At 68.3% G+C, this 227,989-nt stretch carries 196 protein-coding genes, 1 other RNA gene and 3 pseudogenes (2 of these 200 only partly in view); 115 read left to right on the top strand and 85 right to left on the bottom strand.

What is annotated here, in order from left to right:
- The 5 genes in view from DD542_RS07550 to DD542_RS07530 are tightly spaced (at most 13 nt apart) and all read right to left on the bottom strand, a layout consistent with a single transcriptional unit that may run on beyond the window.
- Window positions 1-1,262: the 5' portion of a benzoate-CoA ligase family protein gene (locus DD542_RS07550; protein WP_127804827.1), read on the bottom strand. Its footprint begins 397 nt before the window's first position; only the first 1,262 of its 1,659 coding nucleotides appear in the window; its start codon is at window positions 1,260-1,262; its stop codon lies beyond the left edge, outside the window.
- Window positions 1,263-1,275: 13 nt separating this feature from the next.
- Window positions 1,276-2,481 (bottom strand): acyl-CoA dehydrogenase family protein, encoded by a 1,206-nt coding sequence (locus tag DD542_RS07545; protein WP_127804825.1) that lies wholly within the window; start codon window positions 2,479-2,481, stop codon window positions 1,276-1,278.
- A gap of 1 nt (window position 2,482) precedes the next feature.
- Window positions 2,483-3,337, bottom strand: a complete 855-nt coding sequence (locus tag DD542_RS07540) for an enoyl-CoA hydratase family protein (protein WP_127804823.1) — start codon at window positions 3,335-3,337, stop codon at window positions 2,483-2,485.
- Window positions 3,334-3,816 (bottom strand): MarR family transcriptional regulator, encoded by a 483-nt coding sequence (locus DD542_RS07535; RefSeq protein ID WP_079364324.1) that lies wholly within the window; start codon window positions 3,814-3,816, stop codon window positions 3,334-3,336. Before DD542_RS07535 ends, DD542_RS07540 begins: the two co-directional genes overlap by 4 nt.
- Entirely contained in the window at window positions 3,813-6,194 is a 2,382-nt protein-coding gene (locus DD542_RS07530) for a bifunctional salicylyl-CoA 5-hydroxylase/oxidoreductase (RefSeq protein WP_127804821.1), read from the bottom strand. The genes DD542_RS07535 and DD542_RS07530 overlap by 4 nt, the downstream gene beginning before the upstream one ends.
- A 127-nt stretch (window positions 6,195-6,321) precedes the next feature.
- Between DD542_RS07530 and DD542_RS07525 the strand changes: the two genes are divergently transcribed.
- On the top strand, window positions 6,322-6,648 hold the full coding sequence (locus DD542_RS07525; RefSeq protein WP_079364326.1) for a DUF1840 domain-containing protein: 327 nt from the start codon (window positions 6,322-6,324) through the stop codon (window positions 6,646-6,648).
- 91 nt (window positions 6,649-6,739) lie between these two features.
- Here the strand turns inward: DD542_RS07525 and DD542_RS07520 are convergent, their stop codons facing one another.
- The 8 genes from DD542_RS07520 to DD542_RS07485 all read right to left on the bottom strand — a co-directional run bounded on the left by DD542_RS07520 (window position 6,740) and on the right by DD542_RS07485 (window position 16,156).
- A complete protein-coding gene (locus tag DD542_RS07520) occupies window positions 6,740-7,723 on the bottom strand; it encodes a tripartite tricarboxylate transporter substrate-binding protein (protein WP_066153924.1) in 984 nt (327 codons plus the stop codon).
- 116 nt (window positions 7,724-7,839) lie between these two features.
- The gene (locus DD542_RS07515; RefSeq protein WP_127804819.1) at window positions 7,840-9,087 is read right to left on the bottom strand and encodes an AMP-binding protein; all 1,248 of its coding nucleotides are present in this window, start codon (window positions 9,085-9,087) and stop codon (window positions 7,840-7,842) included.
- A gap of 34 nt (window positions 9,088-9,121) precedes the next feature.
- Window positions 9,122-9,934, bottom strand: a complete 813-nt coding sequence (locus DD542_RS07510) for an ABC transporter ATP-binding protein (protein ID WP_127804817.1) — start codon at window positions 9,932-9,934, stop codon at window positions 9,122-9,124.
- An 87-nt stretch (window positions 9,935-10,021) separates the two neighbouring features.
- The gene (locus tag DD542_RS07505) at window positions 10,022-11,353 is read right to left on the bottom strand and encodes an ABC transporter substrate-binding protein (protein ID WP_066153915.1); all 1,332 of its coding nucleotides are present in this window, start codon (window positions 11,351-11,353) and stop codon (window positions 10,022-10,024) included.
- A gap of 58 nt (window positions 11,354-11,411) precedes the next feature.
- The gene (locus tag DD542_RS07500; protein ID WP_066153911.1) at window positions 11,412-12,470 is read right to left on the bottom strand and encodes a branched-chain amino acid ABC transporter permease; all 1,059 of its coding nucleotides are present in this window, start codon (window positions 12,468-12,470) and stop codon (window positions 11,412-11,414) included.
- Window positions 12,471-12,482: 12 nt separating this feature from the next.
- On the bottom strand, window positions 12,483-13,412 hold the full coding sequence (locus DD542_RS07495) for a branched-chain amino acid ABC transporter permease (RefSeq protein WP_127804815.1): 930 nt from the start codon (window positions 13,410-13,412) through the stop codon (window positions 12,483-12,485).
- Window positions 13,413-13,427: 15 nt separating this feature from the next.
- Window positions 13,428-14,213: an ABC transporter ATP-binding protein gene (locus DD542_RS07490; protein ID WP_127804813.1), complete on the bottom strand. Its 786-nt coding sequence runs from the start codon at window positions 14,211-14,213 to the stop codon at window positions 13,428-13,430.
- Window positions 14,210-16,156 carry an AMP-binding protein gene (locus DD542_RS07485; protein ID WP_127804811.1) on the bottom strand — a complete coding sequence of 649 codons (1,947 nt, stop codon included), beginning with the start codon at window positions 16,154-16,156 and terminating at the stop codon, window positions 14,210-14,212. The genes DD542_RS07490 and DD542_RS07485 overlap by 4 nt, the downstream gene beginning before the upstream one ends.
- Window positions 16,157-16,458: 302 nt before the next feature.
- Here DD542_RS07485 and DD542_RS07480 point away from each other — a divergent pair, with 302 nt between their 5' ends.
- The 12 genes from DD542_RS07480 to DD542_RS07425 all read left to right on the top strand — a co-directional run bounded on the left by DD542_RS07480 (window position 16,459) and on the right by DD542_RS07425 (window position 32,993).
- Entirely contained in the window at window positions 16,459-19,938 is a 3,480-nt protein-coding gene (locus DD542_RS07480) for a hypothetical protein (RefSeq protein ID WP_127804809.1), read from the top strand.
- A 2-nt stretch (window positions 19,939-19,940) separates the two neighbouring features.
- Window positions 19,941-20,831, top strand: a complete 891-nt coding sequence (locus tag DD542_RS07475; RefSeq protein WP_127804807.1) for a UbiA family prenyltransferase — start codon at window positions 19,941-19,943, stop codon at window positions 20,829-20,831.
- A gap of 45 nt (window positions 20,832-20,876) precedes the next feature.
- A complete protein-coding gene (locus DD542_RS07470; RefSeq protein WP_066153891.1) occupies window positions 20,877-21,602 on the top strand; it encodes a Crp/Fnr family transcriptional regulator in 726 nt (241 codons plus the stop codon).
- Window positions 21,603-21,633: 31 nt separating this feature from the next.
- Complete coding sequence (locus DD542_RS07465) at window positions 21,634-22,677, top strand: pseudouridine synthase (protein ID WP_084397179.1); 1,044 nt, start codon at window positions 21,634-21,636, stop codon at window positions 22,675-22,677.
- A 19-nt stretch (window positions 22,678-22,696) separates the two neighbouring features.
- Window positions 22,697-23,959: an alpha/beta hydrolase gene (locus tag DD542_RS07460; RefSeq protein ID WP_127804805.1), complete on the top strand. Its 1,263-nt coding sequence runs from the start codon at window positions 22,697-22,699 to the stop codon at window positions 23,957-23,959.
- Between the two features lie 114 nt (window positions 23,960-24,073).
- Window positions 24,074-25,939: a molecular chaperone HtpG gene (gene htpG / locus DD542_RS07455; protein WP_127804803.1), complete on the top strand. Its 1,866-nt coding sequence runs from the start codon at window positions 24,074-24,076 to the stop codon at window positions 25,937-25,939.
- Between the two features lie 184 nt (window positions 25,940-26,123).
- Complete coding sequence (locus DD542_RS07450) at window positions 26,124-27,545, top strand: class I SAM-dependent methyltransferase (protein ID WP_241559717.1); 1,422 nt, start codon at window positions 26,124-26,126, stop codon at window positions 27,543-27,545.
- Window positions 27,542-28,870: an ATP-binding protein gene (locus tag DD542_RS07445; RefSeq protein WP_079364335.1), complete on the top strand. Its 1,329-nt coding sequence runs from the start codon at window positions 27,542-27,544 to the stop codon at window positions 28,868-28,870. The genes DD542_RS07450 and DD542_RS07445 overlap by 4 nt, the downstream gene beginning before the upstream one ends.
- Window positions 28,867-30,057, top strand: coding sequence for a hybrid sensor histidine kinase/response regulator (locus DD542_RS07440; RefSeq protein WP_127804801.1), 1,191 nt, complete (start codon window positions 28,867-28,869; stop codon window positions 30,055-30,057). The genes DD542_RS07445 and DD542_RS07440 overlap by 4 nt, the downstream gene beginning before the upstream one ends.
- Window positions 30,054-31,007: a response regulator gene (locus DD542_RS07435; RefSeq protein ID WP_127804799.1), complete on the top strand. Its 954-nt coding sequence runs from the start codon at window positions 30,054-30,056 to the stop codon at window positions 31,005-31,007. Before DD542_RS07440 ends, DD542_RS07435 begins: the two co-directional genes overlap by 4 nt.
- A 105-nt stretch (window positions 31,008-31,112) precedes the next feature.
- Entirely contained in the window at window positions 31,113-32,075 is a 963-nt protein-coding gene (locus DD542_RS07430) for a lysylphosphatidylglycerol synthase domain-containing protein (protein WP_066153872.1), read from the top strand.
- A gap of 69 nt (window positions 32,076-32,144) precedes the next feature.
- Window positions 32,145-32,993 carry a 2OG-Fe(II) oxygenase gene (locus tag DD542_RS07425; protein WP_079364339.1) on the top strand — a complete coding sequence of 283 codons (849 nt, stop codon included), beginning with the start codon at window positions 32,145-32,147 and terminating at the stop codon, window positions 32,991-32,993.
- On the opposite strand, the gene DD542_RS07420 is transcribed toward DD542_RS07425, so the two are convergent.
- The 3 genes from DD542_RS07420 to DD542_RS07410 all read right to left on the bottom strand — a co-directional run bounded on the left by DD542_RS07420 (window position 32,994) and on the right by DD542_RS07410 (window position 35,019).
- Window positions 32,994-33,410 carry an organic hydroperoxide resistance protein gene (locus tag DD542_RS07420; RefSeq protein WP_066154081.1) on the bottom strand — a complete coding sequence of 139 codons (417 nt, stop codon included), beginning with the start codon at window positions 33,408-33,410 and terminating at the stop codon, window positions 32,994-32,996.
- Window positions 33,411-33,460: 50 nt separating this feature from the next.
- Window positions 33,461-33,910 (bottom strand): MarR family transcriptional regulator, encoded by a 450-nt coding sequence (locus DD542_RS07415; RefSeq protein WP_066153866.1) that lies wholly within the window; start codon window positions 33,908-33,910, stop codon window positions 33,461-33,463.
- Between the two features lie 68 nt (window positions 33,911-33,978).
- Complete coding sequence (locus DD542_RS07410; protein WP_127804797.1) at window positions 33,979-35,019, bottom strand: serine/threonine protein kinase; 1,041 nt, start codon at window positions 35,017-35,019, stop codon at window positions 33,979-33,981.
- A gap of 33 nt (window positions 35,020-35,052) precedes the next feature.
- Between DD542_RS07410 and DD542_RS07405 the strand changes: the two genes are divergently transcribed.
- Complete coding sequence (locus tag DD542_RS07405; protein WP_127804795.1) at window positions 35,053-35,925, top strand: SAM-dependent methyltransferase; 873 nt, start codon at window positions 35,053-35,055, stop codon at window positions 35,923-35,925.
- 37 nt (window positions 35,926-35,962) lie between these two features.
- Here DD542_RS07405 and DD542_RS07400 read toward each other — a convergent pair whose 3' ends face one another.
- Window positions 35,963-36,607 (bottom strand): hypothetical protein, encoded by a 645-nt coding sequence (locus tag DD542_RS07400; RefSeq protein WP_127804793.1) that lies wholly within the window; start codon window positions 36,605-36,607, stop codon window positions 35,963-35,965.
- A gap of 79 nt (window positions 36,608-36,686) precedes the next feature.
- Between DD542_RS07400 and DD542_RS07395 the strand changes: the two genes are divergently transcribed.
- From DD542_RS07395 to DD542_RS07380, 4 genes are all read left to right on the top strand, one after another.
- Window positions 36,687-38,168: a hypothetical protein gene (locus DD542_RS07395; protein WP_127804791.1), complete on the top strand. Its 1,482-nt coding sequence runs from the start codon at window positions 36,687-36,689 to the stop codon at window positions 38,166-38,168.
- 120 nt (window positions 38,169-38,288) lie between these two features.
- The gene (locus DD542_RS07390) at window positions 38,289-39,443 is read left to right on the top strand and encodes a cation:proton antiporter (RefSeq protein ID WP_066153854.1); all 1,155 of its coding nucleotides are present in this window, start codon (window positions 38,289-38,291) and stop codon (window positions 39,441-39,443) included.
- A 7-nt stretch (window positions 39,444-39,450) separates the two neighbouring features.
- On the top strand, window positions 39,451-40,569 hold the full coding sequence (locus tag DD542_RS07385) for a YbdK family carboxylate-amine ligase (RefSeq protein WP_079364344.1): 1,119 nt from the start codon (window positions 39,451-39,453) through the stop codon (window positions 40,567-40,569).
- Window positions 40,570-40,767: 198 nt separating this feature from the next.
- Window positions 40,768-41,040: a hypothetical protein gene (locus DD542_RS07380; protein ID WP_079364345.1), complete on the top strand. Its 273-nt coding sequence runs from the start codon at window positions 40,768-40,770 to the stop codon at window positions 41,038-41,040.
- Here the strand turns inward: DD542_RS07380 and DD542_RS07375 are convergent, their stop codons facing one another.
- Window positions 41,041-41,853 carry an ABC transporter permease gene (locus tag DD542_RS07375; protein WP_127804789.1) on the bottom strand — a complete coding sequence of 271 codons (813 nt, stop codon included), beginning with the start codon at window positions 41,851-41,853 and terminating at the stop codon, window positions 41,041-41,043.
- A complete protein-coding gene (locus tag DD542_RS07370; RefSeq protein ID WP_127804786.1) occupies window positions 41,853-42,788 on the bottom strand; it encodes an ATP-binding cassette domain-containing protein in 936 nt (311 codons plus the stop codon). The genes DD542_RS07375 and DD542_RS07370 overlap by 1 nt, the downstream gene beginning before the upstream one ends.
- 124 nt (window positions 42,789-42,912) lie before the next feature.
- Here DD542_RS07370 and asd point away from each other — a divergent pair, with 124 nt between their 5' ends.
- Together asd and purT are read left to right on the top strand one after the other, a co-directional pair.
- Window positions 42,913-43,779, top strand: a complete 867-nt coding sequence (gene asd / locus DD542_RS07365) for an archaetidylserine decarboxylase (RefSeq protein WP_066153839.1) — start codon at window positions 42,913-42,915, stop codon at window positions 43,777-43,779.
- 18 nt (window positions 43,780-43,797) lie between these two features.
- On the top strand, window positions 43,798-45,000 hold the full coding sequence (gene purT, locus DD542_RS07360; RefSeq protein ID WP_127804784.1) for a formate-dependent phosphoribosylglycinamide formyltransferase: 1,203 nt from the start codon (window positions 43,798-43,800) through the stop codon (window positions 44,998-45,000).
- Window positions 45,001-45,002: 2 nt separating this feature from the next.
- On the opposite strand, the gene DD542_RS07355 is transcribed toward purT, so the two are convergent.
- The 6 genes from DD542_RS07355 to DD542_RS07330 form a co-directional block, all read right to left on the bottom strand.
- Window positions 45,003-46,211 (bottom strand): ABC transporter permease, encoded by a 1,209-nt coding sequence (locus DD542_RS07355; protein WP_127804780.1) that lies wholly within the window; start codon window positions 46,209-46,211, stop codon window positions 45,003-45,005.
- Window positions 46,201-46,947 carry an ABC transporter ATP-binding protein gene (locus tag DD542_RS07350; RefSeq protein ID WP_127804778.1) on the bottom strand — a complete coding sequence of 249 codons (747 nt, stop codon included), beginning with the start codon at window positions 46,945-46,947 and terminating at the stop codon, window positions 46,201-46,203. Before DD542_RS07350 ends, DD542_RS07355 begins: the two co-directional genes overlap by 11 nt.
- On the bottom strand, window positions 46,944-48,248 hold the full coding sequence (locus DD542_RS07345; protein ID WP_127804776.1) for an efflux RND transporter periplasmic adaptor subunit: 1,305 nt from the start codon (window positions 48,246-48,248) through the stop codon (window positions 46,944-46,946). The genes DD542_RS07350 and DD542_RS07345 overlap by 4 nt, the downstream gene beginning before the upstream one ends.
- Before the next feature lie 19 nt (window positions 48,249-48,267).
- Complete coding sequence (locus DD542_RS07340; RefSeq protein WP_127804774.1) at window positions 48,268-49,728, bottom strand: efflux transporter outer membrane subunit; 1,461 nt, start codon at window positions 49,726-49,728, stop codon at window positions 48,268-48,270.
- 83 nt (window positions 49,729-49,811) lie between these two features.
- Complete coding sequence (locus DD542_RS07335) at window positions 49,812-50,918, bottom strand: mechanosensitive ion channel family protein (RefSeq protein ID WP_079364351.1); 1,107 nt, start codon at window positions 50,916-50,918, stop codon at window positions 49,812-49,814.
- A gap of 27 nt (window positions 50,919-50,945) precedes the next feature.
- A complete protein-coding gene (locus DD542_RS07330; RefSeq protein WP_127804771.1) occupies window positions 50,946-52,442 on the bottom strand; it encodes an AMP nucleosidase in 1,497 nt (498 codons plus the stop codon).
- An 84-nt stretch (window positions 52,443-52,526) separates the two neighbouring features.
- On the opposite strand from DD542_RS07330, the gene DD542_RS07325 reads away from it, so the two are divergent.
- Complete coding sequence (locus DD542_RS07325) at window positions 52,527-53,822, top strand: MgtC/SapB family protein (protein WP_241559716.1); 1,296 nt, start codon at window positions 52,527-52,529, stop codon at window positions 53,820-53,822.
- Here DD542_RS07325 and gorA read toward each other — a convergent pair.
- The 3 genes from gorA to DD542_RS07310 all read right to left on the bottom strand — a co-directional run bounded on the left by gorA (window position 53,812) and on the right by DD542_RS07310 (window position 56,863).
- The gene (gorA, locus tag DD542_RS07320; protein ID WP_127804767.1) at window positions 53,812-55,218 is read right to left on the bottom strand and encodes a glutathione-disulfide reductase; all 1,407 of its coding nucleotides are present in this window, start codon (window positions 55,216-55,218) and stop codon (window positions 53,812-53,814) included. The genes DD542_RS07325 and gorA overlap by 11 nt on opposite strands.
- A gap of 71 nt (window positions 55,219-55,289) precedes the next feature.
- Complete coding sequence (locus DD542_RS07315; RefSeq protein ID WP_127804765.1) at window positions 55,290-55,829, bottom strand: hemerythrin domain-containing protein; 540 nt, start codon at window positions 55,827-55,829, stop codon at window positions 55,290-55,292.
- A 182-nt stretch (window positions 55,830-56,011) separates the two neighbouring features.
- Entirely contained in the window at window positions 56,012-56,863 is an 852-nt protein-coding gene (locus DD542_RS07310; protein ID WP_127804763.1) for a 3-hydroxybutyryl-CoA dehydrogenase, read from the bottom strand.
- A 149-nt stretch (window positions 56,864-57,012) separates the two neighbouring features.
- Between DD542_RS07310 and DD542_RS07305 the strand changes: the two genes are divergently transcribed.
- Complete coding sequence (locus DD542_RS07305; RefSeq protein WP_127804761.1) at window positions 57,013-58,650, top strand: choline dehydrogenase; 1,638 nt, start codon at window positions 57,013-57,015, stop codon at window positions 58,648-58,650.
- 16 nt (window positions 58,651-58,666) lie between these two features.
- Window positions 58,667-58,966 carry an antibiotic biosynthesis monooxygenase family protein gene (locus DD542_RS07300; protein ID WP_127804759.1) on the top strand — a complete coding sequence of 100 codons (300 nt, stop codon included), beginning with the start codon at window positions 58,667-58,669 and terminating at the stop codon, window positions 58,964-58,966.
- A gap of 112 nt (window positions 58,967-59,078) precedes the next feature.
- On the opposite strand, the gene rocF is transcribed toward DD542_RS07300, so the two are convergent.
- The 4 genes from rocF to DD542_RS07280 all read right to left on the bottom strand — a co-directional run bounded on the left by rocF (window position 59,079) and on the right by DD542_RS07280 (window position 68,383).
- Window positions 59,079-59,996, bottom strand: a complete 918-nt coding sequence (rocF, locus tag DD542_RS07295) for an arginase (RefSeq protein WP_066153809.1) — start codon at window positions 59,994-59,996, stop codon at window positions 59,079-59,081.
- A gap of 71 nt (window positions 59,997-60,067) precedes the next feature.
- Window positions 60,068-64,105, bottom strand: a complete 4,038-nt coding sequence (locus tag DD542_RS07290) for a PAS domain S-box protein (RefSeq protein ID WP_127804756.1) — start codon at window positions 64,103-64,105, stop codon at window positions 60,068-60,070.
- Window positions 64,106-64,177: 72 nt separating this feature from the next.
- Window positions 64,178-67,471 carry a fused isobutyryl-CoA mutase/GTPase IcmF gene (gene icmF / locus DD542_RS07285; RefSeq protein ID WP_127804754.1) on the bottom strand — a complete coding sequence of 1,098 codons (3,294 nt, stop codon included), beginning with the start codon at window positions 67,469-67,471 and terminating at the stop codon, window positions 64,178-64,180.
- Between the two features lie 39 nt (window positions 67,472-67,510).
- Window positions 67,511-68,383, bottom strand: coding sequence for a PPK2 family polyphosphate kinase (locus DD542_RS07280; protein ID WP_241559715.1), 873 nt, complete (start codon window positions 68,381-68,383; stop codon window positions 67,511-67,513).
- A 134-nt stretch (window positions 68,384-68,517) separates the two neighbouring features.
- Between DD542_RS07280 and DD542_RS07275 the strand changes: the two genes are divergently transcribed.
- The 4 genes and pseudogenes from DD542_RS07275 to cqsA all read left to right on the top strand — a co-directional run bounded on the left by DD542_RS07275 (window position 68,518) and on the right by cqsA (window position 71,307).
- A complete protein-coding gene (locus DD542_RS07275; RefSeq protein ID WP_066153800.1) occupies window positions 68,518-68,763 on the top strand; it encodes a metal-sensing transcriptional repressor in 246 nt (81 codons plus the stop codon).
- Window positions 68,764-68,786: 23 nt separating this feature from the next.
- Window positions 68,787-69,467 (top strand): annotated as a pseudogene (locus DD542_RS23900) (MBL fold metallo-hydrolase); the annotation flags it as partial.
- A gap of 24 nt (window positions 69,468-69,491) precedes the next feature.
- Complete coding sequence (locus tag DD542_RS23895) at window positions 69,492-69,902, top strand: rhodanese-like domain-containing protein (RefSeq protein ID WP_241559776.1); 411 nt, start codon at window positions 69,492-69,494, stop codon at window positions 69,900-69,902.
- Window positions 69,903-70,062: 160 nt separating this feature from the next.
- The gene (cqsA, locus tag DD542_RS07265) at window positions 70,063-71,307 is read left to right on the top strand and encodes an alpha-hydroxyketone-type quorum-sensing autoinducer synthase (RefSeq protein WP_127804750.1); all 1,245 of its coding nucleotides are present in this window, start codon (window positions 70,063-70,065) and stop codon (window positions 71,305-71,307) included.
- On the opposite strand, the gene DD542_RS07260 is transcribed toward cqsA, so the two are convergent.
- Window positions 71,295-72,281, bottom strand: coding sequence for a response regulator (locus DD542_RS07260; protein ID WP_066153791.1), 987 nt, complete (start codon window positions 72,279-72,281; stop codon window positions 71,295-71,297). The two genes, cqsA and DD542_RS07260, sit on opposite strands and share 13 nt — an antisense overlap.
- Window positions 72,282-72,284: 3 nt before the next feature.
- Entirely contained in the window at window positions 72,285-73,523 is a 1,239-nt protein-coding gene (locus DD542_RS07255) for a HAMP domain-containing sensor histidine kinase (RefSeq protein ID WP_241559714.1), read from the bottom strand.
- 183 nt (window positions 73,524-73,706) lie between these two features.
- Here DD542_RS07255 and DD542_RS07250 point away from each other — a divergent pair, with 183 nt between their 5' ends.
- The gene (locus DD542_RS07250) at window positions 73,707-74,378 is read left to right on the top strand and encodes a helix-turn-helix transcriptional regulator (RefSeq protein ID WP_127804748.1); all 672 of its coding nucleotides are present in this window, start codon (window positions 73,707-73,709) and stop codon (window positions 74,376-74,378) included.
- Between the two features lie 72 nt (window positions 74,379-74,450).
- Window positions 74,451-75,215, top strand: coding sequence for a type III pantothenate kinase (locus DD542_RS07245; RefSeq protein ID WP_079364742.1), 765 nt, complete (start codon window positions 74,451-74,453; stop codon window positions 75,213-75,215).
- Here the strand turns inward: DD542_RS07245 and DD542_RS07240 are convergent.
- Complete coding sequence (locus DD542_RS07240; RefSeq protein WP_127807314.1) at window positions 75,212-76,636, bottom strand: wax ester/triacylglycerol synthase family O-acyltransferase; 1,425 nt, start codon at window positions 76,634-76,636, stop codon at window positions 75,212-75,214. The two genes, DD542_RS07245 and DD542_RS07240, sit on opposite strands and share 4 nt — an antisense overlap.
- Before the next feature lie 238 nt (window positions 76,637-76,874).
- Here DD542_RS07240 and DD542_RS07235 point away from each other — a divergent pair, with 238 nt between their 5' ends.
- Complete coding sequence (locus tag DD542_RS07235) at window positions 76,875-77,129, top strand: acyl-CoA-binding protein (protein WP_066153785.1); 255 nt, start codon at window positions 76,875-76,877, stop codon at window positions 77,127-77,129.
- A gap of 34 nt (window positions 77,130-77,163) precedes the next feature.
- Here the strand turns inward: DD542_RS07235 and DD542_RS07230 are convergent, their stop codons facing one another.
- From DD542_RS07230 to DD542_RS07220, 3 genes are read right to left on the bottom strand one after another with little or no spacing between them, the layout of a single operon-like run.
- Window positions 77,164-77,499 (bottom strand): polyhydroxyalkanoic acid system family protein, encoded by a 336-nt coding sequence (locus DD542_RS07230; RefSeq protein WP_127804746.1) that lies wholly within the window; start codon window positions 77,497-77,499, stop codon window positions 77,164-77,166.
- A 14-nt stretch (window positions 77,500-77,513) separates the two neighbouring features.
- On the bottom strand, window positions 77,514-78,671 hold the full coding sequence (locus DD542_RS07225) for an aminopeptidase (protein WP_127804744.1): 1,158 nt from the start codon (window positions 78,669-78,671) through the stop codon (window positions 77,514-77,516).
- Window positions 78,668-80,713 carry a molybdopterin oxidoreductase family protein gene (locus DD542_RS07220; RefSeq protein ID WP_127804742.1) on the bottom strand — a complete coding sequence of 682 codons (2,046 nt, stop codon included), beginning with the start codon at window positions 80,711-80,713 and terminating at the stop codon, window positions 78,668-78,670. The genes DD542_RS07225 and DD542_RS07220 overlap by 4 nt, the downstream gene beginning before the upstream one ends.
- Window positions 80,714-80,838: 125 nt before the next feature.
- On the opposite strand from DD542_RS07220, the gene DD542_RS07215 reads away from it, so the two are divergent.
- From DD542_RS07215 to DD542_RS07205, 3 genes are all read left to right on the top strand, one after another.
- A complete protein-coding gene (locus DD542_RS07215) occupies window positions 80,839-81,984 on the top strand; it encodes an ABC transporter substrate-binding protein (RefSeq protein ID WP_066153775.1) in 1,146 nt (381 codons plus the stop codon).
- Between the two features lie 102 nt (window positions 81,985-82,086).
- Window positions 82,087-83,301, top strand: coding sequence for a M20 aminoacylase family protein (locus tag DD542_RS07210; protein WP_066153772.1), 1,215 nt, complete (start codon window positions 82,087-82,089; stop codon window positions 83,299-83,301).
- Entirely contained in the window at window positions 83,298-84,407 is a 1,110-nt protein-coding gene (locus tag DD542_RS07205) for a M14 family metallopeptidase (protein WP_127804740.1), read from the top strand. Before DD542_RS07210 ends, DD542_RS07205 begins: the two co-directional genes overlap by 4 nt.
- A 21-nt stretch (window positions 84,408-84,428) precedes the next feature.
- Here DD542_RS07205 and DD542_RS07200 read toward each other — a convergent pair whose 3' ends face one another.
- From DD542_RS07200 to DD542_RS07190, 3 genes are all read right to left on the bottom strand, one after another.
- A complete protein-coding gene (locus tag DD542_RS07200) occupies window positions 84,429-85,088 on the bottom strand; it encodes a TetR/AcrR family transcriptional regulator (protein WP_079364370.1) in 660 nt (219 codons plus the stop codon).
- A gap of 1 nt (window position 85,089) precedes the next feature.
- Complete coding sequence (locus DD542_RS07195) at window positions 85,090-86,298, bottom strand: patatin-like phospholipase family protein (RefSeq protein WP_127804738.1); 1,209 nt, start codon at window positions 86,296-86,298, stop codon at window positions 85,090-85,092.
- A 122-nt stretch (window positions 86,299-86,420) separates the two neighbouring features.
- Window positions 86,421-86,981, bottom strand: a complete 561-nt coding sequence (locus tag DD542_RS07190) for a phasin family protein (RefSeq protein ID WP_066153763.1) — start codon at window positions 86,979-86,981, stop codon at window positions 86,421-86,423.
- 206 nt (window positions 86,982-87,187) lie between these two features.
- On the opposite strand from DD542_RS07190, the gene DD542_RS07185 reads away from it, so the two are divergent.
- The 11 genes from DD542_RS07185 to DD542_RS07135 all read left to right on the top strand — a co-directional run bounded on the left by DD542_RS07185 (window position 87,188) and on the right by DD542_RS07135 (window position 100,909).
- A complete protein-coding gene (locus tag DD542_RS07185; RefSeq protein ID WP_127804736.1) occupies window positions 87,188-89,173 on the top strand; it encodes an SDR family oxidoreductase in 1,986 nt (661 codons plus the stop codon).
- 64 nt (window positions 89,174-89,237) lie between these two features.
- Window positions 89,238-90,149, top strand: a complete 912-nt coding sequence (argB, locus tag DD542_RS07180; protein WP_079364373.1) for an acetylglutamate kinase — start codon at window positions 89,238-89,240, stop codon at window positions 90,147-90,149.
- Between the two features lie 96 nt (window positions 90,150-90,245).
- Window positions 90,246-90,938 carry a response regulator transcription factor gene (locus DD542_RS07175; RefSeq protein WP_066153755.1) on the top strand — a complete coding sequence of 231 codons (693 nt, stop codon included), beginning with the start codon at window positions 90,246-90,248 and terminating at the stop codon, window positions 90,936-90,938.
- A complete protein-coding gene (locus tag DD542_RS07170) occupies window positions 90,922-92,415 on the top strand; it encodes an ATP-binding protein (RefSeq protein ID WP_066153753.1) in 1,494 nt (497 codons plus the stop codon). The genes DD542_RS07175 and DD542_RS07170 overlap by 17 nt, the downstream gene beginning before the upstream one ends.
- Window positions 92,416-92,476: 61 nt before the next feature.
- The gene (slmA, locus tag DD542_RS07165; RefSeq protein ID WP_127804734.1) at window positions 92,477-93,154 is read left to right on the top strand and encodes a nucleoid occlusion factor SlmA; all 678 of its coding nucleotides are present in this window, start codon (window positions 92,477-92,479) and stop codon (window positions 93,152-93,154) included.
- 180 nt (window positions 93,155-93,334) lie between these two features.
- Complete coding sequence (locus tag DD542_RS07160) at window positions 93,335-94,036, top strand: TetR/AcrR family transcriptional regulator (protein WP_127804732.1); 702 nt, start codon at window positions 93,335-93,337, stop codon at window positions 94,034-94,036.
- Between the two features lie 39 nt (window positions 94,037-94,075).
- Window positions 94,076-95,872 carry an acyl-CoA dehydrogenase C-terminal domain-containing protein gene (locus DD542_RS07155; protein ID WP_127804730.1) on the top strand — a complete coding sequence of 599 codons (1,797 nt, stop codon included), beginning with the start codon at window positions 94,076-94,078 and terminating at the stop codon, window positions 95,870-95,872.
- A gap of 31 nt (window positions 95,873-95,903) precedes the next feature.
- Window positions 95,904-96,341, top strand: a complete 438-nt coding sequence (locus tag DD542_RS07150) for a DUF2147 domain-containing protein (protein ID WP_127804728.1) — start codon at window positions 95,904-95,906, stop codon at window positions 96,339-96,341.
- A gap of 29 nt (window positions 96,342-96,370) precedes the next feature.
- Window positions 96,371-98,770, top strand: a complete 2,400-nt coding sequence (locus DD542_RS07145) for a 3-hydroxyacyl-CoA dehydrogenase/enoyl-CoA hydratase family protein (protein WP_127804726.1) — start codon at window positions 96,371-96,373, stop codon at window positions 98,768-98,770.
- A 9-nt stretch (window positions 98,771-98,779) separates the two neighbouring features.
- Entirely contained in the window at window positions 98,780-99,985 is a 1,206-nt protein-coding gene (locus DD542_RS07140; protein WP_127804724.1) for an acetyl-CoA C-acyltransferase, read from the top strand.
- 102 nt (window positions 99,986-100,087) lie between these two features.
- Window positions 100,088-100,909: a thioesterase family protein gene (locus tag DD542_RS07135; protein WP_127804722.1), complete on the top strand. Its 822-nt coding sequence runs from the start codon at window positions 100,088-100,090 to the stop codon at window positions 100,907-100,909.
- Between the two features lie 25 nt (window positions 100,910-100,934).
- Here DD542_RS07135 and DD542_RS07130 read toward each other — a convergent pair whose 3' ends face one another.
- A complete protein-coding gene (locus tag DD542_RS07130) occupies window positions 100,935-103,226 on the bottom strand; it encodes a patatin-like phospholipase family protein (RefSeq protein ID WP_241559713.1) in 2,292 nt (763 codons plus the stop codon).
- A gap of 145 nt (window positions 103,227-103,371) precedes the next feature.
- Between DD542_RS07130 and DD542_RS07125 the strand changes: the two genes are divergently transcribed.
- A complete protein-coding gene (locus DD542_RS07125; protein ID WP_079364381.1) occupies window positions 103,372-104,136 on the top strand; it encodes an enoyl-CoA hydratase in 765 nt (254 codons plus the stop codon).
- Window positions 104,137-104,219: 83 nt separating this feature from the next.
- On the opposite strand, the gene DD542_RS07120 is transcribed toward DD542_RS07125, so the two are convergent.
- Window positions 104,220-104,495, bottom strand: a complete 276-nt coding sequence (locus DD542_RS07120; RefSeq protein WP_066153735.1) for an AraC family ligand binding domain-containing protein — start codon at window positions 104,493-104,495, stop codon at window positions 104,220-104,222.
- A gap of 131 nt (window positions 104,496-104,626) precedes the next feature.
- Between DD542_RS07120 and DD542_RS07115 the strand changes: the two genes are divergently transcribed.
- From DD542_RS07115 to DD542_RS07090, 6 genes are all read left to right on the top strand, one after another.
- Entirely contained in the window at window positions 104,627-104,992 is a 366-nt protein-coding gene (locus DD542_RS07115) for a YciI family protein (RefSeq protein ID WP_127804720.1), read from the top strand.
- An 82-nt stretch (window positions 104,993-105,074) separates the two neighbouring features.
- A complete protein-coding gene (locus DD542_RS07110; RefSeq protein WP_127804718.1) occupies window positions 105,075-105,518 on the top strand; it encodes an SRPBCC domain-containing protein in 444 nt (147 codons plus the stop codon).
- Between the two features lie 10 nt (window positions 105,519-105,528).
- Window positions 105,529-105,969 carry a VOC family protein gene (locus tag DD542_RS07105; RefSeq protein ID WP_206610778.1) on the top strand — a complete coding sequence of 147 codons (441 nt, stop codon included), beginning with the start codon at window positions 105,529-105,531 and terminating at the stop codon, window positions 105,967-105,969.
- A gap of 106 nt (window positions 105,970-106,075) precedes the next feature.
- On the top strand, window positions 106,076-106,504 hold the full coding sequence (locus DD542_RS07100) for a YciI family protein (protein ID WP_127804715.1): 429 nt from the start codon (window positions 106,076-106,078) through the stop codon (window positions 106,502-106,504).
- Between the two features lie 10 nt (window positions 106,505-106,514).
- On the top strand, window positions 106,515-106,925 hold the full coding sequence (locus DD542_RS07095) for a VOC family protein (protein ID WP_127804713.1): 411 nt from the start codon (window positions 106,515-106,517) through the stop codon (window positions 106,923-106,925).
- Between the two features lie 23 nt (window positions 106,926-106,948).
- A complete protein-coding gene (locus DD542_RS07090; RefSeq protein ID WP_127804711.1) occupies window positions 106,949-108,250 on the top strand; it encodes an RNA polymerase sigma factor in 1,302 nt (433 codons plus the stop codon).
- Here DD542_RS07090 and DD542_RS07085 read toward each other — a convergent pair.
- On the bottom strand, window positions 108,219-108,701 hold the full coding sequence (locus DD542_RS07085) for a hypothetical protein (RefSeq protein ID WP_241559710.1): 483 nt from the start codon (window positions 108,699-108,701) through the stop codon (window positions 108,219-108,221). The genes DD542_RS07090 and DD542_RS07085 overlap by 32 nt on opposite strands.
- A complete protein-coding gene (locus DD542_RS07080; RefSeq protein WP_066153716.1) occupies window positions 108,701-109,093 on the bottom strand; it encodes a DUF6152 family protein in 393 nt (130 codons plus the stop codon). The genes DD542_RS07085 and DD542_RS07080 overlap by 1 nt, the downstream gene beginning before the upstream one ends.
- 177 nt (window positions 109,094-109,270) lie before the next feature.
- Between DD542_RS07080 and DD542_RS07075 the strand changes: the two genes are divergently transcribed.
- The 3 genes and pseudogenes from DD542_RS07075 to DD542_RS23710 all read left to right on the top strand — a co-directional run.
- Window positions 109,271-110,200: a CocE/NonD family hydrolase gene (locus DD542_RS07075; RefSeq protein ID WP_127804709.1), complete on the top strand. Its 930-nt coding sequence runs from the start codon at window positions 109,271-109,273 to the stop codon at window positions 110,198-110,200.
- 141 nt (window positions 110,201-110,341) lie between these two features.
- Window positions 110,342-111,619 carry a glycerophosphodiester phosphodiesterase family protein gene (locus tag DD542_RS07070; protein ID WP_164868361.1) on the top strand — a complete coding sequence of 426 codons (1,278 nt, stop codon included), beginning with the start codon at window positions 110,342-110,344 and terminating at the stop codon, window positions 111,617-111,619.
- Window positions 111,620-111,664: 45 nt separating this feature from the next.
- Window positions 111,665-111,802 (top strand): annotated as a pseudogene (locus DD542_RS23710) (HD family phosphohydrolase); the annotation flags it as partial.
- A 9-nt stretch (window positions 111,803-111,811) separates the two neighbouring features.
- Here DD542_RS23710 and DD542_RS07065 read toward each other — a convergent pair.
- Window positions 111,812-113,065, bottom strand: coding sequence for a D-amino acid dehydrogenase (locus DD542_RS07065; RefSeq protein ID WP_127804707.1), 1,254 nt, complete (start codon window positions 113,063-113,065; stop codon window positions 111,812-111,814).
- Between the two features lie 211 nt (window positions 113,066-113,276).
- On the opposite strand from DD542_RS07065, the gene DD542_RS07060 reads away from it, so the two are divergent.
- Window positions 113,277-114,818, top strand: a complete 1,542-nt coding sequence (locus DD542_RS07060) for a sigma 54-interacting transcriptional regulator (protein ID WP_127804705.1) — start codon at window positions 113,277-113,279, stop codon at window positions 114,816-114,818.
- Window positions 114,819-114,884: 66 nt separating this feature from the next.
- Here the strand turns inward: DD542_RS07060 and DD542_RS07055 are convergent, their stop codons facing one another.
- Both DD542_RS07055 and DD542_RS07050 read right to left on the bottom strand, forming a co-directional pair.
- Window positions 114,885-115,775, bottom strand: coding sequence for a Tim44-like domain-containing protein (locus DD542_RS07055; RefSeq protein ID WP_127804703.1), 891 nt, complete (start codon window positions 115,773-115,775; stop codon window positions 114,885-114,887).
- A gap of 115 nt (window positions 115,776-115,890) precedes the next feature.
- Window positions 115,891-117,477, bottom strand: coding sequence for a Na/Pi symporter (locus tag DD542_RS07050; protein ID WP_127804701.1), 1,587 nt, complete (start codon window positions 117,475-117,477; stop codon window positions 115,891-115,893).
- Between the two features lie 187 nt (window positions 117,478-117,664).
- Between DD542_RS07050 and DD542_RS07045 the strand changes: the two genes are divergently transcribed.
- From DD542_RS07045 to DD542_RS07005, 9 genes and pseudogenes are all read left to right on the top strand, one after another.
- Complete coding sequence (locus tag DD542_RS07045; protein ID WP_127804699.1) at window positions 117,665-118,336, top strand: TetR/AcrR family transcriptional regulator; 672 nt, start codon at window positions 117,665-117,667, stop codon at window positions 118,334-118,336.
- Window positions 118,333-119,222: pseudogene (locus tag DD542_RS07040) on the top strand (SDR family oxidoreductase). The gene DD542_RS07045 and the pseudogene DD542_RS07040 overlap by 4 nt, the downstream one beginning before the upstream one ends.
- Entirely contained in the window at window positions 119,219-120,838 is a 1,620-nt protein-coding gene (locus tag DD542_RS07035; protein ID WP_127804697.1) for a carboxyl transferase domain-containing protein, read from the top strand. Before DD542_RS07040 ends, DD542_RS07035 begins: the two are co-directional and overlap by 4 nt.
- 34 nt (window positions 120,839-120,872) lie before the next feature.
- Window positions 120,873-122,045, top strand: coding sequence for an acyl-CoA dehydrogenase family protein (locus tag DD542_RS07030; RefSeq protein WP_127804695.1), 1,173 nt, complete (start codon window positions 120,873-120,875; stop codon window positions 122,043-122,045).
- An 11-nt stretch (window positions 122,046-122,056) separates the two neighbouring features.
- Window positions 122,057-122,854: an enoyl-CoA hydratase-related protein gene (locus DD542_RS07025; protein ID WP_127804693.1), complete on the top strand. Its 798-nt coding sequence runs from the start codon at window positions 122,057-122,059 to the stop codon at window positions 122,852-122,854.
- Complete coding sequence (locus DD542_RS07020) at window positions 122,851-124,773, top strand: biotin carboxylase N-terminal domain-containing protein (RefSeq protein WP_127804691.1); 1,923 nt, start codon at window positions 122,851-122,853, stop codon at window positions 124,771-124,773. The genes DD542_RS07025 and DD542_RS07020 overlap by 4 nt, the downstream gene beginning before the upstream one ends.
- Window positions 124,770-125,936 carry an acyl-CoA dehydrogenase family protein gene (locus DD542_RS07015; protein WP_127804689.1) on the top strand — a complete coding sequence of 389 codons (1,167 nt, stop codon included), beginning with the start codon at window positions 124,770-124,772 and terminating at the stop codon, window positions 125,934-125,936. The genes DD542_RS07020 and DD542_RS07015 overlap by 4 nt, the downstream gene beginning before the upstream one ends.
- A complete protein-coding gene (locus tag DD542_RS07010; protein ID WP_127804687.1) occupies window positions 125,933-126,418 on the top strand; it encodes a thioesterase family protein in 486 nt (161 codons plus the stop codon). The genes DD542_RS07015 and DD542_RS07010 overlap by 4 nt, the downstream gene beginning before the upstream one ends.
- A 4-nt stretch (window positions 126,419-126,422) precedes the next feature.
- Window positions 126,423-126,833 carry a hypothetical protein gene (locus tag DD542_RS07005; RefSeq protein ID WP_127804685.1) on the top strand — a complete coding sequence of 137 codons (411 nt, stop codon included), beginning with the start codon at window positions 126,423-126,425 and terminating at the stop codon, window positions 126,831-126,833.
- Between the two features lie 89 nt (window positions 126,834-126,922).
- Here DD542_RS07005 and DD542_RS07000 read toward each other — a convergent pair whose 3' ends face one another.
- The 17 genes from DD542_RS07000 to DD542_RS06920 form a co-directional block, all read right to left on the bottom strand.
- On the bottom strand, window positions 126,923-127,570 hold the full coding sequence (locus tag DD542_RS07000) for a SagB/ThcOx family dehydrogenase (RefSeq protein WP_127804683.1): 648 nt from the start codon (window positions 127,568-127,570) through the stop codon (window positions 126,923-126,925).
- A 140-nt stretch (window positions 127,571-127,710) separates the two neighbouring features.
- Window positions 127,711-128,031, bottom strand: coding sequence for a hypothetical protein (locus tag DD542_RS06995; RefSeq protein WP_241559707.1), 321 nt, complete (start codon window positions 128,029-128,031; stop codon window positions 127,711-127,713).
- Window positions 128,032-128,285: 254 nt separating this feature from the next.
- A complete protein-coding gene (locus tag DD542_RS06990; protein ID WP_066153663.1) occupies window positions 128,286-128,681 on the bottom strand; it encodes a DUF2784 domain-containing protein in 396 nt (131 codons plus the stop codon).
- A gap of 40 nt (window positions 128,682-128,721) precedes the next feature.
- Window positions 128,722-129,342 (bottom strand): YdeI/OmpD-associated family protein, encoded by a 621-nt coding sequence (locus DD542_RS06985; RefSeq protein ID WP_127804681.1) that lies wholly within the window; start codon window positions 129,340-129,342, stop codon window positions 128,722-128,724.
- A gap of 44 nt (window positions 129,343-129,386) precedes the next feature.
- Complete coding sequence (gene mnhG, locus DD542_RS06980; RefSeq protein WP_066153657.1) at window positions 129,387-129,722, bottom strand: monovalent cation/H(+) antiporter subunit G; 336 nt, start codon at window positions 129,720-129,722, stop codon at window positions 129,387-129,389.
- A 2-nt stretch (window positions 129,723-129,724) separates the two neighbouring features.
- Complete coding sequence (locus DD542_RS06975) at window positions 129,725-130,000, bottom strand: K+/H+ antiporter subunit F (RefSeq protein ID WP_127804679.1); 276 nt, start codon at window positions 129,998-130,000, stop codon at window positions 129,725-129,727.
- Window positions 129,997-130,485 carry a Na+/H+ antiporter subunit E gene (locus DD542_RS06970; protein ID WP_127804677.1) on the bottom strand — a complete coding sequence of 163 codons (489 nt, stop codon included), beginning with the start codon at window positions 130,483-130,485 and terminating at the stop codon, window positions 129,997-129,999. The genes DD542_RS06975 and DD542_RS06970 overlap by 4 nt, the downstream gene beginning before the upstream one ends.
- On the bottom strand, window positions 130,482-132,059 hold the full coding sequence (locus tag DD542_RS06965; RefSeq protein ID WP_241559775.1) for a monovalent cation/H+ antiporter subunit D: 1,578 nt from the start codon (window positions 132,057-132,059) through the stop codon (window positions 130,482-130,484). The genes DD542_RS06970 and DD542_RS06965 overlap by 4 nt, the downstream gene beginning before the upstream one ends.
- 62 nt (window positions 132,060-132,121) lie before the next feature.
- Window positions 132,122-132,466: a Na+/H+ antiporter subunit C gene (locus DD542_RS06960; RefSeq protein ID WP_066153648.1), complete on the bottom strand. Its 345-nt coding sequence runs from the start codon at window positions 132,464-132,466 to the stop codon at window positions 132,122-132,124.
- Window positions 132,454-135,375, bottom strand: a complete 2,922-nt coding sequence (locus DD542_RS06955; protein WP_127804674.1) for a monovalent cation/H+ antiporter subunit A — start codon at window positions 135,373-135,375, stop codon at window positions 132,454-132,456. The genes DD542_RS06960 and DD542_RS06955 overlap by 13 nt, the downstream gene beginning before the upstream one ends.
- Window positions 135,376-135,491: 116 nt before the next feature.
- Window positions 135,492-135,710, bottom strand: a complete 219-nt coding sequence (locus DD542_RS06950) for a hypothetical protein (RefSeq protein ID WP_066153642.1) — start codon at window positions 135,708-135,710, stop codon at window positions 135,492-135,494.
- Between the two features lie 196 nt (window positions 135,711-135,906).
- Window positions 135,907-137,070 carry an ABC transporter substrate-binding protein gene (locus DD542_RS06945; protein WP_066153639.1) on the bottom strand — a complete coding sequence of 388 codons (1,164 nt, stop codon included), beginning with the start codon at window positions 137,068-137,070 and terminating at the stop codon, window positions 135,907-135,909.
- Between the two features lie 40 nt (window positions 137,071-137,110).
- Window positions 137,111-138,967: a long-chain fatty acid--CoA ligase gene (locus DD542_RS06940; RefSeq protein WP_127804672.1), complete on the bottom strand. Its 1,857-nt coding sequence runs from the start codon at window positions 138,965-138,967 to the stop codon at window positions 137,111-137,113.
- A gap of 4 nt (window positions 138,968-138,971) precedes the next feature.
- The gene (locus DD542_RS06935; protein WP_079364408.1) at window positions 138,972-139,760 is read right to left on the bottom strand and encodes an ABC transporter ATP-binding protein; all 789 of its coding nucleotides are present in this window, start codon (window positions 139,758-139,760) and stop codon (window positions 138,972-138,974) included.
- Window positions 139,757-140,587: an ABC transporter ATP-binding protein gene (locus tag DD542_RS06930; RefSeq protein WP_127804669.1), complete on the bottom strand. Its 831-nt coding sequence runs from the start codon at window positions 140,585-140,587 to the stop codon at window positions 139,757-139,759. The genes DD542_RS06935 and DD542_RS06930 overlap by 4 nt, the downstream gene beginning before the upstream one ends.
- 5 nt (window positions 140,588-140,592) lie before the next feature.
- On the bottom strand, window positions 140,593-141,669 hold the full coding sequence (locus DD542_RS06925) for a branched-chain amino acid ABC transporter permease (protein WP_127804666.1): 1,077 nt from the start codon (window positions 141,667-141,669) through the stop codon (window positions 140,593-140,595).
- Window positions 141,670-141,673: 4 nt separating this feature from the next.
- On the bottom strand, window positions 141,674-142,549 hold the full coding sequence (locus DD542_RS06920) for a branched-chain amino acid ABC transporter permease (protein WP_127804664.1): 876 nt from the start codon (window positions 142,547-142,549) through the stop codon (window positions 141,674-141,676).
- Window positions 142,550-142,756: 207 nt separating this feature from the next.
- Here DD542_RS06920 and DD542_RS06915 point away from each other — a divergent pair, with 207 nt between their 5' ends.
- Genes DD542_RS06915 through DD542_RS06900 form a run of 4 tightly spaced genes read left to right on the top strand, consistent with a single transcriptional unit; the run spans window position 142,757 to window position 146,118 of the window.
- Window positions 142,757-144,157, top strand: coding sequence for an acyclic terpene utilization AtuA family protein (locus DD542_RS06915; protein ID WP_127804662.1), 1,401 nt, complete (start codon window positions 142,757-142,759; stop codon window positions 144,155-144,157).
- Window positions 144,154-144,537: a hypothetical protein gene (locus DD542_RS06910; protein ID WP_127804660.1), complete on the top strand. Its 384-nt coding sequence runs from the start codon at window positions 144,154-144,156 to the stop codon at window positions 144,535-144,537. Before DD542_RS06915 ends, DD542_RS06910 begins: the two co-directional genes overlap by 4 nt.
- Window positions 144,534-145,328 (top strand): crotonase/enoyl-CoA hydratase family protein, encoded by a 795-nt coding sequence (locus tag DD542_RS06905; protein WP_127804657.1) that lies wholly within the window; start codon window positions 144,534-144,536, stop codon window positions 145,326-145,328. The genes DD542_RS06910 and DD542_RS06905 overlap by 4 nt, the downstream gene beginning before the upstream one ends.
- A gap of 52 nt (window positions 145,329-145,380) precedes the next feature.
- Window positions 145,381-146,118 (top strand): type 1 glutamine amidotransferase, encoded by a 738-nt coding sequence (locus DD542_RS06900; RefSeq protein ID WP_127804655.1) that lies wholly within the window; start codon window positions 145,381-145,383, stop codon window positions 146,116-146,118.
- 13 nt (window positions 146,119-146,131) lie between these two features.
- On the opposite strand, the gene DD542_RS06895 is transcribed toward DD542_RS06900, so the two are convergent.
- Entirely contained in the window at window positions 146,132-146,566 is a 435-nt protein-coding gene (locus tag DD542_RS06895) for an acyl-CoA thioesterase (protein ID WP_127804653.1), read from the bottom strand.
- 37 nt (window positions 146,567-146,603) lie between these two features.
- On the opposite strand from DD542_RS06895, the gene DD542_RS06890 reads away from it, so the two are divergent.
- Entirely contained in the window at window positions 146,604-148,457 is a 1,854-nt protein-coding gene (locus DD542_RS06890; RefSeq protein WP_127804651.1) for an ABC transporter ATP-binding protein/permease, read from the top strand.
- Here DD542_RS06890 and DD542_RS06885 read toward each other — a convergent pair.
- The gene (locus DD542_RS06885) at window positions 148,454-150,001 is read right to left on the bottom strand and encodes an acetyl-CoA hydrolase/transferase family protein (protein WP_206610777.1); all 1,548 of its coding nucleotides are present in this window, start codon (window positions 149,999-150,001) and stop codon (window positions 148,454-148,456) included. The two genes, DD542_RS06890 and DD542_RS06885, sit on opposite strands and share 4 nt — an antisense overlap.
- A 119-nt stretch (window positions 150,002-150,120) precedes the next feature.
- Between DD542_RS06885 and DD542_RS06880 the strand changes: the two genes are divergently transcribed.
- From DD542_RS06880 to DD542_RS06835, 10 genes are all read left to right on the top strand, one after another.
- Window positions 150,121-151,044: a LysR substrate-binding domain-containing protein gene (locus DD542_RS06880; RefSeq protein WP_127804649.1), complete on the top strand. Its 924-nt coding sequence runs from the start codon at window positions 150,121-150,123 to the stop codon at window positions 151,042-151,044.
- A gap of 26 nt (window positions 151,045-151,070) precedes the next feature.
- Window positions 151,071-152,111, top strand: coding sequence for a dihydroorotase (gene pyrC, locus DD542_RS06875; protein ID WP_127804647.1), 1,041 nt, complete (start codon window positions 151,071-151,073; stop codon window positions 152,109-152,111).
- 6 nt (window positions 152,112-152,117) lie between these two features.
- On the top strand, window positions 152,118-152,906 hold the full coding sequence (locus tag DD542_RS06870) for a DUF3025 domain-containing protein (protein WP_127804645.1): 789 nt from the start codon (window positions 152,118-152,120) through the stop codon (window positions 152,904-152,906).
- Complete coding sequence (locus DD542_RS06865; RefSeq protein ID WP_206610776.1) at window positions 152,903-154,288, top strand: glutamine synthetase family protein; 1,386 nt, start codon at window positions 152,903-152,905, stop codon at window positions 154,286-154,288. The genes DD542_RS06870 and DD542_RS06865 overlap by 4 nt, the downstream gene beginning before the upstream one ends.
- Window positions 154,289-154,353: 65 nt before the next feature.
- Entirely contained in the window at window positions 154,354-155,223 is an 870-nt protein-coding gene (gene htpX / locus DD542_RS06860; protein WP_066153595.1) for a protease HtpX, read from the top strand.
- A gap of 474 nt (window positions 155,224-155,697) precedes the next feature.
- On the top strand, window positions 155,698-165,120 hold the full coding sequence (locus DD542_RS06855) for a DUF4347 domain-containing protein (protein WP_164868360.1): 9,423 nt from the start codon (window positions 155,698-155,700) through the stop codon (window positions 165,118-165,120).
- A 26-nt stretch (window positions 165,121-165,146) separates the two neighbouring features.
- The gene (locus tag DD542_RS06850; protein WP_241559705.1) at window positions 165,147-166,694 is read left to right on the top strand and encodes a TolC family protein; all 1,548 of its coding nucleotides are present in this window, start codon (window positions 165,147-165,149) and stop codon (window positions 166,692-166,694) included.
- A 21-nt stretch (window positions 166,695-166,715) separates the two neighbouring features.
- The gene (locus DD542_RS06845; RefSeq protein WP_241559703.1) at window positions 166,716-167,537 is read left to right on the top strand and encodes an efflux RND transporter periplasmic adaptor subunit; all 822 of its coding nucleotides are present in this window, start codon (window positions 166,716-166,718) and stop codon (window positions 167,535-167,537) included.
- Window positions 167,538-167,631: 94 nt separating this feature from the next.
- Window positions 167,632-168,975 carry an HlyD family efflux transporter periplasmic adaptor subunit gene (locus DD542_RS06840; protein ID WP_127804641.1) on the top strand — a complete coding sequence of 448 codons (1,344 nt, stop codon included), beginning with the start codon at window positions 167,632-167,634 and terminating at the stop codon, window positions 168,973-168,975.
- Window positions 168,975-171,071, top strand: a complete 2,097-nt coding sequence (locus DD542_RS06835) for a site-2 protease family protein (RefSeq protein ID WP_127804639.1) — start codon at window positions 168,975-168,977, stop codon at window positions 171,069-171,071. The genes DD542_RS06840 and DD542_RS06835 overlap by 1 nt, the downstream gene beginning before the upstream one ends.
- Before the next feature lie 17 nt (window positions 171,072-171,088).
- Here DD542_RS06835 and DD542_RS06830 read toward each other — a convergent pair whose 3' ends face one another.
- Window positions 171,089-171,724, bottom strand: a complete 636-nt coding sequence (locus DD542_RS06830) for a glycine zipper 2TM domain-containing protein (RefSeq protein ID WP_127804637.1) — start codon at window positions 171,722-171,724, stop codon at window positions 171,089-171,091.
- A gap of 102 nt (window positions 171,725-171,826) precedes the next feature.
- On the bottom strand, window positions 171,827-173,650 hold the full coding sequence (locus tag DD542_RS06825) for an FAD-dependent protein (RefSeq protein ID WP_127804635.1): 1,824 nt from the start codon (window positions 173,648-173,650) through the stop codon (window positions 171,827-171,829).
- Between the two features lie 120 nt (window positions 173,651-173,770).
- Here DD542_RS06825 and DD542_RS06820 point away from each other — a divergent pair, with 120 nt between their 5' ends.
- Both DD542_RS06820 and rnpB read left to right on the top strand, forming a co-directional pair.
- A complete protein-coding gene (locus tag DD542_RS06820) occupies window positions 173,771-175,147 on the top strand; it encodes an MATE family efflux transporter (RefSeq protein ID WP_127804634.1) in 1,377 nt (458 codons plus the stop codon).
- A 32-nt stretch (window positions 175,148-175,179) separates the two neighbouring features.
- Window positions 175,180-175,535, top strand: an RNA gene (gene rnpB, locus DD542_RS06815) — RNase P RNA component class A.
- A gap of 5 nt (window positions 175,536-175,540) precedes the next feature.
- Here the strand turns inward: rnpB and DD542_RS06810 are convergent.
- The 7 genes from DD542_RS06810 to DD542_RS06780 are packed head-to-tail and all read right to left on the bottom strand — an operon-like array spanning window position 175,541 to window position 182,883.
- On the bottom strand, window positions 175,541-177,241 hold the full coding sequence (locus DD542_RS06810) for an MBL fold metallo-hydrolase (protein WP_127804633.1): 1,701 nt from the start codon (window positions 177,239-177,241) through the stop codon (window positions 175,541-175,543).
- A gap of 52 nt (window positions 177,242-177,293) precedes the next feature.
- Complete coding sequence (locus DD542_RS06805; RefSeq protein WP_127804632.1) at window positions 177,294-178,031, bottom strand: aspartate/glutamate racemase family protein; 738 nt, start codon at window positions 178,029-178,031, stop codon at window positions 177,294-177,296.
- Window positions 178,028-178,729: a GntR family transcriptional regulator gene (locus tag DD542_RS06800; RefSeq protein WP_127804631.1), complete on the bottom strand. Its 702-nt coding sequence runs from the start codon at window positions 178,727-178,729 to the stop codon at window positions 178,028-178,030. Before DD542_RS06800 ends, DD542_RS06805 begins: the two co-directional genes overlap by 4 nt.
- Entirely contained in the window at window positions 178,726-179,601 is an 876-nt protein-coding gene (locus DD542_RS06795) for an ABC transporter permease (protein ID WP_127804630.1), read from the bottom strand. Before DD542_RS06795 ends, DD542_RS06800 begins: the two co-directional genes overlap by 4 nt.
- 2 nt (window positions 179,602-179,603) lie before the next feature.
- Window positions 179,604-180,524, bottom strand: coding sequence for an ABC transporter permease (locus DD542_RS06790; RefSeq protein WP_127804629.1), 921 nt, complete (start codon window positions 180,522-180,524; stop codon window positions 179,604-179,606).
- Between the two features lie 21 nt (window positions 180,525-180,545).
- The gene (locus tag DD542_RS06785; RefSeq protein ID WP_079364430.1) at window positions 180,546-181,823 is read right to left on the bottom strand and encodes a PotD/PotF family extracellular solute-binding protein; all 1,278 of its coding nucleotides are present in this window, start codon (window positions 181,821-181,823) and stop codon (window positions 180,546-180,548) included.
- Between the two features lie 52 nt (window positions 181,824-181,875).
- Window positions 181,876-182,883 (bottom strand): ABC transporter ATP-binding protein, encoded by a 1,008-nt coding sequence (locus DD542_RS06780; protein WP_079364431.1) that lies wholly within the window; start codon window positions 182,881-182,883, stop codon window positions 181,876-181,878.
- Window positions 182,884-183,053: 170 nt separating this feature from the next.
- On the opposite strand from DD542_RS06780, the gene dapF reads away from it, so the two are divergent.
- The 10 genes from dapF (at window position 183,054) to hslU (ending at window position 193,791) form a co-directional block, all read left to right on the top strand.
- Window positions 183,054-183,929, top strand: coding sequence for a diaminopimelate epimerase (gene dapF / locus DD542_RS06775; RefSeq protein ID WP_127804627.1), 876 nt, complete (start codon window positions 183,054-183,056; stop codon window positions 183,927-183,929).
- Window positions 183,930-183,951: 22 nt separating this feature from the next.
- Window positions 183,952-184,632, top strand: a complete 681-nt coding sequence (locus tag DD542_RS06770) for a DUF484 family protein (RefSeq protein ID WP_066153560.1) — start codon at window positions 183,952-183,954, stop codon at window positions 184,630-184,632.
- Between the two features lie 34 nt (window positions 184,633-184,666).
- Window positions 184,667-185,608 carry a tyrosine recombinase XerC gene (locus tag DD542_RS06765; protein ID WP_241559702.1) on the top strand — a complete coding sequence of 314 codons (942 nt, stop codon included), beginning with the start codon at window positions 184,667-184,669 and terminating at the stop codon, window positions 185,606-185,608.
- A 132-nt stretch (window positions 185,609-185,740) separates the two neighbouring features.
- A complete protein-coding gene (locus DD542_RS06760) occupies window positions 185,741-186,178 on the top strand; it encodes a DsrE family protein (protein ID WP_127804622.1) in 438 nt (145 codons plus the stop codon).
- A 24-nt stretch (window positions 186,179-186,202) separates the two neighbouring features.
- On the top strand, window positions 186,203-187,387 hold the full coding sequence (locus tag DD542_RS06755; RefSeq protein WP_127804620.1) for a class I SAM-dependent methyltransferase: 1,185 nt from the start codon (window positions 186,203-186,205) through the stop codon (window positions 187,385-187,387).
- Between the two features lie 60 nt (window positions 187,388-187,447).
- Window positions 187,448-188,515, top strand: coding sequence for a GTP-binding protein (locus tag DD542_RS06750; RefSeq protein ID WP_127804618.1), 1,068 nt, complete (start codon window positions 187,448-187,450; stop codon window positions 188,513-188,515).
- Between the two features lie 324 nt (window positions 188,516-188,839).
- Complete coding sequence (gene dksA / locus DD542_RS06745; RefSeq protein ID WP_241559700.1) at window positions 188,840-189,844, top strand: RNA polymerase-binding protein DksA; 1,005 nt, start codon at window positions 188,840-188,842, stop codon at window positions 189,842-189,844.
- A 39-nt stretch (window positions 189,845-189,883) separates the two neighbouring features.
- Window positions 189,884-191,767 carry an STAS domain-containing protein gene (locus DD542_RS06740; RefSeq protein WP_127804616.1) on the top strand — a complete coding sequence of 628 codons (1,884 nt, stop codon included), beginning with the start codon at window positions 189,884-189,886 and terminating at the stop codon, window positions 191,765-191,767.
- Between the two features lie 147 nt (window positions 191,768-191,914).
- Window positions 191,915-192,460: an ATP-dependent protease subunit HslV gene (gene hslV, locus DD542_RS06735; protein ID WP_066153541.1), complete on the top strand. Its 546-nt coding sequence runs from the start codon at window positions 191,915-191,917 to the stop codon at window positions 192,458-192,460.
- Window positions 192,461-192,462: 2 nt separating this feature from the next.
- On the top strand, window positions 192,463-193,791 hold the full coding sequence (gene hslU, locus DD542_RS06730; protein ID WP_127804614.1) for an ATP-dependent protease ATPase subunit HslU: 1,329 nt from the start codon (window positions 192,463-192,465) through the stop codon (window positions 193,789-193,791).
- A 121-nt stretch (window positions 193,792-193,912) separates the two neighbouring features.
- On the opposite strand, the gene DD542_RS23550 is transcribed toward hslU, so the two are convergent.
- Window positions 193,913-194,167, bottom strand: coding sequence for a hypothetical protein (locus DD542_RS23550; RefSeq protein WP_164868307.1), 255 nt, complete (start codon window positions 194,165-194,167; stop codon window positions 193,913-193,915).
- On the opposite strand from DD542_RS23550, the gene mraZ reads away from it, so the two are divergent.
- The 17 genes from mraZ to DD542_RS23545 all read left to right on the top strand — a co-directional run bounded on the left by mraZ (window position 194,115) and on the right by DD542_RS23545 (window position 212,882).
- A complete protein-coding gene (gene mraZ, locus DD542_RS06725; protein ID WP_066153535.1) occupies window positions 194,115-194,540 on the top strand; it encodes a division/cell wall cluster transcriptional repressor MraZ in 426 nt (141 codons plus the stop codon). The genes DD542_RS23550 and mraZ overlap by 53 nt on opposite strands.
- Window positions 194,541-194,548: 8 nt before the next feature.
- A complete protein-coding gene (gene rsmH, locus DD542_RS06720) occupies window positions 194,549-195,472 on the top strand; it encodes a 16S rRNA (cytosine(1402)-N(4))-methyltransferase RsmH (protein ID WP_127804612.1) in 924 nt (307 codons plus the stop codon).
- Window positions 195,469-195,771: a cell division protein FtsL gene (ftsL, locus tag DD542_RS06715; protein ID WP_127804610.1), complete on the top strand. Its 303-nt coding sequence runs from the start codon at window positions 195,469-195,471 to the stop codon at window positions 195,769-195,771. Before rsmH ends, ftsL begins: the two co-directional genes overlap by 4 nt.
- Complete coding sequence (locus tag DD542_RS06710; RefSeq protein ID WP_079364439.1) at window positions 195,768-197,513, top strand: penicillin-binding protein 2; 1,746 nt, start codon at window positions 195,768-195,770, stop codon at window positions 197,511-197,513. Before ftsL ends, DD542_RS06710 begins: the two co-directional genes overlap by 4 nt.
- Window positions 197,513-199,042, top strand: coding sequence for a UDP-N-acetylmuramoyl-L-alanyl-D-glutamate--2,6-diaminopimelate ligase (locus DD542_RS06705; protein WP_127804608.1), 1,530 nt, complete (start codon window positions 197,513-197,515; stop codon window positions 199,040-199,042). Before DD542_RS06710 ends, DD542_RS06705 begins: the two co-directional genes overlap by 1 nt.
- Window positions 199,039-200,481, top strand: coding sequence for a UDP-N-acetylmuramoyl-tripeptide--D-alanyl-D-alanine ligase (murF, locus tag DD542_RS06700; RefSeq protein ID WP_127804606.1), 1,443 nt, complete (start codon window positions 199,039-199,041; stop codon window positions 200,479-200,481). Before DD542_RS06705 ends, murF begins: the two co-directional genes overlap by 4 nt.
- Window positions 200,471-201,649, top strand: a complete 1,179-nt coding sequence (mraY, locus tag DD542_RS06695) for a phospho-N-acetylmuramoyl-pentapeptide-transferase (protein WP_127804604.1) — start codon at window positions 200,471-200,473, stop codon at window positions 201,647-201,649. Before murF ends, mraY begins: the two co-directional genes overlap by 11 nt.
- 7 nt (window positions 201,650-201,656) lie before the next feature.
- Window positions 201,657-203,435: a UDP-N-acetylmuramoyl-L-alanine--D-glutamate ligase gene (gene murD, locus DD542_RS06690; RefSeq protein ID WP_127804602.1), complete on the top strand. Its 1,779-nt coding sequence runs from the start codon at window positions 201,657-201,659 to the stop codon at window positions 203,433-203,435.
- A gap of 53 nt (window positions 203,436-203,488) precedes the next feature.
- Window positions 203,489-204,724, top strand: a complete 1,236-nt coding sequence (gene ftsW / locus DD542_RS06685) for a putative lipid II flippase FtsW (protein ID WP_084397188.1) — start codon at window positions 203,489-203,491, stop codon at window positions 204,722-204,724.
- Window positions 204,721-205,812: an undecaprenyldiphospho-muramoylpentapeptide beta-N-acetylglucosaminyltransferase gene (murG, locus tag DD542_RS06680; RefSeq protein ID WP_127804600.1), complete on the top strand. Its 1,092-nt coding sequence runs from the start codon at window positions 204,721-204,723 to the stop codon at window positions 205,810-205,812. The genes ftsW and murG overlap by 4 nt, the downstream gene beginning before the upstream one ends.
- Window positions 205,809-207,212, top strand: coding sequence for a UDP-N-acetylmuramate--L-alanine ligase (gene murC, locus DD542_RS06675; RefSeq protein WP_079364444.1), 1,404 nt, complete (start codon window positions 205,809-205,811; stop codon window positions 207,210-207,212). Before murG ends, murC begins: the two co-directional genes overlap by 4 nt.
- A 14-nt stretch (window positions 207,213-207,226) precedes the next feature.
- Window positions 207,227-208,180 carry a D-alanine--D-alanine ligase gene (locus DD542_RS06670; protein WP_241559697.1) on the top strand — a complete coding sequence of 318 codons (954 nt, stop codon included), beginning with the start codon at window positions 207,227-207,229 and terminating at the stop codon, window positions 208,178-208,180.
- 10 nt (window positions 208,181-208,190) lie between these two features.
- Complete coding sequence (locus tag DD542_RS06665) at window positions 208,191-208,982, top strand: cell division protein FtsQ/DivIB (RefSeq protein ID WP_127804596.1); 792 nt, start codon at window positions 208,191-208,193, stop codon at window positions 208,980-208,982.
- 13 nt (window positions 208,983-208,995) lie between these two features.
- The gene (gene ftsA / locus DD542_RS06660) at window positions 208,996-210,225 is read left to right on the top strand and encodes a cell division protein FtsA (RefSeq protein ID WP_127804594.1); all 1,230 of its coding nucleotides are present in this window, start codon (window positions 208,996-208,998) and stop codon (window positions 210,223-210,225) included.
- A 158-nt stretch (window positions 210,226-210,383) separates the two neighbouring features.
- Window positions 210,384-211,592: a cell division protein FtsZ gene (gene ftsZ / locus DD542_RS06655; protein WP_066153500.1), complete on the top strand. Its 1,209-nt coding sequence runs from the start codon at window positions 210,384-210,386 to the stop codon at window positions 211,590-211,592.
- 164 nt (window positions 211,593-211,756) lie between these two features.
- Window positions 211,757-212,680: a UDP-3-O-acyl-N-acetylglucosamine deacetylase gene (gene lpxC, locus DD542_RS06650; protein WP_066153498.1), complete on the top strand. Its 924-nt coding sequence runs from the start codon at window positions 211,757-211,759 to the stop codon at window positions 212,678-212,680.
- A gap of 25 nt (window positions 212,681-212,705) precedes the next feature.
- On the top strand, window positions 212,706-212,882 hold the full coding sequence (locus DD542_RS23545; RefSeq protein ID WP_164868359.1) for a hypothetical protein: 177 nt from the start codon (window positions 212,706-212,708) through the stop codon (window positions 212,880-212,882).
- A gap of 119 nt (window positions 212,883-213,001) precedes the next feature.
- Here DD542_RS23545 and ruvC read toward each other — a convergent pair whose 3' ends face one another.
- The 7 genes from ruvC to DD542_RS06615 are packed head-to-tail and all read right to left on the bottom strand — an operon-like array spanning window position 213,002 to window position 219,571.
- Window positions 213,002-213,550, bottom strand: coding sequence for a crossover junction endodeoxyribonuclease RuvC (gene ruvC, locus DD542_RS06645; RefSeq protein ID WP_127804592.1), 549 nt, complete (start codon window positions 213,548-213,550; stop codon window positions 213,002-213,004).
- A 10-nt stretch (window positions 213,551-213,560) separates the two neighbouring features.
- Window positions 213,561-214,547 (bottom strand): phosphatidate cytidylyltransferase, encoded by a 987-nt coding sequence (locus DD542_RS06640; protein WP_127804590.1) that lies wholly within the window; start codon window positions 214,545-214,547, stop codon window positions 213,561-213,563.
- Between the two features lie 7 nt (window positions 214,548-214,554).
- Window positions 214,555-215,172 carry a lysophospholipid acyltransferase family protein gene (locus tag DD542_RS06635; protein ID WP_079364446.1) on the bottom strand — a complete coding sequence of 206 codons (618 nt, stop codon included), beginning with the start codon at window positions 215,170-215,172 and terminating at the stop codon, window positions 214,555-214,557.
- Entirely contained in the window at window positions 215,169-215,957 is a 789-nt protein-coding gene (locus tag DD542_RS06630; RefSeq protein ID WP_127804588.1) for a transglycosylase domain-containing protein, read from the bottom strand. The genes DD542_RS06635 and DD542_RS06630 overlap by 4 nt, the downstream gene beginning before the upstream one ends.
- A gap of 13 nt (window positions 215,958-215,970) precedes the next feature.
- Window positions 215,971-216,837: an energy transducer TonB gene (locus tag DD542_RS06625; RefSeq protein WP_241559696.1), complete on the bottom strand. Its 867-nt coding sequence runs from the start codon at window positions 216,835-216,837 to the stop codon at window positions 215,971-215,973.
- A gap of 22 nt (window positions 216,838-216,859) precedes the next feature.
- Window positions 216,860-218,905, bottom strand: a complete 2,046-nt coding sequence (locus DD542_RS06620; RefSeq protein ID WP_127804586.1) for a ribonuclease catalytic domain-containing protein — start codon at window positions 218,903-218,905, stop codon at window positions 216,860-216,862.
- A gap of 39 nt (window positions 218,906-218,944) precedes the next feature.
- Entirely contained in the window at window positions 218,945-219,571 is a 627-nt protein-coding gene (locus DD542_RS06615; protein WP_127804584.1) for a YqiA/YcfP family alpha/beta fold hydrolase, read from the bottom strand.
- Window positions 219,572-219,594: 23 nt separating this feature from the next.
- Here DD542_RS06615 and rodA point away from each other — a divergent pair, with 23 nt between their 5' ends.
- The 6 genes from rodA to DD542_RS06585 all read left to right on the top strand — a co-directional run bounded on the left by rodA (window position 219,595) and on the right by DD542_RS06585 (window position 226,060).
- Window positions 219,595-220,749, top strand: coding sequence for a rod shape-determining protein RodA (gene rodA / locus DD542_RS06610; RefSeq protein ID WP_066153477.1), 1,155 nt, complete (start codon window positions 219,595-219,597; stop codon window positions 220,747-220,749).
- Complete coding sequence (locus DD542_RS06605) at window positions 220,749-221,651, top strand: NAD(P)-dependent oxidoreductase (RefSeq protein WP_127804582.1); 903 nt, start codon at window positions 220,749-220,751, stop codon at window positions 221,649-221,651. Before rodA ends, DD542_RS06605 begins: the two co-directional genes overlap by 1 nt.
- 60 nt (window positions 221,652-221,711) lie before the next feature.
- The gene (tldD, locus tag DD542_RS06600; protein WP_127804580.1) at window positions 221,712-223,172 is read left to right on the top strand and encodes a metalloprotease TldD; all 1,461 of its coding nucleotides are present in this window, start codon (window positions 221,712-221,714) and stop codon (window positions 223,170-223,172) included.
- Window positions 223,173-223,395: 223 nt separating this feature from the next.
- A complete protein-coding gene (locus DD542_RS06595) occupies window positions 223,396-224,523 on the top strand; it encodes a 3-deoxy-7-phosphoheptulonate synthase (protein WP_127804578.1) in 1,128 nt (375 codons plus the stop codon).
- A gap of 101 nt (window positions 224,524-224,624) precedes the next feature.
- Entirely contained in the window at window positions 224,625-225,674 is a 1,050-nt protein-coding gene (locus DD542_RS06590) for a hypothetical protein (protein ID WP_127804576.1), read from the top strand.
- A 65-nt stretch (window positions 225,675-225,739) separates the two neighbouring features.
- Window positions 225,740-226,060 (top strand): hypothetical protein, encoded by a 321-nt coding sequence (locus tag DD542_RS06585; protein WP_066153464.1) that lies wholly within the window; start codon window positions 225,740-225,742, stop codon window positions 226,058-226,060.
- Here the strand turns inward: DD542_RS06585 and mpl are convergent.
- Window positions 226,054-227,448: a UDP-N-acetylmuramate:L-alanyl-gamma-D-glutamyl-meso-diaminopimelate ligase gene (gene mpl, locus DD542_RS06580; RefSeq protein ID WP_127804574.1), complete on the bottom strand. Its 1,395-nt coding sequence runs from the start codon at window positions 227,446-227,448 to the stop codon at window positions 226,054-226,056. The genes DD542_RS06585 and mpl overlap by 7 nt on opposite strands.
- A 39-nt stretch (window positions 227,449-227,487) precedes the next feature.
- Between mpl and DD542_RS06575 the strand changes: the two genes are divergently transcribed.
- A protein-coding gene (locus DD542_RS06575) for a hypothetical protein (RefSeq protein WP_127804572.1) crosses the window boundary here: on the top strand, window positions 227,488-227,989 show its 5' portion. The gene runs 128 nt beyond the window's last position; the window shows 502 of its 630 coding nt (coding positions 1-502); its start codon is at window positions 227,488-227,490; the stop codon falls past the right edge of the window.

The raw sequence follows: 227,989 nt of genomic DNA, 5'->3' as shown, positions 1-227,989 counted from the left end.
CCTTCCACGTAGTTCGCCTGGCGGGCGTCGTCCAGGTACTTGCAGCCCGTCGGCCCTTTGATGGCCAGCCGGCCGACCTGGCCGCGTGGCAGGTCGTTGCCCTGTTCGTCGACGATCTTGGCTTCGTAGCCCGGCACCACACGCCCGATGGCGCCCCGCTTCACATCCTCAGGCGCGGCCGAGATGAAGATGTGGAACATCTCGGTGGCGCCGATGCCGTCCAGCATCTCCAGCCCACTCGCCTCCTTCCACAGCTGGCGTGTCGCGTCGGGCAGGCCCTCGCCGGCGCTGACGCTGAGACGCAATCGGCCAATGCCGTGCTGCTTCGCGAACGCCGCCATCTGCCGATAGAAAGTAGGCGCGGTATAGCAGATGGTGGCGCCGACCTGGCCGATCAGCTTCACCATGGCCTCGGGGGTGTACGGGATGCTCGGGAAGTACACCGAGGCGCCGGCCCACATGGGGAACACCAGCAGGCCGCCCAGACCAAAGGTGAAAGCCAGTGGCGGCGAGCCGATGACGATGTCGTCGGGGGTGGCGCGCAGCACATGGCGCGGCCAGGTTTCGCAGGCGGCCAGCACGTCGCGGTGGGTGTGCACCGCCGCTTTCGGGCTGCCGGTGGTGCCAGAGGTGAAGGCCAGCAGCGCGATGTCGTCGGCGCTGGTGGGGCAGGGCGCGGCCTGGTCGCTGGCGTGGCGGGCCAGCGCTTCAAGAGAATGGTCCAGCACCACCGCGGCGTCGCCGGTATTGAACAGACACAGCGGCATGGTGGCCGTGTCCGGGCCTTGCGCCAGCGCAGCCTTGAGCTCGTCCTGCAGCTTCACGTCGCACAGCGCGGCCGATGGTTGGGCCTTGTCGATGATGCTCTTGAGCTCGGTGGCGCGCAGCAGCGGCATGGTGGCCACCGCGATCAGGCCGCTCTGCACCACGGCCAGCCAGGCCAGCGCCATGGCGATGGAGTTGCCGCCGCGCAGCAGCACGCGGTTGCCCGGCTGCAGGCCCAGGCCGGCGAGCACGTTGGCGAACCGGTTCACCTCGGCACGGGCCTGGGCGTAGCTCAGGGTGCGTTCGTCGCTGCGGAACAGCGGTCGGTCCGCGTGGCCGGCGGCGAAGGCGCGGTCGAACAGCGCCTGCACCACGTTGAGCTGTTGGGGCAGCGCCTGCAGTTCTGGCAGGTCGTAGCGCAACTCGGGCCAATGGTCCGGTGGTGGCAGGCGGTCGTGCACGAACCGGTCGGTCTGGGCGGAAGGGTGTTGGGCCATGCGGGTCTCCGGTTCAGGCCTTCAGGGCGTGTTTGCCGAGGATGAGCAGTTGCACTTCGCTCGCACCCTCGTAGATGCGCAGCGAGCGGATGTCGCGGTACAGGTGTTCCACCACGGTGCCCACCTGCACGCCGCGGCCGCCGAACATCTGCAATGCCATGTCGATGACCTTCTGCGCGTTCTCGGTGGCCGTGAGCTTGGCCGCCGCCGCCGCCGCGGTGTAAGCCGGTGTGCCGGCACCGCAGGAGGAGCTGCGGTCGCGCAGCCAGGCGGCGCGGTAGGTGAGCATCGCGGCAGCGTCGATGAGCGCGCCCATCTCGCCCAACCGTGCCTGCGTGAGCTGGAAGTCCCCCAGGGTCTGGCCGAACATCTTGCGTTGCTTGGCGTGCGCCACCGCTTCGGCGAAGGCGCGGCGCGCCATGCCCAGGGCAGCAGCGGCGACTGAGGCGCGGAAGATGTCGAGCGTCTGCATGGCGAGCTTGAAACCTCCGTTGGCGTTGCCCAGCAACGCTTCCCGCGCAACGGTGCAGCTACTGAAGGTGAGCGTGGCCAGCGGGTGCGGTGCCATCACCTGGATGTGGGCGCTGCTGTCCAGGCCCGCAGTGTCGGCGTTGACGACGAAGGCGCTGATGCCGCGCGCGCCGGCATCGGGTTCGGTCTTGGCGAAGGTGACATAGAAGTCGGCCATGCCACCGTTGCTGATCCAGGTCTTCTGGCCGTTCAATTCCCAGCCGGCGGCAGAAGGCGTGGCACGCAGCGCCATGGCGGCCACGTCGGAGCCGGCCTCGGGCTCGCTCAGGGCGAAGGCGGCGATCTTCTCGCCTGCGGCGACGGCGGGCAGGTAGGCGGCCTTCTGTGCGGGCGTGCCGGCCAGCGTGATGGCGCCGCTGCCCAGCCCTTGCATGGCGAATGCAAAGTCGGCCAGTGGAGAGTGGAACGCGAGCGTCTCGCGCAGGATGACCAGCGCGCGCGAATCGAGCGCGGGCAGGGCGCCGCCATGCGCTTCGGGCACGCAGTAGCGCAGCCAGCCTGCCGCGCCCAGGCGCCGCACCCAGTCCTTGCAGGCGGCGCGGTCGTCGGTTTCATCGACGCGCTGTTCGCGCGCCCAGGCCACCAGGCCGTTGGCCAGCGCCCGGTGCGCATCCTCGAAGAAGGGCAGCTCCAGGTGCGCGGTGGGGGCCAGCGCGCCGTGCGGATGGGGGTGTTCGAAGGCGACCATTTCAGTCCCCTTCAAAGACGGGTCTTTGTTTCGCTGCGAACGCTTCGTACGCCCGGCGGAAGTCCTGCGTCTGCATGCAGATGGCCTGGGCCTGCGCTTCGGCCTCGATGGCCTGGTCCAGCGTCATGGCCCATTCCTGGTGCAGCATGGTCTTGGTCATGCCGTGGGCGAAGGTCGGGCCTTGCGCCAGCTGCGACGCCAGCTTGTGCGCGGCGGGCAGCAGGACTTCGCTTTCGTGCAGCGCGTTGAAGAAGCCCCAGGCGTGGCCTTCTTGCGCGCTCATGGCACGGCCGGTGAACAGCAGTTCGCTCGCGCGGCCCTGGCCGATCATGCGCGGCAGCAGGGCGCAGGCGCCCATGTCGGCGCCGGCCAGGCCGACGCGGGTGAACAGGAAGGCGACCGTGGCCGCGGGCGTGCCCAGACGCAGGTCCGAGGCCAGCGCCATCATCGCGCCCGCGCCGGCGCAGACACCATCCAGCGCGGCCACGATGGGCTGCGGACAGGCGCGCATGGCGCTGACCAGCGCGCCGGTCATGCGGGTGAAGGCCAGCAGCTCGGGCATGGTCATCTTCGTGAGGGGGCCGATGATTTCGTGCACGTCGCCGCCGGAGCAGAAGTTGCCGCCCGCGCCGGTGACCACCACCGACTTGATGTCGGTCGCGCGCTGCAGGCCCAGGAACCAGTCGCGCAGCTCGGCGTAGGAGTCGAAGGTCAGCGGGTTCTTGCGCTCAGGCCGGTTGAGTGTGACGGTGGCCACACCGTCCTGCACGCTGAGCGCGAAGTGGGTGGGCGTGGTGGTGGCCATGGCGCTGTACTGGCCGCGCATGGGGTTGTGGGCGGGGATGGGGTGTTTCATTCGAGGTCCAGTTGGTGCTGCTTCACCTTGCCGAGCAGCTTGTGCAGGTGGTCCAGGTCCTTGGGGCCGAGGCCTTCGAAGGCCTGCACGATCCATTGCTCGTGCTGCACGGCCATGCGCTCGAAGGCGCTGCGTCCGGCGGGGGTGAGGCGCACGAGGAAGGCGCGGCGGTCGCCCTCGACTCCCACGCGCTCCACCAGACCCTCGGCCACCAGCTGGTCGGTGATGCCGGTGACGTTGCCGCCGGTGACCATGAGGCGCTGCGACAGCTCCTTCATCTTCAGGCCTTCTGGGTGCCGTTCGAGCTGGGCCATGAGGTCGAAACGCGGCAGCGTGGTGTCGAACTGCTCGCGCAGGCCGGTGCGAACGCGTTTTTCAATCAGCTGCGAGCAGGCCAGCAGGCGCAGCCACAGCCGCAGCTCCTGCGCGTGTTCGCTGTGGGCGCGGGCTTCGAGGTCGAGGGTGTCGATGGTGGTCATGAGGTTTCGGCCGGGTCCTGGGTGACGACCGTGCCTTGAAAGGCCTGCTGGCGCGCGATCTCGCGGTAGAGCTGGTCGCGGCCGCTGAGATAGGGCAGCGGCCAGTCGATGGCGCGGGTCTGCAGCTTCGCCGCTTCGTGCAGCGTCCAGGCCGGGTCGGCCAGGTGCGGGCGGGCCACGGCGCAGAGGTCGGCGCGTCCGGCGCCGATGATGCTGTTGGCGTGGTCGGCCTCGCTGATCGCTCCGACGGCCATGGTGAGGATGTTGACCTCGTTGCGGATGCGGTCGGCAAACGGTGTCTGGTACATGCGGCCGTAGACCGGCTTGGCCTGCCGCGTGGTCTGGCCCGAGGACACGTCGATCACGTCGCAGCCGGCGGCCTTGAACAGTCGCGCGATGGCGACCGCGTCGTCGGGTGTGTTGCCGCCGGGTGCCCAGTCGTGCGCCGAGATGCGCACGCTCATGGGTTTGTCGGCGGGCCAGGCGGCGCGCATCGTCGCAAAAACTTCGAGCGGGTAGCGGCAGCGGTTCTCCAGTGAACCGCCGTACCCGTCGCTGCGCTGGTTGGTCAGCGGGCAGATGAAGGCCGAGAGCAGGTAGCCGTGCGCGCAGTGCAGCTCCAGCCAGTCGAAGCCGGCGGCCGCGGCACGTTTCGTGGATTCGACGAAGGCATCGCGCAGCGCCTCCATGTCGGCGCGGGTCATGGCCTTCGGGATCTGGTTCTGTTCGCCATAGGGCAGGGCGCTGGCCGACAGCAGCGGCCAGTTGCCCGTGGCCAGCGGCTCGTCCATCGCTTCCCAGCCCAGCTGCGTCGAACCCTTGGGGCCGCTGTGCCCGAGCTGCAGGCCCATCCTGGCGCCGCCGTTCTGGCGTGCAAAGTCCACGATGCGGGCCAGCGCGGCCTGCTGCGCGTCGTTCCACAGGCCGGGGCAGCCGGGGGTGATGCGGCCCTCGGGCGTCGGGCTGGTCATCTCCACCATCACCAGCGCCGCGCCGCCCACGGCGCGCGCGCCCAGGTGCATCAGGTGCCAGTCGCCGACCACGCCGTCCTGCGCCTTGTACTGCGCCATCGGGGAGACGACGATGCGGTTCTTGAGTTCAACGCCGCGCACTTTGAGCGGCAGCAGCATGGGCGGAGTGGGCTTGCCACCGGCGCTGCGGCCGCCGGCGCGGGACTGCAACCAGTCTTCGTAGCCTTCGAGCCACTTCGCGTCGCGCAGGCGCAGGTTCTCGTGGCTGATGCGCTGGCTGCGCGTGAGCAGCGAGTAGGCGAACTGCTGGATCTCCATGCCGGTGTAGCGGTCCACATGTTCGAACCACTCGGTGGAGTTGCGGGCGGCGTTCTGGATCTTGAGCACCTCGACGCTGCGGCGGGCTTCGTAGCCCTGCAGCACGGTGGCCATTTCGGCGCCGGCGTGGTTCGTGAACTCGTCGGCCAGGTCGATGGCATCCTCCAGGGCCAGCTTGGTGCCGCTGCCGATGGAGAAGTGGGCGGTGTGGGCGGCGTCGCCCATCAGCACGATGGGGGTCTTCCTGCCGGCGATGTCCTGCCAGTGCACCCAGGTGTTGCAGATCACGCGCGGGAAGCGGATCCAGTTGGCCGAGCCGCGAAGGTGCTTGGCGTTGCTGATCAGGGCGTTGCCGTCGAGGTATTTGGCGAACAGCTTCTCGCAGAACGCGACGCCTTCCTCCTGGCTCATGTCTTCGATGCCGTGCGCCTTCCACACCGGTTCGGGCGTCTCGACGATGAAGGTCGAGGTTTCGTCGTCGAACTTGTAGGCGTGGGCCTGGAACCAGCCGTGCTCGGTCTGTTCGAAGGCGAAGGTGAAGGCGTCGAAGGTCTTCTTCGTACCCAGCCAGACGAAGCGGCACAGCCGGGTGTCGATGTCGGGCTGGAAGGTGCTTTCGTAGCGCGTGCGGATGCGGCTGTTCAGGCCGTCGCTGGCGATCACCAGGTCGGCGCCGTACTGCTGAGCGAGCGCCTGGTCGTCTGTGACATCGGTCTCGAAGACCAGCTTCACGCCCAGGGCCTCGCAGCGTTCCTGCAGGATGTTGAGCAGGCGCTTGCGGCCGATGCCGATGAAGCCGTGGCCACCGGAGCGCACGCTGGCGCCCTTGTAGAACACCTCGATGTCGTCCCAGTGGTTGAAGGCGTCCTGCATGGCCTGCGCGGTCTCGGGGTCGGCCCGGCGCAGGTTGACCAGGGTCTGGTCGGAGAACACGACGCCCCAGCCGAAGGTGTCGTAGGGCCGGTTGCGCTCGACCACGGTCACCTCCAGCGCCGGGAAGCGCCGCTTCATGAGCAGGCCGAAATAGAGGCCCGCCGGGCCGCCACCGATGCACAGGATGCGCCTCAGCGCTGGAGTGGGTGTGTTCATGCCTGATTAGTTTAGGCTTGAACTAAATGCGAACAACCGGGTTAACCCGCAGGGGGGAAGGGGCGGACGGGCTTCCCGCCGAACGGTGCAAGAATGCTGTGCAGTGTTCTCAGTGGAGGAGTCCCGAATGTCCCTGTACCGATTCAAGTCCCGCGAAACCGGCGATCTGGTGATGCTGGCGCCCAGCGGCAAGCACATCCTGGACATCCTGGGCAAGGATGCTTCGTCCTCCGGCATCATCCGGCCCGAGGAAATGCCTGGCGCCATCGCCGCCCTGCGCGCAGCGGTTCAGGCCGAAGAAGCGGCGCAGCAGCAGATGAAGGAAGAGGCGCTGGCCAAGGGCGAACCGGCGCCGCAGTTCGAGGCGGTCAGCCTGCGCATGCGCAGTGCGCCGTTCATCGAGATGCTCCAGCGCTGCGCCAAGGCCGAGGTGGAGATCGTCTGGGGCGTTTGACGCCTCCAAGGCCCCCGGGCCCCGGAAACGAAACAGCCCGCATCAGCGGGCTGTCGTTCGTTGGCCGGGCTGGCGGCCCGGTCCCGGATGGTCAGTCGGCGAATTCGCCGGCAGCGTCGATTGCGGTCTTGAGCTTGGTGATTTCGCTGGCAACGAAGGCCTTGTGACCAGCCTGGGTCACGCGGTTGTCGGTGACCACCAGAGCGCCCAGCTCGGCCTGCTTCTTGACGAAGTCCGGGTCCTTCAGCGCGACCTGCAGAGCGTCGTTGAGCTTCTTCTGCACATCCGCCGGCGTGCCCTTCGGTGCGTACATGGCGTGCCAGATGGTCAGGTTGAAGCCCTTGAGGCCCATTTCCTGCAGCGACGGGTAGTCCTTGAGCAGCTTGTGGCCGGACAGCGGCTTGGCTGTGGTGACAGCGAAAGCCTTGACACGACCGCCTTCGATCTGCGCGGTGGTGTTGGTGGTCTGGTCGCACATCACGTCCACCTGCCCGCCGATCAGGTCGTTCATGGCCGGGCCCGTGCCGCGGTAGGCGATGGTGGTCATGGCCTTGTCCAGCTTGACCGCGGACTGCCACATCAGGCCGCACAGGTGCGAGGCGGAACCCAGACCGGCGTGGGCCAGGTTCAGCTTGCCACCGTTGGCGCGGATGTAGTTCTCGAAGTCGCGGTAGGTGGCGGCGGGCAGCTTGGGCGAGCCCAGCAGCGTCATCGGCACGTCGTTGATCATGCCCAGGTACTCGAAGTCCTCCAGCGGCTTGTAGGGCAGCTTGCGGTAGAGGCTGGCGGTGGCGGCCATGCCGATGTGCCAGACCAGCAGGGTGTGGCCGTCCGGCGCGGCGCGGGCCACCTTGGCGGCACCGATGGTGCCGCCGGCGCCGGCGGCGTTCTCGACCACGACCGAAGCGCCGCCCAGCGGCTTGCGCATGGCTTCGGCGAGCTGGCGGGCCACCAGGTCGGTGGGGCCACCAGCGGCAAAGGGCACCACCAGGGTGATGGGCTTGCTGGGGAAGCCTTGGGCAAATGCGCCGGCCGAAACGGCGGCGGTCAGGGCAAAGGCCAGGATCTTCTTCATGTGGGTGCTCCTATGGGATGTTCAGAATCGCATGGTAGTGCGCCACACAGCGCCGGTCATGGCGGAAATTACTTAGCCAGGCCTCGGTGGAAACCCTTTGACTGAGGCGCCTGCGCTCACTTGTAGCTGCGTGCGTCTTCGATCACCTTGCCGTCGTTGGGCAGGCTGCCGGGGCGCACCACCTGCACGTCGCCGCGCAGCTTGGTCACCTCCCGGATTGCGGTCTCGATGCGCTCGCGAAGGCCGTCGCCGACTTCGGTGGCTTCCACCTGGAGGCACATGGCATCACTGGCCATCTCGCCGCTCACCACCAGCCGGGCCTTCTTCACCTCGGGGAAGCGACGGGTGATTTCGGCCACCTGCGAGGGGTGTACGAACATGCCCTTGATCTTGGTGGTCTGGTCGGCGCGGCCCATCCATCCTTTGATGCGTGGTGCGGTGCGGCCGGTGGGGCACTGGCCCGGCAGGATGGCCGAGAGGTCGCCAGTGCCGAAGCGGACCAGCGGGTAGGCGGTGTTGAGCGTGGTCACCACCAGTTCGCCCACCTCGCCTTCGTCCACCGGTGTGCCGGTGCCGGGGCGCACGATCTCGACGATCACGCTCTCGTCCAGCACCAGCCCTTCGCGCGAGGGCGTCTCGTAGGCCACCAGGCCCAGGTCGGCGGTGGCGTAGGTCTGGTAGACGTCGACGCCGCGCTCCTTGAACCAGGCCGTCAGGCTGGGTGGGCAGGCCTCGCCACCGACCGATGCCTTGGTCAGGCTGGGCAGGGCTATGCCGGATTCGGCCGCCTTCTCCAGCAGGATGCGCAGGAAGCTGGGCGTGCCGGTGTAGGCATTGGGCTTGAGGTCGACCATGGCTTCGAGCTGTTGCTCGGTCTGCCCGACGCCGCCGGGGAACACGGTGCAGCCGACCGCATGTGCGCCCGATTCCAGGATGAAGGCGCCCGGGGTCATGTGGTAGCTGAAGCTGTTGTGCACCAGGTCGCCGGCGCGGAAGCCTGCGGCGAACAGCGCGCGGCCGGCGCGCCAGTAGTCTTTGCCCGCGCCCTCGGGTTCGTAGATGGGACCCGGGCTGGCGAAGATGCGCGACATGGCCGGGCCGCGCACCAGGGCCGAGAAACCGCCGAAGGCGTCGTGCTGCCGCTTGGCCTTCTGGCGCTCCAGCAGCTCGCTCTTGCGCGTGACCGGGATGCGCGTCAGGGCGGTGCGGTTGTTGATGCCCGACACGTCGATGTCGCGCAAGATGTCGGCAAATGCCGCGCTGTTCTGTTTGGCGTGGGCCAGCTGCCCCGGCAGCGCGGCCATCTGCGCCGCCTCGCGCTCGGCAGGGGAGCGGGTTTCCAGGGCGTCGAAGTGTTCGCTCATGGTGTAGGAAGCCTCGGGTTGATGGGATGCGGGATCAGGCCAGCCAGCGCTTGCGGCGCTTGTAGCTCTTGACGTCCTTGAACGACTTGCGCTCACCGCCGCCCATGCCCAGGTAGAACTCCTTGACGTCCTCGTTGTTGCGCAGGTCGCTGGCGGCGCCGTCCATCACGATGCGACCGCTTTCCATGATGTAGCCGTAGTCGGCGTACTTCAGGGCCATGTTGGTGTTCTGTTCGGCGATCAGGAAGGTGACCTTCTCCTTGGTGTTGAGGTCCTTCACGATCTCGAACACCTCCTCCACGATCTGCGGTGCCAGGCCCATCGAGGGCTCGTCCAGCAGCACCACGCTGGGGTTGGCCATGAGCGCGCGGCCGATGGCGCACATCTGCTGCTCGCCACCAGACGTGTAGGCCGCCTGCGAGGTGCGGCGCGTTTTGAGGCGCGGGAAGTAGTTGTAGACCTTCTCCAGGTTGCGCGCGACCTCGGCCTTGTCGGTGCGCGTGTAGGACCCCGTCATCAGATTTTCCTCGATGGTCAGGTGCGCGAAGCAGTGGCGCCCCTCCATCACCTGCACCACGCCGCGGTTGACCAGGTCGGCGGGCGACAGGTTCTCGATGCGCTCGCCGCGCAGCTCGATGCTGCCCTTGGTGACCTCGCCACGCTCGCCCTTGAGCAGGTTGGAGATGGCGCGCAGCGTGGTCGTCTTGCCCGCGCCGTTGCCGCCCAGGATGGCCGCGATCTTGCCTTCGGGCACGTTCAGGGAAACGCCCTTGAGCACGAGGATCACGTGGTTGTAGATGACCTCGATGCCGTTGACGTTGAGAACGATGTTGGGATTGGTGCTCATGGTGTTTCCTTCTGGACCATTTGCAAGGCTCGGCGCACCGGCCTTGCAGATGGTCGCTGGCGAACCAGCGACCAGGGGTGATACCGATCAGCTTCCGCAGTCCGACGCGGCGCGACGGGTCAGCTTCTTCTCGGCGGCGTACTTGTCGGCGGCGGCTTTGACCATTGGCTTGATGATCTGTTCATCGGCCTGCAGCCAGTCGCTGGTGAATTGCCACTTGCTGCCGTCCCAGGTGTGCACGCGGGCCCAGTTCGCGCCCATGTGGTCCTGGCAGCTGGTGGACACCGGGCGCATCACGCCCTTGAAACCCAGGGCGTCGAGCTTGGCCTGTGTCAGGTTGAGGTTCTCGTAACCCCAGCGGGCCTGCTCGGCGGTCACGACCTTGCCCTTTCCGTACTTTTCCTGAGCCTGGCGCACGCCTTCGACTGCAAACATGGCGCTCATCAGACCGCGCATGTAGAGCACGTCGCCCACTTCTTCCTTCGGTCCGGTGCCCTGGCCCTTGTCGTGCAGTTTGGACAGGATTTCCTTGACCACATCGGCGCCCTTTTCCGTGCCGTGCTGCATCGTGACGGCGTTGTAGCCCTTGGCGCCCTGGCCGACGTCCTTGACGTCCGGCTCGGCACCTGCCCACCACACGCCGTACATCTTCTCGCGCGGGTAGCCGGTGGCCTGGGCTTCCTTCAGCGCGGTGGAGTTCATCACGCCCCAGCCCCACAGCACCACGTAGTCGGGGCGCTGCTGGCGCACCTGCAGCCAGGTGGCCTTCTGCTCGACGCCAGGGGCGGTCACGGGCAGCAGGCTCAGCTGGAAGCCCAGTTGCGAAGCGCGTTCCTGCAGCAGCGGAATGGGTTCCTTGCCGAAGGGGCTGTCGTGGTAGACCAGCGCGATCTTCTTGCCTTTGAGGCTGGCGAGGCCACCTTCCTTCTTGCCCAGCTGCTGGATGATGGCGTCTGCGGCCACCCAGTAGGTGCCGGCCAGCGGGAAGTTCCACTTGAACACACCGCCATCGGCCGATTCACTGCGGCCATAGCCAGCCGTGATCAGCGGGATCTTGTCGATCGGTGCCTTCTCGGTCAGGGCAAAGGTGGCGCCGGTGGACAGGGGCTGGAACACGGTGGCGCCTTTGCCTTTCAGGCGCTCATAGCACTCCACGCTCTTGTCGGTGGCATAGCCGGTCTCGCACTCTTCGAAGCTGAGCTTCACGCCGTTGATGCCACCGCGGGCATTGACCAGCTTGAGGTAGTCCACATAGCCGTTGGCCCATGGCACCCCGTTGGGGGCGTAGGCACCGGTGCGGTAGACCAGCACCGGGAAGAACTGCTCCTTGGCCTGGGCCATGGCAGCCGTCGGGACCACCGCGCCCGAGAGGGCGGCACAGGCCAGCGACACGGAGAGAACCAGGTTACGTACTTTCATCGCTTTGTCTCCTTAAGGACAGGTCGGGCTCACACAAAAACTGACGTTCAACAGGCAATCAATGGGGGAAAGGCCAGAGGCGAAGCTTCTGCTTGCCAATGCTCCACAGCTTGGCCAGGCCGTGGGGTTCCACGATCAGGAACCAGACGATGAGCGCGCCGAACACCATGAAGGTCATGTGGGCGGCGGCTGCGGTCGAGAGGCCGACCAGCAGGCTGATGCGTTCGATGAAGATCGGCAGCAGCACGATGAAGGCGGCGCCGAAAAAGCTGCCCATGATCGACCCCATGCCGCCGATGATCACCATGAACAGCAGCTGGAAAGAGCGGTCGATCGAGAAGGCCGCCGGTTCCCAGGACCCGAGGTGCACGAAGCCCCAGAGCGCGCCAGCCACGCCGACGATGAAGGAGCTCACCGCGAAGGCCGACAGCTTGGCGTACTTGGGGCGAATGCCGATCACAGCGGCGGCCACGTCCATGTCGCGGATGGCCATCCATTCGCGGCCGATCGAGCTGCGCACCAGGTTCTTGGCCAGCAGGGCAAACACCACCAGGAAGGCCAGGCAGAACAGGTACTTCTGCAACGGGGTCTCGATGGGCATGCCCAGCACCTGCAGGTTCGACACCGACACCGACCCGGACGCGTTGTTGTTGGTGAACCAGCCCACGCGCAGGAAGGCCCAGTCGCAGAAGAACTGCGCCGCCAGCGTGGCCACCGCCAGGTACAGCCCCTTGACGCGCAGGCTGGGGAAGCCGAAGAAGATGCCCACCAGCGTGGCGAAGAAGCCGCCGGACAGCAGCGCCAGGATCAGTGGCATGCCTTCGATGCGGATGTAGGTGTTGTAGGCCATGTAGGCGCCCACGGCCATGAAGGCCCCCGACCCCAGCGAGATCTGGCCGCAATACCCCACCAGGATGTTCACGCCCAGGGCGGCCAGCGACAGGATCAGGAACGGGATGAAGATGGCGCGGAACAGGTATTCGTCGGCCAGCATCGGCACGCCGACGAAGGCGAACGCGATGAGGGCGAGGATGGCCCAGCGGTCCTGCGCAATCGGGAAGATCTGCTGGTCGGCGCGGTAGGAGGTCTTGAACTGGCCGTTTTCGCGATAGAACATGTTCTTGTCTCCTTACACGCGGTCGATGATCTTTTCGCCGAACAGGCCCTGGGGCCTGAACAGCAGGAACACCAGCGCCAGCACATAGGCAAACCAGATCTCGATGCCGCCGCCGACCATGGGGCCGAGGTAGACCTCCGAGAGCTTCTCGCCCACGCCGATGATCAGGCCGCCGATGATGGCGCCGGGCACCGAGGTCAGGCCGCCCAGGATGATCACGGGCAGCGCGCGCAGGGCGACGGTGGTGAGCGAGAACTGAACGCCCAGCTTGGAGCCCCAGATCACGCCGGCCACCAGGGCGGTGATGCCGGCCACGCACCAGACGATGACCCAGATGCGATTGAGCGGGATGCCGATGGACTGCGCCGCCTGGTGGTCGTCGGCCACCGCACGCAGCGCGCGGCCGGTGCTGGTCTTCTGGAAGAACAGCGACAGCGCGGCGACCAGGCAGGCCGCGATGACGGCCGCGATGATGTCCTCCTGGTTCACCAGCACGCCGCCCTCGAACACGTTCTCGAACAGGAACACCGGATCCTTGGGCATGCCGACGTCGATCGGGTAGATGTCCGAGCCGAAGATGGTCTGGCCCAGGCCATCGAGGAAGTAGGTGATGCCCAGCGTGGCCATCAGCAGCGTCACGCCTTCCTGGTTGACCAGGTGGCGCAGCACCAGGCGTTCGATCAGCCAGGCCAGGATGAACATGCAGCCGGCCGCCACGATGAAGGCCAGCACATTGCCCAGCAGCTTGCTTTCGATGCCCAGCCACTGCGGAATCCACTGGGAGAAGCGGGCCATGGCCAGCGCGGCGAACAGCACCATCGCGCCCTGCGCGAAGTTGAAGACGCCCGAGGCCTTGAAGATGAGCACGAAGCCCAGCGCCACCAGCGAATACAGCATGCCGGCCATCAGGCCGCCGAGCAGTGTCTCAAGAAAGAATCCCATGGTGTCTCTCCGTGTTCAGTGCGAGGTACCGAGGTACGCGCTGATGACTTCTTCGTTGTTGCGCACCTCGTCCGGGGTGCCGTCGCCAATCTTCTTGCCGTAGTCCAGCACCACCACGCGGTCGCTGATGTCCATCACCACGCCCATGTCGTGCTCGATCAGCACGATGGTGGTGCCGAACTCGTCGTTCACGTCGAGGATGAAGCGGCTCATGTCCTGCTTCTCTTCCAGGTTCATGCCGGCCATGGGTTCGTCCAGCAGCAGCACCTGCGGCTCCATCGCCAGGGCGCGGCCCAGGTCCACGCGCTTCTGCAGGCCGTAGGGCAACTGGCCCACGGGGGTCTTGCGGAAGGCCTGGATTTCGAGGAAGTCGATGATGTGCTCGACGAACTCGCGGTGCTGCTCCTCTTCGCGCTGGGCCGGACCGATGCGCAGCGCCTGCAGGAACAGGTTGCTCTTCATGCGCAGGTTGCGGCCGGTCATGATGTTGTCGATCACGCTCATGCCCTTGAACAGCGCCAGGTTCTGGAAGGTGCGCGCGATGCCCATCTCCGCCACCTGGCGGCTGTTCATGTGCTTGAAGTGCTGGCCGCGGAAGGTGATCTGGCCTTCCTGCGGCTGGTAGACGCCGTTGATGCAGTTGAGCATGGAGCTCTTGCCCGCGCCGTTGGGGCCGATGATGGCGCGGATCTCGTGCTCCCTGACGTTGAACGAGATGTCGGTGAGCGCCTTGACGCCACCGAAGCGCAGGCTGATGTTCTGGACGTCGAGGATGACGTCGCCGATTGTTTTCTGGCTCATGCTGCGGCTTTCACGGGTGCAAACGTCTTGGCGTCGCTGATCTTCAGCGTGGCGCTCACGCTGCCGGTGCGACCGTCCTCGAACTTGACCTGGGTTTCGATGTACTGCTCGGCCTTGCCGCCGTAGAGCGCGTCCACGAGCACGCTGTACTTCTCGGCGATGAAGCCGCGGCGGACCTTGTTGGTGCGGGTGAGTTCGCCGTCGTCGGCGTCCAGTTCCTTGTGCAGCACCAGGAAGCGGCTGATCTGGCTGCCAGCCAGCAGGGTGTCGCGGCTGAGGTCGGCGTTGACCTTCTCCACGCACTCGCGGATTAGCTCATAGACCTCGGGCTTCTGCGCCAGGTCGGTGTAGCCGGCGTAGGGCAGGTTGCGGCGCTCGGCCCAGTTGCCCACGGCCTCGAAGTCGATGTTGACCATCACGCAGACCTTCTCGCGCTGGTCGCCGTAGGCCACCACCTCCTTGATCTGCGAGAAGAACTTGAGCTTGTTCTCGACGTACTTGGGCGCGAACATGGCGCCGTCGTTGGCGCCGCCCTTGATGCGGCCCACGTCTTTCACGCGGTCGATGATCTTGAGGTGGCCCGAGGCGTCGATGAAGCCGGCGTCGCTGGTGTGGTACCAGCCGTCGGCGGTCAGCACCTCTTCGGTGGCCTTGGGGTTCTTGTAGTACTCCTTGAGCAGGCCGGGCGACTTCACCAGGATCTCGCCGGTCTCGCTGAGCTTGATCTCCACGCCCTCACAGGGCACGCCCACGGTGTCGGCGCGCGCCTCGTGGTCGGGCTGCAGGCAGACGAACACGGCGGTTTCGGTGGAGCCGTAGAGCTGCTTGAGGTTGATGCCGATGCTGCGGTAGAAGCTGAACAGGTCGGGGCCGATGGCCTCGCCCGCGGTGTAGGCCACGCGCACCCGGCTCATGCCCAGGCTGTTGCGCAGCGGGCCGTAGACGAACAGGTTGCCCAGCGCGTACTTCAGGTTGTCCATGAAGCCCACGGACTTGCCGTCCATCTTGGGGGGGCCGACGCGGCGCGCCACGTCCATGAAGGCGTGGAACATCTTGCGCTTGAGCGCACCCGCGTCTTCCATGCGGATCATCACCGTGGTGAGCAGGCCTTCGAACACGCGCGGAGGGGCGAAGTAGTAGGTGGGGCCGACTTCCTTGAGGTCGATGGTCACCGTGGCGCCCGACTCGGGGCAGTTCACCACGTAGCCGGCCACCAGCCACTGGGCGTAGCTGAAGATGTTCTGCCCGATCCAGGCCGGTGGCAGGTAGGCCAGCACCTCGTCTTTTTCGGTCAGCTTGTCAAAGCGCGCGCCGACGGCCGCGCGGTCGATCAGGGTGCTGTGGGTGTGGACCACGCCCTTGGGGTTGCCGGTGGTGCCCGAGGTGAAGAACATGGCGGCGACGTCGCCAGGCTGCGCCTTCTCGACCTCCTCGCGGAAGAAGCCGGGGTGTGCCTTGGCAAAGGCCTGGCCCGCGCCGACCAGCTCTTCCAGCCCGCCCAGGCCGGGCTGGTCGTATTTGCGCAGGCCGCGCGGGTCGTCGTAGAAGATGTGCGCGAGCTGCGGGCACTGGGGCTGGATTTCCAGCATCTTGTCGACCTGCTCCTGGTCCTCCACCACCGCGAAGCGCACCTCGGCGTTGTTGATCGGAAACACGCACTCGTTGGCCACGGCGTCCTGGTACAGCGGCACCGGGATCGCTCCCAGCGACTGGGCGGCCAGCATGGTGGCGTAGAGGCGGGGGCGGTTGGCGCCGATCACCACCAGGTGCTCGCCGCGGGTCAGGCCGGCCTGGTGCAGGCCGCAGGCGATGGCCTCGACCAGCCGGGCCATGCCCGACCAACTGGTGGTCTGCCAGATGCCGTATTCCTTCTCTCGCATGGCCGGCGCGTCGGGGCGCCGGGTCGCGTGGTCCAGCAGCAGCCGGGGGAAGGTGGTTTGCATGTGCTTGACTCCTTGGGTCTTCCGCCGAGCGGGCAGGAAGACGGTGACCGCCTGATTCAATGGGGCGGATAGTAGGCCGATGTTTGACGTCATGTTGTCGGTGCGACGACAATTGAGGGGTCAACCCTGCTAGGACTTTCCCTAGGAAAATCCGGCACGGTGCGCCGATGTTTGTCAGGTGCCCGCCAGTCTGGGCGTTCTGGTGCGGCGTGGTCGCTGCAGTGGCCGTGGCAATGGAATCCAGGGAGTGAATCAACACGGCGCTGCGCCACGCGAACCGGCCGCCTGACCTTGCCTGCTTCATGTCTTTTGCTGTTTCCCTGCTCCTGCTGGCCTGGGTGTCCCTGCGCTGGGCCCGCCACCTCTCCGATGCGCCAGCCGACCGCTACTGGATCTTCGTCGGCACCGCCCTGCTGCAGGTCGGTGCGATCACCGGTCTGACCTCGCTGGCGCACCAGCTGACCCCCGCGGGCTGGCTCGTGCTCCAGGTGCTCATGGCGGCGGCCACTGCTCCGCTCACCGGCGGCTGGCGCCGGGGCGGCGTGGCTGGGTCGCTGTCGGGCGGGACGGGGCTGCGGGCCGCCCTGGTCACCAGTTTCAAAGGACTCACGGCCTGGGGCCTGCTGCTGCTGTGCGCCATCGTCGGTGTGCTCCTGCTGGTGCTGGTGCGGCAGGCGCTGGAACCGCTGTACCACTTCGATGACCGGATGTACCACGCCTCGCGGGTCCTCTACTGGATCCAGCACGCGACGGTATTCCCCTTCGAGACCCACAACATCCGGCAGAACCTGGTGCCCTTCGGCAGCGAGCTGTTCTTCCTGTGGCCGGTGCTGCTGACCAAGTCCGAGGTCGCCGGGCGGCTGGTGTTCGGTCTGGCGTTGCCGCTGGCGGCCATCGGGCAGTACCTGCTGCTGCGGGCATTCCGGTTGGGGCAGACGGCCGCGCTGGCCGGGGTGCTGATCCTGGTCTCGACGCCACTGATCGTTTCCAGCGCTTCGGGTTTGAAGCCGGAGGTCTGGTCGGTGCTCTCGCTGCTGGGCCTGGCCTACTGGGCGGTGACGCTTTGCGACGGGGCAGACAGGCCGGGACTGCGCTGTTTCTTCCTCGGGGTGTTTGTCGCGCTGAGCACCAACGTGCGGTCGTTTCCTGCGGCGCTGCTGCCTGGCCTGCTGCTGATCCTGTGGTGGGCCCCCGGGGCGGCCGGCGTCGGGGCGCGGCTCAAGGCCTTCGGTGCAGGCCTGCTGGGGGCGGGGGTGCTGAGCACCCTGCTCATTCCCCTGGCCTTCAACACGGTCCGCTACCACCACCCCATGGGGCCCCCGGAGGTGCGTCGGGTGGTGCAGGCCGAAACCACGCCGCAGGTGGCCTACACCCATGCCATCCGGTTCGTGTCCTTGCTGCTGGAGTTGCCGGCCGCGCCGCCGGGGTCGCCCGAGGTTCGGGCCGGCTTCAGCGCCACCGCCAACCGGCTCATTTCGGCGGTCGGAGCCGGGCAGCCTCTGGCGGGTGAGGCGGAGGGTCCATGGCCGGGGCGGTACGTGTACGCCCTGCCCGAGCAGGCCACACGGTTTTCGTTGTGGGGGCTGCTGTGGCTGCCGGTGCTGGGCGTCGCCGCCTGGCGGCTGGCCGGATACCCGAGGACGCGCCGACGGCTCGACGGGGTGGCCGCGCTGGCGCTGCTGGCCATTCCGTTGCTGGGGGCGGTGCTGTTCGGCGCGCGCTGGATGGCCCACTCCGAGGTGCCCGCGCGGTTTCTCTGCGGCCCTTTTGCCCTGGCGCTGCCGCTGGGGCTTGCGCTGGTCGCACCGCGCCTGACCGCCGGCCTGGCCCGCAGGCGCCTGGTCCAGGGGCTGCTGGCCCTGCTGCTGGTGTATGCGGTGTACCCGCCGGTCCGGAGTCTCGCAAAGGAGGTGCGCCAGGCAATGACCGATCCGCTGCCAGGCATCGACGTCAACGAGCCCTTCAACGAGGTGCTGCGTTCGGCCATGCCGCCGGGTTCGCGGGTGCTGCTGGTGGGCCACCAGGATGTGCGCGACTACCCGCTGTTCTCGCCTGGCACCGGGTATTCGAACGCCGTGGTCCCCTGGGGAACGGCGCCGTTTGACGAGGAGCGGATGCGCCGCCTGATCGTTTCGGAGCGGGTGACCCATGTGCTGATCCAGGACGATGCACGCGCGCTGTTCCGCTGGTTTCCCCCGGTCGACACGCGCGGGATGGTGCGCTGGCTCAATGCCCAGGAAGATCTGAAGCCGGTCTTGCTGCGATCGGCTGGCCAACGGCTGTACGAGGTGACCGGCGCCGCCGGAGGCAACGACGCACCCTTGCGCAGCTTCGAGGCCCCGGCCGAGGCGCCCCTGATCGGTGTTTCGGGCGCGTTGCAGGAGCAGGTGGGGGTGGACGAATCGGCCCTGCAGACCCCCTGGCCCGTCAACGACCTCGGCGGCGACGAGCGCGGCTTCCTGTGGCTGGGACAAGGGTATGCCCAGGGGATCGGTTTTGCCCTCTGGTCCCGGCGGGCGCTGGAGGTCGACCTCCGGTTCGACATGGAGCCCGGCCCCGGCATGACCGTCCCGGGGCGGCGGTTCATGCTGCTCCACAACGACCTGCCGGTGGGCGGCGAGCGCCGCTTCGAGGGCGTGACATCGGCCGTGGTCCGTGTCCGCCTGCACGCCGGGCGCAATCTCCTGAGCCTGCTGGCACTGGACCGTGCGACGGTCGTGCCCCTGCCCAACGGCGATCCGCGGGGGCTGGTGGTGGGGCTGCGGGCGATCCGCGTCGAACCGGCAGCGGCGCCCGCCGCTTCAATGGAGAGGCCCGTGGCGGGCGAGGACGGGCTCGCCCGCAGTGCGCGCCTGGCGGTGGGGCTGATCAACCGCCGGCAGCAGGGCGACGGCTACTGGTTCACGGCGCACACCTGGGGCACCACCTACGAGCGGCCGGTGGAGGAAATGAACACCTACCTCACCGCCCTGATGGTCGATCTGCTGGCGGCCGAGGGCACCCCCGAGGGCCTGTCGGCCGGTCTGGACCGGGCGCGTGCGCATCTGAACGACCAGATCGAGCCCGGTGGCCTGGTGCGCTATCACGGCAGACCCGGCGGGCGGGCCACGAGCGAGACCGGCATGTGCACCATCACGCCCGATGCCGACGACACCGCGCTGGTCTGGCGCATCGCGCCGGGCGGCCACTCGCTGCGTCCCCGGGCGCTGGCGGGCGTTCAGGCCTACCGCACCGCAGAGGGCCTCTACCGCACCTGGCTGTCGCCTGAAAGCGGCTACCAGTGCCTCAACCCCGGCGCCGACCCGAACCCCGCGGACATCGGCATCCAGATGCACGTGCTGATGTGGCTGGCGCAGGACGACCCGCCCGCGGCCCGCGAACTGTGCCAGGCGCTGCGCCGCACCGTCGATCAGGACCGGCTCTGGGTCTACTACAGCCGGGCGCCGCTGGTGCCGGTGATGCGCCAGCCCGACCTGCGGGCGCATGGCTGCGACCTGGCGCTGCCCGCCGACAGGGTGCGGGCCGAGTTCCCGGAGCAGCAGGTCTGGCTCGATGCCGCGCGCCTGATCGCCCGGATGGGGCCGGGGTCGACCAACCGGCCGACCGCCGATGAAGCGCGGCCGCTGCTGGAGGCCCTGGCCGCCGACCGGTTCGCCGCGGTGCGCAACAACCCGCCCATGCTCTATCACAACGACCTCAGCGCCTCGGTGTCCCGCAGGTACTGGTCGGAAGACGTCGGCTACGCGATGTGGCTGCGGATCTTCCTGGGCACCGGGGGTTGACCATGACCATCCGCTTGACCGGCACGCGCCGGTGCCGGGCCCTGCTCGCCAGCATCCGGTACGACGAGATCGTGGTGCTCCAGGGCGCGCCGGTGCTGGGTGCGGTGTTTGCCATCGGAGCGCTGGACGCCGTCCGTGTGTGGAACCTGGTGCTGCTGGTGCTGGCCAATGCCGCGCTGGTGGCCCATGTGTTCCTGCTCAACGACTGGGCCGGCATCGAGCACGACAGCCGGGACCCTGCCCGGGCGTCGCGGGTGTTCCTGCAGCGCGGGGTCAGCCGCCGGGAAATCGGTGTCCTGGTGCTGCTCACGCTCGTGCTCAGCATGGCCGGGCTGGCCTGGCTGGGCCGCACGCCGCTGCTGCTGGGGCTGCTGCTGATGATGGCGAGCGCCCTGTATTCGCTGCCGCAGGTGTCGGTCAAAGGCGTGCCGCTGGCCAATTCCCTGCTGCACTTCGTCACCGGGGTGCTGCACTTCCTGATGGGGTACGCCGTGTTCCGGGAAATCGACGCCGGCGGGGCCGTGATCGGGCTGTTCTTTGCGGTGGTGTTCAGTGCCGGGCACCTGACGCAGGAAGTCCGCGACGCCGAGGCCGATGCGCGCAACGGCATCCGGACCAACGCCGTCTGCTTTGGTCGGCGTGCCTGCTTCCTGGTGGCCTTCGGGCTGTTCACGCTGGCCAACGCCCTGTTGGTGGCGCTGGCCCTGCAGGGGAGGGTGCCCGACGCGCTGGTCGCGGTGGTCGCCCTGGCGTATCCCGTGCACGCCTTCTGGACCTGGCAGGCCTTGCGCGAGGGCCTGCCCCATGTCAGCGTACGGCGCCTGCAAGTGCGCTATCGTGTGCTGTATGCGGGCATCGGGCTGGCGATGGTCACATCACTGCTGCTGGTGTGAGTCCTTGCCGTCCGGCCCCGATGTCCCCTGTGAGAGGCCCTCGCCATGCCGTCCACCACCCCTCTGCGCTCCGGCGCGACACTGCGCGCCACCGCCCGCCCGCCGTCGCTGGACGAGCTGGGCGAAATCCCCTGGCTGAACAGCCTCACCCCGGCCGAGCGCCAGCGGGCGCTGGACGCCCTGGTGGTCAACGAGGTGCAGGTGGGTGAACTGATCTGCCGCATCGGGCGGCCGGCGACCTACTGGTTCGGCCTGCTCGACGGCCTGCTCAAGATGAGCAACGACGACTCGCAGGGCGCGGTGATCACCTTCACCGGCGTCGCGCCCGGCGGCTGGTTCGGCGAGGGCACGGTGCTCAAGCGCGAGGCCTACCGCTACAACATCCAGGCCCTGCGCAGGAGCCGGGTGGCCGGCCTGCCTGTGGACACCTTCCACTGGCTGCTGGACCACTCGATCGGCTTCAACCGCTTCGTGATGAACCAGCTCAACGAGCGGCTGGGCCAGTTCATCGCCGCGCGCGAGATCGACCGCATCTCCAGCCCCGACCTGCGGGTGGCGCGCAACCTGGCGGCGCTGTTCCACCCGCTGCTCTCACCCAACGTCGGCGGGGTGCTGCGCATCACCCAGCAGGAGCTGGCCTACCTCGTGGGCCTGTCGCGCCAGCGGGTGAACGAGGCGCTGACGGCGCTGGCCGACAAGGGCTGGATCCGGGTGGAGTACGGGGGCTTGCGGGTGCTGGACCTTTCGTCGCTGCGGTCCGGGGAGCTGTAGCGGGCCGGCATGGCCATGGGATCATCGGGGCATGACCGACAAACCCAAGACCTTGCAGCTTAAGGCCAAAGCCCCGGCCGAGAAGCCGGCGGCCCCGCGCGCACCCGTGCGCCCGCGCGGCCCGGCCCGGGCCCGACCCCTCTCTGAAGTGAAGGCCGAACGTGCGGCGCGTGAGGCCGCCTGGGCGGCGCAGAACCCGCAGGGCGACACCGCACCCCGCCGCCCATCGGAGGCACCCCGGCCGTCCCGCCCGCCGCGCGACACCCGGCCCGACCTGGCCCGCGTGGGCAACGTGCGTGGCGAGATCCGCCTGAACAAGCGCATGGCCGAACTGGGCCTGTGCTCGCGCCGCGAGGCCGACGAATGGATTGCGCGCGGCTGGGTGCTGGTCAACGGCCAGCCCGCCGTCATGGGCCAGCCGGTGCCGCCCGACGCGCAGGTCGAGGTGCTGCCGCAGGCGCGCCACCAGCAGGCCGGGCAGGTCACCATCCTGCTGCACAAGCCGGTGGGCTATGTGAGCGGCCTGCCCGAAGACGGCCACGAGAGCGCCGCCGTGCTCATCAAGCCCCAGAGCCACTGGCGCGATGACCGCAGCGGCCGCCGCTTCGAGGCGGTGCACACGCGCGGGCTGGCGCCGGCCGGCCGGCTGGACATCGACTCCACCGGCCTGCTGGTGCTCACGCAGGACGGGCGCGTCGCGCGCACGCTGATCGGCGAGGACTCGGGCGTCGAGAAGGAGTACCTGGTGCGCGTGCACTGGGCGCCGAACGGCCCCAAGGGCGCGGGCGTGGTGACGCAGGACGTGCAGGCCGTCTTCCCGGCCGAGCGCCTGGCCCTGCTGCGCCACGGCCTGAGCCTCGACGATCAGCCCCTCAAGCCAGCGCAGGTCGACTGGCAGAACCCCGAGCAGCTGCGCTTCGTGCTCAGGGAAGGCAAGAAGCGCCAGATCCGCCGCATGTGCGAGCAGGTCGGCCTTCATGTGGTCGGTCTCAAGCGCATCCGCATCGGCCGCGTGATGCTCGGCAATCTGCCGGTGGGGCAGTGGCGCTACCTGGGCGGAGACGAACGGTTCTGAGCCCGGCGCCCACGATCGCATGACCAAGCCCACTCCGACCGGACCGCTGCGCCAGGCCCTGCTGCGCCACGTGCGTCCGACCGACTTGCAGGCAGCGGCCCAGCTGGCGGTGCAGGGCACCCACGGCGTGATCAACATCGCCGAAGGCGTGCACCAGGCGGTGCACCGGCGGCTGGGGCTGTCCGGTGGCACGACGGGTGAGCAGACCGGTGGCCTGACGGGGCAGATCTACCAGGCCGTGCGCGGCGTGGCCCGGCTGGCGGGCTGGGGCACGAACGCGGCGCTGGGCGTGCTGCTGCCGCTGCTGGACGACCCGGCGACCCACCCCGAGGCCTCGCCGCAGCGCGAGGCGGTGCTGGCCGCACTCAACGGCGTGCTGGGCGACCGGCTGCAGGCCCTGGGCAATCCGCTGGCGCAGGCCATGGAGCTGCGCGCCGGCGGCGTGCCGCTGTCGTTGTCGCCTGGTTCGCTGAAAGAAGAGCTGCCCAGCGCCGGTCCGCACATCCTGCTGCTCGTTCATGGCCTGTGCATGAACGACGCGCAATGGCGCCGCAGCGGGCACGACCACGGTGAATTCCTGGCACAGGCGCTGGGCGCCACGCCCGTCTACCTGCGCTACAACAGCGGCCTGCACATTTCGGTCAACGGGCGCGCGCTGGCGCTGCTGCTGGAACAACTGGTGGCCGCGTGGCCCGCGCCACCGACGCGCATCACGGTCGTGGGGCACAGCATGGGCGGGCTGGTGGCCCGTTCGGCGGTGGCGGCGGGCCAGGCGGCGGGCCTGTCGTGGACGCAGCTGTTGCGCGAACTGGTCTTCCTGGGCACGCCGCACCACGGCGCGCCGCTGGAGCGCGCCGGCCACGGGGCCGACTGGCTGCTGGCTTCCAACGCCTTCACCGCACCGTTCGCGCGGCTCGGCAAGCTTCGCAGCGCAGGCATCACCGACCTGCGCCACGGCCATGTGCAGGATGCCGACTGGCAGGGCCGCGACCGCTTTGCCTCGGGCGCCGACCACCGCCAGCCCTTGCCGCTGCCCGAGGGCGTGGCCTGCTATGCGGTGGCGGCCACGCTGGCCGGGCAACGCAGCCGGCTGGCCGAGCGCCTCACCGGCGACGGCCTGGTGCCGCTGGACAGCGCGCTGGGCCGCCACGAGGACCCGTCGATGCGGCTGGCGCTGGCGCCCGATCACCAGTGCACGGTGTTCCGGACCGGGCACCTGGACCTGCTGTCCAGCCCGAAGGTGGCGGCCCAGCTGCAGACCTGGCTGGCCGCGCCGGCTTGACACCCCGGCTTGAAATCGCGCGGCCTGCCCATAATTGCGCCCTCGCGAGTGCCACCCGGCCGGTCCGGCGCGGGTGGCACGGCCCCTCATACCTTCTGACGATTTTCAAAGAACATGAGCAAACAGACCCTCTCCTTCCAGGCCGAGGTGGCCCAGCTGCTGCACCTGGTCACCCATTCGCTGTATTCCAACCCCGAGATCTTCCTGCGCGAGCTGGTCTCCAACGCCTCGGACGCCTGCGACAAGCTGCGCTTCGAGGCCCTGAACAACGCCGCGCTGTTCGAGGACGCGCCCAACCTGGACGTGCGGGTGGCCTTCGACAAGGACGCGAAAACCATCACCATCACCGACAACGGCATCGGCATGAGCCAGGCCGAGGCGGTCGAACACCTGGGCACCATCGCCAAGAGCGGCACGCGCGACTTCATGAGCCACCTCAGCGGCGACCAGAAGAAGGACGCCCAGCTGATCGGCCAGTTCGGCGTGGGCTTCTATTCGGGCTTCATCGTGGCCGACAGGATCGTGGTCGAGTCGCGCCGCGCCGGTCTGCCGGCCGCCGAAGGCGTGCGCTGGACCAGCGGCGGCACGGGCGACTTCGAGGTCGAGACCATCGAGCGCGCCGCGCGCGGCACCACCATCACCCTGCACATCCGCGAGGACAAGACCGAGTTCCTGAGCCACTGGAAGCTCAAGTCGCTCATCACCAAGTACTCCGACCACATCAGCCTGCCCATCCTGATGCAGAAGGAAGAGTGGGACGCCGAGAAGAGCGAGTACATCACCCGCGACGAGTGGGAGCCGGTGAACTCGGCCAACGCCCTGTGGGCACGCAGCAAGAAGGACATCAGCGACAAGCAGTACGCCGAGTTCTACAAGAACATCAGCTACGACCAGGCCGACCCGCTGGCCTGGAGCCACAACCGCGTCGAGGGCAGCACCGAGTACACGCAGCTGCTCTACATCCCGTCCAAGGCGCCGATGGACCTGTGGAACCGCGACCGCAAGGCCGGCATCAAGCTCTATGTGCGGCGTGTCTTCATCATGGACGAGGCCGAGAGCCTCATGCCCGCCTACCTGCGCTGGGTCAAGGGCGTGGTCGACTCCGCGGACCTGCCGCTGAACGTGAGCCGCGAACTGCTGCAGGAAAGCCGCGACGTCAAGGCGATCCGCGAGGGCAACACCCGCCGAGTGCTGGCCATGCTGGACGACCTGTCCAAGGACGCCGACAAGTACGCCGCCTTCTACGCCGAGTTCGGCGCCGTGCTCAAGGAAGGCCTGGGCGAGGACTTCTCCAACCGCGACAAGCTGGCCAAGCTGCTGCGCTTTGCCAGCACCACCAGCGACGCCGTGGTCGTGTCGCTGGCCGACTACAAGGCCCGCATGAAAGACGGCCAGAAGGCCATCTACTACATCACCGCCGACACGCTGGCGGCGGCCAGGAACAGCCCGCAGCTCGAACTCTTCCGCAAGAAGGGCATCGAGGTGCTGCTGATGACCGACCGGGTCGACGAGTGGGCGCTGTCCTTCCTGCCCGAGTTCGACGGCACGCCGCTGCAGAGCGTGGCCAAGGGCGCGGTGGACCTGGGCGAACTGCAGGACGAGGAAGAGAAGAAGGCGGCCGAGCAGGCGGCCGAGAGCTTCAAGCCGGTGCTCGACAAGCTCAAGGAAACCCTCAAGGACAAGGCCAGCGACGTGCGCGTGACCACCCGGCTGGTGGATTCGGCCGCCTGTCTGGTGGTGGGCGAGGGCGAGCTCTCCAGCCAGCTGGCCCGCATGCTCAAGGCCGCGGGCCAGAAGGCCCCGGAAGCCAAACCCACGCTGGAGGTCAACCCGTCGCACCCGCTGGTGCGCAAGCTCGACGGCTCGGCCCATTTCGACGACCTGGCGCACATCCTGTTCGACCAGGCGCTGCTGGCCGAGGGCGGCCTGCCCGACGACCCGGCCGCCTACGTCCGGCGGGTCAACGCGCTGCTGGCCTGAGCGCTACGGAAATCGAGTGCATAAGGTCTGAAACCCGGTCCGGTATCCGGCCCGGGTTTTTTTGCGCCCGAACGGCGTTTGGACGACAGTTGCGCCCGTGAAACAGGTCGCAGATGACTACACTGGCAGATTGGGAGCTTCCGATCGGGGCGATTCGCCCCACCACCGTTGACATCCAACCACCGTGCAACCCCAGCGCCCCTTTGATCCTGTTGTCACCTTCCGAAACAGCCAAGGCGAAGCCGCGCGCGGCACGCTGACCAGTCTCCAGCGCCGCTCGCTGGTGATGGAGATCTACAACCCCTATTCCATCGTCCAGGTCAGCGAGGTGCTCAGCGACCTGGTGATCCGCTCCGGCGAACGCGCCATCTACCAGGGCAAGGCGGTGGTGGTGAGCCTGCTCAACACCGGCCTGATGGCGGTGGTCTCGCTGGCCCTGATTGACGAGTGGTCGGACCTCAATCTGGCCCGTGGCAATGTGCGGGAGGTTGGCATGGAAGCTGCCCGTTTTGTCGAGGACTGGGAGCAGCGCTTCCGGGTCAAGGAGAGCTACCAGGTGGCGGTCAGTGAGTTCCGGGCCTTCCTGTCCGAGACCGCGCGCTGGATCGATCAGGCCGACATGCTGGACTCGCTGCCCAAGGGCGAGGACGGCCGGCTGACCGATGCGGTGTTCTGGGCCATGGCCGAGCCCCTGATGACCAAGGGCAAGAGCTTCCTGGTGCGGCTGGAAAGCGAGGCCGCCAGCGTGCCGGCGGACGACGCGCTGCTGCACCGCAGCTACGCCCAGGCGGCGCTGCATCCGCTGGTGCTGCGGGCGCCCTTTGTCTACCGCACCTTTGCCAAGCCGCTGGGCTATGCCGGCGACTACGAGATGGTCAACCAGCTGCTGGGCGACCCGCGGCAGGGCGGCAGCACCTACATCCAGCTGGTCAACGCGACCTTCCTGCGGGCGGCGGTGGCCGAGGCGCACCGCAACCGCATCAACATCCTGGTCGACTACCTCCGGCGCGCCGTGGCCCTGGGCGAGCAGGAAGGGCGCCAGGTGCGCATCCTCAACGTGGGCTGCGGCCCAGCGGTCGAGCTGCAGCGGCTGATCGCCTCCGGCGCGGACCTCAGCCGCCTGAGCTTCACCCTGCTCGATTTCAGCCGCGAGACCCTGGACTACACGCGCGAGCGCATCGACGCGGTGATGGCCGAGACCGGCCGGCGGGTCGAGGTGAACTATGTCCAGGAGTCGGTGCACGACCTGCTCAAGCGCCCGGCCCAGTCGCAGGAGCTGGAGGGTGGCCGGGGTTTTGATTTCATCTACTGCGCGGGCCTGTTCGACTACCTGTCCGACAAGGTCTGCACCCGGCTGATCCGCTATTTCATGTCCCGCTCCGCCCCGGGCGCGCGCATGCTGCTGACCAATGTGCACTCGAGCAACCCCGAGCGCCATGGCATGGAGCACCTGCTGGAGTGGCACCTGATCTACCGCGACGAGGCGCAGATGATGTCCGTGATGTCCGAGGTCGGGGCGGCGATCGACCTGTACACCGACCAGACCGGGGTCAACGTGTTCGCGGAAACCACGCTGCCGGGGCGCGGCCCCCTGGACACTGCATGATCGCCAGGGACACCGCGTCCTACGAGCGTCAGCTGTCGGCGTTCCGGCTCGCCTACAGCAAGGCCGGCAGCATCACCTCCATCGGCTTGGTGCTCGCGGGGGTGGGTCTGGACTATTTCTCCTATCCGGAGTGGTTGACCGAGTTCTTCCTGTTGCGTCTGCTGGTGGCCTGCCTGACCCTGGGCATCCTGATGCTGCTCTACACCCGGGTGGGGGCGCAGCAGGTGCGGGTGCTCACCATGACCTGGCTGGTGCTGCCGCAGGTGATGATCGCCTGGATGATCTGGCTGACCAGCGGGGTCGATTCGATCTACTTTGTTGGCCTGCACCTGGCGATGTACGCGGTGGGCATCATCCTGCCGATCACGCTGTTCGAGGGCATCGGCTTCGGTGTGCTCACGCTGGTGCTCTACCTGATGGCCTGCACGCTCCACCCCGACGGCGTGGCCGAACCCGGCAAGCTCTACACCAACAGCCTGTTCATCCTGTTCTCGGCCATTGCCAGCGCGGTCTGCACCTGGTTCAACGAGCGGGCGCGGCTGCGCCTGTTCCAGCTGCAGCACGAGGTGGCCATGAACAACGACAAGCTGCAGGAGACCAACCGCACCCTGGCCGAGGTCAAGGGCCAGCTGATCCAGCGCGAGAAGATGGCCGCCATCGGCACCCTCTCGGCCGGGCTGCTGCACGAGCTCAACAACCCGGTGAACTACGCCCTGATGGCGGTGAACATGGGCCTGAGCGTGCCGTCTGCCAAAACCGACCCGATGCTCAAGGAGAGCCTGGACGACGCGCGCGAGGGGCTGACCCGGGTGCAGAACATCGTCTCCGACCTCAAGACTTTTGCCTATCAGAAGCCCGGTGACGACAGCCAGCGGCCCTTCCTGCTGGAGCACGCGGTGCGTTCGGCCATCCGCCTGGCCGGCTACGAACTCAAGGGCATCGAGTTGGCGCTCGACCTGCCCCAGGACACCCATGTGATGGGTGACGAGCCGGCCATCATCGGGGTGCTGATCAACCTGCTGAGCAATGCCGCCCACGCCATGCAGTCCGTGCAGCGGGCGCAGCCGCGCATCGATGTGCGGGTGGCGCCGGAGGGTGAGCGGCTGCGGATTTCGGTGCGGGACAACGGGCACGGCATCGACCCGGCCAACATCGGCAGGGTGTTCGAGCCCTTCTTCACCACCCGCGACGTGGGGGCCGGCCTCGGGCTGGGGCTCAGCGTGAGCTACGGCATCGTGCAGCGGCACGGCGGCATCCTGTCCGTCGACAGCGTGTTCGGCGAATGGACCGAGTTTTCGTTCGATCTGCCGAGGCCGCCCCAATGAAATCCGACCTGCCGGGTTCCGGTTCCGTTCCCCCGCTGGCCCGTGCCGTGCTGCTGGTCGACGACGAACCGCAGGCGCTCAAGTGGTTTGCGCGCTCCTACGGCGACGAGTTCGACGTGCGGACCGCCGCCAGCGTGCGGCAGGCACTGGATCTGATGGACCGGCAGGGGCACGAGGTCGCCGTCCTGCTGACCGACTACCGCATGCCCGAACGCGACGGTGTGGCCCTGCTGGCCGAGGTCCGGCAGCGGCACCCCCTGGTGTCGCGGTTGCTGATGTCGGCCTATGCCGACAAGGACGTGGCGATGGCGGCGGTCAACCTGGGCCATGTGGGGCGGATCCTGGAGAAGCCGCTGGACGAACCGGTGACCCGGCGGGCCTTGCGCGAGGCTCTGGCGGCCTGCCAGCAGCGGCTGCGCGAGCAGACCCTGCTGCAGCGGCGGGACGAGGCCATGCGAGAGACGCTCGGATTCCTGGCGCACGAGGTGGGCACGCCGCTGGCCACCGTCAGCGGCTACCTGCACGCCATGCGCGAACGCCAGCAGGCCCCTCTGTGCGGCAACACCGACCTGGTCTGTCTCACCCAGCGCCGTCCCGGCGAAATCGGAGCGATGCTGGATGCGGCCCTGCGCCGCACCGACTACGCCCAGTCCCTGGTGGCGACCTTCGTGCGCACCGCGCGCGACGCCTATCACGCCGACGGCACCGCCAGCGAACTGGCCAGTGATCTGGTGCGATCGGTGCGCGAGGGCTATCCTTTCGATGGCGATGAGGCCGGCTGGCTGGTCTGCGATCTGCTGCAGGACTTTGTCCTGCCCGGCCAGCGCGACCTGCTGTACCTGGTGCTGTGTACCGTGGTCAAGAATGCCCTGCTGGCCCTGCATTCGGCACCGCCGGCCGAACCCCGCATCCGCATCTTGGTCGCAGGAATGCCGGACCGGGCGGTCATTGAAATCAGCGACAACGGTCCGGGCATTGCGCCGGAGGTGCTGGCCCGGCTGACCCGGGAGCCCGTCACCACCCGGTCGGCCAGTGGCGGCAGCGGCATGGGCCTGGTCTTCTGCCAGCGGGTGATGGCATCCGTGGGCGGGACGGTCGAGGTCCGGTCACCGCCCGCTGGTGGCACCGCGGTCCGCCTGCACTTTGGTGCCACGGACACAGAACAACACCATGAGGTATCCAGATGAAACCCGAGAAGATCCTGTACGTCGATGACGAGGCGATCGCCCTGAAGTACTTCGAGCGGCTGGTGGGGCCGCTGGCCCCGGTGCTGACCGCCAACTCGGTCGACGAGGGGCGCGCGGTGCTCAGCGTGCACGGCGCCGACATCGCCGTGCTGGTGTGCGACCAGCGCATGCCCGGTGAGCGCGGCAACGAGTTGTTGCGCCACGCCCGCACCCACTACCCGCACATCGTGCGCATGCTCACCACAGCCTATTCCGAGATCGGCGAGGCCATTGATGCGATCAACACCGGCGAGATCTACCGCTACATCGCCAAGCCTTGGGAGCTGGAGAGCCTGCGCTCCGACCTGAAGAACGCACTGGAGCTGTCGGCCCTGCGCAGCGAGCGCGACGAACTGGTGCGCGACAAGATGCTGGCCCAGCAGGCTCGCCTGGTGTCGGGCCGTCTGTCGTCCCTGCTCGTGATCGGCGCCGGTGCCGACCCGGCGGCGTACGAGCGCGCGCTGTTCCGCTTTGCGCAGGCGGCCCTGTGGGTGGGTGCGCAGGAGCCGGCGGTGGACTGGCACCGATGGGACCACGCCGACCTGCAGCAGGCCGAGGCGCGCCGGGGCGCCGGGGTGGCGCTGCAGGTCCGCTCCTGGCTGGAACGGTTCGGCGCCCGGCAGGACGATGCGCATGCGCTGGCGCAGCTGGCGGCTGTCCTGGGCGCAGAGGTCCGGGACGGTGTGCTGCATCTCGCCCGCACCGAGCCCTGCACGGCCCTGCTGACCGCACCCGCCGGTGGTCCGGCCTCGGCCCACGACTGCGCCTGGCTGGCCTGGCAACTCTGGACCCAGGGGCGTTTCGGCCTCCATTCGGCTGGCGAAGGCTGGGTGGTTGCGCCGGCCAAGGACGAGCCCCTGCCCAAGGACTGGCTGGCCGACGCGATGGAGCGCCTGGGCAGCCTGGCTTGATCTGCGTCAGGGTCCGGGTGGTGGCTGGCCACCACCCGGCGACTACACTTGTGGGGTTGTGCGGCGCCTTGTAGCGCCGCTTCGCTTTGTTTCCCACGGGTTTCCATGAAATACGCCAAGACCGTTTTCAAGTGGCTGATGTATGCGGCCGTCGTGGCGTCGATCGTGTTCTTCGTGCGCGCCTTCATGATCCACATGGAGAAGCTGCCGCCGATTCCCCTCAACCTGGCCACCGTGGCCGTCGGCCTGCTCAGCATGATGAGCGTGGTGCTGGCCCACTTCTTCGGCACCCACGTGTGGCGCCTGCTGATGTCCGACCAGGGCCACCGCGTGCCCACGCGGCTGGCGGTGCAGGTGTTCTTCATTTCCCAGCTGGGCAAGTACCTGCCGGGCAATGTGGGTCAGTTCATCGGCCGCGGCGTGCTGGCCAAGTCCACCGGCATTCCCGTGGGTGTCGCGGTGGGCACGGCGGTGTTCGAGGGCATCTGGAACCTGGTGATCAGCTGCATGCTCGCCCTGCTGGGCACCGTGGTGCTGTGGGACCTGCACACCGCCGACGGGGCGGCAGCACCCGCCTTCGCTTCCAAGCTGGTCTGGATCCTGCCGCTGGCCCTGGTGGCGCCCTGGCTGGGCATCAAGGTGCTCAACACCCTGCTGCCCAGGCTGAGCATGAAGATTGGCGGCGGCCGGCTGTTGCGCCTGCCGCAACTGCGCACCGCGCTGTTCGTGTCCCTGTTGATCTTGATCAACTTCATGCAGCAGGGCTATGTAGTGAAATTGCAGTCGGAATACTTATTCGCAAGTCCCGACATTGACTGGTTCAGCATCGCGCTGCTCTACAGCAGCGCCTGGGTGGTGGGCTATGTGGTGCCAGGCTCTCCCGGTGGTCTCGGGGTGCGCGAGGCGATGATGGTGGTGCTCTTCACTCCGTTGACCGGAGCTGCGGTGGCCGCCGGGCTGGCCGTGAGCATGCGCCTGACCACTCTGCTTGGAGATGCCCTGACCGTGTTGCTCGGCGTGCTCGGACGCCGCATGCAAGCGCACAAGACGCCTGCCGCCACGCCCTGAAAAGGGGGGGGCCGGTCGCTGAAGGGATGTTTCACGGGACCACCGTCCCGGCACCCTCAGGAGTCCTCCGTGTCCCGCCCCGAACTGTCCAACCGTTTCGTCTTCGACGACCCCCGCTACGAACAACTCGCCATCGAGGGCGAGGCCCAGTACAAGCTCGGCACGCCGTTCAACCACATGGCGTTCGACAACTTCCTGCCCGAGGACATCGCCGAGGCGATGTGGCAGGAGTTCCCCAGGGCGCAGGACATCGAGTGGCACAACTACAACCGCCCGGCCGAGCGCAAGCTGGTGTGTGTGGACGAGACCAAGTTCGGGCCGGTGACGCGCCAGATGCTCTACCAGTTCAATTCGGCGCCGTTTCTGCGCTTCCTTGAAAAGGTCACCGGCATCGACAACATGATTGCCGACCCGTCGATGCGGGGCGGCGGTCTGCACCAGACGCCGCGCGGTGGCCTGCTCAAGCTGCACGCCGACTTCAACAAGCACGACCAGAACTTCCTGGACCGCCGGATCAACGTCATCTTCTACATGAACAAGAACTGGAAGGAAGAGTACGGCGGCAGCCTGGAGCTGTGGGATCGCGAGGTGACGTACTGCGGCGCCAAGATCCTGCCGGTGTTCAACCGCCTGGCGATCTTCTCGCCAACCAGCAACACTTTCCACGGCCATCCGGACCCGCTGACCTGCCCGGAAGGCGACTCGCGCAAGTCGCTGGCGCTGTTCTATTACACGAACGGGCGGCCCGACGAAGAGAAGAACGGTGCGCACACGACCATCTTTGCCGAGCGCCCGAACGAGCGCATCGGCGGCCTGCGCTGGCGCGTGTCGCAGGACTACATGCCGCCGGTGCTGTTCCGGGCCATGCGCCGCTTCCGCGAGCGGCACCTGGCCGGAACGATCCAGAAGCGCGGCTGATCAGGCCAGCGTGAGGGTCACGTCGATGTTGCCGCGGGTAGCGTTCGAGTACGGGCAGACCTGGTGGGCGGCGTCGACCAGGGCCTGGGCCTGCGCGCGGTCCATGCCTGGCAGGTGCACCGTCAGGCGCGCCGCGATGCCATAGGCCTGGCCCACGGGGCCCAGGTCCACCTCGGCGTCCACCGCCACATCGGCCGGCACCGTCAGCTTCATCTTGCCGGCCACGGCCTTGATGGCGCCGATGAAACAGGCCGAGTAACCGGCCGCAAACAGCTGCTCGGGGTTGGTGCCGTTGCCAGGCGCGCCGGGCGGCGTGTGCTTGACGTCCAGACGGCCGTCGTCGGAACGCGAGGCGCCGTCGCGGCCGCCGGTGGTGTGGGTGCGGGCGGTGTAGAGAACTTTGTCGAGAGAGGCCATGGTCGGGTCTTTCATGAAAAGCTTGCGCAGCAAGCGGGTGGGTGAAGGGGTCAGGCGCTGAGCCGGTCGCGCAGCGTCTGGATCTGTCGGGTCAGGGCAGTGACCTCGTCGAGGTTGCACTGCGCGGCCTGCATCACGCAGGCGGGCAGGCGCGCCGCCCGGGCCTTGAGCCGTCGACCGGCCGCGGTCAGGCGGATCAGCACGCGTCGTTCGTCGGTGGTGTCCCGCAGGCGCGAGACCAGGTCGGCCGCCTCCAGTCGCTTGAGCAGCGGGGTCAGGGTGCCCGAGTCGAGGTGCAGTCGTTCGCCCAGCGCCGAGACGGTTTCGCCGTCGCGCTCCCACAGCGCCAGCATGACCAGGTACTGGGGATAGGTCAGGCCCATCGACTCCAGCAGCGGCTTGTACAGCTTGGTCATGGCCAGCGAGGCCGAATAGAGCGCGAAACACAGCTGGTTGTCCAGCAGCAGGGCGCGTTCGTCGAGGGGTGTTGTGGATGGCATGGCGTGAACTGTAGCTGGCAATTTAATTGCACACAATTTAATTGCCAGAAACCTTTATGAAGAAAGGGTCAAACCACCAGCGGCGGCTTCTGCATTTCCTCGATCTGCTCGACCAGCATGTCCACCTGGCCCTGCCAGTAGTCGCGGCTGCCGAACCAGGGGAAGTTGATAGGGAAGGCCGGGTCTTGCCAGCGCCGTGCGATCCAGGCGCTGTAGTGCACCAGCCGCAGCGTGCGCAGTGGCTCGATCAGGGCCAGCTCCCGCCGGTCGAAGTCGCGCATCTGTTCGTAGCCATCGAGCAGGGCGCCCAGCTGCTGCGTCTGCTGGCGCCGCTCGCCCGAGAGCAGCATCCACAGGTCTTGCACGGCAGGTCCCGTGCGTGCGTCGTCCAGGTCGACGAAGTGCGGGCCGGCGCCGGGCTCGCCCTCGGGCGTCCACAGGATGTTGCCCGGGTGGCAGTCGCCGTGCAGGCGGATGAGGGCCACGCGGTCCTCGGTGGCCGAAGCCCGGACCGGGCGCAGGGCGGGGTGCGATTCGATGATCTGCAGCGCTTCGTCCAGCGCCTGGCGCCAGGCGGTGCGCACCTCGGGCGCCACGGCCTCGTGCGTCAGCAGCCAGTCGCGCGGCTCGTGGCCGAAGCTGGCAGCGTCCAGCGCCGGGCGGTGCACGAAGGGCCGGGCGGCGCCCACGGTGTGCAGCCGCGCGAGGAAGCGGCCGGTCCACTCCAGCACGTCGAAGTCCTCCAGCTCGGGGCGCCGTCCGCCCCGCCGCGGGCTCACGCTGAACAGGAAGCCGCCATGGCGGTGCAGCGTGTGGCCGTCGATGGACAGCGGTGCCACCACCGGCACATCGGCGGCGGCCAGCTCGGCCGCGAAGGCGTGCTCTTCGAGGATCTGTGCCTCGCTCCAGCGGCCCGGCCGGTAGAACTTGAGGACCACCTGCGCGTGCCCGTCCAGAGGCGTCTCCAGCGCCGCCTGGTAGACCCGGTTCTCGTAGCTGCTCAGCGCGGACAGGCGCCCGTCGCCCCACAGGCCGAGGCTGGCCAGCGCGTCCTGCACCACGTCGGGTGTGAGCGTTTCGTAGGGGTGTCGCGGGTCGGTGGCGTGCATGCGCCGATTGTGACCGCCTGCGACAATCCAGCCATGCCCAAAGCCGCCCGCCGCACCCCCGAAGCCCCCAGCCTGCAGGCCCAGTTGCCCGAATTGCGCGAGGGCCAGTCCGTCGAACTGCTCAAGGAGCTGCACATCCTCACCCGCGAGGGCAAGCTCAACCAGGACACCCGCCGCAAGCTCAAGCAGGTCTACCACCTGGTCCAGTTCATCGAGCCGCTGCTGGCCGAGGTGCTCAAGGGCCGCGGCGACGTGACCCTGGCCGACCACGGTGCCGGCAAGTCCTACCTCGGCTTCATCCTGTACGACCTGTTCTTCAAGTCGAAGCCGGTTGGCTGGGTGTACGGCGTCGAGACCCGCGCCGAGCTGGTCGAAAAGTCGCGCGCGCTGGCGCAGCGGCTGGGCTTTGCGCGCATGGGCTTCCTGGCGACCACGGTGCAGCAGGCGCTGGATCATCCCGAGCTGCCGGCGCAGATCGACGTGGTGACCGCGCTGCACGCCTGCGACACCGCCACCGACGACGCCATCGCCTTCGGTCTGGCCAAGCAGGCCCGCTTCATGGTGCTGGTGCCCTGCTGCCAGGCCGAGGTGGCCTCGATGATGCGCCAGCACAAGGCGCTGTCACTCGCCCGAACACCGCTGGCTGAGCTTTGGCGGCACCCGCTGCACACACGCGAGTTCGGCAGCCAGATCACCAACGTGCTGCGCTGCCTGCAGCTCGAAGCCCACGGCTACCAGGTCACGGTCACCGAACTGGTGGGCTGGGAGCACTCGATGAAGAACGAGCTGATCCTGGCGCGCCGCCACGACGGGGCGCAGGGCCAGCGGCAGCGCGCCCGCGAGCGCCTGCTGCAGATCGTCGACGAACTGGGTCTGCAGCCGCTGCGCGAGCGCTTCGCGGTCTGAGGCGCCGCGGCCCGGGTGCGGCGGCGCGGTCCGGGGGTTACTTGGTGGCCGGCTTGGCCGCGGGCTTGGCGGGTGTGGCGGCCGCCGCGGAGGTGGCTGCCGTCAGACGCTCGCCCAGGGTCTTCTCCAGCGCCTGCACGCGGGGCTCGACGGTGGCCCGGGTGTCGGACACCAGCTTGGCCTGCAGCGACTGCTGCATCTCACCGCTGAGCTGCTGGTACTTGCCGTAGGCCGGGGATTCCAGCATCGCCACGATCTCGCGCAGCTCGTCCTCGTTGAACTTGCTCTCCAGCACCGCGCCGATGGTGGCTGGCGCCAGTTGCTGGGCGCTGCGGCGCACAAGGGGCACGGTGTCCTTGAGGTACTTCTGCAGCTCGGACTGGACTTCCTTGGCGACCGTCTCCTGCCGATCCTTGGGCACCTTGGCGGCAATGATCTCGGAGGCCCGGTCGGCGAGCAGCAGTGCGGGTTCTTCGGTCATGGCCGTGGCGAGCCGCTCGATGCCGCCTTGCTGCAGCTTGAGCACGCGCTGGATCAGCTCCTTCTTGGCCGGGCTGGGCGCCGCGGCGGCCGCCGGTGCGGTGGCGGGGGTGGACTGGGCGTGGGACGCGAGGGCGGTCAGCGACAGCAGCAGCGGCAGGCCAACGGTACGGGCGAGGGGAAGGCGTCGGGTTGGGGTCATGCGGCATGGTAACCCTGCGCCATTGCGGGCGTGTAACCAGACCTTCGGCGCTGGCGAGGCCGGCCGCTACCATCGTGCGATGGTTGGCAAGCCCGTGATTTCGCGCCTGCTCGCCACCGCCGTGGTGGTGCTGGCGGGGTGCGCGTCGCCTGTGCCCCGCGGCACCGACGAGGGCGGACCGGTGGCCGCCTGCCAGCAGTGGCTGCAGCAGCTCGACGAACAGACCGATGCGCACGCGGTGCGCGACGGCGGCGCGGCCCGCATCGACGGGATGCCCTTCGTCCGCGTCGACCGCCTGCTGGCGTCCTTCCGCGACGAGGCCTTGCAGGACGCTGCGCGCTGGCAGGCCTGGGGCGACCGCCTGATGGCGCTGGACCAGGCGGCGCGCTGGGCCGAGATCCGCAACCTGCCGCGCGCCGCCGTTGACGCGCTGGGCGTCGTGGACCGCGAGGACCTCCAGGCGCGCGCAAAGGCCTGCGGCCCGCTGCTCTGGCAAGCGCTGTCGGCCGACGAGACCGCCCGGCGCCGGCTGCGCGACGCCGCGTTGGTGCCCGACGACTACAGCGTTGCGCTGCGCACGCTGGGTCTCTACCCGCTGAGCCAGTGGCCGTTTTTCTCGGGCGTGGAGCGCGAGCTGCGGCAATGGCAAAGCCGCTGGATGGCCTCGCCGCCCGCGGACGCACCGGGCTGGGCCCGCTACCGGCCCGCGACCGGGGCCGCAGCGACGGTGCCGTGGACGCCGCTGCCGGTGGACGCTCTCGGTATTCCGGCGCCCGACGCCGACACCGCCCGCCGCCTGCTGCAGGCCTACTCGCCGGTGGTGCACATCGAGACCCCTTCCGACGCCGACCAGCCGGGCCGGCTGCGCTGGGGCGAGGACCCTGCGCCGGAGGTCCAGACCGCGCAGCCGCTGCTCTACCAGCGCATCGCCCACACGCGCTACGGCGACCGGGTGCTGCTGCAGCTGGTCTACAGCCTGTGGTTTCCCGAGCGGCCGGCGCGCCACGGGCTGGACCTGCTGGCCGGTCGGGTGGATGCGGTGGTGCTGCGCCTGACCCTGGACGAAGGCGGTCGGCCGCTGATGCTCGACAGCATCCACGGCTGCGGCTGCTACCACGTGTTCGTGCCGGCGCGCAGCATGGACCTGCGCCCGCCGCCGGCGGCGCGCATCGAATGGGCGTTCGTGCCGGCCACGCTGCCCGAGCTCGCGCCTGGCCAGCGCCTGCGGGTGCATCTGAGCGCATCGGACCACCAGCTGGTCGGTGTGGCCGCCGATGAGGGAGGCGCGGCGGGGACGACCTATTCGTTGGAGCACGAGGACCAGCTGCGCAGTCTGCCCACGGCGGACGGCGGCCATCGCAGTGCGTTCGGGTCCCATGGCATCATGCCGGGTACCGAGCGCGGCGAACGGGTCCTGTTCTGGCCCATGGGCATCGAGAGCCCCGGCGCGATGCGGCAGTGGGGGCGGCACCCGACGGCCTTTGTTGGCCGCCGCCATTTCGACGAACCGCGCCTGCTGGAACAGCGTTTTCACTGGCGTCAAGAGGCCGCCGCCCCCTGAGGGGTTTCGTCCTGTTACATGACAGCACCTTCCCGGGGTGGTACACCCGGGGGCCGGGGCGCCGCCCTCCAACCATTCTTTTTCTGCATGGTGACCGACTTTCCCTTTCTTCTTCAGTCCATGGCCTGGCCCCTGGTGCTGCTGGTGGCCTGGTATCTGGGCGAGCGGCTGCACGAATGGGCCAACCTGCCGCGGGTGACCAGCTATGTGGCGGTGGGCCTGGTGGCCAGCCTGATCAACCTGCCGGGGCTGACCGACGCCGTGCCGGGCCTGCCCTTCCTGGCCAACGTGGCGCTGTCGCTGATCCTGTTCGAGCTGGGCTACCGCATCCACCTGCGCTGGTTCCGCCACAACCCCTGGGTGCTGGCGCTGGGGCTGGTGGAGTCGGTGCTGACCTTCGCCACGGTGTACTGGGTGTCGGGGCTGTTCACGCTGCCCACAGACACCCGGCTGATCATCGCGGCGCTGTCGGTGTCCGCCTCGCCCGCCGGCATCGTGCGGGTGGCCAACGAGATGCGCAGCGCCGGCCAGGTGACCGAGCGCGTGCTGCACCTGTGCGCAATCAACTGCCTGGTGGCCGTACTGGCGCTCAAACTGGTCATCGGCTACTGGCACCTCTCGACCTCGGGCGACCTGGTGCTGGCGGCTTTCGGCAGCGTGCACGTGCTGGTCACCTCGGTCGCCGTGGGGGCGCTGCTGGGCGTGGGCATGCCCGCACTGCTGCGCTCGCAGCGCATCCAGGAGCGCGACGTGACCCTGGTGTTCGCGCTCGCGGTGGTGCTGCTGACCACCATGGCCTACGGCCTCAAGCTCTCGCCGCTGCTGGCCGCGCTGACCTTCGGCATCGTGGCGCGCGAACGCCGCGTGCACCTCACCAACGCCCAGCGCGGCTTCGGCACCGCGGGCGACATGCTGACGCTGTTCCTGTTCGTCTACATCGCGGCCCTGCTGGACTGGAGCGAGATCGGTGGCGGCGTGCTGCTGGGGCTGGTGCTGATCGTCGTGCGCATCGCCACCAAGGTGGTATGCAACGTGGCCGCGGCGCGCCTGTCGGGCAGCACCGAGCGCAAGGGTCTGCTGACCGGCCTGGCGCTCACGCCGATGTCGGCCTTCGCCATCCTGCTGCTGGAACAGAGCCGCCTCTACGGCTTCGAACCCGCCCGCCAGGTGCTGATGGTCCTGGCGTTCATGATGGTGCTGCAGGAGCTGTTCGGTCCTCTGGTGACGCAGCGCGCCCTGCAGGCGGCGAGCGAAACGCATGTGACCCGGGAGTGACGCAGACATGCCGCTGGAAACTTTCAAGGCCTCCGAATCCCTCACGCTGGGCGTCGAGCTCGAACTGCAGCTCGTCAACACCTACGACATGGATCTCTCCAGCAGCGCCAACGACCTGCTGGAGTTGCTGCGGCGCAAGCCCTTCCCGGGCGTGGTCACGCCTGAGATGACGCAGAGCATGATCGAGATCGCCACCGACGTGCAGCACATGCACGGCCCGCTGCTGGCGCAGCTGCGCGAGATCCGCGACACCCTGGTGAATGCGGGCGACCGCCTCAACATCGCGCTCGCCGGGGGCGGCACCCACCCGTTCCAGCGCTGGTTCGAGCAGCGCATCTTTTCCAAGCCGCGCTTTCAGGAGCTCTCGGGGCTGTACGGCTATCTCGCCAAGCAGTTCACCGTGTTCGGGCAGCACGTGCACGTGGGCTGCAGCTCGCCCGACGAGGCGCTGTTCCTGCTGCACTCGCTCAACCGCTATGTGCCGCACTTCATCGCGCTGTCGGCGTCCTCGCCGTTCTTCCAGGGTGTGGACACGCTGTTCGACTCGGCGCGCCTGAACTCGGTGTTCGCCTTCCCGCTCTCGGGGCGCGCTCCCTTCACGCTCAGCTGGGACGAGTTCGCCAACGTGTACTTCACCAAGATGGAGAGCACGGGCGTGGTCAAGTCCATGAAGGACTTCTACTGGGACATCCGGCCCAAGCCCGAGTACGGCACCATCGAGCTGCGGGTCTGCGACACGCCGCTGACGGTGGAACGCGCCGCGGCGCTGGCCTGTTACCTGCAGTGCCTGTGCCGCCACCTGTTGCAGCGCGACGAACCGCCGCCGGTCGAGGACGACTACCTCGTCTACACCTACAACCGCTTCCAGGCCTGCCGTTTTGGTCTCGACGGCATGATGGTCAACCCCAAGACGCGCGAGCAGATCAGCATTCGAGAGGACATCCTGGCCACGCTGCGCAAGCTCGGCCACCACGCCGATGTGCTGGAGGCGCAGGCCGCGCTGGACGAGGTCGAACGCACCGCGGCGCGCGACGGCAACCACGCCACCTGGCTCCGCAAGTGTTACGCCGAGAGCGGCAGCGTGCAGGGGGTGGTGGCGGCGGCGGTGGACGCTCTGCGCGCCTGATGGGGCCGCGAGGTGGGGCGGGCCGGGCCCCGCTCGCCGGAAAACTGACAGGTGATTACCGCTTATCTCGCAGCTTGTCAGGCAATTTCCTACAACGCGAATGGCAAGGCGCCGACTTAACGTCTTGAAACAGGATGAATACAGTTTGTGACATCGACAAACGCCTTGTTTTCACCCCGTTTTCTCCAGGACACCGCCATGAACTCCACCGCCAGCCTCAACCCCTTCGTCCTCATGCTCGATCCGGAAGCCGTGATCACGGCCATGGAAAGCAGCCGCGACCTGCGCGGCCTGCGCCACCGCGTGTGCCGCCCGCTGGACAAGCCCCTGATCCCGATCACCCACCGCACCCTCACGCAGCGCAAGGCCGTCCGTGCCTACGACGCAGCGATCGACAACGAGGCCTTCATGGACTCGGGCGTCGAGTTCTACGCCGCAGCCCAGCCGGCCCTGCAGCTCGCCGTGCACTGATCACTTCGCAAAGCGTTTGCGGGTCAGCGCCAGCGCGACCCAGAACGCGCCGACCGCGTAGACCGCCAGCACCGCCAGGTGCACCAGGGGCTGATCGGGCCACTGGTCCATGAACAGGGGGCGTACCAGCGCGACGGCATTGGTCAGCGGCAGCCATTGGGAGACGGCGCGCACCAGTCCCGGCAGCTGTTCCCGGGGAAAGAAGACACCCGAGAGAAACATCATGGGTGTCAGGAACAGCGTGAAGTAGTAGGTGAAGAAGTCGTAGCCCTGGGCCAGCGCGTTGAACACCAGGGCGATGCACGAGAAGGTGATGCCCGCCACCAGCAGGACCGGCAGCACCAGCAGCAGCTTCGGAGAATGGCTGATGCCCAGCGCGAGCATCACGCCCAGGATGGCCAGCACCGTGAACAGGGCCTTGAAGGCCGCCCACAGCATCTCGGCCAGCACCACGTCGTCCAGCCGCACGGGCGCATTCATGATGCCGTCCCAGGTCTTCTGCACATGCATGCGCGAGAAGGCGGAGTACAGCGCCTCGAAGCTGGCCGCGTTCATCGCGCTCATGCAGATGCTGCCGCTGGCCAGGAACAGGATGTAGGGCACGGCCTGCTGCCCCTGCGGCGTGGACAGGCTCACCTGGCCCACCAGCGCGCCCATGCCGTAGCCGAAGGCCACCAGCCACATCAGCGGCTCGGCGATGTTGCCGACCAGGCTGGGCAGCGCCAGCTTTTTCCACACCAGCAGGTTGCGCTGGAACACGGGCCACCAGCGCATCGAGAGGCGTGGGGCGGACCAATGGGATGGGTTGCTCATCAGCCGTCTTCCCGTATTTGTCTGCCGGTCAGTTTCAGAAACAGGTCCTCCAGATTCGCCGGCCGGTGCAGGGTGCGCAGGTCGTGCATCGGCGCCAGCGCCTGCAGCAGCGAGCGGGCGTCCTGGGTGTAGAAGAAGACCGTCTCGCCGCTCACCTCGACCCGCCCGGCCAGTTGGCGCAGGGCGGCGTGTGCCGGCGCGTCGTGCAGCGCCAGCGCGCCGGCACCGTAGACCTCCACCACCTCGGGCTCCAGGTGCTGCGCGATCAGCTCGCGCGGCCGGCCCTCGGCGATCTTGCGGCCGTGGTCCAGCACCAGCAGGCGCGAGCACAGGCGCTCGGCCTCGTCCATGAAGTGGGTGGTCAGCAGGATGCTCTTGCCCTGTTGCAACAGCAGCTGCAGGCGCTCCCACATCAGGTGCCGCGCCTGCGGGTCCAGCCCGGTGGTGGGCTCGTCGAGCAGCAGCAGTTGCGGGTCGTTGACCAGGGCGCGCGCCAGCGACAGCCGCCGCTTCATGCCGCCCGAGAGCTCGCCGGGTTTGGCGTCGGCCTTGTGCGACAGGGCGGCGAACTCCAGCAGCTGCGGAATGCGCGCGCGGATGGCCGCGTCCTTCAGGCCGAAGTAGCGGCCGTACACCAGCAGGTTCTCGGCGCAGGAGAAGTCCGGGTCCAGCGTGTCCATCTGGCTGACCACGCCCAGGCGCTGCTTGACCGCCAGCGCCTCCTGCGGCATGGACAGGCCGAAGGCGGTCACCGCACCGGCGTCCGGTGCCGTCAGGCCCAGGCACATGCGGATGGTGGTGGTCTTGCCGGCGCCGTTGGGGCCGATCACGCCCAGGCACTCGCCCGGAGCGATGCCGAACGAGAGGCGGTCGACCACCGTCTGGCCGCCGTAGCGCTTGACCAAGTCCCGGCACTCGAACAGCAGTTCACTCATGGCGGCCGATTGTGCCGTGCCCGCCGTGCCCCTGCGGGCGGAAATGGCGGGTGAAAACGGCCGTCCTACAATGCCGGCTTCCCGGCCGAACGGTCGTCTGACGCCGCGTCCGGCTCGCTCCAAAGTGTCCCTTCCCCCCGCCGTCGCTCTGCAATACCTGCTGCCCAAGACCGCGATCACGCGGTTTGCCGGCTGGTGCGCCCACTCGCGCGCCACCTGGTGGACGCACAACGTGATTCCCTGGTTCATCAAGCGCTACGGCGTCAACATGGACGAGGCGGTCAACCCCGATCCGCGCAGCTACGCCACCTTCAACGAGTTCTTCACCCGGCCGCTGCGCGCCGGCGTGCGCCCGCTCGCGCGCGACGGATTTGTCTGCCCGGTCGATGGTGCGATCAGCCAGCTCGGTGCCATCAAGGACGACCAGATCTACCAGGCCAAGGGCCACCGCTACAGCACCCGCGCGCTCGTGGGGGGCAGCGCCGGCCTGGCCGCGCAGTTCCGCGGCGGCTCCTTCGCCACGATCTACCTCAGCCCCAAGGACTACCACCGCATCCACATGCCCAGCAACGCGCGGCTGCGGCGCATGATCTACGTGCCCGGCGAGCTGTTCTCGGTGAACCCGGTGACGGCGGCGCACGTGCCCGGCCTGTTCGCACGCAACGAGCGCGTGGTCTGCGTGTTCGACGTGCCGCACGGTGTCAACGGCGAGACCCGTCCGTTTGCGCTGGTGCTGGTGGGCGCCACCATCGTCGGCAGCATGGCCACGGTCTGGCACGGTGTGGTCAATCCGCCGCGCACCCGCAACGTGCGCGAATGGACCTACGACAACGAGCCCTGCCTGCTGCAGCGTGGCGAGGAGATGGGCTGCTTCCTGCTGGGTTCCACGGTCGTGATGCTCTGGCCGAAGGACACCATCGATTTCAACCCGCGCTGGGCGGCCGGCCGGCCGGTGCGCATGGGTGAGGCCATGGGCCTTGCCGCCCCCTGACGTTTTTCGAGGACCCTCATGACGACGCTTGGTACACCCCTCTCGCCCTCCGCCACCCGCGTCATGCTGCTGGGCAGCGGCGAACTCGGCAAGGAAGTGCTGATCGCGCTGCAGCGCCTGGGCGTGGAGACCATCGCGGTCGACCGCTATGAGAACGCGCCGGGCCAGCAGGTGGCGCACCACGCGCGCACCATCACCATGAGCGACCCGGCCCAGCTGAAGGCGCTGATCGAGGCCGAGCGCCCGCACCTGGTGGTGCCCGAGATCGAGGCCATTGCCACGCCCATGCTGGAGCAGCTCGAAGCCGCCGGCACGGTAACGGTGATCCCGACCGCGCGCGCCGCGCGCCTGACCATGGACCGCGAGGGCATCCGTCGCCTGGCGGCCGAGACCCTGGGCCTGCCGACCAGCCCCTACCAGTTCTGCGACTCGCTGGCCGAGCTGCAGGCGGCCATTGACGCCGGCATCGGTTACCCCTGCATCGTCAAACCGGTGATGAGTTCCAGCGGCAAGGGCCAGAGCAAGATCGACGGCCCGGCCGATGTGCAGAAAGCCTGGGACTACGCGATGGCCGGCGGCCGCGTGAGCCATGGCCGCGTGATCGTCGAAGGCTTCATCGACTTCGACTACGAGATCACCCAGCTGACCGTGCGCGCCAGGGGCGCCAGTGGCGAGGTCGAGACGCATTTCTGCGAACCCATTGGCCATGTGCAGGTGAGCGGCGACTACGTTGAGAGCTGGCAGCCCATGGCGATGACGCCGGCCGCCATTGAAAAGTCGCGCCAGATCGCCAAGGCCGTCACCGACAACCTCGGCGGCCTGGGCCTGTTCGGCGTGGAGCTGTTCGTCAAGGGCGAGCAGGTCTGGTTCAGCGAAGTCAGCCCGCGCCCGCACGACACCGGCCTGGTGACCCTGTGCACGCAGCACCAGAGCGAGTTCGAACTGCACGCCCGCGCCATCCTCGGCCTGCCGGTGGACACGTCCCTGCGCAACCCGGGCGCCAGTGCCGTGATCTACGGCGGTGTCGAGGCCCAGGGCATCGTGTTCGACGGCGTCGATGAGGCGCTGCGTGTGCCCGGCACCGACCTGCGCCTGTTCGGCAAACCCGAGAGCTTCACCAAGCGCCGCATGGGCGTCGCGCTGGCCCGGGCGACGGGCACCGACACGGCGCGCGCCAACGCCAAGCTGGCCGCGAGCAAGGTCAGGCCCCGCGAGGTCTGACTTCACTCATGACGTAATGCGTCAATCGGATTGAGCCGCGCCGCGCGCCGCGCCGGGAAGTAGCCGAACAGCACGCCGATGGCGGCCGAGAACAGGAAGCTCAGCAGGTTCACGCCCAGGTTGAACTGGTAGGGCACGTCCATCACCGCCGACAGCGCCACCGAGGCGCCGGTGGCCAGAACGATGCCCACCAGGCCGCCGAGCGCGGCCAGCACCACGGCCTCGATCAGGAACTGCAGCAGCACCTCGCGCTCCAGCGCGCCGATGGCCAGGCGCAGGCCGATCTCGCGGGTGCGTTCGGTCACGCTCACCAGCATGATGTTCATGATGCCGATGCCGCCCACCAGCAGGCTGACGGCGGCCACCGCGCCCAGCAGCATGGTCATGATCCTGGTCGTGCCCGAGAGGGTTTCGGCCAGCTGCTTGGTGTCGAGCACGTTGAAGTTGTCCTCGTCGGTCTCGGCCAGCTTGCGGCGCTCGCGCAGCAGCTGCGTGATCGAGGCGGTCACGCGCGCGGCGTCGGCGCCATCGCTCATCGACACCAGCAGGGTGTTGACGCGGGTGTGGCCGACGATGCGGCGCTGCAGCGTCTTGATCGGCATCAGCACCATGTCGTCCTGGTCGTTGCCGAAGGCGCCCTGGCCCTTGGACTGGAGTGTGCCGACGACCTCGCAGCTCATGGCCTTGACCCGCAGCTGGCCGCCCACGGCGCTGGTGTTGCCGAACAGCTCGCGCTGCACCGTCTGGCCGATCAGGCAGACCGCCCCACCGGCGCGCAGCTCGTCGTCGCTGAAGTTGCGGCCGTCGGCGATCTTCCAGTTGCCGGTGACCAGCCAGTCGTTGGTGCTGCCGATCACGCTGGAATTCCAGTTGCGGCCATTGGCCACCAGGGTGGTGCCGGTGCGGGCTTCGGGTGCCACCGCCAGGATGCCGCTGACCTGTCCCATGATGGCCTCGCCGTCGCTCTCCTTGAACGCGGGCGCACCGCCGCCGCCGCCCCCCGGCCCCATGCGCTGGCCGGGCCGCACCTGCAGCAGGTTGGTGCCCAGGCCGGCGATCTGGTTCTGCACCGCCGCGGTGGCACCGTTGCCGACGGTGACCATGGTGATCACGGCGCTGACGCCGATCACGATGCCCAGGATGGTGAGGAAGGAGCGCAGCAGGTTGCGCCGGATCGAGCGCAGCGCCAGGATCAGGGTGTTAAGCCACATGGCTGTCCCCTTCCGGCTGGCGTTCGCGCAGCAGGTGCGGCACCGGGTTGCGCACGTCGCTGGCAACCACGCCGTCGACGAAGCGCACCATGCGGCGCGCGTACTCGGCCATGTCGGGCTCGTGCGTGACCATCAGCACGGTGATGCCCTGCTCAGTGTTCAGGCGCCAGAGCAGTTCCATGATTTCGTGGCTGCGTTGCGTGTCGAGGTTGCCGGTCGGCTCGTCGGCCAGCAGCACCTGCGGCTCGGTGACGATGGCGCGCGCGATCGCCACGCGCTGCTGCTGGCCACCGGAGAGTTCGCCCGGCGTGTGGTGCTCCCAGCCCTTGAGACCGACCTTCTCCAGCGCCGCGAGCGCCGCCGAGTGCCGCAGGGCCGCGGGTTCGCCGCGGTAGACCAGGGGCAGCTCGACGTTCTCCTGCGCCGAGGTGCGCGCCAGCAGGTGGAAGCCCTGGAACACAAATCCGAAGTAGCGCCGGCGCAGCCGGGCGCGCTGGTCGCGCGAGAGCGTCTCCACGTGCACGCCGCGGAACAGGTACTCGCCGGTGGTGGGCACGTCCAGGCAGCCCAGGGTGTTCATGGCGGTCGACTTGCCCGAACCGCTGGGGCCCATGATGGCCACGAAGTCGCCCTGCTGGATGTCGAGGTCGACCCCCTTGAGCGCCTGGAAGGCCGTGTGGCCTTCGCCGTAGGTCTTGGTGATGCCGCACAGGCGGATCAGCGGGGTGTCGCTCACTGGGCCGCTCCGGAGGCGCGTTGCTCTGTGATGACCGCCATGCCTTCTGAAAGGCCCTCGCCGCTGACCTCGGTGTTGCGGCCGTCGCTGATGCCGGTGCGGACTTCCTTGGCCACGGGCTGGCCGTTCTCCAGCACCCAGATCTGGCGCGGGCCGCCACCGCGGCGGTCCATGCCGGCGGTCTTGGGGCGCGTGTTCGGGGGGCGCGGCATCATCTTCGACAGGATGCTGCCGCCGCTGGCGGCGGCAGCCCCGTTGGACGACGCGGGCGAGAAGCGCAGCGCGGTGTTGGGCACCAGCAGCACGCCCTTGGCCTCCTTGGCCACGATGGTCGCGGCCGCGGTCATGCCGGGGCGCAGGCTCAGGTCGGCGTTGTCGACGTTGAGCGTGGTGGTGTAGGTGACGACGTTGTCGGTCTTGGTGGAGCCGAAGGCCACGCGCTGGATGGTGGCCGGGTAGCGCCGCGCCGGAAAGGCGCTGACGGTGAACGTCGCCTTCTGCTCGACCTTCACGTTGCCGACGTCGGCCTCGTCCACCGCCACGTCCAGCTTGAGCTGGGCCAGGTCCTCGGCAAGGGTGAACAGGGTGACCGCCTGCAGCGAGGCGGCGACCGCGTTGCCCGGGTCGACCGAGCGGGAGAGCACGACGCCGCTGATGGGCGAGCGGATCGAGGCCTTGGACAGGTTGGTCTCGTTGGTGGACAGCGCGGCACGGGCCTCGTTGACCGAGGCCTGGGCAGCCGCCTCGGCGGCCACGGCGCGGTCCACGGCGGCCTTGGCGCTGTCCAGCTCGGTGGCCGAGGGCACCTTGCCGCCCGACAGGCGCGCGACCTCCTCGAAGCGGGCGAGCGTGGCACGGGCCTCGCGGGCCGTGGCCACCGCCTGTGCGAGCTGCGCCTGGGCCGAGGCCAGCCCGGCGCGCGCCTGCGTCACCTGGTCCTGCAGCTTGGCGGTGTCCAGCTCGACCAGCACCTGGCCGGCCTTGACGCGGTCGTTCACGTCGACCAGCACGCGCTTGACCGTGCCCGAGAGCTCGCTGCCCACGTTGACCGAGCGGGTCGGCTGCAGCGTGCCGTTGGCCGCGACCGTGAGCGTGATGTCGCCGGTCTTGAGTGGTTCGGTCACGTAGACCGGCGCGGCCTTGGCGTTCTTCTGCGACTGCCACACATAGAGGCCGCCGCCGGCCAGCGCCAGCGCCGCGACCGCGATCCAGGTCGAGGCGCGCTGCCACCAGCGGGGCGGACGGTCATCGCCCAGCAGGTCCTGGGCGTCGGCGGGGGTGGAGGTCTTCTTGGCGTTCATGGTCATCGGGATAAATCGGTCAGCGGGCGGCGCTCGGCGCGCCGGTGTCCGGGGTCCAGCCGCCGCCCAGGGCCTTGTAGAGGCGGACGTGGCCGGTGGACAGCGAGGCCTGGGCGCTGGCCACGCTGTCCTGGGCGGACAGCAGGGTGCGCTGGGTGTCGAGCACGGTGCGGAAATCGATCAGGCCGCTCTGGTAGCGCTGGCGCGCCAGCAACTCGGCGGTGACGGCGGCCTCGGCGGCGGTCTGCAGGTGGGCCAGGCGCTCGCGGTCGCCCTGGATGGCGACCAGCGCGTCCTCCACGTCCTGCAGCGCGGTCAGGACCGTGCTGGCGTAGCCGGCACGCGCCTGTTCCAGCGCCGCCTCCTGTGCGCGCACCTGGGCCTTCGCCGCGCCGCCATCCAGCAGCGGCACCGACACGCTGGCCAGCAGCGACCGCACCACGGAGGCGCCGTCGGTCAGCGTGCCCAGCGTGAGCGCGGACAGGCCGAGCGATCCGCCGAGCCGGAAGCTCGGGTAGCGCGCCGCGTCGGCGGCCGCCACCCGCGCCAGCGCGGCGCTGATGCGGTGTTCGGCGGTGCGCACGTCGGGGCGCTGGCGCAGGGTCTCGGCCGGCAGCGAGAGTGCGATGTCCGCGGGCGGCTGCGGCACCGGCGCGACCGCGCCCAGTGTGGCGTCCAGCGCGCCGGGTGCCTGACCGGTCAGCACCGACAGCGCGTTGCGGGCCTGGGCCAGGCTGGCCTGCAGTGCGGGGATCTGGGCCTGGGTCTGGGCCTGCGCGGCGATGGCCTGTTCCAGGTCGAGCGAGGAAGCCAGGCCGGCCTGCACCCGCCAGCGCGTGATCTGCAGCGTTTCGGACTGCGCGGCCAGGTTGCGTTGCGCAATGTCCAGCCGCGACTGCAGGCCGCGCAGCTCGATCAGCGACGCGGCCACCTCGGCCGCCAGCGACACCTGCACATCGGCCAGGCTGGTTTCGGAGGCGCGGGCGTCGGCCTCGCTGGCGTCGAGGCTGGCGCGGTTGCCGCCGAAGACGTCGGGCTCCCAGCTGGCGTCGAAGCCGGCCTGGAAGCGGCTGCTGGCGTCGGCCGTGCCGGAGCGGCTGCGCTGGGCAGAGCCCGAGGCGCTGAGCGAGGGACCGTTGTTCGCCTGCTGCACGTCGCGCTGGGCGCGCGCCTGCTGCAGCGCGGCCTGTGCGCTGCGCACGCCGGAGTTGGCCTGCAGCGCCTGGGTGACCAGCGCGCCCAGGGCGGGGTCGTTGAAGCGCTGCCACCACTGGGTCAGCGCGGTGGCTGCCACCCCTTCGGTGGCGGGCGCAGCGGTCCACTGGGTCGGTGCCACCGGCAGCATGCCGTTGCTGCCGGCTTGATCTGGCGGGGACGGCAGGTGGGCGCAGGCCGACAGGCTCAACGCCAGCGCCGCCGCCAGACTCGCGCGGTGCAGCGCTGGCCGGTGGGCCGCATCAGGGAGATGGATTCTGTTCATGTCGGTCGCATTGTGTGGGGCCAGTGGTTCTGCCACACCGCAGAAATGTCAAGCCAAGGTAAAGCCGCCGTCGGCGTTGCGCGTCACGCGCCACGTTCATGGGGTGGGGCCGCCTCGCCAGCGTCCGTGGCCAGGTGCAGCGTCTGCGTCGGAAAGGCGATCTGCGCGCCATGGCGCTCGATGATGCCGCCCATCGCCAGCAGCAGCTCCTGCTTGAGCTTCTGGTACTCGGCCCACGCGCGGGTGAGCGTGAAGGCGTAGACCATGATGTCCAGCGAGCTCGCGCCGAAGCGGTTGAAGTTGACGATCAGCGTCTGCGTGGTGTCGATGGCCGGGTGTTGCTGGAGATAGCCGCGGATGTCGTCGCACACCGACTGCACCTGGGCGAAGTCGTCGTAGCGCAGGCCGATGACTTCGTTCAGGCGCCGGTGGCTCATGCGCGAGGGGTTCTCGACCACGATGCTGGTGAACACCGCGTTGGGCACGTAGATCGGGTTCTTGTTGAAGGCGCGGATGCGGGTGTGGCGCCAGCTGATGTATTCCACCGTGCCCTCGATGCTCTTGTCGGGCGAGCGGATCCAGTCGCCGACGCTGAAGGGGCGGTCCAGATAGATGGTCAGGCCACCGAAGAAGTTGGCCAGCAGGTCCCTGGCGGCCAGGCCGACCGCGATACCGCCCACGCCACCGAGCGCCAGCAGCCCGCCGATCTGGAAACCCAGGCCGTGTGCGGCCGTCATGACGGAGACCACCACCACCACCAGGCGCAGCAGCTTGCTCAGCGCCAGCGCGGTGGTCAGGTCGAAGTCTTCACCGGCTTCGGTGCGGCGGCGGATGCTGGTCTGCGTCACCTCGCCGATGAGCTTCCAGAGGAACCAGGCCACGCAGACCATGAAGCCGATGTCGCGCCAGAGCAGCACGGTGCCCAGCCAGTCGTGCTCGGGCCAGCGCGCATGCACGGCCCGTGCGACCAGGCTGAGGCCCACCAGCCAGACCATCGCCTGCAGTGGCCGGCGTGCCGATCGCAGCAGCGATTCGTCCCAGAGGTTGCTGGATGCGTGGGTCCAGCGCTCGATGCGGCGCAGCACCAGGCGCAGGGCCTGGTCTACCAGCAGGGTGATGAAAAGAATGACCAGCGCCGAGGCCAGCCACAGTTCGACGCCGATGAGGGTTTGCAGTTGTTCCGTGAGCATGAGGGGGATGGGGTGGCGCGCTGCGCCTTATTGAAAAGCCACTTCCGCAAAACTGCGCAGCTTGCGGCTGTGCAGCTGGTCGACCCCGCCGGCGCGCAACAGTTCCACCGCGCGGATGCCGATGCGCAGGTGCTGGTCCACGCGCTCGCGGTAGAAGTGGTTGGCCATGCCGGGCAGCTTGATCTCGCCGTGCAGGGGCTTGTCGCTCACGCACAGCAGGGTGCCGTAGGGCACGCGGAAACGGAAGCCGTTGGCGGCGATGGTGGCGCTTTCCATGTCCAGTGCGACGGCACGCGATTGCGAGAAGCGGCGCTGGGGCGTGTTGTCGGGCAGCAGTTCCCAGTTGCGGTTGTCGGTGCTGGCCACGGTGCCGGTGCGCATGATGCGCTTGAGCTCCTGCGGCGGCACGCCGGTCACGTCGGCCACGGCTTGTTCCAGCGCGACCTGGATCTCGGCCAGCGCCGGGATCGGCACCCACAGCGGCAGTTCTTCGTCGAGCACATGGTCTTCGCGCACGTAGGCGTGGGCCAGCACATAGTCGCCCAGCTGCTGACCGTTGCGCAGGCCGGCGCAGTGGCCCAGCATCAGCCAGGCGTGCGGGCGCAGCACGGCGATGTGGTCGGTGATGGTCTTGGCATTCGACGGGCCGACACCGATGTTCACCATGGTGATGCCCGAGCGGTCTTCGCGCAGCAGATGGTAGGCCGGCATCTGCGGCAGGCGGGGCAGGGCCTTGCCCAGCGCGTCGATGGCCTGCGCCGACAGGTCGGCGCGGCGCGTGACCACGTTGCCCGGTTCGACGAAGGCGATGTAGTCGCTGCGCGGGTCGGCCATCTCGGCGTGGCCGAGCTTGATGAATTCGTCGATGTAGAACTGGTAGTTGGTGAACAGCACGAAGTTCTGGAACCAGTCGGGCGAGGTGCCGCTGTAGTGGCGAAGGCGCTGCAGCGAATAGTCCACCCGCGGGCCGGTGAACAGCGACAGCGGGTGCGGCTCGCCGGGTTTGGGTTCGTGCGTGCCGTTGGCGATGCCGTCGTCCATGACGGTCAGGTCGGGCAGGTCGAACACGTCCCGCATCAGGGCGCGGCGCTCGGGGCCCATCTCGCCCTCCACATGTTCATGCTCGGCGAAGGAGAAGTGGATCGGGATCGGCTGCGTGCTGGTGCCCACCTCCAGCTTGCCGTCGTGGTTGGCCAGCAGCAGGCGGAACTGCTCCAGGTAGTAGTCGGCGTACAGGTCGGGACGGGTGAGCGTGGTCTCGAAGCGGCCCGGCCCGGCGACGAAGCCGTAGCTCAGGCGGCTCTGCAGACCGGCCTCCTGGCGCGAGACGCTGCGCGAATGCAGCCGCACGAAGGGGTAGCAGGCGCGGATGCGGGCACCCCCTGGTTCGGCACCGGCCACGAAGTCGTGCATGGCCTCGCGCAGGAAGGCGACGCTGCTGTCGTAGATGTGCTGCACCTGCGCCAGCGCGGCGGCCGGGTCGTCGAACAGCTGGGGGGCGATGAAGGTGGGGGATTTGTGCATGGGGCTATTGTGGCCATGTGTGACGGGCTTCGCATGACAGTGGTGGCGCTACAGTGGCGGCAGCCTGGGTCCTTCTGCTGCGCCATGTCCATGACCGATTCCTGGGGCCTTGTGCCCGATACACCTGCCGCCGCTGTGCTGGCGGTCGCCCTCGGCTGCGGCCTGCTGGTGGGCATCGAGCGCGAGCGGCGCAAGGGCAGTGGCCCGAACCGGTCGTTCGCCGGCCTGCGCACCTTTGCGGTGACCAGTGTGGCCGGCGCGGCGGCGGCGCTGACCCAGATCGGCGGGCTGGTGGTCGCCGGTGCTCTGCTGGTGGCCGGGCTCGCCCTGCTGGCCTACCAGCGCGACCGCTCCGACGACCCCGGAACGACGACCGAGATCGCGCTGCTGCTGATGTACCTGACCGGCGTGCTCTGCGTGTGGAGTCCGGCGCTGGCGGCGGGCCTGGCCGTGGGCCTGACCGCGCTGCTGGCCGGGCGCGAGCGCCTGCACCGGTTCGCACTGCACTGGCTGCGCCCGGGCGAGGTGCGCGATGGCATTGTGTTGGCCGCGCTGGCGCTGATGGCCCTGCCACTGGTGCCCGACCAGCCGCTGTGGGGCACGCCGCTGAACCCGCACAAGGTGGTGCAGCTGCTGGTGCTGCTGCTGGGCGTGCAGTCGGTGGCACACCTGGCGGCGCGGCTGCTCGCGGCGCACCACGCGGTGGCGGTGTCGGCGCTGGCCTCGGGCTTCGTGTCCAGCACGGCCACCATCGCCACCCTGGGGCTGGCTGTGCGCGAGCAGGGCGCCCAGCCCCGCCTGATGGCCGGCGGCGGCCTGCTGTCCTGTGTGTCCACCCAGGTGCAGCTGCTGCTGGTGGCCGCGGCCATGCAGCCGGCCTGGCTGGCGCGGCTGTGGCTGCCGGCGTTGGTGGGGGCCGGGGTGGTGGCGCTGTGGGGCTGGGTGCTGTTGCGCGGTGCGCCGACCGATGGCGACGGGCTGGTGGTGTCGTCGCCGCGCATCGAGGGACTGTCCGTGCGCGGCGACGACCGCATGTTCAGCCTGCGCGGTGCCGCGGCCGTGGCCGTGCTGCTCAGCAGCGTGCAGCTGGTGGTGCACGCCCTGCAGCGCTGGCTGGGCGATGCCGGCCTGGTGGCGGGGGCGCTGGTGGCCGCGCTGGCCGACCTGCATTCTGCGCTGGCGGCGGTGTTCTCCGCCACCACCCCCGTGTCGGGGCCGGCCGGCGTGTGGGCGGTGGCGCTGGCCTTGCTGGTGCACGCGGCGAGCAAGAGCGTCACCGCCGGGCTCACCGGGGGCATGGCCTACCTGCGCTGGCTGGCGCCGGGCCTTTGGCTGCACACCGTGCTGGTGGCGGCCGGGTTGCTGTGGTTCAGCTCTTGACGGGGTCGCGCATGGTCACGAACTCTTCGGCCGCCGTCGGGTGGATGCCGATGGTGCTGTCGAACACCGCCTTGGTGGCGCCGGCCTTCATGGCCACGGCGAAGCCCTGCACGACCTCGCCGGCCTCGGCGCCCACCATGTGCAGGCCCACCACGCGGTCGCTGGCGGTGTCCACGATCAGCTTCATCAGCGTGCGTTCGCTGCTGCCCGAGAGCGTGTGCCGCAGCGCCTTGAACTCGCTGCGGAACACGGTGACCGCGCCGAACTTCTCGCGCGCCTGCGCCTCACTGTAGCCCACGGTCCCGATGCTGGGGTGGGTGAACACCGCGGTGGGGATGAACTCGTAGCCCATGCTGCGCGGCGCCTTGCCGGGGGCCGGGCCGAACAGCTGGTCCACCACCACCATGGCCTCGCCCAGCGCCACCGGCGTGAGCTGCACCCGGTTGGTCACGTCACCCACGGCCCAGATGCTGGGCACGTTGGTGCGGTAGTGTTCGTTCACGATGACCTCACCTTGCGCGCCCTGGGCCACGCCCAAGGCCTCCAGGCCCAGTCCCTGCACATTGGGCTTTCGGCCGGTGGCGTAGAGCACGGCGTCGGCCATGACGACATTGCCGTCTTCCAGCTCGGCGCGCAGACCGTCCGCGGTTTTGCGGATGTCCACCACGCCGGCGTTCAGGCGCAGGTCCACACCCGACTTCTGCATCTCGCCGGCCACGAAGTGGCGGATCTCGTCATCGAAGCCGCGCAGCACCTGTTCGCCCCGGTAGAGCTGGGTGACCTTGGCGCCGAGGCCGTTGAAGATGGACGCGAACTCGCAGGCGATGTAGCCACCGCCGACCACCAGCAGGCGCTGCGGGAAGGGGTCGAGGTCAAACACCTCGTTGGAGGTGATGACGTGCTCGCGCCCGGTGAAGTGCGGCACGAAGGGCGTGCCACCGGTGGCAATGAGGATGTTCGCGGCGGTGCAGGACTGGTGGCCCGGCGAGCCATCGGCGTTGAGCGTCGCCACGGTGATGGCGTGCGGTCCGTCGATGCGCGCAAAGCCGTTGATGACGGTGACGCCCGAGCCGCGCAGCAGGTTGGCGTAGACGCCGTTCAGGCGCGAGATTTCCTTGGTCCGGTTGGCCTTGAGGGTGGACCAGTTGAAGGTGGGGGCGGCGTCCAGTTCCCAGCCAAAACCGCGCGACTCCTCGAAGGCGTCGTGGTAGTGCGCCGCGTAGCTGTAGAGCTTCTTGGGGATGCAGCCCACGTTGACGCAGGTGCCGCCCAGGCCGTCGGTGCCCAGGGTTTCGGCCAGCGCCACGCGGGCGCCGCGGCCGGCGGCCATGCGGGCGGCACGCACACCGCCGCTGCCGCCGCCGATGACAAAGAGGTCGAAGTCGAAAGAACTCATGGCTTCAGGTGCAGGACAGGAAGCCGGTCAGTGTACGAGGGCACCTCTTGGCACCTTCCGAGCAGGGGCTCTCAGGCGAGGGCGCGCACCTCGTCCTGGGCCATCACGCGCCGCCGTGCCATCTCGCGGCCCATGCCGATGGTGTCGATGCCGACCAGCCGCTTCCTGGCCTCCGGGTAGGCCAGCGATTCCTCCAGCAGGATGTGGTCCAGGTACAGCGCCTCGAACACGTCCAGCGCGTGCCGAAGCTCGGCCGGGTCGAACCAGAGGTTGCCGTTGGCGGCCGCTTCCAGGGAAGGGGCGATCTGGATCCAGTTCTCTTCCAGCCAGCCGTGGTCCTGAATCAGGTGCTCGGCCGCCTGAACGACCTCGGCGTCCTGGCTGGCCAGCAGCGCCGGGAAGATGTGCTTTTCTTCGTCCAGGTGGTGCTGGCGCGCCTCGGTGTTGAAGTAGTTCAACACGCGGCGGGCCAGCGCCCGGGTGGCCGCGTTCAGCCCGTCGGACTCGATGGCGTCCACCAGCCCGTGCAGCTGCCGCACATGGTCCTGGATGTCCTGGTGGGTGCTGTCGAGAAACTCGAAGATGGCAATGGAGACGGGGGCTGCGCTCATGGGAGACTCCTTGATGGCGTTCAGGCCATTCTGGAGACGCGGCGCCGCCGCCCATTGATCTGCCTCAAGAAATGGCTCCCCCCGCGCCGCCTTCGGCGTCACCCCCGGGGGGCGGCACTGGCGGCCCGGCGAAGCCGGTTCCGCGGTGCCACTGGATCAACTACCCTTCTGTCGTGGGTGCCTCAGTACGTATACACCCCGCGCCCCGTCTTGCGGCCCAGCCAGCCGGCCGCCACCATCTCCTTGAGCAGCGGGGCCGGGCGGTACTTGCTGTCGTTGAACTCGGCCATGTAGACGTTCATCACCGCCAGGCAGACGTCCAGGCCGATCATGTCGGCCAGGGCCAGCGGACCGATGGGCTGGTTGGTGCCCAGCTTCATGCCGGCGTCGATGTCCTCGGGCGTGGCGATGCCCTCGGCCAGCACGAAGAAGGCCTCGTTGATCATGGGCACCAGGATGCGGTTGACCACGAAGCCGGGGGCGTTCTTCACGGTGATCGGTGTCTTGCCCAGGGCTTCGGCCAGGGCCTTGACCGCGTCGTGCGTGGCGTCGCTGGTCTGCAGGCCGCGGATGATTTCCACCAGCGCCATCATGGGCACGGGGTTGAAGAAGTGCATGCCGATGAACTTGTCGGCGCGCTGGGTCGCGGCGGCGAGCTTGGTGATGCTGATCGAACTGGTGTTGGTGGCGACGATCACCTCGGGCGCCAGGATGCCGTCGAGCTGCTGCAGGATCTTGACCTTCAGACCCTCGTTCTCGGTCGCGGCCTCGATGACCAGCTGCGCGCCCTTGAGGTCGTCGTAGCTGGTCGAACCTTTGATCAGCGCCAGCGTGGTGGCCTTGCCCTCGGCGGTCAGCTTCTCTTTCTTGATCAGGCGGTCCAGGCTGCCGGCCACCGTGGCCAGGCCCTTGTCCACCGCGGCCTGGGCCACGTCGACCATGACGACGCGGATGCCGCTGACGGCGCAGGCCTGCGCGATGCCGTTGCCCATGGTGCCGGCGCCGATGATGCCGACGGTCTGGATGCTGCTCATGTGGGAATCACTCCTGGAAGATGAGGGTAAAGACGGAGGCGCTCTAGGCGGGCCAGCCTACTGCGGCGAAAGGCCCTGTGCTACCTTGCCCCGCATTGTCGCGCAGCGTCCTGCAACGGCATGACAGGCGCGCGACGCCAGGAGTCAACATGTTCGATTACATCGTCGTGGGCGGTGGGTCCGCCGGCAGCGTGCTGGCCGGCCGCCTGAGCGAAGACCCGGCCGTGCGCGTGGCGCTGCTCGAAGCCGGGCCGCCGGACCGCAGCGTGCTGATCCACTGCCCGGCGGGGCTGGCGGTGATGGCCAAGTACCAGCTCAACGGCTGGGACTATTCCACCGTGCCGCAGCCAGGCCTGCACGGCCGCCGGGGTTACCAGCCGCGCGGCAAGGTGCTGGGCGGCTCCAGCTCCATCAACGCCATGATCTATGCGCGCGGCCACGCGCAGGACTACGACGCCTGGGCCGCCGAAGGCAATCCGGGCTGGTCGTTCGGCGAGGTGCTGCCGTACTTCAAGCGCGCCGAGCACAACGAGCGCGGGGCCGACGACTGGCACGGTGCCGGCGGCCCGCTGAACGTGATGGACCTGCGCTCGCCCAACCCGGTGCTGCCCGACTTCGTCGAGGCGGGGCGCCAGGCGGGCTACCCGGTCAACACCGACTTCAACGGCGCCGAGCAGGAGGGCGTGGGCGTCTACCAGGTCACGCACAAGAATGGCGAACGCTTCAGCGCCGCCAAGGCCTACCTCACGCCGCACCTGGGGCGCAGCAACCTGCGGGTGATCACCAGCGCGCTCACCACGCGCGTGGTGACGGAACAGCGGGGTGGGCGCCCCGTGGCGGTGGGCGTCGAATACCGGCCCGATGGCGGCCGCGGCGCGCCGCAGACCCTGGCCCTGAACCCGGGTGGCGAGGTGCTGCTGAGCGCCGGCGCCTTCGGTTCGCCGCAGCTGCTGATGCTCTCGGGCATCGGGCCGACCGCGCACCTGTCGGAACATGGCGTGGCCGCGGTGCACGAACTGCCCGGCGTGGGCGGCAACCTGCACGACCACCCGGACGTGGTGATGGTGGTGAACGCCCCTCGTTTGACTTCACTGTTCGGCATCTCCCCGAGCGGCATCGCCGACATGGTCAAGGGCGTCTTCGAGTGGCGCAGCCGCCGCAGCGGCATGCTGACCACCAACTTCGCCGAGGCCGGCGGCTTCATCAAGAGCTCACCCGAGGAGGCGATTCCCGACCTGCAACTGCACTTCGTGGTCGGCAAGCTGGTGGACCATGGTCGCAAGACCGTGCTCGGCCATGGCTACTCCTGCCACGTCTGCCTGTTGCGCCCCCGGAGCCGCGGCACGCTGCGCCTCGCCAGCACCGACCCGCAGGTGGCGCCGCTGATCGACCCGGCCTTCCTGCAGGATCCGGACGACGTCGCGCGGCTGGTGCTGGGCTTCAAGCGCATGCGCGCATTGCTGCAGCAGCCGGCACTGGCGCGCCATGGCGGCATCGAATCGGCCGCCTCGCGCGACGCGCAGAGCGATGCCCAGATCGAGCAGTTCGTTCGCCACCACGCCGACACCATCTACCACCCGGTCGGCACCTGCCGCATGGGGCCGGACCCGGCGGCGGGTGCCGTGGTCGACGCTCGGCTGAAGGTGCACGGCGTGGACGGGCTGCGCGTGGTCGATGCGTCGGCGATGCCCAGCGTGGTCGGCGGCAACACCAATGCGCCGGTGATCATGATGGCTGAGAAGGCCGTGGATATGATTCGCGACGACCGCCGGGCCGCCGTGGCCTGAACCCGCAGGAGCGAACATGATTCTTGAACACGCCGACATCTGCATCGACCCCGCCAAGGCGGCCGACTTTGAAGCCGCGATCCTGCGCGGGGCCAGCACCGTGATTGCCCAGGCCAAAGGCTTTCAGGGCTTCAAGGTCAACCGCAGCATCGAAAGCCCGGGCCGCTACATCCTGAACATCTACTGGGACACGCTGGAAGACCACACGGTGGGTTTCCGCCAGTCGCCGGCCTTTGCCGAGTGGCGCAGCATCGTCGGCCCGTTCTTCCTGCAGCCGCCGGTGGTCGAGCACCTCGAACTCGTAGGCAAGAGCTGAAAGACAACGCATACGGAGCGCGTGCCTGCTCCAGTGATGCGGTGGAACCGGCTTCGCCGGGCCGCTCGCATCGCCCCCCGGGGGGTGACGCCGAAGGCGGCGCGGGGGGTGCCTATTTCTTCCTCATCAGCGTCGACTTGCCGAACAGGCTCTCGATCAGGTCCACCGCCAGCTCGGCGGTGCGGTTGCGCACATCGAGCGCCGGGTTGAGTTCCATCACGTCCAGCGAGGCCAGGCGCCCCGTGTCGGCGATCATCTCCATGCACAGCTGGGCCTCGCGGTAGGTCGGGCCGCCGGGCACCGTGGTGCCCACGCCGGGTGCGATCTCGGGGTCCAGGAAATCCACGTCGAAGCTCACATGCAGGTGGGTGTTCTCGTCCATCCCCATCAGCGCCTGCTCCATGGTGTGGCGCATGCCCATCTCGTCGATGTAGCGCATGTCGAACACTTCCAGACCCACTTCGTGCACGAAGCGCTTTTCGCCCGGGTCCACACTGCGGATGCCGATCTGGCGCACCACGTCGGGCGTGATGGCCGGCGTGTGGCCGCCGATGCCGGTGAGCTCGGCCGGCCCGTGGCCGCACAGGCAGGCCACCGGCATGCCGTGGACGTTGCCGCTGGGGGTGAGTTCGGCGGTGTTGAAGTCGGCGTGCGCGTCCAGCCACAGCACGCGGAGCTGCTTGCCGGTTTCGCGGCAGTGGCGGGCCACCGCGCTGATGGACCCCATGCCCAGGCAGTGGTCGCCCCCCAGCACGATGGGCAGTCGGCCCTGGGCGAGTTCGGTGTGCACCGCGTCGTGCAGTGTGGTGTTCCAGGCCACCACCTCGGGCAGGTGGCGGTAACCGTCGACCGGCGGTTGCCAGGGGTTGGACGGGCCGCCCAGGTTGCCTCGGTCGATCACCTGCAGGCCGTGGCTCTCCAGCACCGCTTGCAGGCCGGCCACGCGCAGGGCCTCGGGCCCCATGGAGGCGCCGCGCGCGCCGGCGCCGATGTCGGTGGGAACGCCAATGAGGCTGACGGGTAGGTTCATGGTCGGTTCGTTGGTGGAAGACGGGTCAGTGTAGGAACGGCGGCGGGACGTTCAAGCAGGCTTTCCCGCATTCAGGCCAGGGGCAGTTCGATTTCGAAGCGCGCACCCTGGCCGGGGGCGCTCTCGGCGCGGATCGTCCCGCCCATGCGCTCCACGGCCTTGAGCACCAGGGCCAGGCCGATGCCGGTGCCCGGGATCTGGTCCTGCCGGTGCAGGCGCTGGAACATGCCGAAGATGCGGTCGTGGTGCTTCATGTCGAAGCCGATACCCTGGTCGGTCACGCTCAGCAACACCCGGTCGCCGCGGATTTGCGCCTCGATGCGGATGTGCGGCGCCTGGCCCGCGGGCGTGAATTTGAGTGCGTTGTCGATCAGGTTGCGCAGCACGATGGCCAAGCCCTTGGGGTCGGCCTGCACCTGGAGGTCGTCGGGCACCGACGTCTCCAGCACGCCCTGGCGGGTTTCGAGCTCGTCGCGGAACGGCGTCACCACGTCCCGCACGCACGCGGCCAGACCCACCGGCCCGATCTGCTCCGTCATCTGCTGCAGCCGGGAGTAGGCCAGCAGGTCGCTGACCAGGCGCGACATGTGCAGCGTCGCGCGCTGGATGCGGCGCAGGTAGTCGCGGCCCTGCTCGTCCAGCTGCTGCGCGTGCTCTTCCAGCAGCAGGGCGCTGAACCCTTCGATGCCGCGCAGCGGCGTGCGCAGGTCGTGCGAGGCCGAGTAGGTGAAGGATTCCAGCTCGCGGTTGACGACCTGCAGCCGCTGCACGCTGTCGTGCAACTGTTGGGTGCGCTCCTGCACCTTCTGTTCGAGCTGCTCGGCCAGCTCGCGCAGCCGGGCCTGGGCGCGGCTGCGTTCCTGCAGGTTGACCAGCATCTGTGCGAACAGCTTGAGCAGCGTGATCTTTTCCTCGTCGTACTCGTGCGTGCTGCGGACCGAGTCCAGGCCCACGTAGCCGAGGCAGCCGTCCTGCCCTGTCAGGGGCAAGGTCATGAGACTTCGGATGCCCTGGGCCATGATGAGGTCCTTGAGCGGGCTTTCGGGCAGGGCCTGCACATCGGGCACATAGACCATCTCGCCCCGCTGGTGGGCCGCCTCCCAGTCCTGGGCCCGGCCCATCGGCAGGTTCTGCAGAAAGGCCTGCCCGGAGGCAATGCCCTCGGCGCACCACTCGTGCGTGTTGGAACTGGTGCGGGTCTGGAAGTCGTAGGCGAACAGGTAGGCGCGGTCGGCGGCCACGAAGCTTCCAAGATCGCCCAGCGCTTCCAGGATGGCCTGGTCCATCTGCTGCAGGGGCAGGTTGATGAAGCGGTTGGCCAGGCGGAACAGCAGCAGCACAAAGTCGTTCAGGTGCTCCCGCTCGCGCTGGACCTGCTGCTGCTCGGTCGTGTCGCGCACCAGGAACATGCACTGGTCGCCGCCCGGCAGCCAGGCCAGGCGGGTGTTGAAGTAGTGGGCGCCATCGGACAGTTCCATGCTGTAGTCCAGCTCCTGCAGTCCGTCGGTGCGCGCCCTGGCCATGGCCGAATGCATGGTGGCTGCGAGCGGCGCGGGCATGACCTCGCGGATGGTGCGCCCCAGGAACTCCTCGGGCCGGCGATAGAGCTGGTCGGCGCCTGCCTGGTAGAACACGAAGCGCTCCTGGGCGTCCACCACAAACAGCAAGTCCCGGAGCACGTCGAAGACCTGCTTGAGGGTGGCGTCGCGCTCGCGTGCGGTGGCCTCGGCCTCCCGCAGATCGGTCACGTCCAGGCAGGAGCCGACGTAGCCGATGAAGCGCTGGTCGGCGTCGTAGCGGGGCCTGGCCTGTTCGTGCACCCAGCGGTACACGCCGTCGTGGCGGCGCAGGCGGTATTCCATGCTGTACGGGCGGTGCGCATCAAAGCTCTCGTCGAAGATCTTCTCGCAGCGGTCCCGGTCCTGCGGATGCAGATCCTCCAGCCAGAAGGTCTCGCATTCGGTGGCCAGGTCGCGGCCGGTGAAGTCGAGCCAGGCCTGGTTGAGCCAGTCCGGGTGCTTCTGGTCGTCCACGGTCCAGGCCAGACCGGCCGAGGCATTGGCCACCGTGTCCAGGTGTTTGAGGGTCTGTCGCTGTGCTTCTTCCAGTGCCTTGCGGTCGGTGATCTCGAAGATCGTTCCCGCCATGTAGGTCACCCGGCCCATGGCGTTGCGCAGGCCGCTGCCCCGGGTGTCGAGCCAGCGCACCCGGCCCTGGGCGTCGATGGCGCGGAATTCGATGCGGAACTCGGCCTCGCCCCGGAGGAAACGGTGCAGGGCCTCGCGCACGCGTCGGCGGTCTTCGGGATGGATCAGCCCCACGATGACCTTCTCCATCTGCTCTTGCGCAGGAGGCGGATACCCCAGGTTCAGGAAGAACTCGTCGCTGGGCAGGATGAGGTCGCGCAGGAAGTCGCGTTCCCAGACCTGTCCGTGTGAGGCGGCCAGCCGGAATCGCTGTTCATTGCGCTTGAGTGCCCGCTGATCCCGCTCCAGCTGGGTGACGTCGCGGAACATCAGCAACAGGCAGTCACCACCGTCCCGCTGCACCCGTTCGGCGCTGTAGCGCACATGGATCAACTGACCGTCGGCCCGGTGGCTGCTGCCCTCGACATCACGCACCTTCTCGCCATGCTCCAGGGCGTCGATCAGGCTCTGGTGCCGGATGGCGGAGTTCCAGAGCCCCAGACCGGCCGAGGGCTGGCCAATCAGCTGTTCGCGTGATCGCCCGAACAGTTCGCAGAAGGTGTCGTTGACCAGCAGCAGCCGGCCGCTGTGCCACTCGCTGAGCGACATGGCTTCGGGGGCGGCCTGGAAGGCGGTCTCGAAGAGCTGTTGCGCGGAGTGCCGCAAGGCTTCCGCTTCACGTCGCTCGGTGATGTCGCGCGTGATGACCAGGACGGTGGGGGCTTCGCCGGCCGGCGCAGGCTCCCGGCGGGCCTGGGACTCCCAGTGCCTCATGCCGCCGGGTCCCGGGTGGCTGAAGTAGACGGTTTCGGCCTCCCCGCTGGCCAACACCCTTTGCAGGCAGGCGGTCCACAGCGCCTCGTTGTCGGGGGAGCCGCCCAGGGCGCTGATGGGGCGGCCGATCAGTGCACCGGGGTTCAGCCCGGTCGCCACTTCTATGGTGGGGTTGGCAAACAGCACGCGGCAGGCGCTGTCGTAGCGCACGACCACATCGGGCATGTGGTCGGTCAGGGTCTGCAGATGGTGCTCGCTGCGGGCCAGTGCGCGCATCGAGCGGTGCAGGCGCCACGCGCCGTGGGCCATGGCTGCGGCCACCAGCAGGGTGAGGCCCCAGGCCAGCGGGAGGATGGTCCGCCAGCCGGTCAGCACGCTGTCGACCGACAGGGCGTACACCACGACCACGCGGTCGGCCTCACCGCCGAGGCGCTGGTAGCCGACGATGCGCTCCACGCCGTCGAGCTTGGCCGCAGCCCGGAACACCCCGCCGGGCTGGTGGTCGAGCGCGGCGGCCACGTGGCCACGGAAGCTGCGACCCTGCTCCTCGGCCACCATGGGATGCCGCACCAGCAGCGTGGTGGCCCCGTCGGGCTCGAGCCGGAACAGGCTCATGCTGCCGCCCTTGGGCAGGCCTTCGGATTCGAAGCGGCCCAGAAGAGCGTCTCGTGGCAACCACAGCTCGTAGGCTTCGGGGGCACCGGCCCCCGGCTGGCGCCAGAGGAAGGGCAGCACCCAGCGTCCGCCTTCCTGGCGGGCCAATTCCGGCACCCACACCTGATCGGGAATGTCGGGGGAGGCCCGGTCGCCAGGGGGCCGGCGGTGCAGTTCGAACGGCAGGCTCAGAGAGTCCGCCAGCGGGCGGTGGTCGTCCAGCAGATAGGGCGGCTGCAGCCCGGACGAGGGGCGGCTGGCCTCTATGGCGGCACGACCCATCCGGAGGGACTGGTCGAGTTCTGCGGCCAGGCGCCGGACCTCCCGCTGCGCCCGCGCCTGGGCGAGATCCAGGGCCGCGTCCCGCTGGGCCAGCAGCAGGACGGTGACCAGCGCGACCAGCAGGCCAATGGACACGAGCACCAGCGCCACCAGCCCCCAGGGTCGGGAATCGCTGCGGAACGGGGGGGTGGTCGGCTCGCTGGGTGAGGCCATGAAAGGGTGGGTTGCTGTGCGTGGACCCAGATGGGTCACAGGGAGTCTAGCAACCCGGACCCGGGCGGGCGATCACATGTTCCGGCGGTACTGTCCACCCACCTCGAACAGCGCGCTGGTGATCTGGCCCAGGCTGCAGCAGCGCACCGCGTCCATCAGCACCTCGAACACGTTGCGGTTCTCGATCACCGCCTGCTTCAGCCGCGCCAGCTGGACCGGGGCCTCGTGGGCGTGGCGCGCGTGAAAGTCGGCCAGGCGCTGCAGCTGGCTCTGCTTTTCTTCCTCGGTCGAACGCGCCAGCTCGATGGACTCGGGCACCGGATCGCCCTTGGGGTTGCGGAAGGTGTTGACGCCGATGATGGGGTACTCGCCGGTGTGCTTGAGCATCTCGTAGTGCATGCTCTCTTCCTGGATCTTGCTGCGCTGGTAGCCGGTCTCCATCGCGCCCAGCACGCCGCCGCGTTCGGCGATCTTCTCGAACTCGGCCAGCACGGCTTCTTCCACCAGCTCGGTCAGCTCGTCGATGATGAAGCTGCCCTGGTTCGGGTTCTCGTTCTTGGCCAGTCCCCACTCGCGGTTGATGATGAGCTGGATCGCCATCGCGCGGCGCACCGAGTCTTCGGTCGGCGTGGTGATCGCTTCGTCGAAGGCGTTGGTGTGCAGCGAGTTGCAGTTGTCGTAGATCGCGATCAGCGCCTGCAGCGTGGTGCGGATGTCGTTGAACTGGATTTCCTGCGCGTGCAGGCTGCGGCCGGAGGTCTGGATGTGGTACTTGAGCTTCTGGCTGCGTTCGTTGGCGCCGTATTTCTCCTTCATCGCCACGGCCCAGATGCGGCGGGCGACGCGGCCCAGCACCGTGTACTCCGGGTCCATGCCGTTGCTGAAGAAGAACGACAGGTTGGGCGCGAAGTCGTCGATGTGCATGCCGCGCGCCAGGTACGCCTCCACGAAGGTGAAGCCGTTGGACAGCGTGAAGGCCAGCTGGCTGATCGGGTTGGCCCCCGCTTCGGCGATGTGGTATCCCGAGATCGACACCGAGTAGAAGTTGCGCACGTCGTGGTGCACGAAGTACTCGGCGATGTCGCCCATCACCTTCAATGAAAACTCGGTCGAGAAGATGCAGGTGTTCTGGCCCTGGTCTTCCTTGAGGATGTCGGCCTGCACCGTGCCGCGCACATTGGCCAGCACCCATTCGCGGATCTTGGCGGCCTCGGTGTCGGTCGGCTCGCGGCCGTTCTCGGCCTTGAACTTCTCCAGGTTCTGGTCGATGGCGGTGTTCATGAACATCGCCAGGATCGACGGCGCCGGCCCGTTGATCGTCATGGACACGCTGGTGGTCGGGTTGCACAGGTCGAAGCCCGAATACAGCACCTTCATGTCGTCCAGCGTCGCCACGTTCACGCCGCTGTTGCCCACCTTGCCGTAGATGTCGGGGCGCAGGTCGGGGTCGTTGCCATAGAGCGTGACCGAGTCGAAGGCGGTGGACAGGCGCTTGGCCGGCATGCCCTCGCTCACCAGCTTGAAGCGGCGGTTGGTGCGGAAGGGGTCGCCTTCGCCGGCGAACATGCGGGTCGGGTCCTCGCCCTCGCGCTTGAAGGCGAAGGTGCCCGAGGTGTAGGGGAAGCTGCCGGGCACGTTGTCCAGCATCAGCCACTTGAGGATCTCGCCGTGGTCCTCGTACTGAGGCAAGGCGACCTTGCGGATGGTGGTTCCGCTGAGCGATTTCGTGGTCAGCGCGGTGCGGATTTCCTTGTCGCGGATCTTCACCACGTACTCGTCGCCCGCGTAGGCCTTCTGCATGTCGGGCCACTGGGCCAGCAGCTTGCGGGCCGCCGGGTCCTGCTGCAGCTCGCGGGTCTGCGCGAGGTCGATGGCAGCCTCGGAGGCCTTGGGCCGGTTGGGTTTGTCCACCGCGAGCATCGCAGCGGCGGCGCGCAGCTGCTGGATCTCGCGCGCCAGCGTCGCCTGCTCGCGCGCCTTCTTCTTGTAGCCGCGCACGGTGTCCGAAATCTCGGCCAGGTAGCGCGTGCGCGCCGGCGGCACGATGGGCGTCTGGTTGGTGCTGTGGCGCACGTTCACCAGCGGCAGTTGGCCGTCGGACAGCTTCAGTCCCTTCTCGATCAGCCGGGCCTTGAGCGCCTGGTAGAGCGCGGTCACGCCGTCGTCGTTGAAGCGTGCGGCCATGGTGCCGAACACCGGCATCTGCTCCGGCGGCACGGTGAAGGCCTCGCGGTTGCGCTGCACCTGTTTGGCCACATCGCGCAGCGCGTCGGTCGCGCCCTTGCGGTCGAACTTGTTGATCGCCACGAACTCGGCGAAGTCCAGCATGTCGATCTTTTCCAGCTGGCTGGCGGCACCGAACTCGGGCGTCATCACGTACATCGGAATGTCCACGTGCGGCACGATGGCCGCATCGCCCTGGCCGATGCCCGAGGTCTCGACGATGATCAGGTCGAAGCCCGCCACCTTGCAGGCCGCCACCACGTCGGGCAGGGCGGCGCTGATCTCGCTGCTGGTGTCGCGTGTGGCCAGGCTGCGCATGTAGACGCGCGGGCCCTTCTGCCAGGGCGTGATGGCGTTCATGCGGATGCGGTCACCCAGCAGGGCGCCGCCGCTCTTGCGACGGCTGGGGTCGATGGAAATGACGGCCACGCGCAGCGCATCGTCCTGGTCCAGGCGGATGCGGCGGATCAGTTCGTCGGTGAGGCTGGACTTGCCGGCGCCGCCGGTGCCGGTGATGCCGAGCACGGGCACGGTTTTGCCGGCCGCTGCGGCGCGCACCGCCTCGACCATAGACGCATCGGCCTTGCCGTTCTCCAGGGCGGTGATCAGCTGCGCCAGCGCGCGCCAGTTCATCTCGCCATGGCCCTGGATGGCGTCGATGGCCTTGGGGGCATACGAACTGATGTCGCGGTCGCAGCGCATCACCATCTCGCCGATCATGCCCTGCAGGCCCATGCGCTGGCCGTCTTCGGGGCTGTAGATCCGGCCCACGCCGTAGGCGTGCAGCTCGCGGATCTCGGCCGGCACGATCACGCCGCCACCGCCACCGAACACCTGGATGTGCTCACCGCCGCGCTGCTTGAGCAGGTCCACCATGTACTTGAAGTACTCGACGTGGCCGCCCTGGTAGGAGCTGATGGCAATGCCCTGCACATCTTCCTGCAGCGCGGCCGTGACCACGTCGTCCACCGAGCGGTTGTGGCCCAGGTGGATCACCTCGGCGCCCATGCCCTGCAGGATGCGCCGCATGATGTTGATGGCGGCGTCGTGGCCATCGAACAGGCTCGCGGCGGTGACAAAGCGCACCTTGTTCGTGGGGCGGTAGCTGGCCAGGGCCTTGAAGTCGGCGGACAGGTCGGTCATGGTGGGGTCTCTCTCGGGTGGTCTTGTCGGGATGAGCGGTCATTCGACCCGCAGCCCCTTGAGGGCCGGGTCTTCGGGAGGAAAGCGCAGGTCCAGCGCCTGCAGCGTGTCGCGCACGATGGTCGCGATCATCAGGTTGCGGTGCGTCTTGCTGTTGGCGGGCACCACGGTCCAGGGCGCCCAAGCGGTCGAGGTGGCTTCGAGCAGGTCCTCGTAGGCCTGCTGGTACTGCGCCCACTGTTTGCGCACGTCCAGATCACCCAGGCTGAATTTCCAGTGTTTGGTGACGTCGTCCACCCGCTCCTGCAGGCGCTCGCGCTGCTCGTCGAAGCCGATGTGCAGCATGAACTTCAGCACCACGGTGCCGGTCTCGGCCAGCAGGCGCTCGAAGTCGTTGATGTGCTGGTAGCGCTGCTTCGTCTGCGCCGGGGTGATCCAGCCATTGACCACCGGCACCAGCACGTCTTCGTAGTGGCTGCGGTTGAACACGGTGATGTGGCCCGCGGCCGGCACCTGCTGGTGGATGCGCCAGAGGTAGTCGTGCGCGCGCTCGGGCTCGGTGGGCGCTTTCCAGCCCACGGTGTGCACGCCCAGCGGACTGGTCTGGCCGAACACGCCGCGGATGGTGCCGTCCTTGCCCGAGGTGTCGGTGCCCTGCAGGATCACCAGCAGCTTGTGCCGGCCATCGGCGTAGAACAGGTTCTGCAGCTCGTCGATCTCGCGTGCCAGGGCCTGCACCCGGGCCTGGTCCTCGGCCTTGCTGCCTTTGGAGAAGGGTTTGTCCCCCGGCGCCAGGTCTTTCAGCCGGACCTGGCGCCGGGCGGGCCCGATCTGCCACCGGGCCCAGGCGCTGCCCGCCGGTGCGCGCAGCGACGGAAAAACCGCCTGGTCCATGCCGTTCTGGGTGCTCATGAGGGTATTTTCGGTTTGATTGACGTTTACGTAAACGTAAATTCGAATGTTAACGCAGGCCGCCCGGATTCACCATGGGGGAAGCCCGCCCAAGCCTAGAATCTAGCGGCTGCCGCCCTGAGAGAAAGAGACCGATGCCCACCGTCCACGACCCCGAACGCAAACGTGCCCTGGTGCTGCGCCTCAAGCGCGTCGAAGGGCAGTTGCGCGGCATCCAGAAGCTGCTGGAATCCGACGCCGACTGCGAGACGGTGGCCCAGCAGCTGTCCGCCGCCCGCAAGGCCCTGGACAAGAGCTTTTTTGCCATGGTCGGCTGCGTGATCGCCCAGGGCGACGTGCCGCCCGACGACGTGGCCGACATGCTGGCCCGTTTTTCCTGACCCACCGCCCTTCAGGTCCTGCCATGAAACCCATCCAGCTGTTCGATCCCGCGTCCAGCACCTACACCTACCTGCTGTTCGACCAGACCACGCGCGAGGCGGTGATCATCGACCCGGTGGACGAGCAGATCGAGCGCGACCTGGCGGTGCTGCGCGAGTATGGGTTGCGCCTGGTCTGGACTCTGGAGACCCATGCCCATGCCGACCACATCACCAGCGCCGGCAAGCTGGCCGAGCTGGCGGGCGCCAGGACTGCGGCGCCGGCGGGCTGCGGCATCGGCACCGCGGGCCGGCAGCTGCAGGATGGGGACGAGCTTGAATTCGGCGGTGAGCGCCTGCGCGCCCTGCACACGCCGGGCCACACGGCCGGCAGCATGAGCTACCTCTGGCGCGATCACGTCTTCACCGGCGACGCGCTGCTGATCGGCGGCTGTGGCCGCACCGATTTCCAGTCGGGCAGCGCGGTCGACCTCTACCGCAGCCTCACACAAGTGCTGTTTGCGCTGCCCGATGACACCACCGTCTGGCCCGGGCACGACTACCAGGGTCGCACCTCGTCCACCATCGGCCACGAGAAGACCGGCAACCCGCGCGTGGCCGGCAAGACCGAGGCCGAATTCGTGGCCATCATGGACAGCCTGAACCTGCCCAGGCCGCGCCGCATCGACGAGGCGGTGCCCGCCAACCTCACGTCCGGGCTGCGGCACGACGCCGACGGGGTGCAGCTGATGCAGCCGCGCGCCGGGCAGGGCGGCTACGCGGGCGATGTGTCGCCCCAGCTGGCCTGGCAGTGGGTGCAGCAGGGCGAGGCGGTGCTGGTGGATGTGCGCACCGACGCCGAGCGCGAATGGGTGGGCTTTGTGCCCGGCGCGCTGCCGGTGGCCTGGAAGCAGTGGCCGGGCATGGCCATGAACGCCGGGTTCGACGAGGCGGTGCGCGCCGCCGCCGACGGCGGGCGCAAGCTGGTGCTCTTGTGCCGCAGTGGTGTGCGCTCGGTCGCGGCCGCGCGGCGCGCCACGGAATTGGGCCTGGAGGCCTACAACATCCTCGAAGGCTTCGAGGGCGATCCCGATGGCCATGGCCAGCGCGGCCGCAAGGGCGGCTGGCGGCACCACGGGCTGCCCTGGCGCCAGAACTGAGAGCAGAAAGACCGCTGCCATCCGCGGGCGTGCCGCTTATCGGATAAACAGCGTCAGACTTGAGAAGAAAGCGTAACCACCCCTGCTAATGCTGACAGGGAGGGGGCGATTTTCATCCTACAAGTTTTTTCAATGGGTTCTTCTTTAACAGGAGCAACCCATGGAACTGCTGGACCACACCCTTGAAGCGCAACGTCCTTCTCCCCGCCTGACGGCCGCGCTGGAGGCGCGGATCCAGAAGGATTTCGTGCCCCGCTGGAACGACCTGTGGCAGGGTCGGTTTGCGGTGCAGGGCGCACGCCCCGGCCCCAATTCGGTGCGCCTGGACGGCAACGACTACCTGTCGGTGTCCGGCCATCCGGACATCGTGCGGGCTCAGGTGGAGGCGCTGACCCGCAGCGGCAGTTTCGCCGTGCAGTCCGGGGTGTTCATGCACGACGAACACCCGACCCGCAATCTTGAACTGAAGCTCGCCCGCTGGGTGGGCAAGGAGGACGGGTTCGTGTGCCAGTCCGGCTACGCGGCCAATGTCGGCCTGATCCAGTCGGTGGCCAATCCAGAGACGCCGGTGTACCTGGACGGACAGGCGCATGCTTCGCTGTGGGAAGGCGCCCACGCGGCCCGCGCTCCCTCGCAGGTGTTCCGGCACAACGATCCCCAGCACCTGGACAAGCTCATGAGCCGGCACGGCCCGGGACTGGTGGCGGTGGACTCGGTCTACAGCACCACCGGCGCGGTGTGCCCGCTGCTGGAGATGCTCGACGTGGTGGAGCGGCACGGCTCGATGATCCTGGTCGACGAGTCGCACTCGCTGGGCACCCACGGTCCATCGGGCGCCGGCCTGTGCGGCCAGCTGGGGGTGACGGACCGGGTGCATTTCATCTCCGCGAGCCTGGCCAAGGCCATGGCGGGGCGGGCCGGCTTCTTCACCGCGCCGGACCGCCTGCGCTACCACATCCTCACCTCCAGCTTCCCCAACATCTTCAGCTCCTGCGTGTTGCCGCACGAAGCGGCCGGCCTGGCGGCCACGGTGGACGTGCTGCAGCAGGCCGACGCCGCGCGCGAGAACCTGCGGCTGGTGACCCGGCGCATCCGCAGCGCGCTGACCGGTATGGGGTATCCGATCGACCAGGGCACCGAGCAGATCATCGCGCTCGAAGCGGGGCCGGAGCCCGCCACCATCCAGGTGCGCGACGAGCTGGATGCGCTGGGGGTGCACACCGCGTTCTTTGGTGCACCGGCCACCAGCCGCAACCGGTCCCTGGCACGGATGACCCTGCACTCGGCGCTGACCGAGGCGGAGCTCGAACACGTCGAGTCGGCTGCGCGCCTGGTCGCCGACCGGGTCCGGCCTTGGGAATGGGCGGCCGCCCGCCGCCAGCGCGGTGGTGCTCAGCTGTCCTGAATGGTCCGCACGCCCTGCATGTCCAGGAAGTTGCGGTACGGGTAGATCGGCAGCGGCAGGTCGGTCTCCGCCAGCGGGAACAGGGCGCCGATGAGCTGTCCGTCGTCGCCCACCGCAAAGGCCTTTTCGGTCCGGATCGGCCCGCGCAGGCCCAGCTGCTGGTGCAGCTCGACCGCCGGAAGCAGCAGCCCCTTCTGGATGGCCTGCACGACGTCGAACCCCAGTCCCGCCGACCGGGCCAGATCGGCCACGTCCTTCAGGCCGGAGGCGGGCTCCAGCTGCAGCCATTCGCAGAGGCCTTCCGGCGTCAGGCCCAGCATGCCAAAGGGTTCATCGAGCACGACGTACTCGATCCAGTGCGAGCGGGCGCGGGTCAGCAGCGCCTCCATGATGGATGGCACTTCCAGCAGGGCCTGGTGGTGGGACTGCATGGCCGTGCGCCAGACGGTGTTCAGCCGCGGATGGGCGCGCCGGGCCAGCTTGATAAGGGTGGTCATCAGGCGCCCGGCGATGTCGGCCGTCTGCTTGGGGATGAACTGGTCGATCAGGCCGTTGTTGAAGGCCTTGATCGCGATCTGCTCATCGGCCTGCCCGGTCAGCAGGATGCGCGAGCCCGGCCAGTCCACCAGGGTTTCGAGCACCTTCAGGCCATCGATGCCTGGCATGGCGAAGTCCACCACACAGGTTTGTGCCAGCTGGTAGCGCGCCGGGTTGGAGCCCCAGTAGCGCAGCACCTGCGGAAGCAGATGGTGGCCGTGGCGCCAGCGGTCGATCATCTGCAGGTGGTGCCCCGCGTCGGCCTCCCAGCGCGCCGGCTCGTCGTTCATCCGGGCGATGAAAGCCGCCGGTCGTGAAAACAGTTCGACCTGCAGAAAGCTGGGCACGACCATGCCCAGCATCTCCAGATAGTCGATGTCGTCGTCCAGAAAGATCAGGCTTCCCGAACGGTGGTACAGCGGAAAGTTGAAGGCCATGGCTCAGTGTGTGCTCGTGGGCGGGATGAAGGGGGCACGCTCGTCCCGCAGGGGCAGCACGATCGTGAACGAGGCACCGTGACCGGGTTGGGACTGGAGGAGCAGCCGACCGTCCGACGCCTCCACCACGTTTTTGCAGAACGTCAGCCCCAGTCCGTTGCCGACACTGCTCTGCAGTGAGAAAAAGGGCTCGAAGATGCGGTGTTGTTTCTGCAGCGGAATGCCGGTGCCCTTGTCGGTCACCACGATCCTGCCCAGCCCGTCCTTGACCGTCACCTCCACGCGCAGGTCGCCCGGCTTGGGGGCGTCTCCGGATGCGGCCAGCGCATGCATGGCATTTTTGATCAGGTTGACCAGAACCTGTGAAAACTGGGCACGAGACCCCAGGAAGCCGAAGTCCTCTTCCAGCGCCAGCTGCACGCATTCGCGCTCGCGCGGTGAGCGGAACGGGTACTGGCCGAGCACGTCCTGCACCAGTTCGAACGCGGTGAGATGGGCGGTCGGCCGGGGCAGCCTCAGCAGCTGCGCGTTGGAGATCTGGGTGTCGATCTGCCGGTTCATGCTGCGCACCAGGTTCTGCAGCCGCTGCGCCAGCTCTTCCAGCTTCTTGCGCTTGGGTTCGGGCACGTCGTGCTGGGCCAGGCCACGCAGCACGTCGCCGACCAGGTTCACCGTGGCCAGCGGCGTGCGCAGTTCGTGCGCCATCACGCCCATGGTGCTGAGCGTGTTGATCAGCCGGACCCGGCGCAGGTTGGCGCCCGACATGCCCAGCATCAGGCTCATGCCCAGGGCAAAGCCGATCAGGGTGAGGTTCTCGGGCTCGATGCCGACCCAGGTCTGCTGCGTGCCGGTGAGCAGGAACAGGCCCGCGGCGACTGCGAACCCGGTGATGCAGCCCAGCGAGGCCAGGCGCCAGTCGGTGATGTGGAAATAGATCAGGATCATGCTGCACACACTGGCCAGCCAGACCTTGTTGCCCTCGTTCATCAGGAACATCCATCCGAAGAACAGCGGCAGCTGCAGCCAGAAGATCAGTCCGTACACCCAGACGCTGGTCTTGGACTGCAGGTCCCGGTTCACGCGCGGATGCAGCAGCAGCAGCCCCGTCAGGGCCAGCACCACGCGCACCGAAAACAGCTCGTAGGGCTGCGGCAGGGCCTGGCCCCACAGCCACCCGAAGATGAAGTGGCCGCCGAAGGTGAAGACGCCCAGCCACTGGAGGCGGGCCGTCGAAGGATGCAAAATAGGCTCCAGAGGTGCATGGACAATTTCGTCCACCACCCAGCGCCAGAACCTCAGCCTGGCGTTGTGAACCCTGAGACGGTCCCACTGCAACATGTATTCCTTCCAGCGTCGACCGACGTTGCCAGCCCGTGGTCTTGTGGCGGGCGGGTCCATTGTCCCGGCAACGGGGCGTCGCCCGTCATGACCCTTCCTGTCAACTTTGACAGCGTGGGCGTGGACGCCATTTTGGCCGATTGGGTTCGCGCCTTGCGCGACTCCGGGGTCGAGGCGGTGCTGGTGATGGGGCCCAATCCGATGGGGGGGCGGGACGAGCGCGAGGTGCTGGCCGTGCATCCGCCGCGCCTGCTCGGTGCCGCGGAGGCCCTGGCCGCCAGCACCGACTTTGGCGCCAGCTGGCGCGACAGCGATGCACCCCTGGTGGCCTGGCAGGACATTTCCAAGGCGGCCTATGCCGAGCCGTCCAGCCGCTGGCGCAGGCTCTGGCTGGCCCACGGGCACCAGACCCTGGTGCGGGTGGCCTTCAGCCTGCCGGCGGGGCGCGCGTTCGAGTGCTTCATGTTCAGCACCCGGGCCTTCGCGGACCGCTCCGAGGCCGCGGCCCTGGCCTGGTCGGCCTACAACATCTGGCCGATGCTGCGCCGCGCCATCGCCGAGCAGCGGGTCACGCTCAGCCCCCGCGAGCAGGAGAGCCTGAACTACGCCTTCGAAGGCCTGACCGCGCGCGAAACCGCGCAGCGCATGGACTGCTCGGAGCGCACCGTCAACTACCACCTGGCCAATGCCATGGCCAAACTCAAGACCGACAACAAGCTCTCTGCGGTGCAGCGGGCCTGCTGGATCGGGTTGATCTGACGCCGGTGAGGTCGCGATGAGGATGCTGCATCGCCGCAAAGTGCCTGCCAGGCCTTGTTCATAATCTTCCGCATGACTTTACTGGCGCTGGATGTTGGCAACACGCGATTGAAATGGGCGCTGTACGACGCCCCCCGTGTGGGAGGGCGCCTGCTGGCGCATGGTGCACAGTTCCTGGAGAACATCGAGAAACTGGCCGAGGGCGACTGGAGCAGCCTGTCCGCACCCACCCGGGTGCTGGGCTGCATCGTGGCGGGCGACGCTGTGAAGCGGCGGGTCGAGGAACAGCTCGAACAGTGGGACGTGACGCCCCAGTGGGTGGTGTCCAGCGCGTCGGAGGCGGGTCTGAGCAACGGCTACGACCACCCGGCCCGCCTCGGTTCCGACCGCTGGGTTGCGATGATCGGCGCGCGCCAGCGCCTGCTGCAGAAGGGGCCGGCCAGGCCTTGCATCGTGGTCATGGTCGGCACCGCGGTGACGGTCGAGGCGATCGATTCGGCCGGCCGCTTCCTGGGCGGCATCATCCTGCCCGGCCACGGCATCATGCTGCGCGCGCTGGAGTCCGGCACCGCCGGGCTGCACGTGCCCACCGGCGAGGTGCGCGACTTCCCGACCAACACCAGCGACGCCCTCACCAGCGGTGGCACCTTCGCCATCGCCGGTGCGGTGCAGCGCATGTGGGACAACCTGCGCGGCCATTGCGGCGAAGACCCGGTCTGCTACATGACCGGTGGCGCTGGCTGGAAGATGGCGCCCAGCATGTCCACGCCCTGCGAACTGGTGGACAGCCTCATTTTCGACGGCCTGCTCGAAATCGCCCACAAGCGGTTCGGTTAAACCTCGCCCCAGGGCAGCATCAGGGTCACGGCCAGCAGTTGCGCAAATTCCGGTTCGAAGGCGTCGATGATGCGCTGCGGGTCGGGGCAGAGCGCGCTGTCGGCGATCACGCCGAACTGCACGCCGCCGCCGTAGCTCAGGATGGAGACGCCCAGGCCCACCGTGCCGGTCTGTGGCACCCAGAACATGGTCTGCTCCAGCGTCGCGCCGCAGAACTTCAGCTTCTCGCCGGGACCGGGCACATTGGTCATCACGGCGGTGGTCTTGCGGCCAAACAGGCTGAGCATCGCGTCCTGCGCCGGCTTGATCAGCAGGCCCGCTACCGACAGCAGGCCGAAGGTCAGCAGCGGCTGCAGACTGCCCTTGAGCGCGTTCATGCGCGCGCGCACCGCGTACACGCGCTCGATCGGGTTGGCGATGCCCACGGGCAGCACCAGCGGGATCAGGCCGAAGCGGTTGCCCAGCTTCCAGGCGTCCTCCATCGGCCGCAGGTTGATTGGCACCATCGCGCGGATCTCCTTGCCTGCCGGGTCGTCGCCATGGTGGCGCAGGTAGCCGGCGATCGCGCCCGCCACGCAGCTGAGCAGCACGTCGTTGACCGAGCAGTTGAGCGCCTTGCCGATGGCCTTGACCTCGGTCAGCGGGATGGGCTGGCACCAGGCCACTCGCTTTTCACCCTTGGGTGCGCCCTTGAGCCGCGTGGGTGAGTCGTCGGGCATGAGGGCCAGTGCCGCCAGATCGCTGGCGAGCTGGCCTCCGAGGCGCGCCACCTCCAGGGCCTGGTCCAGTGTTTCCCCGAGCCCTTGCTGCGGCGCCGCCAGCATCGACAGCGACTTGGCCGCCCCGCCACCGGCGGCGTCCAGCGCCCGTGCGGCGATGTCACCGAAGGGGCGGATCAGCGTGTCGGCCACCCAGTCCTCGGCCGCCTCTAGCCCCTGTTTGTGCGACCGGGGCTTTCGCTTGGGCGGTTCGGTGCCGCCATCGACCAGGCTCATCATCACGCTGATCAGCGCGATCCCGTCGGCGATGCAGTGGTGGATGCGCGCGATCAGCGCCGAACCACCCTCGTAGTCCTCGATCAGCTCGAACTGCCACAGCGGGTGGGCCGGGTCGAATGGCTCCATGGCCAGCGCGCCGGCGCGCGCCTGCAGCGCCGCCTGGGCTTCCTGACCGCGGCGGCGGGTCAGCGTGTGCGTGACCACATGGCGGTCGAGCGAGAAGTCGGGGTCGTCGCGCCAGTGGGCGCCGGCGGCGTCCTGCTGGGCGGTCTGCCGGAAGCGCCGGTAGCCCAGCAGCTTGTCCTGCACCCGCTGCGCCAGCGCCTCGCGCGTGATGCCCGGGCGCAGGATCCAGACGCCCACGATCATCATCAGGTTGGTGGCCGAGTCCATGCGCAGCCAGGCGGTGTCCACCTTGCTCATGCGCTCGCCCTCCAGGCCCAGGACACCCGCCACCGACTGCAGGGCGCTGAGGCCCTCGGACGGGGATTTCGGGGTGCCTTTGCGGATGCGCGTGACCATGGTGTCTCCTGCGAGGGCCCGAGGTTCGGGTCCGGTTGTGATTGGGTGGCGGCGTCTATTCTGGGGGCAGACGCAACCGTAAGATACCGGGCCTCCCCTAGCCCGGGTCCGGGCCACCCCCTCACTCACGGAGACCTTCATGTCCGACCTCAAGTCCCGCTTCGATGCCGCCGTTGCCCAGTCCAAGAACCTCAGCGAGCGCCCCGACAATGCCACGCTGCTCAAGATCTACGGCCTGTACAAGCAGGGCACGGTGGGCGACAACACCGAGAAGAAGCCCGGGTTCGGTGACATGGTCGGCCGCGCCAAGTGGGACGCCTGGAACGGCCTGAAGGGCACGTCCCAAGACGATGCGCAGCAGCAGTACATCGACCTGATCGCGTCGCTGAGCTGAGCTTCCACGCTCCGCCGTTGCGCGGGGCCTGGTCTTACTTCTTCTTCGAGCCGGCGGCCGCCTTGGTTGCCGGCTTTTTCTTGGCCGCCAGCAGCTCGTCCAGGTTTTTGACGATCTCGCTCTCGATGCGGTCCTTGAAGGCGCCGAGCAGGAAGCCGAGCTGAGCGTCCAGCTCGAAGTGATCCGCCGTGACCCGCAACGTGCCCTTGGCGCCAGTGCGCGAGAAATGCACCTCGTCGCAATCCACACCCTCTTCGTAGGCGCACTGCATGTCGAACTCGGCCTCGGCCTGTTCGGCCCATTGCCAGGCCACCTTGCGTGCGCCGGAGATGCCGAGGTGGTGGTTGCGCCGGATGTGGATGTTCGCCATGGTGTTCGCGTTGTTCAGAGGGTGGACGGTGGCCGGGCTGCGGGATCGAGGGCCTGCAGGGCGGCCTGGCGCTCGGCCGCGGGCTGTCGGGCCAGTGCGCGCACCGCATCATAGAACCGCGCAAGGTCGCGGCCCTCGCGCTCGAACAGCGCCTCGAACGCCGGCACCCACTGGTCGTAGGCGGCCTGGGCACCGAAGCTGGCGTTGTTGGCCCGCGCGACCCAGGCGTCGTAGCCCTTGTAGCCGTCCCAGTCCTGGCGCAGGCCGGCGTAGCGCTGGCGGAAGTCGTGCAGCACCTGGGCCTTGCGGGCCAGTTTGGCGGTGTCGTCGAGCGTGGCGTCGTCGTAGAGTGCCTGCAGCCGTTCCCTGGTCTCGCGCGTCAGCGCACGAAAGGTTTTGCGGCGCTCATCGAAGGCGGCGTAGGTCTGGCGCGCTGTCTCGTCGGCCTGGGCCAGCCAGCGCGCGCCGCCGATGCGCTCGACCGCCGTCGCGAAGGACTCGTTGAACACGGTGTCGCCGGAGGCGTAGGCCACCTGGTGGGCCAGCTCGTGAAAGATCAGCCGTGCCAGCTCGCCCTCGGGATAGCCGATGAAGGTGTTGAGCAGGGGGTCGCCACCGGCCCAGTTCATCCAGCCCAGCGTGGAATAGGCGGGCACGGGATAGACCGCCACGTCCAGGTTGCCGCCGAGCCCGGCCGCAAACGCCCGGGCTTCGGCCTCGTCGTAGTAGCCCCGGTAGCCGACACAGCCGGCCACCGGGAAGCACCACTGCTGCAGCCGCAGCGACAGCGCGGGCGCGGCGACCACGTTGTAGACCGCCGCCTTGCGCTGCAGGTCGGCGTAGCGCCGGTAGCTGGCGTTGTCGGGCAGGCCCAGTTCGGTGACCGCAAACGTGCGGATGCGCTGCGTGAGTTGCAGCTTCTGCTGCAGCGCTGGTGGTGTGGTCGGGTCGTCCAGCCAGTCCTGCACCGGCCGCGCCGCGTGCATCAGCTTCAGGTGGCCGGTGACCGACTGCCAGTAGTAGCCGGGGCCGGCGTCGGACGAAGCGCAACCGGACAGCAAACCCGCCAGACAACACACCACCAGCACGCGCCGAGGAACCGGCTTCGCCGGGCCTCTGGCGCGGTGCCTTCCTGCGGGGAGGAAGCCGTGAGGCGGCGCAGGGGGGGTCATCCCTTTTCCACTTGCACCAGGCAGTCGTAGAACACCGGTGCACGGCCCAGGTCGGTGAGCTTCTGGCTGGTCAGTTCGTTCACGTTGCTGCCGTCCAGGCCCAGCTTGCGCCACCAGATGCCCAGTCCGTTGACCACGCCCTCGCGTGCCCGGGTTGAGAGGCGCGCGGTGCAGCGGTAGCTGCCGCGGTCGTTGAACACCCGCACCACGTCACCGTCGGCGATGCCGCGCGGGGCGGCGTCGGCCGCGCTGATCTCCAGCAGCGGCTCGCCTTCGATGTCGCGCAGGCTCTTCACGTTCACGAAGCTGGAGTTGAGGAAGTTGCGCGCGGGCGGCGAGATCATGGCCAGCGGGTGGCGCGGGTCGCTGCCGGCCAGCTCGTGGTTGGGCACGTGGTCGGGCAGGCCGTCCAGCCCCTGCGCCGCCAGGCGTGCGCTGAAGAACTCGCATTTGCCGGAGGGCGTCGGGAAGCCACCCTCGGCGAACGGGGCCTCGGGCACCGGCAGCGTGGCGAAACCCTGGTCCAGCAGTTGCTGGAAGTCCACCCGGTCGCCGAAGGTCTGGCGGCACAGGGTTTCATCGTCGTCGGCGAAGCAGGGCTCGTCGAAGCCCATGCGCCGCGCCAGCTGGCGGAACACCTCGGTGTTGGGTCGGGCCTGCCCGACCGGCGCGACGGCGGGCCGGTTGAGCAGCACGTCGGTGTGGCCGTAGCTGGTGTGGATGTCCCAGTGTTCGAGCTGCGTGGTCGCGGGCAGCACGATGTCGGCGTGGTCCGCGGTGTCGGTCATGAAGTGTTCGAGCACCACGGTGAACAGGTCCTCGCGCGCGAAGCCCGCCACCACCTTGGGCGACTCGGGCGCGACCGCCACCGGGTTGCTGTTGTAGACGATCAGCGCCTCGATCTTCGGGCCGAACGCTGGCGAGGATTCGCGCAGCAGATCGTCGCCGATGGTGACCATGTTGATGGTGCGTGGCGTGCGGCCGGCCAGCAGGTCGGGGCGGTGCAGCGCGGCGCGGTCGACAGGAAAGTGGCCCGAGGCCGAGAGCAGCAGACCGCCCGCGCGGTGGCGCCAGGCGCCGGTCAGCGCCGGCAGGCAGGCGATGGCGCGCACCGCGTTGCCGCCGCCGCGCACGCGCTGCATGCCGTAGTTCAGGCGGATGGCGGCCGGCTTCGTGGTGCCGTAGTCGCGCGCCAGCCGTTCGATCTGTTCGACCGGGATGCCGCAAACCTCGGCCGCACGCTCGGGCGGCCACTGCAGGGCGCGTTCGCGCAGCTGCTCCCACCCCAGGGTGTGGCGGGCGATGTAGTCGTGATCCAGCCAGTCGTTCCTGATGAGTTCGTGCATCAGCGCCAGCGCCAGTGCGGCGTCGGTGCCGGGGCGCAGCGCGATGTGCTCGTGGCACTTGTCGGCGGTTTCGCTGCGGCGCGGGTCGATGCAGACCAGGCGCGCGCCGTCACGCTTGGCCTGCTGCGCCAGGCGCCAGAAATGCAGATTGCTGGCAATGGAGTTGCTGCCCCAGATCAGGATCAGCTTGGCCTCGGCGAAGTGCTCGACCTTCATGCCCAGCTTGCCGCCCAGGGTGTGCACCAGGGCCTCGCCGCCGGCGGCCGCGCAGATCGTGCGGTCCAGGAAGGAGGCGCCGAGCCTGTTGAAGAAGCGCGCCGCCATGCCCTCGCTCTGCACCTGACCCATGGTGCCGGCGTAGCTGTAGGGCACGATGGCCTGCGGGTTGCGCGCGGCGATGTCTTTCAGCCTCGCGGCGATGTCATCCAGTGCCTCGTCCCATCCGATGGGCTCGAACCGCCCGCTGCCCTTGGGGCCGGTGCGGCGCAGCGGCGCGAGGATGCGTTCGGGGTGGTGGGTGCGTTCGGGGTAGCGCGATACCTTGGTGCACAGCGCGCCGTCGGTGTGGCGGTGTGCCGGGTTGCCGGCCACGCGCACGGCTTTGCCGTCCACCACGGTGGTGACCAGGGCACAGGTGTCGGGGCAGTCGTGGGGGCAAGCGCCCCGGACCGTGAATTCGTTGGGGTTGTGGGCCATGAAATGCGGTGAATGGCGTATAGGCGGGGCGGGGCCTATGTAGTAGGCTTCGCAAGTCTGGTGACGCCCTGTTACGAACGAGGTGACATCCGACCAGCTCAAAAAAGCATATCAGGAGTCACTGGATGCAACGTCGTCGGGTTCTTTCTTCCTTGGGTGCCTGTCTGGGCGCTTCTACCCTGGCCGGCGTGGCCGGTTCCGCCTGGGCCCAGGCGGCTGGCGGATCGGGGGCCATCGTGCTGGGACAGTCGGCGCCGTTCACCGGGCCGTCCGCGCAGCTGGGGCTGCAGTTCAACCTGGGGGCCCAGCTGTACTTTGACCAGGTCAATGCCTCCGGGGGCGTCAACGGGCGCCGCATCGAACTCAAGCGGCTGGACGATGGCTACGATCCGGAGCGCTGCGTGGCCAACACCAGGCAGTTCATCGCCGACGGCGTATTCGCCCTGTTCGGCTACGTCGGTACCCCCACCAGCCTCGCCGCCCTGCCGCTGGCCACTGAAGCCAAGCTGCCCTTCTTTGCGCCCTTCACCGGGGCGCAGGCCCTGCGCGAGCCGTTCAACCGCTACGCCATTCATGTGCGGGCCTCGTACTTTGACGAAACCGCCGCCATCGTCAAGCAGGTCACCTCGATCGGCGTCAAGCGGGTGGCGGTGTTCTACCAGAACGACGCCTACGGAAAGGCCGGGCTCGAAGGTGTCGAGCGCGCCCTGAAGGCGCTCAACATGGAGCCGGCGGCGGTGGGAACGGTGGAGCGCAACAGCAACGAGGTGGCGCCGGCGCTCAAGGACATCATGGCCGTCAAGCCCGAGGCCATCGTGCAGATCGGTTCGTACAAGGCCTGTGCCACCTTCATCCGGCTGGCGCGCCAGCAGGGCTACCCTGGCAACTTCTACAACGTCTCCTTCGTCGGCACGCAGGCGCTGCTGGACGAACTGGGGGCGGTGGCCAAGGGTGTGGCGGTCAGCCAGGTGATGCCTTTTCCCTATTCGCCTGCAACGCCTATCTCGGGTGAGTACCTGGCCGCGCTCAAGGACCAGCGCGGTGTGGCGCCCAACTACTCCGGCATCGAAGGCTTTGTGGCCGCGAAGGTGCTGGTGGAGGGGCTCAAGCGCGCCCGAGGCGCCGGCCGGGAGGCCTTCATCGATGCCATCGGGGGCATGAAGGATGTGAGCATCGGTGGATTTCCGCTGGACTTCGGGCCGCAGAAGCACGCCGGCTCCCGCTTCGTCGAACTGACCCTGCTGACCGAAGACGGCCGGGTGCGCCGCTGACGCAGTCAGGGCCGACATCCCCGGTCCGGTCCGGGTTGTCGCGAACGGACCTGTCTCCAGGGCCGTGCATGGCTACCATGGCCGTTTGCAGATGAGGACACCATGCAGCTGATCGACTCCATCCTGACCCAGTCCGCGGCCATCGCCGCCGTGCGCCGCGACATCCACGCCCATCCCGAGCTCTGTTTTGAAGAGGTGCGCACCGCCGAGGTGGTCGCCGCCAAACTGACCGAGTGGGGCATCCCGGTGCACCGGGGCATGGGCACGACCGGCGTGGTGGGCATCGTGCACGGGCGCGACGGTGGCGCCAGCGGCCGGGCCATCGGCCTGCGCGCCGACATGGACGCGCTGCCCATGCAGGAGCACAACCACTTCGCGCACGCCAGCCAGCACGCCGGCAAGATGCACGCCTGCGGCCACGACGGCCACACCGCCATGCTGCTGGCGGCGGCGCAGCACTTCTCGAAACACCGGAACTTCGACGGCACGGTCTACCTGATCTTCCAGCCGGCCGAAGAGGGCGGCGGCGGTGCCCGCGAGATGATCAAGGACGGCCTGTTCGAACAGTTTCCGGTCGAGGCCGTGTTCGGCATGCACAACTGGCCGGGCCTGCCGGTGGGCAGTTTTGCCGCCAGCGCCGGCCCGGTGATGGCGTCGAGCAACGAGTTCCACATCGTCATCCGCGGCAAGGGCTCGCACGCCGCGCTGCCGCACAACGGCATCGACCCGGTGCCCGTGGCCTGCCAGATGGTGCAGGCCTTCCAGACCATCATCTCGCGCAACAAGAAGCCGGTGGACGCCGGCGTGATCAGCGTGACCATGATCCACACCGGCGAAGCGACCAATGTGGTGCCCGACAGCTGCGAGATCCAGGGCACGGTGCGCACCTTCACCTACGAGGTGCTGGACCTGATCGAGCGGCGCATGCAGGAGATCGCCGAGCACACCTGCGCCGCCTTCGGCGCCAGCTGCGAGTTCCAGTTCCGCCGCAACTACCCGCCGACCGTCAACCACCCGGCCGAGACCGCGTTCGTGCGCGAGGTGCTGGCCGGCATCGTCGGCGCCGACCAGGTGCTGGTGCAGGAGCCGACCATGGGGGCCGAAGACTTCGCCTACATGCTGCAGGCGCGGCCAGGCTGCTACATCTTCATCGCCAACGGCGAGGGCGCGCACCGCGAGATCGGCCACGGCGGCGGGCCCTGCACACTGCATAACCCGAGCTACGACTTCAACGACGACCTGATCCCGCTGGGCGCGACCTACTGGGTGCGGTTGGCCGAGCAGTGGCTGTCGCAACCGCGCAAGGACGCCGCATGATCAATCCCCAGTCTGCCTTCGCGCAGTCCTACGCCCGGGCGCGCGTGCAGTTCCTGGAGGGGGCGGCCGCCGCCGGCATGGCCATTCGCAGCCACAACCACCCGCTGCCCGGGCGCGACCAGGAAACCCTGGCCATGGACGTGGCCCTGGACGGACCGCCGGATGCCGAGCGACTCCTGATCGTCAGCAGCGCCTGCCACGGCGTGGAAGGGTTCTGTGGCTCGGGCATCCAGGTGTTTGCCACCCACGACGCCGACTGGCGCGCGCACGCCCGCGCCGCCGGTGTGGCGGTGCTGTACATCCACGCGCTCAATCCCTACGGGTTCTCGCACCTGCGCCGGGTGACCGAGGACAACGTCGATCTCAACCGCAACTTCCAGGACTTCTCTCAACCCCTGCCGGCGAACCCGGCCTATGACGAGCTGCACCCGTTCCTGCTGCCGGCGGCCTGGCCGCCCGTGGCCGAGAACGAGGCGGTCATCGCCCACTTCATCGGGCGCAAGGGGCTGGGCGCGTACCAGAGCGCGGTCTCCCAGGGCCAGCACAGCCACCCCGATGGTCTGTTCTTCGGCGGCACGGCGCCGACCTGGAGCCACCGCACGCTGCGCGAGGTGTTGCGCGAACATGGGCGCAGCGCGCGCCACATCGCCTGGATCGACCTGCACACCGGCCTGGGCCCGAGCGGCCTGGGCGAGCGCATCTTCGCCTGCCGCGACGACGACGCGGCCCTGCAGCGCGCCCGCGCCTGGTGGGGTGGCGACGGCCAGACGCCCGTGACCTCGATCTACGACGGCAGCTCTGCCTCGGCCCGCCTGACCGGCCTGATGTGGAACGCGGTCTACGAAGAGTGCCCGCAGGCCCAGTACACCGGGATCGCGCTGGAATACGGCACCCTGCCGCTGCTGGATGTGCTCAACGCCCTGCGCGGCGACCAGTGGATGCGCCTGCACCCGGATGCCCCGGCCGGCCTGCGCACCGTGATCCAGAAACGGGTGCGGGACGCGTTCTATGTCGACACCGACGACTGGCGGGCCCAGGTGGTGTCCCAGGCCCGCCAGGCCCTGTTCCAGGCGGTGGACGGGCTGCGTCGCAGCCCTCCCCAATAGGCCCGGGCGGCGGCCCCAGGCTCAGGGCGCCGTGCGGTAGGCGCCCGTGAGCTGCAGCAGATGCTGGCGCTGGCCGGCTTCGAGGTAAGGTGCCAGCACATTGAGCACGTGCTGCGCACCGCGCAGCAGCGCCGCCTGCGCGTTGTCCGGCTCCAGCGCATGGCGCGGGTCGCGCACGTACTCGAAGCTCAGCCAGTAGGTCAGCAGCACCACCATGCAGTTGGCCGTGGGTTCGAGTTCCCGCGCATCGAGGTCGATGGCGCCGGCGCGCGACATGCCGCTGAGCAGGCTGCGCACCGAACGGATCTTGTTCTTGAGAACGGCCTGGAAACGGGTTTCCAGCAGCCGGTTCTTGGACAGCAGGTCGTTGAGGTCGCGGTAGAGGAAGCGGTATTCCCAGACTATTTCGAACAGCGAGTGCAGGAAGAACCAGGCGTCCTCCACATTGCGCACGCCGTCGCTGGCCTGCAGCAGTTCGTTGAGCGCCTTCTCGTAGCGCTCGAACAGCGAGTTGATCAGCTCGTCCTTGGCCGGGTAGTGGTAGTACAGGTTGCCCGGGCTGATGCCCAGTTCGGAGGAGATCAGCGTGGTGGAGACGTTGGGCTCGCCGAAGCGGTTGAACAGTGCGAGGGTGACTTCCAGAATGCGTTCGGCCGTGCGTCGGGGGGCTTTGCGGGTCATGTCAGGCGCGCTGCGTCTGCAGCCGTTGTTCTAGGGTGTCCAGGGCGCTGTCCAGCCGCTCCAGGGCCGTTTCTCGCCGCACCGGCTCTGCGGGCAGCAGGCGCCGGTGCGGGTCGCGCAGGGCGGCCCCGTCCAGCGTGATCCCGTGCCGCGCCAGCGTCGGACCCAGGTGGCCGGACCGGTCGCGCAACAGCTGGCGGGTCTGCTGGAAGGCGTGTTCGGCCAGCTCGCGGCGCTGGCGGTAGCTGAAGGTGTTGGCGAAGAACAGCTCGGCGTCGCGCTGGTCGGGTTCGATCAGCACGATGTCGGTGTCGGGGTAGGTGCGTTCGTAGTGCTTGAAGCCCAGTGCCAGACGGGAGTGGATCATCGAGCGGAAGGTCTGGCTCATGACCGCCGGCAGCCCGCCTTCGACCAGGGAAGGAATGTGTTCGCTGGCGGCGCCGGCGTGGAACGGCACCAGCGGGTTCAGACACAGCAGCAGGTCCACCCCCTCGTCCAGCGCCACCGTGGCGTGCACGGTCTTTTTCAGCGCGCCGTCCACGTAGTGCCGGCCGTCGATGACCACCGGCGGGAACAGGCCGGGCAGGGCGGCGCTGGCCTGGATGGCGCGCGAGATCGGCACGTGGTCCCAGCCCGGGCGTCCGAAAGGCGTGGCATCGCCGGTGTCGAGCTCGGTGGCCACCAGGGTCAGGCGGGCGCGCAGCTGGCGGAAGTCGTTGCTGCGGCCGGGTTTGCTGAACAGGCGCTGGATCTGTTCGTGGATGCCTTCGTTGTCCAGCACGCCGGTGGGCAGCGCGGCGCCCATGCGCTCGAAGGCGTTGGTGAAGCGCTTGCCCTGGGCGGCCCAGGCCCACAGCGCACCGCCCATCAGCGCCGGAACCCGCTGCGCCCGTTCGATGAACTCGCGCCAGGCCGGGCGCATCAGCCAGGCGGGGTCGAAGCGGTCATCGCCCAGGCGGTCCTCGATGAAGGAATCGCACAGCTGGCGCGGTGTGATGCCGTTGACCAGTCCCGCGGCGATGAAGCCGCCGGCCGACACGCCGATGTAGTGGTCGCAACCGTTGAAGTCCAGTCCGTGCAGGCTGTCTTCCAGGGCGCACAGGGCACCGATCTCGTAGATCGCACCCAGAGGCCCGCCGCCGGCAAAGGCCAGCGCGATGCGGGGGGTGGGGCGGGAACGCCGTGTCGAACGGGGGCGGGAAGGCGTCATGCGGTCGAGTGTAGACCGCCACGAAGGCGGCAGGTGTTGCGTTGCAGCAGTCCGCGCGGACGAAAAAAAGGGGCGCCGGGCGCCCCTTCCTGCTCAGCCGAGCGGCGCATGGCCCCGGCCGCTCAGGCCGCCTTCTTGGCGCGCGCCGGTGCCTTGCGGGCGGGCTTGGCGCTGGCGGTTTTCGGACTGGTCTTCGTGGCAGCTTTGGCCGCGGCCTTCGGTGCGGCGGCCTTGCGCGGTGCGGCGGCCTTCACGGTCTTGCCGCCCTCGCCGGCCACGGCGGCGCTGAGGGCGTCGATGCGCTCGATCAGCGCCTCGATGTCGCGCGCCGAGGGCACGCCCAGCTTGTTCAGGGCCTTGGCCACGCGGTCTTCAAAGATGTTCTCCAGCTTGTCCCACTGGCCCGCGGCCTTGCTGCCGATATCGCTGGCCATGTTGGTCATGCGCTGCGTGGCCTCGTTGAGGCGTTCTTCGGCGACAGCCTGGGTCTTGCGCTGGATCGACAGGCCTTCCTTGACCAGGGTCTCGAAGGCCTTGCCGCCTTCGGCCTGGGCCTTGGAGAAAGCGCCGAGGCCGGCCAGCCAGATCTGCTGGGCGGAATCCTTGATCGCGCCGGACAGCGGCGAGGCGGCGGCGGATGCACCGGTGCTGGCGGTGCCGGATTTGCGAGTCTTGGTGACCATGGAAGCTCCGTGAACGGGGTGGATCGGGATGGAGGCGTGGCAATGCCTCAGGGTGATGGGACTGTACGGCTGTGGCGCCATGCCTGTGTAGGGGCCAGCGACTAAAAACTGGGTGCGCGCCACGGGTTTGTGCTGAACCGGCGCCATCGGCTCGTGGTGAACAATGAACGGTTGTTCCCGATACCCACAAATCCAGGAGTACCTCGATGCACTATTTCGTCACCGGCGCCACCGGCTTCATCGGCAAACGGCTCGTCAAGAAACTGCTGGAGCGCAAGGGCGCGGTGGTGCACTTCCTGCTGCGCAAGGAAAGTGAGGGCAAGGTGGCAGGGTTGCGCGAGTTCTGGGGCGTGGGCGCGACCCGGGCCATCCCGGTGTTCGGTGACCTGACGGCGAAAAAGCTGGGCGTGAGCGCCGAGGACATCAAGGCGCTCAGGGGCCAGATCGACCACTTCCACCACCTGGCCGCGGTGTACGACCTGGAGGCCGATGCCGAGAGCCAGATCGCCGTCAATGTGGACGGCACGCGCAACACCGTCGAGTTCGCCAAGGCGATCGGTGCCGGGCACTTCCACCATGTGTCGTCGATCGCCGCGGCGGGCCTCTACGAAGGCGTGTTCCGCGAGGACATGTTCGACGAGGCCGAGGGCCTGGACCACCCGTACTTCATGACCAAGCACGAGAGCGAGAAGATCGTGCGCCAGGAATGCAAGGTGCCCTGGACGGTGTACCGGCCGGCGGCCGTGGTGGGCGACAGCCGCACCGGCGAGATGGACAAGATCGACGGCCCCTACTACTTCTTCAAGCTGATCCAGCGCATGCGCCAGATCCTGCCGCCCTGGATGCCCAGCGTGGGCCTCGAAGGCGGGCGCATCAACATCGTGCCGGTGGACTTCGTGGTCAACGCGCTGGACCACATCAGCCACCAGAAGCGCGGCAGCGGTGGCTGCTTCCACCTGGTCGACCCGATGGGCTACCGCGTCGGTGACGTGCTCGACATCCTGAGCAAGGCGGCGCACGCGCCCAAGATGAATCTGTTCGTCAACGCCGCGCTGCTGGGTTTCATCCCCAAGAGCGTGAAGAAAGGTCTGATGGCGTTGGCGCCGGTGCGCCGCGTCTACCGCGCGGTGATGCAGGACCTCGGGCTGCCCGAGGACATGATGACCTTCGTCAACTACCCCACGCGCTTCGATTGCCGCGAGACCACGGCCGCGCTCAAGGGCAGCGGCATCGCCTGCCCCGATCTCAAGGACTACGCCTGGCGCCTGTGGGACTACTGGGAGCGACATCTCGACCCGGACCTGCACATCGACCGCAGCCTGCGCGGCACCGTGGCGGGCAAGGTGGTGCTGGTCACCGGCGGCAGCTCGGGCATCGGCCTGGCGGCGGCGCACAAGTTCGCCGAGGCGGGTGCGGTCACCATCATCTGCGGCCGCGACCAGGACAAGCTCGACGAGGCCTGCGCCGAAGCCAGGGCCAAGGGTTACCAGTTCATCGCCTACCCGGCCGACATCGCCGACATGGCCGACTGCGACCGCTTCGTGCAGGTGCTGATCCAGAACCACGGCGGCGTGGATTTCCTGATCAACAACGCCGGCCGTTCGATCCGCCGCGCCATCGAAAGCAGCTACGACCGCTTCCACGATTTCGAGCGCACGATGCAGCTCAATTACTTCGGTTGCCTGCGCGTGACCATGGGCCTGCTGCCGGGCATGGTGGCCAAGCGCAAGGGTCACATCGTGAACATCAGCTCCATCGGCGTGCTGACCAACGCGCCGCGCTTCTCGGCCTATGTGGCCAGCAAGGCGGCGCTGGATGCGTGGACCCGCTGCGCATCGTCCGAGTTCGCCGACCAGGGCATCTCGTTCACGACCATCAACATGCCGCTGGTGCGCACGCCCATGATCGCACCGACGCAGATCTACAAGAACGTGCCCACGCTCTCGCCCGAAGAGGCGGCCGACATGATCGCGCAGGCCTGCATCTTCAAGCCGGTGCGCATCGCCACGCGCCTGGGGGTGACCGGTCAGGTGCTGCACGCCTTCGTGCCGCGCATCGCGCAGATCGTGATGAACACCAGCTTCCGCATGTTCCCCGACTCCTCGGCCGCCAAGGGAGAGAAGGGGGCGAAGCCCCAGCTGTCGCCGGAAGCCATCGCGATGCAGCAGATGATGCGCGGCATTCATTTCTGACCTTGGGGATCGGGCGGGTGGGGACCTAGAATTTCGGGGTTCCCGTTCTCTCCACCCACCCGCCATGACCAGCCCCAACCACACCCCCGTCGATCTGTCCCACATCCAGCCGCGCGAGAAGGCCGAGCTGCTCGCGCAGGCCCTGCCGTACATCCGCAAGTACCATGGCAAGACCATGGTCATCAAGTACGGCGGCAACGCCATGACCGACCCGGCCCTGCAGCAGGACTTTGCCGAAGACGTGGTGTTGCTCAAGCTGGTCGGCATCAACCCGGTGGTGGTGCACGGCGGCGGTCCGCAGATCGAGACCCTGCTGCAGCGCCTGGGCAAGAAGGGCGAGTTCATCCAGGGCATGCGCGTGACCGACGCCGAGACCATGGAGGTGGTCGAGTGGGTGCTGGGCGGCGAGGTGCAGCAGGACATCGTGGGCCTGATCAACGCCGCTGGCGGCAAGGCCGTGGGTCTGACGGGCCGCGACGGCGCCATGATCCGCGCGCAGAAGCTGCGCCTGGCCGACCAGCAGGACCCGAGCCGCGAACACGACGTGGGCCAGGTCGGCGACATCGTGTCCATTGATCCCTCGGTGGTGAAGGCACTGCAGGATGACCAGTTCATTCCCGTGGTCAGCCCGATCGGCTTCGGCGAGAAGAACGAGAGCTACAACATCAACGCCGACGTGGTGGCTGCCAAGCTCGCCACCGTGCTGCAGGCCGAGAAGCTGCTGATGCTCACCAACATCCGCGGCGTGCTGGACAAGGCCGGCAACCTGATGACCGAACTCACCCCGCGTCGCATCGACGAGCTGTGCGAGGACGGCACCATCAGCGGCGGCATGATCCCCAAGATCGCCGGCGCGCTGGACGCGGCCAAGAGCGGCGTGAACGCGGTGCACATCATCGACGGCCGCGTGCCGCATGCGCTGCTGCTGGAGGTTCTGGGTGACCAGCCGTTCGGCACGATGATCAAAAGCCACTGATGGCCCCCACGCTCCACCGCTGCGCGGGTCGCTGCCCCCCGAGGGGGCGCGTTTCGCCTTGGGGCGGCCCGGCGGCGAAACCTTTCCTCTGAATCCATGCGACTTCTCTTGGTCGAAGACGACGTCATGGTCGCCAGCGGCATCAAGCTGGGGCTGAGCAACGCCGGCTACACGGTGGACTGGGTCGGCAGCGCCGAGCGGGCCGAGCAGGCGGTGGAGAACGACAGCTTCGACCTGGCCATCGTCGACATCGGACTGCCCGGCATCAACGGTCTGGAGCTGACCCAGCGGCTGCGCGCGCGGGGCTGGGCCATGCCGGTGCTGATCCTGACCGCGCGCGACGCGCTGCACGACCGGGTGCAGGGGCTGGACCTCGGCGCCGACGACTACATGCTCAAGCCCTTCGAGCTGCCCGAGCTGCTGGCACGCCTGCGTGCGCTGCTGCGGCGCTCGCAGGCCGCGACCACCGCGGTGCTCAGCCTGGGACCGCTGGAGATGGACACCGCACTGCGCCGCGTCAACCTGGCCGGTCAGACCATGGAGCTGGGGCCGCGCGAGTGGACCGTGCTCGAGTACCTGCTGCTGCAGGCCCCGAAGCCGGCCGCCAAGGACAAGCTGCTGGCGGCGCTGACCGGCTGGGACAAGGAAATCACGCCCAACGCCATCGAGGTCTACGTCTCGCGCCTGCGCGCCAAGCTGGAGCCGGCCGGGGTGGCGCTGCGCTCGATCCGCGGCTTCGGCTACCGGCTCGAACTGCTGCCGCCGTCCGCCCATGCGCGCGAGCCCTGAACACCGGTCGGCCGAAGGCCTGATCTGGGGGCTGCAGCGGCGCCTGCTGGTGCTGCTGTTTCTCCCATTGGGGCTGGTCGGGCTGGTGAGTGTCTATTTCCACTACCAGAGCGCAGGCACCGCGGCCTTGCAGCAGGACCAGCAACTGCTGCGGCTGGTGCCGATGCTGGCCGACTCGGTGGTGGTGACCTTGCCCCGCGACGCCCCCCGACCGATCGACATCGACGCCGACCCTGGGCTGGCCCTGCTGCTGGCGCCGCCTGTGGACGTGTTCCTCAAGGAGCGCGAGGGCTATGCCGGCTACGGGGTGATGGATGCCAACGGCCGTCTGCTGCTCGGGGACCACTGGCTGCCGACCGTGTTGCCTTCCACCGAAGACGCCGAGTTCCTCAGCGTGGTCGACGGCGGCATCACCTACCGGGTGGTGGCGCAGCGCAGTCCGACCGCGGCGGGCGAGCTCATCATCATGCTGGCCGACGGTTCCGATGGGCGCCAGCAGTGGCTGGACACGGTGCTGCTGCGGGTGTTGCTGCCCAACCTGCTGCTCATGGTGGTGGCCGCGGTGGCGGTGACCTGGGCGGTGGCGCGGGCCCTGCGCCCGCTGATCGACCTCAAGGAAGCGGTCGAACGCCGCTCGCCCCGCGACCTCAGTCCCATCGATGCCGAGAGCGCCCCGGCCGAGGTGCGGCCGCTGGTGTCCTCGCTCAACCGCCTGTTCTCGCTGGTGAACGACCAGACGCAGGCGCAGCGCCGCTTCGTGGCCGACGCCGCGCACCAGCTGCGCACGCCGCTCGCCGGCCTGCAGGCGCAGGTCGAGGCCTGGTCGCAGGCGGCGCGCTCGATGGGAGGCGCAGAAACGCTCAGCCTTCGGGTGGAGCAGGTGCACCGTCTGCGCGACGCGACGCGACGGACCTCGCAGCTGGCCAACCAGTTGCTCGCGCTCTCGCGCGCCGACAGCGTGAGCGCCAGCACCCACCCGATGGAGCAGGTCGACCTGCAGGAGCTGTGCGAGAACATCCTGGCACTCCATCTGGATGCCGCGGCCGACAAGCAGATGGACCTGGGGCTGGAAGCCGCGCCGGCCCAGACCCGCGGCCACACCTGGCTGTTGCGCGAGCTGCTGATCAACATCGTGGACAACGCGGTCAAGTACACCCCGCCGGGCGGGCGCATCACGTTGCGCTGCGGGCAGGACCTCGCGGCCGAACCGCCACAAGCGTGGATCGAGGTGGAGGACGATGGTCCCGGCATTGCGGAGGACGAGCGGCAGCGGGTGCTGGAGCGCTTCTACCGCCTGCCCGGCACCCAGACCGATGGCAACGGGCTGGGGCTGGCCATTGCCGACGAAATCGCCCGATCCCACCACACCCAGCTGCAGCTGCTGACCGGCGGAAACGGGCGGGGATTGCGCGTGCGCGTGGTGTTCGAGGCGGTCCGGGCCGGCGGGAGGCCTGTGCGAGAATCACCGGAGGGATGACACACCACGGGCCGGACGCATGGCCAGCCCGACTGCTGAACACCAACGGACCCGACCACCCATGAGCTCCAGCGCTTCCTCGTCCACGGCCGCCGCCTCTACCGAAGCCGCCAGCGAAGGCGCCGAGAGCACCGAGTCCGGTGGCCGCAAGCGGCCCAAGCCCGGTGAGCGCCGGGTGCAGATCCTGCAGGCGCTGGCGACCATGCTGGAACAACCCGGCGCCGAACGCGTGACGACCGCCGCGCTGGCCGCCCGGCTGGAGGTCAGCGAGGCCGCCCTCTACCGCCATTTCGCCAGCAAGGCCCAGATGTTCGAGGGCCTCATCGAGTTCATCGAACAGTCCGTGTTCGGTCTGGTCAACCAGCTGGGCGAGCGCGAGCCCGATCCGGTGCTGCGTTCGCGCAAGCTGGTCACGCTGCTGCTGCAGTTTGGCGAGAAGAACCCCGGCATGGCGCGCGTCATGGTGGGCGATGCCCTGGTGTACGAGAACGAGCGCCTGCAGCAGCGCATGAACCTGTTCTTCGACAAGATCGAGTCGGCGCTGCGCCAGAACCTGCGCGAGATCGCCGTGCTCTCGTCGGCGACCACCCCCACCGTCGATGCCCAGGCCGATGCCTCGGTCATCACGGCCTTCTGCATGGGGCGGCTGCAGCGGTTTGCCCGCAGCGGCTTCAAGCGCCCGCCCAGCGAGAACCTTGACCACGGCCTGCGCTTGCTGCTGCCCGACGGGCGCCTGTGACCTCCCGGGTCCGGGTGTGCGGGTAAACCCGCAGATGCCGGCGCTGGGCGCCGCGCATTAGGGCGCAGCCCCTAGACAAAATTCCCGTTGCACGCCGCAGGTTGCGCCTGGGGTCATTCTTTTGCGGTAAAAATAGCACGACCGTTCGATTTGTGGGCGGTCTTCTTTTTTTATCACCGCATGAGCGCCACCACTTCCTCCAAACGCCCGCGCAGCGACGCCGCCCTCACGCGGTCGCTGCAAAAAGGCCAGCAGACCAAGGCCGCCATCGTCGATGCGGCGCTCGGTCTGGCGACGCAGATCGGCCTCGAAGGCCTGTCCATTGGCGCGCTGGCCGAGGTCATGCAGATGAGCAAGTCGGGCGTGTTTGCGCACTTCGGTTCGCGCGAGGAGCTGCAGATTTCGGTGGTGCGCGAGTACCACCACCGTTTCGAGGAAGAGGTCTTCTACCCGGCCATGTCGGTGCCGCGCGGCCTGCCACGCCTGCGCGCGCTGTTCGACAACTGGATGAAGCGCACCTCGGTGGAAATCGACTCGGGCTGCCTCTACATCAGTGGCGCAGTGGAGTTCGACGACCGCCCCGGGCCGGTGCGCGACGCGCTGGCCAGCTCGGTCAGCACCTGGCTGGCGGCCATGAAGCGCGCCATCGAGCTCGCCATCGAAGAGGGCCACCTGCGCGCCGACACCGACGGCGAACAGATGCGCTTCGAGATCCATTCACTCATCCTCGCGCTGCATTACGAGGCCCGCTTCCTGCGCGCGCCCGACTCGCTGCAGCGCGCGGTGACGGCCTTCGAGGGCATCGTGCAGCGCTACAGCGCGGGCGGCGCCACCGATCCCGCCCCTGCACGCAAGGCGGCCCGCAAACCGCGCGCCGCCTGACCTTCCCTTTCTTCACAAACCCTCCACAGGAGTTCACCCATGCCCGTCTACAACCCGCCCCTGCGCGACATGCAGTTTGTGATGCACGAGGTGCTGAACGTCAGCGCCGACTTCCAGTCCATGCCCCAGCACGCCGAGATGGATGCCGACACCATCAACGCCGTGCTCGAAGAGGCCGGCAAGTTCGCCTCGCAGGTGATCTTTCCGCTCAACATCAGCGGCGACACCGAAGGTTGCACGCTGGACAAGACCACGCACGAGGTCAAGACACCCGCCGGCTTCAAGGAGGCCTACAAGACCTACACCGACGGCGGATGGTCGGCGCTGTCGTGCGACCCCGAGTACGGCGGCCAGGGCCTGCCGCTGGTGGTCAACCAGTGCCTGTACGAAATGATGAACTCGGCCAACCAGGCCTGGACCATGTACCCCGGCCTGAGCCACGGCGCCTACGCCGCGCTGCACGAGCACGGCACGCCCGAGCAGAAGGCGCTGTACCTGCCCAAGCTGGTCAGCGGCGAGTGGACCGGCACCATGTGCCTGACCGAACCGCACTGCGGCACCGACCTGGGCCTGATGCGCACCAAGGCCGAACCGCAGGCCGACGGCACCTACAAGATCACCGGCAACAAGATCTTCATCAGCGCCGGTGAACACGACATGGCCGCCAACATCGTGCACCTGGTGCTGGCCCGCCTGCCCTACGCGCCCCCCGGCATCAAGGGCATCAGCCTGTTCGTGGTGCCCAAGTTCCTGGCGAACGCGGACGGTTCACTGGGCGCGCGCAATGGCATCTACTGCGGCGGCCTGGAGCACAAGATGGGCATCCATGGCAACGCCACGGCGCAGATCGTGATCGACGGCGCCATCGGCACCCTGGTCGGTCAGCCGCACAAGGGCATGCAGGCCATGTTCGTGATGATGAACGCCGCCCGTCTGGGCGTGGGCAACCAGTCGCTGGGCCTGACCGAGGTGGCCTACCAGAACGCCCTGGCCTACGCCAAGGACCGCATCCAGATGCGCAGCCTGTCCGGCGCCAAGGCCAAGGACAAGCCGGCCGACCCGATCATCGTGCACCCCGACGTGCGCAAGATGCTGCTGACCGCCAAGGCCTATGCCGAAGGCGGTCGTGCGCTGGCCATGTTCAGCTCGGTGCTGCTGGAGAAGGTGCACAACCACCCGGACGAGAAGGTGCGCAAGGACAGCGACGAGATGCTGTCGCTGCTCACGCCCATCGTGAAGGCCTTCCTGACCGACAACGGCTACCAGGCCGCCACCATGTGCCAGCAGGTCTTCGGCGGCCACGGCTACATCAAGGAATGGGGCATGGAGCAGTTCGTGCGCGATGCCCGCATCAACATGATTTACGAAGGCACCAACACCATCCAGTCGCTGGACCTGCTGGGCCGCAAGGTGCTGGGCAACAACGGCGCCACGCTCAAGAAGTTCGGCAAGCTGGTCGGCGCGCTGGTGCAGGAAGAGGGCGTCAACGAGAAGATGGCCGAGTTCATCAACCCGCTGGCGGTGCTGGGCGAGCAGATCACCAAGTTCACCATGGAGATCGGCTTCAAGGGCCTGCAGAACCCCGACGAGGTGGGCGCCGCCGCGGTGGACTACCTGCGCGTGGCCGGTCACCTGGTGTTCGGCTACTTCTGGGCCCGCATGGCGCAGGTGTCGCTGCAGAAGATCGCCGAAGGCAGCACCGACCCGTTCTACACCGCCAAGCTGCAGACCGCTCGCTTCTACTTCGCCAAGCTGTTCCCGGAGACCGCGACGCTGATGCGCACCGCGCGCGCGGGCAGCAAGGTGCTGATGGACACCGACGCTGCATTGGCCTGATTCACGCCATTCAACAACACCGGAGACAGACATGAAGAAGACCGCCATTGCCAGCTTGCTGGGCCTCGCCGCCGTGTCCGCCTTCGCGCAGGCGACGCCGGCCGGTCTGTGGAAAACCATCGACGACGACTCCAAGAAGGAGAAGTCGCTGGTGCGCATCACCGAGAGCAATGGCGTCTTCTCCGGTCGCATCGAGAAGCTGCTCGACCCCGACACCAAGCCCGACGCCGTCTGCGAGAAGTGCAGCGACGAGCGCAAGGACAAGCCGGTGCTGGGCATGACCATCCTGCGCAACCTCAAGCAGAACGCCGACGACAAGGCCGTGTACGACGGCGGTGACATCACCGACCCGAACAACGGCAAGGTCTACCGCGCCCGCCTCAAGCCGGTGGATGGTGGCAAGAAGCTGGAGATGCGCGGCTACATCGGGCCGTTCTACCGGACCCAGGTGTGGCACCGCGTCGAGTGAAACGATCTGTCTTCCCAACAGGACCCAACATGAAACGATTCCAAGTGAAAAAAGTCGCCGTACTCGGCGCGGGCGTGATGGGCGCGCAGATTGCGGCGCACCTGGTCAACGTCAAAGTGCCGGTCGTCCTGTTCGACCTGCCGGCCAAGGAGGGCGCCAAGAACGGCATCGTCACGCGCGCCATCGAGAACCTCAAGAAGCTCAAGCCCTCGCCGCTGGGCGTGGCCGCGGACGCCGACCTGATCGGCCAGGCCAACTACGAGGAGCACATGGAGCAGCTGCGCGGCTGCGACCTCATCATCGAGGCGATCGCCGAGCGCATGGACTGGAAGCTCGATCTCTACAAGAAGATCGCCCCCTTCGTCGCCGAACACGCCATCGTCGCGTCCAACACCTCGGGCCTGTCGATCACGAAGCTCAGCGAAGGCCTGCCCGAGGCGATCAAGCCGCGCTTCTGTGGCATCCACTTCTTCAACCCGCCGCGCTACATGACGCTGGTGGAGCTGATCAACACCCCGACCACTGAAGCGCAGATCCTCGACGACCTGGAAGCCTTCGTCACCAGCGGTCTGGGCAAGGGCGTGGTGCGCGCCAAGGACACGCCCAACTTCGTGGCCAACCGCATCGGCATCGCCGGCATGCTGGCGACGATGAAGGAGGTTGAGAACTTCGGCCTGACCTACGACGTGGTGGACGACCTGACCGGCAAGCGCCTGGGCCGCGCGTCCAGCGGCACCTTCCGCACCGCCGACGTGGTGGGTCTGGACACCATGGCCCACGTCATCAAGACGCTGCAGGACAACCTGAACGAGCAGACCGACCCGTTCTACGGCAGCTTCGGCACGCCGCCCGTGCTGGCCAAGCTGATCGAGATGGGGAACCTGGGCCAGAAGGCCAAGGCCGGTTTCTTCAAGAAGGTCGGCCGCGACATCCAACGCTTCGACCTGGAGAGCGGCGAGTACGTGCCCGCGGGCGAGAAGGCGGACGAGGTCTATGGCCGCATGCTCAAGCGCCCGGCCGCCGAGCGCCTGAAGCTCTTGCGCAACGCCGAAGGCCCGCAGGGCCAGTTCCTCTGGGCCATCCTGCGTAATGGCTTCCACTACGCCGCCGTGCACCTGGCTGCCATCGCCGAGACCGCACGCGACGTCGACCAGGCCATGCGCTGGGGCTTCGGCATGAAGCAGGGCCCTTTCGAGCTGTGGCAGGAAGCCGGCTGGCTGGAAATGGCGAAGATGGTCCAGGAAGACATCGACGCCGGCAAGGCACTGAGCAAGGCGCCGCTGCCCGACTGGGTGTTCAAGGGCCCGGTGGCCGAGGCCGGCGGCGTGCACACCGCCCAGGGCTCGTGGAACCCGTCCAAGGGCGTGTTCGAAGCACGCCGCAGCCTGCCGGTGTACCAGCGCCAGCACTTCCCCGAACTGCTGCTGGGCGAAGCCGGGCCGAAGTTCGAGACCGCCGGCACCACCATCGAAGAGAACGATTCGATCCGTGTCTGGACGCTGGATGGCGAGGTGCTGATCGCCAGCATCAAGACCAAGATGCACGCCATCAGCCCCGAGGTCTGCGAAGGCCTGATGGCCGCCATTGATCTGGCCGAAGCCGAGTACCAGGGCCTGGTGATCTGGTCGGGCGACGAGCCCTTCAGCGCCGGCGCCGACCTGCAGGCCATGCTGCCGGCCTTCATGGCCGTGGGCGTGGCGGCCATCGAAGACGCCGAAGGCTTCATGCAGCAGATGATGCTGCGCCTGCGCTACGCCAACGTGCCGGTGGTCTCCGCCGTGCGCGGCCTGGCGCTGGGTGGTGGCTGCGAGCTGGCGGTGCACAGCGCGCGCCGCGTGCTGCACATGGAAAGCTATGTTGGTCTGGTGGAAGTGGGCGTGGGCCTGGTGCCCGGCGCCGGCGGCCTGACCTACATCGCGCGCCGCGCGGCCGAAAACGCCGAGACCTCGACGGGCAAGGACCTGCTGCCCTTCCTGACCGAAGGCTTCACTGCCGCGGCCATGGCCAAGGTTGGCGCCAGCGCCATCGAGTCGCGCAAGCTCGGCTACGTGCTGCACTCCGACCTGATCGTGCCCCACAAGGACGAGCTGCTGTTCGTCGCCATCAACGAAGCCAAGGCCCTGTTCGCGGGCGGCTATCGCGCGCCGCACAAGCGCCTGTTCCCGGTCGCCGGCCGCGACGGCAAGGCCACCATCCTGGGCAGCCTGGTCAACATGCGCGACGGCGGTTTCATCAGCCAGCACGACTTCCACATTGCCTCGCTGATCGCGAACGTGGTCACCGGTGGCAACGTGGAGCCGGGCACGCTGGTGAGCGAGGAGTACCTGATGACGCTGGAGCGCCAGGCCTTCTGCTCGCTGATCGTTCACCCGAAAACGCAAGAGCGCATTCTGGGCATGCTGAACACCGGCAAGCCCGTCCGCAACTGAGGAAGCGACATGAAACAAGTTCAAGACGCCTACATCGTCGCCGCCACCCGCACGCCCATCGGCCGTTCGCACAAGGGTTCGTTCAAGCACCTGCGCCCGGACGATCTGCTGGCCCACGCGCTGCGTTCGGCCATGGCCCAGGTGCCGAGCCTGGACCCCAAGGCCGTGGAAGACGTGATCGCCGGTTGCGCGATTCCCGAAGCCCAGCAGGGCCTGAACGTCGCGCGCATCGGCGCCATCCTGGCCGGCTTGCCGAATTCGGTCGGCGGCATCACGGTCAACCGCTTCTGCGCCTCCGGCCTGTCGGCCGTGGCCATGGCGGCCGACAGCATCCGCGTGGGCGAGGCCGACGTGATGATCGCCGCCGGCACCGAGAGCATGAGCATGGTGCCCATGATGGGCAACAGCCCCAGCCTCTCGCCGACCATCTTCCGCAACACCGACGACATCGAGAGCTACGGCATCGCCTACGGCATGGGCCTGACGGCCGAAAAGGTGGCGCAGCAGTGGAAGGTCAGCCGCGACGCGCAAGACGCGTTTGCCGTGCAGTCGCACCAGCGCGCCGTGATCGCCATGAAGAACGGCGAGTTCACGGACGAGATCACGCCGGTGACCGTGCAGGACCGCAGCGTCGACCTGGAATCGGCCGAGGTGTCGATCAGCGAGCGGGTCATCAGCCTGGATGAGGGCGCGCGCCCCGACACCACGCTCGAAGGCCTGGCCAAGCTGCGCACCGTGTTCGCGGCGCGCGGCTCGGTGACCGCCGGCAACAGCTCGCAGACCAGCGACGGTGCGGGCGCGCTGATCCTGGTGAGCGAGGCCGCGCTCAAGCGCTACAACCTCACGCCGCTGGCGCGCTTCGTCGGCTACGCCAGCCGCGGCGTGCCGCCGCACATCATGGGCATCGGCCCGGTCGAGGCGATCCCCGCTGCGCTGAAGTACGCCGGCCTGAAGCAGGACGACATCGACTGGTTCGAACTCAACGAGGCGTTCGCTGCCCAGTCGCTGGCCGTGATGAACACCCTGGGCCTTGACCCGTCCAAGGTCAACCCCATGGGCGGCGCCATCGCGCTGGGCCACCCGCTGGGCGCGACCGGTGCCATCCGTTCCGCCACCGTGGTGCACGCGCTCAAGCGACACAACAAGAAGTACGGCATGGTGACGATGTGCGTGGGCATGGGGCAGGGCGCCGCCGGAGTATTTGAACGCGTGTGACCACGCGCCCCCCGCGCCGCTTCGCGTCACCCCCCAGAGGGGGGCGGCACTGGCGGCCCGGCAAAGCCGGTTCCGCGGTGCCCTTGAAAGAGACACGTCTGTATGAGCGCTCACGTATTTGATCAAGCGATTGCGCTGACCTCCACGGGTAACGGGCTCTATGCCGGCGCCACCTCGCCCGCCTACGCCAACATGGTGGGGCCGTTCGGTGGCATCACGGCCGCGACGATGCTCAACGCCGTGATGTTGCACCCGTCCCTGCTGGGCGAGCCGCTGTCGCTGACGGTGAACTACTGCGCGGCGCTGGCCGACGGGGCGTTCGAGGTCTCAGCTCAGCCGGTGCGCACCAACCGCTCCACCCAGCACTGGGTGGTGTTGGTCACCCAGGCCGGTGCTTCGGGCGAGGCCGAGACCGTGGCCACCGCGACGGTGGTCACCGCGGCCCGGCGCGAGACCTGGAGCGTGGACGACGAGCCCATGCCCGCGGTGCGCAGGCCCGACGAGGTCAAGCCCTATACCGTGCCCTCGCCGGTGGAATGGATCCGGCGCTACGAGATGCGACCCATCGAGGGCGCCATCCCGCGCACCTGGGACGGCACCGGCAGCGACAGCCGCTCGCGCCTGTGGATGCGCGAGGCCGTGCCGCGTGCGTTGGACCTGTGCGGCCTGGCCGCGCTGGCCGATGTGTTTTTCCCGCGCATCTGGCTGCGCCGTGCGACCTATGTGCCGGCCGGCACGGTGTCGATGACGGTGTACTTTCACGCTGGTTCGGCGCAGCTGGCCGAGGTCGGCCACGGCTGGGTGCTGGGCCAGGCCCGCGCGCAGGCCTTCCGCAACGGCTTCTTCGACCAGACGGCGCTGCTCTGGAGCGAGGCCGGGCACCTGCTGTGCTCCAGCCACCAGGTGGTCTACTACAAGGAGTAGCGGCTGAGCGTGGGGCGCGTTCTGTTCAGGGGCGGCCCAGGAACAGGTACAGCCCCGTGTACCCCTTGGGAGCGCTCACCACGCTCAGGTACAGCGGCCCCATGCCCGTGTCCGCGCCGATGAACAGGCTGGTGCCCCAGCGCAGGCCGTGGATGCTGATGTCGCGCCGGCTGGCCCAGGCGTTGCCGCCCTCCAGCGAACCGCCCGCAAACAGCGCGCGCGCCACGCCCACGTTCCAGGGCAGGCGCTGGTAGTAGGTCAGGCGGCCGAACAGCAGGTAGTTGCCCGCGACCTGGCCGACCCGGTAGCCCGAGAGCTGCTGGAAGCCCCCCAGCGAAAACTCGTCGATGGCGCCCACCGGCACCCGCGTGGCGCGGGCGAAGCGGGCGCCGACGTTCAGCGTGTGTGCGCCCCAGGAGTGCACCGTGCTGCCGTTCATTTCCAGCCGGTTGAACGAGACGTCGTCGCCCCCCGAGACCAGGCGCCGCCGGCCCGCCGCCAGCTCGCTCTGGAAGCGGTAACCGGACGACGGGAAGTTGGCGTAGTCCAGCTGGTCCGAGATCAGCGCGGCGCGCACACCGACGTCGCGCCATTTCTGTGTGGCGATGAGTTCGCTGTCGTCGACCTCGCGCGAGACCAGCTCGGGCGTGGCCTTGTGCAGACCCAGCTGCACGCCCAGGCGCAGGTCGCCGTAGCGTCCCAGCAGGCCGATCGGCCAGCCGTAGTCGGCGCCCAGCTTCAGACCCTGCCGCGTGCCGGTGCCCAGCGCCTGGCCGTCGGCGCCGTAGACCTCCAGCCGCTTGAGGCTGGCGTCGACATAGCCCGCGACGAAGCTGTCGTTGGCCCGGCCCAGCGGCTGGTAGAGTTCCGAGAAGGCGGCCAGCGAGGCGCCGATCTGCAGCCGGTTGCGCCATTCGGCGCCGCTGTCGTTGAACCAGTGGCGGTTGTGGCCGATCAGCAGGTTGAAGTCGCCACGCCCGTCGAAGTCGGTGCGCAGGTCCAGGCCCAGGCGCAGGTAGTTGGGGCCCCAGTCGTTCTCGCGCAGGCCGATCACCAGCGTCTCGTCGGTGTTGTCGCGCACCCGTTCCAGCCGGTAGTCGACGCGGTCGTAGTCGCCCGTGGCCGAGAGCTTCTGCAGGTCGGCCTCGATCTGGGGCACGTTGACCCGCTGCCCGGGTGCGGTGTCCAGCGCCAGCGCCAGCGGCTCGACCCGGCTCTCGGGCACGCCCTCGAAGCGCACCGCCTTGATCTGTCCCATGCGTTCGGCGTAGGCCTGCGCGTTCATGCCGCGGCTGGCCTGCCACTGTGCGTAGCCGGCCGGGTCCGCTGAGAAGCGCCTGAGCGCCTCGGCCACGCTGCGCGCGTGGTCCAGGCCGATCTTCACCAGCTCGGGCGCCTTCTCGAAGTCGGCCGAGGTCAGCTTGCCCAGCGAGGGCTGGATCAGCAGGTCGGCGGGCGTGAGCGTGGCGATGCTGGCTTGCACGTTCTGCTCGGTCAGGATGTTGACCATCTGCGTGGTGATGCCCAGCAGGCTGCCCAGGGTCTCGCGCCCGGCCAGCGGCGTGCCGATGTTGACCGCGATGACCACGTCGGCGCCCATGCGGCGCGCGACGTCCACCGGCAGGTTGTTCACCAGACCACCATCGCCGAGGATCTGGCCGTTGAGCTCCAGCGGCGCGAACACACCCGGCACCGACATGCTGGCGCGCATGGCCGCCGCCAGGTCGCCGTGGTCCAGCACCACGGCCTTGCCGGTCTCCATGTCGGTGGCCACGGCGCGGAACGGCGTGGGCAGGCCGTCGAAGGTGGCCAGCAGGCGCGTGGACAGCGTATAGCGGCGCAGCAGCAGCTCCAGCGAGCGCGTCGACACCGCGCCAGTGGGCAGGCGGAACTCGCCGTCGCGGAAGCCGATTTCCAGCACCGGCGAGAGCTCGAAGTCCTCTTCCTTGCGGCGCTGCGAGAGCAGCTGGCGCGGCACGCGGCGCTCGAACACGTCGCCCCAGTCCACCTTGAGCAGCTCGGCCTCCAGCTCGTCGGCGCCCATGCCGGCCGCATAGAGGCCGCCGATGATCGCGCCCATCGAGGTGCCGACGATCATGTCCACCGGCACCTTCATTTCTTCCAGCACCTTGAGCACGCCCACGTGCGTCAGACCACGCGCGCCGCCGCCCGAGAGCACCAGGGCGACCTTGGGTTTCTGCACGGCGGGCGGAGGCGCGGTCGGTGCCGGGGTCTGCGCGTTCGCGGCAGTGGCCGACAGCAGCCACAGCGCGGCCAGCAGGGCGCGCAGCCAGGGAAACGGGGACGTGTGGGGCATCGGTGTGCTCTCGGACAGCGGGATGCGGCCGAGTGTAGAAGCGTGGTGCCGGGTTGTCGCCGATTGGGCAGGCCACCCCACGCCGCGCGGCGCTTTCGTGTTACCTTGCGCCGACTTTTTGCCACCCCAGAGCGAGCACCCCACCATGTCCGACATCCTCGTCCACACCGAAGCCGGCATCACCACGCTGACCTTCAACCGCCCCGACAAGAAGAACTCCATCACCGCCGCCATGTACGGCGCGCTGGCCGACGCGATCGCCGCCGCAGCCGCCGACCCGGCCGTGCGCGTGGTGGTGTTCCAGGGCAACGAAACCACCTTCAGCGCCGGCAACGACATCGGCGACTTCCTCAACAACCCGCCCGCGACCGAAGACTCGCCGGTGTTCCGTTTCCTGCGCGGCATCGCCCAATTTCCCAAGCCGCTGCTGGCCGCGGTGTGTGGCCCGGCCGTCGGCATCGGCACCACGCTGCTGTTCCACTGCGACCTGGTCTACGCAGGCGACAACGCCGCGTTCTCCATGCCCTTCGTGAACCTGGGCCTGTGCCCCGAGGCCGCGTCCAGCCTGCTGGTGCCGCAGATGCTGGGCTACCACCGCGCGGCCGAGGCGCTGCTGCTGGGCGAGCCCTTCATGGCCGAGGCCGCGCTGGAAGTGGGCCTGGTCAACCGCGTGCTGCCGCCGAGCGAGGTCACCGGCTACGCGCAGTCGGTGGCGCGCAAGCTGGCCGCCAAGCCGCTGGCCTCGCTGGTCGAGACCAAGCGCCTGATGAAGAAGGGCAACGCCGCGCTGGTGATGGCCACCATGGCCGAAGAGGGCGCGAGCTTCGGCCGCATGCTCGGCGAGCCGGCCGCGAAAGAGGCTTTTGGCGCGTTCATGGAACGCCGCAAGCCGGACTTCTCGAAGCTCTGATCAGGCGGTTCGCCGCCGGGCAGCCCCAAGGCGAATCAGCCCTCGGGGGGCAGTGACCCGCGCAGCGGTGGAGCGCGGGGGCTTCAGTTCAGTCGCGCCACCCAGTAGGTCGCGCCTTCGGCGCCGTAGCGCTCCGAGTGCGGCGCCCCGTGTTCCAGTTCGAACAACTCGCCCGGCACCAGGTGCCGGGTCTCGCCGCCCACGGTGAGCCACATCTCGCCCTGCACCACCAGGGCCTTCACCGCGAAGGGGTGCGTGTGTTCTTCCAGCACCGTGTCCGGTGCCCACACCCGTTCCAGCACCTCGTCGAAGCCTTCGGCCAGGGCGACGCTCTTGAATGTTTCAAAGGTCTTGGGCATGGCGTTCTCCTGTCTGCAGCCAATACCCGATTGCAGCATGGCCCTTTTGGCATGGCGCGGGTAGGGGTTTGCCGCGAGCCGCTCCTGTGTAGCATGCGCGATCCAGCGTTCCGACACCCGAAAGGCCCGCCATGTCCTACATGCTCCTGATCCACGAACCCGTCGGCCAGCGCGCCACCCGCACCGAGGCCGAGGGCCGCGCCGCCTACGCCGCCATGGTCGCGTTCGGCGAGCGGCTGGCGGCCGAGGGGCGGCTCAAGGCGGTGGAGTCGCTGGCGGGTCTGGACACGGCGGTGCGCGTGAGCCACGCCAGCGGGCAGGCCCAGACCCTGGACGGGCCCTTCGCCGAGGCCAAGGAAATGATCGGAGGCTTCTTCCTGCTGCAGAACGTGAATCGCGAGCAGGCCATCGCGCTGGCCCACGAATGTCCGGCCGCGCAGTGGTGCACGGTGGAGGTGCGGGCGCTGGCGCCCTGTTTCGACGAAAGCCACGCCTGATCCGGGTAATCCCGTAGATCGGGCCTGTCGAAATCGCGCAGGCTGCTTCGTCGTGGTGTTGTCGCCACCAAGGAGTCCTGCCATGCCCACCCTGCATTTCGACATCCACATCGCCGCGCCGCGCGAACGCGTCTGGCGCACCATGCTGTACACGCCCACCTACGAGCGCTGGACCGCGACCTTCTGTGAAGGCTCGCGCTACGACGGCAGCTGGGAGGCCGGAACGCCCATCCGCTTTCTGGGCCCCAACGGAGACGGCATGGTGGCGGAGATCGCCGAACACCGGCCGGCCGAGTTCGTCTCGATCCGCCACCTCGGCACGATCAGCAACGGCGTGGAAGACACCACCAGCGAGGCGGTGCGCGCCTGGGCGCCGTGCTTCGAGAACTACAGCTTCACCGACGAGGCCGGCGGCACGCGCCTGCGCGTCGACTGCGACGTGTTCGGCAGCTACGAGGACTGGATGAACCAGACCTGGCCCAAGGCGCTGCAGGCGCTCAAGACCATCTGTGAAACCCCCACCTGAGGAGAGTCCCATGACCACCACCACCGTGCCCATGTGCGCCGTCGTGCACTTTGAAATGCCCTACAAGGACCGCGAGCGCGCCGCGCGCTTCTACGCCGCCGCCTTCGGCTGGACCCACCAGTTCCTCGGTCCGGAGATGGGCGACTACATGCTGGTCAACACCGCGCCGGCCGGCGCCCGCCCGCCTGTGCCGCCCGAGGCCGCACTGGGCTCGATCAACGGCGGCCTGTTTCCCTTCAACGCCGACTGGCCGATGCAGCATCCTTCGGTGGTGATCGGCGTGCCCGACATCCGCGCCGCTATGCAGCGGGTGCGCGACGCGGGCGGCGAGGTGATCGGCGAGCCAATGGCCATTCCCGGCGTGGGCCAGTACGTGGTGTTCCGCGACACCGAGGGCAACCACAACAGCATGATGGAACCGGACATGCAACCCCCCGCCTGCAAAACATGATCACCCCCGCCGTGCTGCGCACGACCCCCTCAAGGGGGCAACACCTGCGGCCTGGCAAAGCCAGTTCCGCGGTGTTCTCGAAACTGAAAACCAGAGGACCGTTCTCATGCGATTCATGATCATTGTCAAAAGCTGCCCCGAGTTCGAGGCCGAGCTCATGCCCGAGGCGCCCGAGGAACTCATGGCCGAGATGGCCGCCTACCACGAGGAGTTGGCGCGCGCGGGCGTGCTGCTCGACGGCAGCGGCCTGCACCCCAGCCGCACCGGCTGGCGCATCCACTACGACGAGGCCGGCGGCCGCAAAGTCGTCGACGGCCCGTTTGCCGAAGCCAAGGAGCTGATCGCCGGCTACACCCTGATCCAGGTGCGCTCGCGCGAAGAGGCGATGGAGTGGAGCCGCCGCTTCCCGAACCCGGCCGGCAAAGGCAAGCCCGCCGTGATCGAGCTGCGCCAGCTGATCGAGCTCGACGAGTTCCCGCCCAGCGCCGCGCTCGACCAGATGAAAGCCATTGACGGCATCGCCCCACAACCCTGAAGGAGAACCCATGTTCCGCCAGATCTTTGTCAACCTGCCCATTGAGGACATGGCCCGCTCGCAGGCCTTCTTCAAGACCCTGGGCCTCACGTTCAACCCGCGCTTCACCAACGAGCAGGGCGCCTGCCTGGAAATCGGCGAGAACTTCTACGCCATGCTGCTGGTCAAGCCCTTTTTCCAGGGCTTTGTCCAGAAGCCGATCAGCGACGCCCACCAGAGCACCGAGGTCATCCTGGCCCTGTCGGTGGACAGCCGCGCCGAGGTGGAGGAGGTGGTGCGCAAGGCCGTGGCCGCCGGGGCGACCCGCATTCCGGAGCCCAAAGACTACGGCTTCATGTTCCAGGACGGTTTCGCCGACCTCGACGGCCACCAGTGGGAGGTGTTCTGGATGGACGAGGCGGCCGCGCCCGCGCAGATGTGACGGCAGGGGTGTAGAAACGGCGCGTGCATTCCGCGATCCACGACACCATCGCCACCGTCTGGCGCCTCGAATCCGCCCGCATCGTGGCGGCGGTGGCGCGGCGCGTGCGCGACGTGGGCGTGGCCGAAGAACTGGCGCAGGACGCCCTGGTCGCGGCCCTGGAGCGCTGGCCGCTCGATGGTCTGCCCGACAGGCCCGCCGCCTGGCTCATGACCACCGCCCTGAACCGCGCGCTCGACCACCTGCGCCACCGCCAGATGGCCGACGCCCGGCACGGTGACATCGCCAGCGACCTCGAAGCGATGGAGGCCCACGTGGTTCCCGACTTCAGCGACAGCCTCGACCGCCGGCGCGAAGACGCCGTGCTGGGCGACGACCTGCTGCGGCTGATCTTCACCGCCTGCCACCCGGTGCTGCCGCCCGAATCGCGCGTGGCGCTCACGCTCAAGCTGCTGGGCGGCCTCTCCACCGCCGAAATCGCCCGTGCCTACCTGGTGCCCGAGGCCACGCTCGCGCAGCGCCTGGTGCGCGCCAAGCGCACGCTGGCCGATGCCAACGTTCCGTTCGAGCTGCCGCCGCCCGAGCTGCTGGGCGAGCGCCTGGCCTCGGTGCTCGAAGTGGTCTACCTGGTCTTCAACGAGGGCTACACCGCCACCAGCGGCGCCGACTGGATGCGCCCCGCGCTGTGTGACGAGGCCCTGCGCCTGGGGCGCATGCTGGCCGAACTCGCGCCGCAGGAGGCCGAGGTGCTGGGCCTGCTCGCGCTGATGGAGATCCAGGCCTCGCGCACCGCGGCGCGCACCGACCGCGACGGCCAGCCCATCCTGCTGGCCGACCAGGACCGCCGGCGCTGGGACCGGCTGCTGATCCGCCGCGGCCTGACCGCGCTCGACCGTGCGCAGGCGCTCGGTCAGCCAGTCGGCCGCTACCGCCTGCAGGCGCAGATCGCGGCCTGCCACGCGCGTGCGCCGCGCGCCGTTGACACCGACTGGCCGCAGATCGCCGCGCTCTACGCCGAGCTGATGCGCGTCGCGCCCTCGCCGGTGGTGGAGCTCAACCGCGCGGTGGCGGTGGGCATGGCCGAGGGGCCGGCCGCGGGCCTGGCCATCGTCGAGACCCTGTTGCAGGACAAGGCGCTGGCGCGCTACCACTGGCTGCCCGCGGTGCAAGGTGACCTGCTGGAGAAACTCGGAAGGCACGACGAGGCCAGGGCGGCGTTCCTGCAAGCGGCGGCATCCGCCGGCAATGAGCGTGAGCAGGCCTTGCTGCGCGCGCGTGCCGATGGGCCGGCGCCTACCGGTAACCGATCAACCGCCCGGCGGTGATCACCCCCAGCCAGAGCAGGACCGACAGCACACCGTGCCAGCGCCAGCCCGGGCGCGGCGGCACGCCGACCGCGGCGCCCAGCCGCCGCCAGTGCGGATCGAGCCGCAGCCACAGCGCGTTGAGCACCGCCGCGGCCAGCAGCGCCAGTTTGATGCCGAACAGTGGCTCGACCACATAGTCGAGCGGGCGCGTGGCGAAGAGCAGCGCGCCGGTGGCCAGCGCCAGCAGCAACCCGGTGATGGCCACTGGCACCAGGGTGGTCGCCAGCGGCTCCAGCGGTACAGACCGGAACGCTCCGATCAGCCGCAGATCCAGCGGCACGATGGCGCCGAACAGCAGCGCGATGCCGACCACATGACCGGTGTTGACCAGCGGGTAGAGCCAGACCGAAGCGCGCAGCACCTCCGACAGGCCAGTGGCCTGCAGTGCGGCGGCCAGGGGCTCCAGCATCAGTTGCGGTCGGGGTAAAGGTCGTAGGTCTTGCCGTCGATCACCAGGCGCTCGGCCTTGAAGACCTTCTTTTTCGGGTCGCTGTGCTTGTGGCCCGAGACGGTCAGCTTCACGCCCTTGACCAGCATCGCGTCTTTCAAGCCGGCGCGCTCGTTGCGCCAGGGCTGGCCGACCTCGACGATCCAGTTGGCGCCATCCACGGCCAGCGTCAGCTCGCCGTGCGGGTTGCCGAGCCTGGCCGCGACGATGGTGCCGGTGAGTTCGGAATTCACGTCCTCGGCCCAGACCCAGCCGTGGTGGGCGGCGGCGGGCAGGGCCAGCAACAGCCCCAAGGCTGCGGCGGCCAGCTGCAGCAAGGCACGTGAGAAGAACGGTGCGGGAGTCGGGGTCATGAAGGGCCTCGCAGGGAAGGGGAAAGGGCACCATCGGAAGTCGGCAGTGTGCGACCGTCTGTGAGAGGGCGCAATGTTTGACCCTCGTCGGGTTGGGCTGTTGTCTCATGGGCGTGGCTTTGGTTTTCCGGCGTTCGGCCGATATGCATCGGTGTCAGGACATCAACAGAGATCCCCATGCCTGTATTGCGACGCTTGCTTCCACGACGGCTCCGTGCGGATGCCGCTGCCATCACCCTGGCCCTTGTCGTCGGTGTGGCGCCAGCCTGGGCCCAGGCCGGAACCGCCGCGCCACCCGACGCCCAAATTGCAAAGGTGCCGATGAAGGGCGCCGGAACCTTCGGCTCTACCCTGGAGCTGCACACCGAGGTTTTCAAGCCGGCGGGGGACGGGCCGTTCCCGGTGCTTGTGTATGCCCACGGCAGATCCGGAACTCAGCAAGAGCGGAGCGCCATGACCGAGGTCGTTCCGCGCCAGTTCCTGAACTACTGGACAGAGCAGGGCTTCGCGGTGGTGGCGCCTGCGCGACCGGGCTACGGCAAGACGGGCGGCAGTGACCGCGAGGTGCCGGGGCACCGATGGGGGCCTGGCGGGGCATGCCTCGGTGCGCCAGACCCTGCGCGTGTCGCAACGGTCGCTGCAGCGGCCACTCAGGCGGCTGTCACCTGGGCGAGGGAGCAGCCGTGGGCGGTGCGGTCAAAGATCGTACTGGCGGGTAACTCGGTCGGAGGCCTCGCGACCGCGGCGCTCGCTGCGACAGATCCGGAAGGCGTCGTGGCCTACATCAACTTTGCGGGCGGGGTTGCGGGCAATCCTGACCAGTCGCCCGGTAAAAGCTGCGCCCCGGAGTTGGTGCGTGACGCGTTCTCGCGGTATGGCAAGACAACGCGCGTTCCAGGCTTGTGGCTCTATGCGGAAAACGACAGGTTCTGGGGCGCCGACGTTCCAAAGCAATGGCACGCGGCGTTTGCAGAAGGAAGCCCGGGCGCGGTCTTCGTTGCGACGCCGCCTGTGCCCAATGCGGACGGACATGAGCTCATCTTCGTCGGCCGTGACCTGTGGTCCGCCGCTGTCGACAGATTTCTGAAGGACATGGGACTTCGGTAGCCGCGCGATCCTCGCCTGGAAAGAGGGGTGGCCCGTCACACCCCCGTCACACCCCCTCCCGATGATCCGCCGGTCGGGCGCCTGTTGATGGCGCACCGCAGCACCACCGATCATCCGTTCATCCCACCGGAGGGAATCCCCATGTCGTTCCTGTCCCGTCTCCTGGGTCTGGCCCTGCTGGGCCTGACCGCCTCGATGGCGCTGGCCCAGTCGCCCGCCGCGGCCCATCGCCACGCCTCTCATGGCAGCGCCGAGCGGCCTTCGCATGTGCAGCTCGGCCCGCGCCCGTTCTTCCTGGTCGACGACATGGCCGACGGTCCGCTCAAGCGCGAACTGCAGCGCTGCGCCAAGCGCGGCGACTTCACGCCGCGCGACTTTTCCATTGGCCACCGCGGCGCCGCCATGCAGTTCCCCGAGCACACGCGGGAGTCGTACACGGCCGCCGCGCGCATGGGCGCCGGCATCGTGGAATGCGACGTCACCTTCACCAAGGACAAGGCGCTGGTCTGCCGCCATGCGCAGAACGACCTGCACACGACCACCAACATCCTGGTCACGCCGCTGGCCGCCAAGTGCACCCAGCCCTTCGTGCCCGCCGTGCTCGACGCCGACGGCAAGGTGGTGACACCGGCCAAGGCCGAGTGCCGCACCAGCGACATCACGCTCGCCGAGTTCAGGACCCTGCGCGGCAAGATGGACGCCTTCAACCCGGCCGCCCGCACGCCCGAGCAGTACCTGGGCGGCACGGCCAACTGGCGCACCGACCTTTACTCGGGGCCGAGCAGCGGCACGCTGATGACCCACGCCGAGTCGATCGAGCTGTTCAAGCAACTGGGCGTGAAGATGACGCCCGAGCTCAAGAGCCCGAGCGTGGCGATGCCGTTCGACGGCTTCACGCAGCAGGCCTATGCGCAGAAGATGATCGACGAGTACAAGGCCGCCAAGGTGCCGCCGCGCGACGTGTTCCCGCAGTCCTTCGACATCGGCGACGTGCTGTACTGGGTGAACAACGAGGCCTCGTTTGGCAAACAGGCGGTGTACCTGGACGACGCCAATTCGGTCGCGGACCTGCCCGACCTCAAGACCCTGGCGGGCTACAAGTCACAGGGCATCCACTTCTGGGCGCCACCCACCTTCGCGCTGCTGGCCGCCGAGGGCGGCAAGATCGTCCCCTCACAGGCCGCGAAGGACGCCAGGGCCGCGGGTCTGGGCCTGATCACCTGGACGCTGGAGCGCTCGGGCATCCTGGCCGACGGCAACAACGGCTGGTACCACCAGACCTTCGACAGCGCGGTGAAGACCGAGGGCGACATGCTGCAGGCGCTGCACGTGCTGGCCAAGGAGGTGGGGGTGGTCGGCGTGTTCTCCGACTGGCCGGCCACCACCACCTTCTATGCCAACTGCATGAACCTGCGCTGAGCGCGCGCCGGGCGACACCGAGGGCGCTGCCCGACCGGGTGCTGCTACGACAACCCGGCCTTCGACCCGGCGATGGAGGCGCTGCCGCTGAGCCACTTCGAGCCCATGCTGCGCCGGCTGATGGCGGTGCCGAAGAGCTCGGTCTACAAGGCCGCCCTGCCGGTCGGGAAGACCACCGCCTGAGGCCGGCGGTCAGTCGTAGCGCGCGACGGTCAGGCCTTCCATGCTGATCTCCGGCGTGCGGCCGGCGATCAGGTCGGCCATCACGCGGCCGGTGCCGGTGGCCATGGTCCAGCCCAGCGTGCCGTGGCCGGTGGACAGCAGCAGGTTGTCGTACCTGCATGCGCCGACGATGGGCGTGCCGTCCGGCGTCATGGGGCGCAGGCCGGTCCAGAACTCGGCCTTGGCCACGTCGCCACCCTTGGGGAACAGGTCGGTGACCACGAACTCCAGCGTCTTGCGCCGGCTGTCGTTGAGTTCGAGGTCGAAGCCGGACAGTTGGGCCGTACCGCCCACGCGGATGCGGTCGCCCAGCCGTGTGACGGCGACCTTGTGGGTCTCGTCCATGATGGTCGACTCGGGTGCCTTGTGGGCGTTGGTGATGGGCACGGTGATCGAGAAGCCCTTGACCGGGTAGACCGGGATGTGAATGCCCAGCGGCGCCAGCATGGCGGTGGAGTAGCTGCCCAGCGCGAGCACGTAGCGGTCGGCGGTCTTGAGGCCTTCGCTGGTGCGCACGCCGGTGATCTGGTGGCCGTTGCGCTCCAGCGCGTCGATGCTGACGCCGAAGCGGAACTTCACGCCCAGCGCCGTGGCCTTCTCGGCCAGCGCGTTGGTGAACTTGAAGCAGTCGCCGGTCTCGTCGCCGGGCAGGCGCAGCGCGCCGACGAACTTCTCCTGCACGTCGGCCAGCGCCGGCTCGTACTGCAGGTAGCCGGCGCGGTCGAGCACCTGGTAGGGCACGCCGTATTCCTTCAGGATCTCGATGTCCTTGCCGGTGCCGTCGAGCTGCTTCTGGGTGCGGAACAGCTGCAGCGTGCCCTGCTCGCGGTGGTCGTACTGAATGCCGATGTCGGCGCGCAGTTCCTTCAGGCAGTCGCGGCTGTATTCGGCCAGCCGCACCATGCGGCCCTTGTTGACCTGGTAGCGCGCCTCGGTGCAGTTGCGCAGCATCGACAGGCCCCAGCGCCACATGGCCGGGTCGAGCATGGGTTTGATGACCAGCGGGCTGTGGTGCATCAGCAGCCACTTGATGGCCTTCACCGGCACGCCCGGGCCGGCCCAGGGCGCGGAGTAGCCGGGCGAGACCTCGCCCGCGTTGGCGTAGCTGGTCTCCAGCGCCGGGCCGGGCTGGCGCTCGATCACCTCGACCTCGTGGCCGTCGCGCGCCAGGTAGTACGCGATGGTGGTGCCGATGACACCGCTGCCCAGAACCAGTACCCGCATGTTGTTCTCCGATGAGGCCCGCGGCGCGATGGCGCCGCTGGTGGCCCGATGCAATGCGTTTTGCAAGCGCCGTGCCACCGGGCGCGTGATCGCAAGTGCTTGATCTGAAAAGAAAAGTAACTGGAGTCTTATCAAGTTGGATTGAAATCGTTACGGAAGAGGGGTGCAGGTGGATTGAAATAAATACAATGGATCGAAACCGATACACACCATGCGCATCGACGTCCACTTCACCGACCGGGTCGGCATTGCCCAGGAAATCCTCGCCGCGCTCGCCAGCCGCGCGCTCAACGTCTCGGCGGTCGAGGTCGAGCCGCCGCACATCTATATAGAAGCGCCCACGCTCGGCGCCGACGACCTGGCCGCGCTGCGCGAGCCGCTGCTGCGGGTGGCGGGTGTGCTCTCGGTGGCCGAGCTGGAGATGCTGCCGGGCGCGCGGCGGCGGCTCTACCTGGACGCGCTCATGGCCTCGCTCACCGACCCGGTGCTCGCGGTCGACGGACGTGGCGTGGTGGTGCTGGCGAACGCGGCGGCGGTGGCGGTGTGCGGCATGCCCGAGGCCGAGCTGGCCGGCCGCTCACTGCGCGAACTCACGGGCGATGCCGCGCTGGTGGACGCGCTGGTGGCGCAGGGCGCGCGCTTGCCGGTGAGCGAGGTGCAGGTGGGCGGGCAGCGCTTCCTGATGGAGACCGTCGCGTTGCACGACGCGGGCGGCAGCGTGGCCGGCGCGGTGCTGACGCTGCACGCGCCGCAGCGCCTGGGCGAGCGCATCAGTGCGCTGCAGAACCACGGCGCGGGCGGTTTCGAGGCGATCCTGGGGCAGTCGCCCGCGATCCGCGCACTCAAGCAGCGCGCCATGCGCATGGCCCAGGTGGATGCGCCGCTGCTGATCCGCGGCGAGACCGGCACCGGCAAGGAACTGGTGGCCCAGGCCTGCCACGCCGGCAGCCCACGCCGCGACCAGCCCTTCTTCGCGCTCAACTGCGCGGCCCTGCCCGAGAGCCTGGCCGAGAGCGAGTTGTTCGGCTATGCCAGCGGCGCCTTCACCGGCGCGCTGCGCGGCGGCCGGCCGGGCCTGCTGGAGCTGACCGACGGCGGCACGCTGTTCCTCGACGAGGTGGGCGAGATGTCGCCCTACCTGCAGGCCAAGCTGCTGCGCTTCCTCAACGACGGCAGCTTCCGCCGCGTCGGTGGCGAGCGCGACCTCAAGGTCAATGTGCGCATCATCAGCGCGACCCACCGCGCGCTGGAGGACATGGTGGCCAGCGGCGCGTTCCGCCAGGACCTGTTGTTCCGGCTGGACGTGCTGCAGCTGAACCTGCCGCCGCTGCGCGAGCGCACCGAGGACATCCTGCCGCTGGCGCAGGTGTTTCTCGAACGCGCCTGTGCGCAGATCGGCCGGCCCAGGGCGCGGCTCAGCCGCGCGGCCGGCGAGGCGCTGCTGGCCAATCCCTGGCACGGCAATGTGCGGCAGCTGCAGAACGTGGTGTTCCGCGCGGTCACGCTGAGCGACGCGGCGGTGATCGACGTGCCGGCGCTGGAGCTGGCCGGGGCCGACGTGAGCGCGGTGTCGACGGCCGCCGTGCAGGAGGAGGTGACGACGCTGGAAGAAGCGGTGGCCGGCTTCGAGCGCGGGCTGCTGCAGCGCCTGCTGCCCGACCACCCGAGCACGCGCAAGCTGGCCGAGCGCCTGGGCACCTCGCACTCGGCCATCGCCGCGCGGCTGCGGCGTTATGGTCTCAAGGCCCCTTGAAAGGGCGAAAAAAAGCCCCGGCGGTGGGCCGGGGCAAGCGAGGAGTTCTCGTGGAACAACAATCGGTCAGGCGCCTTGCTGGATGCCTGCGAGGATCCAGCCGCCGTTGCCCTGGTGCGGCTTGGTCAGGTGCCAGATTTCGTCGACCGGGCTGGTCACGCCGTCTTCGCGCAGCTCGCCGGTGAAGCGCACGCTCACCACGTACAGGGCGTCTTCTTCGGCCACTTCCAGCACCTGGGCGTTGAGGCTCAGCACGTCGGTGTGCTGGGTGGCGCCGTTGCGGTCGCGGATGTCCATCTGCAGCTCGGCAAACATCTCCGGCGAGGTGAACTGGCGGATGTCGTCCAGGTTGCCGGTGTCATTGGCCGCCTGCAGGCGGATGTAGTTCACCTTGGCGTTGCGCTCGAAGGCGGCGACGTCGAAGTCGGCCGGGATGCGCGGCTGCGCGCCTTGCAGGTTGGCACCGATCATCGAGCCACCGGCGGCAGCGCCACCGGTCTGCACCGGGCTGGCGGGCATGCGGAAGGCGTTGTTCGAACCGCCCGCACCGGCTGCGGCACCGGCGTAGGCCATGCCGCCTTGCGACGCCGCGGCCCGCTTGCGCATGATGAAGCCGATCACCGCCAGAGCGGCCATCACCATCAGGCCGATCATCAGCATGTTGGCGAGTTCTTCACCGAAGCCCAGGTGCGAGGCCAGCGCGGCCAGGCCCAGGCCGGCGGCCAGACCGGCCACCGGGCCCATCCAGCTGCGCTTGGGCGCGGCGGCGGCACCGGCCGCGGCACCTGCGGCAGGTGCGGCGTTCGGCGAGGCATCGGGCGCCTTGGCGGGCGGGGTGGCCTGGCGCTGCATGCCCAGCGACTTGCCGCCGCCGATGCGCTTGGCCTCTGCGTCCATGTGGGCGGTGCCCAGGCCCAGCGTCAGCACGACGGCGAGCAGGGAAAGCAGTTTTTTCATGAGAAGTCTCCTGCTGAAGGAAATTGAAGAACGACTAGGGTAGCGACAATTCAATCCCGAAAAAGCATATAAACAGATAGATACCTTCTTAAAAAGAAGGAATTTATGCGATGGCTCAGGCCCGGTGGAGGGTCTGCTGCCGTGTGTGGGCCTTGACCGCCTGTTGCAGCGCGCGGCGCATCGCGCTGTACCGTTCCAGTGACGCCTCCATGTCCGCCAGCGGCACATGCCCCGCCGCCGCTGCGGCCAGCACCGTGGCCTTGAGGTGCTGGTAGGCGGCCTCCATGGGCAGGAGGTCGAGTGCAGGGCGGGGGCCCGGGACTACCCGGCCGTGTTCGGCCAGCAGGAAGGTGGCCGTGGACACGAAGCGCTGGTGCGCATCGGGCAGCCGGGGGTCCGCGGCGCCGGGTGGCACCAGCGGTGCGGAGACCCGCAACTGTTCGGCGCAGGTTTCGTAGTAGCGCAGGATGCGCAGCAGCTCCGCCAGGCGTTCGGTGGAGGCTGGTGTGAGTGCGCTGCGGCCCATGCGCTCCACAAAGCGCTCCACGGCGGCGTCGAGCTGCGAAAGCACCGTCTGGCCGCTGGCCAGCGCCTCGGGCGTGGCCACCTTCAGCACGGCGCCCGCCTGGTGCACGCACAGCTTGCCCAGGCGCGCGATCTCCTGCTCCAGCGCGTCCAGTGCCAGCGTGGGCACGGCCAGCACGTTGTCGTCCAGGAAGCGGGGCTGCGCCTCGTCCTCCTCCCGGGCGCGAAAGCGCTGCAGCAGCCAGTGCGTGAGGCGGTCGGCCAGCGGCCACATGAGCAGCACGCCCAGCAGATTGAATGTGGTGTGGAACAGCGCCAGCTTGGTGGCCGGGTCGGGTGGCAGCGACAGCGCTTCGCGTGCCGCCGACAGCGCGTCGACGAGCCAGGGCAGGAGCAGCAGTGCCACCGCGCCGGTGAGCAGGTTGAACAGCACGTGGGCGGCGGCCGTGCGGCGCGCGTTGGGGGTGGCGCCGATGCCGGCCAGGGCGGTGGTCACCGCGCTGCCAATGTTGGCGCCGATCACCACCGCGGCCGCGCCCTGGGGTCCGATCAGTCCGCTCTGGGCCGCGGTCAGGGTGATGGTCATGGCTGCGCTGGACGACTGCATCAGCACCGTCATCATCAGGCCGATGCCCAGCTGGGCCAGCACCGAGAGCGCGTCCGTGCCCTGCGGCAGGCTGATCTGCCCGGCCAGGCCCACGAACGCCTGCTGCAGCAGGCCGATGCCCAGGAACAGCAGCCCGAAGCCGGCCAGCGCCGTGCCCAGGGCGCCGCGGCGCTGGTGCTCGCCGCTCAGGCGCATCAACGCGCCCAGGCCCACCAGCGGCAGCGCGAGCGCCTCCATCCCGAACTTCAGACCCACCAGGGCCACGATCCAGCCGGTCATGGTGGAGCCCACGTTGGCACCGAACACCACCCACACCGCGGGCGCCAGCCCCAGCAGACCCGCGTTGACAAAGCCGATGGCGGCCACGCCCACCGCGGTGGACGATTGCACCAGGGCCGTCACCAGCACGCCGGTGCCCAGCGCATGCCAGCGGGTGCGCGTGGACTGGCTCAGGATGTTGTGCAGGGCCGGTCCGGCGACCAGCTTGAGGCCATCGGTCATCATGCCCATGCCCAGCAGAAACAGGCCCAGACCTCCGACCAGCGGACCGAGGGAAGACCAGAGGTTCATGGTGCGAGCAAACGGTGGGAGCGTCGGGTGGCGTGGGGTGGGCTCATGAATGAACGGCGCATCGGGTGGTGAGGTTCCGGGGATTGTGGGCGCTGGCGGGGGCAGATGTCGGGCCGGTGACAGCGAAGTCTATTTATACAAAGCAAATGCTTGCTAAAAATAAGAGCCGCTGCTAAGGTGCCTCCCCATGATCCCGGACACCCCCGACCACAGCACAGACCCGGCGCCCCGGCGCGCCCGCGGGCGACCCCGCAAGACCGCCGACGAGCGCGACGACGGCAACCGCCGCCAGGACCTGCTGCGCGCCGCGGCCCGCCTGTTCCGCCAGCAGGGCTTTGCCGCCACGAGCACGCGCGACATCGCGGCCGCCGCAGGCATGCGCTCGGGCTCGCCCTTCTACCACTTTGAAAACAAGGAGGCGCTGCTGGCCGCCGTGATGCTTGAAGGCATGCAGCGCGCCACCGGGCGCCAGGCCGGTGCCATGCACGCCGCGGTCGCCGCCGCGGGCCAGACGCTGAGCGCGCGCGAGTGCCTGCGTGTGCTGGTGCGCAACCACCTGGAGGTGCTGCTGGGTGCAGAGAGCGACTTCATCCCGGTGATGCTCTACGAGTGGCGCTCCTTGTCCGAGGTGCAGCGCCAGGCGGTCAACGAGCTGCGGCGCGGGTACGAGGCCGTCTGGGTGCCGGTGCTGCAGGCGCTGCACGACAGCGGCGAGCTGCAGGGCGACCCGAGCCTGGCGCGGCTGATGATCTTCGGCGCGCTCAACTGGGCGGTGCAGTGGTTCGAGCCGGGCCGCCGGTCTTCGCTCGACGACCTGACCGAGGCGGCGCTGCAACTGTTCTTGAAGGAAGCCATATGAGCGGTCCCTACCGGTCGGTGTTCCGCGACGGCCTGTTCGCCGGTCGCGTGGTGATGGTCACGGGTGGCGGCTCGGGCATCGGCCGCTGCACCGCGCACGAGCTGGCCCGGCTGGGTGCCATGGTGGTGCTGGTGGGCCGCAACCCCGAGAAGCTGCAGGCCACGGCCATCGAGATCGCCGACGACGGCGGCCGCGCCAGCTTCCACGTCTGCGACATCCGCAACGAAGCCGGCGTCAAGGCCATGGTGGCGGACGCCGTGCAGGCCCACGGCCGCATCGACGCCCTGGTCAACAACGCGGGCGGCCAGTACATCACGCCGCTGGAGAAGATCAGTGCCAAGGGCTGGCAGGCGGTGATCGACACCAACCTGACCGGCGGCTTCCTGGTGGCGCGCGAGTGCTACCTGCAGAGCATGGCGGCGCAGGGCGGCGCCATCGTGAACATCGTCGCGGACATGTGGGGTTCGATGCCCGGCATGGGCCACAGCGGCGCCGCCCGCATGGGCATGGTGAGCTTCACCGAGACCGCCGCGATGGAGTGGGCGAAAAGCGGCGTGCGCGTGAACGCGGTCGCACCGGGCTACATCGCCTCCAGCGGCATGGACCATTACCCGCCCGAGGCCGGGCCGATGCTGCGCGAGATGCGCCAGACCGTGCCGCTGGGCGCTTCGGCAACGAGGCCGAGACCTCGGCCGCCATCGTCTTTCTGCTCTCGCCCGCGGCCAGCTTCATCAGCGGCACGGTGTTGCGTGTGGACGGCGCACGGCCCCAGGTGCGCATGGGCTGGGGGCAGGTCGCCGCACCGGCCGAGGTGCAGCAGCGCGACGCGGTGAAACCTTTCGACGGTTTCCACCGCGCGGTCACGCCCAAGGTGTTCCAGTCATGAGCTTTGCGTCGAATTTCAACCCGCACAGCGAACAGGCCGCGCAACGCCGCGACGCCCTGCTGGCGCGCATCGCCCAGCTGCGGGCGCTGGAAGACCGCGCCGCGGCCGCTTCGGCCCTGTCGGCGCCGGTGTTCCACAAGCGCGGGCAGCTGCTGCCGCGCGAGCGCGTGGGCCTGCTGCTGGACCCGGGCGCGCCGTACCTGCCGCTGTGTTCGCTGGCCGGTTTCCTGCAGGACACGAAGGACCCGGAGAAGTCCGTGCCCGGCGGCGGCATGCTGGCTGGCATCGGCTTCATCGGCGGCGTGCGCTGCATGGTGGTGGCCAGCGACTCGGGCATCGAGGCCGGTGCGATCCAGGCGCGCGGGCTGGAGAAGATCCTGCGGGTGCAGGAGATGGCGCTGGAGAACCGGCTGCCTTTCGTGCACCTGGTCGAGAGCGCGGGCGCGAACCTGATGAAGTACCAGGTCGAGGGCTTCGTGCTCGGCGGCGGTCTGTTCCGCAACCTCGCGCGCCTCTCGGCGGCGGGCCTGCCGGTCATCACGGTGCAGCACGGGTCGGGCACCGCCGGTGGCGCCTACATGCCGGGCCTCTCGGACATCGTGATCATGGTGCGCGGCCGCTCGCGCGCCTTTCTCGCCGGGCCGCCGCTGCTCAAGGCCGCCACCGGCGAGATCGCCACCGAAGAGGAGTTGGGCGGTGCCGAGATGCACACCACGGTGTCGGGACTGGGCGAGCACCTGGCCGAAGACGACCGCGAGGCCCTGGGCCTGGCGCGCGACATCGTGGCGCGCACCGGCTGGCAGATGCCTCAGCGACCGACGGCGCCCGAACCCCGTTTAGACGCCGAGGACCTGCTGTCCCTGATGCCCGCGCACCACCGCGAACCGGTGGACATGCGCGAGGTCATGGCCCGCATCACCGATGGCTCCGACATCCTTGAGTTCAAGGCGCTCTACGGCGCCGCCACGGTCTGCGCCCAGGCGCACATCGGCGGCCACGCGGTCGGCATCATCAGCAACAACGGTCCCATCGACGTGGCCGGCGCGAACAAGGCCACGCACTTCATCCAGTGGATGTGCCAGCTCGGCCACCCCATCGTCTACCTGCAGAACACCACCGGCTACATGGTCGGCAAGGACAGCGAGCAGGCCGGGATGATCAAGCACGGCAGCAAGATGATCCAGGCGGTGACGAATGCGACGGTGCCGCAGATCACCATCCAGTGCGGCGCCAGTTTCGGTGCGGGCAACTACGGCATGTGCGGCCGCGGTTACGCGCCGCGCTTCCTGTTCAGCTGGCCCAACGCGCGCACCGCGGTCATGGGCGGCGAGCAGGCCGCAAAGACCATGCAGATCGTGGCCGAGGCCGGCATGGCGCGCAAAGGCATTCCCACCGACACGCCCGAGGTGCAGGCGCAGATGAAGGCGCAGTACGACGCCATCGTGCAGAAGTTCGAGTCGCAGGCGGATGCTTTTTATACGAGCGGTCTGGTGCTGGACGACGGCGTGATCGACCCGCGCGACACCCGCGCCGTGCTCCGCTTCTGCCTGGACACCGTGGCCGAGGCGGCGTTGCGCCAGCCGAGGCCCACGCAGTTCGGTGTCGCGCGCATGTGACCACCGCATTCCAGACAACGACAGGAGACACGACATGCAGTTCACCCACGAACACCGCGAGATCCAGAAGACCCTCAAGCGCTTCATCGACGAGCAGATCAACCCGCACGTGGACGAATGGGAAGCGGCCGAGATGTTCCCGGCGCACGAGGTCTTCAAGCAGATGGGCCGGCTCGGCCTGCTGGGCCTGACCAAGCCCGAGGCCTACGGCGGCATGGGGCTGGACTACTCGTACAGCGTGGCCATGGCCGAGACGCTGGGCCACATCCACTGCGGCGGCGTGCCCATGGCCATCGGCGTGCAGACCGACATGTGCACGCCCGCGCTGGCGCGCTTCGGCAGCGAGGAACTCAAGGCGCAGTTCCTGGCGCCGGCCATCGCGGGCGACGCCGTGGGCTGCATCGGCGTGAGCGAACCCGGTGCGGGCAGCGATGTGTCGGCCATCAAGACCGTGGCGCGCAAGGACGGCGACGACTACGTCATCAGCGGCCAGAAGATGTGGATCACCAACAGCCTGCAGGCCGACTGGATGTGCATGCTGGTCAACACCAGCGAGGGCCCGGCGCACAAGAACAAGAGCCTGGTGATGGTGCCGCTGCGCGAGAACGGCAAGACCGTCAAGGGCTTCGAGGTCGGCCAGAAGATCAGGAAGATCGGCATGAACAGCAGCGACACCGGCCTGCTGTTTTTCGACGAGGTGCGCGTGCCGCAGCGCTACCGCATCGGCGCCGAGGGTGCGGGCTTCATCTACCAGATGCAGCAGTTCCAGGAAGAGCGCCTGTGGGCCGCGGCCAGTTGCATCCAGAGCCTCACCAACTGCATCCAGTGGACGGTGGAGTACGCGCAGGAGCGCCAACTGTTCGGCGCTTCGCTGGCCGACCAGCAGTGGGTGCAGTTCAAGCTGGCCGAGCTCAAGACCGAGGTCGAGAGCCTGCGCGCGCTGACCTACCAGGCCTGCGAGCACTACGTGGCCGGCGAGGACGTGACCGAGTGGGCCACCATGGCCAAGCTCAAGGCCGGGCGCCTGAACCGCCAGGTGCCCGACACCTGCCTGCAGTTCTGGGGTGGCATGGGCTTCACGTGGGACAACAAGGTCTCGCGCATGTACCGAGACGGGCGCCTGGCCTCCATCGGCGGCGGGGCCGACGAGGTGATGCTGGGCATCCTCACCAAGATGATGGGCATCGCCAAGCGCCCGGTGCACTGAAGGGGCGGGGCATGAGCAACTTTCTGGTGGTGCGGCAGGGCGACACCGAGCGCTGGACGCTCAACGACCCGGCCACGCGCAACGCGCTGTCCGACGGCATGGTGGTCGCCCTGTTCGGTGCCTGCCTGCGGGCCAAGGCCGACGCCAGTCTGCGCACGGTGGTGCTCACCGGCGGGGGCGGCGCCTTCTGCGCAGGCGGCAGCCTGGGGCATTTCGCCAGCGCCATCGGCCAGCCGCTGGCCGAGGGCGCACACGACCCGCTGGTCGACGCCAACCGCGCGTTCGGCGACGTGTTGCACGCGCTGACCGAACTGCCGCAGCTGCTGGTGGTGGCGGTGGACGGGCCGGCCATGGGCGGCGGCTTCGGACTGGCCTGCTGCGGCGACGTGGTGCTCGCCACGCAGCGCTCGGTGTTCGCCACGCCCGAGGTGACGCTGGGCCTGCCACCGGCGCAGATCGCGCCCTTCGTCTGGCGCCGCCTCGGCGACCGCGCCGCGCGCGACTGCCTGCTCTCGGGCAGGCACTTCAGCGCCAGCGAAGCGTGCGACCTGGGCCTGGTCAACGACGTGGTGGCCGACGGCGAGATGGAAGCGGCGCTGGCCGACACGCTGGCGCGCCACCGCCTGGCCGCACCCGGTGCCCTGGCCGCGACCAAGCAGCTGCTGCGCCGCCTGCACGGACCGCTGCCCGACCTGCGCGACGAAGCCGCCATCGCCTTTGCGTCGGCCCTGCGCGGGCCGGAGGCGGCCGCCGGCCTCAAGGCCTTTGTGCGCAAGCAGCCCGCACCGTGGGTGGAGGGGGGCGCATGAAGCGCCTGCTGATCGCCAACCGCGGCGAGATCGCGCGCCGCATCCTCCGCACCGCGCGCCGGATGGGCGTCGCGACCGTGGCGGTGTATTCCGACGCCGACCGCGACGCCTTGCACGTGCGCGAAGCCGACACGGCCGTGGCGCTGGGCGGCACGGCCTCGGCCGACAGCTACCTGCGTGTGGACAAGCTGATCGACGCCGCGCGCGCCAGCGGCGCCGACGCGGTGCACCCCGGCTACGGCTTCCTCAGCGAAAACGCCGACTTCGCGCAGGCCGTCATCGACGCCGGCCTCACCTGGGTCGGACCGCTGCCCGCCGCCATCCGCGCGCTGGGCAGCAAGTCCGCCGCCAAGGCGGTGGCGCTGGCACAGGGTGTGCCGGTGCTGCCGGGCTACTTCGGCGACGACCAGCGCGACGAGACCTTCGCGGCCGAGGCGCAGCGCATCGGCTACCCGGTCATGGTCAAGGCCGTGGCCGGTGGCGGCGGGCGCGGCATGCGCCTCGTGCACAGCGCCGAGCAACTGCCCGCCGCGCTGCAGAGCGCGCGGTCCGAAGCCCTGGCCGGTTTCGGCAATGGCGACCTGCTGATCGAACGTGCCTTGCTCAACCCGCGCCACGTTGAGGTGCAGGTGTTCGCCGACACCCACGGCCACTGCATCCACCTCGGCGAGCGCGACTGTTCGGTGCAGCGCCGCCACCAGAAGATCATCGAGGAGTCGCCCAGCCCGGCGGTCTCGCCCGAACTGCGCGCCGAACTCGGCCGCTGCGCGGTGGCGCTGGTGCAGGGCGCGGGTTATGTGGGCGCGGGGACGGTGGAGTTTTTGCTCGACGGCGACCAGTTCTTCCTGATGGAGATGAACACCCGGCTGCAGGTCGAGCACCCCGTCACCGAAACGCTCACAGGGTTGGACCTGGTCGAATGGCAACTCCGCATCGCGCGAGGCGAACCCCTGCCGCTGACGCAGGACCAGGTGCGGCTCCAGGGCCACGCCATCGAGGTCCGCCTCTGCGCCGAAGACGAGCGCTTCACCCCGCACGCCGGCACGGTGCAGCGCTTCGCCGAACCGACCCTCACCGATGGCCTGCGCTTCGACCACGCGCTCGAAGACGGCACGGTGGTCACGCCGCACTACGACGCCATGCTGGGCAAGCTGATCGCCCACGCGCCGACCCGCGACGAGGCCATCGCGAAGCTCGCGCAGTCGCTGGACGACACCGTGTTGCTCGGCCTGCCCAGCAACCGCGCCTTCCTCGCGACCTGCCTGCGCCACCCGGTGTTCGCTGCGGGCGAGGCCACCATCCCCTTCCTCGCGGAGCACGGCGACGGGTTGCGTGCCGCGCTCTGGCCACCACACGAAGCCTGTGTGGCCGCCGCACTGGCCGCGACCTGGCTGGGCCGTGCGGGCACCGATCTGCCCAGCCCGTTCGTGCGGCCGCTGCGCGTGAAGTTTGGAGAGACCACGCTGGACCTGACCGTACGGGAACTCGGCCACGGGGTGTTGCAGGTGCAGGCCGGTGAGCGTGAGCACACCGCGCACATCGGCCACGGGACGGTGGCGCTTGATGGCATCGCCCAGCCCGCGCTGGTGGTGCGCAAGGCCGACGGCCACTGCCATGTGCGCTGGGGCGCCCACGACTTGCCCCTGCAGGACCTGAGCCTGTCCGCCGCGCGGAGCGGTGGCCAGGGCCCCGCGGCGCGCGAACTGCGCTCGCCCTTCAACGGCAAGCTGGTGTCGCTCATGGTGCAGCCCGGCCAGCGTGTGGCGCGCGGGCAGGTGCTGCTGACCATCGAGAGCATGAAGATCGAACACCAGATCGCCGCACCGCGCGACGCAACCGTGTCCGGCGTGACCGTGGTGGCGGGGCAGCAGCTGGTACCGGCACAGGTGCTGCTGGTCTTTTCGGAAGAGGGCGCATGAGCACCGACACCTCGAGCGACTTCGACGCCGCCGACCTGGAGGCGCTGGTCGATACCGTGCGCCGGTTTGCACTGGAGCGGGTGCGCCCGAACCTCGACGCCTGGGAGGCCGCTGGCGAGATTCCGCGCGCGCTGTACCGCGAAGCCGCCGACCTCGGCCTGCTCGGCCTGGGCTACCCCGAGCATCTGGGCGGCACGCCCGCGCCCTGGCGCGCGCGCAACGCGCTGTCGCAGACCCTGGCCCGCCACGGCAGCAGCGGTGGCCTCATGGCCAGCCTGTTCTCGCTGAACATCGGCCTGCCGCCGGTGCTGGCGCATGGCGCGCCCGAGCTGCAGGCCGAGGTGGTGCCGCCCGTGCTGCGCGGCGAGCAGATCGCGGCGCTGGGCATCACCGAACCTGGCGGTGGATCCGACGTGGCCGCGCTGCGCACCACCGCGCGGCGCGAGGGCGACGAGTACGTGATCGACGGCGAGAAGGTCTTCATCACCTCCGGCCTGCGCTGCGACTGGCTCGCGCTCGCCGTTCGCACCGATGCTGGCAACAAGGGCGCCAGCGGCATCAGCATGGTGGTGGTGCCCATGGACCGGCCTGGCGTCTCGCGCAGCGCGCTGCAGAAGATGGGCTGGCACTGCTCTGACACCGCGCACCTGCGCTTCGATGGTGTGCGCGTGCCGGTGCGCTACCGGCTCGGCGAAGAAGGCGCAGGCTTCCGCATGATCATGGGCAACTTCAACGGCGAGCGCCTGGCCATGAGCGCCATGGCGCTCGGCTTTGCCCAGGCCTGCTACGACGAGGCGCTGGACTGGGCGCGCCAGCGCCAGACCTTCGGCGCCGCGCTCATCGAACGCCAGGTCATCCGCCACAAGCTCATGGACATGCGCATGCGCATCGAATCCACCCAGGCCTGGGTCGACGCCGTCACCGCGCGCGCCGACGCGGGCGACACAGGCCCGGACTGGGTGGCGCATGTCTGCCTGCTCAAGAACCACGCCACGCAGGCCATGCAGTTCTGCGCCGACGCCGCGGTGCAGATCCTCGGCGGCATGGGCTACATGCGCGGCACCGCCAGCGAACGCATCTACCGCGAGGTCAAGGTCATGATGATCGGCGGCGGCGCCGAAGAGATCATGAAAGAACTCGCCGCACGACAATCCGGACTATGACCAAAACCACCGCGCCCGCCCCCACCGAGTTCGAGACCGAGTTCATCGCCGGGCTCAAGGCCATCTTCGAAGAAAAAATCGTGTTCAACCAGGTGCTGGGCCTGAAGATCACCAGCCTGCTGCCTGATCGAGTGACCGCGCGCATCGACATGAAGCACGAGCTGATCGGCCACTACAGCCACAACCGCGTGCACGGCGGCGTCATCAGCGCCGGGCTCGACGCCATGGGCGGCCTGGCCTGCATGGCCGCCATCGGCGCGCGCCACATGGACGAAACGCCCGAACAGCGCCTGCACCGCTTCGCCAAGCTCGGCACCATCGACCTGCGCATCGACTACCTGCGCCCCGGCATCGGCGAGCACTTCGAACTCAGCGCCGAGGTGCTGCGCCTGGGCTCGCGCGTCGCGTCCACGCGCATGGAGTTCCGCGGGGCGGACGGCAAGCTGCTGTCCTGCGGCTCGGGCGCGTACATCGTGTCCTGAGGCCATGCCCCGCCGCAGGCCCCGACCGGCCGGGCGCCTCGGGCGCTGGGCGCGGTGGCTCTGGGCCTCGCCCAACACGCTGATCGGCCTCGCGCTCGGCCTGCTGCTGGTGCCGTTTGGCGCGCGCCTGCGCATCGTGGACGGCGTGATCGAGATCGCCGCGCGCCGCGCGCCACCCCGCCGCCGCTGGCCGTTCGCCGCCATCACCTTCGGCCACGTCGTGCTCGGCACCCATGCGCAGGAACTGCAACGCCTGCGCGCGCACGAGCGGGTGCATGTGCGGCAGTGCGAACGCTGGGGGCCGCTGTTTCTGCCGGCGTATCTGCTGGCTGGGGCGTGGCAGTGGATGCGCGGGCGGGATGCCTACTGGGACAACCCGTTCGAGGTGGAGGCGCGGCGGCTGGGAGGGGGATGAACCCCGTTGGGCGGTGTGAAGTCGCGGCCGTGCCGTCACGTCCCGGTTTCTGCTCCGCGGCGGTCATCCGGGTGCCACGCCAATGAAAATCAGCGCTTCGCGTGTCCCACCGTCTGCGTCAGCAGAATCTGCTGATCATTCGTCAACCCCATCGCTTTCGTCAGCGCATGGCGGTCAAACCAGGCCCGCACCACCGTGCCCAGCCCGTGCGAGGCACAAAACAGGTACACGTTCTGCGCCATGGCCCCCGCCGCCACCGAGGCGTAGGCCTCACGCTGCGCGGCGGGCACCATCTTCATGCGGCCGTGGTCCGCCACGTAGACCAGGTCCAGCGGCGCGTTGTCGACGAAGTCCTGGTAACCCGTCACACGGCGCACGTCTTCGGCCTTGATGAGCAGCAGCACGTGGCGTTGCGGCTCGTAGCGGTACAGGCCTTGCGGCAGCGCCACGTACAGGTCCACCTCCTGTGCGTTCATGGCCGAGGGCGAGGTGCGGCCGCCGTGCTCGGCACGGTTGATGCCGGCGGCGGCCCACAGCAGATCCGACAGGGTTGGCGGCTCCAGCGCGTCAGGGCGGAAGTCGCGTTGGGACTGGCGCTGTTGCAGGGCCTGCATCAAGGGCAGGCCGCCCGTGGTCCGTGCCGGGGGCAGCGCCATTTCTCCAAGCACCGCGCCGCTGGCGGGCTGGCCGTGCAGTTGCCCCAGCACACCCAGGGCGAGTTTGGTCAAGGTGTTCATGGTTTCCTCTCTGCAGAAATCAGGCATCCAGGCACAGGCGCCTGCCCGCCCTTGCCCACGACCATGCGGATGGCAAACATCCAGGTGCCAGAGAAGACCGGCGCGGGTACCACCCAGGAGGTTTCATCGTGTGCTTTTGTTCAGTCGCCGTCCAGGTGCGGGGGCGAGAGGCCTTCGGCCGGTTCACCGGTCTCGGGGTCGATCCAGTCCGAAATGCCAAGTTCACTCTCAGCCTCGCGCAGGCTCTCGCCAGGCTCGGGCGCTTCGAGGTCGGCAGCCTGCATGTCGGCCAACGCGTCCTCGTAGCTGCTGAAGGGGCCAATCTCCTGCTTGCCATCAGGGGCGGTCCTGTAATAACCGTCGGGCCGCTTGACGATCTGTTCCTCCACCGCATCCGCGGTTTCCGGCACGGCCTTCATCGCGGCGGTCTCGCGTTCCGTCAGGGGGGTCTTGCGCTTCATGCCTTGCACCTTCCTTCTCGGCTGTCGTTCCCAATCCGTCGGACCTCGTGATGGCGGTCCGCATGCTGCGTGCATCCACCCGGCGGCGCCGGCGTTTCTTGAGCCGCGTCAAACGATGTCGAGCATGCCTGAGTCGGCGCCATTGTCAAAGCTGGTGTTTCATCCACCCGCGGTGCCGGTCGGGAGCGCCGCCAGCCACGGGCAGCGCTGTCGGGTCATTGGCCTGTTCGGGCATTCCGGGCGCAGGCCGTGCGTCAGCCTGAGCGTGGCCGCACCCACCACCAGGCCACCGCCACCAGCAGGGCATACGCCGTGTAGGCCGCCTCGAACACCCACCAGGGTGCGTCCCAATACAGCAGGCGCGCGAGCCAGTGTTCGATGAAACCTTCCGGGTAGCCGCCTTGCCCGGCCAGGTGCCGCAGGTCCTGCTCCCACACGGTCAGCGGGCAGAGCTGGCCGAGCCAGGTCTGGGCAGCGATGAACAGGATCAGCCCCAGATGCGTGACACGCAGGCCTCGGTGGTGCACCCAGCGCCAGCCCCGCGCGCCGCCGATGAGCACCAGTGGAAGCAGCCCGACGACGAACAGCACCACGCCCGCATGCAGCGCCATCAGGGCGTCGGCGAGATGGGCTGCGGTGGCGGGGGTCATGGCCGTCGGTGCTGCGCCCGAAGCAGGACGAGAAAGGCTGTCAGCGCTCGTTCGCGCCCTTGCCCGCCAGGATGTGTGGGCGCGCCTTCTCGATCCGCGACACGCGCGTGGCCGCCGTTTTTGCCGAGCTCAGAAGTATCGCGTAGCTGCGCTGGCGGCCCGGGGTGAGGCGGTGGAAGGCCTCGGCCAGTTCGGGGTCGGCGTCCATCGCGTCGACCAGCTCGTCGGGCAGTTCCAGCGCCTGCACCACTTTCAGTGGGCGGATGCCGGCGTCGGCATAGGCCATGGCTTCGAGCAGGTAGGCGTGGATGGCGCTGGCCCGTTCTTCGACCTGCTCGGTGGCGGTGAACCGGATCGAGTCGGGGTGCTGCGTGTTGGGGCCTTGCCGCTCCAGCAGACCTTCGGGGTCTTTCATCAGCGCGGCGTTGAAGAAGTTGAGCCGGAAGTCGCCCTGCAGCGCACCGATGAGCGCGATGTTGCGCCCGGCGTGCATGTAGCAGGGGTGGCCCCATTTCACGGTTTCCACCAAGCCGGCCGAGCGGCAAAGGGCGCGCAGCGCAACCAGGCCGTCGTGCCACTGGTTGGCGGAGCAGGCGGGGGTGGCGAAACGCTCGCAGCGGCCGCAGCCCTTGGCAAAGAAGTCCTCGATGTCCGTGATCATGGGTGCGTCCTTCGTGGCTTGCCGGGCGGTGTGTGGTCGCGTGGTCAACGGCGCCGCTGGAGCGGCGCTGGCAGCGGGTCGCCGGCCTGGCGCCGGCGGAACAGTGCGGCGCGTGCCAGCACGATGGTCGTGACCGGGGCCGAGATCGACAGCACGATGATGATCAGCCAGACGTGCAGGCTCAGCCCCGCCCCGCGCGTGCTGAAGTGCACGATGGAGGCCAGGGTGACGATCCAGGCGCCAAGCGTGGACGCCAGGGCCGGTGCGTGCATGCGCAGGAAAAAGTCGGGCAGTCTCCACAGGCCGAGCGCGGCCACGAGGACCAGCACGCCGCTGGACACCAGCAGGACTGCCACCAGGATGTCGGCCAGGGGGGGCATGGTCAGATCACCTCCCCGCGCAGCAGGAACTTGGCCATGGCGACCGACCCGACGAAGCCGAACAGCACCATCACCAGGGCGCCTTCGAAGTACATCTCGCTGTCGTAGCGGATGGCCAGCACCAGCAGGACCAGCATGCCCACCACGTAGACGAAGTCCATCGCGAGCACGCGGTCCTGCGCGTGGGGGCCGCGGAACAGGCGCATCACGCCGACGGCCATGGCGACGGCGTAGAGAACCAGGGTGGTGGTGATTGCGATCGACAGCAGTGGACTCATTCGAAGATCTCCTTCAGCGGCTGTTCGTAGTCGGACTTGAAGTGCGCAATGAAGGTCGCCTCGTCGTCAAGATCGAACACATGGATCAGCAGCGCGCTGCGGTCGGGCGCGAGTTCCGACCACACGGTGCCCGGGATGACGGCGGTGATCATGGCCAGGGCCGCGAGGCCGTGCACATCGTGCAGGTCCAGCGGCACGGCCACAAACGCGCCGCGGGGCGGGCGGCTCTGCCCCCGCCACACACCGAACGCCACCTGCACCGCCGAACGCAGCACGTCGCGACCCACGCGCAGGATCAGGCGCAGCAGCACGCCCCAGCGCCGCAGGGGCCCGGGGCGAGGGCGCAGGGGCGCCATCAGCAGCGGCATCACCACGGCGACCACGAGGCCCAGCAGCACCTGGCCCAGGCTGAAGCTGCGGGTCAGCAGCAGCCAGCCGCCGAACAGGCCCAGCGAGAGCCAGGGCGATGGGAGCAGGTGCTTCATGGCGCACCTCCCGTCGCGCGGGGGACCGGCTGGGCACCCATCACCGCGTTGATGTAGAGGTCGGGGGCGTGCAGCCCCTCGGCCGCGGCCCGGGTGTAGGTGAGCGCGGTTTCGGCCTGCAGCACCATGGCCAGCGAGGCGGCCAGCAGGCCCGCAATCGGCAGGGTCTCGATCACGCGCAGGCGCGGCGGCGGTCGGTCCTGCGTGGTCCAGAAGTGGCGCATGCCCACCCGCATCAGCGACATGGCGGCGAACAGCCCCGAGAGGATCAGCAGCACGAACAGCGTCCAGGCCGCAGGCGTGCGCAGGTCGAGCAGCGCGGTGAGCATGGTCAGCTTGGCCACGAATCCGGACAGCGGCGGCAGCCCGGCCGTCACCATCGCCCAGACCGTGAAGGTGAGGCCCAGAAAAGCCAGTGCCGCCGGGATGGCGCGGCCGATGAGAGCCTCTTCATCGTCGTCGAGGTTGGTGCCAGGCGGCGGCTCGGCGTCGAAAAAGGCGGGCAGGGCGTAGTTGCCGTCGTCGACCTGCTGCGGGCCTGCTTCGACCTCGCGCGCACGATCCAGCAGTTCCACCAGCAGGAACAGCGCGCAGCCCGCCAGCGTGGAGCTGGCCAGGTAGAACAGCGCGCCGCCGCTGAGCGCCGGCGCATCGAAACCGATGGTGGCCACCAGCGTGCCCGAAGAGGCGATGACCGAGTAGCCCGCCAGCCGCGCCAGCTGCTGCGAGGCCAGCATGCCCACGGCCCCGAACACCAGCGTGGCGATTCCGCCCCAGACCAGCACCCCGCCGCCGAAGCCGGCCGAAGCGCCGGCGTCTGCCGGAAAACACAGCGTCCACAGACGCAGCACGGCGTACACGCCCACCTTGGTCAGGATGGCGAACACCGCCGCGGCCGGTGCGCTGGCCGCGGCATAGGCCGGTGGCAGCCAGAAGTTCAGCGGCCACAGACCGGCCTTGGCCAGGAAGGCGATCGCCAGGATGGCGGCCCCGGCGTGCAGCAGGCCGCGGTCGCTCGCGGGCACCGCCGGCAGCTTCTGCGCGATGTCGGCCATGTTCAGCGTGCCGGTGACGCCGTAGAGCACCGCCACGCCGATCAGGAACAGCAGCGAGGCGACCAAGTTGATGGTGATGTAGTGCAGGCCCGCGCGCACGCGCTCGCCCCCGCCGCCATGCAGCAGCAGGCCATAGCTGGCGGCCAGCAGCACCTCGAAGAAGACGAAGAGGTTGAACAGGTCGGCCGTCAGGAAGGCGCCGTACAGCCCCATCAGCTGCAGCTGGAACAGCACATGGAAGTACACCCCCGCGTGTTGCCAGCGCGCCAGCGCATACAGCAGCGAGGCCAGGCCCACGCAACCCGTCAGCACCACCATCAGGGCCGACAGCCGGTCCGCGACCAGCACGATGCCGAACGGCACGGACCAGTTGCCGGGCAGGTAGATGCCGAAGGCCGCCGGTGCATCGCGTCCGGCCACGTCCAGCAGCAAGGCGACGGCGATCACCAGCCCCAGGGCGGTGGACACCACGTTGGTCACGGCCTTCAGCCCGCGCCGGCCCTCGCCCAGCAGCAGCATCAGCGCGGCGGTGGCCAGCGGCAGCAGGATGGGCGCGACCAGCAGGTGGTTCAAACCTTCCGTCACAGGCGCTCCTCCTGGCCATCCACATGGTCGCCGCCGGACAGGCCGCGCAGCGCCAGCAGCACGACGAGGAACAGCGCCGTCGTCGCAAAGCCGATGACGATGGCCGTCAGCACCAGCGACTGCGGCAGCGGGTCGCTGTAGTTGACCAGGTCGGCCACCACGCCCGGCTTGACGATGGGCTCGCGGTCGATGGCCAGGCTGCCGACACTGAAGATGAACAGGTTGACCGCATAGGACAGCAGCGTCAGGCCGATCAGCACCTGGAAGGTCCGGGGCCGAAGGATCAGCCACACGCCCGCACTGGCCATCACGCCGATGGCGATCGAGATCACGGTTTCCATCCGGTGTCCTTTCTATCGTCGACGGCCACACCTTGCCGGCGGCGCGCGCGCAGCGACTGGTGGGCGATGGCGGTCAGCAGCAGCAGGGTCGAGCCCACGACGACCGCGAACACACCGAGGTCGAACAGGGCCGCCGTGGGCAGGTGCACCTCGCCGACCAGAGGCCAGGTCACGTGCGCGGTGTGGGTGGTCAGGAAGGGGTGTTCCAGTGCCAGGGAACCCAGCCCGGTGACCAGTGCGACCAGCAGGCCGGTGGCGATCCAGCGCGTGGGCAGCAGGTGCATCCGCGCCTCGACCCAGCGCGTGCCGCTGACCATGTACTGCGCGATGAAGGCAATCGCCACCACCAGTCCGGCGACGAACCCGCCGCCGGGTTCGTTGTGTCCGCGCATGAACAGGTGGAAGGCGAGCAGCCCGGCCACCGGCAGCAGCAGCCGCACCAGCACCGCCGGCACCTCCAGGTAGGGCGGCAGGTGGTCGTCGCCATCGCCGTCGCGATCGATCAGGTCGGCGCCGGCGGCATCGACGTGCACCTGTTGCTGCTCGGTCGGGTCCACCGTTTCGCGCGCCGGCCGGAAGCGGCGCAGCAGCGCATAGACCGTCAGGCCGACGATGCCGAGCACGGTGATTTCGCCCAGCGTGTCGAAGGCTCGGAAGTCGACCAGCATCACGTTGACCACGTTCGTTCCCCCGCCTTCGGGCAGCGCCTTCTCGATGAAGAACGGTGAAATCGACTGGGGCGCCTGGCGCGTCAGCAGTGCATACGACAGCGCCGACAGGCCGACACCGATCAGCACCGCGAGCAGCATGTCGCGGCGCCGGCGCCACCGGGTGTGCAGGACCGTGCGCGGGTCGTCCAGCTCCCGCCGCTTGGGCAGCCAGCGCAGGCCCAGCAGGAACAGGACCAGCGTGACGACCTCGACGGAGAGCTGCGTCAGCGCGAGGTCGGGCGCGGAGAACCACGCAAACGTGATGCACATCGCCAGGCCGACGACGCTGAGCATGGTCAGCGCGGCCAGCCGGTGGAACTTGGCCTGGTTGGCCGCCCCGATGGCGCAGGCGCCAGCGATCAGCCAGAGCAGCACGAATTCGGGCGTGGCCGGCACGCGCGCGCGGTCGCCCCAGGTCAGGGGCACGATCAGCGCCGAGCCCAGGCCGGCCAGGCCTGCGATCAGCAGCATCGCGAACAGCTGCGGCTGGAGTCGGCGGGTGCCGAGCCAGCGGGTCAGGTGCCTGGCCGCGCCCGAGGCGCGGGCCAGCCCGTTCTCGAACAGGCGCTTGCCGTCCAGCCGCTGCAGCAGCGGTGCGCCGCGCTGGCGGCGCTGCCTGAGGCGGCTGGCAAACCGCAGGTACACCAGCAGACCACCCACGGTGGCCACCAGGCTCATCACCAGCGGGGTGTTGAATCCATGCCAGACCGCAAGGCTGTACTCGGGCAGGGTGCCGCCGACCACCGGTTGCGCCGCCAGCGCGAGCACCGGCCCGATGGACCAGGCCGGCAGTGTGCCGACGACGACGCAGGCCAGCACGAGCAGCTCCACCGGCACGCGCATCCAGTGCGCCGGTTCGTGCGGATTGCGCGGCAGGCCCCGTGGCGGGGGGCCGAAGAACACGCCGTGGGCAAAGCGCAGCGAATACACCACCGCGAACACGCCGGCCAGTGTGGCCAGCGCCGGCAGGCCGTTCTCGATGACCGGGCTGGCGCTCACGAACACGGTTTCTGCAAAGAACATTTCCTTGGACAGGAAGCCGTTGAGCAGCGGCACACCGGCCATGGCCGCGCAGGCCACGATGGCCAGGGTGCCGGTGACAGGCAGGCTGCGCGACAGGCCCTGGAGGCGGCGCATGTCGCGCGTGCCGCTTTCGTGGTCGATGATGCCCACCGACATGAACAGCGAGGCCTTGAAGGTGGCGTGGTTCATCATGTGGAAAACCGCGGCCACCGCGGCCAGCGGGCTGTTCAGGCCCAGCAGCAGCGTGATCAGCCCCAGGTGGCTGATCGTCGAGTAGGCGAGCAGGCCCTTCAGGTCGTTCTGGAACATGGCCACGTAGCTGCCCAGCAGCAGCGTGACCAGGCCCGCACCGCCCACGATCCAGAACCACTCGTCGGTGCCGGAGAGCACGGGCCACAGGCGCGCCAGCAGGAACACGCCGGCCTTGACCATGGTGGCCGAGTGCAGGTAGGCCGAGACCGGCGTGGGCGCGGCCATCGCATGCGGCAGCCAAAAATGGAACGGGAACTGCGCGCTCTTGGTCAGCGCGCCCAGCAGCACCAGACACAGCGCCAGCGGATAGAGCGGGTGGGCGCGCACCAGATCGCCCGAGCGCAGCACCGCTTCAAGCTCGTGGCTGCCCACGATGTGCCCCAGTACCAGCACGCCGGCCAGCAAGGCCAGACCACCCGTGGCGGTGACGGTGAAGGCCATGCGCGCGCCGCGGCGGGCGTCCTTGCGGTGGGTCCAGTAGCCGATCAGCAGGAACGAGAACACGCTGGTGAGTTCCCAGAACACGACCAGCTGCACCAGATTGCCCGAAACCACGACGCCGAGCATGGCGCCCATGAAGCCCAGCAGCAGCGAATAGAAACGTGCGGCCGGGTCGTCGCTCGACAGGTAATAGCGCGCGTAGACGATGACCAGCAGGCCCATGCCGCTGACCAGCATCGCGAACATCCATGCGAAACCGTCGAGGCGGATGACGACATCGATGCCCAGGCTGGGCAGCCAGGCCAGGCGCTCGGTCACGACGGCGCCTGCGCTCACCGCCGGATACAGCCAGGCCACCTTCGCGCCAATCACCAGAGCGACGGCCGCGGCCCAGAGCGACACGATGTTGCGCGCGCTGGTGGGCAGCAGCGCAGCGACCAGGCTTCCGATGAATGGCAGGGACAGCAGCAAGAGCAACGACATGGTTGCGAGTCTACTGGCGGCTCATCCCCAGACGCGCCCTGGCCGGCTGTGGCCCCGCGAGAGAACCGGGCACCCCGGGACCGGTCACCAGCCGGTCCGCACCGGTGCGGGCGGCGTCACTTGCGCGCGCTGACCAGCAGCACCAGGCCGCCCGCCACGATGGCGGCCACGCCGGCCCACACGGGGATGTTGACCCGGTTTTCTTCCCGGACCTTGAGTTCCAGCGGACCCAGTTTGGCGGCGGTGCTTTCCGTTGTGTACGAGAAGCCGCCGTACACCAGGGCGGCGATCCCGGCGACGATGACGATCAAGGCGGCGATGCGTGCGATTCCCATGGTGCTGGCTCCTGAAAGGGGACGGTCGGCCCCGTGGCGCCATTGGACCCGGGCCGGTGTTCCGTGTCCGTAGGATAGGTCCTATGCTCCTCGTAGGCCAGGGCCGCGGGCGCAAAAAAAAGCCGCCATCGCACGGGGCGAGGCGGCTTGCGCGCATGGCCTGTTCAGACAGGCGGCGCGCAGCTCTGAGCGGGGATCAGTTCTTCGGGTAGTCCGAGATCACCTTCCACTTGCCGTCGACGATCTGCGACAGGCGCGATGCGTTGCTGCCCAGGCGCTTCTGCGGGCCGAAGCTGGCGGGCGCGCTGCCGAAGATGTCGGTGGGGATCGTCATCGTGTCCATCACCTTGATGAAGCTGTCGGTGCTCAGGCCTGGCCCGGCCTTGCCCGCGACCTTGGCGAAGGTGTCGATGATGTTGTAGCCGTAGACCGAGAACACGGTGGGGTCTTCGTTGAACTTGGTCTTGTACTTGTTGGCCCAGAAGCGCACCGGCTGCGAGGCGTCGTCCAGGTAGGGGTTCTGCACCGTCATGGTGGCGTACAGGCCGTTCATGGCCGGGCCACCGAGCTTGTGGATCAGGTCGGTGTAGAGCGCGCTGCTGCCCATGAAGGTGGGGTTGAAGCCGAGCTTGCGGGCGGTGGCGATGGTGCCCACGGTCTCGCGGATGATGGTGCCGAGCACGACGAAGTCGCACTGCGCGGCGGCCAGCTTCTGCATCTGCGAGCCGAATTCGGTGGCACCGCGCTTGAAGCTGGCCTCTTCGGCCATTTCCATGCCGATGGACTTCAGGCCTTCCTTGGCACCGCGCACCACTTCCAGACCGAACTCGTCGTCCTGGTAGACGGTGCAGACCTTCTTGGCACCTTTTTCCTTCACCACCAGCGGCAGCGAGTTTTTCATCTGGTCGAAGTAGGTGGCCGCGAAGGAGTACTTGAGCTTGTGGAAGGGCTCGTACATCTCGCGCGCGGCGGTGATGGGGAAGAAGTTGATCACGTTCTTCTGGAACTGCACCGGCATGGCGGCCATGTTCTGCGCCGTGCCGATGTGGCCGACCATCATGAAGATCTTGTCCTGGTTGACCAGCTTCTGCGCCGCCAGAACGGCGGTCTTGGGGTCGTACTTGCTGTCTTCCACCAGCAGCTTGAGCTTGCGGCCGTTGATGCCGCCCTGCTCGTTGATCTCGTCCACGCGCAGCATCATGCCCAGGCGGGCCTGCTTGCCGAAGCCGGCGAGCGGGCCGGAGAGGTCCTGGATGGAGCCGAGGACGATTTCGTCCTTGCTCACGCCTTGCGACTGTGCGAAGGTGGCGCCGGCCGTGAGTGCCAGCGCGGCGGCGGTCAGAGTGAGTCGGGCTTTCATGGGGGCTTGTCTCCTGGGTGGAAAAAACGGGGCGGCCGGATCAGCGGTACATGGCCTCGATCTGTTCGGCGTATTTCTGCTGCACCAGCTTGCGTTTGAGCTTCATGGTGGGCGTGAGTTCTTCGTCCTCGGCGGTCAGCTGGGTGTCGAGCAGCCAGAATTTCTTGATCTGCTCGACGCGGGCGAACTTCTTGTTGGTGGCGTCGATCACGTCCTGGATCAGCTGCTGCACCTCGGGGGAGCGTGTCAGGCTGGCGTAGTTGGAGAAGGGCACGTCGTTGTCCTGTGCAAACTTCTCCACGTTCTCCTGGTCGATCATGATGATCACGGTGAGGTAGGCCCGCTTGTCGCCGATCACCACCGCGTCGGTGATGTAGGGCGAGAACTTGAGTTCGTTCTCCAGCTCGCTGGGGGTGATGTTCTTGCCCCCTGCGGTGATGATGATGTCCTTCATGCGGTCGGTGATGCGGAAAAACCCTTCCTCATCCACCACGCCCACATCGCCCGTGTGCAGCCAGCCGTCTTTGTCGATGGTTTCGGCCGTCTTCTCGGGCAGGTTCAGGTAGCCCATGAACACGTTCGGCCCGCGCACCAGGATCTCGCCGGTCTGCGGGTCGAGCTTGACCTCGTTGTACTGCGCGGCCGGGCCGATGCTGCCGGGCTTGATGCGCTCGGCCGGGATGCCGGTGGAGGCGCCGCAGGTCTCGGTCATGCCCCAGACCTCCAGCATGGGCACGCCCAGGGCGAGGTACCAGCGCACCAGCTCGGGCGAGATCGGCGCCGCGCCGGTGACCAGGAAGCGCGCGCGGTGGATGCCGATCAGCTTGCGCACGTTGTCCAGCACCAGCAGGCGTGCGGCGCGGAACTGCCACTGCAGGCTGCCGGGCACGGCCTCACCCTTGAGCACATGGTCGGCCACGCGCTGGCCCACGCCGATGGCCCAGGCGTAGGCCGCCTGCTGCAGCTTGCTGGCTTCCTTGAGCGCGATCATCACGCCCGAATAGAACTTCTCCCACACGCGCGGCACCGCGGTGAACACGGTGGGCGCGATCTCGCGCACGTTCTCGGGCACGGTCTCGGGGTTCTCGACGAAGTTGAGCCTGGCGCCGGTGTAGAGAGAGAAATACTCGCCGCCCATGCGCTCGGCGATGTGGCACAGCGGCAGGAAGCACATGCACTCGTCGTGCTGGTCGCGCGCGATCAGCGTGTTGTAGCCGCGCACGGTGTAGACCAGCCCCTGGTGCGCGTGCATGGCGCCCTTGGGCTTGCCGGTGGTGCCCGAGGTGTAGACTAGGATGGCCAGGTCGTCGGGCTTCACGGCGGCCACGCGCTGCTCCAGCGCCTTCGGGTGCTGGGCCAAGTGCTGGCGGCCAAGCTCGCGCAGTGCGTCCAGGCTGATGACCATGGGGTCGTGGAAGTCGCGCAGGCCGTCCATGTCGAACACCACGATCTTCTTGAGCAGCGGCAGGCGATCGCGCACCTCCAGCGCCTTGTCCAGCTGCTCATCGTCTTCCACGAACAGCACGGTGGTGCCCGAGTCTTCGCTGAGGAACTGCACCTGTTCGGCCGCGTCGGTCGGGTAGATGCCGTTGGCCACGCCGTTGGCGCTGAGCACGGCGATGTCGCACAGCACCCACTCCACATTGGTGTTGGAGAGGATGGACGCAGTTTCGCGCGCATCGAAGCCGATGGCCAGCAGGCCGTGGCCGATCTCGCGCACCGCCTGGCCCACCTGGGTCCAGGTCCAGCTGCGCCAGATGCCGAATTCTTTCTGCCGTAACCAGATGTCGGGGCCGCGTTGTTGCACCGCGTTCCAGAAGATCGCGGGAATGGTGTCGCCGGGCATGACCACCTCGGTCTGCGGGCGGATGGCGGAGAGATCCCACAAGTAACTCATGCGCTCACCTCCAGTTCTTCTTCTTTTTCCAGCGGCGGTCGGCGCGCACGCCGGCTTCCTTCATGCCGAGGTAGAACTCCTTGATGTCGTCCTTCTCGCGCAGGCGGGCGCAGGTGTCTTCCATCACGATGCGTCCGTTCTCCAGCACATAGCCGTAATCGGACGCGTTGAGCGCCATGTTGGCGTTCTGCTCCACCAGCAGGATGGTGGTGCCGCGCTCGCGGTTGATGCGCACCACGATCTCGAAGATTTCCTTGGTCAGCTTGGGCGAGAGACCGAGGCTGGGCTCGTCCAGCAGGATCAGGTCGGGGTTGGCCATCAGCGCGCGGCTGATCGCCAGCATCTGCTGCTGGCCGCCCGAGAGCAGTCCGGCGTCCTGCGCAGCACGCTCGCGCAGGATCGGGAAGTAGTTGAAGACCAGCTCCATGTCCCGCGCCACGCCGTCGCGGTCGCTGCGGGTGTAGGCGCCCATGAGCAGGTTGTCGCGCACCGAGAGCAGCGGAAACACCTCGCGGCCTTCGGGCACGTGCATCAGCCCCTGCTGCACGATCAGCGCCGGGTCCTGCGCGGTGATGTCGTTGCCCTTGAATTCGATGCTGCCCTTGCGCGGGTCGATGATGCCGCTGATGGTCTTGAGGATGGTGGTCTTGCCGGCGCCGTTGCTGCCCAGCACGGTGGCGATCTCGCCGCGCCGCACCTGCAGGCTCACGCCGCGGATGGCCTTGATGGGGCCGTAGGCGCTCTCGACGTTGAGCAGCTTGAGCACGGCCTGGTCCGATACGGGTGTGCTCATGCCCCGGCCCCCACATGGTTCTCGCGGCGCAGGCTGGACACGTCGTCCACCGTGCCGAGGTAGGCCTCGATCACGCCGGGGTGGCTCTGCACCTCGGCCGGCGTGCCGGTGGCCAGCTCGGCGCCCATGCTCATGGCCAGCACGTGGTCGGACACTTTGGACACGAGCGTCATGTCGTGTTCGACCATCAGCACCGTCACGCCCAGCTCGTTCTTGATGTCGCTGATCCAGAACGCCATGTCCTCGGTTTCCTCCACGTTCAGCCCGGAAGACGGTTCGTCCAGCAGCAGCAGGCGAGGTTCGGTGCACAGCGCGCGCGCCAGTTCCACCACCTTGCGCACGCCATACGGCAGGCCGGCCACCATCGACTCGCGGTGGTGCTGCAGGTCGAGGAAGTCGATCACCTGCTCCACCTTCTCGCGCGCGGCGATCTCGGCGGCGCGGGTCTTGCCGGTGAAGAGCAGCTCGCTCCACAGCCCGGTCTGCCGGTGCGTGTGGCGGCCGATCAGCAGGTTCTGCAGCACCGTGGCGTGCTCGAACAACTCGATGTTCTGGAAGGTGCGTGCGATGCCCAGGCCGGCCACCTTGTGCGGTGGCAGGTCGGTCAGCTTCAGCGGCCCCTGGTGGCTGGCGAAGTGGATCTCGCCGCTGGTGGGCGTGTAGATGCGGCTGATCAGGTTGAACACCGTGGTCTTGCCCGCGCCGTTGGGGCCGATGAGGGTGAACACCTCGCCCTTCCTGACGTCGAAGCTCACCTTGTTGACCGCCAGCACGCCGCCGAAGCGCACGCTCAGGTCCCGGGCCGAGAGGAGGATGTCGTCGTTCATGGCGCTCATTTCAGACGGTCCGATTTCTGGAACGACTTCTGCCGCTTGAACATGCCCTTGCGGTAGAACGGGAACAGCTGGAACCAGGTGCGGACCTTGAGCCAGCGGCCATACAGCCCCATGGGCTCGAACAGCACGAAGGCGATCAGCACCGCGCCGTAGACCGTGCCCTGCAGGCCGGTGGACTGGCCGATGGCCTCGGGCAGGAAGTCCTTGGCCAGGGCGATCAGCTGCGGCATCACGATCAGGAACATCGCGCCCAGGAAGGCGCCATGGATCGAGCCCAGCCCGCCGATCACCACCATCAGCAGCAGGTCGATGGACTGGATGATGGAGAACTGGTCGGGCGAGAGGAACTGGATCTTGTGCGCGTACAGCGCGCCGCCGATGCCGGCCAGCGCGGCCGACAAGGCGAAGCTCAGCGTCTTGTAGCGCGCCAGGTGGATGCCCATGCTCTGCGCCGAGATCTCGGAGTCGCGGATGGCCACGAAGGCGCGGCCGGTGGGCGCGCGCAGCAGGTTGACGATGGCCAGCGTGGCGCCCACGCAGAGCACCAGGCAGAGGAAGTAGAAGCCTTCAGTGGAGTCGATGGTCCAGCCGCCGATGGCCGGCGGGTTGACCACCAGGCCGGCATTGCCGCCGGTCACGTGCTCCCAGCGCGCCAGGCCTTCCTCGACGATGAAGCCAAACGCCAGCGTGGCCATGCCCAGGTAGATGCCCTTGACGCGCAGCGCCGGCAGGCCCACCACCATGCCCACCGCGGCGGAGAGCAGGCCGGCGCAGGCGATGGAGACAGGGAAAGGCCAGCCCGCGTTGGTGAGCACCGCCTCGGTGTAGGCGCCCACGCCGAGGAAGGCCGCGTGGCCGAGCGAGAACAGGCCGGTGAAGCCGGCCAGCAGCATCAGCCCCAGACCGACGATGGCGTAGATCAGCACGAAGGTCAGCTGCGCCAGCCAGTACTCGGGCAGGGTCCAGGGCGCCACCGCGAGGAACAGGCCCAGCAGGCTGTACCAGAACACATGACCACCGTGTTTGGCCAGCCGGATGTCCTGGTCGTAGTCGGTCTTGAAAATGAAACGCATCGGTTCAGACCTTTTTGCGCAGCTTCTCGCCGAACAGGCCGTTCGGCTTGAGCACCAGCATCAGCAGCACCACGATGTAGGGCGCGATGTCCTTGAAACCTTCGGGCAGGTAGAAGCCAGAGAGTGCCTCCACGATGCCGATCACCAGCCCGCCGACGATCGCGCCGGGCAGGCTGCCGAAGCCGCCCACCACCGCGGCCGGAAAGGCCTTGAGGCCGATGAAGCCCATGTTGGCGTGCACGAAGGTGATGGGCGCCAGCAGCAGGCCGGCGATGGCCGCCACACCGGCCGCCAGGCCCCAGACCAGGCCATTGAGCCGCTTGACCGGGATGCCCATGTAGTAGGCCGCCAGCTGGTTCTGCGACGAGGCCTGCATGGCGATGCCCAGCTTGCTGTACTTGAACATGGCGAACAGGCCGCCGCAGAGCACCGCGGTCACACCGATGATCACCAACTGCTCGGCCGCCAGCACCAGGCCGCCCATGTTCAGCACCTCGCCCGCGTAGGGCACGGCCAGCGAGTGCGTGTCGGTGCCGATGTTGGGGATCATGGTGATCACGCCGCGCAGCACGTAGCCCACGCCGATGGTGAGCATCACGATGGAGAACGCCGGCTGGCCCAGGATGGGGCGGATCACCATGCGTTCGAGCAGCACGCCGAACAGGCACATGCCGATGACCGCCGCGAGCACCGAGACCCAGAACGGAAACCCCAGCAGCGTCATGGTGAGCAGGCCACCGAAGGCGCCGACCATCATCAGGTCCCCCTGCGCGAAGCTCACCGTCTCGGTGGCCTTGTAGATCAGCACGAAGCCCAGGGCAATGAGTCCGTAGATGCATCCCTGGGCCACACCGCCGATCAGCAGTTGCAGCAGTTGCACGCACTGTCTCCTTTGTTGTTGTGGACACAGGGCGCTGCAAATGCTGTGGCGCAGGGTCCAGCTGTGGTGCGGGTTTTATATCGGCCTTGCCTGAAACCGGCGTCAGGGTAGACCCGAGCCCGAGTCGCGCAGGCGGCAGTTTTTCTGCGCCTTATTTTCAGCAAGCAATCGCTTTGCAAAAATAGGGAATGCCCGTATGCTGGCCGCATGAAGTCCATCCGCATCGGCGCCGGTCTCGGCTTTTATGGCGACCACTGGGAGCCCGTGGTCGCCAGCATCGAACGTGGCGATGTGCAGTTCATCGCCAGCGACCACCTGGCCGAACTCACCCTGGCCATCCTGCAGAAAGACCGGCAGCGCGACCCGTCGCTGGGCTACGCGCGCGACGTGGTGCCCATGCTGCTGCGGCTGTGGCCGCTGATGCGGGCGCGCGGCGTGCGCTTCGTCTGCAACGCGGGTGGCCTCAACCCCATGGGCGCCGCGCAGGCGGTGCAGGCCGCGCTGGCGGCCAGGGGCATGGCGCCGCGCATCGCGGTGGTGACCGGGGACGACGTGCTGCCGCGCCTGCTCGACGCGTCGGTGCCCGACGCGGCGCTGGCCCATCTGTTCACCGGCGAGCCGGTGGCGGCGGTGCGCGAGCGGCTGGTGTTCGGCAACGCCTACCTGGGCGCGGCGCCCATCGTGCAGGCGCTGGACCGGGGCGCGGACATCGTGATCACCGGCCGCGTGGCCGACGCCGCGCTGTTCCTCGGCCCCATCGCCCACCACCTGGGCTGGGACCTGAAGGCCACCGACGCCGCCGGTCTCGACCGGCTGGCGCAGGGCCTCACCGTGGGCCACCTGCTCGAATGTTCGGGCCAGGGCAGCGGCGGCAACTTCGGCAGCCAGGAGGCCTGGAAGGCCATCCCCGATCTGGCGCACATCGGTTTTCCCATTGCCGAGGTGTGGGACGACGGCACGGCCCTCATCACCAAGGCGCCGGGCACGGGCGGGCGCGTCAACTTCGACACCGTGCGCCAGCAGCTGCTGTACGAGGTGCACGACCCGCACGCCTACCGCTCGCCCGACGTGGTGCTGGACATGGGCGGCATCCACCTGCACGACGAGGGCCACGACCGGGTGCGGCTGACCGGGGCGCACGGCACGGCACCGGGCGAGCAGCTCAAGGTGGTCGCGGGGTTCAGTGACGGCTTCAAGGCCGAGGTGACCTGGGGCTTTTCCTGGCCCGACGCCTGGGACAAGGCGCAGGCCGCCATCGACACCATCCGCACCCAGCTGGCCGAGCGGCGCGTGCCGCACGAGGAGCTGTACATCGAATACCCGGGCCTGAACTCGGCGCACGGCCCGCTGGCGCCGCTGCCGCCGCCGGAACAGCTCAACCAGATGAACGAGGTCTGGACGCGGCTGGTGCTGCGCACGAACGTGAAAGCCGCCGCCGACGGCTTTGGCCGCCTGTTCCCCTGGATCGGTCTGAGCGGCCCGGCCTACACCTGCGGCTTCACGGGGTTGCACAACACCAGCGAGCTGCTGGGCATCTGGCCGACGCTGATTGCGCGGGCCGAGGTGGAGTCGAAGGTGCGTGTGGCGTTTTTGGGGGAAGGGTCATGAGCACACAACGCATTCCCCTGGTCCGCATCGCCCACGCGCGCAGCGGCGACAAGGCCGACTGGGTCGACTTCGGGCTGTTCGCCTGGAACGAGGCCGGCTACCGCATCCTCGAACGCGAGGTGACGGCCGAACGGGTGCGCCAGCACTTCGCACCCTGGCTGCCGGGCGAGGTGGACCGCTGGCCGCTGCCGAACATCCTGGCGCTCAAGCTGGTGCTCAAGGGCGCGCTGCAGGGCGGCGGCGCCCGCAACCTGCGGCTGGACAACCTGGGAAAGTCCATGGCGGGGGCGCTGTTGCGGATGGAGATCGAGGTGTCAGAAGACGAGCTTCAGGCGGCATTGAATGAGCCGCGTGTGGGCTGGTGGGGAGAGCAGGCATGACCGCCGTCACCACCGAAGTCATCGACGACATCCACGTCGTCACCTTGAACCGCCCCGAGGTGCGCAACGCGGTCGATGGCGACACCGCACAGGCGCTGCACGCCGCCTTCCTCGCTTTCGAGGACGACCCGGCCGCCAAGGTCGCGGTGTTCCACGGTGCGCACGGCCACTTCTGCGCCGGCTGGGACCTGCAGCACGGCGCCCGCCTGGCGGCCTCGGGTGGCGCTGGGGGCATGGACGCGCTGGACTTCCACAGCGACGACGCCCGCGTCATCGGCCCCATGGGGCCATCGCGTCTGCGCCTGTCCAAGCCGGTGATCGCGGCGGTCAGCGGCGCGGCGGTGGCGGGCGGCATGGAACTGGCGCTGTGGTGCGACATGCGGGTGATGGAAGACGATGCCTACTTCGGTGTCTACTGCCGCCGCTTCGGCGTGCCGCTGATCGACGGCGGCACGGTGCGCCTGCCGCGCCTGATCGGCATGGGCCACGCGATGGACCTGATACTTACCGGCCGCAAGGTCGAGGCGGCCGAGGCGCTGCAGATGGGGCTGGCCAACCGCGTGGTGCCGACCGGGCAGGCGCGCGAAGCCGCCATCGCGCTGGCGCGGCAGCTCGCCGCCTTCCCGCAGGCCACGATGCGCGCCGACCGCGAGAGCGCCCATGCGCAGTGGGACCTGCCGCTGGGCGAGGCGCTGCAGCAGGAGTGGCGGCGCGGTCGGGCGCGCATCCCCGATGCGCTGGAGGGCGCGGCGCGCTTCGCGGCTGGCGAAGGCCGCCACGGCACCTTCTGAGTGGCCCGGATTGGCCCTCCGCCGGGCCGGCCGGCTGGCGATCATCCCGGCCATGAACGATCCGACTTCCCACGACACCGAGGTGCTGGTGCTCCAGCACCTGCGCGAAGACGGCCCGGGCCACCTGGGGGACTGGCTGAATGCCCAGGGCGTGCGCTGGCGCGTGCTGTGCACCGAGGCGGGTGAGGTTTATCCAGCGACGGTGCGGGGGCTGAAAGGACTGGCCGTGCTCGGCGGCGCCTGGAGCGCCAACGACGACCGCCCCAGCCTGCGCCAGGCCGAGGCGCTGATCCGCGAGGCCGACGCGCTGGGCATCCCGGTCATCGGCCACTGCCTGGGCGGGCAGCTCATCGCGCGCGCCTTCGGCGGCCAGGTGCAGACGCTCGACACGCCAGAAATCGGCTGGCTGCCCATCCGCCACGACGGCAGCGCGGCGGCGCGCGACTGGCTGGGCGACGCGCCGGACGCGACGGTCTACCAGTGGCACTACGACAGCTTCACCGAACTGCCGCCGGGCGCACAGCTCATCGCCGGCTCGGCGGCCTGTCCGCACCAGGCCTTCGTGCTGCGCCAGCACCTGGCGATGCAGTTCCACATCGAGATCACGGAACGCAAGGTGGAAGACTGGATCGCGGTGCCGGGCGCCGGCTACGCTCCGGCCTGCGCGGCGCATCCCGCCACGGTGCAGACACCCGCAGCCATGCGCGCAGGCACCAGCGACCACCTGACCACCAGCCAGGCGCTGGCGGATCGCATCTACGGCCGCTGGCGCGCGCGCTGGTCGCGCTGAACGGCGGGCAGACTCAGGCCATGCCGGCCGGCAGGCCCTCGCGCGGGATCGGGCGCGGACGGCCCTCGTGGTCGATGGCGACGTAGGTCAGGCTGGCCTCGGTCACCTTGACGTACTGGCCCTGGGCGGAAAAGCGTTCGGCGAACACCTCCACCTGCACCGTGATCGAGGTGTTGCCTACGCGGGCGACGTGCGAGTAGAAGCTCAGGATGTCGCCCACCCGCACCGGCTGCTTGAAGATGAACTGGTTGACCGCCACGGTCGCCATGCGACCTTTGACGTAGCGCGCCGGCAGCACCGCGCCGGCCAGGTCGACCTGGGCCATGACCCAGCCACCGAAGATGTCGCCGTTGCCGTTGGTGTCGGCCGGCATGGGGATGACCTTGAGCACCAGCTCGCGGCCTTCAGGGAGATCGGTGTGGGGGCGGGGGCTTGATTCGGTGGACATGGGCACAATCTCTGGAAAACTCCCACGATTGTCCCGCATGCGCCCTTCGTCCGTCTCCCGGGCCGCCTATCCTGTGCCCACCGCCGACAGCGGTCCCGCGCCCGCCCGTTCCGACTGGGCGACGCTGCGCCGCCTGTTCCCCTACCTCTGGCAGTACAAGTGGCGCGTGATCGCGGCACTGGCCTTCATGGTGGCAGCCAAGGGCGCCAACGTCGGCGTGCCACTGCTGCTCAAGGAGCTGGTGGACGCGATGACCATTCAGCCCGGCAGCGCGGCGGCGCTGCTGGTGGTGCCGCTGGGGCTGATCGTGGCCTACGGCCTGCTGCGCCTGTCCACCAGCGTGTTCACCGAACTGCGCGAACTGGTGTTCGCCAAGGCCACCGAGGGCGCCACCCGCTCCATCGCGCTGCAGGTGTTCGGCCACCTGCACGCGCTGAGCCTGCGCTTCCACCTGGAGCGCCAGACCGGCGGCATGACGCGCGACATCGAGCGCGGCACGCGCGGCGTGCAGTCGCTGATCTCCTACTCGCTCTACAGCATCTTCCCCACCTTGATCGAGGTGGTCTTCGTGCTCACCCTGCTGGGCACGAAGTTCGACATGGGCTACGTCTGGATCACGCTGGTGGCGCTGGTGCTGTACATCACCTTCACCGTCACGGTGACCGAGTGGCGCACCAAGTTCCGCCGCGAGATGAACGAGCTGGAGTCCACCAGCCAGACCAAGGCCATCGACTCGCTGCTCAACTACGAGACGGTCAAGTACTTCAACAACGAGGCCTTCGAGGCGCGGCGCTACGACGAGTCGCTGGAGAAGCTGCGCAAGGCGCGCATCAAGAGCCAGACCACGCTGTCGCTGCTGAACACCGGCCAGCAGCTGATCATCGCGGTGGCCCTGGTGCTGATGCTCTGGCGCGCCACCCAGGGCGTGGCCGACGGTCACATGACGCTGGGCGACCTGGTGATGGTCAACGCCTTCATGATCCAGCTCTACATCCCGCTGGGTTTCCTGGGCGTGCTCTACCGTGAGATCAAGCAGAGCCTGACCGACCTGGACAAGATGTTCGTGCTGCTGGAGAAGGAGCGCGAGATCGCCGACGCGTCTGGCGCTCAGCCGCTGGTGCTGGACGGGCCGCCGGCGGTGAAGTTCGAGAACGTGCGCTTTTCCTACGAGCCGGCGCGCGAGATCCTGCACGGCATCAGCTTCGAGATTCCGGCCGGCAGGACGGTGGCGGTGGTCGGACCCTCGGGTTCAGGCAAGAGCACGCTGGCGCGGCTGCTCTACCGCTTCTACGACGTCACGAACCACGAGCCCGGCGGTCCCCACGGCGGTGGCCGCATCACCATCAACGGCCAGGACATCCGCGAGGTCACGCAGTCCAGCGTGCGCCAGGCCATCGGCATCGTGCCGCAGGACACGGTGCTGTTCAACGACAGCATCGAATACAACATCCTCTACGGCCGGCCGGACGCGGGCCACGACGCGGCGGTGGAAGCGGCCAAGGCCGCGCACATCCACGCTTTCATCGAGAAGCTGCCCAAGGGCTACGCCACCACCGTCGGCGAGCGTGGGCTCAAGCTCTCGGGTGGCGAGAAGCAGCGCGTGGCGATCGCACGCACCCTGCTCAAGAACCCGCCCATCGTGATCTTCGACGAGGCCACCTCCGCGCTGGACTCGGCCAACGAGCGGGCCATCCAGGCCGAGCTCAAGAGCGCGGCACGCAACAAGACCTCGCTGGTGATCGCGCACCGGCTGTCGACGGTGGTCGACGCGCACGAGATCCTGGTGCTGGTGAACGGCGAGATCGTCGAGCGCGGCACACATGCCGAATTGGTGGCCCGCGGCGGCGTCTACGCCGACATGTGGGCCTTGCAGCAGTCCGGTTCCGACTAAGGCTTCATGCTGCCGGTGCGCTCGTACCGGGCGTGCCAGCTCAGCGCTTCTTCCAGCAGGTGCGGCGTGTGCATGCCCGCATGGCCGGCCTTCGCGTTGGCCTCGCTGCGCTCCACGTAGTCCAGCAGCGCAGGCCGGAAGTCCGGGTGGGCGCAGCGCTCGATGATCAGGCGCGAGCGCTGGCGCGGTGACAGGCCGCGCAGGTCGGCCAGACCCTGTTCGGTGACGACGATCTGCACGTCGTGTTCGGTGTGGTCCACGTGGCTGACCATGGGCACGATGCAGCTGATGCTGCCGCCCTTGGCGGTGGACGGCGTCATGAAGATCGAGAGGTAGGCGTTGCGCGCGAAGTCGCCCGAGCCGCCGATGCCGTTCATGATGCGCGTGCCCATCACGTGGGTGGAGTTCACGTTGCCGTACAGGTCGGCCTCGATCATGCCGTTCATGGCGATCAGGCCCAGGCGGCGGATCACCTCGGGGTGGTTGCTGATCTCCTGCGGCCGCAGCACGATGCGCTCGCGGTAGAAGTCCAGGTTCTCGGTGAACTCCTTCATCACCCCGGCCGAGAGTGAAATGGCGGTGGACGAGGCCATGCGCATCTTGCCGCTCTTGAGCAGGGCGAGCATGCCGTCCTGCAGCACCTCGGTGTAGCCCTGCAGACCGGTGAAGGGGCCGTCGTTCAGGCTTTCCAGCACCGCGTTGGCGATGTTGCCCACGCCCGACTGCAGCGGCAGCAGGTCTTCGGGCAGGCGGCCGTGCTTCACCTCGTTCTGGAAGAAGTCCATCAGGTGGCCGGCGATGCGGCGCGAGGCCTCGTCGGGGGCGGCGAAGCGGGTGTCGCGGTCGGGCAGATTCGTTTCGACCACGGCGATCACCTTGGCCGGGTCGCAGTGCAGGTAGGGCGTGCCGATGCGGTCGCCCGCGTGCGTCATCGGGATCGGCTTGCGGTGCGGCGGGCGCTCGGTGCCGTAGTAGATGTCGTGCATGCCCTCCAGCGCCAGCGGGTGGCCATGGTTGACTTCCAGGATCACCTTGTCGGCCTGGTCCAGCCAGGTCTTGTTGTTGCCCACCGAGGTGGCCGGGATCAGGCGGCCGTCTTCCAGGATTCCGGCGACCTCGATCACCGCCACGTTCAGTTTGCCGAGGAAGCCGAACCACACGTACTGCGCCACGTGCGAGAGGTGGATGTCGGTGTAGGCCATGTCGCCAGCGTTGATGCGGGCGCGGCAGGTCGGGTCGGACTGGTAGGGCAGGCGCATGTCCATGCCGCCCACCTTGGCCAGCGCGCCGTCGAGCTCGGGCGCGGTGGATGCGCCGGTCCACAGGCCGATGCGGAATTCGTGCCCGGCGTCGTGCTGCTGCTGGATGTGGCGCGCCAGGGCCTGCGGCACCAGTTTGGGATAGCCCGCGCCGGTGAAGCCGCTCATGCCGACGTGGTCGCCGTGGTGGATGAGGGTGGCGGCCGCGTCGGCCGACATGATTTTCTGGCGCAACCCGGCGTGGGCGATGCGGGACGGGAGGATGGCGGGCGGGTTCTGGGTCATGGGTATGCAATATTAGGGTTAACCCTAGGTTGTGGATATCGTAACGGAACCGGGCAGGCTCCAAAACCCGGAAAAACAGGGGGATGTGCGCCCATGCACGGCGCGCATAATCCGCCGCCATGGAAACCAAGTGGCTGGAAGATTTTGTGAGCCTGGCCGAGACGCGCAGCTTCAGCCGTTCCGCGCAGCTGCGCCACGTCACGCAACCTGCGTTCTCGCGCCGCATCCAGTCGCTCGAAGCCTGGGCCGGCACCGATCTGGTGGACCGCTCGTCCTACCCGACGCGCCTGACCCCAGCCGGTCAGACCCTGTACGACCAGTCGCTGGAGATGCTGCAGGCCCTGCAGAGCACGCGCGCCATGCTGCGAGCCCACACCGCGGCGGCGCAGGACGTGATCGAGTTCGCCGTGCCGCACACGCTGGCCTTCACCTTCTTCCCGTCCTGGCTCTCGGGCCTGCGCGAGAGCTGCGGGCCGATCAAGAGCCGGCTGATTGCGATGAATGTGCACGACGCGGTGATGCGCCTGGTGGAGAGCAGCTGCGACCTGCTGATCGCCTACCACCACACGTCGCAGCCGATCCAGCTGGACGCCGCGCGTTACGAGATGCTGCCGCTGGGCCGTGAGACGCTCTCGCCCTACGTCAAGCCCAACGAGCAGGGCGAGCCCATGTTCCGTCTGCCGGGCACCACGGCGCACCCGTTGCCCTACCTGGCCTACGCGCCCGGCGCCTACATGGGGCGGGCGGTCGAGCAGGTGCTCAAGAGCAGCCCGGTGCCGGTGCACCTGGACCGCATCTACGAAACCGACATGTCCGAAGGCCTCAAGGCCATGGCGCTCGAAGGCCACGGCATCGCCTTCCTGCCCGCCAGCGCTGTGCGGCGCGAGCTGCGCGCCAAGCGCCTGGTGAGCGCGGGCGAAGGGCTGGACACCACGCTGGACATCCGCATCTACCGCGAGCGCCCCGGCACCCGCAAGGCCAAGGGCTCGGTGGACGCGTTCTGGAGCGATCTCGAGCGGCACCTGGCGACCCACAGCAAGTGAGCCGCGCGGGGTGGGAAAATCGGAACATGAACGCCCCCACCACCCTCACCATCACCCGCCCCGACGACTGGCACCTGCACGTGCGCGACGGCGCCGCCCTGAACACCGTCGTCCCGCACACCGCCGCCCAGTTCGGCCGCGCGATCATCATGCCCAACCTCAAGCCGCCGGTGACCACCGCGGCGCAGGCCGTGGCCTACGCCGACCGCATCCGCGCCGCCGTGCCCGCGGGCGTGGCCTTCGAGCCGCTGATGACGCTGTACCTCACCGACAACCTGCCGGCCGACGAGATCGCCCGGGCGAAGGACGCCGGTGTGGTGGCCTGCAAGCTCTACCCGGCCGGCGCCACCACCAACAGCGACGCGGGCGTGACCGACATCCGCAAGACCTACAAGACGCTGGAGGCCATGCAGAAGGCCGGCGTGCTGCTGCTGGTGCACGGCGAGGTCACCAGCCCCGACATCGATCTGTTCGACCGCGAGGCGGTGTTCATCGAACAGCAGCTCGAACCGCTGCGCAAGGACTTCCCGGGCCTGAAGATCGTGATGGAGCACATCACCACCAAGGAAGCCGCGCAGTACGTGGCCGAGGCCGACGCCCACCTCGGCGCCACCATCACCGCCCACCACCTGCTCTACAACCGCAACGCCATCTTCACCGGCGGCATCCGCCCGCATTACTACTGCCTGCCGGTGCTCAAGCGCGAGACGCACCGCCAGGCCCTGGTGGCCGCGGCCACGGGCGGCAGTGCCAAGTTCTTCCTGGGCACCGACAGCGCGCCGCACCCGGCCCGCCTGAAGGAACACGCCACCGGCTGCGCCGGCTGCTACACCGCCCACGCCGCCATCGAGATGTACGCCGAGGCGTTTGAAGCTGCGGGTGCCCTGGACAAGCTCGAAGCCTTCGCCAGCTTCAACGGCCCGGCCTTCTACGGCCTGCCGCGCAACACCGGCACCATCACCCTGCGCAAGCAGAGCTGGACCCCGCCCGAGAGCTTCGCCTTCGGCGAGGCCGAGCTCAAGCCGCTGCGCTCGGGCGAGGCGCTGCCCTGGAAGCTGGTGGGCTGACCGGGCATGTGCGCCGTCGGCAACGCCGTCGCCGGCTGGCCTGCGCCCGACTGGTCACAGCCCTGGAACGCGCCCTTCGCGGCCGACGGGGCGGCGGTGCGTGCAGCCTGTGAGCGGGGCGTTCCGCTGCCGCAGGCGCTGAACCACCACATCGGTACCGCCGGCCCGCGCTTTGTGCCGCAAGCAGAGCTGCCCGAGGGCGTGGCCTACGAGCAGTTCATCTTCGAGACCGGCTCGGTGCCGACGCGCGAAGGCCTGCACGACTTCTTCAACGGCCTGGTGTGGGCCCGCTTCCCCGCCACCAAGCGCCTGCTCAACCGCCTGCAGGCGGCGCAGATTGCCCAGGCCGGTGTGGGCCAGGTGCGGGGGCCGGTGCGCGACGCGATCACCCTGTTCGACGAAAACGCGGTGCTGCTGCAGGCCCCCGATGCGATCTGGGATGCGCTGATCGCGCGCGAGTGGACCCGGTTGTTCGTGGACCTGCGGTCCCTGTGGGGGCAGACCCGGCTGGTACTGTTCGGCCACGCGCTGACCGAGAAGCTGGTCTCCCCCTACAAGTCCATCACCGGGCATGTCTACCGGGTGCCCGTGCCCCCCGAACTGGGGGGCGATGTGGCCGCCTGGGACCGCTGGCTGGCGGCGCGCCTGACCGCGGCCGAGCTGGCGACCAAACCCTTCACCCCGCTGCCCGTGCTGGGGGTGCCGGGCTGGTGGCCAGCGAACCAGGACCCGGCGTTCTACGACGACGCCACCGTGTTCCGGCCGCCCCGAACCGCTTTCGCACCGACGACATGACTTCTTCCGCCTCGCCCTCCTGGTCCCACCTGAACCTCTCGCTGGACGCCGACCGCGCCACCCTGGTCGCCCACTTCCGCGAGACCGGCGTGCGCGACGTCGAGTGCCTGTTCGCCGACGTCACCGGTTACCCGCGCGGCAAGCTGATGCCGGCCGCCAGCTTCGCGGGTGGGACCGAGCTGCGCATCTGCCAGGCCATCCCGATGCAGTGCATCACGGGCGAGTACAGCTACGACCCCGTGTTCCCCGACAGCGACCCGGACGTGCGCCTGGTGCCGGACCTGGCCACGCTCAAGCGTTCGCCCTGGGCCAGCGTGCCGCGCTACCTGGCGGTGCACGATTGCCTGGAGCTGGATGGCTCGCTGTGCGAGTTCGCGCCGCGCTCGGTGCTGAAGAACGTGGTGGCCCGCTACGCCGCCGCCGACCTGACCCCGGTGGTGGCGCCCGAGATCGAGTTCTACCTGACCGCGGCCATGACCGACCCGGCCCAGCCGCTGGCCTCGCCCACCGGGAAGGGCGGCCGGCCCGAGGTCGGTCAGTCGGCCTTCAGCCTGAACGCGCTCAACGAGCTGGCGCCGTTCTGGGACGCCTTCCACGCCGCCATCGACGGCCTGGGCATCCGCGCCGACACCTGGCTGCACGAGGTGGGCGAGAACCAGTACGAGATCAACCTGCTGCACGGCGACCCGGTGGCGGTGGCCGACCAGGCCTTCCTGTTCAAGACCGCGGCGCGCGAGATCGCTCTGCAGCACGGACTCAACGCCGTGTTCATGGCCAAGCCCGTCGCGGGCCAGGCGGGCAGTTCCATGCACCTGCACCAGAGCGTGGTGGACGCGCAGGGGCGCAACGTGTTCAGCAGCGCCGACGGCACGGCCAGCGAGACCTTCTTCCACTACATCGGCGGCCTGCAGGCCCACACACCCGATCTGATGCTGGTCTACGCGCCCACCGTCAACAGCTACCGCCGCTACGTGGCCGGCAGCCAGGCGCCGACCAATGTGCAGTGGGGCCACGACAACCGCACCGCCGGCCTGCGCGTGCCGGTCAGCGGCCCGGCCGCGCGCCGGGTGGAGAACCGCCTGGCCGGCGCCGACGCCAACCCGTATCTGGCGATTGCGGCGACGCTGGCGGCCGGTCTGGCCGGAATCGAAGGGCGGATCGCACCGGCCGAACCGGTGAGCGGCAACGGCTACGACCAGGCGCGCAGCCTGCCGCGAACCTTTGACGGCGCGCTGGATCAGATGTCGCGGAGCCAGACCGCCAGCCGGCTGATGGGCGAGCGTTTCGTGCGCGGCTACCTGGCGGTCAAGACGCTGGAGCACGACCACTACCTGCGAGAGATCAGCGCCTGGGAACGGCGCTACCTGCTGCCCCAGGTCTGAACACATCTTGAAACGGGGTCGACCCACCCCCACTATCATCCGTCCCTCTTTGCCACGGAGCCTTCATGAAACGCATCTTCCTGTTCGTTCTGACCAACTTCGCCGTGATGGCGGTGCTGATGGTCACCTCGCGCATCCTGGGCGTGGACCGCTACCTCACGGCCAACGGCCTGAACATGACCGCACTGGCGGGCTTCTCGCTGATCATGGGTTTCGGCGGCGCGACCATCTCGCTGCTCATGAGCAAGACCATGGCCAAGATGAGCACTGGCGCGCGCGTGATCAACCAGCCGCAGACGGCGGACGAGGCCTGGATCGTGCAGACCGTGCAGAAATTCGCCGAGAAGGCGGGCATCGGCATGCCCGAGGTCGCCATCTACGACGGTGCCCCCAACGCCTTCGCCACCGGCGCCTTCAAGAACTCGGCCCTGGTGGCGGTGTCCACCGGCCTGCTGCAAAGCATGACGCGTGAAGAGGTCGAGGCCGTGATCGGCCACGAGGTGGCCCACGTCGCCAATGGCGACATGGTCACCATGACCCTGATCCAGGGCGTGATGAACACCTTCGTCGTGTTCCTCAGCCGCGTGATCGGCTACGCGGTCGACAGCTTCCTGCGCCGCGGCGACGACCGCGACAGCGGCCCGGGCATCGGCTACATGGTCACCACCATCGTGCTGGACATCGTGCTGGGCTTCGTCGCCGCCATCATCGTGGCCTGGTTCTCGCGCCAGCGCGAGTTCCGCGCCGACGCCGGCGCCGCCCAGCTGATGGGCCGCAAGCAGCCGATGATCAACGCGCTGGCCCGCCTGGGCGGCCTGACCCCCGGCGAGCTGCCCAAGACCATGCAGGCCATGGGCATCACCGGCAACCTGGGCAAGCTGTTCTCGACCCATCCGCCGATGGAAGAGCGCATCGCCGCGCTGCAGAAGCTCTGACGCAGAGCTTTTTCTCCAGGGCCCTGGCGACGCACCGCTCTCGCAGGGGCCTTCCCTGGTCCCCTGGCTGTGACATCCGCACGCTTATCCGGTTTTGTTGCGAAGCTTTTTGTGGTCGATTTGCAACGACTGAAAATGCGTCTTTGAGGCTGTTGTTGCGTTCCCTGAAGGAAATTCCTCGTTCTCAGAGCCGTTCGTTCTGAAAATCAGACCGTTCGTCTTGTGGCGTTGGGTTTTTTGCTCGTTAATCTTGACGGGCGTGTTGGCTGGGTGATAGCCGAACGCGCGACCTGAGCCTGTGAACTTTGCAGCGATTCAGCGCGGCAAACGAGTAGGCCTTTCGTCTAGAGTGTGGCGCTTTCCTGCGTATCGGTAGGATTTGGTTACATTTCTCGGGCGATAGCTAGGGTCACCATGCGAACAGAAAAGAAAGAAGAAGAAAACAAACTCCGTTTTCGGCCTGCAAGCCAGGCCATGGCGCTGGAGCCGCGGTTGCTGTTTGACGGCGCAGGTGCCGTGGCTGCGGCCGATGTGCTCCCCGATCAGGCCGCGCCCGAACCCAGCCCTCCGCAGCCAAGCGCGCCCGACGCCGCAGCGCCAGAGGTGCAGGGCCAGGCACCCGTCCCCGGCGCTGACGAGCCGCAACCCGCCAACGCCTCCGGGGACACAGACGAAAACGAAGTCCCCACGCCGTCTTCCACCACGGCTGCGGCAGACGACGAAGGCGGCATCGAAGGTGAGGGCGAAAGCGCGCAAGGCAGCGACGCCGTCGACAACGCGAGCAGTCAGGCCGACGCCGAATCCGACGACGACACCGACCCGCCGGCCCTGGACGCTCCTGAAGAAAGATTCGCCACCCTTGTGGTGGTGGACGCACGTGTGGCCGAGCAAGAGGGCTTCACCCTCGACTTGCCCGCCAATGTCATGGTGCGCGTGGTCGAGCGCGACGAATCTGGTCTCGACGCCATCAGCCGCGAACTCGCCAACGACGCCGGCCGGCAGTACGACACCATTCACATCATCAGCCACGGCACGCCCGGCAGCCTGATGCTGGGCAACGAGGTCATCGGCGGCGGCAGCCTGAGCGAGGCGCAACGCGAGATGCTGCGGGGCTGGGCGCCGTACCTCACCGACGAGGCCGACATCCTGCTTTACGGCTGCGACTTGGCCGCCGACAGCGAAGGCGAGGCCTTTATCACCGAGCTGGCGCACCTGACCGGTGCCGACATCGCCGCCTCGACCGACGCCACCGGCGCGGCCGACAAGGGCGGCGACTGGGACCTGGAGCTGTCCACCGGCGCCATCGAGGCGACGGCGCTCTCGGTGGCGGGTTTCAACAGCCTGCTGACGGCGGCCCCCACGGTGACGATCACAGGGCTGCCGACCGCTGGCGAAGTGCTTATCGGCGAGGACTTCACCTTCTCGCTGAACTTCTCGAACCCGGGCACGGCGCCGAACCCCGACGGCTTCGGCCCCTACATCGATCTCTTCCTGCCCTTGGGGGCCGATGGCAATGACGGCGTCACCATCGCCACCAGCGGCGCCATCACCTACCTGGGCACGCCGGTCAATTACCAGCTCGTCACCATCGGTGCCGGTGGCACGGCAGAACATCCGTATTTCCGCGACAACACCAACCAGCCGGGCGTGATCAATGGCCAACCCGGACAGACGGTGGTCGTGATCGAACTGCCTTTCGGCAGCTACACCAACGGTCAGCCTGAGGCCGAACTGGTGGTGCAGGCCTCGCTGTCCAATCTGGCCGACCGGGGCACCGGCCTGGAGATCGCCGCCAGGGCCGGTTTCCGCTTCGGCCAAACGCCCACGGCCGACTACGCGAACGATCCCAGCGTGGAAGGTGGCATGGTCACGGCCAGCATCACACCGGTGCTGATGGAGTACACGCACACGTTCAACGGCCCGGAAGGCGAGACCGCCACGGGCCCGAACTTCCCGCGCGAAATGACCACCACCATCACGGTGGCGGCGGGTCAGACACTGACCGACTACAGCCTTGTGATTGATGTGCCGGGCAACATTGTCGTGACCGGCATCAACGGCGTGTCGCTGGGCGCTCCCGTCACGGGAGGCACGTTGTCCCATCCCGTCGGGGACATCAGCGGCACCCAGGCCGTTACCATCCAGTACTACGTGCCCGATGTGGACGCCGCTTCCGCCAACGTGCTGGACCCGGTTTCCGGCTCTGCGGGCACGGTGCAGTTTCAGGTGTCGGGGACCGGCGACTGGGATCCGCTGGATGCACGCGACACAGAGGAAACTGTTGACTACGACCCGGCGGGTGTCGAGCTCCAGCACACGATTCGCTCGCTCGCGGTGCAAAAGGAGGTCGAGAACATCACGCCCGGAGGCCAGAACAGCCCTGGCCAGACGCTGGAGTACACCATCAACTTCCAGGTGTCCGACTACTTCCGCTTCGACGATGTCGTCATCACGGATGTCATCGACGATGGGCATACACCCACGGGCACGCCGACCTTGACCCTGACGCACCAAGGCACGCCGGTGGTCGTCTCCCTGGCCGGCTACTTCACCGATGTCACCGATCCGTCCACCCACAACATCACCCGGACCTTCGACATTTCCGAAGCGCTGAGAAACGCAGGGCTGTCTGGTGACCTGGCCCAAGGCATCCTGACAGGCGGGAAATTCAATGGGGTCGATCTGGGCGGGACGTTCGGGGTCATCACCTACACGGCCACCATCGACAACACCTTCGAGTCTCCCGTCGGAGGCGGCGATGCGCAGATCAATCACGGCGACCGCCTGGCCACCTCGGCGGTGATCACCGGGACGGTGGTCCAGGCGAATGGCGATCAGGGCAGTGACGTTCAGGACAGCACAGCCACCGATGTCGAGATCGCCAGCGGTGGCCTGACGCTGGAGATCGTGGGCATCAATGGTGCCGCGAGCGGTGGCAGCGCCGGCATCCGGCCGGGCGACACCGTCACCTACGAGTTGACCTACGACCTGGGCACGGGCGACTTCGAACACCTCAAACTCGACGCCTTTCTGCCCAAGCCTGTGTTCGATGTGGGCGACCCGGGCGCCGATGGCACTTCCAGCGGGTGGGCCCATGGGTCTGTAGGGACATCCGCCACCTATCCGGGGCCGGGGGAATGGGTGCTGATCGATGGGGCAGGCAACGTCATCGACATCAACGGAACAGCCAGCCTGTCGGTTGCGGCGGGTTCGAATGGTCTGAGCTTCGACCTGGGCAGCCGCGAGGACAGCAACAACCTGCCCACCCAGGTGGTGATCCGGTTCACCGTCCGGGTGAACGACTCACCGTTCGCCGACGGCCTCTATCTCACGACACAGGCCGAGGCTTCGGAGAACAACACCCCGGGTGAGTCGGCCACGCACCAGGACAGCATCCAGCTCCAGCTCAATGAGCCGCACCTGGAGATCCGCCACGGTGTCGTCTCCCACATCGATTCCGAAGGGGACAACACCCTGACTGGTACGACCGGAAGCTGGTCCAGTCCGGGCACCACCGGCGCATCTTTTGCGGGCACGATTTCGGACATCAGCGGCATCGACGGCAACATCACTGGCATTGATGCGGGCGACCGCGTGCGTTTCGGCGTGGGTGTCATCAACACCGGTGGCCATGGCGCGTTCGACATCCGCTCCAGCGTGGTCACGCCTCCGCCGGGCTTTGCTTTCACCGACGCCGCAGGGAACATTGTGGCCGACCTTGCCGCCGCCAACTTGCAGCTGCGGCTGGGAGACGGCACCCTGCTGGTTGCAGGCACGCACTACACGGTCGTGGGTGGCGTGCTGAGCACCATGCCGGGCGTCTACCTGGAGGCGGGCCGTGGAGACGCGGTCGTTGCCGGCAGCAACGTGCTCGTCATCACCTACGACACGGTGGCCGTGGGCGACATTGCTGCAGGCCTGGATACCACCTCTACCGTGTCCGTGGTCGACTACTCCAACCGCGACGGCGGCGTGGCCGCTGGCAACGACTTCCTGCCCGGCACCAATGTGATCTCCGACGACGCCGCGGCGGCCGCGAAGGCGCCCGAGGTCCGCATCGTGTTCCAGGATGGCGGCATTTCGCCCGACGACTCCAGCGCCGGGCACACCACGGGTGCCAACATGGTCATCGGCGAGTCGATGGTCTACGACATCGTGGTGACGCTGCCCGAAGGCACGACGCACGACCTGAAGGTGGATGCGCTGGTGCCGCCGGGCATGAGGCTGGACACCAGCTACAACGGCGTGGGCTACGAGATCATCACGGTGGCCGGCGCCGGTGGCAGCGGTGCCTTGACGAGCAATTTCGCCGGCACCCTGGGTGTGCCCACCGTCACCGGCGACACGGGCGCGGTCGGCGAGGATCCGCGCTTCAGCTTCGGCAACGTCACCACCACGGACAACAACAGCTCGGGCGACAACAGCTTCGTCATCCGCGTCCGAGCGATCGTGGCCAACACCGTCGACAACCAGGGTGACACCACGCGCGACATGGCCACCGGGCTGGTTTATGACGACGGTGGCGCCGACACCAACACCGTGGTCTCCGGCACGGGCTCGCCCACCATCACCATCCGCGAGCCGCAACTGACCATCGTCAAGGAAGTGGATACCGATCTGGTGACGGCAGGCAATCAAAACACGCCTATCGATGCCGGCGACTCGGTGGCGTACACCACGACCATCTCCAACACCAGCGGCGTCGATGCGTTCGACCTGACGTTCAGCGATGTTTTCCCGTCGGTGGTGAACCCGGATACAGGCACTTTGCAAGTGATGTTGACGGACGGCGGAGGGTCGTATGACGTGACAGGCGCGTTCCAATGGGTTGGCAACGAGCTGCGGATCAGCGACGGCGCCAACCTCGATCTGCTAGACGGCCAATCCCTCACCATCACCGTGACGGCGTCGACCAATGCGACGGTGGCAGGTGTCACTTCCTTCGACAGCGATGCCGTGGTGCGCTGGAGCAGCATCGACAGCGCCAGCAACAATGATGGCGTGCGCGATGGCAACGAGCGCGACGGCAGCGACGGTGAAGGCCCGGACGCCACGACATTGAACAACTACGTGGCCAGCGACGGTGCGCCAGTCAACGTGGCGGGTGAATACATCCTCAGCCGTGTGGGCGGCCTGGCGGACACGGCTGCGCCGGGGGATACGGCAGCGGATGCGCAGGACGTGGCCGTGGGCGAGATCGTGCGCTTCCGCCTGGTGATGCGCGTGCCCGAGGGCAATATCGACAACCTCAACATCACGCCCAACCTGCCGCCGGGCTATGAACTGCTGGACACGGGTGCCACCTGGGCCCTGGTGGGCAATGGTGGCGGGTTCAACGTGAATGGCGCCGGCGCCGGCAACGGGATCAGCGGCAACTCCGCGGACAACATCGAGAACTCGCTCAACAGCGGCAACACGGCTGGCGCAGGCACGCGACCCGGTATCGGCATCATCCCCAACGGCAGCGGCGTGTTCGTGCTGGGTGACATCGAGAACCTCGACCGCGATGCCGATGGCGAGTACCTGATCCTCGAATTCAACGCGGTGGTGCGCAACGTGGCTGGCAACACGGCCGGCACGGACCTCGTGACCACCGTCACCGTGCGCAGCGGCGCCACCGAGCTGGGCGAGAGCAACGGCACCACCGACAACGTGGTCGAGCCGCAGATCAGCGCCATCACCAAGGATGTGGTGGATACCGCGCCGGGTGCGCAGGGCGCCACCTCCACCATCACGGTGCGCAATGCGTTCAACACGGGCAGCACGGATGCGGCGCCGGCTTACGACGTGGTGCTGACGGACGACTTTCCGAGCGGCGAGAGCGGCTCCTACGTGTTTGAGCGCCTGGTGGTGGGCGGCACGGCCTACACATCGGCCGACACGGCTGCGGCCGCTGCAGCAGGCATCACATGGACAGTGGGCGCCACGGGCGTCAGTGTCAACTTCGACCGGCTGGCCCCAGGGACAAGCGTCGAGTTGCGCTATACGGTGGGGGTTCCCACCAACGCGGAACAGTCGGCCACGGCGCCGACCAATGCCACGGTGACCTGGAGCAGCCTGCCGGACGGTGCTGGCACCATCTCGAGCACGGGCTTCGCGGGCTCGACGGTAGGTACGGATGCCTCGGCCAGCGGCGAGCGCGACGGCAGCGGCACGGCACCCAACACCTACACCCGCAGCGATCCGGCCGGCTACGGCACCATCAACGGAGTCTTGTGGGACGACACCAACGACCGCGACGGCGCCATCGATGGGGGTGAATTCCGTCTGGCCAACCAGACCGTGGAGCTGCGCTGGGCCGGAGCGGACGGCATCTTCGGCAACGCCGACGACCGAGTGATGACCACCACCACGAACGCGAGCGGCGAGTACAGCTTCGGCGCCTTGCCTGGAACAGGGCTGGTGTCGGGCAATTACCGCATCACCACGCCGGCCACTGTCACGCTGACCATTCCGGGCGGTGCGATTGCTGACGACACGGATGCCTTGTCGCCTCGGTGGGATGCCGATGCCGGCACGCTGGGCACCATCAGCGTGACATTGGGAGAAGGCACCACCTCGGTCAACCGCAACGTGGGCTATCTGCAGGTCAACGACACGCCGGTGGTCACCATCACCAACGGCTCGGTCACTTTTGTCGAGGGCGTGGACCGCACCGGCAGCGATCCGCTCGGGGAAGACCGCGACGTGCTGGGTGCACCGGTGAACCTGGGCCCGGTGACCATCACGGACCCCGAACTGCACCGCGACCCAGGCCAGTTGGACAACTTCAGTGGCACCACGCTGACCATCGGCCGCAGCAACGCCACCAATGATGGGTTCAACGCCGCCAGCGAGGATGTGCTGGGCTTCAACGATCCGGCCCTGGTGTCCGGCAGCAACCTCGTGGTGGGCGGCAGCACGGTTGGCAGCTTCACCAACGTGGGTGGGCAACTGGTGATCACCTTCAACGCCAGTGCCGACGCCGCCGCGATCAACACCGTGGCCAGCGCCATCTCCTACGCCAACCGCTCCGATACGCCACCGGCCAATGTCACGCTGCGCTTCCGCTTCGATGATGCAAACGACAACAGCAAGCAGGGCAGCGGCGGGGCGCTCACGGGGGATGCCACCATCGTCGTCAACATCACGGCGCAGAACGATCCGCCGGATGCCACGAACAACGCCAACAGCGTGACCGAGTCCGACGGCCAGCCCACCCCTGGCGCCAGCGTCTCGGGCAACTTGCGCAACGACAACGACGGCGGCAACGGCGTGGACAGCGACCCTGAGACCGCGCTGGCCGATCTGGTCATCACCGAGATCGGGCCTGTCGGAGGGACGACGGAACCCATCCCGGCTGGCGGCGTCACGGTGAACGGCCAGTACGGTGCGCTCACCATCCATCCCGATGGCAGCTACACCTACGTGCTCAATGAAAGTCACCCGGACGTCAACAGCCTGGGCACTGGCAACACGCTGACCGATGTATTCGACTACACCCTCGCCGATGCGGATGGCCTGACCGACTCGGCCGCGCTGACCATCACCATCAATGGACGCACGGACGGTGGCGGCGCCACGCCACCCACCATCGGCCCCGAGGACGAGAACGGGACCGACGACCCCGCCGACCCATCGACGCAGGGGCAGAACTCGGTGTACGAAGCTGGCCTGGGTGATGCTGGCGACGACCGTGAATCCACCACTGGCGACATCGTGGTGGCTGCGCCCGACGGCATCCGGTCGGTGACGGTCGGAGGAACCGCCTTCACTTACGCCGAACTGCAAGACATCAGCGATGGTGTTCTGACGCCAGTGAGCATCGACACGGGCGAAGGCACGCTGGTCATCACGGGTATCCGCGGTGTGCAGGGACCGACCGGTGCGCCCACCCAGTTGGTGATCGAGTACGAATACACGCTCAAGGACCCGGTGGCGCACTCGGGCCCGTATACCGATGACATCGCCCTTCAGGTCACAGACAACAAGCCCACGCCGCAGACGGCCAGCGGCACACTGACCATTGCCATCATCAACGACCTGCCCGCCGCCACCGACGACACCAACAGCGTGACCGAAGGCAATACGGTGACAGGCGACGTGCTTGGCAACGACGATTCCGGTGCCGATGGCTGGACGGGCAGCGGGAACGGAGTGGTCGGCGTGGTGGCCGGCGACAACGGTGGCACGCCGACAGCGGGCGGCACGGGTACGGCCATCACCGGAACCTACGGCACCCTGACGCTCAACCCCGACGGCAGCTACACCTACGTGGCCAATGCCGGCATCACGGTGTCCAACCCGGTGGACGTGTTCACCTACACCGTGCGCGATGCCGACGGTGACGAAACTACGGCCACGCTGACCATCGACCTCAACAACATCCCGGACCCGGTGGCCTCTCTGCCGCCACAGGTGGGTGTTGATGCCGACGGTGGCATCAACATCCCCACGTCCGGTGGATTTGTCGACATCGACGGCGATCCGCTCACCTACACGGCCACTGACCTGCCGCCGGGCCTGACGATTGACCCGAACACGGGCGTAATCACCGGCACGCTGGACAACAGCGCCTCGCAGGGCGGCAACACGGGTACGCCTGGCGTGTACGAGGTGACGGTGATGGTCACCGACCCGCACGGCCAGACCGCGTCGCAGACCTTCACCTACACGGTGACCAACCCGGCCCCGGTGGCGCGCGACGACACCCGCACCACACGCGAGGACACGCCGGTCAGCGGCAACGTGATCGGCAACGGTGGCCGTGGCGACGTGGCCGACAGCGACCCCGATGGCGACGACCTCACGGTGACGGAGATCGTCGTCAACGGCCGCACCTACACCTTCGGGCCGGGCACGCCGTCGCACACCATCACCTTGAACGAGGGCCGGCTGGTGTTCAGGGAGGACGGCAACTACACCTTCACGCCCAGGCCCGACTGGAACGGCCGCGTGCCGCCGGTGACCTACACCATCAGCGACGGCGAGGGCGGCACCGCCACGGCGGTGCTGCGCATCACCGTCACGCCGGTGCCCGACATCGTGCCTGACACGTCCACCACCGAGCGCGACACGCCGGTGCGGATTCCGGTGCTGGACAACGACGACTTCGAGGGCAGGAACCCCAGGGTCACGGGCACGACGCCGCCGGCCAATGGCACGGTGACGATCAACCCCGACGGCAGCATCACCTATATGCCGAACCCGGGCTTTGTCGGTACCGACACCTTCACCTACACGGTGACCAGCGGCGGTGTGACCGAGACCACCACCGTGACGGTGCAGGTGCTGCCGGGCACGCAGGACGGGCTGCCGCCCGACCGCTCGGAGGGATCGACGGGGCCTGGCCTGCGGCCGGGGCCGTACTTCCCCGATCCGTGGGGGCCTGGCCTGCCGCAGGTCGGCCTTTCCTTCGAGTCGGTCACCTATGTGCGCGACGCGGTGGTGGCGTCGCAAAACGAGCGCGCGCTGGGCGGTGATGCCCGCGCCACCAGCCGCATCGACCTGGCGCAGCCGTACGACAGCGGTGTGCGCGTGCCGGGCATGGACTTGGGCATGGACCCGGCGTTGTTCGTGCAACAGGCGGTGCGCGACTCGCAGCGTCTGGCCGACTTCATGAACAGCCTGGTGCAAGGCCGCCTGAGCCGGGTGTCGCTCGGCGCCGACCACGATCTGGCGACGCCCGAGCTGTACCAGCCCGATGCCGACCGTTTGGTCCCTCAACCGGCGTCACAGGAGAAGGGCGATGCGGCCAGGCCGACGCCCGAGCCGCAGAAGACCTCGGAGGTCGATGCCGAGGTCGAGGAAGCAGCCGCTGCCGCGATGCCTGCCCAGGCTATGCGCATGGCGCCATCTTTCACCGATCAGTTGAGGAATGGGACGGGGCGCCTGCCCATGTCCACAGCACGAGTTTGAGAACCAGTCTGAAAAGAATCATTGAAATGACCACCCCGAACACCAACCCATCGCTTCGTTTCGCCGCTCATTTCCTGGCCCGTCCGCGCATGCTGGCGCTCTCGGCGGCCCTGTTTCTGGCCGGCTGCGGCTCGCTGGCGCCGGTGCCCTACGAGGCGAACGAGATCCGTGACCGCGCCGAGCAGGACCGGGTGCAGATGTACGCCGACCAAGAGCCGATCGCGGCGCCGCTGAGCTTCCACGAGGCCGCCGCGCGCGCGCTCAAGTACAACCTGGACTACCGCCTCAAGCTGATGGAAAGCGCGCTCTCGCGCAGCCTGCACGACGTGTCCTCACACGAGATGCTGCCGCGCCTGGTGGCCGGTGCCGGTTATGTGTCCCGCAACAACGACTCGGGTGGTAGTTCCATCGGCATCATTGACCGCGAGGAGTCGCTGCGTCCGTCCACCTCGCAGGAGCGCGAGCGCACGCTGGCTAACCTGAACTTCTCGTGGAACGCGCTGGACTTCGGCGTCTCGTACTACCGCGCGCAGCAGAAGGCCGATCAGGTGCTGATGGCCGAGGAGCGCCGCCGCAAGGTGGTGCAGAACGTGCTGCAGGACGTGCGCAACAGCTACTGGCGCGCCCTGGGCGCGCAAAAGCTCATCGGCCGTGTGGACGACCTGCTGGCGCGCGTGAACACGGCGCTGGCCAATGCCAAGGAAGTCGAAGCCAAGGGCCTGATGCCCCGAGCCCAGGTGCTGTCGTACCAGCGCGCGCTGCTCGACGCGGTCAGCCTGCTGACACTGCGCCGCCAGGATCTTGAACTGGCCCGCGCCGAGCTCAACGCCCTGATGTCGGTGGCGCCGGGTACGGCCATCACCCTGGTCGACGAAAAAGAGTTCTCGCTGCCCGCGGTGCCGGGCAACATCGAGGCGCTGGAAACAATGGCGATGGAGAAGCGCCCCGAGATCATGGAGGAGTGGTACCGCAAGCGCGTGACCGAGAACGACATCAAAGCCGCCAAGGCCATGCTGTGGCCCAACATCAGCATCGACCTCGGTCCGCAGTACGACTCCAACCGCTTCAACTACAACAGCTCGTGGGTGGATGCGGGTGTTCGCGTGTCTTGGAACATCCTGCGACTGGCGCAGCTTCCCGCGCTCAAGCGTGCACACGAGCACCAGAACAAAGCGGACGACATGCGCCGCATGGCGCTGTCGATGGCGGTGCTGACCCAGGTGCGCGTGGGCGTGCAGCGCTACGGCCTGTCGCTGGCCGAACTGAAGTTCGCCGAAGAAAGCCTACGCGTGGACCAGAGCCTGTACGACTACGCCAAGGCGGCGTCTCAGAGCAAGTTCGAGTCGGAGCTGGAGGTGATCCGTTCGGAAGCGCGTGCGCTGCTGGCCGAGTACCAGCGCTATGCGGCCTATTCCAATGCACAGGCGGCCTGGGGGCGGGTGTACAACTCGGTCGGGCTGGACGTGCTGCCCGAGGCCATTGACAGCCACGACGTGAAGACCCTGGCCACCGCGCTGGAAAAAACCATGTCCCAGTGGCAGGGGCAGGTGTTCAAGACGGCCGCGGCCCGGTAAGAGGTGGGCGCCGTGATGTGCATGAGCCTTGAGTCGCCGGTTCGCTGGCCAGCGCTGATCCTGTGTTCCCTGATGGCGCCGGCCGTGGTGCTGGCGCAGTCGCCGGTGCCACCGGCGGGCGGCGCGTCCCGGGTGGCGCAGCCGGCACCAGCTGCGCCCGCGCCGGTCTCGGTGGCCGAGGACCCGAACGCCATCAGGGTGCTGCTGAGCCCGGATGTCGAGACCACCCTGGTGTCCCAGACGGTGGGCCAGATCTCGCAGCTGCAGGCGCAGCTGGGCGCCCGGGTTACCAAGGGCGCGACCATTGTCCGCTTCGACTGCCGTGAGGCGCAGGCCCGCCTGCGCATGGCGCAGGCCGAGAACGGTTCGGCGCGCGAGACCCTGACCGTCAAGCAGGACCTGCGCAAGCTCAATGCGGCGGGGGACATGGAGGTCTCGCTGGCGGCTTCGGAGGTCGAGAAGACCCAGGCCGCGGTCGAGGTGTCCCGCGCCCAGCTGGCGCATTGCTCGGTGGCGGCACCGTTCACAGGCCGCATCGTCCGGGTGCACGTCAAGCCGTTCCAGGGCGTGAACGTGGGCGCGCCGCTGCTCGAGATGGTGAGCGACGGGCCGCTGAAGATCCGCCTGAACGTACCGTCGCGCTGGCTGCGCCTGCTCAAGCAGGGCACGCCGTTCGAGGTAGCCATCAACGAGACCGGAAAAGCCTACATGGCCAAGGTCACGGCGATCAACGCACGGGTCGATTCGGTGGCACAGACCATCGAGCTGGAAGCGCGCATGGACAAGGCCCACCCAGAGCTGCTGGCAGGCATGAGCGGCGTGGCCCGGTTCGATCTGAAGTGAAACGCCTCTCTGCAACGCCGAGTGGTCTCGTCCCGCTCTGGCCCGCCTTCCGCTCCTGGAGGAAGAACGGCAATGCCACTGGGTGGAGGCGCCCATGGCATTGAGCCTCGCGTTGACGGCCCTGGCCGAAGGCCTGGAGGCCCGCGCACGCGCTGCCGAAAGCGTGGCCGAGCTGGGCATCAGTATGGCGAACGACAGCTTCTCCGCGCTGTCCTACCGCCAGGCCCTGGTGTTCGATGCGAACGACCGCCTGCTGACGGTGTCCGGGCTGGCTCGGCCCACCGAGGACAGCCCGTACCTGATCTGGTTGCGCCAGGCCTGGCCCTGGCTGCGCCAGCGCGTCGCCGGCGAGGCCGCGTGGATCTCGCCCACTGCCGAAGAATTGGCAGACGCACCGCCCGCACTGGCCGATGGCTGGAGCGCGTGGTGGCCCGCCGGGGCCTATGTGCTGCCCCTGGCACGCCGCGGCGGCGAGCCGCTGGGCGCGGCCTGTTTCCTGCTGGACCAGCCTCCGGCTCCGGAAGTGGCACAGCTGCTGGCCCGGGTGGCCAGGACCTGGGCCTATGCCTGGGAGATGATGGCCGGCAAGGCCCGCCCAAGCCTGCGCGAGCGCTGGGCGCGTCTGGACAAGACCCGGCGGCGCCTGCTGGTCGGGGCGTTGTGCCTGTTGCTGCTGCTGCCGGTGCGCCAGACTGCGCTGGCACCGGCCGAGGTGGTGCCGGTGGATGCCATGGAGATCACCGCTGCCATCGACGGCGTGGTGAGCACCATCCATGTGAGCCCCAACCAGGCGGTGAAGGCCGGCGATCGCCTGTTCTCGCTGGACGACACCACGCTGCGCAACCGGCTGGAGGTGGCGCGCCAGTCGGTGGCGGTGGCCGACGCAGAGCTGGCATCCGCCAGCCAGATGGCTTTCCACGACAGCGCCAGCAAGGCCGAGCTGACCATCCTGACCGGCCGTGCCCAGGAGCGGCGCGCCGAGTTGGCGGCGGTGCAGGCCCAACTGGCCCGGATGGAGGCCACCGCGCCGTACGACGGCATCGCCGTGTTCGCCGACCCTGACCAGTGGCGTGGTCGCCCGGTGGCCACGGGCGAGCGCATCATGCTGCTGGCCAATCCGGAAAAACCGGGCATGCTGATCCATCTGCCGGTCTCGGACGCCATCGCGCTGGACGAGGGTGCCCCGGTCAAGCTGTTCCTGACCGTCAAGCCCCTGTCACCCCTGTCGGGACAGATCACCGAGACCAGCTACCAGGCCGTGCTGTCGCCCGATGGGGTGGCGAGCTACCGGCTGCGTGCCGACATTGCCGGCGACGACGTCGGGCAGGCCCGGCTCGGCCTCCGGGGCACGGCCAAGCTCCATGGCGACTGGGTGGTGCTGGGCTATTACCTGTTCCGTCGCCCGCTGGCCACTTTGCGTGAGTGGAGCGGCTGGTGATGCAGCCCGCTTCCGCCGCGACGCAGGCCCTGCGGCAGGATCTGCGCCTTTACGAGACCGCCCCGGCCCGGGATGGCGCGCCGTCCTGGGCCATCCAGGACCCGGTGCTCAACCGCTTCTACCGCATCGGCTGGCTGGAGTACGAGTGCCTGCTGCGCTGGCCCGGTGACCCTGCCCAGATCGCCGCCGACATCGCTTCGACCACACCGCTGGCGGTGGATGTGGCCCAGGTGGAGGAATTCGCACGTTTCCTGGAGCAGCACCAGTTGCTCATGGCGTCGGGCGCCGCACTTCAGCGCATGGTGCAGAAGGCCCGCGAACCCGGGTGGCGGGACTGGCGCTGGTGGCTGCATCACTATTTGTTCATCCGGGTACCGCTGGTGCGCCCGGAGCGTTTCCTCGTGCGGCTGGCGCGTGCGCTCGATCCGCTGTTCTCGATGCCGGCGTTGCTGGCGCTGCTGCTGGCCAGCCTGCTGGGCATGGTGCTGGTGGCTCGCCAGTGGGACAGCTTCGCGCACAGCGTGATGGACATCCTGACGCCCAGCGGCATCACCGGCTTCCTGATCGCGCTGGTCGTCTCCAAGACATTGCATGAACTGGGACATGCGCTGGTAGCGACCCGTCTCGGCGTGCGCGTGGCGCACATGGGCGTGGCTTTGCTCGTGATGTGGCCCATGCTCTACACGGACACGGGCGAGTCCTGGCGGCTGCGTTCAAACAGGCAGCGGTTGGCGATCTCGGTGGCCGGCGTCGGCGTGGAAATGGGGTTGGCGGGCCTGGCCACGCTGGCCTGGGCGCTGCTCGACGACGGCTCGCTTCGGCAAGCCGCGCTCTACCTGGCGACCACCGGCTGGGTGCTGTCGCTGGCGCTCAACGTCAGCCCGTTCATGCGCTTCGACGGCTACTTCATCCTGTCGGACCTGCTGGACTTTCCCAACCTGCACGAGCGTGCAGGCGCGCACGCCAAGACCTGGCTGCGGCGCCAGGTGCTGGGGGTGGAGGACGCGTATCCCGAGCACCTGCCGCCGCGGGCCAGGCGCGCCCTGGTGGTGTTCGCGCTCGTGACCTGGTGCTATCGCGCGGTGGTGTTCCTGGGCATCGCCTGGGCGGTGTACGCGTTCTTCTTCAAGGCGCTGGGCATCTTTCTTATGCTGGTGGAGCTGACCTGGTTCCTCGCCAAGCCGGTGTGGTCCGAGCTGAAGGTCTGGCGCGAGCGGTGGCGCGAGGTCCGGCGGCCGCGCCGGTCGGGTCTGCTGGCGCTGCTCCTGCTGGCAGGCGGCCTGCTGCTGTTTCCCTGGCGTTTCGACGTGACCGCCGGTGGTGTGGCGCACGCGCAGCGTCAGCAGTTCGTGTTCGCGCCGTTGCCGACCCAGCTGGCCGAGCTGCATCCGGCCGGACGGGTGGAGGCGGGAGCCGTGCTGGCGCGCTTCGAGTCGCCGGACCTGGCAGCCCGCGAACAGCTCGCGCAGGCCTCGGTCGACGCGCTGGAGCGGCGCCTGGCCGGTCTTCTGGAAATCAGTGGCGGGCGGGAGAAGGCACTGGCCACCGAACAGCGCCTGCAGGAACAGCTGGCCGAGCTGCGGGCCGTGCGTGAAGAGGCCGGGCGACTGCGCATCACCGCGGAGTTCGGCGGCCAGTGGCGAGATGTGGACTGGCTGCGGCGTCCCGGCACGTGGGTGGGCGTCAAGGTCCCGCTGGGGGTGCTGACCGACACCGATGGCTGGCTGGTGGACGCCTATGTCGGGGAGCGCGAGGTGCACCGGATCGCGTCCGGCGCGCAGGCGAGCTTTCTGCCCGAAGGCGGCTTGCGGGCGCTGAATGCCGAGGTGATTGCGGTCGATTCGACCCGCGTGCGGCGACTGGCCCATCCCATGCTGGACAGCCGCCACGGCGGCGGATTCTCCACCCTGGTGGACGACCAGCAGGGCACCGCCCCCAGCGAAGCGCTGTACCGTGTCCGCCTGCGGCTGCACGAGGCGCCCCCACAGGGCAAAGAACTGCGCGGGCAGGCCCGTATCGAGGGCGGAGCGCGCAGTCTGGTCTGGGATGGCCTCAGGAGCGCGCTGGCCGTGCTGGTCCGCGAGAGCGGATTCTGAAGCGGGCTGCCGGGGGCTCAGCGGTAGTAGCGGTCCCACTGCTCGTCGTCGCGGTCGCGCCAGTGGCGGTTGTCGTGGCGGTAGGGGCGCTGGCCGCCGATGCGCACCACCTCCGGCGCGCTCGAGGCCTGCGGGCGGTAGCTGGGGCCGTAGGCCGGTGCGGCGCCCACCGGCATCACGCTGACCGGCACCCAGCGGCCCGGGTCCTGCGGCATCTGGGTGGTGTACTGGCGGCCGGCGTATTCGTAGACCACGTTGTAGGCCACGACCCGGTTCTCCATCACGTTCTGCGTGCTGCACTCCTGCACCCTGCGGGTGTGCGACTGCCCCTTGCCTTCGATCTTGTTGCCCAGGATGGCACCACCGAACAGGCCGATGGCAGTCGCTGCAGCGCGGCCGTTGCCGTCACCGATCGCATTGCCCATCGCACCGCCGGCGATGGCACCCATGATGGCGCCGGCACCGGAGGTGCGGGCCGGTTCGCGCACGGTCACGTTCTGGCAGACCTGCTGCGGCACGGCGACCTGCTGGATCACCGGGGTGCTGCTGAGCACGCGGCCTCGTTCGTCCTGCGCCTGCGCGGCGCTGGCGCCGGCGAGGGCCATCACGCCGGTCAGGACGGGGATCAGGAGGGAACGGGAGGAGGAGTTCATGGAGGTCTCCGTGTGTTGAAAGGAGCCTCCACTGTGCGGGGCCTCTGTCAAGCCGCCCCGCACCCGGTGTAAAGCTGGCGAGCCAGTTGTAACCAGCGGTGTTCAGAGTCCGAGAACGGCCTTGCTCACCGCTTCGGCCACCTTGATACCGTCCACCCCGGCCGACAGGATGCCGCCCGCGTAACCAGCGCCCTCGCCTGCCGGGTAGAGGCCGCGCGTGTTCAGGCTCTGGAGGTTCTCGCCGCGGGTGATGCGCAGCGGCGAGCTGGTGCGGGTCTCGACGCCGGTGAGCATGGCGTCGGGCATGTCGTAGCCCTTGATCTTGCGACCGAACACCGGCAGCGCCTCGCGCATGGCCTCAATCGCAAAGCCGGGCAGGGCGGGCGCCAGGTCGCCCAGCTTCACGCCCGGCTTGTACGACGGCAGCACCTCGCCAAAAGCGGTCGACGGTGTGCCGGCCAGGAAGTCGCCGACCTTCTGGCCCGGCGCCTCGTAGCTCTGGCCGCCCAGATCGTAGGCCCGGGCCTCCAGCTGGCGCTGCAGCACGATGCCGGCCAGCGGGTGGGTCTGGCCTTTGGCGGCCAGCGCCTCGGCCTCTTTCGCATAGCGCGGGCCGTCGGTCTCGCCGAAGGCGGCGGTCCACAGCGGCGCGTCCTGCGGGAAGCGGGTCGGGTAGTCGGCCAGGTCGATGCCCACCACCATGCCGGCGTTGGCGTTGCGCTCGTTGCGCGAGTACTGGCTCATGCCGTTGGTGACGACGCGGCCGGGCTCGCTGGTGGCCGCCACCACGGTGCCGCCCGGGCACATGCAGAAGCTGTAGACCGCCCGGCCGTTCTTCGCGTGGTGCACCAGCTTGTAGTCGGCCGCGCCCAGCAGCGGGTGGCCGGCATGGCGGCCCCAGCGCGCGCGGTCGATCACGCTTTGCGGGTGTTCGATGCGGAAGCCCACCGAGAAGGGCTTGGCTTCGAGATAAACGCCCGCGTCGTGCAGCATCGCGAAGGTGTCGCGCGAACTGTGGCCGAGCGCGATGACGGCGTGCCGCGCGGGCATTTCGATGGCCTCGCCCGTGTCGAGCCGCTGCACGCGCAGGGCGGTGAGCCGCTGCTGGCCATCGCCGGCCGGCGCCAGCACCACGCCCGTGACCTGGTGCTGGAAGCGGATTTCGCCGCCCAGCGCGACGATCTTCTCGCGCATGGCCTCGACCACCTTGACCAGCTTGAAGGTGCCGATGTGCGGGTGCGCCTGGTAGAGGATCTCGGTCGGCGCGCCGGCGTCGACGAACTCCTGCATCACCTTGCGGCCCAGGAAGCGCGGGTCCTTGATCTGGCTGTAGAGCTTGCCGTCGGAGAACAGGCCGGCACCGCCCTCGCCGTACTGCACGTTGCTTTGCGGGTTGAGCACCTTCTTGCGCCACAGGCCCCAGGTGTCCTTGGTGCGCTCGCGCACCGGCTTGCCGCGCTCCAGCACGATGGGTTTGAAACCCATCTGCGCCAGTGCCAGCGCGGTGAACAGGCCGCAGGGACCCAGGCCGATCACCACCGGGCGGTCGGCCTCGTCGGCGGGCCAGCCGGCCGGTGCATGGCCGGGCGGGTGCCAGGCCATGTCGGGCGTGGGCAGGATGTGCGGGTTCTTCTCGTGCCGGGCCAGCAGCTGCGGTTCCAGCGACGGGTCGGCCAGCGCCACGTCCACGATGTAGACCGCCAGCAGGTCGGCCTTGCGCGCGTCGAAGCTGCGCTTGAACACCGACAGCGTGGCGATGGCCTCGGGCGCCACCTGCAGCGCCTGGGCGGCCAGGCGGGTGAGGGCGGCCACCGGGTGCGGCGGCGGCACGCGGTCTTCGTCGGTTTCGGTGGGGGCGTCGGCGGCGCGGCGGTGCTCGGCGGGCACTTCGGCCAGGGGCAGTTTGAGTTCGGCGATGCGGATCATGGTCTCGTGGGGCTTGTGTTCATCAAGCAGCGAAGATCGCTATTGTCGCTGGGCGCCCAAAAAAGAACCGCCGTCACAAAATTTACCCGGATAAAAAGATTTACCCGGATAAAATAAACCATGTCCCATACTTTCGACCCCTCCCACCCGCCGGCCACCAAACCCCTGTGGCGCATCTACCTGCTGTTCCTCGTGCCCATGGTGCTGTCGAACATCCTGCAGGGCCTCTCGGGCACGCTCAACGGCATCTACATCGGCCAGATGCTGGGCACCCACGCGCTGGCGGCCGTCTCGGGCATGTTCCCGATCGTGTTCTTCTTCATCTCGCTGATCATCGGCCTGGGTGCCGGCGCGTCGGTGCTGATCGGTCAGGCCTGGGGCGCACGCGAGCCGCACAAGGTCAAGGCGATTGCGGGCACGGCGATCACCCTGGGTGCGGTGATTGGCCTGATGGCTGCGGTGGCGGGCACGGTGTTCGCGCGCGAGGCCATGGTGGCGCTGGGCACGCCGGCCGACGTGCTGGACGACGCGGTGTCCTACGCCCGCATGATGATGCTGTTCATGCCGCTGCTGCTGGTGTTCATCCTGCTCACGCAGCTGCTGCGCGGGGTCAGCGACACCGTTTCGCCCCTGCTGGCCCTGTTACTGTCGACCACGGTCGGTCTGGCGCTGACGCCGCTGCTGATCAAGGGGTGGATCGGCCTGCCGCCGCTGGGCATCCGCAGTGCGGCGCTGGCCGGCTTTGTCTCGACCGCGGCCGCGCTGGCCTTCCTGGGGTTGCGGCTGCATCGCCTGGGCCACGTGCTGGCGCCCGACCGCGAGCTGCTGCACGCGCTGAAGCTGGACCGGGCCATCCTGGGCAAGGTCATGCGCATCGGCCTGCCCACGGGCCTGCAGATGGTGGTGATCTCGCTGTCGGAGCTGGTGATCCTGGCGCTGGTCAACGGCCACGGCTCGCAGGCCACGGCAGCCTACGGCGCGGTGACGCAGATCGTGAACTACGTGCAGTTCCCGGCGCTCTCCATCGCCATCACCGCGTCCATCCTGGCGGCGCAGACCATCGGCGCGGGGCGCATCGAACGCCTGACCCCGATCCTCAAGACCGGCCTGGGCCTGAACGCCGCGCTCACCGGTGGGCTGGTGCTGCTGGGCTACACCGTCTCCGGCTGGGCGCTGGGCCTGTTCCTCACGCAGGACAGCGTGCATGCGCAGGCCCAGCACCTGCTGCACCTGATGCTCTGGAGCATCCTGGTGTTCGGCTTCCAGGCGGTGATCGGTGGCGTGATGCGCGCCAGCGGCGATGTGCTGGTGCCGATGGCGATCTCGGTGTTCTGCATCCTGGGCGTGCAGCTGCCGGTGGCCTATCTGCTTGACGCGCGCCTCGGTCTGGAAGGCATCTGGATCGCGTTCCCCGTGGCCTATGTGACCATGCTGGTGCTGCAGAGCGCGTACTACCAGGGCGTGTGGCGGCACCGCAAGATCCGCAAGCTGGTCTGACCGGGCGGGGACTACGGGATAATGCCGCCCGTGGAGCGCGCCAGACCGCCGCTGGCACGAGACCCGAAAGGGTGTGCTGGAGGAACGTCCGGACTGCACAGGACAGCGTAGGAGGTAACACCTCTCCACCGACAAGTCGCAAGACCCTAAGGTGAGGATCAGAGCAACAGAGACGAGTCCGGTGGGAGTGCCGCAAGGCAGACCAGCCGGGGTGAAACGGGCAATCTCTACGCGCAGCAATACCAAATAGGCCAGCGTTGATGTGGTTTCGCGGAGCTGGCGGGTAGGTAGCACCGAGCCGGGTGGGCGACCCCCGGCCCAGAGGAATGGCGGTCACATCCGGGGCAACCCGGGTGCACAGAATCCGGCTTATCGGCGCGCTTCACACTTAATTCAGACGTTGAACCCACCCATGCTCTGGATGTGTTCGACGTGCGCCAGCATGGAGCGCTTGGCCACCGGCCACAGCCGTTCGGGCACGTCGTCGTAGGCGATCTTCACCCAGTCGTCGATGCTGCCGTCGGGAATGGCCTGCATGGCGCGGGCCACCTTGGCTTCGCGCGCCAGCCGGTGCGCCTTCAGATGGGCGATGGCGGCGCGCGCGCCGCCGTGTTCAGGCGCGCCGGGGTTGTCACCGCTGCGCGGGTGGTCGCCCAGCACGTGGCCGTGCGCCGGCAGGATGAAGTGGACACCGTGCTGCTCGCACAGCTGGTCGAGTTTGTCCAGCGAATCGAGGTAGGTGCCCATGTTGCCGTCGGGCGGATCGATGACGGTGGTGCTGCCGTTGAGGATGTGGTCGCCGCTGAACAGCAGGCCGTCTTCCTCCAGCAGCAGGCACAGGTGGTTGGCCGCATGGCCGGGGGTGTGCACCACCTGCAGGGTGTGTGCTGTGCCGTCGGGGGCGCTCAGCACCAGGCGCTCGCCGTCGGCCAGGGTGCGCTCGGGGGTGAAGCGGCTGTTTTCGCGCGACGTGGGCGCGCTGGGCAGGCCGAGGATGGGCGGCCTGGCCCGACCAGCGTTGGCGCACAGCACCTGCAGCCGGGGCGCGCCAGGCGAGTGGTCGGGGTGCGAGTGGGTGCAGACGATGGCGCGGATGTCGCCGCCCGCCGCGCGCCACAGCCGTTCGATGTGCGCCGGTTCGTCCGGGCCCGGGTCGATCACGATGTGGCCGGTGGACGGGTCGCCGACGATGTAGCTGTTGGTGCCCGGCCCGGTCATGAAACCCGGGTTGGGCGCGGTGAGCCGCTGCACGTTCCTGAGCAGCGGCACCGGGCGCTCGGTCTGCCAGGCCAGCTCGTGCACCATCTGCCCGTCCGGGCAGACCAGCGCCAGCTCGCCATAGGGCATCTCGTGCTCCATGTGCCGCGACTCGTGGCCGTTCATCAGGCCGGCGCGCGGACAGCTGGTGAACAGCGGCTCGTCGTTGACCGCGCAGGCCTTGAGCACATCGTCCACCGAGGCATAGGTCTGCAGGCGCTCCAGCGTGCGGATGGTCGGGAAGATGATGAAGAACTGGCCCGCGGCATGGCGCGCCAGCGCGTCGGCCGGGCGCACCCAGAGCGGTTCGAACTGCTCGGACTCGTCGGCCACCGGTTCCTGCCCCTCGGGCATGCGCGCCACGAGGAAGGGCACATCGAAGCGGCGCGGCAGGTCGCGGTCGGTGACCCAGTGCGCCAGCACGAAGACCTCGCCTCCCGAAAGCGTCAGGCCCTGCGCGGCGCACTGTGCGGCGAACGGGGCCTTTCGGTCCAGCGCGGCGATCTGTGCCGTGTCCAGGTGCGAGCCATCGGCGTGTCGCGCGAGCAGGATGCCCAGCTCTTCGAAGCTCTCGCGGATGGCGGCGATGGCCTGCGTCAGGTGCCCGTCGCTTTGCGTGGCGCGGCGCGTGGAATGGCCGTGTGCCTGGGCATCGGCGGCGTCGATGCCGCCGCCGGGGAAGACGTAGGCGCCGGGCGCGAAGCTCGCGGTCATCGAGCGGCGTGTCATCAGCACTTCGATGCCCTGAGGCGCATCGCGCAACAGCAGGACGGTGGCGGCGGGGCGCACCGGGGCGGGTGCGCGCTGGGGGTGGAGCAGTTGGGTGGGGCGGACCATGCATCCATTGTGCGTGGACCGCCCGCCCGGCGCTGTCGCGCGGGCTTGGGGTTTACGCCAGCCCCAGGGCGTGCATCTCCGGTGAAAGTCCCTGCCAGGCGTTGTCGAAACCGGGCGTCGCACGCAGGGGGGGCAGCGGCGGCGTGCGCAGCGCCCAGTGGGTGCCGGCGATGACGCTGTCGATCACCGGCACGGGCACCTGGGCCTGCACCGCGGCGGCCATGCCGGCCAGGCCCGCGCCGCCCAGGATGACGGCCTGGACGCCCAGCTGGTGAGCGGCGTCCCGGCAGGCCTGGGCCAGCAGGCGGTGGGCGCCGGCCGGGTCGGCGGCGAGCTGCGCGCCGGTGGGCGCCACGGTGTGGATGCCGGCCAGTTGCTGGGCCTGGCCCAATGCCTGCGCGAGCCGTTGCAGCATCGGCGCCCAGCGTTCGCCGCCGGTGACGATGGCGTAGCGCCCGTGGCGCGCGGCCTCGATGAAGGCCGCTTCGGCTAGGCCGGTCACCGGGGCCGGGCTGGACTCGCGCAACGCCATCAGGCCCGGGTCGCCGAAGCAGCCGATCAGCACGACGTCGGGTTGGGTCGGCTCGCGGTCGAGTGCCGCCGCCCAGGCGTCGAGCGCCGCGTGCGCGGCCACGGCGTAGCTGGCCTCGTCGGCGATGTAGGGCGCACCGAAGCGGGCGGTGACCGTCTGCACCACCACGTGTGAACCGGCGGCGGCCTGCACGTGGGTCTGCAGCAGCGCGCTGACGCGCTCCGAGGTGTTGGGATTGATGACCAGCAGCCGTTTCATGAGCCGAACAGTTCCAGGAGGTCCGGTGCTACTTCAGGAGCGGACGTGAAGCTGAGTTGTGATTCCAGCCGTTCCAGATGCTCGCGCATCAGCCGTGCGGCTTCCTTCGCATCGCGCAGCTGGATGGCGGCAATCAGACCGCGGTGTTCCTGGCAGCCGCAGGCGGTGGCGTCCTCGCGCGCCTGGCTGTGAGGCGCGCTGTAGGCCATGAGGATGAGCGAGGTGCGCGAGACCAGTTCGCGCAGGATGCCGCCCAGGGTCTGGTGGCCGGCGTGTTCGGCGATCTGCAGGTGGAAGTCGCCCGAAAGACGGATCGCGCGGCGCATGTCGCCGGCCTTGCGCGCCGCCTCTTCGTCGCGGATGCAGGCCTTGAGCGCCTGGATGGGAGACGCGGTGGCGCGTCCGATGAAACGCTCCACCAGCAGCGGTTCGATCATGCGCCGCACCTCGAACACCTCGTGCGCCTCCTGCTCGCTGGGTTCTGCAATCGCCGCACCCCGGTTGGGCGTGAGCGTGACCACCTTCTCGTTGGCCAGCCGCACCAGCACCGGCCGGATGCGCGTGCGCGAGACGCCGAAGGCCGCCGCCAGCCGGTCCTCCACCAGCTTGGTGCCGGGCGGCAGTTGGTGGTCGAGGATGGCCGAGACCATGCGCTCGTAGATCGCCTGGTCGGACAGCGGCGTCGTGGTGGCTTTCATTTTTTCTTCAGCCACATCGCGAGACCGACCGTGAGGCCCATGACCGCGAACGACACCACGGTCGTCACCGTGCCCAGCGCGTAGATGGCCGGCGTGGTGACGGTGGACGTGAGGCCCTGCAGCTCCAGCGGCAGGGTGTTGACATCGCCGATGGCCTGCGAGGTGCGGGCGATCTCGTCCCAGCTGAGGGTGAAGCCGAACATGCCGATGCCGACCACCGAGGGGCCGATCAGCGGCAGCACCACGTGGCGGAAGGTCTGCCAGGGCGTGGCGCCGAGGTCGCGCGCCGCTTCTTCATACGCCGGGTTGAAGCGGTTGAAGACCGCGAACATGATCAGCAGCCCGAAGGGCAGGGTCCAGGTCAGGTGCGCGCCAAGGGCCGAGGTGAACAAGCCGAGCGCGGTGCCGTATTCCTCCAGCGTGGTCGTCGCGCCCACCGCTTCCAGCAGGTGCTTGATGCCACCGTCGAGCAGGCGGAACTGCAGGCCGATGCCCAGCGACACGATGATGGACGGCATGATCAGGCTGGCCACCGTCACATAGAACAGCGCATTGCCGCTGCCCAGCTTCTTGCGAAAGGCCAGGCCTGCCAGCACCGACAGCACGACGGTGAAGGCCATGACCACCGCGCCCAGCATCAGCGAGCGGGTGAACGCGGCGCCGATGTCCACTGTGCCCAGTCCTTCGGCCAGCTGGCGGAACCAGTGCAACGACCAGCCCCTCATCGGGAAGGTGAGGCCGCCCTCCGGCCCCTGGAACGAGAGCACGAAGATGACGGCCATCGGGCCGTACATGAACAGCACAAAGAGCGCGAAGACGGCAGCCAGCGGCCAGAAGCCGGGCGCGCGGGCGTCGGAGACTCGGGCTTGCATGGTCAGAGTTCCTTGCGAATGTCGACGAGGCGCGTCAGGCCCCAGATGATCATCAGCACCACGGCGAGCAGGATCACCGCGTTGGCCGCGGCCAGCGGGAACTGCAGGTACGAGGTCTGCACCTGGATGATCTTGCCGACCGAGGCGATCTGCTGGCCGCCCATGACGCCGATGGTCACGAAGTCGCCCATGACGATGGTGATGACGAAGATCGAGCCGATGATGATGCCGGTCTTGCACAGCGGCACGATCACGTTCCACAGCGTCTGCCAGGCACTCGCCCCGGCGTCGCTGGCGGCTTCCAGCAGGCTGCGGTCGATGCGCATCATGCTGTTGAAGATGGGCACGATCATGAACATGGTGTAGAGGTGCACGAAGGCCAGCACCACCGAGAAGTCGGAGAACAGCAGCCACTCGATGGGCTGGTCGATGAGGCCGATGCCCTGCAGGCTCTGGTTCACCAGGCCGTTGCGGCCCAGCAGCGGCACCCACGAGATCATGCGGATGACGTTGGACGTCCAGAAGGGCACGGTGCAGAGCACGAACAGCGCCGTCTGCATGCCCGAAGACCGCACGTGGAAGGCCAGGAAATAGGCGACAGCAAAGCCCAGCACCAGCGTGATCAGCCAGACCAGGAAGCTGAACTTGAGCGTCGAGAGGTAGGTCGAGAGCGTGACGCAGAAGTCACCGTGGTCGGTGAGTGCGGAGCAGCCCTCGAAGATGGCCAGGTAGTTGCGGACCGTGAAGGCCGGGATCAGCTCGTACTCGTTGAAGTCCCAGAAGCTGACCATCAGCACCAGGCCCAGCGGGATCAGGAAGAACAGCACGAACACCAGCGTGTACGGCGCGGCCTGCCACCCGGCGGGCACGGTGCGGTTGGGGCTGTCGGTGACGGGGGCCGTCACGGCGGTGTTCGTGCTCATGGGCTCAGAGGGTCTGGGTGGTCAGGCGGCGACGAACTCGTTCCACTTGCGGACCATGTACTCGTTCTCGTCCATCACGGCGTTCCAGCAGGCGATGCCACCCATGCGCTGCTCGTAGCTGCCGCCGTCGCGCTTGGCGCCCTTCTTGGCCAGCAGGTCGCCGTTGGGGCTCTTGATGTCCTGGGTGGCTTCCTTGCCTTCCATCCAGTAGGCCCACTCGTACGGCTCCATCTTGGCCTTGGCGGTTTCCAGCACGGCGCTGTAGTAGCCCTGGCGGTTGAGGTAGGCGCCGGCCCAGCCGTCGAGGAACCAGTTGATGAACTCGTAGGCGCCGTCGAGCTTGCGGCCCGAGAGCGTGGTCGGCAGGCCGAAGCCGGCGGCCCAGGCGCGATAGCCCTCTTTCAGCGGCTGGAACACGCAGTCGATGCCCTTGGTGCGCACGGCGGTCACGGCCGGGCTCCACATGGACTGGATCACGACTTCGCCGGAGGCCATCAGGTTCACCGACTCGTTGAAGTCCTTCCACAGCGCGCGGAACTGGCCGGCCTTCTTGGCTTCGATCAGGGTCTTGATCGTCAGGTCGATCTCGGCCTTGGTCATGTTTCCCTTGTCGGCGTACTTGTGGATGCCCATGGCTTCCACCACCATGGCCGCGTCCATGATGCCGATGGACGGGATGTTCAGGATCGCGGTCTTGCCCTTGAACTCGGGGTTGAGCATCTCGGCCCAGGAGTTGATGGGTCGCTTGATCAGGTCGGGGCGGATGCCCAGTGTGTCGGCGTTGTAGGTGGTGGGGATCAGGCTCATGAACTGGGTCGGGCTCTTGGCGAAGACCTTGCTCTTCTCTCCCTCCAGGAAGATGACCTTCTTGGGCGCGGTGCCCTGGTCGCCCACGGCCTTGCCGGCCACGGTGCCGGTGGTGAACAGGCTGGTGATCTTGTCCGCGTTCTTGATCTTCTTGGTGTCAATGCCCTTGAGGTTGCCGGTGGGCACGATCTTCTTGAGCGAGAAGTACTCGGTGTCGATCAGGTCGAAGCTGTTGGGCGCGGTGACGGCGCGCTTGGTCACGTCGTCGGTGGTCACGGCCACGTACTGGATCTTGATGCCGGTGTCTTTCTCGAACTTCTCGGCGATGGCCTTGTCCTGGTTCACCGCGGTGCCCAGGTAGCGCAGGGTGATCTTTTCCTGGGCGATGGCCGGCGAGAGGCCGCTGGCCAGGATGCCGGCCAGGCCGGCGGTGCCTTGCAGCAGGCTGCGGCGCGACAGGCCGTCGTGCTGGATGTCGGTGGAATCGGGCATGGAGAACTCCTTGGTTGCAGGGGGAAGGACAGGGGAGGGAAAGCAGGCGGAATCAGGCGGCCAGGGCGTGGGCCTGCGCCGGGTTCCAGCTCAGGTCGGCGCGTTCGCCGGTGGTCCAGGGGCGGTCGACGAAGGTGGCTTCGGACAACATCACCGACACGCCGCGGTCGGCGCTGTCGCCGTCGAGCTGCAGGCCCAGCAGCACGTAGGTGCCCTGGTACTCCACGTCGCTCACGGTGGCGGTCCAGCCGGTGCTGCCGGCCTCGGCCAGGCGGATGTGGTCGTTGCGCACGGCCACCTTGCCGTTGACGGTCTGCAGCACGTTGTGGCCGCCCATGAAGCGCGCCACGAACTCGCTGGCCGGCCGGTTGTAGACGGCGTGGGGCGGGCCGGCCTGTTCGATGCGGCCCTGGTTCATCACCACCATGGTGTCGGCCAGCGCCATGGCCTCTTCCTGGCTGTGCGTGACGTGGACGAAGGTCAGGCCCAGTTCGCGCTGCCAGTGGCGCAGCTCGGCGCGCATCTGGATGCGCAGGAAGGGGTCGAGCGCCGACAGCGGCTCGTCTAGCAGCAGCACGCGCGGCTGGGTGATGAGGGCGCGCGCCAGCGCCACGCGCTGCTGCTGGCCACCCGAGAGTTCGCCCGGCTTGCGGTGCGCCAGGTGCCCCATGGCCACGCGCTGCAGGAGGTCTTGCGCGCGGGCGTGGCGCTCGGCCTTGCCGATGCCCTTCATCTTCAGGCTGAAGGCCACGTTGTCCAGCGCCGAGAGGTGCGGGAACAGCGCGAAGCTCTGGAACATCATGGCCGTGCCGCGCGCGGCGGCGGGCAGGTTGGTGATGTTGCGGTTCTCCAGCAGGATGTCGCCGCTGGTGGTGCTTTCGTGCCCGGCGATCATGCGCAAGGTCGTGCTCTTGCCGCAGCCCGAGGGCCCGAGCAGGCAGCAGTAGCTGTTGGCGGCGATGCGCAGGTTGATGGCGTCGACGGCCACGGTACCCGGACCGTACTGCTTGGTCAGGGCGATCAGTTCGACGGCGGCGGGGGCGGGGGTGACAGCGTCCATGCCGACCCTGTTGCACGAGCCGTGCCAGTTTTTTTGTATGCAATCCGCACAAGATTGCATACAAAACAGCACCGGCTTTGTGCGCAATGTGCTCGGTGGGGTGCGCCGCAGTCCGCGGCGGTGCGCATGCACCGGCACGGCGCGCACCGGGGTGGGCGGATAATCGAACCATGCGAGTGCACTTCACCAAAATGCAGGGCGCGGGCAACGACTTCGTCGTGCTCGACGAGACCCGTGGCCGCCTCGGTCTGAGCGCGGCCCAGTACCGTTTCCTGGCCGACCGCCACTTCGGCGTCGGCGCCGACCAGATCCTGTCGGTGCGCCCCGCGCCGTCGGACGGCGTGGACTTCGAATACGTGATCCACAACGCCGACGGCGGTGAGGTTGAACACTGTGGCAACGGTGCGCGCTGCTTTGTGCGCTACGTGCGCGACAAGGGACTCACGGATCTGAACCCGGTGCGCGTGAAGGTGAAACACGGCGAGATCAGCCTGGCCCTGAACGACGATGGCCGCGTCTCCGTGGACATGGGCGCGCCCATCTTCGACCTGGCGCGTGTGCCTTTTGACTCGGCGGGCCAGACGCCCACACCGATGGGCAACTTCGAGCGCTGGTCCCTGCCGCTGGCCGCTGGCGATGTGGCGCCGGTGGCCGTGCTCTCCATGGGCAACCCGCACGCCGTGCTGCTGGTGGACAACGTGGACACGGCGCCCGTGCCCACCTGGGGACCGCAGATCGAGCGCCATGCGCAATTCCCTGCGCGCGTGAACGCGGGTTTCCTGCAGGTGCTGGACCGCGCCCATGTGCGCCTGCGCGTGTACGAACGCGGCGTGGGCGAGACCCTGGCCTGCGGCACTGGCGCCTGCGCGGCGGTGGTGGCCGGCATCCGCCTGGGCCTGCTGGACGACAGCGTCGACGTCGAGACGCGCGGCGGCCGGCTCACCATCGCATGGGGCGACAATGCGGCCCATGACGCACCGGTCTTCATGACCGGACCGGCCACCTCGGTGTTCGAGGGCGAGATCGACGTCCCCGAGCTGGCCTGAACATCAGGATCGATACACTTCCATGACCGACCCGACCATTCCCCCGATCACCGAAGACGACATCGCCAACTACCTGGCCAACACGCCCGACTTCTTCGAGCGCCACGCGGGCGTGCTGGCGACGGTGCAGCTGAGCAGCCCGCACGGCCAGCGCGCGGTGAGCCTGCAGGAGCGCCAGGCCGAGATGCTGCGCGAGAAGATCAAGGGCCTGGAGCTGCGCTCGGCCGAGATGATCCGCCACGGCCAGGAAAACTCCGCCATCGCCGACCGTCTGCACCGCTGGACCCGCGAGCTGCTGATGACCCGCGACACGCAGGATCTGCCCCTGGTGGCGGCGCGCGAGATGGCGGCCCAGTTCAATGTGCCGCAGGTGGCGATCAAGCTGTGGGGCGTGGCGGACGACTTCTCCGGTCAGTCCTACGCCCAGGGCGCCAGCGACGACGTGCAGGCCTTTGCCTCGTCGCTGCCGCGGCCCTACTGTGGCGCCAACCCCGGTCTGGAAGCGGCCGGCTGGCTGGTCGATCCCGGTGCGGTGGCCTCGCTGGCCCTGATCCCGCTGCGCGCCGGCGAGGGCCAAGACGCGTTCGGCCTGCTGGTGCTGGGCTCGCCCGACCCGCAGCGCTTCGCCGCCGACATGGGCACCGAATTCCTGGAACGCATGGGCGACCTGACCAGCGCGGCCCTTTCGCGCCTGAGGCCCTGAACCTGGCAGAACCATGGACGGCGGTGCCGTGTCCATGAGCGGCGTCGACGATGCGGCGCTGGTCGAGGCCTACCTCGCCCATGTGCGCATCGACAAGCGGCTGGCGGCGCGAACCGTCGAGCTCTACACCGGCGACCTGGCCCGGCTGGCGCAGAACGCGCAGTCCGCGGGCGTCGGCCTGCGCCAGGTGCAGAGCGCGCACGTGCGCCGCTGGGTGGCGCAGATGCACAGCGCCGGTCGCAGCGCACGGGGCATCGCGCTCATCCTTTCGGGTTGGCGCGGTTTTTACGTCTGGCTGGGGCGCCAGGGTCTGGTGACCCAGAACCCGGTGCAGGACGTTCGCGCACCCAAGGCGGGCAAGCCCCTGCCCAAGGCCCTGGGTGTGGACGAGTCGGTGCAGCTGGCCGCGCACGTGGAAGAGGGCGACGACCCGGCGCTGGAGGCGCGCGACGCCTGCATCACCGAACTGCTCTACGGCTGCGGCCTGCGCATCGGCGAGCTGGTGGGGCTGGATGTCGCCGCCAGCGGTACGGCGCGCGGCTGGATCGACCTGCAGGCGGGCGAGGCCCATGTGCTGGGCAAGGGCTCCAAGCGTCGCAGCGTGCCGGTGGGCCGTGCGGCGCTGGAGTCGCTGCAGCACTGGCTGGCCGCGCGCCCTTCCATCGCTGGTGAAGACCCGGCGCTGTTCATCGGACGCCACGGCTCCCGCCTGACCCCACAACACATCCGGGTGCGGCTCAAGCGCCGATCGATGCTGGCCGGGCTCTCGACCCCAGTCCACCCGCACATGCTGCGCCACTCGTTTGCCAGCCATGTGCTGCAGAGCAGCGGCGACCTGCGCGCGGTGCAGGAGCTGCTGGGGCACGCCAGCATCGGCACCACGCAGGTGTACACCCGGCTGGACTTCCAGCATCTGGCCCGTGCCTACGACGCGGCCCACCCGCGCGCCAAGGGGCGCGGGCCGGCCAAATCCTGACGGTGGACCTGCAACCGACCGGGAATACCCGCTGACGAAACCCGTCGGGTCGAGTAAAAATTCTTATTGCAAATATCATTGCTTGCTTCTTTTAAATGCGCTTGTTGGCGCAACACCTCAGGAGACTTTCCCATGCCCCGACTGTTCCTGGCCTTCAAAGCCGCATTGCTGACCCTTTTCCTTGCGGTGTCGGCACCGTCGCTCGCGGCCGACGACGTCATCAAGACGGTCTATCACATGAGCGAAGGCATTCCCCAGGCCTCGCGCGCCATCAACAACATTCGCAACCACCTGGCGGCCGACCCCAAGGCCAAGATCGTGGTGGTCGCCCATGGTCTGGGCATCGACTTCCTGCTCGACGGCGCGACCAACCAGATGGAGCAGCCGTTCGCCGGTGCCATCGGCGAACTGGCGGCCAAGGGCGTGGAGTTCCGGGTCTGCAACAACACCCTGGTCTCGCGCAAGATCGACGCTTCCAAGGTGGCGATGGAAGCCAAGATCGTGCCTTCCGGCGTGGCCGAGGTGGCCCGGCTGCAGGCCCGCGAAGGCTTTGTCTACCTGCGCCCCTGACTTTGCGCGGGGCACAATCCCCGCATGAAGATCATCCGACTCAAGCCCGGCAAGGAGCGCTCGCTGCAGCGCCGCCATCCCTGGGTGTTCGACGGCGCGATTGCCAAGGGCGGCGCCGATGCCGGCGAAACCGTGCGCGTGGACAGCGCCGACGGCCAGTTCCTGGCCTGGGGCGCGTACTCGCCCAGTTCGAGGATCCGCGTGCGCGCCTGGAGCTTCGACGAGGCCCAGCGCATCGACGCGGCTTTTTTTTACGACACCTTGCGTCGCGCCATCGCCCTGCGCGAGCGCATGGGCATCGCCAGCAACGGCCTGCGCCTGGTGCACGGCGAGTCCGACGGCCTGCCGGGCCTGGTGGTGGACCGTTACGGCGACACCCTGGTGGCGCAGTTCGGCGCCGCCGGTGTCGAGCGCTGGAAGGGCGTGATCGCCGACGCGCTGGTCGAACTGACCGGCTGCCCGCGCCTGTACGAACGCTCCGACGCCAGTTCGCGCGCGCTCGAAGGCCTGCCCGAGGTGACCGGCTGGCTGCGCGGCGACGGCCCCACGGCCTTCGAGCTGCAGGAACACGGCTGGCGCCTGGGCCTGGACATCGCCCTGGGCCACAAGACCGGCTACTACCTGGATCAGCGCGACAGCCGGCTGGCGTTGCACGGGTACACGAAGCGCCTGAAGTTCGCCCAGGTGCTCAACTGCTTCAGCTACACCGGCGGCTTTTCGGTCGCGGCGCTGGCCGGCGGGGCCGGGCATGTGACCAGCATCGACTCGTCGGGGCCGGCGCTGGAGCAGGCGCGCGCCAACCTGGTGCTCAACGGCCTGGACCGGGCCCAGGCGACTTTCTTCGACGCCGACGTCAACGCCTCGCTGCGCCAGTTTGTGGCCGAGGGCCGGTTGTTCGACGCCATCGTGCTCGATCCGCCCAAGCTGGCGCCGACGGCGGCGCACGCCGAACGTGCCGCCCGCGCCTACAAGGACATCAACCGCCTGGCCTTCAAGCTGCTGCCACCCGGTGGCTTGCTGTTCACCTTCTCGTGCTCGGGTGGCATCGGCGTCGAGCTGTTCCACAAGATCGTGGCCTCGGCGGCCTGCGATGCGGGCGTGGACGGCGCCATCCTGCAGCGCCTGGGCGGTGCCTGCGACCACCCGATGACCACCGCGTTCCCCGAGGGCGAATACCTGAAGGGATTGGTCGTTATGAAAAAGCTCTGAACAGCCTGGTCACATCGCTGCACTACACTCCCGGCCTGCTTTTTGCATACGGAACCTGCCATGTCGCTCATCCCCGCCACCATCCTCACCGGCTTCCTCGGCTCGGGCAAGACCACGCTGCTCAAGCGCGTGCTCACGGAAGCCCACGGCCAGAAGATCGCCGTGGTCGAGAACGAGTTCGGCGAAGAAAACATCGACAACGAGATCCTGGTGGCCGACACGCAGGAAAACATCATCCAGATGAGCAACGGCTGCATCTGCTGCACCATCCGCGACGACCTGCGCGCCACCCTGGCCGACCTGGCACAGAAAAAACGCAAGGGCGAGCTGGACTTCGAGCGCGTGGTGATCGAGACCACCGGCCTGGCCGACCCGGGGCCCGTGGCGCAGACCTTCTTCATGGACGACGAGGTGGCCGAGCAGTACCTGCTCGATTCCATCCTGACCCTGGTGGACGCCAAACACGCCGCCGACCAGCTCAACGACCGCCAGGAAGCGCGCCGCCAGGTGGGCTTTGCCGACCAGATCTTCATCAGCAAGGCCGACCTGGTGTCCCAGGACGAGGTGGACGCGCTGATCCACCGCCTCAAGCACATGAATCCGCGCGCGCCCATGCGCCCGGTGCATTTCGGCGAGGTGGCGCTCAAGGAGGTGTTCGACCTGCGCGGCTTCAACCTGAATGCCAAGCTGGACATCGACCCGGACTTCCTGAGCGTGGACGACCACGATCATGGCCATGAGCACCACGACCATGACCACGAACACGGCGAGCACTGCAACCACCCCTCACACCAGCACGGGCACGCCCATGGCCGCCACCATCACCACGACGACGATGTGAAAAGTTTCGTCTACCGGGCCGACAAGCCGTTCGACCCTGCCAAGCTGGAGGACTTTCTGGGCGCCATCGTGCAGGTCTACGGCCCCAAGATGCTGCGCTACAAGGGCGTGCTGAACATGCAGGGCACCGACCGCAAGGTGATCTTCCAGGGCGTGCACCAGCTCATGGGCAGTGACCTGGGGCCGCTGTGGGCCGAAGGTGAGGCCCGCACCAGCAAGATGGTGTTCATCGGCATCGACCTGCCCAGGGATATCCTGGTCCAGGGTCTCGACCAGGCGCTGGTTTGAGCGGACGCTTGTGCCAACAAGGCGGGAACGGAGCCCCTGATGCTGTTTGTCTCGCTTCTCCAGAGCCTGGGTTTTCCCTCGGATCCCACGTCAGTGTCTTTGACGGCCGCGTCGTTACAATCGCCGCCCAAGTCGGCAGCCCGCAGCCTACCCGAGTCATCTGTCCGCCAGCAGAGGCAGGCAGGCGCTACCGACGTTCGCAAACGGGGTATAACCACAAACCAGCCGGCTTCGGCCGAGCAAAGCGATGCGGTCGGGGGCTCCACCCCGTCCAGCGCGCCACCCCGCCACCAGGCAGCGTCAGGCACTGAGAGGAGATCCTTTGTGAAAGCCCAGGCCACCCCCACCGCGAAGAATCGCAAACCCGCCGCGTCGGCCGGCAAGGGGCGATCCGCGTCTGCTGTGGCTCCGGCTTCCAAGGCGCCTGCCAGGGCCGCTGCGAAAACCACGGCGAAGCCGGCCAGTGCCAAGACGGCGGTCGGCAAGCCTGCGGCCAAGTTGGCCACCAAAACCGCTCTGCCTGCCGCCAAAAAGACGGCTGGACCCAAGGCGCTGACTGCCGCCAAGCCTGCGGCAGTTCCCAAGGTCGCAGCGAAGCCGGCCAGCAAACCGGCCCCGGTCAAGGTGCCGGCGCCACCGGTCAAGGCCGTGACCAAACAGAAGACGTCGGCCGTGCCACCCCCCGTGGCAGCTCCGGCGCCCATCATCATCGAACCGACGCCGCGTCCTCTGGGCAAGCGGGCCGCCAAGAAAGTGATGATGGAACAGATGACACAGGCTGCGGTCATTCCGACCCATGCTCCCAACGCCGCCAAGGCGACCTTCTCTTTATCGAACGAACGTGTGATGACTGCTCCCGCGCCCACCGCCATCCAGAAAGACCCGAAACGTGCCAACAACTGGAAGTCTCTGCCGGTCGAGAAACTGACCGACCAGGACGTCCAGTCCATGCCCGATTCGGAGTACATGAACGACGTGCAACTCGCTTTCTTCCGTCGAAAGTTGACGCAGCTGAAGGACGACATGCTGGCCAACGCCGGCGAAACCACCGAGCACCTGCGCGAAGACACCGTCGTGGTTCCCGACCCCGCGGACCGTGCGACGATCGAGGAAGAGCATGCTCTGGAGTTGCGCACCCGCGACCGGGAACGCAAGCTTCTCAAGAAGATCGAGCAGGCCATTGCCCGCATCGACTCGGGCGATTACGGGTACTGTGAAGAGACAGGTGAGCCGATTGGTGTTGGCCGCCTGATGGCGCGCCCGACGGCCAGCCTGTCGCTGGAGGCACAACAGCGGCGCGAGCTCAAGCAGAAGATGTTTGGTGACTGATTGCGGCCTTTTCTGCGGAACACTCTCATACCCTGATCCATGTCCAAGGACGATTCCAGCGGCGGCTTTCTGTCCAAGGTGGTGAAGTTCGTGCGTCATCCGACCACGAGCTGGGCGGATCTGGACACCCGCAACGCCGACCGGGAGAGCGAATACAACAAGGCGGCGCTCAAGGAGATGATCGAGCGCAAGCGGCGCAACGACTTCGTGCGCAAGCGCGAGTTCGACATGCTGCGCAAGATTCGCAGCCGTGAGGGCGCCGTGGACGGGGCCCAGGGTGTTCGGCCGTCTTTCTTCCAGAGCAGTCTTCCTTCCAAGCCCGATGACCGGGCGATGACGCTCAAGAAGATCGACGAGATCGAAGCCCAGATGTCCATGCAGTGGTGGAAGACCAAGGGGCCTGACTCGCTGGTGACCGGCGGGTCCAATTCCGGGACGCACTCTACCGGAGGTACGCCCCTTGAGCGCAAGGTGGAAAAACCGGTTTCCCCCAGGGAGGCGGAAGAGCAGAGGCGCCTCAGAGCCCAGTACAACGAAACCGAAGCGGCGACACTGAGCGACGGCGAACCCACCACCTCGCCACCCCAGCCGCTTTCGGTGCCCGCTGCGAAGACGCAGGCACCGGCACCCACCCCGGACAACGTGCCGGTGCTTCGCGAAGCGGTTCCTCCGCCCAAGTCGGGGCCAGATACTGGCCCGGCGCCGTCGACTGCGCGCACAGGCCTGATGGCGCCCACTTCGGGTACGGCGATCGCAGGCGCCGCTCGCGGCGGGTCGGGGTCGGGCTTCTCGGCCTCGCATTTCTACGCGCTGGACGTGCACGAAATTGCCCAGGACCCGGAGGTCGAGGAAGCCGCCATCCGCTTTGCCAATGGAGACGATGCAGGCGCCGAGCAGGGGCTCAAGGACACGATTGCAGAAGGCGGGCCGCGCGAGAACCAGCTGGACGACTGGCTGGCCCTGTTTGACCTGTACCGGGCGACCGGGCAGATGGCACCGTTTGAGAGCCGTGCCGTGGATTTTGTGAACCGCTTCGGCCGCTCGCCACCCCAGTGGTACGACATGCCCGAGCTGGTGTCGTCCATGACCGGCAAGGCCTTCAAGCCGTCCGTCACGCCGACCCGGGCGTCCTGGGCCTGTGATCCTGAGCTGGATGCCCATGCTGTGGGCACGCTGCAGAACGTGCTGCTCCGGGCGCCTCAGCCCTGGGTGCTGGAATGGACCGAGCTGGAGTCCATCGACGTGAAGGCGGCGCGCGCATTGCTGGGCATCTTCACGCTCTGGGGCGATCAGGAGGTCGAGATCTCCTTCATCGACGCACCTCGCCTGCGCGAGGTCCTCAAGCAACTCACGCCTTCGGGGCGCCGGGACGTCGAACAGCTCTGGTGGGAGTTGCGCATGGCCGTCTTGCGGGTGATGAACCGGCCCGACGAGTTTGAACTGACGGCGCTGGACTTCTGTGTCACCTACGAGGTGTCGCCGCCGGGATGGGAGCGCCCGCGCTGTCACTTCAAGGCCATGACCAACGGCGCCGTGGACCCCGATGAGGGCGCCTCTGTGCTGGGCGAGGTGGTGCGGGAGACCGTTTCTTCCGGCTACACGACGGAGTCGGGGGCCGAAGGCCCGTCGACGGAGTTCAATCATCTGGGGCTGGTGGAACTGTCTGGCGAGATCCGTGGTGATCCGCAGGCCACCCTGGAGGATCTGGAGCATCGGCTGCAAGGAGCCGATGTCATGATCATTTCGTGCCGCAACCTGATCCGTGTGGACTTCTCCGCGGCTGGCACGCTGCTGAACTGGGTGGCCGGGCACCATGCCTCCGGGCGACTTGTGCAGTTCGTGGATGTGCACCGACTGGTGTCGGCATTCTTCAATGTCATCGGCATCACCGAATACGCCAAGGTCGTCGTGAGGAACGATTAGGCCCGCCCCTGCCGCGCTGCGCGCGATCCCCTCAAGGGGATGGCACGGGCGGCCCCGGCGTAGCCGGTTCCGCGGTGCCTTGGAATGACTCCCTTCAATGCGCCGACGTGCTTGAGTTCGGCCCAGTTGCCTCCACTTTCTTTTGCTATGGACACTTTTCACGGAACCACCATCGTCTGCGTGCGCCGCGAGACGCCCGACGGTGTTCAGGTCGCCATCGGAGGCGACGGCCAGGTCACCCTGGGCAATGTCGTCGTCAAGGGCACCGCTCGCAAGGTGCGCAAGCTCTACCGCGACCAGGTGCTGGCGGGTTTTGCCGGTGCCACCGCCGATGCCTTCACCCTGTTCGAGCGTTTCGAGGCCAAGCTGGAAAAGCACCAGGGCCACCTGGTGCGCGCGGCCATTGACCTCACGCGCGACTGGCGCACCGACCGGGTGCTGCGCCGGCTCGAAGCCATGCTGGCAGTCGGTGACCGCAGTGCCGCGCTGATCATCACCGGCAACGGGGACGTGCTGGAGCCCGAACACGGGGTGGTTGCCATCGGCTCGGGCGGCGCCTACGCGCAGGCCGCGGCGCGGGCGCTGGTGCAGCACACGGCGCTCAGCGCCGAGGACGTGGTGCGGCAGTCGCTGGCCATCGCCGGCGAGATCTGCATCTACACCAACATGAACCACACGGTCGAGGTGCTTTGAACATGTCCTCCATGACGCCGCAGGAGATCGTTTCCGAACTCGACCGTTTCATCATCGGCCAGAACGGTGCCAAGCGCGCCGTCGCCATCGCGTTGCGCAACCGCTGGCGCCGCCAGCAGGTCGACGAAAAGCTGCGACCCGAAATCACTCCCAAGAACATCCTGATGATCGGACCCACCGGCGTGGGCAAGACCGAGATCGCGCGTCGCCTGGCGAAGCTGGCCGATGCGCCCTTCATCAAGGTCGAGGCCACCAAGTTCACCGAGGTGGGCTATGTGGGCAAGGATGTCGACAGCATCGTGCGCGACCTGGTCGAGATCGCGGTGAAGCAGACGCGCGAAACCGATATGCGCAAGCAGCGCATGCGCGCCGAGGACGCGGCCGAAGACCGCATTCTTGACGTGCTGCTGCCGCCGCCGCGTGGCCTGTCCGGTGAACCGCAGCCCAACCCCGACAGCACGGCTCGCCAGACCTTCCGCAAGAAGCTGCGCGAGGGGCAGCTGGACGACCGCGAGATCGAAATTGACCTCGCCGAGTCGGCGCCCGCCATGCAGGTCATGGGGCCGGCCGGCATGGAAGAAATGGCCGAGCAGCTGCGTGGCATGTTCAGTCAGATGGGACAGGAGCGGCGGCGCAAACGCAAGCTCAAGATCGCCGAGGCGATGAAGCTGCTGATCGACGAGGAGGCCGGCAAGCTGGTCAATGAGGAAGACGTGCGGACGCGTGCGCTGCACAACACCGAGCAGAACGGCATCGTCTTCATTGACGAGATCGACAAGGTGGCCTCGCGCAGCGAGTCGGGCGGCGCCGAGGTGTCCCGCCAGGGCGTGCAGCGCGATCTGCTGCCGCTGGTCGAAGGCACCACCGTCTCGACCAAGTACGGCATGGTCAAGACCGACCACATCCTGTTCATTGCCAGCGGGGCCTTTCACCTGGCCAAGCCCAGCGACCTGATTCCCGAGCTGCAGGGGCGCTTCCCGATCCGGGTCGAGCTGCAGTCGCTGTCGGTGGACGACTTCGAGGCCATCCTCACCAGCACCCATGCCAGCCTGGTCAAGCAGTACCAGGCCCTGCTGGCCACCGAGGGCGTGGCGCTGGAGTTCAAGCCCGATGGCATCCGCCAGCTCGCGCAGATTGCCTGCGACGTGAACGAGCGCACCGAGAACATCGGCGCGCGCCGCCTGGCGACGGTGATGGAGCACCTGCTGGACGAGGTCAGCTTCGGCGCCACCTCCCTGCAGAACAGCGCGGTGGTGATCGACGCCGCGTATGTGAACGGCCGGCTGGCCGAACTCAGCCGCAACGAGGATCTGTCCCGCTACATCCTCTAATGGCCGTTCCTGGCATGCAGTCCCGGCCGCCCTCAGGGTCGCCGGGATTTTTCATTGACCCTAGCGGGGCGATGCCCGCATCCCTAGCCGTCTGTCGCCCACCCTGTGTGTAACAGGGTTTTCAAGCATCACATTCACAGCGCGCTGTAAGTGCTTGCTTTTGCTGCGTATTTTGAAGTTGAAATTGCTTCAAAATGTGTTCTAAGTGATTGATTTCATTGGAAAAAAACTGCCCGCAGAAGCTTGCAGCCACTGCTTTTCCTGCTACAGTGGAAAAAAGTGCAATTAAGTGGTGAAAAGTGTTTTTAGCAGGGTGATTCCGGGTGTTCCAAGGCGCTTCCTCTCTCAGTCTCGATGCCAAAGGCCGGCTGTCCATGCCGACCCGGCACCGCGACGCCCTGAGCGCCCAGTCCGGTCAGCTGACCATCACCAAGCACCCTCATGGCTGTCTGATGGTATTCCCCCGCGACGAGTGGGAGAAGTTCCGGGCCCGCATCGCCTCGCTGCCGATGGATGCGCAGTGGTGGCGCCGCATTTTTCTGGGTAATGCGATGGATGTGGATATGGACGCCTCGGGCCGGATCCTTGTATCGCCCGAGCTGCGCGCCGCAGCCGGCATCAGCCGCGACGCCGTGTTGCTGGGCATGGGTTCCTACCTGGAACTCTGGGATGCGCAGTCCTACGCCGCCAAGGAGGCCGAGGAAATGCAGAAACCCATGCCCGATGTGCTCAAGGACTTCAGTTTCTGAGGACGGCGGTGAACGACCCATGGGTACACCAAACCGTACTGCTGAACGAGGCTGTGGAAGCACTCTCCGTTCGGTCCGACGGACAGTATGTGGACGCCACCTTCGGCCGTGGCGGACATTCGCGCGCCATCCTGGGGCGGCTGGCCGCGTCGGGGCGGCTGACGGCGTTCGACAAGGACCCGCAGGCGATCGCTGTGGGCGAGGCACTGGCGGCTGCCGACCCGCGGTTTGTCATCCGTCACCAGGGCTTCCGGCAACTGGGCGAGCTTGGGCCGCAGAGTGCGGACGGGGTGTTGATGGACCTGGGTGTGAGTTCTCCCCAGATCGACGACCCCGAAAGGGGTTTTTCTTTTCGTCACGAAGGTCCTCTGGACATGCGCATGGACACCACGCGCGGACAGAGCGTCGCCCAATGGCTGGAAACGGCCGATGTGTCCACCCTGTCGGAGGTCATCCGTGAATACGGCGAAGAACGGTTTGCTCAACAGGTTGCAAAGGCGATTGATCGTCGCCGACAGGAACGGGGCCCTCTTCGAACCACCCGCGAGCTGGCCGAAGTCGTGGCTGGCGCGGTCAAAACCCGCGAGCCGGGCAAGGACCCTGCAACGCGCACATTTCAGGCTTTTCGGATTTTCATCAACGCCGAGCTTGAAGAGCTGCAACAAGCGCTAGAGGACAGCCTTCATGTCTTGCGTCCCGGAGGTCGGCTGGTCGTGATCAGCTTCCATTCGCTGGAAGACCGCATGGTCAAACAGTTCATGGCGCGCCACTCGCGCGCCGTGGTAGACCGGCGCGTGCCCTTCGCCGAGCCGGCGCCCACGCGCCTGGCCGAGGTGCACCGGGTGATGCCTTCGCAGGCCGAGGTCGAGGGCAATCCGCGCGCTCGCAGCGCCGTGATGCGTGTGGCCACGCGCACGGAGGTGGCGGCATGATCCGGCTCAACCTCATGCTGCTCGCGGCCGTGATGGCCAGTGCCTTCTACCTGGTGCACACCCAGTACGAATCGCGCCGCCTCTACACGGCCATCGACAAGGCCAATGCCCAGGCGCACCGTCTGGCGGCCGATCACGAGCAGTTGCAGGTGCAGAAGCGCGAACAGGCGACGCCGGCCCGGGTGCAGCAGCTGGCTGTGCGCCAGCTCAAGATGCGCCCGGTCACGCCGGGCATCACCGAATACGTCACCGTCAACGAGCCGGCGCCTGCGGCCGGAGCGGCGGAGGGCGCGCGATGAGCAAATCCCGACACCGCGCCATCAACTACAGCGCCAGCCCTTTGCTAGCCAGCAAGACGCCGGTCTGGCGCAGCAAGTTCGTCGTGGCCCTGCTGGCGCTGGCGTTTGCCGGTCTGGCTGGCCGGGCGGCCTACGTGCAGGTGTTCGGCAACGAGTTCTTCCAGCGCCAGGGCGAGGTGCGTTTTGCCCGCACGCTGGAACTGCCCGCCAATCGCGGCCGGGTGCTGGACCGCAATGGCCTGATCCTCGCCTCCAGTGTGGTGGCGCAAAGCATCTGGGCCATTCCAGAGGACGTGGACAAGTCCGAGCCCAAGCTCAAGGATCTGGCGAAGCTGCTGGAGATGCCGCTGAGCGCCCTGAGGAAGAAGCTGGCCAATGAAGACAAGACCTTTGTCTGGGTCAAGCGCCAGGTCGACGAGCCGATCGCCAAGGAGATCGCTGCCCTGGGGATCAAGGGCATCTACCAGCGCCGTGAGTACAAGCGCCAGTACCCCGAAGGGGAAGCGGCAGCGCATGTGGTGGGCTTCACCAACGTGGAAGACCGTGGCCAGGAGGGTGTCGAGCTGGCCTTCAACTCCCAGCTGGCCGGCAAGGCCGGTTCGCGCCGGGTGATCAAGGACCGCCTGGGGCGTGTGATCGAGGACGTGCGCGACGTGATCCCGCCGGTCGACGGGCCGGACCTGCAGCTGTCCATCGACAGCAAGGTCCAGTTTTTCGCCTATGAGAAGCTGCGTGAGGCGGTCAAGGAGAACAAGGCCAAGGCCGGCAGCGTGATCGTGCTGGATGCCCAGACCGGCGAGGTGCTGGCGCTGGCCAATTTCCCCAGCTACAACCCCAACAAGCGCGTCAACCTCAGCGGCGAGCAACTGCGCAACCGCGTGCTGACGGACAGCTTCGAGCCCGGCTCCACGATGAAGCCCTTCATCGCGGCGCTGGCGCTGGAGAAGGGTTTGGTCCGGCCCACCACGCAGATTCAGACTGCGCCCGGACGCGTCACCATCGGCGGCTCGACCATCAGCGACGCCCACCCGCACGAGGTGCTGACGGTCAACGAGATCATCCAGAAGTCGAGCAACGTCGGCACCGTCAAGATGGCGATGCAGATGCATCCGCGCGAGATGTGGGAGACCTACGCCCAGGCCGGTTTCGGCCAGAAGCCGCAGGTGCCGTTCCCCGGCGCCGTGTCGGGCCGTCTGCGGCCGTACAAGACCTGGCGCCCCATCGAACAGGCCACCATGAGTTACGGCTACGGCCTGTCGGCGTCGCTGTTCCAGCTGGCGCAGGCCTACACGATCTTCGCCCGCAACGGCGAGCTGATCCCGGTGAGCATGCTCAAGACCGAGGGCCCCGCCACAGGCGTGCGGGTGTTCAGCGAGAAGAACGCGGTGGCGGTGCGCAAGATGCTGGAGCTGGCCACCGGCCCCGGCGGCACTGCGCCCAAGGCACAGACCATGGGCTATTCGGTGGGCGGCAAAACCGGCACGGCCCACAAGCAGGAGGGCAAGGGCTACGCCGCCAACAAGTACCGCAGCTGGTTCGTGGGCATCGCGCCCATTGAGCAGCCGCGCATCGTGGTGGCGGTGATGATCGACGAGCCGTCCAACGGGGTCTACTTCGGCGGACTGGTCGCGGCGCCGGTGTTCAGCGAGACGGTGCAGCAGACCCTGCGCATCCTTGGCGTGCAGCCGGACATGAACGTCAAGCCTCAGATCGTGACCGAAGTGGTCGAGGAGTCGTTCTGATGTCTCAGCACAGCGATCCCCGCCACATTGCCCGCTGGTTGCGTGAGCGCGTGACCGGCGAGCTGCAGTGCGACAGCCGCCGGGTGCGCCCGGGCGATGCCTTTGTGGCCTGGCCGGGTTTTGCGACCGATGGCCGCCGGTTTGTGCCCGCTGCCCTGCAGGCCGGGGCCACGGCGGTGCTGGTCGAGGCCGAAGGCGTGGAGGCCTTGGGCTTCAGCGACGAACGGGTGCGGGCGGTGCCCGGGCTCAAGGCGCTGGCGGGTCCGATCGCGAGCGCTTACCACGGCGATCCCAGTGCGTCGCTGGACCTCGTGGCCTTCACGGGCACCAACGGCAAGACCTCGTCGGCCTGGTGGATGGCGCAGCTGCTCAACGCCGTGGGGCGCGGGTGCGCGGTGGTCGGCACCCTGGGCATCGGCCGCCCGCCGGCGACCGGAGAGCGCAGCCACACCCTGGTCCCAACCGGCCTGACCACGCCCGATCCGGTGCTGCTGCAGGCGCGGTTGCGTGGCATGGTCGACGAAGGGCTGTCGGCCTGTGCCATCGAGGCCTCGTCCATCGGCCTGGTCGAGGGCCGTCTCAACGCCTGCCAGATCCGCGTCGCGGTGTTTACCAATTTCACGCAGGACCACCTGGACTTCCATCGCAGCATGGCCGACTACTGGGAGGCCAAGTCCCGGCTGTTCCACTGGCCCGGCCTGGCGCACGCCGTGGTGAATGTCGACGACGACCAGGGCATGGTGCTGGACCAGGCCCTGGCCGGTTGCCCGTCGCTGAGCCGCTGGAGTGTCGGCATCGAGCGCACGGCGCGACTGATGGCACGCGACGTCCGCTACACCGACCACGGCATGCGCTTCGTGGTGGTCGAGCACGACGCCCGCGGGGTCGAGGTGGACCGGGGCGACCTCGCGCTGGACCTGATCGGTCACTACAACGTGTCGAACCTGCTGGGGGTGATCGCTGCGGCGCGCGCCCTGGGGGTGTCGCTGGCCGAGACCCTGCGCGCCTGCGCCGTGCTCAGCCCGGTGCCCGGACGCATGGAGCAGGTGCCGGCCATGACCGGCCAGCCGCTGGTGCTGGTGGACTACGCCCACACGCCGGACGCTCTGGAGAAGGCCTTGCGGGCTCTGCAGCCGGTGGCCCGTCAGCGCGGAGGCGACCTGTGGGCGATCGCCGGGTGCGGTGGTGACCGCGACCCGGGCAAGCGGCCGCTGATGGCCGCGGTGGCCGAGCGCGAGGCCCAACGGGTGGTGCTGACCAGCGACAACCCGCGCACCGAAGACCCGGCCGAGATCCTGCGGCAGATGGCAGCGGGGCTGGCGCATCCGGCATCGGCGCAGATCGAGGCCGACCGCGGCCAGGCGATCGTGCAGGCGGTGATGGCGGCCGGTGCGCGCGACGTGCTGCTGATCGCGGGCAAGGGGCACGAGGATTACCAGGAGGTCATGGGCGTCAAGCGCCCGTTCTCCGATCTGGAGCAGGCGCAGTTGGCCTTGGCGAAGCGCATGGCGGCAGGAGGTGCGGCATGAAGGCCCTGCAGCAACTGCTGCCCCGCCTGACCGGCGCGCGCACGGTGGGCGAGTTGCCGCCGTCGATCCGCCGCGTGCACACCGACACCCGCAGCCTGCAGCCCGGCGACCTGTTCGTGGCGCTCAAGGGCGAGCGCTTCGACGCCCACGACTTTCTGCCGCAGGCCCAGGCCGCCGGCGCCGTGGCGGCCATCGCCCACGCGGGCCTGGCGGCGGCCGGCCTGCCGGGCGCCGAGGTGCCGGACACGCGCCTGGCCCTGGGCGAGCTGTCGCGGCTGTGGCGCGAACAGTTTTCGCTGCCGCTGATCGCCGTGACCGGCAGCAACGGCAAGACCACGGTGACGCAGATGATCGCGTCCATCCTGCGGGCGGCGGCGGGCGATGCGGCCCACGCCACGCAGGGCAACCTGAACAACGACATCGGGGTGCCGCTGACCCTGCTCCGGCTGCGGCCCGAGCACCGGCTGGCGGTGATCGAGCTGGGCATGAACCACCCCGGCGAGATTCCCTACCTGGCCGCCCTGGCCCAGCCGACGGTGGCCCTGGTCAACAACGCGCAGCGCGAGCACCAGGAGTTCATGGGCACGGTGGAGGCGGTGGCGCGCGAAAACGGCGCGGTCATCGCTGCCCTGCAGGCCACGGGTGTGGCCGTGTTTCCTTCCGACGACGAGCATTCGGTCCTCTGGCGCGCACTGGCCGACGGGCGCCGCGTGCTCACCTTCAGCGACACCGACCCGAAGGCCGAAGTGCGGGCCCTGCGCGCCGAGTGGCGCGACGGCGCCTGGGCGCTGGACTTCGCGACGCCTTCCGGCGCCGGCGCGTGCCGGTTGCACATCGCCGGTCGCCACAACGTGCGCAACGCCCTGGCCGCGGCCGCCTGCGCCCTGGCCGCGGGTGTGGCGCTGCGCGACATCGAACGCGGCCTGGAAACCTTCGAGCCGGTGGGCGGGCGCTCGCGCGCTCTGGCGCTGCCGTTGGGTGGCCGCACGCTGACCCTGGTGGACGACACCTACAACGCCAACCCCGACTCCGTCGTCGCCGCCATCCGCGTGCTGGCCGAACTGCCGGCGCCGCGCCTGCTGGTGCTGGGCGACATGGGCGAGGTGGGCGAGCAGGGGCTGGCCTTCCACCTGGAGGTGCTGCGCCACGCCATGACCTCGGGCATCGAGGCCGTGCACTGCAGCGGCGACTGGATGGCGCAGGCGGTGCAGGCCATGCAGGCCGCCGGCGAGGCCGCGCCACGCCACTGGACCGACGTGTCGGCCCTGGTCGCGCACGTCTGCCACGCGGTGTCGGCGCCGCAGCCCTCGCCGGTGCTGAGCGTGCTGGTCAAGGGGTCGAGGTTCATGCGCATGGAGCGGGTCGTGCAGGGGCTGCAGGCCCTGGTCACGCCCGACGGACAGAACAACAACCACAAGGACACCTCCCATGCTGCTTAGCCTGGCCCTCTGGCTGCAAAGCCTGGGACCCGAATTCGGGTTCCTGCGGGTCTTTCAGTACCTCACGTTCCGCGCGGTGATGGCCGCACTGACGGCGCTCATCGTCGGCCTGGTGGCCGGCCCGTACTTCATCCGCCGGCTGACCGCGCTCAAGATCGGCCAGCCGATCCGCGGTTACGCCATGCAGACCCACCTGAGCAAGAGCGGCACGCCGACCATGGGGGGCGTGCTGATCCTGTTTTCCATCGCACTGTCCACCGTTCTCTGGTTCGACCTGACCAACCGTTTTGTCTGGATCGTGCTGGTGGTGACCCTGGGTTTTGGCGCCATCGGCTGGGCCGACGACTGGCGCAAGGTGGTGCACAAGAACCCCGAGGGCATGCGCTCGCGCGAGAAGTACTTCTGGCAGTCGCTGATCGGTCTGCTGGCCGCGTTCTACCTGGTGTTCAGCGTCTCGGGCACCACCAACCTGCGGGTGATCGAGCTGTTCTTCCAGTGGGTGCTCTCGGGCTTCACGGTCGAGCTGCCGCCGCAGGCCGGGCTCATGGTGCCGTTCTTCAAGGAAATCAGCTACCCGCTGGGCGTGTTCGGCTTCGTGGTGATGACCTACCTGGTCATCGTCGGCGCCAGCAACGCGGTCAACCTCACCGACGGTCTGGACGGCCTGGCCATCATGCCGGTGGTGATGGTGGGCTCGGCGCTGGGCGTGTTCGCCTACGTCACCGGCAGCTCGGTGTTCTCCAAGTACCTGCTGCTGCCCTACATCCCTGGTGCGGGCGAACTGCTGATCTTCTGCGCCGCCATGGCCGGCGCCGGCCTGGCCTTCCTCTGGTTCAACACCCACCCGGCCCAGGTGTTCATGGGCGACGTCGGCGCGCTGGCCCTGGGTGGCGCGCTGGGCACCATCGCCGTGATCGTGCGGCAGGAAATCGTGCTGGCCATCATGGGCGGCATCTTCGTGGTCGAGGCCCTGTCGGTGATGCTGCAGGTGAGCTGGTTCAAGTACACGAAGAAGAAATACGGCGAAGGCCGGCGCCTGTTCCAGATGGCGCCGCTGCACCACCACTTCGAGAAAAAGGGCTGGAAAGAAACGCAGGTGGTGGTCCGCTTCTGGATCATCACCATGCTGCTGTGCCTGGTCGGCCTGTCCACCCTGAAGCTGCGTTGACACCCCGATGAACGCCCTTCAAGACCAACACGTCCTGATCCTCGGCCTCGGCATCTCCGGGCTGTCGATGGCGCGCTGGTGCGTGCGCCATGGGGCGCAGGTCACCGTGGCCGACACGCGCGAGAGCCCGCCGTCGCTGGCGGCGCTGCGCGCCGAGTGCCCGTCGGTCGATTTCGTGCACGGTGCCTTCGACGAGACCCTGCTGGCGCGCGCGGCCTGGAACGTGATCGCGCGCAGCCCCGGCCTGCCGCCCGAGCAGCTGGCGCCCGCCCGCGCCTGGGCGCAGTCGCACGGGGCGGCCTTCGTCGGCGAGCTGGAACTGTTCGCGCAGGCGCTGTGCGACCTGTCGCAGCGCGAGGAGCTGCCCTACCGCCCGAAGCTGCTGGCCATCACCGGCACCAACGGCAAAACCACCGTGACCTCGCTGACCGGCCTGCTGCTGCAGCGCGCCGGGCTGCGGGTGGCCGTGGCCGGCAACATCGGGCCGGCGCTGCTGGACGTGCTGTCGGCGTCGCTGGACGCGGAGCGCGAAGCCGCCGCACAGGACGTCGCCCGCGCGGCGGAGGAAGCGGCACAGGCCCCCACCGACGTGGTGCAGGACACCTCGGAGGTGCCTGCCAGCGCCGAGGTCGACGATGACGTGGAAGAGAGCGATGCGCTGCAGGAAGCTGCTGCTGCGGCGGACGAGGAGGGACCGACGCTGCTGGTGCCTCCTCCACCGCCCGAGCCCGAACCGCCCCACCTGCCGCAGGCCTGGGTGCTCGAACTCTCCAGCTTCCAGCTCGACGGCACGGCCGGTGGTCCCTGGGACCGCGTGCCCACGGCCGCGACGGTGCTCAACATCACCGAAGACCACCTGGACTGGCACGGCTCGATGGCCGCTTACGCCCAGGCCAAGGCCGCCGTGTTCGGCACGCGGGCGCTCATGCTGCTCAACCGCGAAGACCCGCTGGTGGCCGCCATGGCGCCGGGCATGGTCACGGTCAAGATCGGTGGCCGCAACCGCCAGCAGCCGGCCCGCCCCTGGACCAGCTTCGGTCTGGACACCCCGGTGCGCGCGGGCGACTGGGGCATCGAGTCGGTCAATGGCATGGACTGGCTGGTGCGGGCGCTGGCCCTGGACGAAACCCGCCAGCGCGGGCGTGGCCAGGACGCCGGCGAAGAGATCTACTTCCAGCGCCTGATGCCGGTGGATGCGCTGCGCATCCGCGGTCGCCACAACGCTGCCAACGCGCTGGCGGCGCTGGCGCTCGCCACTTCCACCGGTGCGCCGCTGGCCCCGATGCTGCACGGCCTGCGCGAGTACCGCGGCGAGCCGCACCGCGTCGAGCCCATCGGCATCCTGGACGACATCGAATACTTCGACGACAGCAAGGGCACCAATGTCGGCGCTACGCTGGCCGCCATCCGCGGCCTGGGCGTCGATCGGCGCCTGGTGGTCATCCTCGGCGGCGACGGCAAGGGCCAGGACTTCGGCCCACTGGCGGAGCCGCTGGCCCGCCACGCACGCGCCGTGGTGCTGATCGGGCGCGACGGCCCCAGGATCCGCGAGCAGATCGCCGAGGCGCTGCAGCAGGCCGGCGTGCCGATGGTCGAGGCTGAGACGATGCCCGGCGCGGTGACCCTGTCCGCCCAGCTGGCCCAGGCCGGGGATGCGGTGCTGATGTCGCCCGCCTGCGCGAGTCTGGACATGTTCCGCGACTACAAGCACCGTGCCGACGTGTTCATTGAGGCGGTGCGTGCGCTGGCCGATGAGCGCGGTGTGATGCTGGGAGGGGAGTCGTGAAGGCCGCCCTCGCCAGCTTCCTGCAGCGCCTGCGCACCACCCTGGGCGGCAAGATGCCCGCGCTCGTGGGCCTGGGCAACGCGCTCGGCACCGATGGCCTGCCGGTGCGCCTGTCCAGCCGGACCTACGCCGGCCTGCGCCAGCGGCCCGTGCGCGAGCTGGGCTTCGACCAGCCCCTGCTGTGGGTGGTGGTGGCCTTGCTGGCCTGGGGCCTGGTGATGGTCTATTCGGCCTCCATCGCGCTGCCCGACAACCCCCGCTTCGCCAACTACGCCCAGACCCACTTCGCGCTGCGGCACGGCCTGTTCATCGTGATCGGTCTGGTGGCCGCGTTGATCGCGTTCCAGGTCCCGATGCAGACCTGGGAGCGTTACGCGCCCTGGCTGTTCGCGCTGGCACTGCTGCTGCTGGTGGTGGTGCTGATTCCCTTCATCGGCAAGGGCGTGAATGGCGCCCGCCGCTGGATTCCGCTGGGGGTCATCAACTTCCAGCCCTCCGAGCTGGCCAAGCTCACCATCCTGCTGTACGCCGCCGACTACATGGTGCGCAAGATGGACGTGAAGGAGCGCTTCTTCCGCGCCGTGGCGCCGATGGCCGTGGCATTGGCCGTGGTGGGCATGCTGCTGCTGGCCGAGCCCGACATGGGCGCGTTCATGGTGATCGTGGTGATCGCCATGGGCATCCTGTTCCTGGGCGGCGTCAACGCCCGCATGTTCTTCCTGATCGTGCTGGTGGTGGTGACCGCGTTCGCTCTGATGGTGATGATGAGCGAGTGGCGGCGCGAGCGCATCTTCGCCTACCTCGACCCCTGGTCCGAGCAGTACGCGCTGGGCAAGGGCTACCAGCTGTCGCATTCGCTGATCGCCTTCGGCCGCGGCGAGATCTTCGGTGTCGGCCTCGGCGGCAGCGTGGAGAAGCTGCACTGGCTGCCCGAGGCGCACACCGACTTCCTGCTCGCGGTGGTGGGCGAGGAGTTCGGTCTGGTGGGCGTGACCATCATCATCGCCGCCTTCCTCTGGCTGGTGCGGCGCATCGTGCTGATCGGGCGCCAGGCGATTGCGCTGGACCAGGTGTTCGCCGGGCTGGTGGCCCAGGGCGTGGGGCTGTGGATCGGCTTCCAGGCCTTCATCAACATCGGCGTGAACCTCGGCGCCCTGCCCACCAAGGGCCTGACCCTGCCGCTGATGAGCTACGGCGGCTCGGCCATCCTGCTGGAGCTGGTGGCGCTGGCCATCGTGCTGCGGGTGGACCACGAGAACCGCCTGCTGATGAAGGGAGGCCGCTCATGAGCAGCGTCCACCAGGGTCAGCCCTGCGCCCTCATCATGGCCGGCGGGACCGGTGGCCACATCTTCCCGGGCCTCGCCGTGGCCGAAGCCCTGCGCGAAAAAGGCTGGCGCGTGCACTGGCTGGGTTCGCCGGGCAGCATGGAAAGCCGCCTGGTGCCACCGCGCGGCATCCCGCTGGAGCTGATCGACTTCGGCGGCGTGCGTGGCAAGGGCCTGTCCACCCTGGTGCTGCTGCCGTTGCGCCTGCTCAAGGCGTTCGCGCAGGCTTTCGCCATGATCGGGCGCGTGAAGCCCGACGTGCTGGTCGGCCTGGGCGGCTACATCACTTTCCCGGGCGGCATGATGGGCGTGCTGCGCGGCAAGCCGCTGGTGCTGCACGAGCAGAACTCGGTGGCTGGCATGGCCAACAAAGTGCTCTCGGGCATCGCTGACCGCGTGTTCACCGCCTTCCCGAACGTGTTCAGGAAGGCCGAGTGGGTGGGCAACCCACTGCGCGCCGAGTTCCTGCGGCAGGCCGCCCCCGCCGAGCGTTTCGCGGGCCGCAGCGGTCCGCTGCGGCTGCTGGTGGTGGGGGGCAGCCTGGGCGCGAAGGCGCTCAACGACACCGTGCCGCAGGCGCTGGCGCTGCTGCCCGAGGACGAGCGCCCGGTGGTGGTTCACCAGAGCGGCGAGAAGCAGATCGAGGCGCTGAAGGCCAACTACGCGGCGGCCGGCGTGCAGGCCGAGCTCACGCCTTTCATCGACGACACCGCCGCAGCCTTTGCCCATGCCGACCTGATCGTCTGCCGGGCCGGCGCTTCCACGGTGACCGAGATCGCCGCGGTGGGTGCCGCCGCACTGTTCGTGCCTTTCCCGCATGCGGTCGACGACCACCAGACCACCAACGCCCGTTTTCTGGTCGAAGCGGGTGGCGCCTGGCTGGTGCCGCAGACCGAACTCACGGCGCAGTCGCTGGCCGAGCGCCTGCGTTCGGTGAACCGCGCACAACTTTTGGAGATGGCCATCAAGGCCAAACAGATGGAAAAAACACAGGCCGTGGCCGCCGTGGTGGTGGCCTGCGAGCAACTCGCGAAAGTGAAGGCGTCATGAAGCACGCGATCCGGCACATCCATTTCGTGGGCATCGGCGGCTCGGGCATGAGCGGCATCGCCGAGGTGCTGCTCAACCAGGGCTACGTGGTCTCGGGCACCGACCTGGGCGAGAACGCGGCCACGCGGCGCCTGGTCTCGCTGGGCGCAACGGTGCACAAGGGCCACGACGCGAAGTTCATTGAAGGTGCCGACGCCATCGTCACCTCCACCGCGGTCAGGGACGACAACCCCGAGGTGGTCGCGGCGCACGCAAAGCTCATTCCGGTGGTGCCGCGCGCGGTGATGCTGGCCGAGCTGATGCGCATGAAGAAGGGCGTGGCCATTGCCGGCACCCACGGCAAGACCACCACCACCAGCCTGGTGGCCAGCGTGCTGGCCGCCGCCGGCATGGACCCGACCTTCGTGATCGGCGGGCGCCTGAACAGCGCCGGCGCCAATGCGCAGCTGGGCTCGGGCGAGTACATCGTGGTCGAGGCCGACGAGTCGGACGCCTCGTTTCTGAACCTGCTGCCGGTGCTGTCGGTCGTCACCAACATCGACGCCGATCACATGGACACCTACGGGCACGACTTCGGCAAGCTCAAGTCGGCCTTCGTGGACTTCCTGCACAAGATGCCGTTCTACGGCGCCGCCGTGGTCTGCGTGGACGACCCGGCGATCCGCGACATCCTGCCGCGCATCGCGCGGCCGATCACCCGCTACGGCTTCTCGGAAGATGCCCAGCTGCGCGCGGTCGACGTGCAGGCGGTCGGTGGGCAGATGCACTTCAGCGTGCTGCGCGAGGACGGCCAGCCGCCGCTGCCGGTGGTACTGAACCTGCCGGGCATGCACAACGTGCTCAATGCGCTCGCCGCCATCGGCATTGCCGAGGAGCTGGGGGTGCCGGACGCCGCGGTTCAGCAGGCGCTGGCCGAGTTCAAGGGTGTGGGCAGGCGCTTCCAGCGCTATGGCGAGGCCGCGCTGCCCGCGGGCGGCACCGCCACCCTGGTGGACGACTATGGTCACCACCCGGTGGAGATGGCGGCCACGCTGGCGGCCGCGCGCGGCGCCTTCCCGGGCCGCCGCCTGGTGCTGGCCTTCCAGCCGCACCGCTACAGCCGCACCCGCGACTGCTTCGAGGATTTCGTGAAGGTGATCGGCCAGGCCGATGCGGTGCTGCTGGCCGAGGTCTACGCCGCAGGCGAGGCGCCCATCGTGGCGGCCGACGGTCGTTCGCTGGCCCGCGCGCTGCGCGTGGCCGGCAAGGTGGAGCCGGTGTTCGTGGACGACATCGCGGCCATGCCGCAGGCGGTGCTGGACAACGCGCGCGACGGCGACGTGGTGCTGTGCATGGGCGCCGGTTCGATCGGCGCGGTGGCCGGGCAGGTGGTCGACCTGGCCGGCAAGGACAAGGTTTGAACGTGGGAGTTGTTGTGAAACCCATCGATGTGAAGGCACTCGGCAAGGTGGCCGTGTTGCTGGGCGGGCGCTCCGCCGAACGCGAGGTCTCGCTGATGTCCGGCACCGGTGTGCTGGCCGCGCTGAAGTCCAAGGGGGTGGACGCGCACGCCTTCGATCCGGCCGAACGCGACCTGTCCGAGCTCAAGCGCGACGGGTTTGACCGCGTCTTCATCGCGCTGCACGGCCGCTTCGGCGAGGACGGCACGGTGCAGGGCGCGCTGGAGCTGCTGGGCATTCCCTACACCGGCTCGGGCGTGATGGCCTCCAGCGTGGCCATGGACAAGCTCATGACCAAGCGCATCTGGATCGCCGAAGGCCTGTCGACGCCGGCCTGGCGCCAGGTGCACAGCGCGGCCGAGACCCGCGCCGCCTTCGAGGCGCTGGGCTCGCCGATGATCGTCAAGCCGGTGCGCGAGGGCTCGACCATCGGCCTGACCAAGGTGACGACCCTGGAGCAGTGCGACGCGGCCTATGCGCTGGCCTCGGGCCAGGACCCGATGGTGATGTGCGAGCAGTTCATCGCTGGAGACGAAGTCACGATTCCGGTGCTCGGCACGGGGGCGTCGGCCCGCGCGCTGCCGGTGATCCGCATCGTGGCGCCCGATGGCAACTACGACTACCAGCACAAGTACTTCACCGACGACACGCAGTACCTCGTGCCCTGCGGCCTGCCCGAGGGCGAGGAAGCTGCGATCCAGGCGCTGGTGCTCAAAGCCTTCCGCGCGCTGGACTGCCGCGGCTGGGCGCGTGCCGATGTGATGATCGACGCCGCCACGCGCAAGCCCTGGCTGCTGGAAATCAACACCTCGCCCGGCATGACCGGCCACTCGCTGGTGCCGATGTCGGCGCGTGCGACCGGCCTGTCCTACGAGGACCTCTGCCTGACCGTGCTGGCGACTGCTTCGCTGGACAACGCCAAGGCCTGAAGCACGCACCATGCAGCACACCGACCTGCCCCTGGACATCCGACTCATGACCGTGGTCACGCGTGGCCTGGTCGTGGTCTTTGTCCTGCTCTGCCTGGGCGCGGTCGGCACCTGGATCGCGCGCCACCCGGCCTGGACCCTCAAGGGCATCAGCGTGCAGGGCGACCTGGGCCATCAGAACGCCGTCGGTCTGCGGGCGCAGCTCGCGACCCCGCTGCGCAAGCTGGAAGGCAGCTTCCTGACCCTGGACCTGCAGCAGGTGCGCCGGATGTTCGAGGCCGTGCCCTGGGTGCGCCACGCCCGGGTGCAGCGCGAGTTTCCCAACCGCTTGCGGGTCACGCTGGAAGAGCACGAGGCCGTGGCCTGGTGGGGCCAGTCCGGCTCGGGCCAGCTGGTCAGCCGCCTGGGCGAGGTGTTCGAGGCCAGCCCCGACGAAGGCGACGGCCTGCCCGAACTGGCCGGGCCGCCGGAGCAGGCGCCGCTGGTGTGGACCCTGTACCAGAGCCTGTCCGAAGAAGTCGCCCGGCTGGACCGGACCCTGGTCCGCCTGGAACTCAACGAGCGGGGCAGCTGGCGCGCCGAACTGGACAACGGCACCCGCCTGGAACTCGGGCGGGGCGACAGCGACGAGCTGCTCGCGCGCACGCGCCGCTTCACCACCACGGTGGGGCAACTGGCGCAGCGCTATCCCGGTGCCCTGCAGTCGGTGGACCTGCGTTACCCCAATGGCTACGCCCTGCGCGTGCAGGGCGTGACGACCGTGACCGAAGACACCCCTGCGACCCCAACACGAAACCGCTGAACAGACAACGATCATGGCCAAGGAATACAAGGATTTGGTGGTGGGACTGGACATTGGCACCGCCAAGATCATGGTGGTGGTGGCCGAAGTCCAGACCAACGGCGAGCTGAAGCTGGCCGGGCTGGGGGTGTCCGCCAGTCACGGCCTCAAGCGCGGCGTGGTGGTCAACATCGACGCCACCGTGCAGAGCATCCAGCAGGCGCTCAAAGAGGCCGAGCTGATGGCCGACTGCCGCATCGCCCGCGTCTACACCGGCATCACCGGCAGCCACATCCGCGGCATCAACAGCAGCGGCATGGTGGCCATCAAGGACCGCGAGGTGACCACCGCCGACGTGGCGCGCGTGATCGAGACCGCCAAGGCGATCAACATCTCGACCGACCAGCGCCTGCTGCTGGTGGAGCCGCAGGAGTTCGTGATCGACGGCCAGGAGGTCAAGGAGCCGATCGGCATGAGCGGCATCCGGCTGGAAGCCAAGGTGCACATCGTCACCGGCGCCCAGAGCGCGGCCGAGAACATCATCAAGTGCGTGCGCCGCTGCGGCCTGGAGGTCGACCAGCTCATGCTCAACCCGCTGGCGTCCAGCCAGGCGGTTCTGACCGACGACGAGAAGGACCTGGGCGTGGCCCTGGTGGACATCGGCGCCGGCACAACGGATGTGGCGATCTTCGCCGGCGGCGCGATCCGCCACACGGCGGTGATTCCGATCGCGGGCGACCTGATCACCAGCGACATCGCCATGGCGCTGCGCACGCCGACCAAGGACGCCGAAGACATCAAGGTGGAGAGCGGCTGCGCCAAGCAGCTGCTGGCCGACCCGGACACCCAGGTCGAGGTGCCCGGTCTGGGCGACCGCGGGCCGCGCATGCTCAGCCGCCAGGCCCTGGCCGGCGTGATCGAGCCGCGCGTTGAAGAGATCTTTGCGCTGGTGCAGCAGGTGGTGCGCGACTCGGGCTTCGAGGAAGTGCTGTCCTCGGGCATCGTGCTCACCGGCGGCAGCGCGGTGATGCAGGGCATGGTCGAACTCGGTGAGGACATCTTCCTCAAGCCGGTGCGCCGCGGCGTGCCGCAGTACACCAGCGCCCTGTCGGACATGGTGGCGCAGCCACGGGCCGCCACCGTCATGGGACTGCTTGAAGAGGCGCGGCTGGCCCGTGTGCGAGGTCACAAGGTGGCGCAGAAGGCGGGCTCCATGCAGAGCGCGCTGGACCGCGTGAAGAACTGGTTTGTGGGGACCTTCTGATGAACACGATCAACACCGGAGCCCGCCGTCTCGACCGCTGCCGCGAATGCACCGGGCCGCCTGGCTGAGGGTTCTCCTCGACAGCTTTCAAACCCCCCGTCAATACAATCGAAACCATGCCCGGACCCCAGCGGAAAAGGGCCTCACAGGAGAGTGACATGAGCATCGAAATGATCGAAGTGGAAGAGTTCAACATGGGTACCCAGATCAAGGTCATCGGCGTCGGAGGCGGTGGCGGCAACGCGGTGGACCATATGATCGACCGCAACGTCCAGGGCGTGGAGTTCATCTGCGCCAACACCGATGCACAGGCGCTCACGCGCAGTCTGGCCAACCGCACCATCCAGCTCGGTGGCACCGGCCTGGGCGCCGGCAGCAAGCCCGAAAAGGGGCGCGAGGCTGCCGAAATGGCGGTCGACGAGATCCGCACCGCCATCAATGGCGCGCACATGCTGTTCATCACCGCCGGCATGGGCGGCGGCACCGGCACCGGCGCCGCGCCGGTCATCGCCCGCGTGGCCAAGGAGATGGGCATCCTGACCGTGGGCGTGGTGACCAAGCCCTTCGACTTCGAAGGCGGCAAGCGCATGCAGAACGCCGACGCCGGCCTGGCTGAGCTGGAAGCCAATGTGGACTCGCTGATCGTGGTGCTCAACGATAAGCTGCTGGAGGTGCTGGGCGACGAAGTCACGCAGAACGAGGCCTTCGCGCATGCGAACGACGTGCTCAAGAATGCGGTCGGCGGCATCGCCGAGATCATCAACGAGTACGGCAACGTGAACGTCGACTTCGAAGACGTGCGCACCGTGATGGGTGAGCCCGGCAAGGCCATGATGGGCACTGCTACCGCCAGCGGCCCGGACCGCGCCCGCATCGCCGCCGAGCAGGCCGTGGCCTGCCCGCTGCTGGATGGTGTGGATCTGTCCGGCGCCAAGGGCGTGCTGGTGCTGGTGACGGCATCGAAGGACAGCCTGAAGCTCAAGGAGTCGAAGGAAGCGATGAACGCCATCAAGGCCTACGCCGCACCGGATGCGCACGTGATCTACGGCGCCGCCTACGACGAAAGCCTGGGCGACGAGATGCGCGTGACCGTGGTGGCCACGGGCCTGAGCCGCGTCGGCGCCCGCCGCACCGCGCCGCCCCTGCAGGTGCTGCGCACGGGCACCGACAACACCCCGTTCACCGTGCCCACGGTCAATGCCGCGGTGGCCGGCACCGGGGCTGCGCAGCCCAACTACGAGACCATGGCCGTGCCGAGCGTGTGGCGCACCAACCGCACCCAGGCGGCGGCCAAGGTCGATGCGCTGGCCTCGGGCGGCATGGACGACTTCGAGATCCCCGCGTTCCTTCGCAAGCAAGCCGATTGAGGATCCCCCCGCGCCGCCTGCGGCGTCACCCCCCAAGGGTGCAACACCTGCGGCCCGGCGAAGCCGGTTCCGCGGTGTTTGCTTGAGGGGAAGGGCGCTCTCGCATATCGCGGGGATAGTTTTTCTGCTCGATGCGAAAACGTTTGCCAACCTAAAATCGACGGATGCTCGCTCAACGCACCCTCAAATCCCTGACCAAGGCGGTCGGCGTCGGCCTGCACGGCGGGCAGCGGGTGGAGCTGACGCTTCGGCCGGCGGCGCCGGACACCGGCATCGTGTTCCGCCGCGTCGACCTGCCCGAACCGGTGGACATCCCGGTCACCGCCGAATCGGTGACCGACACCCGGCTGGCCTCGACCATCTCCAACGGTAGCGTCAAGGTCAACACCATCGAGCACCTGATGAGCGCCTGCGCCGGGCTCGGGCTGGACAACCTCTACATCGACATCACCGCTGAAGAGGTGCCCATCCTCGATGGATCGTCGGCGTCCTTTGTCTACCTGCTGCAGAGCGCCGGCATCGCGCTGCAGAACAAGGCCAAGCGCTTCATCCGCGTGAAGAAGCCGGTGGAGGTGCGCGAGGGTGAGGGGCGCAACCTGAAATGGGCGCGGCTGGACCCGTTCCACGGCTACAAGCTCGCGTTCGAGATCGAGTTCGACCACCCGGCGGTGAACGCCACCGGCCAGCGCGTCGAGTTCGACATGGGCAGCGGCCGCTATGCGCGCGAAATCGCCCGCGCCCGCACCTTCGGTTTCACGCGCGACGTGGAGATGATGCGTTCGCGCGGCCTGGGACTGGGTGGAGGCCTGGACAACGCCATCGTGATGGACGACGTGAAGGTGCTCAACGCCGACGGGCTTCGTTACTCGGACGAGTTCGTCAAGCACAAGATCCTCGACGCCATCGGCGACCTGTACATCGTGGGCAAGCCGCTGCTGGCGGCCTACAGCGCCTTCCGCAGCGGCCACGCGATGAACAACCAGCTGCTGCGCGCCCTGCTGGCCCAGCCCGATGCGTACGAGATCGTGAGCTTCGAGCACGAGCGCGAAGCGCCGCTGGGCTTTGCCCAGCTCGCACCGGCCTGGTGACCGGGCCCATCCGCAACCACCGGTCATGCTGTTGCTGCGTTTCGTCCTGGTCCTGCTGCTGATCGGTTCGGGCGTCTGTTTCGCCGCCTACGCCGTCACACGCAACACCCGCTACCTGCGCTGGGGCTGGATGGTGCTGAAGGTGGCGCTGGCCGCCGCACTCGGCTTCTTCGGCATCCTGTTCCTTGAGCGCATCCTGTAGCTGCGCCACGCATTGATCCGGCGAGGGTGAACCCCATCCAGTGATGCCGTGGAACCGGCTTCGCCGGGCCACAGGCATCGCCCCCTGGGGGGTGACGCCGCAGGCGGCGCGGGGGGGGGTCAATAGTTCCGCCCACCCTTGTAGGCCGCGTGGGTGCGCGCCCGGGTCGGGGCCACCTTGTTGATCGCCGCCACGCTGCGCGCCACCTGTGCGTGGGTGATGCACAGCCCGAGCGCGTCGGCCGCGTCCTTGCCGGGCAGGCCCGGCAGCTGCAGCAGGCGCTTGACCATCTCCTGCATCTGCGCCTTGTCCGCCCGCCCGTAGCCGACCACGGCCTTCTTCAGCTGCAGCGCGGTGTATTCGGCCACCGGCAGGCCGTTGGCCACCAGCGCCGTGAGGCAGCAGCCTCGCGCCTGGCCCAGCAGCAGCGTGGCCTGGGGGTTGACGTTGACGAACACGATCTCGCAGGCCGCCACGCCGGGCTGGTAGCGCTGCACCACCTCGCCTATGCCATCGAACAGGATCTTCAGCCGCTCGGGCAGCAGGGCGCCGTCTTTGGGACTGGTCTGGATGGTGCCGCTGGCGACGTAGTGCAGCGCAGAACCCTCTGCGTCAACCACGCCGAAGCCGGTGCATTGCAGGCCGGGGTCGATGCCGAGGATGCGCATGGCGGGCGGTTCAGAGGTCGAAGGTCCAGCGGACCGAGTGAAAGAACACTGGCGCGGCGAAGCACAGGGCATCGACCCGGTCGAGCACACCACTGGCGCCGGTGACCGAGCGGCCGGCGGCACCCCAGTGGGTCACGCCGCGGTCGCGCTTGATGGCTTTCATGACCAGGTGACCGAGCGAGCCGGCCGCGCAGGCGATCAGCGCCATGGCCAGCGCCCGTCCGGGTTTGAACGGCGTCAGGCCGGCGAGCGCGGCGCCCAGCAGACCGCCGGCCACCAGACCGGCGGCCCAACTGCGCCACTGGAAGCTCTCGCTGATGGCCGGGGCCACCGGCCGGTCCAGCCGGCGCGCCACCAGGTGCTGCACCAGCATGCAGGTCTGCACCACCAGCACCAGGAAGACCAGCAGAAAGGCCATCCGGCCCTCGAAGCCGCGGAACTGCAGCAGCAACAGGGCGGGCACGTGGCTCATGCCGTAGACGCAGACCATGATGCCCCACTGCAGCTTGGCGTTGCGTTCCAGGAAGCGCTGCGGGTCGTTCCCCAGGGCGCTCACCACCGGGATGGCGAGGAACACGTAGACCGGGATGAACACGGTGAACAGGTTGAACTCGCGGTGCCAGACCAGTGCGTACTGCAGCGGCAGCACGATGAAGAAGGCCAGCACCAGGCTGCGGTGATCCCCTCGCCGGGTGGGCGAGAGGCTGATGAACTCGCGCAGCGTGAAGAAGGAAACGATGCCGAACAGCACGATGGCCACGTGTTCGCCCGCCGCCCAGGCAAGCCAGAACACCAGGGTCATCAGCCAGGAGTTGCGCAGCAGGGTGTTGTAGTCCTGCAGCCGGTGGTGCAGGCGCTCGTCCACCTCGGACTGCCGCCGCTCGCGCAGCGAGAGCAGAACGGCCAAGCCGCTGGCCAGGGTCAGCAGTCCGAACAGGACCACGAACAGCAGGCTGACCTGTTGTTCGGCGCTGAGGCTGCGGAGGAAGGAGGTCATGCGGGGCCTACACGTCTCGCAGGGTGACGACGGCGTCCCGGGCGCGCCGCAGGAAGTCGGCGCGGTCCTCGTCGGCGCCGAGCTTCAGGGGCTCGCCGAAGGTGACCGAGCACAGCACCGGCACCGGGATCACCTCGCCTTTGGGAATCACGCGCTGCACGTTGTGGATCCAGGCGGGCACCAGCACCACGTCCGGAAAGCGTCTGGCCAAGTTGTAGAGCCCGGACTTGAAGGGCTGCGGTTCTTCGCCGTGGCCGCGCGTGCCCTCGGGGAAGATGATCAGCGAGTCGCCGCTGTCCAGTGCGTCGATCAGCGGCTGCAGCGGGTCCTCGTCGCCCTTGCGCTCGCGCTCGACATAGACGGCGTTGAACACCGCGGTGGTGATCCAGCGCTTGAAGGTGGAGGCGGTCCAGTAGTCCCGGGCCGCGATGGGCCGGGTGATGCTGCGCAGCTCGGTCGGCAGGGCGGCCCAGATCAGCACCAGGTCGGCGTGGCTCTGGTGGTTGGCAAAGTAGATGCGCTGTTCGGCCTTGGGGGGGCAGCCGTGCCAGCGCGCCTGGGCGCCGGTGAGCGCGCGCACCAGCCCGAGCAGGAACATGCCCATGGCCTGGGCGCGCCAGTTCATGGCGGACTCACATCACCCATGCGCGCGACGATGGTGGCCGTGCGCCGGGACAGGTAGGCCGAGCCCGGGCGGGTTTCAAAGAACTTGGGGCTGGGCAGCATCACCGCCAGCCGGGCGGCCTCATAGGCACTGAGCTTGCTGGCCGGTTTCTTGAAGTACCGCTGGGCGGCCGCCTCGGCCCCGAACACCCCTTCACCCCATTCGACGCTGTTGAGGTAGATCTCCAGGATGCGGCGCTTGGACAGCAAGGCCTCCAGCGTCAGGGTCAGCACCAGCTCCTGGCCTTTGCGCAGCAGGTTGCGCTCGCCCGAGAGCAGCAGGTTCTTGGCCAGTTGCTGGGTGATGGTCGATCCGCCGAGGATCTTGGCCGGCTTGATGGCCTTGAGCGCGGCCTCCGCGGCCTCGGGTTTCTTCGCCAGCTTCTTCTCGATTTGCTCTTGGCGCTTCTCGATCAGCTCCTGCCGGCGTTCGTTCTTGGCCCAGGCGGCCTCGATGGCCTCCCAGTCCACGCCGCCGTGCTCGGCAAAGCCCGCGTCTTCGGAAGCCATGACCGCGCGCTTGAGGTTCGGACTGATGTTGTCGTAGTCGACCCACTGCGAGGACCAGCGCCATTGCTTGTCGGCGGTGGTCAGGCTCTCGGTGGCCACGCGCCAGGCTTCCGAGCGCATGAAGGCGGTGCTCTGCGGATCGATCACCAGCATCAGCGCGATCCGCAGCACGAAAAACAGCTGCAGCGCCACGCCCGCCAGCAGCATCCACAACAACCAACGCCCGAACGAACGCATCACCGCTCCCGACCTACTGCGAACTCATCTGGGTCTGCAGGCCCGCATCCCGGGTGAACCGGAAGCGCGACACGACCACGATCTGGTCGGCGCGCCGGCGCATGGCCTCATTGAACTTGCCGAACTTCAGGCTGCGCACGATCGACTCGGCCCGCCGGTCCAGCGTCAGCGTGCCCGAGGTCTGGACCACCTCGGTGTCCAGCACCGCGCCGGTGTGGTTGACCGTGATGACCATGGTCAGCTCGCCATAGAGCTTGCGCCCGGCCACCTCGGGGAAGTTGGTCGTGCCGCGGTCCTCGATCCGGCGCCGCAGTTCGTCGTAGTAGATCGCGTAGACCTCTTCCCGCGTGGCAGGGCTGATGTAGCGCTTGCGCGGGCGGGCGTTCTCTTCGTTGATGCGCTTTTCGATCTCGGCCAGCAGCTTGGTCAGCAGCTGCCGGCGCTGTTCGCGTTCGACCGATTCCGGGCTGGGGTTGACGGCCTGCAGATCGGGCGGCGGCATGCTCGCCAGCTGTTGCCGGACCTGGGCCAGGATCTGGCTCTGGCGCTCCTTGAGCGCTTCGATCATCTGCTCGTCCTTCTCGGGGGTGTCGCCGATCCGGGCTTGCTGCATGGACGGCAGGGGCGAGGTGGCGCGGCCTTTTTCCACATCCCCACCACCGGCCAGGGAGGCCTGTGCGATGGCCTGCGCCTTGTCCGGCCGGTCGTTGCTCTTCGCGTTGACCAGGATCACTTCCAGCGGCGTGTCCTGGAACACGCGGTTGAAGCCTTCGGGGTCGACGAAGCGCACCGTGAGCAGGGCGGCATGCACCGCCACCGAGATGCCCAGGGCGATCTGGAGCGTGCTCAGCCGCCGCAGGAAGTTCAGAACCGGATTCACGGGCGCGATTATCCGTGCAGCGTCAGGAGGCCGCGGGGTCGGCGGCACCGGCCTCGGCTTCGTTGACGTCGATGGCCAGGGCCAGCGGCGCGGCCAGCTCTTCGTCCTCTGCCTCGGCCGATTCGTCCAGCGCTTCGACCGGCCCGTCCAGCCGCTCGACCACGGTGCCCGACACATCCAGCGCGATCTCATTGATGGCGCCCAGGCGCACGCGCACATGCGCGCCGCGAGGCAGTCCCTCGGCGCCCAGCACGGGCAACACCAGCGGCAGGGTGTCGGCGCGCACCAGGTTGTCCTTGATCAGCGTGGCCGTCAGCTCGGTGATGCCCACCTGCTGCAGGTGCTTGAGCGTCCAGAAGCGTTCCATGCCGTTCTGAAAACCGTTGTAGGCGGTGTAGGCCGCGTCGAAGCCGCTGATGATGGCGAACAGATTGGCGTCCTTGGGCTTGAACGGTGCGGCCAGCGCGGCCGTGGTGCCATGGCGGGCGCAGGCAATGATCTGCCACTGGTTGACCAGGTCCACGTAGCGGCGCAGGGGCGATGTGCTCCAGGCGTAGGCCTTGACGCCGAGGCCGGCGTGCGGCGCGACCTTGGTGCCCATGCGCACCTTGACGCCGGGCGCCAGGCTGGCCTGGCTGCGGTAGATGCCGGGCACGCCGCAGGCGGCCAGCCACTGGCCCCAGTGGCTGTTGGCCAGGATCATGGCTTCGGCCACCATCAGGTCCAGAGGGGCGCCGCGCGAGCGGGTGCCGATCACCACGGTCTCGCTGCCGTCGGGCTCGTCGCCCGCCATGCCCTGCAGCTTGAAGGTGTAGTCGGGCCGGGTGAACGTCTCGGGCTTGCCCCGCACCACCTCGCGCTGGGCCTTCAGGTGCCCGGCGAGGCGGAAGATGAAGGCCAGCTGCGGCTGCAGCGCGGCGATCTCGCCACCCGCCGCGTCGACCGGCGACTCGCCGTTCAGCCAGGATTCGGTGATCACGCTGTCGAGCTGGTCGTGGCGCAGGTTGTGCGCAATGGGCACGCGCTCCAGCGCGGTGCGGCTGTCCCTGATCTCCAGGGTCGCTTCGTCGAAGCTCACGTACAGCGACACCGCCGGACAGTCGCGCCCGGCCTCCAGCGTGTAGCGCTGCACCACATCGTCGGGCAGCATGGTGATCTTGTGGCCCGGCATGTAGACCGTGGACAGGCGCTGGCGCGCGACGTGGTCGATGGCGTCGTCCGGCTTGATCGCCAGCCCCGGCGCCGCAATGTGGATGCCCAGCGTGACCGTGCCGCTGCCCAGCCCCTGCAGCGAGAGCGCATCGTCGATCTCGGTGGTGTGCGAGTCGTCGATGGAGAAGGCCTGCACCGCGGCCACCGGCAGCTCGTCGGTGATGGCCGGTGCCTGCAGGGCCGGGAAGCCCGTGCCCTTGGGGAACTGGTCGAACAGGAAGCGCTGCCAGTGGAACTGGTAGGCGCTGGTGATGGCGCCGGCCTTTTCCAGCAGGGCCAGCGGGTTGAGGTGGCTGCTGCGCGCGGCCTCGACCACGGCCTTGTATTCGGGCGCATTCTTGTCCGGCTTGAACAGGATCTTGTAGAGCTGCTGGCGCACCGGCTCCGGGCAGTTGCCGGCGACCAGCTCGGCCGCCCAGGCGTCGATCTGCGCCTGGATCTGCTTCTTCTTTTCGATGGCGGCGAGCGCCTGGGCCACGACCTCGGCCGGCGCCTTCTTGTAACGGCCCTTGCCGGCGCGGCGGAAGTAGTGCGGCGCGCCCTGCAGGCAGATCAGCGCCGCCACCTGCTGCTCGGTGGTGGCCGGGTCGCTGAAGTAGTCGGCGGCCAGGTCGGCGAAGCCGAACTCGTCCTCGGGTGCGAACTCGTAGGCCAGCTCCAGTTCCATGGTGGCGGCCAGGGCGGTGGCGGCAGGCATGAGCTGGGCGGGGGCGGGCTTCTCGAAACGCAGCAGGGTGTTGGCCAGCTTGACCTTCACGCGCTTGCCCGAATCGAGCTCCACCTGCAGGGAGCTCTCGGCTTCGGACATGAGGCGGCCGGTCATCAGCTTGCCGGCTTCGTCGAACAGGATGTGCATGGGCGCGATTGTCCCACGCAGGGCAGGGCGTTCCTCGTCTCAGGCTGCCAGCCCAAGAAACTGGAACAGCCGGTCGATGTGCCGGTCGAAGTCGGAAATGGCGTGGTCGCCTTCTGGCAGGCGGTGGATGCTGCCGCCTGCGCAGAAGGCCATCATTTCGCGCCAGTCCAGCACCTCGTCCTGCTCGGAAACGAGGGCGAACAGGCGCTCGGGGGTGACCGGCCGGTCGGGCGCCAGCCGGGAGATGTCGCCGGCCAGCGCCGCCAGCTCGTCCACGAACTCGGCCCGGAAGAAGATGTGTTCGTCCGGGTTCTGCCAGACCGGGTGCTCGCCGATGTACTTCGCCAGATCGCGTTGCGGAAATGGCGCCGGGTTGAGCAAGGCCGCCACGCAGCCCCGTTGCAGCGACAGCCAGCGGGCGTAGAAGCCGCCCAGCGAAGAGCCGATGACGGCCATGCGGTCGGCCAGCCAGCCGTCTGTGAGCCGCCGCATCAGGTCCGCGGCTTCGCGCGGGGATGGCGGCAGTTGCGGGCAGCACCAGACCACGCCCGGGTGCTGCGAGCGCACCCGCTCGGCCACCTGCAGGGCCTTGGCCGATTGCGGCGACGAGCGGAAACCGTGCAGATAGAGCAGGTGGCTGACCGGAGGGCGGGGAGGGGTGTGCATGCCGGAAGGATAATGGCTGCCTCATGGCCGCCGTACTCGACAAACCTTCGCTCTGGCAACGCATCCGACCCATCTTCCAGGGCTTTGACGGACCGCTGGCGCTGGCCATCCTGCTGCTGGCCGGCGCGGGCCTGATGACCATGTACTCGGTCGGCTTCGACCACGGCACGCGCTTCACCAGCCATGGCCGCAACATGCTGCTGGCCGCTGTGGTGCTGTTCACCGTCTCCCAGGTGCCGCCGCAGCGGCTGATGGCGCTGGCGGTGCCGATGTACGTGGTCGGCGTGATGCTGCTGCTGGGGGTGGAGCTGTTCGGCATCACCAAGAAAGGCGCCACGCGCTGGATCAATGTGGGCATCGTGATCCAGCCCAGCGAGCTGATGAAGGTGGCCATGCCGCTGATGCTGGCCTGGTGGTTCCAGCGCCGCGAGGGCATGCTCAAACCGCTGGACTTCGCCATGGCGGGGCTGCTGCTGGCGGTGCCGGCCTTCCTGATCCTCAAGCAGCCCGACCTGGGCACCACGCTGCTGGTGCTGGCCTCGGGCCTGGCGGTGATCTTCTTTGCCGGCCTGAGCTGGAAGCTGATCATCCCGCCCGTGCTGCTGGCGGCGGTCGGTATCGTCACGCTGATCATCATGGAGCCCCAGTGGTGCGCACCGGACGTCGACTGGAAGGTGCTGCACGAGTACCAGCGCCAGCGCGTCTGCACCCTGCTGGACCCGTTCAAGGACCCACTGGGCAAGGGCTTCCACATCATCCAGGGCATGATCGCCATCGGCTCCGGCGGCGTCTGGGGCAAGGGCTTCATGCAGGGCACGCAGACCCACCTGGAGTTCATTCCCGAGCGCACCACCGACTTCATCTACGCCGCGTTTTCCGAGGAGTTCGGCCTCGTGGGCACCCTGGGCCTGATGGCGGGGTTCATCTTCCTGATCGTGCGTGGCCTGACTGTCGCGATGGAGGCGCCGACCCTGTTCGCGCGCCTGCTGGCCGGCGCCATGACGCTCAACATCTTCGTCTACGCCTTCGTCAACATGGGCATGGTCAGCGGCATCCTGCCGGTGGTGGGGGTGCCGCTGCCCTTCATCAGCTACGGCGGCACGGCCATGGTCACGATGGGCGTGGGGCTGGGCATCCTGATGTCGATTGCCAAGTCCAAACGACTCATGCAATCGTGATGACCCCGTCCTTTCCCGTCGTGGTCGTCGGCGCCGGCAACATGGGCGGCGCCATGGTGGAGCGCATGTGCGAGGCCGGCACGGCCGTGGTGGTCTGCGATATCGATTCCGCGCGGCAGCAGCAGGCCCTTGTGGCCGGCGCCGAACTGGCCGACACGCCGTCGCTGGCGGCTTCTGCGCTGGAAGACAGCGGCGTCCTGATCGTTTGCGTCGTGGATGCGCAGCAGTCGCACGATGTGCTGTTTGGTACCGACGGCGCGGCCTATCGCATGCGCGCCGGCCAGACAGTGATGCTCTGCCCCACCATCGCGCCGCAGGACACCGAGGCCCTGGCCGCCCGCCTGGCGGAGCATGGCATCGGCTGCATCGACGCGCCCATGTCTGGCGGCCCGGCGCGGGCGCGCGACGGCAGCATGAGCCTGATGCTGGCCGCCACGGCGCTGCTGCTGCAGCGCCACGAAGCGCTTCTCGCCCGTCTCTCCTCGCACCGCTTCGTGATCAGCGAGCGCGTGGGCGACGGCGCCCGCACCAAGCTGGTCAACAACCTGCTGGCGGGCATCAACCTCGTCGGCGCAGCCGAGGTGCTGGCGCTGGCCGACCGCATGGGGCTGGACCTGGGCACCACGCTGGACGTGATCGAGCAGTCCAGCGGCCAGAGCTGGATCGGCTCGGACCGCATGCGGCGGGCGATTGCCGGCGACTTCGAGCCGCGCGCCCATGTGACCTTGCTGGAAAAGGACACGCGGCTGGCGGTCGAAGCCGCCCGGCAGGCCGGGTTCGACGGTCCGCTCGGCGCGCGGGCGGCGGCCGTGTTTGCCCAGGCCCATGCCGCCGGACTGGCCGACCGCGACGACGGCGCCCTGTTGCCGCTGCTGCGCGGGCAGGCCGGGCAATCCCACTGATCCGCCCGGGGTCGCGACCAGCGGCAGGCGCTCGGGCGCCCAGCTTCCTACAATCCACCCATGATCGCCCGCGAACCCACCCTGGCCCGACTGGCCACCGCCGAAAGCCTGTTGCTCACCCCCTACGGCCTGAGCATGTCCCACCTGCAGCGCGCGCTGGGCGAGATGACCTCGCACGGCGTCGACGATGCCGACCTCTACTTCCAGACCACGCGCAGCGAGGGTTGGAGCCTGGAGGAGGGCATCGTCAAGACCGGTAGCTTCAGCATCGACCAAGGCGTGGGCGTGCGCGCCGTCAGCGGCGAGAAGACCGCCTTCGCCTATTCCGACGACCTGTCCTGGGACTCGTTGCTGGACGCCGCGCACACGGTCCGTTCGATTTCCGGCCAGGGTCAGAGCCGCAAGGTCCGCGTTCCGGCTGCCAAGACCTCGAAGTCGCGTTCGCTCTACCCGGGGCTCGACCCGATCGGCACGCTCGACAGCGCGGCCAAGATCGCCCTGCTGGAAAAGGTGGAGAAGCTGGCCAAGGCGCGTGACCCGCGCGTGGTGCAGGTGATGGCCGGGCTGGCCGCCGAGCACGACGTGGTGCTGATCGCGCGCGCCGACGGCACGGTGGCGGCCGATGTGCGTCCGCTGGTGCGGTTGTCGGTGACGGTGATCGCCGAACAGAAGGGGCGCCGCGAGATGGGCAGCTCGGGCGGCGGTGGCCGCTTCGGTCTGGCCTACTTCGACGACGCTGTGGTGAGCGGCTACGTGGACGAGGCGGTGCAGTCGGCGCTGACCAACCTCGATGCCCGCCCCGCACCGGCCGGCGAGATGACGGTGGTGCTCGGCCCGGGCTGGCCGGGTGTGCTGCTGCACGAAGCCGTGGGCCACGGGCTGGAGGGCGACTTCAACCGCAAGGGTTCCAGCGCCTTCAGTGGCCGCATCGGCCAGCGCGTGGCGGCCAAGGGTGTGACGGTGCTGGACGATGGCACCATCGCCGACCGCCGCGGCTCGCTCAACGTCGACGACGAAGGCTGCACCACGCAGAAGAACGTGCTGATCGAGGACGGCATCCTCAAGGGCTACATCCAGGATGCGATGAACGCGCGCCTGATGGGCGTCAAGCCCACCGGCAACGGCCGCCGCGAGAGCTACGCCCATGTACCCATGCCGCGCATGACCAACACCTACATGCTGGGTGGCGACAAGAGCCCGGACGAGATCGTGGCGTCGATCAAGAAGGGCCTGTACGCCACCAACTTCGGGGGCGGCCAGGTGGACATCACCAGCGGCAAGTTCGTCTTTTCCGCCAGCCAGGCCTACTGGGTCGAGAACGGAAAGATCCAGTACCCGGTCAAGGGGGCGACCCTGGTCGGCAGCGGCCCCGAGTCGCTCAAGAAGATCAGCATGATCGGCAACGACATGCGTCTGGACAGTGGCGTCGGCACCTGCGGCAAGGAAGGCCAGAGCGTGCCGGTGGGGGTTGGCCAACCCACGCTGCGCATCGATGGTCTGACCGTCGGCGGGACCGCCTGACCCGGTTTGTAAGACGCTTGTCAAAACCGCTGTGATACAGTCGCCAGCTATGCAAACCTGCGCCGCCATCTTTTTTGGCTTTTACTTTTGGTTCTCTGTCCCCGGCGGACGAGAGGCAAGGGTGTAAGCGCGCCAAGAAACCCAGAACCTCCGAAACCGCCGGGCCCCCAGCCCGGCGGTTTTTTTTCACCTGTCCACTTTCCAATCCTGCGAGGAGCTTTCGATGAACGCCAAGAACACGACCACCAGCGATGCCTGGTATGCGCGGCCTGCCGACAAGACCAGCCAGACCGACGACCAGCGCATCAAGGACATCACCGTGCTCCCGCCGCCCGAACACCTCATCCGCTTCTTCCCCATCGCCGGCACGCCGGTTGAAACCCTCATCAAGCAGACCCGCAGCCGCATCCACGACATCCTGCACGGCAAGGACGACCGCCTGCTGGTCATCATCGGTCCCTGCTCGATCCACGACCCGGCCGCCGCGCTCGACTACGCCCGCCGCCTCAAGCCGCTGCGCGAGAAGTACGCCGACACGCTGGAAATAGTGATGCGCGTCTACTTCGAGAAGCCGCGCACGACGGTGGGCTGGAAGGGGCTGATCAACGATCCCTACCTCGACGAGAGCTACCGCATCGACGAAGGCCTGCGCATCGCGCGCCAATTGCTCATCGAGATCAACCGCCAGGGCCTACCGGCCGGCAGCGAGTTCCTGGACGTGATCAGCCCGCAGTACATCGGTGACCTGATCGCCTGGGGTGCCATCGGTGCGCGCACCACCGAAAGCCAGGTGCACCGCGAGCTGGCCTCGGGCCTGTCGGCACCGATCGGCTTCAAGAACGGCACCGACGGCAACATCAAGATCGCGACAGATGCCATCCAGGCCGCGGCGCGCGGTCACCACTTCCTCTCGGTGCACAAGAACGGCCAGGTCGCCATCGTGCAGACCAACGGCAACAAGGACTGCCACGTCATTCTGCGCGGAGGCAAGGCGCCGAACTACGACGCCGCCAGTGTCGCTGCAGCGGTCAAGGAGCTGGAGGCCGCCAAGCTGACGCCGCGCCTGATGGTCGACTGCAGCCACGCCAACAGCAGCAAGCAGCACGAGAAGCAACTGGAGGTGGCGCGCGACATCGGTCAGCAGATGGCCGCTGGCAGCAAGAGCGTGTTCGGCGTCATGATCGAAAGCCACATCGAGGCCGGTGCCCAGAAGTTCACACCGGGCAAGGACGACGTGAACAAACTGGCCTACGGCCAGAGCATCACCGACGCCTGCCTCGGCTGGGGCGACTCGGTGCAGGCACTGGAAATCCTCTCCCAGGCGGTGGTCCGCCGGCGGACCGTGCGCTGACCGGCCGTTCGTCGCATAGCTCGCAGATCCTTGTCGCGAACGGGTGCGCCCACCCCTGGGGACAATGGTCTAATGCGAGCAGTTGGTGATGCGCATCGTGGGTGCCGCAGGGGGTGTGTTTGGAGCAGCCGGTTCTGGGTCTGGGATTGTTGGGTTTTTCCGACGCAGCGGGACTGCGCCTGCAGGCTTGGGCGGCCCAGACGCCTGCCGGCTGGCCCGAATGGCGCACCTGCGATCCGCATCTGGCCGACGCCTGGATGATCGCTGGCGATGCCGTCAATGTGCTTGGTCGCGATGAACTGGTGATCCGTCATCCCCACGGCAGCGGTGAGCGCCTGACCCTCAACCGTGCCGAAGTCGACCGACCGCAGGCGTTCGCCATTCCCTTGCCCGAGGGTTTTGCGTCGGCAGAGTTCTTCGAGGCTGACAGTGAAGGCAGCGTGCGCCAGCGCCTGCAGCGTTTCGAGGCCTGGCTGCGTCCCCTGCGCACGCAGTTCGCCCTAGGCGCACGCATATACGACCACATGGACCAGATGCGTTCCGGTGGTGTGGTCCACCTCTCGGCGGGTGGCCGGCTGCTGGCGGTCATCGACATTCAACGCTGGCAGGCGTCCCTGCTGATTCCGGCCCGGCCGATCGATCTGGCGATGGCCGAATGGACCTTCGGCGCCAAGCTGTCGCTGGAGGTGCCACCATCGTTCATCCGCCTTCCGCTGCACCGCGTGATGTGGAACTACGCGGTGCGAACCCGGCGCGATGTGTTGCCCCACCGGTACCGCGAGCAGAGTCTGTACCTGCGCCGGGTGCCGCGCCTGCCGGCGCACTGGTTCGGCGAGTTTCACCTGGTGCTGATGCGCGAACTGATGGACCGTCCGGCCACGTTCGCCCAGCTGCGCGAGCGAACCTCGTCGTCGGATCCGGACCTGGCGCGCCATCTGGCAGCGCTGTACCACGGCGGCGCGCTGACGACCGATGTGGACAGCGCCCGCCGGGCCGAAAGAGACAACAGGCGCTCAATGGTGGCACTGCGGTTTGACCATCTCGACGCTGACCTTTCCTCGCGTCAGCACAATCCAGAGTCGGTGGTGCCGTCCAGCCTCTTGCGGCAGGCGGTTCATTCGCCACTGCGTGTGTCGACGGGCGCACAATAACAATGTAAGAGGGGGGTCCGGTTTGCGGACCGCCGTGTTCATCCCTAGCCGTCAGGAGTATTCCCATGCGCAGCCAAGTCACCGTGACCTGGGGCGAACCCGCCACCTACCGCTTCGACCTTGAAGAGGTGCAACCCATGCCGCACGACCAGGCGCGCGCCTGGCTGGACCAGCAGTTCACGGCGTTCGACTGCGAGCCCATCCGCCTGACCGGCAAGGTGCTGACAGCCGACAAGGTGCTCGGCGTGGCGCAGGCGGCTGGCCAGGACCGCTTCCGCGATGCGGCGCACCGGGACTGGGCGATGGAGTTTGCGCGCGCCAGCAGCGCTGCCCTGGCCAAGCCGACCGTGACGGTCGACCTGGCCACCATGTCGGTCGGTTACTGAGTCGTCGGACCCAGGGCGGTGAGCAGGCGGGTGTGAACACCGCCAAAGCCGCCGTTGCTCATGCAGACGATGTGGTCGCCGACCCTGGCGGCCGAGACCACCTGCCGCACCAGTTCGTCGATGGTTGCAGCGACCGAGGCGCGTGCGCCCATCGGCACCAGTGCCTCGCGCGCATCCCAGTCCAGCCCGCCCGAGTGGCAGAACGCCAGGTCCGCTGACTCCAGGCTCCAGGGCAGTTGCGACTTCATCGTGCCCAGCTTCATGGTGTTGCTGCGCGGCTCGAACACCGCCAGGATGCGCCCGCCCGACGGGCCCAGACGCCGGCGCAGTCCGTCCAGCGTGGTGCGGATGGCGGTGGGGTGGTGGGCGAAGTCATCGTAGATGGTGATGGCGCCGCCTTCACGGGCCACCGTGCCGCGGACCTCCATGCGCCGGCGCACATTCTGGAAGTGGCCCAATGCCTTCGCCGCATCGGCGGGCGACACCCCCACGTGCTGGGCAGCGGCAATGGCTGCGAGCGCGTTCAGCTGGTTATGTTCGCCAGTGAGTGCCCACTCTACGCGAGCCACTGTCTGGCCACGTTCAAGCACGTCGAACGCATGGGGTTCGCCTGCCGCACTGAAGTCGCTGACGGCGGCACCGAAGCTGCGCACCTCGCTCCAGTGCCCCATGTGGAGCACCCGGTCCAGGCTTTCTTCAAGGCCGTTGACCACCAGCCGACCGCTGCCGGGCACCGTGCGCACCAGGTGGTGGAACTGCCGCTCGATCGCGGCCAGGTTGTCGAAGATGTCGGCGTGGTCGAACTCGAGGTTGTTGAGCACGGCGGTGCGCGGGCGGTAGTGGACGAACTTGCTTCGTTTGTCGAAGAAGGCGGTGTCGTATTCGTCTGCCTCAATCACGAAGGTCTTGCCTGCGCCCAGGCGTGCGGACACGCCAAAGTTCATAGGCACGCCTCCCACCAGGAAACCGGGTTGCAGGCCGCTGGCTTCCAGCACCCAGGCCAGCATCGAGGTGGTGGTGGTCTTGCCGTGGGTGCCGGCGACCGCCAGCACATGGCGCCCTTGCAGCACGTGCTCTGCCAGCCACTGGGGGCCGCTGGTGTAGGGGGCTCCCGCTTCCAGGATGGCTTCCATCAGTGGGAATTTCGGGCGGCCGTCGGCCAGTCGGGCGCGGCTGACCACGTTGCCGACCACGTACATGTCCGGGGCCAGGTCCATCTGGTCGGCAGAGAACCCCTCGATCAGGTCGATGCCCAGCGCGCGCAGCTGGTCGCTCATCGGAGGATAGACCCCGGCGTCGCAGCCGGTGACGCGGTGTCCGGCTTCGCGTGCGAGTGCGGCCAGGCCGCCCATGAATGTGCCGCAAATGCCCAGGATATGAATGTGCATCCAGCCATTCTAGGGGGCACCCATGCACAATCCCCGTCCATGGACAGCTTCCGCACCGACACATCCGCCGAGATTGCCTCGGTGGCAGCGAGCCTGGTGGTCGACGAGGGTCTGGAATACGCGACAGCCAAGCGGCGCGCGGCCAAGCAGCTCGGCCTTTCCCCCTCGCGCACCCCTTGGCCCGACAACCAAGCCGTGGAGGAAGCGGTGCGCGAACACATCGCGATCTTCTGCGCCGACACCCAGCCGGTCGAGCTGCGGGCGCTGCGGGAGCTGGCACTGGTGTGGATGGGGCGGCTGGCCGCGTTCAGGCCGCATCTGTGCGGTGCGGTCTGGCACGGGACCGCCACCCGCCACAGCGACATCTATGTGCAGCTGTACTGCGACGATCCGAAATCTGCCGAGTGGGCGCTGCTGGACCAGCGGGTCGAGTACCACCCGGGGACGGCGGCCAGCGATGCGCAAGGCGATCCGGTCGAGGCCCTCACGCTGAGGTTGCGCTGCGAGGCACTGGGACAGTGGGTGCTCTTGCACCTGCTGG

The sequence above is a fragment of the Hydrogenophaga sp. NH-16 genome (assembly GCF_004006415.1).
Classification (GTDB): domain Bacteria; phylum Pseudomonadota; class Gammaproteobacteria; order Burkholderiales; family Burkholderiaceae_C; genus Hydrogenophaga; species Hydrogenophaga pseudoflava.
Note: the sequence above shows the minus strand (reverse complement) of the source record. Positions and strands in the feature narration are given on the sequence as shown.

Excerpts from the sequence above, each read along its gene's own strand:
- DD542_RS07545 (WP_127804825.1), bottom strand. The coding sequence starts at position 2,481 with ATGGTCGCCTTCGAACACCCCCATCCGCACGGCGCGCTGGCCCCCACC.
- DD542_RS07540 (WP_127804823.1), bottom strand. The coding sequence starts at position 3,337 with ATGAAACACCCCATCCCCGCCCACAACCCCATGCGCGGCCAGTACAGC.
- DD542_RS07535 (WP_079364324.1), bottom strand. The coding sequence starts at position 3,816 with ATGACCACCATCGACACCCTCGACCTCGAAGCCCGCGCCCACAGCGAA.
- DD542_RS07530 (WP_127804821.1), bottom strand. The coding sequence starts at position 6,194 with ATGAACACACCCACTCCAGCGCTGAGGCGCATCCTGTGCATCGGTGGC.
- DD542_RS07525 (WP_079364326.1), top strand. The coding sequence starts at position 6,322 with ATGTCCCTGTACCGATTCAAGTCCCGCGAAACCGGCGATCTGGTGATG.
- DD542_RS07520 (WP_066153924.1), bottom strand. The coding sequence starts at position 7,723 with ATGAAGAAGATCCTGGCCTTTGCCCTGACCGCCGCCGTTTCGGCCGGC.
- DD542_RS07515 (WP_127804819.1), bottom strand. The coding sequence starts at position 9,087 with ATGAGCGAACACTTCGACGCCCTGGAAACCCGCTCCCCTGCCGAGCGC.
- DD542_RS07510 (WP_127804817.1), bottom strand. The coding sequence starts at position 9,934 with ATGAGCACCAATCCCAACATCGTTCTCAACGTCAACGGCATCGAGGTC.
- DD542_RS07505 (WP_066153915.1), bottom strand. The coding sequence starts at position 11,353 with ATGAAAGTACGTAACCTGGTTCTCTCCGTGTCGCTGGCCTGTGCCGCC.
- DD542_RS07500 (WP_066153911.1), bottom strand. The coding sequence starts at position 12,470 with ATGTTCTATCGCGAAAACGGCCAGTTCAAGACCTCCTACCGCGCCGAC.
- DD542_RS07495 (WP_127804815.1), bottom strand. The coding sequence starts at position 13,412 with ATGGGATTCTTTCTTGAGACACTGCTCGGCGGCCTGATGGCCGGCATG.
- DD542_RS07490 (WP_127804813.1), bottom strand. The coding sequence starts at position 14,213 with ATGAGCCAGAAAACAATCGGCGACGTCATCCTCGACGTCCAGAACATC.
- DD542_RS07485 (WP_127804811.1), bottom strand. The coding sequence starts at position 16,156 with ATGCAAACCACCTTCCCCCGGCTGCTGCTGGACCACGCGACCCGGCGC.
- DD542_RS07480 (WP_127804809.1), top strand. The coding sequence starts at position 16,459 with ATGTCTTTTGCTGTTTCCCTGCTCCTGCTGGCCTGGGTGTCCCTGCGC.
- DD542_RS07475 (WP_127804807.1), top strand. The coding sequence starts at position 19,941 with ATGACCATCCGCTTGACCGGCACGCGCCGGTGCCGGGCCCTGCTCGCC.
- DD542_RS07470 (WP_066153891.1), top strand. The coding sequence starts at position 20,877 with ATGCCGTCCACCACCCCTCTGCGCTCCGGCGCGACACTGCGCGCCACC.
- DD542_RS07465 (WP_084397179.1), top strand. The coding sequence starts at position 21,634 with ATGACCGACAAACCCAAGACCTTGCAGCTTAAGGCCAAAGCCCCGGCC.
- DD542_RS07460 (WP_127804805.1), top strand. The coding sequence starts at position 22,697 with ATGACCAAGCCCACTCCGACCGGACCGCTGCGCCAGGCCCTGCTGCGC.
- htpG (WP_127804803.1), top strand. The coding sequence starts at position 24,074 with ATGAGCAAACAGACCCTCTCCTTCCAGGCCGAGGTGGCCCAGCTGCTG.
- DD542_RS07445 (WP_079364335.1), top strand. The coding sequence starts at position 27,542 with ATGATCGCCAGGGACACCGCGTCCTACGAGCGTCAGCTGTCGGCGTTC.
- DD542_RS07440 (WP_127804801.1), top strand. The coding sequence starts at position 28,867 with ATGAAATCCGACCTGCCGGGTTCCGGTTCCGTTCCCCCGCTGGCCCGT.
- DD542_RS07435 (WP_127804799.1), top strand. The coding sequence starts at position 30,054 with ATGAAACCCGAGAAGATCCTGTACGTCGATGACGAGGCGATCGCCCTG.
- DD542_RS07430 (WP_066153872.1), top strand. The coding sequence starts at position 31,113 with ATGAAATACGCCAAGACCGTTTTCAAGTGGCTGATGTATGCGGCCGTC.
- DD542_RS07420 (WP_066154081.1), bottom strand. The coding sequence starts at position 33,410 with ATGGCCTCTCTCGACAAAGTTCTCTACACCGCCCGCACCCACACCACC.
- DD542_RS07415 (WP_066153866.1), bottom strand. The coding sequence starts at position 33,910 with ATGCCATCCACAACACCCCTCGACGAACGCGCCCTGCTGCTGGACAAC.
- DD542_RS07410 (WP_127804797.1), bottom strand. The coding sequence starts at position 35,019 with ATGCACGCCACCGACCCGCGACACCCCTACGAAACGCTCACACCCGAC.
- DD542_RS07405 (WP_127804795.1), top strand. The coding sequence starts at position 35,053 with ATGCCCAAAGCCGCCCGCCGCACCCCCGAAGCCCCCAGCCTGCAGGCC.
- DD542_RS07400 (WP_127804793.1), bottom strand. The coding sequence starts at position 36,607 with ATGACCCCAACCCGACGCCTTCCCCTCGCCCGTACCGTTGGCCTGCCG.
- DD542_RS07395 (WP_127804791.1), top strand. The coding sequence starts at position 36,687 with ATGGTTGGCAAGCCCGTGATTTCGCGCCTGCTCGCCACCGCCGTGGTG.
- DD542_RS07390 (WP_066153854.1), top strand. The coding sequence starts at position 38,289 with ATGGCCTGGCCCCTGGTGCTGCTGGTGGCCTGGTATCTGGGCGAGCGG.
- DD542_RS07385 (WP_079364344.1), top strand. The coding sequence starts at position 39,451 with ATGCCGCTGGAAACTTTCAAGGCCTCCGAATCCCTCACGCTGGGCGTC.
- DD542_RS07380 (WP_079364345.1), top strand. The coding sequence starts at position 40,768 with ATGAACTCCACCGCCAGCCTCAACCCCTTCGTCCTCATGCTCGATCCG.
- DD542_RS07375 (WP_127804789.1), bottom strand. The coding sequence starts at position 41,853 with ATGAGCAACCCATCCCATTGGTCCGCCCCACGCCTCTCGATGCGCTGG.
- DD542_RS07370 (WP_127804786.1), bottom strand. The coding sequence starts at position 42,788 with ATGAGTGAACTGCTGTTCGAGTGCCGGGACTTGGTCAAGCGCTACGGC.
- purT (WP_127804784.1), top strand. The coding sequence starts at position 43,798 with ATGACGACGCTTGGTACACCCCTCTCGCCCTCCGCCACCCGCGTCATG.
- DD542_RS07355 (WP_127804780.1), bottom strand. The coding sequence starts at position 46,211 with ATGTGGCTTAACACCCTGATCCTGGCGCTGCGCTCGATCCGGCGCAAC.
- DD542_RS07345 (WP_127804776.1), bottom strand. The coding sequence starts at position 48,248 with ATGAACGCCAAGAAGACCTCCACCCCCGCCGACGCCCAGGACCTGCTG.
- DD542_RS07340 (WP_127804774.1), bottom strand. The coding sequence starts at position 49,728 with ATGAACAGAATCCATCTCCCTGATGCGGCCCACCGGCCAGCGCTGCAC.
- DD542_RS07335 (WP_079364351.1), bottom strand. The coding sequence starts at position 50,918 with ATGCTCACGGAACAACTGCAAACCCTCATCGGCGTCGAACTGTGGCTG.
- DD542_RS07330 (WP_127804771.1), bottom strand. The coding sequence starts at position 52,442 with ATGCACAAATCCCCCACCTTCATCGCCCCCCAGCTGTTCGACGACCCG.
- DD542_RS07325 (WP_241559716.1), top strand. The coding sequence starts at position 52,527 with ATGTCCATGACCGATTCCTGGGGCCTTGTGCCCGATACACCTGCCGCC.
- gorA (WP_127804767.1), bottom strand. The coding sequence starts at position 55,218 with ATGAGTTCTTTCGACTTCGACCTCTTTGTCATCGGCGGCGGCAGCGGC.
- DD542_RS07315 (WP_127804765.1), bottom strand. The coding sequence starts at position 55,829 with ATGAGCGCAGCCCCCGTCTCCATTGCCATCTTCGAGTTTCTCGACAGC.
- DD542_RS07310 (WP_127804763.1), bottom strand. The coding sequence starts at position 56,863 with ATGAGCAGCATCCAGACCGTCGGCATCATCGGCGCCGGCACCATGGGC.
- DD542_RS07305 (WP_127804761.1), top strand. The coding sequence starts at position 57,013 with ATGTTCGATTACATCGTCGTGGGCGGTGGGTCCGCCGGCAGCGTGCTG.
- DD542_RS07300 (WP_127804759.1), top strand. The coding sequence starts at position 58,667 with ATGATTCTTGAACACGCCGACATCTGCATCGACCCCGCCAAGGCGGCC.
- rocF (WP_066153809.1), bottom strand. The coding sequence starts at position 59,996 with ATGAACCTACCCGTCAGCCTCATTGGCGTTCCCACCGACATCGGCGCC.
- DD542_RS07290 (WP_127804756.1), bottom strand. The coding sequence starts at position 64,105 with ATGGCCTCACCCAGCGAGCCGACCACCCCCCCGTTCCGCAGCGATTCC.
- icmF (WP_127804754.1), bottom strand. The coding sequence starts at position 67,471 with ATGACCGACCTGTCCGCCGACTTCAAGGCCCTGGCCAGCTACCGCCCC.
- DD542_RS07280 (WP_241559715.1), bottom strand. The coding sequence starts at position 68,383 with ATGAGCACCCAGAACGGCATGGACCAGGCGGTTTTTCCGTCGCTGCGC.
- DD542_RS07275 (WP_066153800.1), top strand. The coding sequence starts at position 68,518 with ATGCCCACCGTCCACGACCCCGAACGCAAACGTGCCCTGGTGCTGCGC.
- DD542_RS23895 (WP_241559776.1), top strand. The coding sequence starts at position 69,492 with ATGCAGCCGCGCGCCGGGCAGGGCGGCTACGCGGGCGATGTGTCGCCC.
- cqsA (WP_127804750.1), top strand. The coding sequence starts at position 70,063 with ATGGAACTGCTGGACCACACCCTTGAAGCGCAACGTCCTTCTCCCCGC.
- DD542_RS07260 (WP_066153791.1), bottom strand. The coding sequence starts at position 72,281 with ATGGCCTTCAACTTTCCGCTGTACCACCGTTCGGGAAGCCTGATCTTT.
- DD542_RS07250 (WP_127804748.1), top strand. The coding sequence starts at position 73,707 with ATGACCCTTCCTGTCAACTTTGACAGCGTGGGCGTGGACGCCATTTTG.
- DD542_RS07245 (WP_079364742.1), top strand. The coding sequence starts at position 74,451 with ATGACTTTACTGGCGCTGGATGTTGGCAACACGCGATTGAAATGGGCG.
- DD542_RS07240 (WP_127807314.1), bottom strand. The coding sequence starts at position 76,636 with ATGAGCAAGGTGGACACCGCCTGGCTGCGCATGGACTCGGCCACCAAC.
- DD542_RS07235 (WP_066153785.1), top strand. The coding sequence starts at position 76,875 with ATGTCCGACCTCAAGTCCCGCTTCGATGCCGCCGTTGCCCAGTCCAAG.
- DD542_RS07230 (WP_127804746.1), bottom strand. The coding sequence starts at position 77,499 with ATGGCGAACATCCACATCCGGCGCAACCACCACCTCGGCATCTCCGGC.
- DD542_RS07225 (WP_127804744.1), bottom strand. The coding sequence starts at position 78,671 with ATGACCCCCCCTGCGCCGCCTCACGGCTTCCTCCCCGCAGGAAGGCAC.
- DD542_RS07220 (WP_127804742.1), bottom strand. The coding sequence starts at position 80,713 with ATGGCCCACAACCCCAACGAATTCACGGTCCGGGGCGCTTGCCCCCAC.
- DD542_RS07215 (WP_066153775.1), top strand. The coding sequence starts at position 80,839 with ATGCAACGTCGTCGGGTTCTTTCTTCCTTGGGTGCCTGTCTGGGCGCT.
- DD542_RS07210 (WP_066153772.1), top strand. The coding sequence starts at position 82,087 with ATGCAGCTGATCGACTCCATCCTGACCCAGTCCGCGGCCATCGCCGCC.
- DD542_RS07205 (WP_127804740.1), top strand. The coding sequence starts at position 83,298 with ATGATCAATCCCCAGTCTGCCTTCGCGCAGTCCTACGCCCGGGCGCGC.
- DD542_RS07200 (WP_079364370.1), bottom strand. The coding sequence starts at position 85,088 with ATGACCCGCAAAGCCCCCCGACGCACGGCCGAACGCATTCTGGAAGTC.
- DD542_RS07195 (WP_127804738.1), bottom strand. The coding sequence starts at position 86,298 with ATGACGCCTTCCCGCCCCCGTTCGACACGGCGTTCCCGCCCCACCCCC.
- DD542_RS07190 (WP_066153763.1), bottom strand. The coding sequence starts at position 86,981 with ATGGTCACCAAGACTCGCAAATCCGGCACCGCCAGCACCGGTGCATCC.
- DD542_RS07185 (WP_127804736.1), top strand. The coding sequence starts at position 87,188 with ATGCACTATTTCGTCACCGGCGCCACCGGCTTCATCGGCAAACGGCTC.
- argB (WP_079364373.1), top strand. The coding sequence starts at position 89,238 with ATGACCAGCCCCAACCACACCCCCGTCGATCTGTCCCACATCCAGCCG.
- DD542_RS07175 (WP_066153755.1), top strand. The coding sequence starts at position 90,246 with ATGCGACTTCTCTTGGTCGAAGACGACGTCATGGTCGCCAGCGGCATC.
- DD542_RS07170 (WP_066153753.1), top strand. The coding sequence starts at position 90,922 with ATGCGCGCGAGCCCTGAACACCGGTCGGCCGAAGGCCTGATCTGGGGG.
- slmA (WP_127804734.1), top strand. The coding sequence starts at position 92,477 with ATGAGCTCCAGCGCTTCCTCGTCCACGGCCGCCGCCTCTACCGAAGCC.
- DD542_RS07160 (WP_127804732.1), top strand. The coding sequence starts at position 93,335 with ATGAGCGCCACCACTTCCTCCAAACGCCCGCGCAGCGACGCCGCCCTC.
- DD542_RS07155 (WP_127804730.1), top strand. The coding sequence starts at position 94,076 with ATGCCCGTCTACAACCCGCCCCTGCGCGACATGCAGTTTGTGATGCAC.
- DD542_RS07150 (WP_127804728.1), top strand. The coding sequence starts at position 95,904 with ATGAAGAAGACCGCCATTGCCAGCTTGCTGGGCCTCGCCGCCGTGTCC.
- DD542_RS07145 (WP_127804726.1), top strand. The coding sequence starts at position 96,371 with ATGAAACGATTCCAAGTGAAAAAAGTCGCCGTACTCGGCGCGGGCGTG.
- DD542_RS07140 (WP_127804724.1), top strand. The coding sequence starts at position 98,780 with ATGAAACAAGTTCAAGACGCCTACATCGTCGCCGCCACCCGCACGCCC.
- DD542_RS07135 (WP_127804722.1), top strand. The coding sequence starts at position 100,088 with ATGAGCGCTCACGTATTTGATCAAGCGATTGCGCTGACCTCCACGGGT.
- DD542_RS07130 (WP_241559713.1), bottom strand. The coding sequence starts at position 103,226 with ATGCCCCACACGTCCCCGTTTCCCTGGCTGCGCGCCCTGCTGGCCGCG.
- DD542_RS07125 (WP_079364381.1), top strand. The coding sequence starts at position 103,372 with ATGTCCGACATCCTCGTCCACACCGAAGCCGGCATCACCACGCTGACC.
- DD542_RS07120 (WP_066153735.1), bottom strand. The coding sequence starts at position 104,495 with ATGCCCAAGACCTTTGAAACATTCAAGAGCGTCGCCCTGGCCGAAGGC.
- DD542_RS07115 (WP_127804720.1), top strand. The coding sequence starts at position 104,627 with ATGTCCTACATGCTCCTGATCCACGAACCCGTCGGCCAGCGCGCCACC.
- DD542_RS07110 (WP_127804718.1), top strand. The coding sequence starts at position 105,075 with ATGCCCACCCTGCATTTCGACATCCACATCGCCGCGCCGCGCGAACGC.
- DD542_RS07105 (WP_206610778.1), top strand. The coding sequence starts at position 105,529 with ATGACCACCACCACCGTGCCCATGTGCGCCGTCGTGCACTTTGAAATG.
- DD542_RS07100 (WP_127804715.1), top strand. The coding sequence starts at position 106,076 with ATGCGATTCATGATCATTGTCAAAAGCTGCCCCGAGTTCGAGGCCGAG.
- DD542_RS07095 (WP_127804713.1), top strand. The coding sequence starts at position 106,515 with ATGTTCCGCCAGATCTTTGTCAACCTGCCCATTGAGGACATGGCCCGC.
- DD542_RS07085 (WP_241559710.1), bottom strand. The coding sequence starts at position 108,701 with ATGCTGGAGCCCCTGGCCGCCGCACTGCAGGCCACTGGCCTGTCGGAG.
- DD542_RS07080 (WP_066153716.1), bottom strand. The coding sequence starts at position 109,093 with ATGACCCCGACTCCCGCACCGTTCTTCTCACGTGCCTTGCTGCAGCTG.
- DD542_RS07075 (WP_127804709.1), top strand. The coding sequence starts at position 109,271 with ATGCCTGTATTGCGACGCTTGCTTCCACGACGGCTCCGTGCGGATGCC.
- DD542_RS07070 (WP_164868361.1), top strand. The coding sequence starts at position 110,342 with ATGTCGTTCCTGTCCCGTCTCCTGGGTCTGGCCCTGCTGGGCCTGACC.
- DD542_RS07065 (WP_127804707.1), bottom strand. The coding sequence starts at position 113,065 with ATGCGGGTACTGGTTCTGGGCAGCGGTGTCATCGGCACCACCATCGCG.
- DD542_RS07060 (WP_127804705.1), top strand. The coding sequence starts at position 113,277 with ATGCGCATCGACGTCCACTTCACCGACCGGGTCGGCATTGCCCAGGAA.
- DD542_RS07055 (WP_127804703.1), bottom strand. The coding sequence starts at position 115,775 with ATGAAAAAACTGCTTTCCCTGCTCGCCGTCGTGCTGACGCTGGGCCTG.
- DD542_RS07050 (WP_127804701.1), bottom strand. The coding sequence starts at position 117,477 with ATGAACCTCTGGTCTTCCCTCGGTCCGCTGGTCGGAGGTCTGGGCCTG.
- DD542_RS07045 (WP_127804699.1), top strand. The coding sequence starts at position 117,665 with ATGATCCCGGACACCCCCGACCACAGCACAGACCCGGCGCCCCGGCGC.
- DD542_RS07035 (WP_127804697.1), top strand. The coding sequence starts at position 119,219 with ATGAGCTTTGCGTCGAATTTCAACCCGCACAGCGAACAGGCCGCGCAA.
- DD542_RS07030 (WP_127804695.1), top strand. The coding sequence starts at position 120,873 with ATGCAGTTCACCCACGAACACCGCGAGATCCAGAAGACCCTCAAGCGC.
- DD542_RS07025 (WP_127804693.1), top strand. The coding sequence starts at position 122,057 with ATGAGCAACTTTCTGGTGGTGCGGCAGGGCGACACCGAGCGCTGGACG.
- DD542_RS07020 (WP_127804691.1), top strand. The coding sequence starts at position 122,851 with ATGAAGCGCCTGCTGATCGCCAACCGCGGCGAGATCGCGCGCCGCATC.
- DD542_RS07015 (WP_127804689.1), top strand. The coding sequence starts at position 124,770 with ATGAGCACCGACACCTCGAGCGACTTCGACGCCGCCGACCTGGAGGCG.
- DD542_RS07010 (WP_127804687.1), top strand. The coding sequence starts at position 125,933 with ATGACCAAAACCACCGCGCCCGCCCCCACCGAGTTCGAGACCGAGTTC.
- DD542_RS07005 (WP_127804685.1), top strand. The coding sequence starts at position 126,423 with ATGCCCCGCCGCAGGCCCCGACCGGCCGGGCGCCTCGGGCGCTGGGCG.
- DD542_RS07000 (WP_127804683.1), bottom strand. The coding sequence starts at position 127,570 with ATGAACACCTTGACCAAACTCGCCCTGGGTGTGCTGGGGCAACTGCAC.
- DD542_RS06995 (WP_241559707.1), bottom strand. The coding sequence starts at position 128,031 with ATGAAGCGCAAGACCCCCCTGACGGAACGCGAGACCGCCGCGATGAAG.
- DD542_RS06990 (WP_066153663.1), bottom strand. The coding sequence starts at position 128,681 with ATGACCCCCGCCACCGCAGCCCATCTCGCCGACGCCCTGATGGCGCTG.
- DD542_RS06985 (WP_127804681.1), bottom strand. The coding sequence starts at position 129,342 with ATGATCACGGACATCGAGGACTTCTTTGCCAAGGGCTGCGGCCGCTGC.
- mnhG (WP_066153657.1), bottom strand. The coding sequence starts at position 129,722 with ATGCCCCCCCTGGCCGACATCCTGGTGGCAGTCCTGCTGGTGTCCAGC.
- DD542_RS06975 (WP_127804679.1), bottom strand. The coding sequence starts at position 130,000 with ATGAGTCCACTGCTGTCGATCGCAATCACCACCACCCTGGTTCTCTAC.
- DD542_RS06970 (WP_127804677.1), bottom strand. The coding sequence starts at position 130,485 with ATGAAGCACCTGCTCCCATCGCCCTGGCTCTCGCTGGGCCTGTTCGGC.
- DD542_RS06965 (WP_241559775.1), bottom strand. The coding sequence starts at position 132,059 with ATGCTGCTGCTGGGCGAGGGCCGGCGCGGGCTGAAGGCCGTGACCAAC.
- DD542_RS06960 (WP_066153648.1), bottom strand. The coding sequence starts at position 132,466 with ATGGAAACCGTGATCTCGATCGCCATCGGCGTGATGGCCAGTGCGGGC.
- DD542_RS06955 (WP_127804674.1), bottom strand. The coding sequence starts at position 135,375 with ATGTCGTTGCTCTTGCTGCTGTCCCTGCCATTCATCGGAAGCCTGGTC.
- DD542_RS06950 (WP_066153642.1), bottom strand. The coding sequence starts at position 135,710 with ATGGGAATCGCACGCATCGCCGCCTTGATCGTCATCGTCGCCGGGATC.
- DD542_RS06945 (WP_066153639.1), bottom strand. The coding sequence starts at position 137,070 with ATGAAAGCCCGACTCACTCTGACCGCCGCCGCGCTGGCACTCACGGCC.
- DD542_RS06940 (WP_127804672.1), bottom strand. The coding sequence starts at position 138,967 with ATGAGTTACTTGTGGGATCTCTCCGCCATCCGCCCGCAGACCGAGGTG.
- DD542_RS06935 (WP_079364408.1), bottom strand. The coding sequence starts at position 139,760 with ATGAGCACACCCGTATCGGACCAGGCCGTGCTCAAGCTGCTCAACGTC.
- DD542_RS06930 (WP_127804669.1), bottom strand. The coding sequence starts at position 140,587 with ATGAACGACGACATCCTCCTCTCGGCCCGGGACCTGAGCGTGCGCTTC.
- DD542_RS06925 (WP_127804666.1), bottom strand. The coding sequence starts at position 141,669 with ATGCGTTTCATTTTCAAGACCGACTACGACCAGGACATCCGGCTGGCC.
- DD542_RS06915 (WP_127804662.1), top strand. The coding sequence starts at position 142,757 with ATGAAGTCCATCCGCATCGGCGCCGGTCTCGGCTTTTATGGCGACCAC.
- DD542_RS06910 (WP_127804660.1), top strand. The coding sequence starts at position 144,154 with ATGAGCACACAACGCATTCCCCTGGTCCGCATCGCCCACGCGCGCAGC.
- DD542_RS06905 (WP_127804657.1), top strand. The coding sequence starts at position 144,534 with ATGACCGCCGTCACCACCGAAGTCATCGACGACATCCACGTCGTCACC.
- DD542_RS06900 (WP_127804655.1), top strand. The coding sequence starts at position 145,381 with ATGAACGATCCGACTTCCCACGACACCGAGGTGCTGGTGCTCCAGCAC.
- DD542_RS06895 (WP_127804653.1), bottom strand. The coding sequence starts at position 146,566 with ATGTCCACCGAATCAAGCCCCCGCCCCCACACCGATCTCCCTGAAGGC.
- DD542_RS06890 (WP_127804651.1), top strand. The coding sequence starts at position 146,604 with ATGCGCCCTTCGTCCGTCTCCCGGGCCGCCTATCCTGTGCCCACCGCC.
- DD542_RS06885 (WP_206610777.1), bottom strand. The coding sequence starts at position 150,001 with ATGACCCAGAACCCGCCCGCCATCCTCCCGTCCCGCATCGCCCACGCC.
- DD542_RS06880 (WP_127804649.1), top strand. The coding sequence starts at position 150,121 with ATGGAAACCAAGTGGCTGGAAGATTTTGTGAGCCTGGCCGAGACGCGC.
- pyrC (WP_127804647.1), top strand. The coding sequence starts at position 151,071 with ATGAACGCCCCCACCACCCTCACCATCACCCGCCCCGACGACTGGCAC.
- DD542_RS06870 (WP_127804645.1), top strand. The coding sequence starts at position 152,118 with ATGTGCGCCGTCGGCAACGCCGTCGCCGGCTGGCCTGCGCCCGACTGG.
- DD542_RS06865 (WP_206610776.1), top strand. The coding sequence starts at position 152,903 with ATGACTTCTTCCGCCTCGCCCTCCTGGTCCCACCTGAACCTCTCGCTG.
- htpX (WP_066153595.1), top strand. The coding sequence starts at position 154,354 with ATGAAACGCATCTTCCTGTTCGTTCTGACCAACTTCGCCGTGATGGCG.
- DD542_RS06855 (WP_164868360.1), top strand. The coding sequence starts at position 155,698 with ATGGCGCTGGAGCCGCGGTTGCTGTTTGACGGCGCAGGTGCCGTGGCT.
- DD542_RS06850 (WP_241559705.1), top strand. The coding sequence starts at position 165,147 with ATGACCACCCCGAACACCAACCCATCGCTTCGTTTCGCCGCTCATTTC.
- DD542_RS06845 (WP_241559703.1), top strand. The coding sequence starts at position 166,716 with ATGAGCCTTGAGTCGCCGGTTCGCTGGCCAGCGCTGATCCTGTGTTCC.
- DD542_RS06840 (WP_127804641.1), top strand. The coding sequence starts at position 167,632 with ATGGCATTGAGCCTCGCGTTGACGGCCCTGGCCGAAGGCCTGGAGGCC.
- DD542_RS06835 (WP_127804639.1), top strand. The coding sequence starts at position 168,975 with ATGCAGCCCGCTTCCGCCGCGACGCAGGCCCTGCGGCAGGATCTGCGC.
- DD542_RS06830 (WP_127804637.1), bottom strand. The coding sequence starts at position 171,724 with ATGAACTCCTCCTCCCGTTCCCTCCTGATCCCCGTCCTGACCGGCGTG.
- DD542_RS06825 (WP_127804635.1), bottom strand. The coding sequence starts at position 173,650 with ATGATCCGCATCGCCGAACTCAAACTGCCCCTGGCCGAAGTGCCCGCC.
- DD542_RS06820 (WP_127804634.1), top strand. The coding sequence starts at position 173,771 with ATGTCCCATACTTTCGACCCCTCCCACCCGCCGGCCACCAAACCCCTG.
- DD542_RS06810 (WP_127804633.1), bottom strand. The coding sequence starts at position 177,241 with ATGGTCCGCCCCACCCAACTGCTCCACCCCCAGCGCGCACCCGCCCCG.
- DD542_RS06805 (WP_127804632.1), bottom strand. The coding sequence starts at position 178,031 with ATGAAACGGCTGCTGGTCATCAATCCCAACACCTCGGAGCGCGTCAGC.
- DD542_RS06800 (WP_127804631.1), bottom strand. The coding sequence starts at position 178,729 with ATGAAAGCCACCACGACGCCGCTGTCCGACCAGGCGATCTACGAGCGC.
- DD542_RS06795 (WP_127804630.1), bottom strand. The coding sequence starts at position 179,601 with ATGCAAGCCCGAGTCTCCGACGCCCGCGCGCCCGGCTTCTGGCCGCTG.
- DD542_RS06790 (WP_127804629.1), bottom strand. The coding sequence starts at position 180,524 with ATGAGCACGAACACCGCCGTGACGGCCCCCGTCACCGACAGCCCCAAC.
- DD542_RS06785 (WP_079364430.1), bottom strand. The coding sequence starts at position 181,823 with ATGCCCGATTCCACCGACATCCAGCACGACGGCCTGTCGCGCCGCAGC.
- DD542_RS06780 (WP_079364431.1), bottom strand. The coding sequence starts at position 182,883 with ATGGACGCTGTCACCCCCGCCCCCGCCGCCGTCGAACTGATCGCCCTG.
- dapF (WP_127804627.1), top strand. The coding sequence starts at position 183,054 with ATGCGAGTGCACTTCACCAAAATGCAGGGCGCGGGCAACGACTTCGTC.
- DD542_RS06770 (WP_066153560.1), top strand. The coding sequence starts at position 183,952 with ATGACCGACCCGACCATTCCCCCGATCACCGAAGACGACATCGCCAAC.
- DD542_RS06765 (WP_241559702.1), top strand. The coding sequence starts at position 184,667 with ATGAGCGGCGTCGACGATGCGGCGCTGGTCGAGGCCTACCTCGCCCAT.
- DD542_RS06760 (WP_127804622.1), top strand. The coding sequence starts at position 185,741 with ATGCCCCGACTGTTCCTGGCCTTCAAAGCCGCATTGCTGACCCTTTTC.
- DD542_RS06755 (WP_127804620.1), top strand. The coding sequence starts at position 186,203 with ATGAAGATCATCCGACTCAAGCCCGGCAAGGAGCGCTCGCTGCAGCGC.
- DD542_RS06750 (WP_127804618.1), top strand. The coding sequence starts at position 187,448 with ATGTCGCTCATCCCCGCCACCATCCTCACCGGCTTCCTCGGCTCGGGC.
- DD542_RS06740 (WP_127804616.1), top strand. The coding sequence starts at position 189,884 with ATGTCCAAGGACGATTCCAGCGGCGGCTTTCTGTCCAAGGTGGTGAAG.
- hslV (WP_066153541.1), top strand. The coding sequence starts at position 191,915 with ATGGACACTTTTCACGGAACCACCATCGTCTGCGTGCGCCGCGAGACG.
- hslU (WP_127804614.1), top strand. The coding sequence starts at position 192,463 with ATGTCCTCCATGACGCCGCAGGAGATCGTTTCCGAACTCGACCGTTTC.
- DD542_RS23550 (WP_164868307.1), bottom strand. The coding sequence starts at position 194,167 with ATGGACAGCCGGCCTTTGGCATCGAGACTGAGAGAGGAAGCGCCTTGG.
- ftsL (WP_127804610.1), top strand. The coding sequence starts at position 195,469 with ATGATCCGGCTCAACCTCATGCTGCTCGCGGCCGTGATGGCCAGTGCC.
- DD542_RS06710 (WP_079364439.1), top strand. The coding sequence starts at position 195,768 with ATGAGCAAATCCCGACACCGCGCCATCAACTACAGCGCCAGCCCTTTG.
- DD542_RS06705 (WP_127804608.1), top strand. The coding sequence starts at position 197,513 with ATGTCTCAGCACAGCGATCCCCGCCACATTGCCCGCTGGTTGCGTGAG.
- murF (WP_127804606.1), top strand. The coding sequence starts at position 199,039 with ATGAAGGCCCTGCAGCAACTGCTGCCCCGCCTGACCGGCGCGCGCACG.
- mraY (WP_127804604.1), top strand. The coding sequence starts at position 200,471 with ATGCTGCTTAGCCTGGCCCTCTGGCTGCAAAGCCTGGGACCCGAATTC.
- murD (WP_127804602.1), top strand. The coding sequence starts at position 201,657 with ATGAACGCCCTTCAAGACCAACACGTCCTGATCCTCGGCCTCGGCATC.
- ftsW (WP_084397188.1), top strand. The coding sequence starts at position 203,489 with ATGCCCGCGCTCGTGGGCCTGGGCAACGCGCTCGGCACCGATGGCCTG.
- murG (WP_127804600.1), top strand. The coding sequence starts at position 204,721 with ATGAGCAGCGTCCACCAGGGTCAGCCCTGCGCCCTCATCATGGCCGGC.
- murC (WP_079364444.1), top strand. The coding sequence starts at position 205,809 with ATGAAGCACGCGATCCGGCACATCCATTTCGTGGGCATCGGCGGCTCG.
- DD542_RS06665 (WP_127804596.1), top strand. The coding sequence starts at position 208,191 with ATGCAGCACACCGACCTGCCCCTGGACATCCGACTCATGACCGTGGTC.
- ftsA (WP_127804594.1), top strand. The coding sequence starts at position 208,996 with ATGGCCAAGGAATACAAGGATTTGGTGGTGGGACTGGACATTGGCACC.
- ftsZ (WP_066153500.1), top strand. The coding sequence starts at position 210,384 with ATGAGCATCGAAATGATCGAAGTGGAAGAGTTCAACATGGGTACCCAG.
- lpxC (WP_066153498.1), top strand. The coding sequence starts at position 211,757 with ATGCTCGCTCAACGCACCCTCAAATCCCTGACCAAGGCGGTCGGCGTC.
- DD542_RS23545 (WP_164868359.1), top strand. The coding sequence starts at position 212,706 with ATGCTGTTGCTGCGTTTCGTCCTGGTCCTGCTGCTGATCGGTTCGGGC.
- ruvC (WP_127804592.1), bottom strand. The coding sequence starts at position 213,550 with ATGCGCATCCTCGGCATCGACCCCGGCCTGCAATGCACCGGCTTCGGC.
- DD542_RS06640 (WP_127804590.1), bottom strand. The coding sequence starts at position 214,547 with ATGACCTCCTTCCTCCGCAGCCTCAGCGCCGAACAACAGGTCAGCCTG.
- DD542_RS06635 (WP_079364446.1), bottom strand. The coding sequence starts at position 215,172 with ATGAACTGGCGCGCCCAGGCCATGGGCATGTTCCTGCTCGGGCTGGTG.
- DD542_RS06630 (WP_127804588.1), bottom strand. The coding sequence starts at position 215,957 with ATGCGTTCGTTCGGGCGTTGGTTGTTGTGGATGCTGCTGGCGGGCGTG.
- DD542_RS06620 (WP_127804586.1), bottom strand. The coding sequence starts at position 218,905 with ATGCACATCCTGTTCGACGAAGCCGGCAAGCTGATGACCGGCCGCCTC.
- DD542_RS06615 (WP_127804584.1), bottom strand. The coding sequence starts at position 219,571 with ATGCACACCCCTCCCCGCCCTCCGGTCAGCCACCTGCTCTATCTGCAC.
- rodA (WP_066153477.1), top strand. The coding sequence starts at position 219,595 with ATGGCCGCCGTACTCGACAAACCTTCGCTCTGGCAACGCATCCGACCC.
- DD542_RS06605 (WP_127804582.1), top strand. The coding sequence starts at position 220,749 with ATGACCCCGTCCTTTCCCGTCGTGGTCGTCGGCGCCGGCAACATGGGC.
- tldD (WP_127804580.1), top strand. The coding sequence starts at position 221,712 with ATGATCGCCCGCGAACCCACCCTGGCCCGACTGGCCACCGCCGAAAGC.
- DD542_RS06595 (WP_127804578.1), top strand. The coding sequence starts at position 223,396 with ATGAACGCCAAGAACACGACCACCAGCGATGCCTGGTATGCGCGGCCT.
- DD542_RS06585 (WP_066153464.1), top strand. The coding sequence starts at position 225,740 with ATGCGCAGCCAAGTCACCGTGACCTGGGGCGAACCCGCCACCTACCGC.
- mpl (WP_127804574.1), bottom strand. The coding sequence starts at position 227,448 with ATGCACATTCATATCCTGGGCATTTGCGGCACATTCATGGGCGGCCTG.